Consider the following 223575-nt stretch of genomic DNA (forward strand, 5'->3'; position numbering starts at 1 on the left):
ACTGGAACACCTCACACTCCAAGGAGCCACCGATGCCCTCCCAACCTGACGCCGCCGACCTCGAGGACAGGAGGATCCTCGCCCAGGAGACTCTCTTACTCGACGCACAGGAACTCGTCGTCGAGCTGATGGAGAAAGCCAGCCTGAACCGCGGCCAACTCGCCCGCGCGCTCGACAAGAGCAACGGCTTCATCACCCAACTGCTCTCGGGCGAGCGCAACATGACGCTCCGTACGCTGTCTGACCTCGCCGACGCGACCGGACACCGCATCGAACTCCGCGCGACGTCGAACGCGCAGCCCAAGCGCTACGCACCACTCGGCACCGCCATCCTCCGCGACAACGGCGTCGAAGAACGTGTCTACCGCAACGCCTTCATGCAGTACCGTGCCGCCCCGAACACACCGGTCCAGATAAGGCAGACCTCGGCGCCGCTCGCGCCACACCACCAGACCCGTCGGCGCCGTGCGCCTAAGCCAGCTGCCTGGAGCACCATCCCGTCGTGACCGCAACCCCGGAAACCGACGACGCCCGCGACGACCTCGACACCGAAGTCGAGCACGCCGCACCGTTCGACTTCGCTGCAGTCGCCCGCGTCTCGACCCAGTCGGAGTTGATCGCCGTCCGGCTCAAGAGCTCCTACACCGGCTGCACCGTCGATGCCGAAGAAGTCCCAGACGAGTGGAGCAGCGACGCCTTCATCGGCTATCGCACGCGGGTTTCCCGACACCCTGAGCCCAAAGACTTCCGAACCGAAGCGTCCTTCATCGTCGTTTTCGAAAGAGACAAGACACTCGACGACATCGACATCAACCTGGAGAGCGACAGCCCTCCTCACGTATTCGCCGAAGTCACCTTCGAACTGCAGTACGCCCTCAGCGACGAAGCCGAACTGCACGGCGGCGACCTCGACGAATTCGCCGCCGCGAACAGCACACTGCACGCCTGGCCGTACTGGCGCGAAATCGCCCAAAGCATATCCGCGCGCATGGGTATCAAGCCCCTCGTCGTCGGCACCTACAAGATCCCCTCCGCCCACGACCCGGCGTAAGCGTGTGCTGGCCAGAGGACCTGCAGCATCTGGCTGATAGAGGACTGGCGTCGGCCTCCAGCCCCAGACGCCGCCTGGCGGATCCGGCAATCACGACAATCTGCATCACGAGCGCGAACACGCCGGCGCCGTAGGTTGGTTGAGATGTAACGCGGAACAAGCGACTCGCCGGTAGCTCCATCGTCGCACCCGCACACCAGCATCGCCACGGGATGGGCGAACCGCTTCGACACGCCGCTGGTCAGCTGACCGAACCGCTCGGGTTAGGGTTCGCTCGGCCGGGAGGACCGCTCGTCGCTGTCGTCGGTCTCTGCGGCGGCGCCGGCGTCAGCACGCTGTCGGTTCTGCTGGCTGCCGCTGCTGCTCGTGAGAGTTCGGCTGCGGTGCTCGCCGTCGACGCCAACCCCGGCTCGGGCGGGCTGGCGTTCCACGTCGGCTGCAGGTCGAAGTACTCGCTTGCCGACCTCGCCCGCGTCGTCGAGCGCGACGAGCAGCTGCAGGAGGCACCGTTCGCAATCGCCGGTGAGCGGCTTCGGGTCCTTGCAGCTGAGCCACGACCCGATGCGACTCGAGCAGTCGACGGCGAGCTCGTCGAGCGTGTGCTCGACGATGCGCGCCGCGCGCACGCGTTGACCGTCGTCGACTGCGGCACGCCGGCCAGCGAGTTCGTCCGCGTCGTCCTGCGCGTCGCGGATCGCGTCCTCTGGGTGGTGCCCGGCACCGTTTCCGCGATCGCCCGCGGGCGTGCGCTGCTGCGAGTGCACGACGAGTCGCCGCCGAGCGGCGAGGGGATCGTCGCGCGACACGATGGGACCGGCCAGCCCGCGCCGCTGCACGCGCTCGCCGAGATGGCGGAGAGCCGCGGCGCCCCGCTCGTTCTCGTGCCTCACATCGCCGACGTGGACGACCTGCCGCTGCTCGATCGGGTTGAGCAGGCGGCGGTTCCGCTCGCGGCGATCGGACGGGTGATCCGCCGATGACGCCGACGGTGCTCAACCGGACGTTGGTGCTCGTCTACGGCGCCGCTGTGCTGGTGACCGTCGGCGTCGCGGTCGTCGCAACGCCGCTGTTGGGCAGCGACGCGGCCCAATGGCGTTCGATCCAGTTTCCGACGGTACCCGCGACGACGAGCGAAGCGTTCGACCTCTTCGTCAACAACGTGCGCATGCTCGCCGCCGCGATCGGTGCGGCCGTCGCCGTCAACGCGCCGTGGCTCACCGCCGTCGATCGCGATCCTCGGACGAGCAGGCTGTGGAAGTTCACCCGCGCGCTGCTCGACCTCGCCCTCCTGCTGGTCGTGCTGAGGAACTTGGCCGTCGTCGGGCTTGGCGTCGCGGTGTACCGCGAACGGATGGTCGAGGCCATCCTCCCGCACGGACCGATCGAGCTCGCCGGCTTCGCCTGCGGCCTGACGCTGTATCTCTTCGCCCGGCGCAGCCCGCTGCCCGCGCAGACGTGGCGCACGCTGATCGGTGCCGGCATCGCGCTGCTGGCCGTCAGCGCGTTGCTCGAGATCTTCGCCCAGCTGTGAAGGACGAAGCCTGATGCGCTCGACCAGCCCGCTCGTCGCGCTCATGCTCGTCGCCCTCTCGATCGTCGGCGCCGGAGCCGCCGCAGGGATCGCGCTCCTCACCCGGTCCGAGCTGCCGCCGCCGACTGGGACGACCGCCGCCCTGGCACGCACCGCGATCGTGCGGGGTCCGACGACTACGGCGACGGCACCCGCCGAGACGCGCCCGCGGCCGAACGAGGCGGAGGGCAGCTCGTCAGAGTTGCGGCAGCCGACGCGGCGTCACGCGCGCAGCACCGGCCTCTTCAGCTGGCTGCGCGAGCGGGATCTCGTGGTGCTGCTCGCGCTCGCGGCCGTTGCCGGCACCGTCTTCGGCGTCGTGAGCGCTGCGGTGATGACCGCACGGGTCGTGACACGCCGCATCCGGAATCGACGCGTGCGCACCTACGCGCGGTACGAGCTGCGGCTGTCAGCGCACGACGAGGCGAAGGCGGACGACCTTGAACACGCGCTCGAGACCGTCCTCGGAATCGTCCGCCAACGCGCCGACGAGCGCTGGCGCGAGGGGCAGCCACACATCGCGTTCGAGCTGCACCACTCAGCGACGAGATCCGGAATGGAGTGGATGATGTGCGTCGTCTGCCAGCCGGCCGTCGCGGTGCAGATCGACGCGGCGCTCGCGACCGCCTATCCGGATCTCCGGCTCGGCCACGACTTCATCGCGAGACCGGAGCCGGTCGACGGGCAGCTCCGACGCCCCCGCTACGTCGAACGTCTCCGCAAGCAGCGGTCGTTCGTCTACGCGCTCGGACGCGACGTCGAGACGGCGGCCGCCGTCCGCGCGACCGGCGGCACGCCGGCGATCGAGCGGATCGCGCGAGCGCAGGCGACGAGTCAGCACGCCAGCACGGTGCGGATCACGCTCGTGCCGACGCTGCACGCCGTCGAGCGGTTGGCTGCCGTCGTCGCGCAGCGCGAGGCTGATCGCGCCGCCGGCGGCGAGCGCTGGGGCGCGTCCGAAGCCGGCCTTCGCGCGCCGCAGCGGCACGCCGAGCTCGACCGCGCGCGCCGGACGCAGGGCCGCTCGCTCGCATGGTTCGAGATCGTCGTCGCGAGCGACGACGAGGGAACGGTCAGAACGGTCACGGCCGCCGTCCAGGCCGTCCGCGGCGACAACCGGCTGCACCGGCGGACGCTCGATCTGCGTCCGCGCCGCACCCGCGATCGGTTCGTCGCCGGCGACCCGCCGCTGCTGCCGCTGGTCTGGTTCAACTGGCTCGCCCCGCCGTTCACGATGGTGCTGGGCCTGCGCACGCTGATCTCCACCGCCGAGCTCGCCCAACTGGTCGAGCTGCCGACGGCGGGTATGCGCGACGTTCCCGTACGCCGACTGATGGTGCCACGCGTTCCCGCGCCTCCCGAGGCGTTCGGCACCGTGACGGGAGCGCTTGAGCTGCCGCCGGCTGACGACGAGCCGTTCGACCCAGCGGCGATCAGACCAGAGGCGACGACGGCACTCCCGCGCACGGCGATCGACGCGGTTCGAGCAAGATGACGGCCGCCTCGACGTACCCGCTGATGCCGACTCTGCAGGCGTCCAACAGCGCCGTCGTGCAACGGCCCGGCGACCGCCCGCAGGGCACGCTCGTCGTCGGCGGGCAGGGCAGCGGCAAGACCTCCTTCTTGTTGCGAAGCTTCCTCAACGACTGCCGGGATCCGAACTGCTCGCCGATCCTGATCGATCCCAAGAGCGAGGTCGCGCGGACGGCTCTCGCGCTCGTGCCACCGAGCTGCGACAAGACCGTGTGGTTCCTCGACCTCGCGTTTCCCCGCTTCGGCATGTCGCCGCTGCGACTCCCGCCCGCGACGATGCGCGACCCGCGCAAGCTCTCGGGCGCCGTCTCCGGCGTCGCCGACAACATCGTCAACTCGCTGCTCGACGTCAACGAGGGCCAGATCTTCCAGGCCAGTCGCGACTTGCTCTACCACGCGACGATCGGCGCACTCGCCCTCGCGCGCTCGACCGACACACGCCCGCGTTTCGAGGACGTGTACGGTCTGCTGCTGCCGTACCGCGCCGATCTGCGCGACGCCGTCGTATCGGCGACCGCGCACATCCCGGACCTCGACCAGACGCACGAGTTCTGGGCGCACGAGATCCCCGACATGATCGAGGGAGCTTCGTCGATAACGCGACAGCAGATGAAGGCGCCGCGTAACAAGGTCGGCGGGATCGTCAGCGTGCCGCCGCTGCGGCGCTTCTTCAACCACCCCGTCGACATGCCGCTGTCGAGCATCGTCGAGCGGCGCGACATCCTGATCGTCGACGCCGCCATGGGCGGCGGTGCCGACCGGCCGGGGATCGGCGAGGAGAACTCGATCGCCTGCATGCGCTTCCTGCTGCGAATGCTCCACAGCCACATGCAGCACCAGATCCACCTCGAGCCTGCACGTCGCGCCCGCGTCGCGCTCCATCTCGAAGAGTGCCACTACCTGATCAACGAGACGATCATCGACATGTTGGCGACGCACCGCGCCGCCGGCCTCGACGTCACGCTCGTGCACCAGTTCTTCGCCCAGCTGCTGTCGTCGGCGTCCGGGCCGCGATCGGAGAAGATCCGCAAAGGGATCCTCAACCTCTGCCAGTCGCGCTGCCTCTTTCGCCTGGGCGACCCGGTCGACGCCGAGGAGGCCGCGCGGATCGCGATGCCGGTCTTCGAGTCGCTGTTCCGCTCCGACCCGGAGTCCCGCGCGCGCATGCGCGCGACCCCCGAGGCACTTCTCGGTCTGAGGACATGGCACTGCCTCGCGTCATGGATCATCGGCGGCCAGCGGGCCCAGGCCTTCATCGGCCGGACGTTCGCTATGCCGTCGGTGGGGCTCGGCTGGACCCGCCACCACTACCAGCGCCTGGTCGACCGCTGCGGCGAGTACCCGGAGACGATGTCGTCGACCTACACGCGTTCGACGCCAGCGGACACGCCGGGGCCGTCGGCGCGAGGTGCCGACGAGCCCACTGCAGGCCCGGATTCGGACTCGGCGACCGGCGAGTCAACGAGTCCTCCAACGCCGCCACGGCGCGCGACGGGCGCACACCTCCAGCCGGAGCGCTGGTCCGCGAGCGAGCCCGCCGACGACACCGACGTGATGAGATCGCGCGTGTTGAAGCTCGTCGGCAAGCCCGTCTCCGAGCGCGACGCGAAGCCGCCCGCGGCAGACGCACCAACGCCGGAGACGTACGCCGAGCTGGCGGTGATAGACCAGATCGTCGAACTCCAGGCGCCGACGAGACCGCGGACGACGGCGCCGCTGCAACGCGTCGCCGAGCAGCATCTGCGCGTCCTGAAGCTGCTCGACCGCTGCGGCATGATGACCGCCGCGCAGCTGCGGCGGGCCGCCTGGCCGGACGGCATCGGCGAGCGCGCTGTGCAGAAAGCGCTCGCCCGCCTCGAGTCCGCCGGCCTGATCCGCCGCACGCCGACACGGCTGCGCGCACAGTCGCGGCGCAACAGCCCGCCGCTCTGGTCGTTGACGTCGAAGGGCTTCGTCCTCGGCCAGGAGCCACCCGGCGGCCTCCCGCCGGTCATCGCCCCCAGACGCCGCTACCGCCCGAGCGAGGCGCGCGACGGCGCCCGCGTTCGTCATGACCTGCACGTCGTCAACTGGATGCAGTCGCTCCACCAACTCGTGCCGGACCTCGTCACTGACAACTGGCGCACGGCTCGCTACTACACCGCCCGTTTCAGCCCGCCGCTGCTCGGCGAAGGCCGCGACCGCCGACCACTCCGTGCGTCCGACATCCAGCTGCCCGACGGCTACGCGCTCTCAGGCGTCGCGCAGAGATGCGAGGAGATCGTCGCCGACCTCGCCGTCGAGCTGCGCCTCGATGCCGAGCAAGCTGCCCAAGCCGGCCTCGACTCCCCGATCCGCTTCGACCTCCTGCTCGAACTCGACCTCACCGAGCGCCCCGCCTACAACCGCGACAAGCTCGCCCGCTACGACGCCTTCCTCACCGGCTGGTGCCTCGCCCACCCCCGCATCGCCCGCCTCGGCACCCGCCCGATCGTCGTCTTCACGTCTCCGAACGCTAGATCGATGCTGGCGCTGATGAAGGAGGCGGACGAGGTGATGACGGCGAGCATCGGAAGGCTCGGGACACCGGAGCACGAGTGGTACTTCGCCGGACGCCAGCACACCTTCTTTGCGATCGAGGGAGACGTTCATCATCGCTCGGGCAACGTGCTGGGGCTTCAGCGTCTTCCTGCGCAACTCCGACGAGGTCTTGGTGACCAACGGGGTCCTGCGGTACGACTCAGTCTCGAGGCACGCTCTGCGCCGGATGCGCCCACGAGGTCCGCAGGCGACAGAGTTCGCCAACGAGCTGATGGACGCGCGCCGCGACGAGACCCGGACTGACACCCGCCACCTCCACGCGCTGGCGAGTTACAGGCGCGGCCGTGGCTGCCCGACGCGTTCAGGTGGCGGATGTCTCACGGAGGTGGGCCGCGTCGTTTCTGGGCGGAGCGCCGAACATGCGGCGGTACTCGCGGCTGAACTGCGAGGGACTGCCGTAGCCCACGGCGTAGCCGACGCCGGCGACGTCATCGGCGTGAGCGAGAAGGCGGGTGCGCGCCTCGTGCAGGCGCAGGTGCTTTTGATACTGGAGCGGCGTCATCTGCGTGATGGCTCGGAAGTGTCGGTGGAACGACGTGACGCTCATCGACGCGCGCGCCGCGAGTTCCTCGACGCTGAACGGCTGGTCATAGTGAGTTCGGATCCAACTGATCGCGTGAGAGAGCTGAGAGAGGTGGCTGTCGGGAAGGCCGATCTGGCGGACCGTCTGCCCGTGCTTACCGGTGATGAGCCGCCAGAGCAGCTCCCGCTCGTACAGCGGCTGGAGTCCGGCGGCGTCGGCGGGGCGGTCGAGCAGCCTGGTGAGGCGTTCGACGACGTCCAGCAGGTCCGGGTCGGCAATCCCGGTCGCCAGTGCCTGAGCCACGCTCGACACGGTTGTCTGACGCGGCGCGGGAGCGGCGAGCAGCATCTCGGATACGATCGCTGGCTGCAGGCTAATCGAGATCGCGAGGTAGGGCTGGACCTTGTTCGCCCCAGTGACTGCACAGGTCACTGGAAGGCCGACTGAAGCCACGACGAACTCTCCGGCTCCGTAGTACGAGGTCTTCTCGCAGAGCACGGTTCGGACAGTTCCCTGCACCACGAGCGATACGCTGGGACCGAGGGTTTCGCCCGCTGGGGGCGTGAGTGCGCTGACCCGCTCCAGCCGGACCCGCGGCAACGCAGTAGGGGCGCGTCCTTCTTGGGCGTGACGGCTAATGACGTCGCAAATCCGTGCTAACGCTTGCGTCTGTCGGGCCATATTCCAAGTGAAGCACGTCCTCCGCGCTATGAGCCCAGAGTTGGAAGGATCGTGCAAGCATCAGGTATCAACGGTCTAGGGCGCGCGGCGGGGCGGTGCTCTCATGAAGGCATGCCTAGCTACGGCCGTCCGCTTTCGTTCGGCGCGAACATCACCCCCACGAGCAGCACCTTCGACCGGCCGGTGCGCCTCGCACTTCTGAGCGAAACGCTCGGCTACGAGCTTGTGACCTTCCGGGATCAGCCTTACAACCCTGCGCTGCTGGACGCCTGGACGCTCGTGGCATGGGTGGCCGCACGCACAGAACGCGTGCACATCGCGGCCAACGTGCTCGCTCTGCCGTTGCGTCCGCCGGCCATCCTCGCGCGCGCAGCCATCAGCCTCAGCCTGCTCTCGGGCGGCCGATTCGCACTCGGCTTGGGGGCTGGGGGAGCGTGGGACGGCATCGAGTCTATGGGCGGCCGGCGGCTCACCCCCGGCGAAGGCGTGCAGGCATTGGAGGAGGCCGTCGCCATCATCCGCTCGGTCTGGGACGCGGGCGAGCCCACGCTGGTGAACATCACCGGCGACTACTACGAGATCTCTGGCGCCCGGCGCGGCCCGCTCCCACCCCATCCGATCCCGATCTGGATCGGGGCCCACAAGCCCAAGATGCTCCGGTTGATCGGCCGCCATGCCGACGGCTGGCTCCCCGCGTTGAGCCGTGCCACCCCCGAAGAGCTCACAGCCGGCAACGCGTTGATCGACGACACCGCGCGCGCCGCCGGCCGAGAGCCTCGCGCCATTCGACGGCTGCTCAACATCGAGGGCTCGTTCGATCCCGCGGCTGACGCGCCACTCACCGGCACGTCAGCGCAATGGACCCGTCAGCTCGCAGCGCTCGCGCTCGGGGGCGGCTTTGACACGTTCCTTCTCACCACAGACGACGCGGACACCATCCGGCAATTTGCCGAGGAAGTTGTACCAGCAGTCCGCGCAGCAGTAGAACCGCAAACAGGAGAACCAACATGAAGATTGTCGTATTCGGCGCCGGTTTCGTCGGCGGCGCGATCGCGCGCGAGCTCGCCGCACGCGGGCATGACGTCACCGCCGTCTCCCGGTCGGGAAGCGCCGACATGCCGGAGCCGGTGCGCTCGGTCGCCGGCAGCGTCGGCGAACCGGCGTTTGTGAGATCCGTGACCTCTGGCGCCGATGTCGTCGTGTCCGCGCTTCCTGCTCGCGCCGACGGCGCGAGCCTCGCAGCGGGCGTCACGACGCTCATGCACGCCGCCGAAGCCAGCGGCGCCCGCCTCGGGGTCGTCGGCGGTGCCTCCGTCATCCCGGTCTTCGAGGGACAGCCCGCCCAGGGCGATACCCCTGAGTTCCCCGAGCGGTTCGCCGCGCTCCACCATGCCCATCAGGAGACGCTGGACACGCTTCGCCTGGCCCCGGCCGACGTCGACTGGTTCTACTTGATCCCGGCGGGCGAGTTCGGCGCTTACAACCCCGGCACGCGCACCGGCAGATACCGCAAGAGCACTGTCGCACAGGTCACGAACGCCGAGGGCAGATCGTTGCTGGGAGTGGACGACTACGCGATCGGCTTCGCCGACGAGGTCGAAGCGCCTCACACCCGACGCGCCTGGCTCGCGATCGGCTACTGATCGCGGGCCAGCATGCGCAGTTCGTCGCGGTCAGAACGCTCGTGTCGTAGCTCTTCCATCTAGCAGATAGTCCCCGCCGTCTCGGACTGAAACGCTGCGGAGACACGGATGTGGCGCTCTCCGTCGCCGTGCGACGTAGGATCGCGCCCGTGGACACTATGGATCGTCTTCGTGAGTACGTCCGCGAGAACTCGCAGACCATGCTCCGATGGGACCCTCGCACCTATCGTCTCGACGAGCAGCAGGTGGTCAGGTGGCTGTCGGAAAGGGAGGGGATTCCGACAGCAGAGGCGCACGATCGGATCGCCGCGGCGCTCGTCGAGCGGGGCGTCGCGCTGACGCGGACGGCCTTCGACCGATCAGACGAGAGCCGGGGAACCCGCGGTTCTCCGCCACCCCGGGTCCGCCCCGAATGGTTCGTGCCACGAGACCTTCTGGACTGAACTCCCGACTCTCAACGCTGATGCCGGCCAGCAAGTAGGTGGCATGCCGTCTCCCCGGTGTCGTCAAAGGGTTGGCCAGAGATAGGTCCCGCAGCGAACTTCTAGTGGAATCACAGCCTGGGCCAATGCCGCACCACGAAGCTGCTGCTCGCCAGCTGACCGGTGATGTCCGGGCTCCAGCGCGGTCCCGACCCTGCCGGGATCGTCACGCCGTAGTGGGCGGTGTTGAACGAGAGGCCGGCGACGATCGAGAAGACGTGGCCTTCGTTGGCGTAGACGGTCAGCCATCTGCCGGGGCCGGGGGCTCCCCAGCTCTCGAGGTCGCCGGATACTCGCGGGATCGAGTCGAGCATGCCGGCGTGGTGCAGGGCGAACGAGGTTGAGGACGAGCAGTCGTAGGACGGCTGGACGGCGGCGAGCGAGGCACCGTGGCCGCCGCCGTAGACGTACGGCTTGCGGTGGATCTGGTTCGCCGCCTGGATGAAGTCCTTGATCTCCGGCGGCGCGCTTTCCGGCGCCGTGGCTGAGCCGTCCGGCAGGATTCTCGCGCGATCGCCGGGACTCAGGCGGAGCGGTCCCGCGCCGCCGGCGTCGAGCTGGGCACAAGCGTCCGCCTGCTCGCCGGCGCTCGGGAACTCCGATGGCGCCGGCGTGCCGCGATCGTCATCTGCCGCGCGCACGATGTCGACATCGACCTGACGTCGTCCCCATCCCTCCTGGAATTCCCGACCGCGCCAGTCGTAGAAGTCGATGTGTCTGCCGAGGATCGCGCCACCCGTGTCGTCCGCGACGAAGACGATTCTGGGATCTCCGAACGGGTTCGGGCGGGCATGCACGAGCGACCCCAACGGGATCAGCGCCGGATCGACGGCGATCACGTAGGCCGGTCTGGCCGGACGGAGATCGGTGCCGGTCGCGGTGACGCCGGTGCCCTCCATCGCGTTCCACGGCGGGCCGTACGACGTCGAGAGCCAGTTGCCCGAGCCAGCCGGGAACGTCGGCACCGTGCCGTTGCCGAGCGCACCAGCCTCGCACGCCTTCTCGATGCCGCCGAGTACGCCGGCGAACGTCACGAGCGGCAGCATCACGAACAGCAGCAGGCCGCTGAGGACCGCCGCCACTCCTGCGGCAGCGCGTCCACCGCGACCGCCGCCGGCGACGGCGGCGCCTCCTGAGACGAACGGCAGCCAGGCGCTCACGCCGCTCTCCCCGCTCGAACGACGCCGTCGAGCAGCTGACCGGCGACGCCTCTCTTCGCTCTCGACTCGCGGTAGCCGGCGAGGTCGACGACGGCCGCCCAGGCGTCGCCGCCGTGCTCGGCGACCTTCTGCTCGCGCAACGGCACGTCGCGGTACGGCTCGCTGGTGTACGCCCAGTACTCGAGCGGGCCCAGCGGCAGCGTGACCTGCGAGCGACCGCGCGTGCCGTTGACCCAGTAGACCTCGGCGTAGGCGCCCTTCACCGTGCGCAAGCGGGCGATCAGCTTGACCTCGGCGTCGGCGAGGCCGAGCACGCGCTGCATCAGCGTCAGCTCGTCTCTGTGCTGGCCGAGGAAGATCTGCTGGGTCGAGTTGCTGACGAGCGCGCGGCCGTGCTCGTTGTCGAGGTCGGACAGCTGCTGGGTTGCGATCATCACCGTCAGTCCGAAGCGACGTGAGCGGCGTGCGAGGTCGTTGGCGTAGACGCCGAGCGGCCCGACGACGAATCTCCAGAACTCGTCGCCGACGAAGATCGAGCAGCCGGCCATCAGCGGCGCGTCCTCCTGGACGGCGAGCTGACGATGCTCGTCGCGGTGGCGGATCGCCGCGCGCTTGATGTACTCCAGGACGACGAACAGCACCGGCTGCAGGACCGCCTCCGGGCAGTTCTCGGTGTCGAAGACGAGCAGCGGCGCGTCGGGGACGTGCGTGCTCTCGCGGTCGGCGACGTGCGCGTAGGAGCCGTCGCCGACGAACTCCCCGAGCCGTTCCGCGAGGCTACGCAGCGTGAAGGCGATCTCGGCCGAGCCCTCCGTCTGCTCGATCGTCGCGCGGTCGAGCAGCTCCTCGACGAGCAGCGACTCGCGCGGAACCAGCCCCTCCAGATGGCAACGCTCGTAGACCGCCCGGATCGCCGCGCCGATCTGCGCGCGCTCCAGCGTCGTCAGGCCCTCGACGAGCATCGTCTCGTGCAGGCCGATCAGGAACGCGACCTTCTCGCGCCCGACACGCGCGACGTCGTCGACGTCCCACGGATTCAGCGCACAGCCGTCGTCGGTGCCGATGTCGAAGTGCTGAGCACCGTCGATCAGCTGGGTCAACGTGCGGTAGTGACCGGCACGGTCGACCACGAAGCCGCGCGCGCCGAGCGCGATCGAGCGCGCCAGCAGCGCGTTGCACGTGACGGTCTTCCCGCTGCCGGAGCGGCCGGACACGAGCGTGACCTGGTTGTGGTGCTCACGGTCACGCGGATTCCAGCGCTCCAGCGTTCGCGCCGGCGTCGAGAACGCGAACGGGATCCCCTCCGGCGACCCGACGCTCGTCCCCAGCAGCGGCGTCGAATCGCCGACGTTCCGCGTCGCGTACTTGCGACGGCGGGCCGCGATGTCGTCTCCGAGCGGGAGCGTCGACGGCCACAGCTCGCGCTGCTGATGCTTGCCGGCGTCGATCGTGCAGTCCGACGCCGAGCCGAGCAGCTCGGCGACCTGGCTGACCGACTCGTCGAGCACGCCGACGTCGGGCTGGGGACCCTGCGCGCGCGTCGCGTGGTAGATCGACAGCTGGTAGAGCCCGGCACGCTCGTGGCCGCTCATCTCCATCAGCAGCCGCTCCTGCTCGTGCTCCGCGGCATACCCGTCGAAGTCCGGCGGCCGCCCCTTTGACTCGCGGTCGCGGTTGATCATGAACCGCCGCCGGTAGCTCAACTTCAGCCGCTGCCGCTCGGACTTGCGATCGAGCGCGTGGACGTGGACCGCAACGGAGTGCGGCTGGCGGCACGCGACCATCGCGTTCAGCAGCCACCCAAAGTGCGTCGCGTCCGCGGTCGACGCCGCGTAGATCGTCTGCTCCAGGTCGCGCTCGACGACGACGTGGTTCGGATCCGCGTCGAAGTCGATCGTGCTGCGGGCGATCGCGGCGCGCAGCCGCAGCGCGGCCTGACGAGCCTCCCGCCCCTCCCGCACGGCGTCGAGCTCGCCGAGGATCTCACCGCTGAAGTGCGGTGGACGACGCCGCCGATCGGCCGTGGTGGGATTGAAGCGCGACCACAGCAGCTCGACGACCTCCTGACCGTTCAGCTGCCGGTTGGAGATCTCCATCCCGTCGAGCTCGCCACGGATGCGGTCAGTGTGCGCCATCGACTCCCGCACGACGCGGCGGTGGGCCCGCAGCGCGCGCTCGAGCGCGGCGCGCGGCCGGCCTGGCCGCTTCAGCTGGCCGAGGATCTGCCGCGCCTGACGGCGGGTCGGAAGGAACGGCACGACGACGTAGGCCGCCAGGTCGACAGCGGCCTGCTCGTCGGCGTGAAGCCGGATCGACTGCTCCATCGCCGCGTACAACCGCCAGCGATCCTGCGCGCGGCGATCGGCGACGACGCGATCTCTCGTCGGCGGCAGACCGGCCCACGCGGCAACCTCGCTCTGGCAGCCGCCGAGGATCTCGTCGAGCGGGATTGGCCGCGCCTGGACGTAGTACTGCAGCGCCTGGCCGGGCCCGAGCCGCTGCGCCAGCTCGCAGAACGACTCGGCGAGCTGCGCACGCCCGTCGGCGTCCATCACCAGCGGGTTCGGCGGGAAGGCGCGCAGGATCCGCACCATCGCGCCGTCGCTGCGGACGACGATGCCGGTGCGGAAGATCGCCTCGACACCGAGCAGATCCCCGGCCTCGCGCATGCCCGCACGCGCGGACTTCGTGTGACGACTGGTCAGTCCCACAGCGCCTCCGAATCAAGGTCGACGACATCGGCCTCCGGCAGCGCGCGCTCGTCGTCGGGATCTGAGATCACGACGTAGCCGAGCGCGGACTGGCCCGGGCCGGGCAGGTAGACGTGGCCGCCGCGACGCCAGCTGAGCGCTGCGCGCAGGTGCAGCCAGAGGTCGAAATCCATCTGCGACGCGAGCCACGCGGCCATCGCCGGGATCCCGCCGAGATACACGGCCGTGAAGAACGAGATGTACGCGCCGAACGGGCTGAGGTACATGCCCCAGCCGATCCCGAGCACCAGGCCGAGCACGATCCCGCTCCACTGCGCGATCGTCAGCTCGGCGATCTTCAGTCGGCTCTCCAGATGTTTGTAGGCGGTGTTCACGATCTCGCCTCCGGCCGATGCGACGTCGGCGACGGCGAGTCCGTCTGCTGCGGCGCCGGCGGATCAAGTGGCCGTCGTGCTGGCGGCGCCCCCGCACCCGCGCTGGTTGGCGGCGCGCTTGTCTGCGCTGCGCGGTACGACTCGAGCGCGCCGACGAATGCCGGCGACGATGCCGAGCCCGCGACGGTGTACGCCTGGACACGTGAGGAGTCGCCCGCCTGCTCGGCGCGGGCCGCGCCGACGGCCGCCGCCCGCGTGACGGCGCCGAGGGCTTCGTCGCGACTCGATCCGGCAGCCACAGCCCGATCATGTGCCGCACCGAGGGCAGTCACCTGTCTGGGATCGAGCGCTCCGAGGGCGGCTTCGACGTCCCTGCTCGACGACGGTCTCGAGGTCCGCGCCCGCTCCATCTGCTGCGTCAGCTCAGCCGGCCGAGCGCCGAGGCTGCGGATGCCGGCCGGCCCGCTCATCTCGGTGCGGGGTCTGCCGCTCGATGCTGGCGCAGGCGACCGCCCGTCGCTTCTCGGCACCGCGGCGACGCCAGCCGCCTCTCTCGCTGCCGCCGGCGCGGCCGACGCGATCGCGGGAGCGCCCGCGGCCGTCGCGGCCCCGCGCGCCGCAGCGGCACCGCGCGCGCCACCGTTCGCTCCCGCGCTCCCACGACGGGCGCCGCGCTCGGACGCGCCTCTCTCTGATCTCGATCCGCTGCTGAGCAGGCCTTCGCCGGCTCTCGCGACCTGCCGGACGGCGACATATCGTGCCGCGAACGCGACGGCCCCGCCGCTGGCGATTCCGCTCATGGTCGCGCGCGTCGCCAGCATCGGCAGACGCACACAGAGGTACAGCATGGCGACGCCGGTCAGCGGCTTGATCAGCGCCTTGTCGAGGACGCCGCCATCCCCTCTGAAGTTCAGGACGTCCTGGAAGACGGCGGCGAACGCTGCGAAACAGAGCGCCCAGATCACCGGCCAGCAGAGCAATGTCCCGAAGGCGCGGAAGGCCAGTGTCGACAGCCACGCCGTGCCGGGGTACGGCCACAGGACGATCAGCAGCGGTCCGCCGACGAAGATGACGCTCAAGGCGCACGCGAGCACGATGTGCAGCGAGAACAGCCCGAGCATCAACAGCGTTCCCGCGATGACGAGCACGATGCTCGCGAACGTGCCGACCGGGCCCGCGGCGATTGAGATGCCGACCGCAGCACCCAGCATGCGCGAGACGTCGTCGTGGACGCTCTGCGAGTGGATCAGGCCGGACGTGAGGTCGTTGACGAGCGTGATGCTGGCGTTGAAGGCCCACGGCCACGCGAGGACGCCGAGCGCGGCGGCGATCGTCTTCGTCACGCCGTTCAATGCCTCGGCGCCGGTGCCGCCGTCGACGAAGCCGGCGAGCCAGTAGCGCAGCGCCGACGTCGTCATGACCAGGCCGAGCAGCGCGAACGCCGCGGCCGTCGTCGTGTTCTTCAGCTCGACGAGATTGCTGTTGGTGAACGCTTCGCTGGGCAGGTGCAACTGCCAGCTGATCGCCGCCTCGGTGACCTTCGTCGGGATCGAGCCGAAGAGCGTCTTGACGACGAAGTCGAACGCAGACTTGACGCCGTCTTGGATGATGTCGTCCGGGCTGGGAAGCCCAAGGATCGCGGTGACGGGAGCCATCTCCTCACCGCCCTCAGGCGACGATGCCCTTGACGGAGCCCAGCAGCGCGAGCACACCGAGCGCGGTCAGCACGATCTGCATCCCGCGCCTGGCGCCGAACGCCATCGCGACGCCACCGCCGATCACGGCCAGCGGCGTCGCGGCCGCAGCCGCCACGAGACACGGGGTCACCATCGCATCGCACGTGGACACGAATCCTTCGAGTCCGCCGGCGTTCTCCGGGATGTGCGCGGCGCGACGGATGATCTGCGCGTGGCCAGCGCCACTCGCAGCCCAGGCAGCTGCGAGCACGACGAGGGCGACGCAGAGGTTGCGCGGTACGTCCTGGAGAGACAGGCGTCTGATCGCATGCATGGCGACTCCGATCACTCGATGCCGAACTCGTCGGCAGCGGTTGCGGCGGGCCGCGGGCGTGAAGACGAAGAGGCGCCCGCCGGGCCGCTCGTCGTCGGATGAGCTGGAGCAGCGGCAGCCGCGGCTGCGGCTTTCGCCGCGAGCGCAGCGCGCGGCTGCGGCACAACGGCCGACTCCGCGTGGGAACGGGGAGACGTCGAAGTACGCCTACGCGGATCGCGGCACCGGGCGCCACGATCGGGGCCCGTCGCGCCACGGCGCGACCGGCGCCGAGCGTCCCGCTTCGCCGGCGTCTCGCTGCGCCGTGCTCGCCGACGGCCGTCGCCACCGGCAGCACGCGCAGGAGCGGGGACCGGCGTCGGCGCCGTGGCTGCGGATGGCGTCGGAGCAGGCGGTGGGTCCGCTCGTCGAGCCGCGGTCGCCAACGCCACGACCAGCGCGCCCACGGCGATCCCGAGCGGCCATGCCGCGTCCGCTCGGCTGAGCGGTGCGGCAAGGCGACGGACCCGATCGGTCGTCAGCCGCGTCGGGCGTTCACGACGGGGTGGCTCCGGGCGCCTCGTGGGCGCCGAGCGTGTCGGAGCCGGCTGGGTATCGACATCGAGCTGAGGCTCGAACAGCGTCGATCCGGACGTGCTTGCCGGCTCGGACGGCGTCGGAGCATCGCGGTCATCCGCGTGCTCCGGCGCAAAGAGGTTGGTAGTGCGATCGAGCATGGGGTCCCGCTGACGCGGCCCGCGCTCGATCCACCCCTCTCAGTTGAAGCGACTGCCAGCTACCTCCCGTCGGCGCGAAATCCGCGCACACATGGGCTACGGCTCAATGCCTATCTCCAGGCCGCCGCCCGCGCCCGAAGGTCTCGCTGGATGCGCCGACGACGCCTGCGTCTGCGACGAAGATCCTGTCTGGGACGTGCTCGCAGCGCTTGCGGTTGCCGTGCTCGGAGGCGGTGACTGCTGCGTCGGTTCGGACGCGGCCGACTCTATGCCGATCTCAGACTCCTGCTGCTCGGCAGCCGGTTGTTGTCGCTGCTGCTGTTGCCGTTCGTCCACTCGCGGCTTCGCAACGCGTCGCTTCGCTCTGGCCGTCGGGACGCTTTCGTGAGAGGGCTCGCTCGGAGGCGGAGCCTGCTGGGAGGACCCCGTGGTGCTGCTTGGCACCGTCGTGTTGATCGTCGCGTTGCTGGTCGTGCTCGTTCCCTGCGACGAGGCTGAGCGTCTCGCGCGCTCTTCGATCCGGCGCTCGACCTTCGGCGCTGGATCTCTGACGACCTGCTCGACGACGATGCCCGCGCTGCCGACGCAGACTGCGGACAAACAGACGACGGCCGTCTTGACGGTCGCCCCGCCAAGGCCGAAAGCAGCGCCGCCGGCGCCGAGTCCGGCGCCGACGCCGCCCGCAGCGCCCGTCGAGGATGAGACCTCGGCGACACCGAGCGCCGCGCCAAGCGCGCCCCCGCCGAGGACGCCTCCGACACCGAGCAGCGCCGGCGCCGGCACGACGACGTAAGCGACGCGCAAGCTGCGGACGAAGGCGGTGCAGCCCGCGCACTCCCCGAGGTGCTGGACGGCGATCGCGTGCCGCTCGCCGTCGGGATCGAGTATGCCGGCCGCGTACGCGGTCATCAGCGAACGCTGCTCGTCGCACCACGTCCCGTCCTCGATAGCGCGCAGCAGCCCTGCCGTCTTCGACGTGATCGAGTCGAAGATCTTGTCGGCCCGCCGCGTCGGGACGCCGAGCATTCTGGCCGTCTCGATCCGCGAGTAGCCGTGAATGAGATGGAGCGCGGCGGCCTCGCGCTCTCGCCGATTCAACCGCACGCGCAAGCCGGTCCGCCACTTGCGGATGCGATCGAGGTCGTCGAGCTCCTGCGCGTAATCCGGCTCGACGACACCCTCGGCGAGCGTCGAGTCCTCTCTCAACCTCGCGAGCTTCTCCGGTCTCGTATGCCGGACGTCGTCCAGCGCCCGGCGCACCATCGTGACGACCAGCCAGCCCCCGGGATTCTCGATCTGCTCGTCAGAATCGACGATCGTGCGGAAGAGGCCGTGCCAGGCGGCGTTGTACCAACCCTCGAGATCGAGCTTCGGAAAGTACAGCCCGCGAGCTGCGAGCTTCGCCCGCGCGTTCTTGATCACCTCGGGCTTGATCGCCTCGTACTCCGCCTCGATCAGTGCTTCGGCTTGGCGTCGCCGCTCGGCCGCGGCTGGGTCGACCTGGATCGTCCCCGCCGTTGGCGTGCAGTGGCGATCGTGGCCACGGCGCCGACGACCCCCTCGTTCCGGACGAAGAACCTTCGGCATGATCATCGTCTCCGTGCCGAAGCTGTCGATGCCATCCGCGCGCGCATGAACCTCTGACGCAGCTCGCAGCCAATCCACCCCCCTGAGTTCTGCAACGTCATCGAGCTCCGCCCGGCAGGAACCACCGCGACCCCACCCCACCTTGTTCAGCAACGATCCGGTTCGACCGTACCCTCAGGGAGCGCTCGACACGACTGGCGCGTCGCCGTTCTGACGTATACGCGCCAGCGACCTACTCAACCCTGATGCGGTCTCATCACCGGCGGCGGACGACGAACCCGGTCACCCTCCGCATCGAGGTCGCGGCCCAGCCGACGCAAAGTGTCTTCTCCGAGGCGCGGCGGCAGGCTCATGAGCCACTCCAAGAGCATGTTCTCGCCGATCACGACGCCGTCGATGCCTTCGTGGTGCCAGCTGTGCGGTCCCTGCGCCGACCCGCGCAAGACGACGAGCGCACCGACATCCTCACGCGGAAGCTGCAGGGCTCCAGCCAGCGCAGCTGCATCCGCATCGACAGCGACGAGATCCTCTACCGACCACCGGCCGGGCCGAGGGGCGATCGCGAAGATGCCGCCAGGGCCGACGACGCCGCGGCGGACGACCACGTCACCAAGCGGCACCTCGCGCAACAGCACCCATCCCACCGTCTCGAGGGCGAACAGGACCATGTCGACGTCACGGGTCGCATCGGCGATCGCGTCACCGAGCGCCGCCGCGCGGGAGAGCTGCGTCAGGGACGCGACCTCGAGTTCGATCGGCTTGCCCTGTTCGTCGTCTCCAGCCACCCGCAACACCGTACTCCCGGCGTCGGCAGGACTCCGAGATCCCGCCGCGGTCAACATCGACCGGTCGGCGGCGTCGGCCAGGAGCCAACGCTGCGCCAAGACGGTCCGCGGTCGACGCTGCGCCTCTAGCCTCACCGCGAGTGCAGGGTCACCGTCGCCAACTCCAAGCAGCACTGCTCGCTCGAAACGTGGAGGCCGCCGTCACGGCCGCACGGGCCATCAGACCGCTCGATCTGCTCGACGCGCTCGACGTCGTCACGCTGCTCGCAGAGACCGGGGACCCACGATTCGGCCGCTGGGCAACCCGCTGGATCGAGCGCACGATCGCCGAGAACGATCTGCTGCCCGAAGCTGTCGAGAAGGTACGCAGACTCATGCACGTGCTTCCGACCCAAAGCGAGGCCAGAGCCGTGACGGTCGCGCTTCGATCCTATGCGCGGCCACCTCGCACCTGGTCGTGATCCCGAACCCGGCGAGAGAGACGGTCGTTCCGACGCCGGCACCGCCCTGCGCCGGAGAGCGCGCTGGTCGCGCGGCTCTCCGCCGACCTCTCCAGACTTCCCCGCCTCGGCCTTCCTGATCGGTCAGCAGCGCGTCATGAGGTCGCGACTCCCCCGGGCGTCTCCTGCGAGGCGCGGACTGACGGCGTCCCGCGCATGATGGTGTCGAACGCAGCGCCGTGCTGGCGACGGTCGCGGGTGCGGAGGATCCGGTCGTAGATCTCAATCGTCGTCCGGGAATCTTCGTGACCGACCTGCTCCTGCACGTACGACAGCGGCGCACCCGCCTCGAGCATGTGCGCGATGTATGTGCGACGGAAGACGTGAGCCGTCACGTGCACGGTCAGAGGCGGGAGCCGGCGCCGACGCAGCTCGTCGAGAGCAGCTTTCTGAACGCGCTGGAGGAGGTTGTTCAACGTGTCCTTGTTGAAGGATCTGCCACGTCTGTTGAGGAAGAGCGGCGCCTCAAGTTCGTAGGCATCACCGAGCGCGTCTACCCAGGCTCTCAGCTGTTCCTCAGCCCAAGGCGTCATGTCGATCTCGCGCACTCCTTTGCGGGTCTTCGATCTTGAGACACGGATCTTGTGGTGGACGAAGTCGAGGTCGATCGGCCGCAGAAGACAGATCTCCGTATTTCGGGCGCCACTCGCGCTGAGCAGCGCGACGATCGTCCGTGTCTGCGAGACGCGCGGGCGTGCGCGGCGGGCTGCATCCTCGAGGTACCAGATGGTGCTCCGGGAGATCCGGAGCGCTCTTGCCGTCTCGACGACCGTCAGGCCGACCTCCTCGCGAAGACGCCGGATCTCGGCCGCCTTCGCGATCGTGCGCGTATGCACGCCGGCGTCGGCGTTGTGAGCCACCTCGAAGAGCAGTTGCACTTCATCGCCTTCGAGCCAGTCGCGGACTGTCTTCTTCGGAACGGTGACGTGAAGCTGGGGATCGTGTGCGTGGTTCTTGCTGATCGCGATGCTGTCTCGGCGGCATGCTTCAGCGAGGACGAGATGAAGGACGTCGATCGAGTGGTTGATCGTCTTCTCGCTGAGCTTCAGCGGACGGTTGTCGGATTGGCGCAACACGATTCCGCGATCGTTGGCGACGCGGATGTGATGCATCAGCTCGATGCGTCTGCGACGGAACTCGCCGATTCGCTCCCGCACGATCTCGCTCAGCCGAGCGTTCTCGAACTCAGGCAGCAAGTGGTTGCGGAGCATGTTGCTGTAGAAGGCCTGCGTGTTGGGTGAGACGGTGATCCCGTGCTTCATGAGGTAATCGGTCGCGAACTCGCCGAAGAACGGATCGCCGCCGCGCTCGTCAAGCGGTTCCTCGGGCGGGGGCTCGTAGGTCCCGCGCTGCACTTGGTCCAGGAAGTAGTCGAGCAGGATCTGCGCTCGCTCCTCAGACCAGCCCTCACTCCGGAGGCCGCATCTGATCCGCTGTCGTTCACCGTGTTGGTCACGGAACCGGATCGCGTAGCCGATGTCGCCGTCTGCGCGGCTCCAGCTCTTTATCCCGCCGCTGGCGGGGCGCCCGCGTCTGACGCTGGATCTTCTCGTTCTGGGTCTGGGTCGAATCGAAAGTGTCGAGGAAGCCATCGGTGCTCCGTGGTGCTGACGTTGGACGAAGACCTATGGGAGCGGCGGCGGCATGCGCGACGGCAACCGGCGGCGTCTCCGAGAGCGCGGCCGGTGGTCCTCGCCGCGGCGCCGGCCAGCGTGCCGGTGTCGATCGAGAACTGCAGCGACGACCTGGCCGTCGAAACGAAGGCGAGCCTTGGGGCCATCGCCGAGCCTGATGACGCCGAGCTCGCGCTGATGGGCGTAGACCCAGCTCGGCCGCACGCGATACCGCGCGGCCACCTCCGCGACCGTCAGCAGCTCGCCGGCAGAGGACGCGGGCGGCCGCTCCTGCAACAGCTCGAGGACACGCCTCGCCACGGCCTCGACGAGGCCCGGATCGGGACCGGATGAGTGTGTAGGACCGGCTGCCACGCCGATCCACGTCGTAGATCTGGGCGAACCCACCCCTGTGGATTGCGGCCCGGGAGGCTGCGCGCGATTTTGGGGCCAAGCGGCCGGCCCCGGCCCCAAACTCCCGGCAAAGGACGGCAATCCCCCGCCCTCGTTGTCCGCGCTCTGACCCGCTACGAGAGAGTGCCGAACGACGAAAGCCCCGCGTTTGCAGGGCTTTCTGAGGGGTGAGCGAGGGGACTCGAACCCCCGACCGCCTGGACCACAACCAGGAGCTCTACCAACTGAGCTACGCCCACCAAGTGGAGACTGGAATCTACCATTGCGGGACGGATCGCGTCTTGGCGAGGGCTTGGGCGGCCGCCTGCAAAGGGCACGACCCGACTCCCGTGTGCCGATAGGCTGCTCAGATGAGCGAGCAGTTGTATGAGGTCGGGCGTGGCGTGACGATGTGTGCGGAGGGGTTTGGGAATCCGTCCGATCCGCCGCTGCTGCTGGTGATGGGGCTGGGGATGCAGATGGTCCGCTGGCACGAGTCGTTCGTGAGGGAGTTCACGGATCGCGGGCTGTATGTGATCCGCTTCGACAACCGTGACAGCGGGCGGTCGACCTTCTTTCCCGAGATCCCGGTGCCCAGACCCGTGCAGCTCGTGCGCCGGCGGTTCGATCCGCGGCAGTACAGACTCTCCGACATGGCGCTCGACACCGTCGGGCTGCTGGACGCGCTCGGGCTGGAGAAGGTCCACGTCGCCGGCGCCTCGATGGGCGGGATGATCGCGCAGGTCCTCGCAACGGAGCATCCGCGGCGGGTGCGCTCGCTGACGTCGATCATGTCCAACACCGGCAGCCGCTGGCAGGGGCAGCCCGCGCTGAAGACCTATCCGATCCTGCTCAGACGGGCCCCGCGCGACCTCGACGCCTACCTCGCCCACCAGGTCGCGATCCACGCGGCGATCGGCTCCCCCGGCGCGCCGCCGAACGATCCGCTCTTCCTCGAGATCTCGCGCCGCAGCTTCGAGCGCAACCCCGACCCGACCGGCACCGGCCGGCAGCTCGCCGCGATCCTCGCCTCCGGCGACCGCACCCGCGCGCTGCACAGAGTCTCCGCCCCCACGCTCGTCGTCCACGGCTCCGCCGATCGGATGATCGCCCTCTCAGGCGGCAGGGCGACCGCGCGGGCGATCCCCGGGGCCGAGCTGCACGTCGTCCCCGGCATGGGCCACGACCTGCCGCGCGAGAACTGGCCCGAGGTGATCGGCACGATCGCCGATCACATCAAGAGCGTCGAGCGCGACCGCTCCGGCTCCGGCGCCCGCTCCGGCTCAACGCCGTTCACGCGCCGCTGAGCGGCCGAGCGGCAGCCGGTCGATCCGAGGACGACCGGCCGGACCGCCAGAGAACCGCTACTTCGACTCCGCTGCCGACAACCGGTCGCGCGCGCGACCGCGGGCCATCTTCTGCCGCGAGGTCTGGTCGAGGTAGACCTTGCGCATCCGCACCGCGCCCGGCGTCACCTCGACGCACTCGTCCTCGCGCACGAACTCCAGCGCCTGGTCCAGCGACAGGATCTTCGGCGGCACGAGCCGCTCCAGCTCGTCGGCGGTCGAGGAGCGGATGTTGTTGAGCTTCTTCTCGCGCACGGCGTTGACGTCCAGGTCCTCCTGGCGCGCGTTCTCGCCGACGATCATGCCCTCGTAGACCTCGGTGCCCGGCCCCACGAAGAGGATCCCGCGCTCCTGCAGCGAGAAGAGCGCGAACGACGCGACTCTGCCGGCGCGGTCGGCCACGAGCGAGCCGGACGGGCGCGTGCGGATCTCGCCGTGCCACGGCTCCCAGCCCTCGAAGACGTGGTTGATGATCCCGGTGCCGCGCGTCTCGGTGAGGAACTCGGTGCGGAAGCCGATCAGCCCGCGCGCCGGCACGACGTAGTCCATCCGGACCCAGCCGGTGCCGTGGTTGATCATCTGCTCCATGCGGCCCCTGCGCAGCGCCAGCAGCTGAGTCACGACCCCGACGTACTCCTCGGGGATGTCGATCGTCATGCGCTCCATCGGCTCGCACAGCTTGCCGTCGATCTCGCGCGTGACGACCTGCGGCTTGCCGACGGTCAGCTCGTAGCCCTCGCGGCGCATCAGCTCGACGAGGACGGCCAGCTGCAGCTCGCCGCGGCCCTGGACCTCCCACGTGTCCGGGCGCTCGGTCGGCAGCACGCGCAGCGACACGTTGCCGACCAGCTCGGAGTCGAGCCGGCCCTTGATCAGGCGCGCGGTGACCTTCGTGCCCTTCTCGGTCGCGGCCAGCGGCGAGTTGTTGACGCCGATCGTGACCGACAGCGACGGGTCGTCGACGTGGATCACGGGCAGCGGACGGGCGTCGTCGGCATCGGCGAGCGTCTCGCCGATCGTGACGTCGGCAAGGCCGGCGATCGCGATGATCTCGCCCGGTCCGGCCTCTCTCGCCTCGACGCGCTCCAGCGCCTCGGTGATGTAGAGGTCGGTGACCTTGACTCTCTCTATCGAGCCGTCGGTGCGGCACCAGGCGATCGTCTGACCGCGTCTGATGACGCCGTGGCGCACGCGCGCCAGCGCGATGCGGCCGAGGTACGGCGACGCGTCGAGGTTCGTGACCAGCGCCTGCAGCGGGTGGTCCTCCTCGTAGCTCGGCGCCGGGATGTGCTCGACGATCAGGTCCAGCAGCGGTCTGAGGTCTCTGCCGTCGACGGGGTTGTCGGGGTCGAAGTCCATCGACGCCCAGCCGTCCTTGGCGTTCGTGTAGACGATCGGGAACTCGATCTGCGTCTCGTCGGCGTCGAGGTCGAGGAACAGCTCGTAGACCTCGTTGACGACCTCCTTGATGCGCGAGTCCGGGCGGTCGACCTTGTTGATCACGAGGATCACCGGCAGATGCGCCTCGAGCGCCTTGCGCAGCACGAAGCGCGTCTGCGGCAGCGGACCCTCCGAGGAGTCGACCAGCAGCAGCACGCCGTCGACCATCGTCAGGCCGCGCTCGACCTCACCGCCGAAGTCGGCGTGGCCGGGGGTGTCGATGATGTTGACCTTCACATCGCCGTACTGGACGGCGGTGTTCTTCGCGAGGATCGTGATGCCCTTCTCGCGTTCGAGGTCCATCGAGTCCATGACGCGCTCTGCGACGTCCTGGTTGGAGCGGAACGCACCCGACTGCCACAGGAGCTTGTCGACGAGGGTCGTCTTCCCGTGGTCGACGTGGGCGACGATCGCGACGTTGCGGAGATCTGAACGAATAGCCATGGCGACGGGCCAGGATAGAGCGTCGGACCGCGTCGCACCGATCCGGCGCCGCCCGCGGCACCCGCGCTGCGGCCTCGGCGCGCGCCGATCCGCTGCCTCAGCGCGCGACCCGCCGCCGTTTCAGCGCGGCGTCGTTCGTGCAGCTCTCGCGCACGCACTACGCGCGCGCACGCGAGCCTTCGCCCGCTGCGGACGCAGCCGCTGCAGCGATCTGCGCGCCGCACGCCGGTGCGCCGCGACCGCTCCGTGCCGAACGACCCTCCGCAGCTGCGCGATGCGGCGCTCCAGCTGCGTGACGCGGCCGCGCGCCAGGCTGCAGGCGGCGGCCGATCTCGTCGCCGCGGTCGGTGTCGCGCTGCCCGGGCGCGACTGCTGCGCGGGCGCCGTCGGCGCGGGCGCGGACGGCGCGGACGGCGGCAAGCCCGCATCCGGCACCGGGCCGTCGACGCCCGCGGCCGGGACCGGCGGCAACCCGCCCAGCGGCAGTACGAGCGGCCCCGCCTCGTCATACGCCTCGATCGGCGTGCCGTCCTCGCCGAGCGCACGGAAGCTCGCCACCACCCGCACGTTCGCGCTCGCGGTCGTGCCCGCGCCGGCCGGCGGCATGCCCAGCTCGCTCGCCCGCAGCGACCAGCGCACGCCCGAGATGTCGGTCCCGCCGACCGGCACCGTGCCGATCGTCCAGCGCGCGTTGTAGCGATCCCATCTCGCGCTCTGCCACGTCGTCGTGCCGCCCGCGGGGATCGCGACGACCTTCGCGTCGGCGCCGCTCTCCTGCGGGCTGCCGCCCGGCGAGTGGTCGAACAGCCAGCTGACGCTCATCTGCGCCGGCAGACAGGTGCCCGCCGGCAGCGGCACGCAGCCGCCCCAGCCGGCCGGCGGCCGCGCGACGATCGCCGTCGCAACCGCCAGCGTCGTGTCGTCGCCGAGCGCGACCGTCGTGCGGCCGAGGTCGGGCACGAACGCGGCCGCCTCCAGCGGATCCTCGATCGTCGCGGTGACCGCGGCGGTGGCGCCGGCGACGGGCAGGACGAGGGCGAGGCAGGCGGCCACCGCGGCGCACAGCGGGATCAGGGTTCCGGGTCGTCGCATCGCAATGCAAACCTCCGGCGCGGCCGGATGTTGCGGAGATCCATGCCAGGTTTCCCTGTTCCCCGGCGTGCGCGGCGGGCTGCGCCCGTGCCTCGCGGGCCCCACCCTCATCCTCTGGCGCGCGCGTTGAGCGCCTGCTCGATCCTCGCCAGCCGCTGCGCCACCTCGCGCAGCTCGTGCTGCAGCTCGATCTCCGTCGCGTCGAGGTCGGTGTCGACCTCGTGCGCGATGAAGCGCTCGGCGACGGAGCCGATCAGCAGCGTGCCGAAGCCGATCCCGATCACCATCACGACGATCCCGATCACTCTGCCGGCGACCGTCGTGACCGGCACGTCGCCGTAGCCGACCGTCGTCATCGTCTGCGCCGCCCACCAGATCCCGTCCCACTCGCTCTCGCGGTGCTCGACGACCGCGAACGCCGTTCCCCCTCCTATCAGCGTCAGGAACGCGAGCAGTCCGGCGTACTTGACGCCGTCGAGCGAGAACAGCCGCCGCGCCAGCGGCGCCAGGCGCAGCAGCCGCAGGACCCGCAGCAGCCGCAGCAGCCGTGCCGCGGCGAGGCTCGTCGGCAGCACCGGCGGGCTGAAGATCGTGACTATCACGTCGATCGGGTGCTGCCGAAGCCAGCGCTTCTTGTCGGGCACGATCGACAGCATCACGACGATCTCCGCGACGAAGACCAGCCATGTGCCCCAGTCGAGCACGTTCTCGACGGTCGTTCACGGCTCGCCGAGGTCGGTCTGGTCGAGCACGAGCAGCGGGATCACCAGCAGCGCCGCGACCAGCAGCGGCACCTCGAATCGTCTCGCCCATCGTTCGCTGCGCTCGTCCATGTCTGAAGCGCGTGTTCGACGCCGCGGCGGGTATCACCTCCGTCGATGAGCGGACCGCTGCAACGAAGCTTCGCGCGCCTGTTCGCCGACGTCGACACGACGATGTTCGTCGTGACCGCGCGCGGGCCCGACGGCGAACAGGCCGGGTGCCTGATCGGCTTCGCGACGCAGGCGTCGGTCGACCCCCCGCGCTTCCTCGCCTGCATCTCGCGCAAGAACCACACGTACAAGGTCGCGTGCCAGACCGACACGCTCGTCGTCCACTTCGTCGACGAGGACGCGGGCGACCTCGCCGAGCTGTTCGGCGGCGAGACCGGCGACGCGATCGACAAGTTCGCGCGCGTCGCCTGGAGACACGGTCCCGAGAACGTGCCGGTGCTGGAGCGGCTGCAGACCTGGTTCGCCGGGCGCGTGCTGGAGCGGATACGGCTCGGCGACCACGACGGCTTCCTGCTGGAGCCGGTCGTCGTCTCGGCCCGCAGAGACGCGCAGCCGCTGCGCTTCCACCGCGCGCGGCGGATCGCGCCGGGTCATGCGCCCTGATCGACGGCAGCTCGATCGGGCTGGCGCGCCGGGGGCCGGCGCGGATCGAAGGCTGACGCGGAGCACCGATTGCCAGTGCGACACAGGGGAAGATCGCCCTCGACAGCTTTGTACAGCCTGGGCTGGGAGCGGGCGCTGACAGCCGTATCATGGCCGGGTTCGATCGGCTGTCGTAAGGGCCGTTGAGTGCTCAATGGCATTACGATTGGCCCGACCGTGCACATGCGTCACACGCCCGAGCTATCCCAGTGGCTGAAGAGGTTGCTGCGGATGTCCGACGTGCGTCCCATGTACGGTCGTCGGGAGGAGAGAAACATGTCGGTTCCACGACTCGTGAGGTGCTGAATGAAGTTGTCAAAGCGGCCTGTCTGGCTGCTGACCGCCCTGTTGCTGCTGGTCGTCGCCGCGTTCGGCGTCGCCGGCTGTGGCTCCGACGACGATAGCTCGACCACTGCGTCTGCTCCCGTCGAGACGTCGGCAGCCACGACCGAAGCCCCGGCCAGTGATGCCATCGCCGTCCCCGAAGACATCAGAAGCAAGGGCAAGCTCGTCGTCGCGACCGATCCCACGTACGCGCCGAACGAGTTTGTCGACAGAGACGGCAAGACGATCATCGGCATGGATCCCGACCTCGCTGTCGCCATCGGCAGACAGCTCGGTCTGCAGGTCGAAGTCGTGAAGGCGACGTTCGACGGCATCATCCCCGGCCTTGCGGCCAGAAGATATGACCTCGGCATGTCCTCCTTCACGGACACGAGAGAGCGCGAGGCGACCGTCGACTTCGTGACGTACTTCAACGCTGGTACGTCGTTCTACGTCAGAGACGGCGGCCCGGACATCTCCTCGCTTGCGGACGTCTGCGGCGAGAAGGTCGCGGTCGAGAAGGGCACGACCCAGGCCTCCGACGTGCAGGCGCAGAACAGAAGATGCGACACGCCCGCCGACCTGCAGGTCTATCCCGACCAGAACGGCGCCAACCTCGCGATCCAGAGCGGCCGTGCCGCCGTCGGCATGGCGGACTCGCCCGTCGCGGCGTACATCGTCAAGCAGTCCAACGGTCAGTTCAGACTCGACGGGGAGCCCTACGGCACCGCGCCGTACGGCATCGCACTGCCCAAGGACAGCGGTCTGGCGGAGCCGGTTCTGGCCGCTCTCAGAGCGCTCATCGCCGACGGCACGTACGAGAGAATCCTCGATCAGTGGGGCGTGCAGCAGGGCGCGATCACGGATCCGAGAATCAACGGGGCCATCGACTAGGCGACCTGGAGCACGACCCTGTCCAGTTCACCCTCTGACCCCGCCGGCGACACGCCGGCGGGGTCGGCCTCCCCCTCACCCGCCGGATCGCCCACGGGCGGCCCCCCCTCCGGCGCGGCCCCTGAAGCAATCGTCGCGATCCCCGTGCGCCACGTCGGCCGCTGGATCGCCGCGGCGGTCGTGCTGCTGTTCGTCGCGATAGCGGTCAACTCGGTCCTCACCAATCCCCGCTTCGAGTGGGGCGTGGTCGGTGACTACCTGTTCGACGGCCGCATCATCGACGGCCTCGTGCTGACGCTCGAGCTGACGGTCTGCGCGATGGTCGCGGGTGTCCTGATCGGCATCCTGCTCGCCGTCATGCGGCTGTCGCCGAACCCGCTCGTGGCCGGCGTCAGCGGCTTCTACATCTGGCTGTTCCGCGGCACCCCGGTGCTCGTGCAGCTGCTGTTCTGGAACTTCATCGCCGCCCTCTACCCCGACATAACGATCGGGATCCCGTTCGGTGGCCCCGACTTCTTCACGCTGCAGTCCAACACCTTCATAACGCCGTTCGTCGCCGCGCTGCTCGGCCTCGGTCTCAACGAGGGCGCCTACATGGCCGAGATCGTGCGTGCCGGCATCCTCTCCGTCGACGAGGGCCAGACGCAGGCCTCGCAGGCGCTCGGCATGTCGCGCCTGCAGACGATGCGGCGGATCGTGCTGCCGCAGGCGATGCGCGTGATCATCCCGCCGACCGGCAACGAGACGATCTCGATGCTGAAGACGACCTCGCTCGTCTCCGTCATCGCGACCGCCGAGCTGCTCTACGCGGCGCAGCTGATCTACGCACAGAACTACAGAACGATCCAGCTGCTGATCGTGGCCTCGATCTGGTACCTCGCGCTGACGACGCTGCTGACGATCGGCCAGTACTACCTCGAGCGTCGCTTCGGCCGCGGCCACCGCCGCGAGCTGCCGCCGACGCCGATGCAGCGGATCAAGAAGCTGCTGGTCCCGCAGCACGCGGAGCCGATCGTCAAGCCGGAAGGAGGCGGCCTGTGAGCGCGACGCAAGAGCCGATGGTCCGGGCCGAAGCCGTGCAGAAGCGGTTCGGGCGCGTCGAGGTGCTGAAGGGCGTCTCGCTGACCGTCCAGCCCGGCGAGGTGACCTGCATCATCGGGCCGTCCGGCTCTGGCAAGTCGACCTTCCTGCGCTGCGTCAACCACCTCGAGCAGATCGACGGCGGCCGGCTCTCGGTCGACGGCGAGCTGGTCGGCTACCGCCAGAGCGGCGACAAGCTCTACGAACTGCGCGAGAGCGAGGTCGCGCGCAAGCGGGCCGACATCGGGATGGTCTTCCAGCACTTCAACCTGTTCGGCCACATGACGGCGCTGCAGAACGTCTGCGAGGCGCCGGTGCAGGTGAAGAGGGTCTCCAAGCGAGAGGCCAGAGAGACCGGCATGGCGCTGCTGGAGCGCGTCGGGCTCGGCGAGAAGGTCGGCAACTACCCGTCGCAGCTGTCGGGCGGCCAGCAGCAGCGCGTCGCGATCGCCCGTGCGCTGGCGATGAGACCGAAGCTGATGCTGTTCGACGAGCCGACCTCCGCGCTCGACCCCGAGCTGGTCGGCGACGTGCTCGCTGTCATGCGGCAACTCGCCGAGGAGGGCATGACGATGCTCGTCGTCACGCACGAGATGGGCTTCGCGCGCGAGGTCGCCGACACCGTCGTCTTCATGGACGAGGGCATGATCATCGAGGCCGGCACGCCGGACCAGGTGCTCGTCCACCCGAGAGAGGCGCGCACGCAGGACTTCCTCTCGAAGGTCCTGTAGGACGTCTGCTCTGGGCGGCGCCCCGCGCGGGCGCCGCTCAGTCCGCTTCGCCGAGGATGCGGCGCTTCTGCGTCGCGAACTCCTCGTCGGTCAGCACGCCCTGCTCGCGCAGCTTCGCGAGCCGCTCCAGGCGCGAGAGCGTCTCGTCGTCTCCCCCGGGCGCGCCGCCGGCTCCGCTCGCCGGGATCGTGAAGGCGGCCGGAGCGGCCGCCTGCGCCGCCGCGCTGGCGCTCGCGAGCGCGTCGAGATCGATCCCGAACGCGCGCAGCTGCTCGCGCTGGCGGTCGCTGATGTGGCTGAGGTCGCCCGTCAACTGGACCGAGCCGCCGGAGAACGCGCCGCCGCTGCGCATCATGTCGGCGAAGACGTGGAGCGGGTCGCTCGCGTCGCTGTGACCGTGATCATCGCTGCGACCGTCGTCGTCGCCGACGACGTGGGTGGTGACGTTGATCTGACCGCCGACCCGCAACGGGTCGTCGTCGCGATTACGGCGGAGCTTGCTGAAGAGGCCCACGGGCGCGATGCTACCGCGCGTCGCCGCACGCGTCAGTGTCACTACTGAATACTGCGCATGCAATAGCCATGTCGCCTAGGATCGGCGCGTGTCGCTGACGGGGGAAAGCTGGTCGATCGCCACGAGGAGGGGTCGGCGTTGTCGATGAAGTACGCAGTGCTCGGAATGCTGATCGAACGCCGCGGCTACGGCTACGACCTCGCCAACCGTTTGCAGAGACGGCTCGGCCCCGGCTTCAGAGCCGCCTTCGGCACCGTCTACGTCGCACTCGACCAGCTTGCGAAGGAGCAGCTCGTCGCGGAGGCCAAGCGCGTCCAGGTCGGTCGCCAGGTGAAGGTCTACTACGAGGCCACCCCCGCCGGCGTCGAGCGCTTCGCCGCGTGGATGCGCGAGTCGCTCAGCCGCGAGCCGCTGCGAGGCGAGCTGTACCTCAAGCTCGCCGTCGCCCAGGGCGCCCACCTGGCGCTGCTGCGCAACGAGCTGGAGCGGATGGAGCGCGACTGCCTGCGCGAGATCGCGGCCCAGGCGACGCTGGAGCAGCTCGACGGCGGCGCCGCCGAGATCCGCTGGGACACGGCCGTGCGCTGGCTCGCCGACGCCGCGGTGATCGAGCGCCTGCACGGCGACCTGCGCTGGATCCGCATGGCCGTCCGCACGATCGCCAGCATCGACGACGACGGCAACGTCCCGCGTGCGGCGCTGCTGCAGGCGGCGGCGCTGGCGTCGGCGGCGTAGCGGCGAACGCTCGCCGCGCTGCTCGCGCGACGGCAAGGCGCGCGTGCGGCGGCCAAGCGCGGCGGCGACCAAGCGCGGCGGCGGCCAAGCGCGCCGCGGCACCGCCCCCTACGCGCTCGCCAACCTGCGATGCGCGACCCACGCCGCGATCAGCGACTGGGCGGCCGCGGTCACGAGGCGGTCCTCCAGCATCGGCACGCTCGCCAGCTCGTTCGCGTCGCGCGCCTCGTCGAGCCACAGCGCCGCGAGCTGCAGCGCGACCGAGCGCACGAGCGTCAGCGTGCGGGCCTCGTCGAACAGCGTCGGGTCCTCCGCCAGCTCGCCGACGCTGAGCTTCTCCGCCGCCAGGTCGAGCACGCTGAGCCACAGCGCGGCATGGTCGTCGCGCCGCTCGTAGGCGTCGTGCGCGAAGACGATCGCGGCCGCGACCTCCAGCCACAGCGTGCGCAGCCACGGCAGCTCCTCGGCGCCGATCTGGTGCTGCAGGATCTGCTCGATCTGCCACGTCGCCTGGTCGACGTGGGCGAGCGTGGCGCCCGGCTGCTCGAAGACGCCGACGCCGAAGTCGGGCGAGTCGCGCCGCAGCAGTCTCGCGGCCTCCTCCAGCAGCGGCGCCAGCGACGCGCGCGCCGCGATCCCCTCCTCCACGCTCGTCGCGCCGGCCAACTGGTGGATCGCGACCAGCTCGGCGACCGACAGCGCGACCGTGTGCGCGCCGATCACGGCGTCGGGGCCGATCGCGGCGCCGAACATCGCGACGCGCGCGTCCAGTTCTGCGGGCCGTGGGCGGGCGTGGGCGGTGCCGAGTCTGCGGTCGCGCTCCCAGCGCCGCAGCGGGCGCTCCAGGCGCCGCAGCCAGGCGTAGTCGCGCAGGTCGGCGTCGTGCTCGGCGTTGACGGTGCGCGCGAGCGTCAGCAGCCGCGCTATCAGCGCGACACGCTGCTCCTCGCTGCCGCTGAAGGTGATGTCGACGACGTCGCCGAGGTACTGCTCCAGTTGCTCCCCCTCGATCGCGGCGGACGGCGCGGCCGTTCGCTCCATCGCGTCAGCGACCGCGCGCAGCAGCGCGGCGATCTCCTGATCTGTCGTCGTGAGGTCCGGGGGCACTGCTCAGGTTGGTCCGGGCCGCGACCGGCGGCGGCTCACAACGGATCATGACCGTTGGACCGGCCGGTCATTCGCCGCGCAGACCGATGGTCGAGCGCAGCGGCGCCCGCGAGGCCCCGCGCGCTCAGCAGCTGATCAGCAGCTGGTCGCCCTCGCGCGCCAATCTCCGCCTCAGCGAGATGAACGCGATCGCGCCACCGATCAGCGGCAGCCAGAAGAGGATCACGCGGTAGGTCAGGACCGCGGCGGCGGTCGCCGCGGCCGGCGCGCCGAAGACGATCAGCGTGCCGATCAGGCCGCCGTCGATCCCGCCGATGCCGCCGGGGATCGGCAGCAGGCCTCCGAGCTGGCCGATCAGGTAGCCGAGCAGGACCACCCAGATGCTGACGTGGGCGCCGAAGGCATGAAAGGTCGCCCACAGCACGGCGTTGTCCCAGATCCAGTAGCCGAACGCGCCGACGAGCACGAGCGGGTCGCCCGAGCGGGCGATCTCGACCGCCTCACGCGTGCCGGTGATGACGCTGCGGCGCGCGGCCGCGACGCCGCGCTTGACCTTCGACGCGTCGTCGGCCACTGGCGCCCCCTCGCCGAGGCGCGGCAGCAGCAGGATCGCCGCGATCACGAGCAGCGAGAGGAACGCCGGGAAGGCGGTCAGCCACAACGACAGGTCGGGACCGACGAGGCCGATCGCCATCACCGTGCCGAGCACGGCGACGGCAACGAAGTTGACCGAGCTCTTGATCAGGAAGAACGCGACCGAGCGGCGCGCGACGCGCTCGGGCGCCATCCCGCCCTGCACCAGCGCCCACGCGCCGAGCGCGAGGCCGGCGGCGCCGCTGGCTGGCACGATCGAGCCCATCCCCATCTCCGACCAGCCGATCTGGTTGGCCGACTTCCACGGCATCTGGCGGCAGAAGATCGGCCGGAACATCAGCACGTAGGAGATGCACGAGAGCAGCTCCAGCCCCACCGCGGCCGCGACCCAGGCCGGCTTCGCCTCCGTCAGGTGGTCGCGCACCTCGCCGAGCCCGGGGGCCAGCAGCGCGACCAGCACGAGCACGCCGATCAGCGCCGCGACCTGCAGCGCGTGCTTGATCAGCTTGCGGGGCTCGAACTCGCTCGGCAGCGCAGCACGGGCGCTCGAGCGCGTCGCAGAGCCGCTCGCGCCCGGGGCCGACGTGGCGACCTCGGGTGGTGGCGGCGGGGGACTCATATCTAAATTGTTGCACGTGCATGCAATTCTGGACAGGGGCGGGTCTTCCGCTTGACTTCAAGCGCAGTTGAAGAACTACGGTGGCGGACGCCTCCCTGACGACCTTCTGGAGACCGCCATGCACGCCATCCGACTGCACGCCTTCGGCCCGCCCGAGAACCTCGTCTACGAGCAGGTCGACGACCCGCAGCCGGCCGCCGGGCAGGTCCGCATCGCGGTCGGCGCGGCGGGCGTCCATCTGCTCGACACGAGCCTGCGCGCCGGGCAGGGCGGGCCGCCGCTGCCGCTGCCCGCGCTGCCGCACATCCCCGGCCGCGAGGTCGCCGGCGTCGTCGACGCGCTCGGCCCCGGCGTGGCGCGCGAATGGCTCGGCCGCCGCGTCGTCGCGCACCTCGGGCGCGAGCCGGTGGTCGGCGGCTACGCCGGCGCGACCGTCGCGGCGGCCGATGGGCTGCACGCGGTTCCGGAGGCGCTCGACAGCGAGCGCGCGGTCGCGATGATCGGGACCGGCCGCACGGCGCTGGCGGTGCTGGAGGTGGCGCAGCTGAGAGCCGACGACGTCGTGCTCGTGACGGCCGCCGCGGGCGGGATCGGCACGCTGCTGCTGCAGGCCGCGCGCAACGTCGACGCGCTCGTCGTCGGGGTCGCCGGCGGACCCGAGAAGGTGGCGCGCGTGCGGGCGCTCGGCGCGGCGGTCGCGATCGACTACCAGCAGCCCGACTGGGCCGAGCAGGTGCGCGAGCAGCTCGGCGACTACGCGCTGACGGTCGCCTTCGACGGCGTCGGCGGCGCGCTCGGCCGCAGCGCGATGCAGCTGCTGGCCCCCGGCGGCCGGCTGATCCTCTACGGCTGGTCGTCCGGAACCGCGACCGAGGTCACGACCGACGACCTCTACGCCGGCGGCCTCACCGTCTCCGCCGCCGTCGGCCCCGCGATCAGCCGCCGCCCCGGCGGCCTGCGCGGATTGGAGCGCGACGCGCTGGCGGCGGCGGCCAGCGGGGCGCTGGTTCCCGCGGTCCAGACGTTCCCGCTCGCCGAGGCGGCCGCCGCGCACACGGCGCTGGAGCGGCGCGCGACGCGCGGGAAGGTGGTGTTGGTGCCGTAGGGCCTCAGGCGGGCTGCGGCACGGCGCCGCCGCCCGGCCGGCTCGCGAGGCGCACAGCGGCGACGGCGATGACGACGCCGGCGGCGGTCAGGACTGCGCCGGCGCCCGCGGCGGAGGCGTCGCCGAGGCCGGCGCCGATTGCGATGCCGCCCGCGAAGGGGCCGAGGGCGTTGCCGAGGTTGAAGGCGGAGTGGACGGTCGCGGAGGCCATCGTCGGGGCGGCGGCGGCCATGTCGAGCAGCTGGGCTTGGAGGATCGGGACCGCGGTGAAGCCGACGGCGCCGATCGCGTAGACGTTCAGCACCGCCAGGATCGGCACGTGCGCGGTCGCGACGAAAGCCGCCAGCACGATCCCGAGCACCACCAGCACCTGCGTCATCAGGACCGCGCTGTCGCGCTGCGTTCTGATCCGTCGCTGCAGCCGCGCGGACAGCAGGTTGCCGGTCGTCAGGCCGAGGCCGAACACCGACAGGCCCCAGATCGCCGACGCCTCCGAGAAGCCGGCGACGTTCTCGAGGATCGGCGCGACGTAGCCGACCGCGGCGAAGACGCCGGCGAAGCCGACGACGGCGATCGCCAGCGACAGCAGGATCCGCGGCTGCGCGAGCACGCGGATCTCGTGCTTCACCGTGACGCCTCTCGCCGGCGGCAGGTGCGGCACGGTCCGCGCGAGCGCTGCGAGCCCCAGCAGCCCGAGCCCCGCGACGACGACGAACGCCGCGCGCCAGCCGAGCTGCTGGCCGACGAGCGTCGACAGCGGCGCGCCGACGCAGCTGGCCAGCGTCAGCCCGAGGAACGTCAGCGAGATCGCCGCCGCGCGCCGCGACGGCTCGACGAGCTGCGACGCGACGACGACGCTGAGGCCGAAGACCGCGCCGTGCGGCAGCGCCGTGATCACGCGCGCCGCGAACAGCCAGCCGAACGACGGCGCCAGCGCCGAGGCGATGTTGCCGGCGACGAACAGCACCATCAGCGCCAGCAGCAGCGCGCGCCGCGGCAGCCGCACGCCGAGCGCGATCATCAACGGCGCGCCGACGACGACCCCGAGCGCGTACGCCGAGACCAGATGGCCGGCCATCGGGATCGAGATCTGCAGCCCGTCGGAGACCTCGGGCAGCAGGCCGATGATGACGAACTCGGTCGTCCCGATCGCGAACGAGCAGAGCGCGAAGGCGAAGATCGCGAGCGGGAAGCGCGGACGGGCGGCAGCGGGCACGACGAGCGACCTTAGCGGCGCGCCCGCGCTCGTTGCGGGACGCTCGTCACAGAGGCGGCCGCGTCGTCGACCGGCGCGATGCGGACGGCGGCGCACGTGGCGGCGCATCGCCCTGTCCGCGTGCGCTATCCACCAACGGGAAGGCTGTCGCACAGTCGAGGAAAGGACCAGGGGAATGTCGCAACGCTTCAGCGATCGCGTCGCGCTCGTGACCGGCGCCGCCGTCGGGATCGGCGCCGCGGTCGCCCAGCGATTGGCGAGTGAGGGAGCAACCGTGGCCGTGCTCGATCGCGACGCCGAGGCGGCGGGAGCGAGCGCGCGGCGAATCGGCGGCACCTCGTTCCCGCTCGTCGCCGACGTCGCCTGCGCCGACGAGGTCGAGGCCGCCGTCACCGAGGTGGCCGAGCGCTGCGGGCGGCTCGACGTGCTCGTCAACAACGCCGGCGTCACGCGCGACAACCTGCTCTTCAAGCTCAGCGAAGACGACTGGGACACCGTCCTCGACGTCAACCTCAAGGGCGCGTTCCTGTGCGCTCGCGCCGCGCAGCGGGTGATGGTGCCGGCGCGCAGCGGCAAGATCGTCTCGCTCTCCAGCCGCTCGGCGCTCGGCAACCGCGGGCAGGCGAACTATGCCGCCGCGAAGGCCGGGATCCAGGGGCTGACCGCAACGCTCGCGCAGGAGCTGGGACCGTTCGGGATCAACGCCAACGCGGTCGCGCCCGGCTTCGTCGCGACCGAGATGACCGACGCGACCGCGCGACGCCAGGGGATCGAGCCGGAGGACTACCGCGCGCGCGTCGCCGAGCAGATCCCGCTGCGGCGGGTCGCGCAGCCCGAGGACGTGGCGGCGGTCGTCGCGTTCCTCGCCAGCGACGACGCCCGCCACGTGACCGGGCAGACCATCTACGTCACAGGAGGGCAGCGCTGATGGACCTTTCCCTGACCGACGAGCAGAAGGACATCCGCGACACCGCGCGCGCGTTCATCGCCAGAGAGGTGATGCCGCTGGAGCCGGAGGTGCTGCAGCGCGAGCGGCGCGGCGAGAAGGGGATCACGCCGCAGGAGCTGAGCGACCTGCAGGCGCAGGCGCGCAGATTCGGCTTCTGGGGGATCGGGACGCCGACCGAGCACGGCGGCGCGAACCTCTCCCCCGTCACGCAGAGCCTCGTCTGGACCGAGGTCGGGCGCACGTTCGTGCCGTTCGTCTTCGGCGGCGACGCCGACAACATCCTCTTCCGCGCCACGCCGGAGCAGCAGCAGGAGTACCTGACGCCGACGATCGAGGGCGAGCGGATCTCCTGCTTCGCGATCACCGAGCCCGAGGCCGGCTCCGACGCGACCGCGATCCGCATGCGCGCCGTGCGCGACGGCGACGACTGGGTCCTCAACGGCGAGAAGACGTTCATCACGAAGGGCGTCGAGGCGGACTTCTCGATCGTGATCGCGGTGACCGATCCCGAGCAGGGCTTCCGCGGCGGCTTCACCGCCTTCCTCGTCGACCGCGCGATGGGCTGGACGGCCGATCCGATCCACACGATGGGTCCCTCGACGCCCGCGTCGATGGGCTTCGTCGACGTGCGCGTACCGCACCGCAACGTGCTCGGCGAGGTCGGCGAGGGCTTCAGACTCGCGATGGAGTGGATCGGGCGCGGGCGCTACGTGATCCCGTCGCAGGCGATCGGCGCGACCGAGCGGCTGCTGGGGATGGCGGTCCAGTACGCGAACGAGCGGCGCACGTTCGGCAAGGCGATCGGCGAGCACCAGATGATCCAGACGATGATCGCCGACTGCGAACTGGATCTGGAGCAGGCGCGCTGGCTCGTGCTGGTCGCCGCCTGGACGGTCGAGCAGGGCCGCGACGCGCGCCACGAGTCGGCGCTGGCGAAGCTCGGCGGCGCGACCGCCGCCGGCCGCGTCGTCGACCGCGTGATGCAGATCCACGGCGGCATGGGCTACACCCGCGAGCTGCCGATCGAGCGCTGGTACCGCGAGGCGCGCCTGTGGCGGATCTTCGAGGGCACCGACGAGATCCAACGCCGCGCGATCGCGCGGGATCTGCTGGCGGGGCGGCGCCGGATCGGCGGGCACCTCGCGTAGGGGGACGGTGCGCGGGGGCGAGCGGCGCGCGGGCGAGCGACCGCGCCTGCCTAGCCCGCGCTGAACAACGGCGCCCCGAGCGCCTCGACGTCGACCGCGATCCCCAGACCCGCGCCGCTTGGCACCGAGCCGTGCCCGTCGGTCGAGCGCGGGACGTGGCCGGCGACGTGCTCGGCGGTCGCGTCGTTGACGTACGAGGTCGCCAGCAGGGCGCCGGGCGGGGTGCTGGCGGCGAGGTGGCTGATCGCGGCGGTCGCGACGTCGCCGCCCCAGCTGTCCTCGACCATCACGCGCGCGCCGAGGCTGACCGCGAGGTCGCGCAGGAGCTTGCCTCTCGTCATCCCGCCGACCTTCGACAGCTTCAGGTTGACGACGCTCGCGCCGCCCTCCTGCACCGCCGCGACGAGGCTGGCGGCGTCGGTGACGAGCTCGTCGTAGATCATCGGCAGGCCGGTCGCGCGGCGCACGTGGAGGCAGTCGGCGAAGGCGCGGCAGGGCTGCTCCAGGTAGATCGGCAAGCCCTCCAGCAGCCGCACGGCGACGAGCGCGTCGTCGAGCCGCCAGCCCGCGTTGGCGTCGACGATCACGAGGTCGTCGGGGCCGGTCAGCTCCAGCACGCGCCGCAGCGCGGCCGCGTCCCTGCGCGGGTCGCTGCCGACCTTCAGTTGGAAGCGCGTGAAGCCGCGCGCCTGGCTGTCGGCGAGCTTCTGCGCCGTCTCGTCGGGCGTCCCGAGCGGGATCGCCTCGTACAGCGGCAGCGGATCGTTCACGCGACCGCCCAGAAGCGTCGCCAGCGGCTGCCCCGCCGCTTTGCCGAGCAGATCCCAGCAGGCGACGTCGAGCGCGCTCTTGGCCGCCCCCTGGCCCATCAGCGTCGCGTCCATCCGCGCCGTGACGTCGGCGAGCGTGCGCGGATCGGCGCCGATCAGCGCCGGCGCCAGCTCGGCCAGCGCCGCGCGCACACCGCCGCCGAACGCCGGCAGGTAGGCGCCCGTCAGCGGGCAGACCTCGCCCCAGCCCTCGCTGCCGTCGTCGGCCGTGACGCGCACGAGCGTCGTCTGCTCCGTCGCGGCGACGCGGTCGCGCGACAGCGTGAACGAGCCGTAGAGGTACGTCAGCGACTGCCCGAAGAGGTCGATGCGCGCGATCCGCATCGGTCAGGCCCCGCCGAGCGCGTCGGTGGCGATCCGCATCGCCCTCACGCCCCGCCAAGCGCGTCGTCGGTCGCGCGCAGGCCGTCCTGCCGCGCGACCTCCATCCCCTCGCGCACCCACGTCATGCAGGCGCGCGTGTTGGGGATCCCGTCCACGACGACGAGGCACTCGAAGCAGACGCCCATCCCGCAGTAGACGCCGCGCGGCGCGCCCCCGACGGTCCGGCGCGTGACGCCGTGGCCGGCCGCCATCAGCGCCGCCGCGACCGTCTCGCCCTCGTGCGCGCGCAGCGGCGCGCCCTCGAGCTGGATCGTCACCTCGGGGCCGCGCACGAGCGCGGGTCTGAGCTTCAGGCGGCGCGACGCGGCCATCGCGGGACTACGCCTCCGCGCCCGTGGCGGCGCCGCCGGCAGCCTCGGCCTGCGCCTTCAGCAGCGGCTCCTCCATCACGATCCGGCGGATCTCGGCGAGCTTCGCCGGATCGGTCACCGGCAGGCGCGGGCGCCGCACGGTGCCGCCCGGCTGGCCGAGCACGTCCATGATCGCCTTCAGCTCGCTGGCGTAGTGGCCGTGCTGGCCGGCCCAGCCGCCCGGCAGCCAGAACTTCGGGAACAGCTCCTCGGTGCGGCGCGCGTGCACCAGCGCCGCCTCGTGGTCGCCGCCCCAGTGGGCGTCCCAGAAGGCCGGGTCGGGCGCGCCGTAGAGCGAGCCGCCGCCGACGGAGCCGTCGCCGCCGTGCTCGCGCAGCTGCGCGTAGCCGTACGTCGACATGTACGGGCCGAAGACGCGGACTCTGTCGTTGACCGCGCGCGAGGTCGCGAAGAACTGGTCGGCGTTCGGCGTCGAGTCCTTCAGCGCGACCGCCGTCGGGATCTCGACCAGGCGCCGCGCCAGCTCCGTGCCGATCTCGACGCTGGTGCCGTGCGGCCAGTTGTAGATCATCAGCGGCGCGTCGATCCCGGCCGAGATGTCCTCGTAGAAGGCGACGATCTCGTCCTCGAACGGCTTCGCGTACGGCGGCGGCGTCGAGGCGAAGCCGGCGGCGCCGACGGCGATCGCGTGGCGCGCGAAGTCGACGACCTGCTCGGCGGTGTACGACGTGCAGGCGACGACGACCGGCACGCGACCGGCGACCGCGGCGAGCGCGACCTCGGCGACCTGCTTGCGCTCGTCGGCCGTCTGCGAGAACCACTCGCCGGTCGTGCCGTTGACGACCAGGCCGTGGACCCCCTGGCCGACGTACCACTCGACCAGCCTGGTCAGCAGCTCCGGCGCGAGGCTGCCGTCCGCGTGGAAGGGCGTGGGGACTGCGGCCCAGTAGCCGGCCCAGGTGACGTCGTCTCGGTTCACGGTGCGTTCCTTCTGATCGGTTCAAGCCCTCGCCGGCGGACGCGCCGGGGGACGGTCGGGGGAATACTCGGCGGGCAGCGGCGACTTGCTGCCGGGGGCGCTCATCGACTCGGCCAGCATGCGCGCGAACAACGGGCTCATCGTGTAGCCGGAGGAGCCGGCGACGATCGTCCAGAGGCCCGGCGTGCGGCGCGACTCGCCCAGCAGCGGCGCCACGTCCGGGGTCCATGCGATCACGCCGGACCATGTTCGCAGCAGCCGCACGTCGGCCAGCGCCGGCACGACGCTGACGGCGACGTCGGCGTTGCCGGCGGCGCTCTGCCACATCGTCGTGTAGCGCTGCGGCGGTGCGGCCGCGCGCGACGGCCAGCCGCCGCCGATGATGAACGTGCCGTTGTAGGCCTGCTTCAGCGTCAGCCGCCGCCCGATGTGCTGGACCAGCGGCTTCAGGAAGCGCTCGCGCGGCTCGGTCACGTTGACGTGCAGGCCCTGGACGATCATCGGCAGCTCCCCGCCGGCCAGCGCGGCGAGCTGGTTGGCCCAGGCGCCGGCGGCGTTGACGAGCCGGCGGGCGCGGATCGTGCCGGCGCTGGTGCGCACGCGGAACGGGCCGCCGCCGTCGGCGCCCTCGCAGTCGATGCCGGTGACCGCAGTCGAGGTGCGGATCCGCGCGCCGCGCTGGACCGCGCGCAGCGCCAGCAGCGGCACCGCCCGCAGCGCGTCGACGTGACCCTCGGCGGGGGCGTGGGTCGCGCCGGTGACGCGCTCGGACAGGAACGGCGCGAGCGTGCGCAGCTCCTCCCCCTCGACCACGTGCGTCTCCAGGCCCGCGGCCGCTTCGAGCGGCTGCTTGGCGCGCAGCAGCGCAAGCTGCTCGGGCGTCTCGGCGACCATCAGGCCGCCGGTCACGTGCATGCCGATCGGGCCGTCCAGCTCTCGCTCCCAGCCGGCCCACAGCTCGAACGCCTCGGCGGCGAGCCGTGTCTCCTCGGTCAGCCGCTCGAGCGCGTCGGAGACGTCCGGCGAGGTCAGCTGGTGGATCGCGATCTGCAGGTGCATCGAGCCGGCGTTGGTGCCGGACGCCTCGCGGTTGAGCGCGTCGCGCTCGACCAGCACGACCTCCGTGCCGGCGCCGGCGAGGTAGTACGCGAGCGCCACGCCGGCGATGCCGCCGCCGACGATCAGCACGTCGGTCTCGGCCGGGAGGTCGCCGGTGGTGGCGTCGGCGGAGAGCCAGTGCGCAGGGTTCGTCGTCACTGGAACCGCCCCGGGTCGTCGGCGGGCGCCTGCGCGATCGCGCCGAGCGGGACCGGCCGCGCGGGCAGGCGCGGCGTCGCGGCCTCGATCGCCGACACGGAGCGGCCGTGATGGCGCGCGACCGACGCGGCGATCTGCCGCTGGCAGTTGCGCCCCTGGCAGAGGCCCATGCCGGCGCGCGTGAGGCTCTTGACGACGTTGACGTCGCCGCTGCCGGCGATCGCCTCGTCGAGCGTCGCGCGAGTGACCTCCTCGCAGCGGCAGACGATCGTCTGCGGCGCGGCCAGCTCGAAGACGCCGGGGCCGATCCGGTGCATCCGCCTCAGCGCTCTGCCGAAGACGCGCTTGCGCGCGAGCCGGCGGCGGATCGGGGCGGCGGCGACGACGGCTTCAGCGCTCGTGCTGCGGCCCAGCTCGACCGCCGCGCCGATCGCCGCGAGGCGCCCCTCGTCGGCGGCGACGTAGGAGCCTTCGACGCCGGTGCCGTCGCCGGCCGCCAGCACGCCGGGGACCGACGTGCGCATCCATTCGTCGACGGAGACGCAGGCGCCGCCGCGGTTCTCGTCGAACCCGAACGCGCAGCCGGCCAGGCGCGGCAGCTCGGTCGACGGGACGAAGCCGTAGCCGAGGCAGAGCGTGTCGGCCGCGACCGTCTCCTCGGTGCCCGCGACGACGCGCCAGTCGGCGTCGACGGCAGCGTGCGTGACCGACTCGACGCGGCCGTCGCCCTCGGCGCGCACGACGATGCGGCGGTAGCGCAGCGGGATGCGGCCGCGCAGCAGTTGGGAGCGGTAGCGGATCGCGTCGCGCAGCAGGCCGACGTTGCCGGGCGCCGCGAGGCCCATGCCGATCACGTCGGCGGCGCGCGGCGGCGGGCCGGCCTCGAGCACGAGCGAGACGTTCGCGCCGTAGCCGTGCAGCTGCGCCGGGAAGGCGAGCGCGAGCGGGCCGCTGCCCGCGAAGAGGATGTTCTCGCCCGGCAGCACGCGCTGCGTCTTGACGAGCGTCTGGGCGCCGCCCGCGGTCAGCACGCCGGGGAGCGTCCAGCCGGGGAACGTGACGGGACGGTCGTAGGCGCCGGCGGCGATCAGCCGCACGCGCGCGGTGACGGTCTGCGCGCGCTCGCCGTCGGTCGCGAGCACGACGGCGTCGCCGTCGAGCGCGAGCACGCTCGTGCGCAGCCGGATCTCCGCCCCGGACGCGACCGCGGCGTCGATCAGCGCGCCGCCGCGGACGTAGTCGGGGCCGAGCGCGCTCGGGTCGCGGACCTCGAAGCCCGGGCCCATGCGCTTGTGGATCTGTCCGCCCAGCGTGACCCGTTCGTCGACCAGCAGGACCGACAGACCGGCAGCGGCCGCTTGCGCAGCCGCTGCCAGCCCGGCGGGTCCACCGCCGGCCACGAGCAGGTCGTAAGACGCTTGCTCAGCCAACCGAGTGCCTCAGCAGGGGGGCATCGGGGGCATTTCGGTGACGCTGAACGCTCTCTTGTAGAGCGTCTCCAGCGTCCCGTCCTGCTGCTTCTCGCAGAGGAATCTGTCGAGGAACTGCACGAACGCCTCGTTGCCCTTCGGCACGGCGTAGGAGCCGTACTGGACGTCGAGCGGTCTGTCGATCTGCGCCTTCTCGAGTCTGCCTCTGTTGGACGCCTGGAACTGCGCCAGCAGGTAGTCCTCGACGACGATGCCGTCGGCACGACCGGTCGCGACCTCGAGGAACGCGGAGTTCTGGTCGGGCAGGCCGTTTATCGTCGCGTCGGGGAACATTCTTCTGGCCAGCTGCTCGGCCGTCGAGCCCTGCAGCGCGACGATCGTCTCGCCGCTTCTGTTGAGCTGGTCGGCGGACGTGACCGACGCCGCGTCGGCCGCGGGGACGCCGAGGACCTGCGCGTACGGGACGTAGGCGCGCGAGAAGTCGACGACCTGTCTGCGCTCCGGCGTCGCCGAGAGGCCGACGGAGACCATGTCGAACTTTCTCGACTGCAGGCCCGGGATGAGGCCGTTGAAGTCGAGGTTCTGGATGTTCAGGTCGAGGCCGGTCGCCGGCGCGAGCAGTCTCAGCAGCTCGACGTCGTAGCCCGCGGGCTGGCCGTTCTCGAGGTACATCTCCGGCTTGAACTGCAGGTTCATGCCGACCGTCAGCTTGCCGGCCTGGGCCGGGTTCAGACCCGTGTCGGCGCTGCCAGTCGTCGACGCGGACGTCGAGGCAGGTGCTGCAGTCGTGCTGGCGGCCGTGGAGCCGCTGTCGTCGTCGCTGCCGCAGGCCGACAGCGCGAACGCCGCCACTGCAGCCAGGACGAGCGCAAGCACCAGCTTCGGCCAGCGGCCGCTCGATCCCTTTGTGACCATCTTTGATCCTCCCATGCGGATATGGAGACTGCGACCTTCCGGCGAAGTCCGCCGTCAGGTCGTCTGCGACGCCCCGACACGCTCGACGAGCGCGTTGATGCGTCGCCGTTTACGGCCGGTGACGGCTCTGGCGATCCGCCCCTTCGGCGGGTTCTCCATGACCTTCTCGATGCCTCGGAAGAGAAAGTCGACCGCGAACGCAGCGGCGACGTACAGTGCCGCGGCCGCGGTGTAGAGAACAAACGGCTGGAAGTACGTTGAGTTGATGTTCTGCGTGACGCGAACGACCTCGACGAGCCCGATCACGGTGAAGGTCGAGGTGTCCTTCACCATGCCGATGAACATCGAGCCGATGTTCGGGATCGCCATCTTGGTCGCCTGCGGCAACGTGACCGAAGCGAAGATCCGCGCCGGATGCATGCCGAGCGCGAGGCCGGCTTCGCGCTGGCCTCTGGGCACCGCGATCAGCGCCGAGCGGTAGATCTCGGCGATGAACGCGCTGTACAGCAGCGTCAGTGCGATCACGCCGGCCTGGAAGACGGTGAACTCGATGCCCAGCAGCAGCGACAGGCCGAAGTAGACCCAGATGACGCTGACCAGCGCTGGCACGCCGCGGAAGACGTTGACGTAGGTCGCCGCGATCCACGAGCCGGGCTTGGGGCCCATCCGCAGCAGCGCGAGGAAGAGGCCGATGATCACCGACAGCACGAGGCCGACGACCGCGACCTCGGCCGCGGTCAGCAGGCCTCTCAGCAGGATCGACCGGTTGTCCCAGACGAGACCCCAGTCGTAGGACGCGAACACCGTGTGCATCAGAGCACCGCCGATACGAACTTGCGGGTACGGGGATTGGTCGAGCCGTCGAAGATGTCGCGGCCGCCGCGCTCGACGACGCAGCCGTCCTCCATGAAGACGTTCTGGTCGCCGATCTCGCGTGCGAAGCCGAGCTCGTGCGTGACGATCACCATCGTCATGCCGGACTCGGCGACCGTGCGCATCACCGACAGCACCTCGCCGACCAGCTCGGGGTCCAGCGCCGAGGTCGGCTCGTCGAACAGCATCACCTTCGGATCGAGCGCGAGCGCCCGGGCGATCGCGACGCGCTGCTGCTGACCGCCGGACATCTCCAGCGGGTAGTGCGCGGCGTGTCTCAGCAGACCGACGCGCTGCAGCGCGTGCGCGGCGCGCTCCTCGCACTCGCTGCGGCCGACTCTGCGGACCGAGCCGAGCGGCAGCGTGATGTTCTCGAGCGCCGTCAGGTGCGGGAACAGGTTGAACTGCTGGAAGACCATGCCGACGGAACGGCGCAGCTCGATCGGCTTGCCGCGCGGGAGGCGCTTGTCACCGTCGAGGCCGGGTCCGTACTCGACGCCGTCGAGCTTGAGCGAGCCGGCGTTCGGCTCCTCCAGCAGGTTGATCGTGCGCAGCAGGGTCGACTTCCCCGACCCTGACGGGCCGAAGATGACGACGTGTTCGCCCCTCTGGACCGCCAGATCGACGCCCTTGAGGACTTCGTTGGGGCCAAAGGACTTCCGGATCCCGGTCAGCTCGACAAGAGCTTCGGCTGGGATCTCGTGGGCGGGCGGAATGGTCTCGACCTCCACGCTCGTTGGGCTGTTCACGGTCTTCGACACCTACTTCGTCTCTTCTCTTGTTCCCGTTTTCGCTTCTGCTCGCATAGCGAGAACGCGCTCGCATAGTGAACGATGTTGAGCGACCTGTCAAGCGGGTTTGGCACGCTTTGGCCATCTCGGCACGTTCAGCGGATGTTGGACGCGCCATTGACGTCCAAGGTCGCGCCGGTCAGGTTCTTCACGGCGCCGGAGGCGAGGAACGCGATCAGTCGCCCGACCTCGTCGGGTTGCGCCATCTCCCCCATCGCGAGCGCCGCGTTGACGGCGTCGACGCCGCCGCGGTGGATCGCGGAGATCTCCGACATCGGCGTCTGCACGATCCCGGGCGCCACGACGTAGGAGAAGATCCCCTCTCTGGCGTGGTTGCGCGCGATCGTCTGCGCGAGCGCCTGCACGGCCGCCTTCGAGGCGGCATAGGCGCCCAGCTGCGGGATCGCCGAGCCGCGCTGCGCCGCCCAGCTCGACAGCGTGATCAGCGCCCCGCCGCCGTGCTGCCGGTAGTGGTTGACCGCCTCGCGCATCAGCGAGGCCGGCTCCAGCACGTTGACGCGCAGCGTGCGGTCCCAGCCCGCGTCCCACTCCTCGTCGCCGCCGTCCAGCGGCGTCTGGACCGAGACCGCGGCGTTGAGGACCACGACGTCGACGCGATCCCGCCACGCGACCGCCTCCTGCCACAGCCTGCGCGAAGCGCCCGCCCGCGAGAGGTCCTGCTGCACCAGCAGCACGCGCTCCGGCGCCTGCGCGCAGGCGCGCTCGGCGCCGTCGCGGTCGCTGGAGTAGTGGGCGATCAGGTGCGCGCCGCGCTCCAGCAGCGCGCTCGCGGTGGCAGAGCCGATTCCACCCGAGGCGCCGGTCAGCAGCACCGTCTTGGCGGTCAGGTCCTGGACGTCAGGCATGTGCGGTTCCTTCGTCGGGGTTGGCGCATCGACGCGAGCGGACTCGCTCGCGTGTGGTGGCTACGAGAGACCGCCGTCGACCGGCAGCAGATGGCCGGTCACGCCGCCGGCCATGTCGCTGGCGAGGAAGAGCGTCGCCGCGGCCACGTCATCGACCGTAGCGATCCGGCCCAGCGCCGTTGCGCTCGCGGCCTGCGCGAGCGCCTCGGCGACCGGCAACCCGCCCTCCGCCTCGCGGCGGGTCATGCGCGTCACGAGCGCGTCGGTCGCGATCGGGCCGGGCGCGACGCCGTTGACGCGGATCCCGCGGCGGCCGAGGTCCAGCGCGGCGGAGCGCACGACGCCGAGCGCGGCGTGCTTGCTGGCGGCGTACGTCGTCAGGTTGGCGTCGCCTCTCCACGAGTTCAGCGAGGCGATCACGACGACCGCGCCGTCGTCGCGGATGCGCGGCGAGGCGTGCTTCAGCGTCGCGACGAGGCCGCGCGCGTTGACCGCCAGCACGGCGTCCCACTCGGCCAGGTCCAGCTCGGCGATCGTCGACCAGCCCGGCACGACGCCGGCCGCGGCGACGAGCAGGTCCAGCTGCGGCGCGAGCCGTGCGGCCTGCACGAACGCATCGGCGGTGGCTTCGTCGTCGCGCAGGTCGACGGCGACGCCCTCCCAGCCGCCGGGCAGCGTCGCGGACGCGAGCGCCGCCGGCAGGTCGAGCACGACGCCGCCGGCGCCCTCCTGCGTCAGCCGCTGCACGACCGCGGCGCCGATGCCGCTGGCGCCGCCGGTGACGAGCGCGCGGCGCCCCTCGAGCAGCGTCATGCGCTCGCCCCCGCTCGCAGCACGGCGAGATCCCGCTCCGCCGCCTCGCGCTCGACGGGGACGTCGACGATGACCTCCTCGACGCCCGCGCCCGCGAGCGCGTCGAGGTGCTGCGCGACCTGCTCGGGCTTGCCGAGCGACTCGACGATCCGCAGCACGACGCGCGGCGCGACCTGCTCGGCGCCCGCCTCCTGCGCGGCGGCGCGCATCGTCGCGATCGCCTGCACGATCTCGTCCGGCTCGATCGCGCTCAACGGCTGCTGCGCGAGCCAGCCGTCGCCGACGGTGCCGGCGCGTCTGAGCGCGACCGGCGCGTGGCCGCCGATCAGCAGCGGGATCTCGTGCGCCGGCGGCGGCGAGCTGAGAATCCCGGCCGGGAGCGTGTAGCGCTCGGTCGCGCGCGCGGCGGGGCGGCCGCCCCAGCAGTCGCGCGCGATCTCGATCCACTCGACCATCCGCGAGCCGCGCGTCTTGAACGGCACGCCGAGCGCCTCGAACTCCTCCGCCAGCCAGCCGGCGCCGACCGCCAGCTCGAGGCGGCCGCCGCTGGCGACGTCGATCGAGGCGGCCTGCTTGGCGAACTCGACCGGGTTGCGCAGCGCCAGCACCAGCGCCGCGGTCCCGAGCCGGACGCGCTCGGTGACGGCCGCGGCGAGCGCGAGCGCGATCAGCGCGTCGAGGTACGGCGTGTCGGTCGCCCACGTCGCTCTGCCGTCGGCGGCGAACGGGTAGTACGACCCGATCGTCTGCGGCAGCACGATGTGGTCGCTGACCCACAGGGAGTCGTAGCCGGCGTCTTCGAGCGCCCGCGCCATCGCGGGGACGCCGTGCTGGAAGGGCAGCGGGCCGCTGTTGGGAAGCTTTGCGCCGATTCGCATCTGTCCATTCTCCGTTACCCGGGGATGGGCCCGCTCGCATTGCGAGTAGACGCCCGATATGCGAGCATCGTACCGGCTACACGAACAGGAGCGAGCGACGTCACCATGAGCACCGCGACGACCCTCGGGGTCGACCACATCGGAGTCGGCGTGTCCGACATGGAGCAGTCGAAGGAGTTCTGGGCGCAGCTCGGCTTCAGCGAGGTCGCGTTCGACTACAGCGGGCCGCTGCCCGGACTCGGCGCGGTCGCCGGCCGCGACGGCGTGCAGGCGCGCGTCGTGATGCTGCGCCCCGCCGTCCCGACCGTGCTCGGACCGGGCGCCGTCAAGCTCGTCCACACGACCGACGCGCCGCCGCCGCCGATGCCCGACGGCATGGCGTGGGGCGAGCCCGGCGTCTGCGAGGTCTGCGTCCACGTGAAGGACCAGGCCGCGCTCTACGAGCGGCTCGTCGCCGCCGGCAGCACCGGCCTGATGGAGCCGAACACGTCGCCGCTGGACCCCTACGGCACGCTCTGCTCGCTCTCCTACGTCGCCGATCCCGACGGCACGAAGATCGAGCTGATCGAGTGGCTCGACCTCGAGGCCGGCTGGCCGCAGGAGGCCGGGCCCCAGGGCGTCAACCACGTCGCCTTCGGCGTCGCCTCGCTGGAGCGCACGCGCGCGTTCTACGAGCAGCTCGGCTTCACCGGGATGCTGTTCGACTCCGACGGCTACTTCGAGCCGATGGACCCGTGGTACGCGCCGCGCAAGCCGCCGCGCCAGAAGATGACGCTGCTGACGAACCCCTCCGGCGCCGGGCTGGAGCCGGTCGAGCACATCCCCGCGTCGCCCGACATGAGCGGCGACTGGGGCCACCTCGGACCGTTCGACTTCGGCGTCGGCGTGCGCAACCTCGCCGTCGCCGTCGACCGCCTCGGCGAGCTGGGCGTCGAGCTGCGCTCACAGCCGCAGACGATCGAGCTGGGCGGCGGCGCGACGTGGAGCTACGCGTACTTCGCGGACCCGGACGGGACGCGCGTCTGCCTCACGGAGGCGCGGTACTGAGGGAGAGGCGTCAGACCGGGCGGGCGTCGTCTGATGCTCACGCGACGCCCGCGAGGTCGGCCTCGATCAGCTGGGCGGTCCGCAGCAACGGTCTCACCAGCTCGCTGCGGACCGACTCGGCCGAGCGCCGCATCACGTGCGTCGAGAGGTTGATCGCGCCGGTCACCCTGCCGTCGCGGTCGCGGACCGGGGCGGCGACGGCGATCAGGCCCTCCTCCAGCTCCTGGTCGACGAGCGCGTAGCCCGCCTGCCTGACGCTGTCCAGCTGTGCGCGCAGCTCGGCCGCGTCGGTCACGGTGTGCGGCAGTATCGGGCGCAGCGAGGCGCGCTCCAGGTACGCCTCCAGCTCGGCGTCCGTCAACGACGCGAGCAGCACCTTGCCCATCGAGGTCGCGTGCGCGGGCATCCGCGCGCCGACGTTGATCGCGATCGTCAGCGCCGCCGAGGACGGCACGCGCGCGAGGTAGACGATCTCGTCGCCGTCGAGCACCGACGCCTCGCTGGACTCGTCGACCTCGGCCACGAGCCGCTCGAGATGCGGCAGCGCGACGTCGGGGAAGCGCAGACCCGACAGGAACGAGTAGCCGAGCTGCAGCACCTTCGGCGTCAGCCGGAATATGCGGCCGTCGCTCTCGAGGTAGCCCAGCTCCATCAGCGTGATCAGGAAGCGGCGCGCGGTCGCGCGCGTCAGTCTCGTGCTCGCGGCGAGCTGGCTGACCGTCTGCTCCGGCGCGTGCGGACCGAAGGCGCGGATGATCGCGAGCCCGCGCTCGAGTGACTGGATGAACTCGCGCGGACGCTCGCCGCCGTTCTCGTCGTCGTCGCCCGGCAGGCTCGTCAATGAAACCCCCGACATGGGCCGCGATGTTATCGATGGCCGCCGCCACGACGGTCCACGTGCGTTCATCGTGTTCGCCTCAGGCCGATCATCTGGTTTCCGACGGTTCGGCGGCGCGGCGCGCCCGCTCCGCCGCGATCAGCTCGCGGTCGCGCCAGGCGACGCGCTCGTCCCACTGCTCCAACGGCAGCAGCGCGCGGCGCTGCTGCGCGACCGTCGCGACCAGCTCCGGCGTCCACGGATCGTCCTGACCGCGCTCGGCGCCCATGCGCGCGTAGGCCGGCCCCATCTTCTCCGCGTGCGAGGCGATCCCACCGCGCGTGTTGAGGTCGACCGTCTCGAACGGGCCGATGATCGCCCAGCGGCGCCCGAGCCCCTCGCGCACGACGCGATCGACGTCCTCCACAGACGCGACGCCGTCGCGCACGAGGCAGTACGCCTCGCGCAGCAGCGCGCCCTGCAGGCGGTTGAAGACGAACCCCTCCGGCTCGTGCGCGACCCGCACCGGCGACATGCCGGCGTCGCGCAGCAGCGCCTCGACGCCGTCCACGACCGCCGCCGCCGTGAACGGCGCCGGCACCAGCTCGACGACGGGCAGCAGGAACGGCGGGTTGGCCGGGTGCACGACGAGACAGCGCTCGCGTCCGGGCAGCTCACCCGCGAACGACGACGCCGTCAGCGCCGAGGAGGAGCTGGCGAGCGAGACGTGCGGCGCCGCGAGCGCATCGAGCTGCGCGAACAGCTCCCGCTTCAGCTCGACGCGCTCCGGCGCGCACTCCTGCACGTGGATCGCGCCGTCCAGCGCCGTCGCCAGGTCGGTGTGCGTCGCGACGCGCTGCGCGACCGCCGCGGGCGGCGCGTCGAGCAGCCCCGCCGCGGCCAGCTCGTCCAGCCGCGCGCGCAGCTCGCCGCGGGCGGCGTCGAGCCGCCCCGCGTCGGTGTCGTGGAGCGCGACCGATCGTCCGGCGCGGGCGAACACGATCGCCCAGGCGACGCCGATCGAGCCGCTGCCGACGACCGCGATCACGGCACGACGTCCTTGCGCACCGCCGCGCGCCACGTCGTCGCCCACCGCTGCGGGTCGTTGACGCCGCTGGCGTCGACCTGGTGCAGCGCCTGGTTGTGCGGCGCGGTCTTGACCAGCTCGGGATCCGTGTACGCCTCCTCGACCACGTGCGCGAGCACGTCGATCCAGAGGTCGACGTCCTCGCGCGACCACAGCTCGCCGGCCTCCGGCGTGAACGGCTCGGGGACTATCCACGGCTCGTGCGAGAGCCAGAAGGCGTCGACGCCGAAGTCGACCATCCGGTTCTGCACGTCGAAGACGGTCACGCCGGTCTCCTGCGTGACGCCGTCGAGCGAGTAGCGCGTCATCTCCAGCCGCGGCGCGGTCAGGTGCGGCTGCGACTTCGTCACGCCTCTGATCCGCAGCAGGCGCGTCTCCATGTAGTTGTTGGCGAGCACCGACAGGTCGGCGGCGTCGCGGATCCCCTCGGCGCCCAGCGCGCGCGCCCACGCGTACGCCTTCACGACGACCGGGACGTTGCCCCAGTACTCGCGCACGCGGCCGATCGACTGCGGCGCGTCGCGCTCCAGCCGATAGCCGTCGCCGTCGGGCCGCACGAGCGGGCGCGGCAGGAACGGCACCAGCTCCTCACTGCAGCCGTAGGCGCCCACGGCCGGTCCGCCGCCGCCCTTGGGCGCGCCGAACGTCTTGTGCAGCATGTACATGCAGGCGTCGAAGCCCAGCTCGCGGGCGCGGATCCGCCCCATCACGCCGTTGAAGTTGGCGTGGTCGTAGAAGGCCAAGCCGCCGGCCGCGTGGACGATCTCGACCCAGCGCTTGATGTGCGGGTTGTAGACGCCCATGTCGTCGGGGTTGTTGACCATCAGCGCGGCGGTTCTGTCGGAGACCGCGGCATCCAGCGCCTCGACCGACGGGTAGCCGTCGGGCTCCAGCGGCAGCGTCACGAGCTTGAAGCCGGCCGCCGCGGCCGTCGCCGGGTTGCACGGGTGCGCCAGCATCGTCGTGACGATCTCGTCGCGCTGGCCCAGCTCGCCGCGGGCGGCGTGGTAGGCGCGCGTGATGCACGCGTGCGTGTAGGCCGCGTCGGCGCCGCCGCCGGGCTGGAAGACGAACTGCGACATGCCCGACAGCTCGCGCAGGATCAGGTCGAACTCGTGCACGATCTCCAGCACGCCCTGCAGCGTCTGCTCGTCCTGGCCCGGGTGCAGCTCGGCCAGGAACGGCCGCGCGGCGAGCTGCTCGTTCAGCCGCGCGTTGTACTTCATCGTGCACGTGCCGAACAGGTTCACGCCCATCATCCCGAGCGTCATCTGCGACAGGTGCAGGTAGTGGCGCTGGACCTCGAACTCCGACAGCTCCGGCAGCGCGGGCGCCTGCCTGCGGCGCACGCCCTCCGGCACCAGCGCCGCGCCGTCGCCGACGGCCGCGACGACGTCCGGCTCGGCGGCGCCGACCAGCATGCCGCGCCGGCCCTCGCGCCCCAGCTCGAGCACGACCGGTTCGTCCCAGCGCGCCGCGTGGTAGCGCGGCAGTCTCGTCGTCGTCATCGGGTCGCCTCCGCCAGCGCCGCCACGAGGCGGTCGAGATCGTCCTGCGCGTGCACCTCTGTGACGGCGTAGAGCGCCGATTGGCCCAGCTCCGGATGCGACGCCGACAGGTCGCCGCCGCCGAAGACGCCCCTTGCACGCAGCGCCGCGTTGACCTCGCTGACCGTTCTCCCGCTCGCGTTGAAGTCGACGACCAGCTCCTTGAAGAAGCCGCCCCAGCGCACGCTCACGCCCGGCAGCTCGGCGATCCGCGCCGCCGCGTAGTGACTGCGCTGGAGGATCAGCTCGCCCAGCTCGGCGAAGCCCTGCGGCCCCATCAGCGACATGTAGACCGCGTTGACGACCGCCCACAGGTAGACGGAGTTGCCGGTCCAGTCCTTGCCGTTCTCGCGCGAGCCGTAGGAGGACTGCTCGAACAGCGTCATCGCGAAGCCGCGCTCGCCGGCGGCGCGCGTCGGCGCGATGCTGACCTGCAGCGTCGGATACTCGCGCGCGTAGCGCTCCTCGTCGCGGCTGGCGATGAAGCCGCCGACGCCGCCGCCGCAGTTCATGTGGACGCCGAGCGGCTGCGTCGAGCCGACCGCGATGTCGACGCCGAGCTGGCCGGGCGGCGCGAGCACGCCGAGGCTGAGCGGGTCGACGCCGAGGATCGTCTGCGCCCCGACGCCGCGCGCGAGCGCCGCGATCCGCTCCACCTCGGTCTCGATCACGCCGAGCGAGCCGGGCGTCTCGAGGTAGACGGCGGCGGTCCGCTCGCTCAGCTTCGCCTCCAGGTCGGCGACGTCGAGGCGGCCGCTGGCCGGGTCGACCGCGACCGCGACGATCGCGATGTGGCTCGCCATCTCGATCGGCTCGCAGTAGGTCCGCACGACGGCGAGCCGCTCGCGGTCCAGCGTCGCCGGCACGAGCACCTCGGCGCGGCCGGTGATCCGCTGCGCCATCCGGATCGCGTGCCCGGCGGCGCAGCCCCAGCTGTAGACGGGCAGGCCGACGAAGTCCAGCTCCAGCAGCTCGCCGAGCTGGCTGGCGAACTCGAACCACGCCTGGTTGCGGCCGTGGTCGGACGCGGGCGTCCCCCATTCGGAGGTGACGAACTCGGTCCGCTGCGCGATCTCGTCGCAGATCGCCGGCACGTGGTGCTGCCAGACGCCGCCGCCGAGGAACGACAGCGCCTGCTCGCAGTCGGTGTTGCGCGCGAGCGTGCGGCGCAGATGACGGCTGAGGTCGACCTCGGAGCCCAGCGCCGGCGGCAGCTGCAGCGGCCTGCTGAGACGATGGTCGTCCGGGATCTGGACGAACAGCTCCTCGGCGTCAGCGACGCCGACGGCGTCGAGCAGCTCCTGGCGCAGCTGCGGGGCCGAGTTGGCCATGTAGGGATGGGCGGTCGGTCCTGTCGGCGTCACGTGCGCCTGCCTCCTCGCGGGTGCTCTGGACATCTAGGTCGAGACTCTCATCACGATCGTGCGGCCCGGCGCGACGTGGACGCGCATGTAGCGCGACAGCTCCGCGTCGAGCGCGTCGTCGCCGGTGTCGACGCGCAGCGCCGGCGGATCGAGCCGCAGCAGCTTGTCGGCCGCGGCGATCACCTGGATCCGCTCGTGCCCCAGCCGCCGCAGCACGCGCGGGCTGAGCTGCTGGTTGCCGCGGCCGAACAGCGCGCCTTGGCCGCCGACGACGCCGCAGATCAGGGTCGCGGGGGCGTCGCTGGCGCGGGCGGCTGTGCTGGCGCCATCCCAACGCGTCGCCGCGCTCGGGCGGCTGCGACGGTCGTCATCGTCGTCCAGCAGGGCCAGCAGGCCGGCCTCGTCGAGGTCGCTCGCGACCAGCTCGCCGTGGCGGACCGCGTCGACGCCGAGCAGCGTGCCCTTCAGGCCGAGGTGGGAGAGCAGGCGCGCCGTCGTGCTGCCGGGGCCGACGAGCGTCAGGCGGCCCGGGTCGAGCGTGCGCGCGAGCTGGCGGCAGAGCGCGTCGACGGCGAGGTCGCCGGAGCTGCGCGGCGCGGCCTTCGCGGCGACCATCAGGGCGGGGGCGCGCGGCACGCGCACGCTGCCGTACAGGCGCGTCGAGATGCGGCCGGCGCGCGTCGCGTCCTCGTCCACGTCGGCGACCTCGCCGTCGCGCAGCGCGGCCGGGTCGGGGTCGCGCAGGTAGGCGGCGGCCGCGGCGCCGGCCGCCGCGGGCGTGGCGGCGAAGACGCCGGAGTGCATCTTCACGCCGGTCGGCACGCCGACCAGCGGCAGCGCGTCGCCGATCGCGTCGAGGATGTCGCGCGCGGTCCCGTCGCCGCCGGCGAACAGCACCAGGTCGACCCCGCGCTCGCGCATCTCGGAGACGGCGGCGCGGGTGTCGGCGGCGGTGGTGTCTCCCTCAGACGCATTGCTGGTCAGCGTCACATCCAACCCCGCCGCCGCGGCGATATCGCCGCCGAGCGCGCCCGGCGCGGCCAGGATCTCCAGCGGCGCTTCGCCGCCGGCCAACGTCGCCAGCGCCTGCGCGGCCCGCCGCGGGGCGACCGGTTCGGCCCCCCGCGCACGTGCCAGCGCCAGCGCCTCGGCGCCGTCGGTTCCCTTCAGCGCGACGCGTCCGCCCATGCCGGCGATCGGGTTCACGACGAACCCGAGGCGGCGGGGTGCGGAATGCGTCGTCATCGCTGCATCGTCTTCCTGCTCACGCGAGCGTGGCCGCCACCTCGTCGGCCGCTTCCCGCGCGACGCCGACGATCTCGTCGATCTCCGCGTCGGTCACGACGAACGGCGGCGAGAACGAGATCGAGTCGCTCTCGGGCAGCGCGCGCGTGATCACGCCGCGCTCCAGGCACGCTCTCGTGACGGCCGCGCCGACGCTTCCGAGCGGGTCGAATCTCGTCAACGGATCGCGCGCGGCGACGAACTCGACCGCGCCGACGAGGCCGATCCCGCGCACCTCGCCGACGATCGGATGGCCGGCGAACGCCTCGCGCAGTCTCGCCTGCAGGTGCGCGCCGCGCAGCCGGACCTGCTCCAGCAGGCCGTCGCGCTCGATCACGTCGAGGTTCGCCAGCGCCGCCGCGGCCGCGAGCGGATGCGACGTGTAGGTGTAGCCGTGGCTGAAGGTCGCCCCTCTGCTCTCGTCGGCGAGCACGCGCCAGACCTTCTCGGAGACGATGCAGGCCGACAGCGGCACGTACGCGGACGTGACGCCCTTGGCGATCGTCATCAGGTCCGGCTCGATGCCGAGCTGATCGCTGCCGAACCAGGTGCCGAGACGGCCGAACCCGCAGACGACCTCGTCGGCGATCAACAGCACGTCGTATTTGCGCAGAACAGCCTGGATCGCTGCGAAATACCCGGCCGGCGGGACGATCACACCGCCGGCTGCCTGCACCGGCTCGGCGATGAACGCCGCGACGGTGTCGGGGCCCTCCGCGATGATCAGCGCTTCCAGTTCCCGCGCGAGGCGGGCGCTGAAGTCGGCGTCGCTCTCGTTCGGCAGCGCCTCCCAGAGGCGGTGCGGCGCACGCGTGTGCACGACGCCGTCGATCGGCAGGTCGAACATCTTGTGCATGCCGGGCAGGCCGGTGAGGCTGGCCGAGGCGATCGAGACGCCGTGGTAGCCCCGCAGACGGGAGATGAACTTCTTCTTCTGCGGGCGCCCGAGCAGGTTGTTGTACATCCGCACGAGCTTCATCTGCGTGTCGTTGGCGTCTGAGCCGCTGTTGCCGTACAGCACCTTCGACATGTTGGCGGGGGCCTTCTCGAGGATCCGCGCCGCCAGCAGCGCCGGCGTGTCGGTCGCCATCGAGGAGAATGAGTGGTAGTAGGCGAGTCTGAGCGCCTGCTCGCGCAGCGCGTCGGCGATCTCGACGCTGCCGTAGCCGACGTTCACGCACCACAGACCCGCCATCGCGTCGAGGTAGGTGCGGCCGTGCTCGTCCGTCAGCGTCGTGCCTCTGCCGCTGACGATCATGCGTCTGGGGCCGGCTCTTTCGTGCTCCCCAGGCACGCTGAATGGGTGAAAGACGTGGCGGCGATCGAGGTCGGCCAGCGCGTCTTGTGAGGGTGTCGTCGTCATGTCCCTGCTCGGATTGCGGTCAAGTGCACGATATGCGAACCTTCGCAAAACCGATCGCTGCTGTCCACCCCCCCGTCGGGAGACCGCCCATGTCAACCGCTCTTCACCTCGATCTGAACGACCGCGCGCTGCTGCGCGACCAGCTCCTCATCGGAGGTGAATGGGTCGACGGCGCAGCTGGCGCACGCGACGACGTGACCGACCCCGCCACCGGAGGGCTCGTCGGCCAGGTCGCCGCCGGCACGCGCGCCGACGCCCGCCGCGCGATCGAGCTCGCCGACGCCGCGCAGCGCGACTGGGGCAGAACGCCCGCCAAGACGCGCTCGAGAATCCTGCGCGCCTGGCACGACCTGATCGTCGAGCACGTCGACGACCTCGCGATCCTGCTGACCGCCGAGCAGGGCAAGCCGCTCGCCGAGTCGCGCGGGGAGATCCTCTACGGCGCCACGTTCATCGAGTGGTACGCCGAGGAGGCCAAGCGCGCCTACGGCGAGGTGATCCCCTCTCCCGCCGACGGCCGCCGCCTGCTGACGCTGCGCAAGCCGATCGGCGTCGTCGCGGCGATCACGCCGTGGAACTTCCCGATGGCGATGATCGCGCGCAAGGCCGCGCCGGCGCTCGCCGCCGGCTGCACGATCGTGATCAAGCCCGCGCCGACGACGCCGCTGTCGGCGCTCGCGCTCGGCGAACTGGCGCAGCGCGCCGGCGTGCCCGCGGGCGTGCTGAGCATCGTCTGCGGGCCCGCGGAGGAGGTCGGCGGCGAGCTGGCCGAGTCGCCGCTGGTGCGCAAGATCACCTTCACCGGCTCGACCCCGGTCGGCAAGCTGCTGATGACGCAGGCCGCGCAGACGGTCAAGCGCGTGTCGCTGGAGCTGGGCGGCAACGCGCCGTTCATCGTCTTCGACGACGCCGATCTCGACGTCGCCGTCAGAGGCGCGATCGACTCGAAGTTCCGCAACGCGGGTCAGACGTGCGTCTGCGCCAACCGGATCCTCGTGCAGGACGGGATCCACGACGCGTTCGTCGAGCGCTTCGCGGCCGCGACCGCGGCGCTGCAGGTCGGCAACGGCTTCGACGACGGCGTCGAGCAGGGTCCGCTGATCGACGATCGCGCGCTGGCGAAGGTGCGCGACCACATCGAGGACGCCGTCACGCACGGTGCGTCGGTCGTCGTCGGCGGCGACGCGCACGAGCTGGGCGGGACGTTCTTCCAGCCGACCGTGCTGACCGGCGCGACGCCGGCGATGCGGATCGCGGTCGACGAGACCTTCGGCCCGGTCGCGCCGGTCTTCCGCTTCACGACGGAGGAGGAGGCGGTCGAGCTGGCGAACGCGACCGAGTCGGGCCTCGCGGCGTACTTCTGCACCCAGGACCTGGGTCGCGCCTGGCGCGTCGGCGAGGCGCTCGAGTTCGGCGTCGTCGGTGTGAACACCGGCCTGATCTCCTACGAGGGCGCCCCGTTCGGCGGCGTCAAGCAGTCGGGCCTCGGCCGCGAGGGTTCGCGCCACGGCCTCGACGACTTCCTCGAGATCTCCTACCTCTGCATCGACGGGCTCGGGGTCTGAGGAAGGCGCCGGACTGGGCCGTGCGGGTGGCGACGGTCCCGCTGACGCGGCGCGCGGGCGCTCGCCGAGGCGCCGGGCGGCCCGCACGGGTGGCGCGTGTGCGCGGGGCGCGGTGGCGTCGACGCGCCGAGAGCGCGAAGATGCGGCGCATGGCTGGCATCGCTGCGACCCCGCTCGGCCCCGAGGACCGCGCGATCCTCGCGCTGGAGAGCGCGACGGTCGCCGGGCACACGTGCAAGGTCGTGCGGCTCGGGGCGGGTGATGAGGGAGTCGGCGCGCCGAGCATCGACGCGCTGCGCACCCGCATCGCCGACCGGCTCGTCGACGCGCCGCTGCTGACCTGCATGCTCGGCAGCGAAGGCGGCGTCGTCGCATGGGTGCCCGATCCGGCGTTCGACGTCGCCAGACATGTGACGGAGGCGCCGGTCGACGGCCCGCTCGACCGCGGCGGCGTGCTCACCGTGGTCGCGTCGCTGTTCGCCCAGCACCTCCCGCGCGACCGCCCGCTCTGGAAGATGGACGCGATCCACCTCCCCGACGGCGGCGCCCTGCTCGTCTGGCGCATCCACCACGCCCTCGCCGACGGCACGGCGACGATGCGGTATGCGCGGATGTTGTTGTGGGACGGGGATGATGCGGCCGCGCCCACGCGCACGAGCGACACGCAGACCCGCGCCAGCGGCCCGCTCGCCACCGGCGCCGCCGCGCCGCACGCCGCCGCAGCGGCCACCGCCCACCGACGCGCCCGGCTCGCCGCCGAGCACGCCGCGGACGAGCGTCGGCGGCGCGGGCATCTCGCCGCGTTCCTGCGACGGGAGTACGCGCGCTCGCACGAGCGCTCGCCGTTCGACGGCACGATCGGTACGCGCCGCGAGATCGGCTTCGCCGCGATCTCCTTCGCCGCCCTGCACGACGCCGCCCGCACGCTCGACGGCGCGACCGTCAACGATGGCGTGCTGGCGGTCGTCACGGGGGCGCTGCGGCAGTGGCTCGTCGCGCGCCACGGCACGCTCGGGGACCTGCGCGTGCGCGTCCCGGTGAGCCTCCACCACGAGGGCGACGACGCCGCCAACCGCGACTCGTTCTTCTCGCTCGCGCTGCCGCTCGGGCTGTCCGACCCAGTCGAGCGTCTGCGCGCGATCCACGCGCAGACGAGCGTGCGCAAGGCCGACCACGATGCCGAGCGGCGCGAGCTGCTGCTGCACGAGATGGGTCACGTCTCGCCGCAACTGGCCGACCTCGCGACGCGTCTGGAGCGAAGCCCGCGACGGTTCGCGTTGAGCGTCTCCAACGTCGTCGGCCCGCGCGCGCCCGTGGAGCTGCTGTCAGCGCCGGTGCAGGCCCTGCACGGCCTCGCGGAGATCGGCGAACGCCACGCCCTGCGGATCGCGGTCACCTCGTTCGCCGACCGCCTCTGCTTCGGCCTGCTCGCCGATCCGTTGCTGGTTCCTGACGTTCAGACGATGGCCGCGGCGATCGAGGTCGAGGCCGAGCTGCTGAGGGCCGCAACGGCGTGAGCGGGCGCTGTCCGCCGCGTTCCTCTCTGACCTTGACGCCGTCGAGGAACCAGATGCGACGCCCGTCCGGGTAGCTCGCCGCCGGCCCGTCGGCGCGGTGACGCAGCCCGTTCTCGTACCACTTCTCAGTTCCGTTGACGTACACGCATGCGGGCGCGCCGACGCGATGACGTCTGCCGTCGCGGTACCACTTCTCCGAACCGTTGGCATGGATGACCGCAGGTCCGTCGTCGCGGTGCAGGCGCCCGTGCCTGAACCACTCCTCGCGGCCGCTGGGGAAGACCCGCGCAGGACCATCGTCCCGGTGCAGGCGTCCCTGTTCGTCGCGCCATTCGAGTGTCGCCATGGCGGTACAGGTACCCGCCCGCTCGCCACAGCGCTCGAGTCCTTCAGCGCGTCATGCGCCGCAGCCGACCGTCGCGCAGCTCGTAGACCGCGTCGAAGCCGTCGAGTCCGATCCGCTCGTGCGTGATCACGAGCACGCCGCGGTCGCTCGCGGCGGTCGCGAGGTCGGACAGGAACGCGCGCGCGGCCGGTGGGTCGAGCATCGCGGTCGGCTCGTCGAGCAGCAGCAGCCGGGCGGGAGAGACGAGGCAGCGAGCGAGCGCGATCCGCTGCCGCTGCCCGCCCGAGACCGCGAATCCCTCCTCGCCGACGAGCGTCGCGGCGCCGTCGGGCAGCGCGTCGAGCCAGCCCCCGAGCCCGCTCGCCCGCAGCGCCCGGTCGACCGCCTCGTCACTCGCCCCCGGCGCCCCGATCCGCACGTTGTTCGCGATCGAGGTCGCAAACAGATGCGCCTCCTGACCGGCGAGCCGCACGTGCGCGCGGACAGCGGCAGGATCGAGGGAGTCGAGCCGACCGGCCCCCAACGCGATCTCACCGACGTCCGGCCGCACGAGTCCCGCGAGCAGTTGGACGAGCACCGTCTTCCCCGCGCCGCTGGCCCCGATCACCGCGATGCGCTCCCCCGGCGCGAGTTCGAGGTCGATCCCGTCGAGCACCAGCGCCGCCCCCGGTCCGCCCGGCCGATGCGCGACACCACGCGCCCGAAGGACCGCGCCCACCGGAGCCGCATCCGTCCGCCCCGTCTCAGGGAGGAGCGACGATCTGCTGTCGCTGTACAGCAGTGATCCTTCGCTCCTCCCCCCGTCGGCCTGCTCGCCGACCGCCTCGTCCAACCGCCGCTGCGCCGCGGCGACGCTCACCGCGCGCGTTGCGGCTTCGGGGAGTGCGGCGATCGCTTCGAAGGCGCCGAGCGCGAGCAGCGCGAGCGCGCCGAGCCAGACGGGATCGAGGCTGCCGTCGCGCGCCGGACCGACCGCGACGAGCAAGGTGCCGATCAGGGCCGCGCCCGCGAGCAGCGTGCCGAGCCCCTGCGCCAACGCGGCGGCCGCGGCGTCGCGGCGCCCGATCCGCGTCAGCTCGGCCGACGCCCTGTCGATCCGCGCGAGCCGCTCACCGGCACGACCGGCGAGCGCCAGCTGCGGCGCCGCGTCGATCGCCTCGACCAGCTCGTCGACGAGCGCCGCCCGCGCGTCCCCCTGCCGCCGCAGCTCGCCGCGCGCGGCGAGGTACGCCAGTGCCGGGACGACCGTCCCGGCGATCAGCATCCCGCCACCGAGCACGAGCCCGGCGGCCGGCAGGATCACCGCCGCGAGCACGGTCGTCACGGCGGCCGCCGCGCCCGCGACCACCAGCGGCTGCCGTACCCGCACGTCGCGATGCTGCAGTTCGTCGACGTCGACGACGAAGCGGCTGAGCAGGTCGGCGGCGGGCAGCGCGGTCGCTCCTCGACGGTCTCTCCCCGGCTCCGCCACCAGCCGCCGGTACCAGCGCACACGCAGCTCGGCGAGTTGGCGGAACGCGAGGTCGTGGGCGGCGAGGCGCTCGCCGTAGCGGCCGAACGCGCGCACCAGCCCGAGGGCGCGGACGACGACGATCGCCGCCAGCAGCGCGAGCACCGGCGGCCGCTGCGCCGCTCGCGTCACGAGCCACCCCGACGCCGCCAACAGGACCGCGCCGGCGATCGCGGCGGCCGATCCGAGCACGACGACCCGCGTGCGCCGGCGAAGGTCCGCGGCGTCTGCCGTCGCGACGCTCATACGACCACCGCCGTGCGACCAACGTGGACGATCCGCCACCGACCGGCTGCCGCGCTCATACGGCAACCACCTCGCCGGCAGACGCGATCCGCCCGCCACGCAGCTCGACGACCGCGTCGCAAACCGACATCACCGCGGGGTCGTGCGTCGCGACGACCGCGGTGCGACCGGCGGCTGCCGCGCGGATGCCGGCGGCGGCGGTGGCCGCGCTGTCCGGGTCGAGGTGTGCGGTCGGCTCGTCGAGCAGCAGGATCGGCGCACGCGACAGCAGCGCTCCCGCCAACGCGAGGCGCTGCGCTTGACCGCCCGACAGTCCGCGGCCACCGGCGCCGACGGGGGTCGCGAGTCCCGACCCGAGCTGCTCGACCACCTCACTCGCCGCCGCGCGCCGCAGCGCGAGCGCGATCTCGTCCGAGACCGCGTGGGGGTGCTGGAGCGCGATCGTCCCGCGCAGGGCGCCGCGCAGCAGCGCCGGGCGCTGCGGGAGCCAGGCGATCTCGCGCCACCACTGCTCTGCGGGCATCGCGCGCAGGTCGCGCGTGCCGCATTCGACGCGGCCCTCGTCCGGATCCGCCAGTCGTGCGAGCAGCCGCAGCAGCGTCGACTTGCCCGCGCCGGATGCGCCGACCAGCGCGGTCAGCGTGCCGGGCGCGAACGTCACGTCGAGTCCGTCGAGCGCCGGCGCCCGACCCGCCCCGCCGGCCACCCGCACCCCGACGACGCGCAGCTCCGCCGCCGCGACGTCGAGCAGCGGCACGTCTTGGTCGCTGAGCAACCAAAAGGTGTCGGTGCTCCCGTCCACCCGCGCCGACGGCGCCTCCATGACCTCCAGCAGGGTCTGCGCCGCCTGGGCGCCGTCCTCCGCCGCGTGGTAGCGCTGGCCGGCGAGGCGGAGGGGGTTGTAGATCTCGGGGGCGAGCAGGAGGACGACCAGGCCGGCCTCGAAGCCGAGCGATCCGCTCGCCAGCTGGACGCCGACGACGGCCGCCGCGATCGCGGTGCCGACCATCGCGAGCAGCTCCAGCACCAGCGCCGACAGGAACGCGACCCGCAGCGCCGCGACCGACTCCGCGCGGTAGCGCTCGCCGATCTGCCCGAGGGTCGCCGCCTGTGCCTCCGCGCGGCCGTGGGCGCGCAGCGTCGGCAGCCCGCGCACGACGTCGAGGAAGTGCGCGCCGAGCACTCCGAGCGCGAGCCGCCGCTCGCCGATCCGCGCCGCGCTCTCGCGCCCGACGAGCACCATGAAGATCACCACCAGCGGCAGCGTCAACCCCAGCAGCACCCCGACGAGCGGGTCGTGCCAGAGGACGATCGCCACCAGCGCGGGCGGCACCGCGCCCGCCAGCGCCAGCTGCGGGACCGCCTTCGCGTAGTAGTCGGAGAGCGCGTCGACGCCGTGGACCGCCGCGGTCGCCAGCTCGCCGCGACGCGCCTCGTCGACCCGCGGCGTCTGCGCCGACAGCACGTGCGCCGCGACCCGGCGGCGCAGCTCCCCCATCGCCGCCGCGCCCGCCCGGCGACCGAGCCACTCCGTCGCAGCGGCCGTCGCCGCCCGCCCCGCGACCGCCGCCCCGAGCACGATCAACGCCCCGCGCAGCTCCCCGACCCCGCGCCCGCGAAACGCCGCCCCGTCGACGACGTGCGCGAGCGCCAGCGCCTGCACGACCAGCAACCCAGCGCTCACGACCCCCGCCGCGATCGCTCCGCCGAGCAGCAGCCGAGCACGCGGCGCGATCCCGAGCAACCGCCGATGGATCGCTCTCGCGTCGGCGCGACCGGAGCCACGACCGCGTCGGAGCCGAGCGAGCAGGCTCATGGCTCCTCGGCCCGTCGCCGGAACCCCGGCCCGCCGACCGGACCGCCCGACCCAGCGCCCGACCCCACCACCCGCCCAACCAGCTCCACCGGACTCGGCACCCTCTCCCCGACGTCCGCCCGCGTGATGCGGTGGCGGAAGAGCCAGTAGCTCCAGGCCTGCAATCCGATCAGCAGCGGAAGCAGGATCACGACCAGACCCGTCATCAGCGCGAGCGAGTAGCTGCCCGCTGCCGCATCTGACAGCAGCAGCGCGTGACCTCCGTCGGCGCCCGCGATCCCGGCCGGAAACAAGACCGCGAACCACGTCACGACGAGCAGCGCGATCGCGCTGCAGCCGGCCGCGAAGGCGACGCCCGGGCGCCGCCCGATCCCGGCGCCGCCGACGAGCGCGAGCGCACCGATGCAGCAGACCGCCGCGATCCACCCGACGACGCCGGGAGCGTCGAAGCCAAGCACCGTCCACCCCACCAATCCGCCCCCGACCGCAACCGCGAGCGGCCCCGCCACGCGCAGCTGCCGCGACGCCGCGTCCCGCACCGCTCCGTCGGTCCGCAGCGCCAGGAACGCCGCGCCCAAGGTGCGGCACAGCACGACCAGCGCCAGGCCGCCGAGCACCGAGTAGACGGAGAACACCGCGAACGGCCCGTCAAGCACCTGCGACGACGGAGCGCCGGCCCCGAGCACCAACCCATGCACCACCGCGCTCCACATCAGCCCCCAGCAGAACGGCGCCACCGTGCTCGCGACCGCCAGCATGCGCTCCCACCCGCGCCGCCACGCCTCCGACTCCCGCTTCCCCATCAGCTCGATCGACGCGTTGCGGGCGATCAGCGCCAGCAGCACGACCGCGAGCGGCAGGTAGAGGCCCGAGGACCAGGCCGCGTACCAGCCCGGGAAGGCGCCGAACATCGCGACGACGGCGACGACGACCCAGACCTCGTTCGCCGCCCACGTCGGGCCGATCGTGTGCAGCGCGACGCGGCGATCGGCGTGGTCGGCGCGGACGCGTCGCAGCAGCATTCCGACGCCGAAGTCGAACCCTTCCAACACCAGGTAGAGGACCCACAGGCCCACCACCAAGACGAACCAGATCGATTGCAGGACGGTCAGATCGGACATCGCTCGAAGCCCTCCTAGTACGTCAGTGCGAGGTCGGCGGAGGAGCGGCGACCGGGTGCGCCGGCGCCCGGGAGGTCGACGACCGAATGGGCGCCCTCCAGCCCCTCCCGCACCTCGTGCGCCGCGACTCGTCCGGCGAAGAAGAACGCGATCGCGTAGAAGGCGAGGTACGCGCCGAGCGACAGCGCCACCGCGACGACGCCGACGTTCGGCGAGTTCGCCACGTCGGTCCGCAGCAGGCCCTCGACGATCCACGGCTGGCGGCCGCCCTCGCGCAGGATCCAGCCGCCGGCCTGCGCCACGAACGGCAGCGTCGCGGCCAGCAGCAGCACGCGCAGGAACCGCCGCGAGTCGAACAGCGCGCCGCGCCACAGCAGCCAGACGCCGAACGCCAGCAGCCCGATCAGCGCGGTCCCGCTGCCGACCATCAGGCGGAAGCTCCAGTACATGAGGCCGACGACCGGCGTGTAGTCGCCCGGCCCGTATCTCTCCTCCGCGGCCGCCTGCAGCCTGTTGATCCCCTGCACCGTCGAGTCGAACGAGAACGTGTTCAGGAACGACAGCGCGACCGGCAGCTTGACGTCGAGGATCAGTCTGCCCGGGTCCGTCGAGACCCCGCCGAGGGCGAACAGCGACAGCCCGGCGGGCGACTCGGTGTCGTAGAGCGCCTCGGCCGCGGCCATCTTCATCGGCTGCTGCTGCGTCGCGAGCATCCCCTGGAAGTGGCCGAAGGTCGCGGCGCCGAGCGCCGCCACCAACCCGACCTTCACCCCCATCGCGACGACCGGCCGGAAGACCTCCGCGTCGCGTCCGCGCAGCAGTTGCAGCGCGGCGACGGCGAGCACGATCAGCGTGCCGGCGAGCAGCGCGCCGAACAGCACGTGCGCCGTTGTCAGCGCGATGTTGAGGTTGAACAGGACGGGCAGGACGTTGGTGAGCTGCGCATGGCCGTCGACCAGTCTGTAGCCGGTCGGATGCTGCATCCACGTGTTCGCGACGAGGATCGCGTAGGCGGACAGGACCGCGGCGCCCGCGACGATCCAGACGCACGCCAGGTGCAGCCGTCTCGGCAGCCGCCCCCAGCCGAACATCCAGAGCCCGAGGAAGACCGCCTCGACGAAGAACGCGCCCAGCCCCTCCAGCGCCAGCGGAGCACCGAAGACGTCGCCGACGTAGGCGGAGAAGCGCGACCAGTTCATCCCGAACTGGAACGTCTGCAGCAGCCCGGTCGCGACGCCGACGGCGAACGACAGCAGCATCAGCTTTCCGTAGAAGCGCGTCAGCCGCAGCCAGCGCTCGTCGCCCGTGCGCTGCCAGCGCGTCTGCATCACGGCGACGTGCAGCACGAGGCCGATCGAGATGCCGACGATGGCGAAGTGCAGCAGCGTGGTGAGGCCGAACTGCCAGCGGGCTAAGTCGAGACTGTTCACGAAGTGGCTCCTGTCGCAGGTGGCCGCCGCGTCGTGCGGAGGACCGGTGGTGCGGGCGATCAGGACCCAGCGACGGCGTCGTCGTGAACAGCGCGTCTTTCCCAACCCTAGCAATGGCGAGTCTTCGGCCGCGTAGGCTCCACCGCATGGACGCGAAGCCGCAGACCGCGCGCCGCGAGGCGATCCGCTCCGGGCTGCTGCTCGGCTGGCTGTCGGTCGCGGCGGTGCTGGTGGCGGTCGCGCTCGACGTCGGCGCGCGCCACCCGGCGCTGGTCGTGGCGCTCGCGCTGATGGGCGCCGCCGCGAACCTCGGGATGGCGCTGCTGCCGTGGACGCGGCTGCTGGTCAAGGGCGATCTCATACGCCTGGACCTGTGGGCCGGCGGGTTGCTGCTGTTCGTCGCCGCGCTGGTCCTCGTCGCGGGCGCCCAGGCGCGCTTCGACCTGCTGCTGTTCCTCGTGCTGCCGTTCATCGCGCTGACGCACGAGGGCCGCAGACTGACCGCCTGGCTGACCACCGCCGCAGTCGTCTTCGCCGCCGCGATGATCTTCGCCCCCGCCCCGCTGTCGACCGCCGAGGTCGCGTTCACCGCGCTGCTGTTCGCCGCCTCGGTCCTGTTGGCGCTGGCGCTCGCCCGGGCCACGCGCGCCAACGCGGCGGCGGCGGCGCGCGCCGCGGCGCAGGCCGAGCTCGAGCAGGCGCTGCTGGCCGAGTCCCACCACCGCATCAAGAACTCGCTGCAGACGGTGGCGGACCTGCTGCTGCTCGGCCGCCCCGGCGACGGCGCCGGCGCGGAGGCGTTCGACGCGACCGCCGCGCGGATCCGCTCGATCGCCGCCGTCCACCACCTGCTGGCGGGCGAGCGCGGCGGCACCGTCGCGACCGACCAACTGCTGCGCACCGTGGTGGAGGCGCTGGCCGCGCCGGGCGAGGAGGTCGTCGTCGTCTCCGACGAGCTGCGGCTCGCCTCCGCGCAGGCGCAGCAGCTCGGCGTGATCGCCAACGAGCTGATCGCGAACGCGCTGCGGCACGGCTCGCCGCCGGTGACGGTGGTGCTGGCGAACGGGCCCGGCGCGGCGCGGCTGGAGGTGCGGGATGCGGGAAGGTCCGCACCGAGTTCGATCGAACGGACGACGACGACCACGACCACCAGAAGCGGCCTCGGCCTGACGCTCGTGCGGCAGATCGCCGAGCGCGGGCTCGGCGGCGAGTTCGACCTCTCGACCCAACCCGACGGCTCCACCAGCGCCGTCCTGCGCTTCAATGTCGGCGATGCGGATTCTGATCGCTGAAGACGACCCGGTCATCGCGATCGGCCTGACCGCCCGCCTGAAGGCCCTCGGCCACGAGCCCCTGGGCCCGGCCGCCGACGGTCAGCAGGCGGTCGAGCTGGCCCGCGAGGACCCGCCGGACCTGTACCTGTTCGACGTCGACATGCCGCGACTGGACGGCCTCTCGGCCGCGCGCAAGCTGTCGGAGGAGGGTCTGCGACGGCCGATCGTGATCATCACCGGCGTCGACGACCCGGACCTGATCGAACGCTCCGTCGCGACCGGCGTCAGCGCCTACCTGACGAAGCCGATCGACGACCGCGCGCTGGAGGCCGGCATCCGCCTCGCCGCCAGCCGCCACGCCGAGTTCCGCGCGATGGAGGCGGAGGTCTCCAAGGCCCAGCAGGCGCTGGAGGACCGCAAGACGATCGAGCAGGCGAAGGGCCTGCTGATCGCCGCGACCGGCATCAGCGAGCCGGAGGCGTTCCGCCGCATCCAGCGCGCCGCGCGCGACCGCAACCTCAAGCTCGTCGAGGTCGCCCGCCGCATCGTCGAGCAGAGATCGCTGCTGGAGCAGCCGGGCGCCGGCGAAACAGTCTGAGCAGGCAAAAACAGTCCGCCCGCCGGCGTGGCTATCGTGCTCGGCCCTTGTGAGTCCGGTCCCGTCGACAGCTGCGCTCGGATCCCTTCCCCCCGCCCTCGGCGGGGCGGTCGACGAGGCCGTGGGCCGGCGCTCGCGCGCGCTGCTGTACGCCGCCCGGATCGGCCACATCGAGGACGCGCGCCAGCGCTCGCAGGACGAGCGGCTGCGCCCGTACCGCGCGCCGGAGCTGTGCCTGCACGCGATCGACGCGGTCGCCGTCCGCATGGACCTCGAATCGGGTGCGACGTGGGAGCAGGCGCGCGAGGAGGTCGCCGCCCAGGCCGCGCGCCAGCACCCGGCCGGCGACGACGCCGACCACCGCCACGTGGCCGAGTGGCTGCTGCGCCAGCTGACCGACGAGCACGACGCGGAGTGGCTGGACGCCGGGGCGGGCGCGAGCGGCGGGGCCTGGGCTGGCGCCGGCACAAACCGCGCCGCCGACGACGCGACGAGCGGCGGGGCCGGCCGCGCGAGCGGCGCCGCGGTGCGCCGCACCCACCGCGTCTTCCTGCTGTACGAGACCGAGCAGTCCGGCCTGCACCACCTGCGCGCCCGCGACCAGGCGATCAACGTGCTCGTCGATGCGCTCGACCTCGACATCGACTCCGCCCAGCACGCCGCCGAGGCGCGGCTGGAGCATCTCGTGCGACGCGGCCGCCACGACGACGCCTACCTCGCCGCGCGCGACAGCCGGATGCAGTCGATCCGCTTCATGGAGCAGGTCCGCGACGACCTGCGCGAGGCCGAGCGCGACCTGCGCAGCGAGCATTGGTCCTCCACGGTCTCCCCGCGCCTGAGCGCCGCGCTGGACCACATCGTCGACCGGATCCGCGTCGAGGAGCGCCTGAAGGGCTTGATCGACGCCGCCGGAGATCGCGCGCAGGACGAGGACTTCCGCTGGATCCCGCGGACGGTCGAGCTGCTCGACGAGTGCCTCGACCGCCACCAGTCGCTGCAGCAGGTGATCGCCGAGGCGCGCGACACCTTCCTGCTGGAGCAGCAGCGCCAGCACCTGCAGCCGCGCTCGCGCCGCGCCTACGCCCATCCCGTCAACGAGGTGCTGACGAACGTGCTCACGCGCCAGTGCAGCGCCGCCGACGAGCTGCTCGACGTGGTCGAGATCGCATTGGGCGCCCGCGCCCCGCGGCTGCTGAGCGAATGGGCCGGCGTCGACCTGCTGGCGGTCGAGCCGTCCGCCCCCGCCGAGCACGGCCGCGAGGTCTCCGAGCTGGAGCTGACGCCAGACCGCGAGCCGCTGCTGTTCAGCGCCGCGCAGGTCGAGGCCGCGGGCGCGCTGCTGGAGCGGGTCGGCGCCGAGCCGGTCTCCCTGTCTGCGCTGGCGGCGCAGGCTGACGACCCCGCCCAGGCGCACGCGCTCGCGCTGCTCGCGCTCGCCCACCGCTCGCCCGAGCTGGGCACGCTGCTGGGCCAGGGCATCAGGACCGCGGTGCTGGCCGTGCCGACCGGCGGCGCCGACGGACTGACATCGCCGGGGCTGATGCTGCAGCGGGTGATGTTGGCGGAGCCGGAGTTGGCGGAACCGGAACCGGTCGAAGCAGGACTGGTGGCCGCATGACCCCCGCCGACGACGCGCGCGCCGCCGGGCTGCTCGTGCGGATGTCGCTCAGCGCCCGCAGCGGGCCGTTGAGCGAGGACCATGCGGCGCTGGTCGGGCGCTATCTGGCCGAGCCCTCGCTGCGCGCGGCGACCGACGCGACGGTGGACGGGCTCGGGCTGCGGCTCGTGCACGCCTCCGCACAGGGCGGGCTGCTGCTGACGAGCGCCGGCGCCGACTCGCCGTTCCGGATGCGCCTCGCCGACTTCTTCCCGCGCCAGACGACCGGCGTGCAGAGACGGATGCTGCTGGCATGCGCGATGGTCGCGTCGTTCGTGACGTTCTTCCCCCGCCCCGAGGACCTCGAGGACACGAACGAGCGTCTGCGCCGGCGCGACGTGGACGACGTCGACCGGCTGGTGCGCGACGTCTGCGCCCGACTCGACGCCGAGGCCCGCGAGCGCGGCGAGGAGCTGGACCCGCCGATCGACGAGCCCGACCTGGCGCGCGCGTGGACCGTCTGGCGCCAGACCTCGAACTCGAAGAAGGGCGCCGACGGTCGCGAGCGCGAGGTCGGCACCCGCCAGGTCGTCGTGCGCTGCCTCGACCTGCTCGCCGAGCAGGGCCTGCTGCGCACGATCGTGAAGGGCGAGACCTACGCCTCGACGCGCCGCATGCAGGCGATGGCGCGCGAGCTGGTCGGCTCGCTCGCGTGGTCGCAGGTGGCCGAGGTGGCGGAGGAGGAGGCCGCTGGCGTGGTGGGCGTCGCGAGCGCGGCCGGCGCCGGCGCCGAGGAGTCGATCGCATGAACTGGCGCATGCGACGCGCCCGGCTGGAGGCGGCCGGGCCGGCCGACGCGCGCTACGACGACGTCACGCTGTCGTTCGTCGCCGACGGGCGTGCGGCGCCCAACGCGGTCGTGCTCTTGCGCAACGGCGGTGGCAAGTCGCTGCTGCTGTACCTCCTCTTCAAGGCCCTGCTGCCGCGCCGCACCGACGGCACGAAGACCGCCGAGCAGCAGCGCAACGCGCGGCCGGTGGTGCTCGCCGACGAGTGCGCGACGGTCGCGATCGAGTGGGAGAACCGCGACGACGACAGCCTGCTCGTCACCGGCCACAGCTTCGAGCGCGGCGAGGGCGAGGAGACGCGCTGGCTGTTCGAACCGCTCGACGGCGTCCTGACGCTCGACACGCTGCCGCTGCGCGACGGCGCCCGCCGCCGCACCCGCGCCGGCCTGATCAAGGCGCTGGAGACGGCCGGTCAGCAGCAGCCCGCACTGCAGTTCCGCACGGTCGCGGGCGTCAGAGGCTGGGAGGACGCGCTGCTGGAGACCGGGATCGACCCCGCGATCCTGCGCTACCAGGCGCGCCTCAACCGCAGCGAGGGCGGTGACGACGACGAGCTGCGCTTCAACAGCCCCGAGTCGTTCGCGCGCTTCGTGCTGCAGATGGTGCTGGAGGACGAGCCGCTCGCGAAGCTGCAGCAGCAGGTCCAGACGCATGCCGAGCAGCTGTCGCGGCGCGCGGCGCTCGCATCCGAGGCGGAGTTCTGCCGCGACGTCGCGGCGCTGCTGCGCGACTTGGCCGACGCCCACCGCCGCGGCGAGGAGAGCGCGGCTGAGCGCGAGCGCGCGCAGGCGACGCAGCAGCAGCTCGCCGGCGTGCTCGACGCCGCGATCGCCGCCGGTGCCGCGCGTCGCGCGACGCTGACCGAGCAGCGCGAGCCGCTGGAGCAGCACCGCCGCCAACTCGACGCAACCGAGCGCGACCTCGACGGCGAGACGAAGCTCGTGCGCGCCCGCACCGCGCGACTGCTGTCCGACGCCGCCGAGCAGTCCGTCCGCAGAGCCGCCGACGCCGCCCGCGCCGCCGACGCCGAGCACGGCGCCTGGCAGCTGGTCGAGACGCTCGTGGCGCTGTCGGAGAGCGAGGGCGAGCTGGCCGGTCTCTCCGAGCGCGTCGAGAAGCAGGAGCGCGGCGTCGCCGACGCGCGCGCGGAGCGGCGCGAGGCCGCGCTCGCGCTGGCCGGCGCGCTGCTGCACGCCGCTGCGCGGCTGGAGGACGAGGGCGAGCAGCTGCGCGAGCAGCTGACGCAGGCCGACGGCGCGCAGGACGAGCTGCGGCGTGAGATCGAGTCGCTCGGGCGCCGCAGCGGCGAGCTGAAGCAGCGCCGCGGCACGCTGGAGGCGCAGCTCGACGGCTTCGAGCGCGCGACCGAGCGCCTGCGCGCCGACGAGCTGCTGCGCGACGGCGAGCGCCCGTCCGCGGCGAGCGAGCGCTTCGAGGCCGAGCGCGAGGACCTGATCGGCCAGCGCCACGACCTCGCCGAGCGCATCCGCGACCTGACCGAGCGCCGCGCCCAGACCGAGCAGCGCCGCGACGAGGCGCGCACAGCCGCAACCGAGCATGCGGCGGGGGCGCGCGAGCTGGAGCGGCGGCGGGACGCGGCGGTGGCGCGCATGAAGGACGAGATGGACCCTTCCCTGCACGACGCCCTCGACGTCGCCGCCACCTGGCAGCCGCTCGACGAGCCCGGCGGGGCGGAGCGGGCGATCGAGCGGGCGCGTGCTGCCGCCGACGGACGCCGCGCGACCGTCGCGAACGAGATCGACGCGCGCGCCGCCGACGAGCGTGCGCTGGAGCGCGACGGTCTGCTCGCGGTCGAGTCCGACGTCGAGCGGTTCTGCGACGAGCTGGAGGCGATCGGGATGCAGGCGCTGCCCGCCCTGCGCCATCTCGCCGAGACCGTCAGAGCCGACCAGCTGACCGACGTGATCGCCGCCCACCCGGGCATCGCCGCCGGCATCGTCCTGCTCGACGGCGACCCGCACGACGCCGTCGTCGAACTGACCGCGGCCCGCGTCCGCCTGCCGCGCCGGCCAGTGATCCTGGCGGCGGCAGACGACTTGGCAGCGAGCGCGAGAAGGTCTGCCGCCTCCCCCGCCGTCATCCTCCCGGCCGCCGGCGCCTACGACCCCGAGGCCGGACAGGCGGAGCTGGAGCAGATCTCAGCCGCGGTCGAGCAGCTCAGAGCGCAGCGCGAGGAGTATGGACGGCTGTCCGCGCAGCTCGGGCGGCTCGGTGCGGTCGTCGCCGGCGAGGCCGAGCAGCTGCGCGCGCTGCTGCCGCCCGCCGGGCGCAACGACCGCCGCGTGCTCGGCGCCGTCGCGCGCGAGCTGGCGCGGCGCGAGGAGCAGGCCGAGGCCGCGGCCACGCGCGCCGACGAGCAGGAGCGGATCCATCGCGAGGCGAGCGAGCGGCTCGCCGAGCTGGAGACCCGCCAGCGCGAGGTCGAGCGCGCCGAGCAGCGCTGCGAACGGGCGCTGGAGCGGCTCGCGACGCTCGACGACGTCGACGTCGGAGCGCTGCGCGCCGAGTTCGAGCGCCTCGCCGAGCGCAGCGAGCAGCTGACCGCCGAGGCCGAGGCGACCCGCCGCAGACGCGACGAGCTGATCCGCGACGCGAAGGGTCTCGAAGACCGCCTCGCGACGCTGCTCGGCGAGGCGGCGGGCCTGCGCCGTCGCGCCGCCGAACTGCCGCTCGACGGCGTCGCGGCGGTCGCCGCCGAAGGCTCGCTGTCAGCACTCAGCGAACGGCTGCTGGTCGCCGAGCAGCTGCTGGAATCGCGCATCTCCGACGGCGAGCTGCGCGCCCGCATGGCCGGCGCCGAGGCGCGCGCCGCGCGGCTGCGCTCGGACCTCGAACGGGCCGGCGCGCCCGTCGTCGCCCGCGCCCGCGAGCTGGCCGACTCGCCCGCCGGAATCGACCCGCACACGCTTCGGCGCGGCCAGCGCGAGGCGAAGGAGGTCTACGAGCGGGCGCTGCGCGACCAGGGCGAGGCCGCGACCGTCGAGGGCCAGGCGGCCGAGCGGCTGTTCGCCGCCAACGAGGCGCTCACCCCCGCCGACCGCACGCGCGAGCCGCGCGTGCTGAAGACGCTCCAGCCCGAGGACGCCGCGCACGGCGCGATCCTGCTCGGCGAGCTGAACGAGCTGCGCGCCGCGCGCGAGCAGGAGATCGCCGACAATCGCGCCAAGCTCGCCGACAGCGACGAGCGCCTCACGACCGAGCAGGAGCTGCTGGGCGAGCTGCGCAGCGGGCGCGAGCGGCTCGACGTGGGCGCGATCGGGCGCCCGTCGACGGCTGCCGCCCGCGGTAGGGAGACGTCCTCGCCGGCCCCCCGCCCCCACATCGGCGAGCTGCCTGCCTGGGTCCGGCGCCGCGACCGCATCCACGAGCAGGTGACCGAGGCCGTGCGGGCGGTCGAGACGGCGACGCGCGAGCATGCGGCCGCGCGCCAGCTCGTGCAGGAGCGGCTGCGGGCGATCGCCGACGCGGTCGCCGCGTCCGACGAGCGGATCCCGAGAGGCATCACCGCCCCGCTGCGCGCCGGTGAGGCGCTCGCGCCCGACGCCGGCCGCCTCGAAGGCGAGCTGCGCACGCGCGCCGGTGAGCTGGATCGCACGATCACCGAACTGGAGCGCCACCGCCAGGCGATCGTGGCGCAGCTGCTCGCGGTCGGCGCGGAGGGCGTGCGCAAGCTCGACAAGGTCGCCGCGGCCACGACGCTGCCGCGCGAGGCCGCGCTCGGCGCCTGGTCGGGCAAGCAGTTCGCGCGCGTGCGCCACCGCGCGCTGACCGACGACGCCGCGCGCGAGTCGGCGCTCGGGCGGATCCTCGACGAGTCGGTCGCGCACAATGCGAAGCGGCGCGGGCTCGACCTCGCCTTCGGCGCGACGATGGCGCTGCTGCAGGACGGCCTCGAGGTGACGGTCCTCAAGCCCCACCCCCAGCCCGACGACCGATATCACCCGATCGAGGTCGTCGGCCCTGAGTTCAGCGGCGGCGAGGAGCTGACGATCAAGCTCGTGCTGTTCTGCGCCGTCTCGGCCGTCCGCACGGCCGAGCGCGCCGGCCGCACCCGCGGGATCCGCCGCGCCGGCCCGCTGCTGATCGACAACCCGATCGGCACCGCCAGCCGCGAGTCGCTCGTCGACCTGCAGCTGCGCCTGGCGCGCCATCTCGACGCCCAGTTCATCCCCTTCACCGGGCTGGAGGGCGAGCTGAACGTGACCGGCCGCTTCGCGACCGCCGTCGCGCTGACCAACGACAAGGACCTGCTCGGCGGCATGCGCTACGTCAAGCTCGCCGACGGCGCGACCGCCCCGCCGCTCCCCCCGCGCCCCGCCGACACCCCGCCCGGCTCGGCGCTCGTCACGGCGGTCAGCTACACGCCGCCCCTCGACGTCGCCGCCCTGGCCGACGCCGCCCGCGAGAGCTAGCGCCGCCGGCGAGCTGCCCGAGGACCGAAGGATTGCTACCGCTGAGCGGTAGCAATCCTTCGGTCCTCGCCCGCGTCGCGGCTCAACGGGCCCGTCAGCGGCCGCGGCCGCCGCCGCGCGGCGCCACGCGGCGGGCGTTGGCGGACTGCTCGGAGACGCGGCGGTCGCGCTTGGTCGAGCCGAGGCCCGCCTGGGCGGCGCTCAGGCGCGGCACGGCGGCCCGGCGCGCGACCGTCTGCTCGTCGTCGTGCTCGGCGGCGCTCTCGTCCGTCTCCTCGTACAGTCTCGCGGCGATTCTCTCGGGGCCGCGCAGCGTCGCCACGCCGCGCACGTCGACGGCGATCCGGCCCTCGCCGACGTGCAGCTCCAGCGTGTCGCCGGCGCCGACCTTCGTGTCCGCCGCAGCCGTCGCGCCGTTGACGTGCACGTGCCCGGCCTCGATCGCCTCGAGCGCCTGCGCGCGCGTCTTCACCAGCCGTGCGGCCCACAGCCAGGTGTCGACGGAGACCGGTTCGCGTTTCGTAGTCATACGCCGATCATCGCAGCAACTTCGCCCGCGCAGCCGCGCCGGCGCTCATCCTCTCCAGCGTTCCTCGCGCGCCGCCTCGAACCGCCGCCGGTCGCGCTTGGTCGGCCGCGCGCCGCCTCCCGGCAGCTGCTGCTGGGCCGCCAACCGGCGCTCCGCCGACAGCCGCTCGCGCAGCTCTCTGCTCTCCTCGGTCTCGTCGTAGAGCACCGAGGCGACTCTCGCCGAGCCGCGCATTCTGACGATCCCGCGCACGACGACGGAGATCCGCAGCTCGCCGTTGCGCAGCTCCAGCCGATCGCCGGGCCGCACCTCCTTGCTCGGCTTGACCGGCTGGTCGTTGATCTTGACGCGACCGGCCTTGACCGCCTCCGCGCCGAGGGCGCGCGTCTTGACGAGCCGTGACACCCACAGCCATCTGTCGACGCGCATCGTCTCCGGGGTCTCCATCCGTCCATGATCCCACCCAACGGCGAGCGCGTGAAACCCTCGTGACGGGACGCCAGGCCGGGCGGTCGGCTCGCTACACTCGGCTGGTCGCCGCGACTGGCGTTTACAGGTGGAGCACCACCGGGAACCGGCGACGTGGTTCTCTCCGCCGCGCGCCTGGGCAAGCACGTCGTTCCGATCCCGCGAGAGGACCTCCGCATGTCGAACACTGCCACCACCGTCACGATCCCTGACGATCTCAAGCCGTCGGACGGCCGCTTCGGCTGCGGTCCCTCGAAGGTCCGCCCGAGCCAGCTGGAGCGGCTCGCGAGCGCCGAGGGCGCCGCCGTCATGGGCACCTCGCACCGCCAGAAGCCGGTCAAGAACCTCGTCGGCAGCGTCCGCAGCGGCCTGCGCGACCTCTTCCAGCTGCCCGACGGCTACGAGGTGATGCTCGGCAACGGCGGCACGACCGCGTTCTGGGACGCCGCGACCTTCGGACTCGTGCGCGAGCGCGCCGCGCACCTCGTCTACGGTGAGTTCTCCTCGAAGTTCGCGAAGTCAACCAACGACGCTCCGTTCCTCGGTGAATCGATCGTCACGAAGGCGGACCCCGGCGATGCGCCCGCTCCGGCAGCGCAGCCGGACGCCGACGTGATCGGCTGGGCTCACAACGAGACCTCGACCGGCGTGATGGTTCCGGTGCAGCGCGTCGGCGACGGCCTCGTGCTGATCGACGCGACCTCGGGCGCCGGCGGCCTCCCCGTCGACGCGGCTGACGCCGACGTCTACTACTTCGCCCCGCAGAAGTGCTTCGCCTCCGACGGCGGCCTGTGGCTGGCGCTGCTGTCGCCCGCCGCGCAGGAGCGGATCGCCGAGATCGGCGCGACCGACCGCTGGATCCCCGAGTTCCTCTCGCTGACGACGGCGCTGGACAACTCGAAGAAGGACCAGACCTACAACACGCCGGCCGTCGCGACGCTGCTGCTGCTCGACGACCAGATCAAGTGGATGCTCGACGGCGGCGGCCTCGACGGCATGGTCGCGCGCACGACCGAGTCGTCGCAGCACCTCTACAGCTGGGCCGAGGCGACCTCGTACACGACCCCGTACGTCGCCGACCCGGCGAAGCGCTCGCTCGTCGTCGGCACGGTCGACTTCGACGACGCGATCGACGCCGCGGCGGTCGCCGCGACGCTGCGCGCCAACGGCATCGTCGACGTCGAGCCGTACCGCAAGCTCGGCCGCAACCAGCTGCGCGTCGCGATGTTCCCGGCGGTCGAGCCGACCGACGTGAAGGCGCTGACCGCCTGCGTCGACTACGTCGTCGAGCAGCTCGGGGCGTAACAGCCGGCCGCATCAACTCCCCGCGCCGAACTCGCCGGACGCGAATCCGGCGCCCGAGTTGGAGAAGACCCCGCCATGTGCGGGGTCTTCTGCTTCTCACGCCGGCTCGTCGGCGAACCGCAGCAGGCCGTCGACGCTGCGGCGAAACGTCTGCGCAGCGGCGGCCGGATCGCCGAGATGGCCGCCGACCATCGCGCCGTCGCGGAGCATCACGTACCGCCGCGCCGCGTCCTCGGGCTGCGGGTGGCCGGCTGCGCCGAACGCATCGCGCACGACGCCGAAGAACCAGTCGCGGTGCGCCCGGATGGCCCGGCTGACGGGATTGTCGCGGTCTTCGAACTCCGCGGCGGCGCAGATGAAGGCGCAGCCGCGAAAGCCGGGGGTCTCGATCTGCGCGCAGATGTCGGCGCCCACCGCCGCGAGCAAGCGCTGCGGCTCGTCGTGCGCCGCGGCACGTTCGATCTGCCGCGCTTCGATCGCGTCGTGCACCGTCTGCAGGTAGGCGAGGACCAGATCCTGCTTGCTGGGGAAGTGGCGGTAGAACGTCGCCCGCGTGACGTTGCTGGCGGACACGATGCGATCGACGCCCACGCTGTTGATCCCCTCGGCGTAGAAGATCGCCGTCGCCGTGCTGAGCAGCCGCTCGCGCGCCTCGGAGTCCTTTGCCGGTGGAAGCGTCGTGATCTGCACAGGTCCGAAAGGTACCAGAGAAAGAACGATCGTTCTTGACATCTGCGCTCCGGGCTGCTTGGCTCTTCAGCAATGGAAGAACGACCGTTCTTTCTTGCACCTCGACATCCAAGGAGCTTTCCAGTGTCCGAACCCGTCCCAACGCTCGCCTCGCCCTCCCTCGTGGGACCACGCGCGCTCGACCTCGGCCCGATCGCGCGGCGGATCGCCATGGTGCGCGCCGTGATCGCCCTCGTCTGGGCGGCCGCTCTGGTCGCGGCGATCGGCGACCGCATCCCCACGACCGCGTCCGACGTGACCACGCTGGCCGCCGTGCTGCTCACCGCCTACCCCGTCATCGACGTCGTCTCGTCCCTCGTCGAAGCGACCTCGCGGACCGGCCGCCCGGCCGCGGTCCTGCGGGTCAACGCCGCAATCAGCGCCGTCGCCGCGATCGCACTGGCCGTTGCGACCTTCGCGGGCGACGCCGGCACGACGCTCGTCGCCTTCGGTGCGTGGGCGGGCGTGTCGGGTGCGATCCAGCTCGGCGTCGCGCTGCACCGCCGCCACGGCGGCGACCGTCAGTGGCCGATGATCGTCAGCGGCGGACTCTCGACCGTCGCGGGCATCGCCTTCGTCGCGGCCTCGGCCCAAGACGCCGCGCACCTCGCCAACCTGGCCGGCTACGCGGCGCTCGGCGCGCTGCTCTACCTGGTCTGGGCCATCCGCGCCCGCACCGCGAGCGGCCGCCGCTGACGCGCGCTCGGCGGCTACTCCGCCGCCGGCGACATTGCGGCGACCGCCTCGCGCGAGATCTGCTCGAACTCGCCGGCCATCGCCTCCGCCAGCGCGTTCGCGGCCGACAGCGGGCGGACCATCACCATCAGGTCGTCGATCCGGCCATCCGCGTCGATGTGCAGGAAGTCGCAGCCGTTGACCTGCTTGTCGCCGACTCTCGCCGTGAAGATCAGCGCCACGTCACGTCCGTCGGCGCTCACGATCTCACGCGCGTAGCGCAGATCCGTGAACACGCGCGAGACGCCGCGGATGATCGCCGCGGTGATCTCCCTGCCGGGATACGGCTTGAACGCGACGGGGCTGGTGAAGACGACGTCGTCGGCCAGCAGCGCCTCGATCGCGCCATGGTCTCCGGCCTCCGCGGCCTGGCGAAACGGATGCATCGTGCGACCCTCTCGATCTCCGGAAACGGTGGTCGACGCCACCCTAGCGCCCGGGGATCGGCGGAGATCAGTCGTCGTCGAACTCGTGCTCGTAGCCCTGCCCGGAGCGCGGCTTGGCGCCGAAGCCCTGCTGCAGGCCGCCTCTGACGCCCGGCGGCGGCCCGCCCGGCTGGGGATCGCCGGCCCGGCCGCGCTGAGTCGGGCGGTCTCTGTCGCGGCTCGGCTGCACGCGCTTGGGCTCGTCTCTCTGCTTCGGGAAGTGCGGCGGCCACGGCGCGTCGCCGAGCCCGCCCTCCTCGTCGCGCCGCGCCAGCTCCAGCAGCTGCTCCAGCGAGCCGGGCACGTCGTCGATCGTCGCGGCCGGATCGCCGACGGTGCGCAGGCGCTCGGGGACGGTGTCGATCCGCAGGTCGCCGGGCTCGGCCTGCGGGACCTCGTCCCACTCCAGCGCGCACGAGACGCGGGCATCGACGGTCGGGCGCACGGAATAGCAGGACGCGACGGTGCGGTCGCGCGCATTCTGGTTGTAGTCGACGAAGACGCCGTGGCGCTCCTCCTTCCACCACTTACTCGTCGCCAGGTCGGGCGCGCGCCGCTCGACCTCGCGCGCCAGCGCCAGCGCCGCGCGCCGCACCTCCAGGTGATCCCAGCGCGGCTCGATCCGCACGTTCACGTGGATGCCCTTTGACCCGGAGGTCTTCGGATAGCCGCGCAGCCCGTGCTCGGCCAGCACGTCGCGCACGACCATCGCCGTGCGCCGCACCGCATCCCACTCGATTCCGGGGGTCGGGTCGAGGTCGACGCGCAGCTCGTCGGGGTGGTCGAGGTCGTCACGCCGGGCGGGCCACGGGTTGAAGTCGATCACGCCGAGGTTGTTCGCCCACACCAGGTGCGCCGCGTCGTTGGCGACCAACTCCTCCGCGGTGCGACCGGAGGGGAACGCGACGGTGGCCGTCTCCAGCCAGTCGGGCACTCTCTTCGGCACGCGCTTCTGCCAGATCGGATCCTCGGTGATCCCGTTGACGAAGCGCTTCATCACGGTCGGGCGGTCGCGCAGGTGCACGAGCGCGGCGTCGGCGACCGCCATGTAGTACTGCGCGAGGTCGAGCTTCGTCCAGCCCGGCTTGGGAAAGTAGACCTTGGCAGGGCTCGACAGACGGATCTCACGCCCCGCCACCTCAAGCATCGTGTACTCGCTTCTGGCCACCTGGCGGGACCCTACCGCGCGAGCAAGCGGTGGTCGATGCGGGCGCCGCCGAGCCTCACTCGCCCTGCGCCTCTCTCCGCTGCGCGCGAGCGCGCCGCTTGCCCTCGTGCATCGCCGCGACGCGCGCGACCGGGATCGCGCGGCCTTCCTCGATCAGCTCGCCAGGCAGCGGCTGCGCATCGGGCAGCTCCGCCGCCCACGGGTCACCGGCGCCGATCAGTCTCGGCACGGTGTGGATCGTGAAGTCGGCCGGCACGACGCTGTCGAGCTGGTCCCATCGCAACGGGAACGAGACCGGCGTGCCGGGCCGGATCCGCGGGCTGTACGCGGCGACGACGCTCGCGCCGCCCGCGCGGGTCGCGTCCACGAAGACCTTCCCGCCGCGGTCGGCGACCACGTATTCGGTCGTCGCCAGCTCGGGGTCGAGCCGCGCGGCGCGCACGGCGAGGGCGCGTGTCGCCGCGGCGATCTCCTCCATCGTCGCCGGTTGCGCGATCGGGACGAACACGTGCACGCCCTTCGCGCCGCTGGTCTTGACCGCGCCCGCGAGCCCGGCGTCCGCGAGCGCCTGGCGGACGAGCTGCGCACTGCGCACGACGACGTCGAACGACGCGCCGGCCGGCGGGTCGACGTCGAGCACGAGATCGCTCTGCGGGTGGCCGGGCACGTCGATGCGCGCCAGTCCCGGATGGTATTCGACCGCGCGCTGGTTGGCGAACCACAGCAGCGTCGGCCAGTCGTCGCAGAGCGCGTAGGCGACGTCGCGCTTCGACGCCTCCGCCCAGATCGTGACCGTCCGCAGCCACGGCGGCGCGTATCTCGGGACGTTCTTCTGCATGAACGGCCTGCGCCCGCGCAGCGCGCGCATCACCGACAGCGGCCGCTCGCGCAGCACGGCGAGGAGGGGCTCGGCGACCGCTTCGAGATAGTCGACCAGGTCCCGCTTCGTCGCCTGCGCACCGTCGAACAGGGGCTGGTCGAGGTTCGTGAGCTGAACCTCCTCGGGGCGTCCCGTCGTCTCGTCCGGTGCCACGCGGCCCACCGTACCGCGTGGCACCGTCGGACCGGCGCTGAGCGCGCGGCACATCCGCGAGGCTCCAGCACGCGTAGTCTCAGGTGAGATGCGATGCAGGCTCCGCTTCACGGCCATCCTGATCAGCGCGTTGACCGCGCTGCTGTTGACGATCGGCCTGAGCGCCTGCGGCGGTGGCAGCGACGACGGCGCGACCAGCGCGACCAGCGCCGAGCGGGTTCCCTCCCCCACGACGCCGAGCGGCGGCAACGTCGATCCCGCCGACGTGCAGGTCGTCCTCGCATGGGCGACGACGCTGCAGCGCGGCGACGTCAGAGGCGCCGCGATGTTCTTCGCGCTGCCGAGCGCCGTCTCCAACGGCGGCAGACCGATCGCGCTGCGGACGCGCGCCGCGGTGCAGGCGTTCAACCGCTCGCTCCCCTGCGGTGCGGACCTGATCGGCACGAGAGCGGCCGCCGACGGCTTCTTCGTCGCCACCTTCCGCCTCACCGACCGCCCCGGCGGCGACTGCGGCACCGGCACCGGCAACACGGCCAGCACCGCCTTGCACGTCACCGACGGTCTGATCGACCACTGGCTCCGCGTCCAGGACCTCGAAGCCGAGCCGGCGCCCGGCACGCCGTCGTAGCCGACTGCCCGCGCGGCGGCCCAAACAGCCCGTCCCGCCTGGCGCGTTCTTACAAGACGCGGTGCGACGGTCGGGGTACGGTGGCGCGCATGACGAACGGATCGACGCAGGGCGCCGGGGAGCGGGTGGCGCGGTACGGGAAGATGGTCGCGAGCGCGGGGCGCGGCGGGGAGGTCGCGGAGCTGCTGCTGGCGGCCGCGGCGGAGATGGACGGCGATCCCGGCTGCGAGCTGTATCTCGTGCAGCACGAGACCGGCGCCCCGGACACGATCTGGGTGACGGAGCTGTGGCGCAGCCAGGCCGACCTCGATCAGGCGATCGCGCAGATCCGCGGCAGCGAGTCGGTGGCGCAGGTGATGGCGCTCGTCGAAGCGGGCGAAGCGGTCGAGCTGACGTTGCTGGGCGGCAAGGGACCGGTGCCGGCGTGAGCGAGACCGCCGACCCCGACCGTCACGACGTTCCCGACGAGCTGCCGATCCTCCCGTTCGCCTCGCAGGAGCTGTTCGCGTCCTGGCTGGAGGAGAACGTCGCGAGCGAGCGCGGAGTGTGGATCAAGGTCGCGAAGAAGGCGACCGGGATCCCGACCGTCACCCATCACGAGGCGCTCGACGTGGCGCTCTGCCACGGCTGGATCGACGGACAGCGGCGCGCGCTCGACGAGCAGTTCTTCCTCCAGCGCTTCACCCCGCGCACACGCGCGAGCAGATGGTCGAAGGTCAACTGCGCGAAGGTGCTGGCGCTGATCGACGCCGGCGCGATGCGGCCCGGCGGGCTCGCGGAGATCGAGCGCGCGAGAGCGAACGGCAGCTGGGACGCGGCGTACGACAGCCCGGCCAACGCCACCGTGCCCGACGACCTGCAGGCCGCGCTCGACGCCGCCCCGGGCGCGGCCGACTTCTTCGCCGCGCTCGACAGCCGCAACCGCTTCAGCATCCTGCACCGTGTCCACGACGCCAAGCGCCCCGAGACGCGCGCCAGACGGATCGCCAGATATGCCGCGATGTGCGCGGCCGGGAAGCAGATCCACCCGTAGGCGCGCAGCGTGCGCGGGCGGAGCCGCGAGCCGCGTGCTAGCTCGGCGGGCGCCGCCGCTCGGCGTCGCGGGCGCGTTCGCGATCCTCGCTGTAGCCGATCTCGAGGAACGCGAACGAGACGACGAGCACGCCGCCGACGCCGAAGATCCCGAAACCGATCGCCTGCAGCGTGCCGTCCGTGATCGTTGCGATCACCGCGCCGACGACGATCAGCACCACCGGCAGGATCATCCGGCGCAGGGCGGCGCGCTTCCATTCGTCGGTCGGCAGCTTCATCTCTCCCACGCTCTGCCCGCGAACGCTACCGCCTACGCCGCCCACCTCAGCCCGCCGCCCAGTACCCGTCGTTGGCCATCGCGGTGAACGACGCTCCCGCCTCCTCCAGCTCCCTGCGCGCGGCGGGGATCGAGACGCCGCGCACCGCCGCTACCTCGGCCGTCGCGAGCGGGTACGGCGCCCACGCCAGCAGCTCGCCGACCGACTCCGGCGCCGCTCTGCGCGGCAGCTGCGGCGCCGCGCTCGCGATCGCGACCTCGTACGCCGCCCACGGCTGGAAGCCGGGCGCCGAGGTCGTCCGCTCGCCCGCCTCGACGACCGCCGAGCTGGCCGTGTAGCGCATGCCGCCGCCGTCGCCGTTGCGGGCGAGCTTGTGCGGCAGCGCCAGCGCCTCGGGCACCGGCGCGCGCGCCGCCGCGACGTCCTCCTCCAGCGCCGCCTCGACCGCGTCGTCGGCGAGCCACGCCTCCAACTCCGCCGCCTCGATGCCCGCGTCCGCCGCGGCGGCGACCAGCGTCGCCGGCTCGTCGATGACCGACCCGAGCGAGTGGACGTGCACGCGAACCGCGCGCAGGAGCGCGTCGGCCACAGCGTCGCCGCGCGACAGCCGCGCGCCGACGAACGCCTTGCACGCCGCGCGCGTCGACGGCAGGAACTCCCGCGCGCCCACCGCCATCGGCATTCCGTACTCGTCGCGCATGCGCTGCGCGTTGGCGACGAGCATGTCGGAGGTCAGGTGCGTCCCCTCGAACGTGCCACGCTCGGAGCGCAGCACGATCATCCGCGTGCGCACGTCGACCGCGTCGCCGTAGTGCCAGCGCACCTGCAGGTCCTGCCGCTGGGCGTTGAAGCCGAACGGGCAGCCGGGATCGGTGAAGATCGTGACGGTCGCTGCGGCTGGGGCCATGCTTGCGCGCTCCTGTGACTTCAAGACTCGGACGGGTTCGACGGGCGTCGAAGAGACTACCCGCCGATCCGCGTCGCGATCCGCCCCGCTGCGGCTGCGCATGGCGATGCCGGCCGCAGCGCTCGCCGCGCGCGATCCCTACGACACCCGCGTCACTCTGATCCGCACCTGCGTCTGGACGCAGACTCTCAGCCCTCTGCCTCTCATCGTCCCGCACCGGCCTCTTCTGAGTTTGCGCTCGATGATCCGCGTCGTCCCGGGCTTCATCCGCAGCAGCTGCCGGGTGCCGTTCGGGATCAGGACTCTGTCGAGACGCGGCGTGGTGCTGCCGAGCGGAAGCCCGTCCTGTCTCGGCTCGGGACAATCGCTGAAATCGGCCTCCGGAGAAGCGCTGACGGTGATCCCCCTGTCGCTGACGAACATCATCAGGAAGCCTCTTCGCGTCGGCGCGAAGCCGCCGCAGTCGTCGAAGCCCTTGTCGTCGAAGACGTCGCCCGTGCACTGCCCGTACTCGCTGCTGGGGCCGCACGGCGAGCACGCCTCCGTCGACGGCGCGAGGTGCGAGCGGAAGCGCCAGTAGCGGATCAGCTCGGTCGTCGGCTGGAGGTCGGAGCTGACCTGGCCCCAGATCGTGTCGGTGAGCGGGTGGCGGATCAGCGCGAGGTTGAACGTCCGCCCCGCCACCGTCTCGAACGCGACCGTGCTGTTGGCGACGGTCCAGTTCGCGCAGTCCTCGGGGTAGTTGCCGTCCTCCAGATGCGACTTCTCGCTCGAGTAGGCGCGCAGCGTCAGTCTGTACTTCGGCGTGTCGGCGGCGCTTGCGGTCGCGGACGCCGCGCCCAGTCCCAAGAGCGCCAGGACGGCGAGCGCTGCTGCGATGCGTTTCATGGCGATGGGGTCCTTCTCAGCGGACGGCGATCGTCGCGCGACGCGCGACCGATCTGCCGGCCTTCGGGGTGAACGTGATCGGCAGCGCCAGGCTGGCGCCGCGGCGGATCTGCGCTGCGGCCGCGACCGCGGCGAACGCGGCGACGGGCGCCAGCGCGGCCAGGAGTGGCAGAGACGACAGACGGCGGTGCGGCCGGCTCCGGAGACGTGATGAGAGCATCGTCGGAGCCTGCGGGCCGGCGGCCTCCTCCACATGGGAGGGAATTCCCTCATTGTTCCTCGCCGGGTTGGGGGTACTGTGCGGCGCAGTGTTCGTTCGCGAGGTGGAGACAGCTCCGCCGCTGGCGGGACGCGATCGGGAACTGGCCGCCGGCTATGACTTGCTCGACGCGATCCGCCGAGGCCGCCCGGCAGTCCTGGAACTGGTCGGCGACGCCGGCATCGGCAAGACCGCCGTCGCGGCCGCCGTCGCCGCGCACGCCGAGAGCGCCGGGATCCGCGTCCTGCGCGCCCGCGCCGCCGCGTTCGAGCGCGGCGTCCCCTACGGCCTCTGGATCGACCTGCTCGACGGCGCGATCGAGGCGCTCCCCCCGATGGCGCTCGACGGCCTCGGTGACGAGCGCACGCGCGAGCTGGCGCGGATCCTGCCGGCGCTGGCAGCGGGTCGCGCCGCTGGTGGCGCCGGCGCGAGCGCCGGTGCGCGTGGCCCCGGCGCCGGCGCGAGCGGCTCCGGCGCCCCGCTGCCGCCCGACCCGGTCTCCTCCAGCGAAGCCCGCTTCCGCCTGCATCGCGCGGTCGGCGCGCTGCTCGCGGCGCTCGCCAACCGCAGCCCGCTCGTGCTCGTGCTCGACGACCTCCACTGGGCCGATCCGGCCGGGCTGGAGCTGGCGCTGCACCTGCTGCGCCACCCGCCCGACGCGGGGGTCCTGATCGTCCTGGCGACCCGTCCGGGCGTCGCCGCGGGCGTGATCGCGGAGGCCGCGCGCGACGTGCCCGACCGTGCCCAACTGGAGCTGGAGCCGCTCGGCGACGACGCCGCCCGCACGCTCGTGACCGGCGTCGAGGACCCGGCCGAGCTGCTGACACGCGCCGAGGGCAACCCCTTCTTCCTGCTCGAACTGGCCCGCGCCAAGCGCCGCGGCGGCGCGATCCCGCGCTCGATCCAGGCCGCCGTCGAGGGCACCGTGCGCACGCTGTCCCCAGTCGCGCGCGACGTGCTCGAAGGCGCCGCGCTGGTCGGCGACCCGTTCGAGCTGCGGCTGGCGGAGATCGCGGCGGGGGCGACGACCGGCCGCGCCGACGGCGCGATCGACGAGCTGGTCGAGGCCGGGCTCGTCGTCGTCGATCCCGGCGACCTGCGCTGCCGCTTCCGCCACCCGCTCGTGCGCCAGGCCGTGCACGAGCGGATCGCGCTCGAACGGCGGCGCGCCGGTCATGCCGCGCTCGCGCAGGAGCTGCGAGCGCGCGGCGCCGGCGTGCGCGAGGTCGCCCCGCACGTAGCGGCCAGCGCGCAGCCCGGCGACGAGGACGCGATCGCGCTGCTCGACGCCGCGGCGCTCGCCGCCCAGGCGGTCGCGCCCGACGCCGCGGCGCGCTGGCTGGAGGTCGCGGAGCGGCTGCTGCCCGGTGGAGGCGCCGACCGCGAGGAACGCCGCCTCTGGCTGCGCCTGCGCCGCTCGCTCGCGCTTGCCGCCAGCGGTCGGGTCGACGACGCGCATGCGGTCCTGCTGGCGGTCCACGACGATCTGCCCGACGGGTCGCTGCTGGCGGTCCCGACCGTCGTGCAGCTCGCGCAGATCGAGCGCGGCAGCGGGCGTGCGCACGACTCGCGCGCGCGGCTGCAGCGCGCGCTCGCCGCCGGCCTCGCCCAGACGCCCGCCGAAGAGGCGCAGCTGCGCGTCGGGCTGGCCGTCTCGTTCGTGCAGCTGCACGACAGGGACGCCGGCGCGGCCGTGCGCGACGCGCTCGCGGTCGCCGAGCGCTCCGGCTCGCTGCTGGCGGTCGCCTCCGCGCGCGCCTGCACGAGCGTGCTGGCCAGCTGGGAGGGCGATCACGCGACCGCCGCGGCGGCTGTCGAACGGGCGCTCGAGGAGCTGGAGCAGGTCGGCGACGACGAGCTGATCCAAGGCCTGGAGATCGTCTACACGCTCGGCTTGATGGCGGTCGCGCACGAGCGCTACGCCCAGGCCGACGCGTTGCTGGAGCGCGCCGCGACGCTCGCGCGGCGCTCCGGCCAGGACTTCGTGCTGGCCGCGCTGCTGACGTTCCGCGGCATGACGCGCTGGAACCTGGGCGACATGCCGGGCGCGCTCGCGACGGTCGAGGAGGGGATCGAGACGGCGCGGCTGATGCGATCCGACGCGACGCTCGGCCACGCGCTCTCGCTCGCGTGCAGCCTGCTGGTGAGAGCGGGCGACCGTGCCGGCGGCGAGCGCGCGGGCGCCGAGGCGCTGAGGATCCTCGCGACCCAGCAGCCCGACGTGCTGACCGCGACGAGCCGTCTCAACGCGGCGCTCTTCATGTCGCTCGACGCCGACCCGGCGCGCGCGCTGCGCGACGCCGCCGCAGCCGCCGGACCATGGCTGGAGCAGACCGATCCCTCGTGGATCTGCCAGCTGGCGGAGTACCTGATCCTCTGCTGCCTGCAGCTCGACGACCGCGAGACCGCGCGCGGCTGGGCCCAGCGCGCGACCGCCGTCGCCGAGCATTCGCGGCTCCCGCTGGCGCTCGCGAAGGCAGCCTCGGCGCGCGCGCTGGTGCTGTCAGCAGACGGCGACGATGCGGGCGCGCTCGCCGCGGCCCTCGAGGGTGTCGTGCGCGCCGACGCGATCGGCACGCCGCACCGCGCGTTCGCGACGAGCGTGCTGGGGCGGGTGCTCGCGACCGCGGGCGAAAACGACGCGGCCGCCGCCGAACTGCGGCGCGCCGCGTCGGAGTTCGACGCCTGCGGGCTGCAGCGCGCGCACGACGCGGCGGCGCGCGAGATCCGCCGGCTCGGCGGTCGTGTGACCGGTCGCGTCGGACGCGAGGCCGGCGTCGAGGGCCTCGCGGAGCTGTCCGAGCGCGAGCGCGAGATCGCCCGCCTGGTCGCCGACGGCGCCGCCAACAAGCAGATCGCGCTGACGCTGCACCTGTCCGAGAAGACGGTCGCCAACCACCTCACGAACATCTACGCGAAGCTCGGCCTGCGCGGGCGGACCGAGCTGGCGGCGCTGGTCGCGCGCGCGCCGCGCGGCGACTGAACGCGAGCGCGGGCCGCGGGTCGGGTCGCCGCCGTCGCCGTCGCGACGGCAGCAACCCGGAATGCGGTCTCTCGACCTAGACGAACCGTCTGACGAACGCGAGCGCCGTGTCGGCGACCTCGTGCCAGCCGCTGTCGATCGTCAGCGCGTGGCCGCGATCTCTCATCTCGACGATCTCGGTGATGTTCTCCTCGTTGCGCTTCTGCTTCTTGAACGAGGCGTTGGCGATCGCCCACGGCACCGTGTGGTCTCTCTCGCCGGAGATGATCAACAGCGGCCCGCGCTCGGGGTTCTTGCTGTTGACCTTCGCCTCGGTCCACGGGTTGAGGTTCGCGGTCGCGGCTTGGAACAGCGGCGCGCCGGGCGCCGGCACGGCGTAGTCGTGGTACAGCTCCTTTGCCTCGTCCTCGCTGACGGCGTTGGCGAAGCCAAAGCGGAACTGCTCGTAGGTGAGCGGGACCGCGCGGTTGCGGTTCGCCGGGTTGCCGAGCACCGGGCGCGAGGACTTCAGCGCGCTGATCGGCAGCGGCAGCACGCCGCGAAACGGCGCCGGATCGATCGCCACGGAGGCGGCAGCGAGGCCGCGGCCGGCGAGGATCTGCGTCAGCAAGCCGCCGAACGAATGGCCGACGATCGCCGGCTTCTTGTCGAGTCTGGCGACGATCTCCTCGAAGTGGTCGGCGACCTGGCCGACGGTCTTGCCGGCGAACACCTCGGGGTGCGCGTTGGCCTCGTCGACGGTCTCGGGATCGTCGGGCCAGCCCGGTGTCAGCGCCGTGTAGCCGGCCTCTTCGAAGACCGTCACCCAACGGTCCCAGCTGCTCGGCAGCAGCCACAGCCCGTGGACGAACACGACCGGCTGGAGCCCCGTTCTGTTCGCCTCGACTACCTGCTCGGCCTCGTGCTCTGTGATCGTCGCCATATGGTGCCCTCCTGGTGAATTGACCCTGGTCGTGCGGATCGCCCCGGGGAAAGCGATTGCATGCGCAGCGATCTTCTCACCGCGCGTCAAACGGGCCAAGCGCCTTCACAGATGGGCTACCTGGCGCATCGCTCGCCTTGCGGTGCACCAAGTTCCGGTCGTAGGCTGCGATGACAGAATGCGGTTCATGCCCAACGTCGAGAGCGCGAGCAGAGCCGAGACGCGGCGCAGACAGGTCGAGAGAGCGGTCGAGATGCTGAGCGCTGGGAGAGCGCGCTGAGGGGACGGGCGGACTCGCCGGGCGCGAGCCACGTCAGTGCGGCGGTGCGTGCGGACGCGGCGGGGGCGAGCCGCGTCGCCGGCCTCGTGCTCGCGGCCGGCGCGGCGCGGCGGTTCGGCGGGCGCAAGCAGCTCGCGCCGCTCGACGGGCGGCCGCTGCTGGAGCACGCGCTCGCGGCGATGGCGGGTGCCGGGCTGACGCGGGTCGCGGTGACGCTCGGCGCGCACGCGGACGAGATCGTCGCCGCGATCGACCTGCACGGCGCGCAGGCGGTGGTCGTCGCCGACTGGGACGAGGGATTGGCGGCCTCGCTTCGCGCCGGCGTCGCCGCGCTCGCCCCGCACGCCGACGCGATCGTCGTGACGCTCGGCGACCAGCCGCGCATCTCCTCCGCGGCGATCGCGCGCGTCGCGGCCGTCGCGGCCGAGGCAGGTGGCGCGCCCGCCGCGCGCGCGACGTACGACGGCCGCCCCGGCCATCCGATCCTGCTGCGCCGTGAGCTGTTCCCCGCGATCGCCGAACTGCGCGGCGACAGCGGCGCCCGCGAGCTGCTGGCGACCGTCGACGTGCGCGCCGTCGAGTGCGGCACCGGCACCGCGGTGGACGTCGACACGCCGGAGCAGCTGCGCGGGCTGGGCGGCTGAGCCCGTCAGCGGCGCGCCACGAGGCGCCGCCGACCGCAGCGCTCAGGTGGTGTCGTGTGGTTGGATCGAGCCGCTCGTGTCACGCAACGGCGCGGCCGGGCGCCCCGCGCGGGTCGTGACGATCTCCGCGAGAATCGAGACCGCCGTCTCCTCCGGCGTGCGACCACCAATATCCAGACCACACGGAGCAAAGATCCGCGCGATCTGCTCCTCCCCAACACCAACCCCACGCAACCGCTCATTGCGCTCATCAGTCGTGCGACGACTCCCCAACGCACCGATGTACCCCGCCCCCGTCGCCAACGCCCCCTCAAGCGCAGGCACGTCGAGCCGCGGATCATGCGAGAACACCAGGATCACGTCACGCGGACCGAACGACCGCCCCGCAAACGCCGCATCCGGCCACCCCACATGCACCTCCGCCGCACGCGCAAACCGCGACGCCCGCACAAACACCGCCCGCGGATCGCTGATCGTGACCGCGTAACCAAGCTCCTTCGCCAACGGCGCCAACGCCGCCGAAAAATCAATCGCACCAAAAATCAACATCCGCGGCGGCGACGCGAACGACCGCACATGCACCCGCAACTCCGCCCCCAACGTCGCACCATCAACACCATAACGACGAATCGCCGTGACACCCTGCTCCAGCAAACCCGCCGCATCACGCCCAACCGAATGATCAAGCAACGGCGTGACACCCAACGAGCCAACCAGCCCCTCGCGACCACCCACCACCGCCACCGCCGCCCCCGCCCCCGGCCCGTCCAGCAACGTCGCCACCGCCGCCGGACGCCCCTCCCGCACCGCCGCATACGCCGCCGCGACCGCCGCGGCACCGCCGTCATCCAGCGCGTGCACGAAGACGTGGACCGTGCCGCCACACGTCAAGCCCGCGGTGCCGGCCAGCTCGTCGGAGATCCCGTACGTGTGGATCCGCGGCGGTCCGCCCGCGAGCACCGCGTACGCCTCCTGCACCACCGCACTCTCCACACACCCACCCGTAATCGAACCCTCCACCGCACCATCCTCACCCACAAACATCGACGCACCCAACGACAACGGCGCCGAACCCTCAACCGCCACCAACACCGCACGCGCCGCCCGCCGCCCCCCCGCCAACCAACCACCAACAACCCCCGCCTGATCACCAACGACGCTCATCGCGCCAGCCTTCCAGATGTCGTTGCAGCAGACACGATCTCTCCCTGCAAAGGTACCGCGACGGCGCGCGCATGGAAAATGGCCGGACGAGCGCGCGGAGCGCCCGCTATCGTGCCGCGCTCGGGGTTAGTCCAGGCAGCGCGCTGGGGACACCTCGCACCACCATGGCACTCGATCCGAGCGACAACGAAGACCCGCCCGCGGAGCGTCCGCCCGACGCGGATCCGCCCACACGCGCCTTCGACACCGAGGCGGAGGACGAGTCCGCGCGCGATGCCGGCAGCGACCCGCCGCCGGAGGACGAGGCCCTGCCCGGCGCCTCCGACGAGTCCGCTTCGAGCGACCCCGACGACCAGCCGACGGTTGCAGCCACGCGTCTGCCCGACTCCGACTCCGACGACCAGCCGACGATCGCCGCCGCCCACGTGCCCGATTCCGACGACGACGCGCCCGCTCCAGAGCATCCCGGCACGCCCGACCCCGACGCGACCGAGGAGTGGTCGCCGAGCGACGAGCAGCACACCTCAGACCTCTCCCCCGCGCGCGATCCCGAGCTGGAAGCGCTGCGCGAGACGGAGTTCGCCGTCGTCTGGCGCGGCTACGACCCGCAGGCGGTCGACACCTACACCGCGTCCGTCGTGCGCGCGCTCGATCGCTTCGAGGAGCGCACCTACCCGACCGCGGCGGTGCAGCGTGCGCTCGACCGCGTCGGCGAGCAGACCGCCGCGATCCTGCGCCAGGCCGAGCAGGCTGCCGACGAGACGACGCGCAGATCGCGCGCGAAGGCCGACGACCGCGTCCAGCGCGCCGAGCGCGAGGCGGCGGAACTGCAGGCCGGCGCGATCGCGCGCGTGCGCAGCCTCGACGACGACATCGAGCGGCTGTGGCAGGAGCGTCAGCGGCTGATCGACGCGACGAAGGAACTGGCCGACCAGTTGCGCGCGACCGCGCTCGACGCCGAAGCGCGTTTCCCGCCGGCCGAGCAGGCACCGCCGGTCGGTCCGGCCGAGGCCGAGACCGAAGCCGCCGCACCGTTCGACGCGGCCGCCGACCCGCCGACGCGCGAGCACGGCGCGCCGCCGGTCGACCCGCTCGACTGAGCGCGCCGCGGGCTGTCCCGACCCGGCGCCGGTCGACCGCTCGATGACCGCGGCCGCTCGCCCGGCGCGCCCGCTTCCTACTCCCGCATCGTCGACCCGCTCGCGTCGTTCGCCATCTCCGACTGCGGCGGCGGACCGGGTCGGTAGGGGATCGGGACCTCGTGCCGTCGCTGGAACAGCCAGCGGCCATCCCGCTTGACGAGCGTGTCGTTGTAGCGCGCGAGGATCGTGTTCTCGAAGTTCTGCGGGATCCACACGACGTCGGTTCTGGCGGTCGCGCTGAGGCCGTCGTCGCCCAACTCGATCAGCGTCTGCGGGTTCATGTGCCGGCCCTGGTAGTCGTCCGGCAGGCACGTCGTGAGGAAGCCCAGCAGCGCCTCCTTGCCCTCGAACGTCGCGGTGCCGTCGACGATGAACACCGCGTCGTCGGTCCACAGCTCGCCGAACGCGGCCCAGTCGGCGTCGTCGAACGCCTGCGCGTAGCGGACCACGAGGTCGCGAATCTCCTGCAACGCGACGAGTCGCTCCAAAGGATCAATCATGGCGTGCGATCGTATAGGAAGTCAGATCACGTCTGTGAAAGATTCACCCCGCGATCCCCAGTCTCTCCACGAGCGTCATGAACGCCGCCGCGTACGGCCAGTCGCCGGTGCGGACGCGCAGCTCGTCCCAGTCGACCTGCTCGCGCACGGCGCGCACGAGCTGCAGCAGGTAGGCCATGTCGAGCTGATGCTCGTCGAGCGCGAGCAGCTTGCTCGTCAGCACGTCCTCCAGCGCCATCACGCGCAGGCGGATCGCGGACAGGCTGCGCTCGTTGCCGCGCGCGATCACGTCGTCGGTGATCGGCACGCCGCGCGGGGCGAAGATCAGGTCGACCAGCACGTCGCCGTGCCAGGCTTTCAGCAACCACTCCTCCGGCGGATCCTCCGCGCCGAAGCCGGCCTCCGCCAGCGCCGCCTGCGCCCGCTCGGCGTCCTGCGGGCGCAGCATCAGGTCGAGGTCGTTGACCGGCTCCGGCCCGCCGTAGGCCCACACCGCCATGCTGCCGCCGAGCAGGAACGGGATCTCCGCCTCGTGCAGCACCGGCACCGCCGCGCGCAGCGCCTCGACGATCCCGTCGAACGAACGAGCCTCCTGATCTCCCATGACGAGGTCCAGTACCCCGCCGCGCACCGCGTTAGCCGTCGGCGCCGGCGGGTAGGCGTCATGGGCATGGACGTCGAGCAGCCACCCGCCAGGGCGCCGGGCGCCGTCGTGCGCGTCGCCGCCGTCGGCGACGTGCACTGCCGCGAGGACCATCGCGAGCAGGCGATCGAGACGTTCGCCGCGCTGCGCGGCAGAGCCGACCTGCTGCTGCTCGCGGGCGATCTGACGACCCACGGCGAGCCGGCCCAGGGCGCCGTGCTGGCCGACGCCTGCCGCGACCTCGGGATGCCCGTCTTCGCCGTGCTCGGCAACCACGACTGGCATGTCAACCGCCATGACGAGCTGGTCGAGGCGCTGCGCGAGGGCGGCATCGCGGTGCTCGAGCGCGAGCACGCGATCTGCGAGGTCAAGGGCGTCGAGGTCGGGATCGTCGGCGTGAAGGGCTTCGTCGGCGGCTTCCCCGGCTCGCACCTGCCGGACTTCGGCGAGCCGCTGCTGCGCGCGGTCTACGCGGAGGGATCGCGCGAGGTCGAGGCGCTCGACCGCGGTCTTCGCGAGATCGCGCTCTGCCCGCTGCGGCTGGTGCTGCTGCACTACTCCCCGACGCTGGAGACGCTCGCCGGCGAGGGCGAGGGGATCATGGCCTTCCTCGGCACCGACCGCCTCGCCGCCCCGCTGCGCGAGCACGAGCCGACGCTCGCCGTCCACGGCCACGCCCACGCCGGCACGTTCTCCGGCACGGTCGGCAGCGTGCCGGTCTACAACGTCTCGGTCCCCGTGCTGGGGCGCGACTTCCAGCTGTTCGAGCTGAGCGCGGACGAGCAGGCGGCCGCGCCGATCCACTGAAGCCGGCGCAGTCGCCGCGCCCGCAGCACCACACCCACCGCGACCCCGAACGCGACGTGATCGGCCCACTGGGCCGGCTGAGGGAGTGCGGCGATCGGGTCGATGCGGCGGCCGACAAGGCCGAGATCGATCGCCGCAATCGCCAGTCCCGCGACCGCTCCCCACGCCGGTTCGCGCCGCTGCGGCAGCACGCGCGCCAGCAGCGCCGTCCAGCCGAGCGACAGCACGAGGTGGACCGGGACCGCCGCCGCGAGCTGCGCCGCGCCGGAGCGCCGCGCGCCGACGACCATCACGCCGGCCGCGCGCGAGCTGGCGAGCACGTCGCCGCCGCGCAGCAGTGTGTCGAGCGTCGAGGGCGCGCCGCTGACGACCGCCGCCACGCCTGCCGCGACGAGGACGTCGCCCGATTCGCGCCGATGGGTCACGCCCCGAGCGTAGCCGCCAGGCGAGGAGCGGTCGTCGACTGGTCCAGGAGACCAGCAATCGACCGCTCCTCAGCCGCTCACGCCCTCGCCGCCCGCGTTCCTCGCCCGACCAGCGTCGGCGCCGCCACGACGATCAGCAGGCCCAGCACCCCGGCGAAGACGAGCAGGCCGACGCGCGGGACGACGTACTGCGACAGGACACCGAGTCCCATCACCGGGACGGCGAGGCCGATGTAGCCGGCGAGGAAGATCCCGGCCAGCGCCTCGGCGCGGCGCTCGGGGACCGTCAGCGTCGCGACGGTCGCGATCACGCCCTTGAACAGCATGCCGCCGCCCGCGCCGGCGAGCACACCGCCGGCGAGGAACAGGAAGAGGCTCGGTTGCGACAGCCAGACCGCGGCGACGAGCACCGCCAGCCCGACGAGCATGGTCGCGATCCCGGCCGTCAGCGCCTCGCGCGTCGAGCGCGTCATGATCGCCGACTGCGCCACGACGGCGGCCCCGAAGACGGCGAACGCCGCGGCACCCGCGAGCGCGCGCGAGGAGTGGTGCAGCGTGCCGGCGAGGAAGGTCGGCGCCAGCGACGTGAAGAGGCCGAACGCCGCGAACGCGATCGCCGCGCCGACGGCGGCCGACAGATAGCGGGCGCGCGCCTGCTGCGGCACCGAGACGCGCTGCGGGCGGTAGCGCGGCAGCGGCGTGGCGCGCGTGCGCGTCTCCGGCGTCAGCGCGACGAGCACGACCGCGACCGTCAGCGCGCCGATCGAGACGATGAACGGGACCGTCAGCGGATGGCCGACCCACTGCGCGAGCACGCCGGAGACGAGCGGGCCGAGGCCGATCCCGCCGAGGTTCGCCGCGGTCGCGACGAGTTGCGGCCGGCGCTGCGACGCATCGGGCCGGTCGGTCGCGTGCAGCTCGGCGATCCAGGCGGTCGCGGTCGCGGTCACCGCGCCGATCGCGAAGCCGGAGATGACGCGCGCGACGAGCAGCGCGCCGAGGTCGTGCCAGAAGAGGAAGACGAACGCGCTCGCGATCGACATCAGCAGCGCCGGGATCAGCACGCGCCGGCGGCCGTGCCAGTCGGAGACGTGGCCGACGACGAAGAGGCTGACCGCGACGCCGACCGCGTACGCCCCGAAGATCACGGTGATCATGAACGCCGAGAAGCCGTCCTCCTGCTGGTAGATCGCGTACAGCGGCGTCGGGACCGCGCTGTAGGCCATCACGACGAGGAAGGCGTAGGCGACGACCCAGACGCCGGCGCCGTGGCTGGCGCGGCGGCGGCCGTCGCGAGCGGATGCGGCGGCGGGGTCGGCTGCCGCGAGCGCGTGCGCACCCGCGGCGGGAGCGGTAGCGGTGGGAATCGATGTGACTGGGTTCATCGGCGTTCTTTCGCTGGCGGCGTCAAGGCTGCAGACGACAGGATGCACCCGCAACTCATCTCGTACCACGCAGATATGTGCATGCCTTCATCGCGTTTCGCGATAAGGTCGAACGACCTGATGGAGCTGCGACACCTGACCACGTTCGTCGCCGTCGCCGAGGAGGGCAGCTTCACGCGCGCGGCCGATCGCCTGCACGTCGTGCAGTCGGCCGTGTCCGCCGGCGTGCGCACGCTCGAACGGGACCTCGGCGCGCAGCTGTTCGACCGCTCCACCGCCCACGTCGCGTTGACCGACGCCGGCCGCGCGCTGCTGCCGGAGGCGCGGCGCGTGCTGGCGGCCGCGGCCGTCGCACGCGAGTCCGTCGAGCTGGTGAAGGGCGGCCTGCGCGGCACGATCCGGCTCGGCACGATGCAGGCGCAGGGGATGCGGGCGTTCAGCGTCCCGGCGCTGCTGGCGGCGTTCCGCGTCCACCATCCGGATGTCGACGTGCAGGCGGTGCACGGCGGCGGATCGCTCGCGATGGCCGACGAGCTGCGCGACGGCTCGCTCGACCTCGCGTTCCTGTCGCTGCCCGAGCGACGGCCCGCGGGTCTCACGCTGACGCTGCTCGGCAGCGAGCCGATGATGCTCGCGTGCCCGCGCGAGCACCGGCTCGCCGGGCGGGCCGGCATCACGCTGTCGGCGCTCGCGCAGGAGTCGTTCGCCGAGCTGCCGCCCGGCTGGGGCACGCGGATGGCGAGCGATCGCGTATTCGCCGCGGCCGGCGTGCGGCGGACGATCGCGTTCGAGGTCAACGACACCGCGAGCCTGGTCGACTTCGTCCGCCACGGCCTCGCGATCGCGCTGCTGCCGCCCTCGATGGCCGCCGGGACCGACCTCGCGTTCGTCCCGATCCGCCATCACGCGCCGCTGTTCGAGACGTTCGTCGCGGTCCCCAGCGATCGCCGGCCGAGCGCCTCCACGCGCGCGCTGCTCCAGACGCTGAAGACGATGACCGATCAGCAGGCGCGGTTCGCCGCCGCCCCGAACGGAGACCTTTCTCCCTGAGGCGGACCCGCGATGACGGAGGACCCGATGGCCTACGCGAAGGCGATGCTCGACACCCACCCCGATCCGCCCGGCGGCGGCAGCGGAGTCGACCCGGCGGCGATCGCACGCTGCGCCGAGGCATGCGCGGAGTGCGCGCAGCTGTCGACGATGTGCGCGGACGCGTGCCTCGGGGAGCCGACGGCGCTGGAGATGCGCAGCTGCATCCGCAGCGACCTCGACTGCGCCGACGTCTGCGCCGCGACCGCCCGCGTCGTCGCCCGGCAGACCGCCTTCGACACGGCCGTCGTGCGCACGCTCGTCGCCGCCTGCGCCGAGATCTGCGGCGCATCGGCCGAGGAATGCGAGCGCCACGCCGCCCACCACGCGCACTGCCGCATCTGCGGCGAGGCGACCCGGCGCTGTCAGCAGGCGTGCGAGCAGCTGATGCTCGCGCTCGCGTGAACCTCCACCATCCGAACCCCGCACGCGCCAAGGAGCGGGGATGCGCCAGTATCTTTCGGCGGGAGCGGCGGTGGGTCGCTCAGACCGTCCGCGCGAGAAACAGCTCCGCGTCGAACGGCACCATCAGCGCACGCGCCTCCGGCGGCAGCAGCGCGCGGACCATCCGCTCCGCCTGCTCCGCCCCGTAGCGCGCGACGACGGCGTCGAAGCGCGACGACGAGCGCGCCATCGTGACGAACTGGTCCGGCGCCATCGGCCGCTCCCACGGCACGACGATCCGCTCGCACGGGCCGAACCCGCCGCTCTCGGCCAGCTCCGCGGCGACGTCGAAGACGCGGTACGCCCGCACGTATCCGGGACTGTGCCGCTCCAGCAGCGTCTCATACGCGTCGACCAGCGCCGAGCGCTCCCAGGCGCGGTTGTTCTGCATGATCGCCAACACCCCGCCGCGGGCGAGCACCCGCTTGACCTCGGCGTAGAAGCGCGGCCGGTCGAACCAGTGGATCGCCTGCGCGACCTGCACCCCGACCGCCCCGCCGTCTTCGACCGGCAGCCGCTCGGCGGCGCCGGCGACGTACTCGATCCGCGACACCGCGCCTCGCGATCCGCCGCCGGCCGCGTCGCCCGCCGCCGGTCCGCTCGGCGCGTCGCCGTCAGGCGCTCCCGGTGTCGAGCCGCCCGCCGCAGCGCCCGCCTGCGCCTGCCGCCGCATGTCCTCCCCCGGCTCCACCCCGAGCACCCGCGTCGGCCGTCGCAGCGCGCTCGCGATCGCGCGCGTGCTGATCCCCGTCCCGGCCCCGACGTCGACCATCACCCGTTCGCGCGCCGCGTCGCCCCCGACCCCGTCGACCGCCGCGGCGGTCGCGGCGACCAGCTCCGCGGGATACCCCGGCCGTGCCTGCGCGTAGTGCTGCGCGAGGCCGTCGAAGGCGATCTTTCCGTCGGCGGGCGGCATGCCCGAGATGCTACGCCGGCCCGAGGAATCCTTCGACGACGGCGGCAAATCGCTCGCGGTCGCCGAACAGGAAGGCATGGGCGCCGGGGAGCAGCCGCACGCGCGCGTCCGGGATCAGGTCGCCGAGGCGGCGCGCGTTCAGCGACGGGACGACCGGATCCTGTCTGCCGCCGGTGACGAGCGCCGGCGCGCGGACCGAAGCGAGCGCCTCGGCGTTGGCGTTGGACCGCAGCCACGGGTCCTCGGCGCGGACCTGCGCGCGCACCGTCGCGTCCGGGACCTCGAAGTCGTCGGGGATCTCGCCCGTGTCGCTGGCGCGGTCCAGCCGCCGCAGGAAGGCGCGCCCCTCCTCCCGGCCGGCGCGGGTGCGCGGATAGAGGACGCGCAGGGCAGCGGCGTCGGAGGGGTTGGGGTCGCTGTCGATCCGCTGGTCGGCCGGTGGGCCGAGGACGGCCGCGTCGCCGCCGGGGTTGGTGCCCGCGAGCACGAGCCGGCGGACGGCGCGCGGATGCCGGATCGCAAGCTGCTGGGCGACGAAGCCGCCCATCGACCACCCCAGCACGTCGGCGCGCGGAAGGCCGATCTTCTCCAGCAGGCTCGCGGCCGTGTCCGCCAGGCCCGCGAACGACGTGCGACCGTCGCGCAGCCGCGACGAGCGCCCGACCCCCGGGTAGTCGAACAGGATCAGCCGCCGCTCGCGCGCCAGCAGCTCCAGCAGCGCGGGATCCCATTCCGCCATCGTCGAGCCGGTCCCGATCGCCATCAGCAGCGGCGGCCCGCTTCCGCGCTCGTACCAGGCGATCCGGTGATCGCCGACCTGCGTGATGCGAACGTTGGCGCGAAACGGCGAAGACCGAGCCGTGTCCGAGCGATGGACGTCAGCTCCGGCCACATCTTGATCTCCCCACCCGCTCCACACGACCCCAAGGAGGAGCGCCGCCACGAGCAGCAGGGTCGTCGTCGTCACTCTCGCGCGCCACGCCATCACGCCGGTCCATCGTCTGCCGAGACCGATTCCTTGAGCGAAACGACGCGACGGGTATACCGTCACCCCATGACCTCCCCTTGGCCGCAGCTGCCGTCCTACGACTCCTGGCAGGCGACGTGCGACACGGTCCACGCGCACACGCAGGTGCTCGGAAAGCTCGCCGTCGCGCTTGCGCCGCCGGCGCCGCAGCTGCAGCACGCCGCGCTGCGGCTGACCGCGCGCGGGTGGGAGACGCTGCCGCTGCCGGCGCCCAACGGCTCCGGCGTGTTCGTCGTCGCCCTGGATCTGCGCGCGCACGAGGCGGTCGCCGAGCACAGCGACGGGCGCAGCGCACGGATCGCGCTCGGGCCGGATCGCGCCGTCGGCACGGTCGCGCGCGAACTGCTCGCCGCGCTGCACGGGTTCGCCGGCACGTTCGAGATCGACCCGACGCCGCAGGAGGTGCCGTGGAGAATCTCGCTGCTCGACGACGACGAGCACTCCACCTACGTGCCCGCCGAGGTCGAGCGCTACTTCGCCGTGGTCACGCGCGTCGCGCTCGTGCTGGCCGAGTTCCGCGCGCCGTACCGCGGCCGCTCGACCCCGGTCAACGCGTGGTGGGGATCGTTCGACCTCGCCGTCAGCCTCTTCTCCGGCGAGGAGGCGCAGCCGCCGTCCGACGACTTCCTGATGCGCAACGCGATGGACTCCCAGGAGGTCGCGGTCGGCTGGTGGCCGGGCGACGCGCGCTATCCGAAGCCGGCCTTCTACGCCTACGCCCACCCCGCGCCGGACCACTTCTCCGACGCGACGCTGGAGCCGGCGGCGGCGCGCTGGGAGGAGGCGCTCGGCGAGTACGTGCTCGACTGGGACGACATCGTCGCCAGCGCCGATCCGCACGCGACCGCGGTCGCGTTCACCCGCTCCGCGTTCCGGCACGCGTGCTCGGTCTGCGAGTGGGACCCGGTACTGCTGGCGAGCGCCGAGGGCACGCCGCCGCCGATCCGGTAGTCAGCCCCGCGCCAGCGTCTCGACCGCTTCGAGGAGCTGGTCGACGGATGAAGGAGAGCGACGATGTCAAGTGACCAGCCGAGCGACCCGCGCGGCGCCTCACGACACTAGAAGCCGGTCTCCAACGCCTCCAGCGGCAGCTCCTCGTGCGCGACGCCGCTGTCGATCGCGGCCTGGCGGACCGCTTGGGCGACGGCGTCGTGGACGGCGGGATCGAGCACGTCGGGGACCAGCTCGGACTCGACGGTGAGTCCCGCGAGCGCCCACGCGGCGGCGCGCTTCATCTCGAGGTTGATCGCGCTCGCGCCGGCCAGCAGCGCGCCGTGGAAGATGCCCGGGTAGCCGAGCACGTTGTTGACGCTGGTGCCGTCGGCGGCGAACGCGGCGCCGGCGGCGTACGCGGCGGCGGGCTCGATCTCGGGCGCGGGGTTGGTGAGCGCGAGCACGACCTGTCCGGGCCGGACCATCTCAGGCGTGATCAGGCCGGGCTTGCCGCTCGTCGCGACGATCACGTCGGACTCGCGCATGACCGTCTCGAGGTCGTGGATCTCCATCCCTCTCGCGGCCGCCTGGGCCTGCGCCTGGGGGTTCGGGTCGGTCGCCAGCACACGGTGCACGCCGGCGTCGTGAATCAATGTCGCGATGCCGAAGCCGGCGGCACCGAGGCCGATCTGCCCGACGACCGCCTCGTCCAGGCGCTTGTCGACGTGGCGGCAGGCGGCGATCGCGGCGGAGAAGGTGACGACCGCGGTACCGTGGACGTCGTCGTGCATCACCGGCTGCGGCAGCGCCTCGATCAGCCGGCGCTCGATCTCGAAGCAGGCCGGCGCGGAGATGTCCTCCAAGTGGATTCCGCCGAAGCCCGGCGCGATCCGCACGACCGTCTCGACGAACTCGTCGACGTCCTTCGTGTCGACGAGGATCGGCACCGCGCTGATGCCGACGAGCTGGCTGTAGAACAGCGACTTGCCCTCCATCACCGGCATCGCCGCGACGGGGCCGATGTCGCCGAGGCCGAGCACGCGCGTGCCGTTGGTGACGATCGCGACGCTGCGGCCGATCGAGGTGAAGCGCGCGGCCAGCTCCGGGAAGTCCGCGATCGCCTGCGAGACGCGCGCCACGCCGGGCGTGTACACGTCGCGCACGTCCTGGTTCGATCTGATCGTGCGCTCGCCGACGACCTTGATCTTGCCGCCGTCATGGGCCAGGAACGCGCGGTCGTGGTACCAGCTGACCGTCACGTCCTCCAACGCCCCGAGCCCCGCCGCCAGCTCGTCCGCATGGGTCTTGTCCCGCACCTCGACGGTGATCTCGCGCAGCGCCTCGTGGCGCGCGACCGAGATCGTCGCGATGTCGCCGATCAGCCCGCCGTGCTCGGCGATGCGACCGGCGACGATCGCCAATTGCCCCGCCCGATGGGGAATGCGCAGACGGTAGGTGCAGTCAAGTGCCATATCAGTCGCCTCGTCGTGGAATGCGAATAGGTCAGCAGACGACGGCGCCGCGTGCGTTGCGGGCGTGTTGCGCGGCTCAGCCGACGAGCCGCACGACCGCGCCGCTGAGGCTGACCGCGTAGACGCGCCCGCGTCCGTCGGTGCCGAACGAGACGAGGTACGGCACGCGCAGCGCGAGCCGGCGGTCGCCGTGGGCGCGACCGGCGCGGTCCAAGCGCGCCGCCCACAGCCAGCCGCTGCAGACGTCGCCGTAGAGGTAGCTGCCGGCGAGCCGCGGCAGGCGCGGGTCGCGCACGACCAGCCCGCCCACGACCGCGCACCACTGGCGCGAGTGGCGATGGACGATCGCCGGCGCGACGTAGCCGGGGATCGTGCCGCCGCCGCGCCGTTCGCGCCCCTCGACGCGGTCCCAGCCGAAGTCCGCGCCGAGCGCCCGCTTCACCGGCAGCGCGTCGACCTCCTCGAACGCGGTGTCGCCGACGTCGCCGATCAGCAGCAGCCCGCTGGGCCGGTCGAACGAGAAGCGCCACGGATTGCGCAACCCGCGCGCGGCGATCTCGGGGCGAGCGGCGGGCACGTCGGCGGGCGCGTCGCCCGGCAGCGTCGTCGTCGCAAGGTACGGGTTGTCCGCGGGCACCCGGTACGGCCGCTCGACGCGCCCGCCGCGCGGGTCGATCCGCAGCAGCTTGCCGTGCAACGAGCGGAGGTCGCGGCTGGAGGCGGGCTCGTCGTCCTGCCCGGTGCTGATCCACAGCATGCCGTCGGGACCGAACTGCAACTGCCCGCCGTGGTGCTGGAGGCTGACGCGGCCGAGGTCGATCACGGTGCGGCGCCTGCGCGGATCGATCCGGTCGGGATCGCGTGGATCGCGCTGCAACCCGTCGACCCGCAGATGGCCGCGGCGGTCGACGAAGAAGGCGTAGAGCAGCCCGCTGCGCGCGTAGTCGGGTGCGAACGCGAGCGAGAACAGCCCCCGCTGGTCGACCGTCTCCGGCCCGTGCGGTCGCACGACCTGCCGGCTGAGATCGGCGAACGGCCGCCGCAGCGTCCGCCCGTCCCTCACGATCCGCACGAGGCCCCGCCGCTCGACCACGAAGACCCGCGCGCGGTCGCCGGCAGGCGCGGTGACGGCGACAGGCTGGGCAAACGTGCCGACCGTTTCGAGGCGCGCGGGCGCCGCGGCGGCGGCCATCCCCGATCCGCCGCTCGCTGCCACCACGACCATTGAGAGGACCAGAGCTGCCGACAGCCGCATTCGCACGCCCTCAATCTCGCATGTCGGGACCATCGCGGTCGCGCCACTGCGATGATCGCGGGCCGAGATGCCCGCCCTTCCCATCCATCGCTTCTGCGGCCGCGACGGCGCGTCGCTGGCATACCGGGAACTGGGCGAAGGCCGCACGGTGGTGCTGATCCACGGCTTCCTCTCGACCGCGACCGTCCAGTGGATCCTCCCCGGCCACGCCGCCGCGGTCGCCGCTCAGGGCCGCCGCGTCGTGATGCCGGACCTGCGCGGCCACGGCGACAGCGCGAGGCCCCACGACGCCGCCGCCTACCCCTCCGACGTCGTCACCGACGACGCCTTCGCGCTGATCGAGCAGCTCGGCCTGACCGACTACGACCTCGGCGGATACTCGCTCGGCGGCCGCACGACGGTGCGGATGCTGGTGCGCGGCGCGACCCCGGGCCGCGCCATCGTGGCCGGCATGGGGCTCAACGGCGTCGCCCGCACCGCCAGACGCGAGCGCGGCGACGCGTTCCGCCGCGTCGTCGCCAACTTCGGCACGATCGAGCCGGGCTCGCCGGGATGGGAGGCGCAGGCCTTCATGCAGCGGATCGGCGCCGACCCCGTCGCGCTCGGGCACATCCTCGGCCAGTCGCTCGACACCCCGCCCGAGGCCCTCGCCCGCATCACCACCCCCACGCTCGTCGCGATGGGCGCCGACGACGACCCCGCCGACGCCGAAGCCCTCGCCACCGCCCTCCCCCACTCCCGCTGCGAGATCGTCCCCGGCGACCACGTCACCGCCGCCTCGGCGCCGCAGCTCGGCGCGGCGATCACGGCGTTCCTGACGACCACCGCGCCGCCGCGGCGCTAGCGTGTCGGAGATGTCAGATCCGGGGATTCGCGGGTCCGACGGGGAGCGCGAGCAGACAGTCGAGCGGCTGCGGACGGCCGCCGGGGAAGGGCGGCTGACGCTGGAGGAGCTGGCAGACCGGATCGAGGTCGTGCTCGACCTGCGCGAGGCGCACGTGCCGGCGAGCGAGATCCTGATCGAGGCGAAGACGATCTTCGGCACGTCGAGCTGCTCGTGCCGGAGGGCGTCTACGTCGAGGTCCGCGGTCGCGCGTTCTTCGGCGACGTCAAACAGCAGGCGGGGATGGTGGCGCAAGCCGCGCGCGACGCGCGGGCGATCCGCCCGTTCACGACGTCATCCCGAACCGCCGCAGGAACAGCGCCTCGGCGAGCGCCGTGCGCTCGATCTCACCCGGGTCGACGCTCTCGTTCGGCGCGTGGATCAGGCACTTCGGCTCCTCGACGCCGAGCAGCATGATCTCCGCCTCGGGATAGGTGTCGGCGAAGACGTTGCAGAGCGGGATCGAGCCGCCCTGGCCCGCCCGCGCCAGCGCTCGCCCGAACGCCTGCTCCATCGCGCCGCGCATCGCCTCGAACGCCGGGCCGTCGAGCGCGCCGGCGAACGGGTCACCGGTCCCGCCGCGCACCAGCTCGCAGCGCAGCCCCCACGGCACGCGCGCCCGCAGGTGGGCGACGAGCGCGTCCTGGGCGGCCTTGCCGGTCGTGCCGGGCGGCACGCGCAGGCTGACGCGCGCGCGGGCGGAGGCCTGGATCGCGTTGGCGGAGCCGATCACGGACGGCACGTCGATCCCGACGATCGTCGCCGACGGCCGCGCCCACAGCATGTCGGCGACGGCGCCGTCGCCCGTCAGCGCGACGCCGTCGAGCACGTTCGCGTCGCTGCGGAACTGCTCGCCGGCGTACTCGACGCCGTCCCAGCGGCCGCTCGCGTCGAGCCCGTCGACGGTCGTGTTGCCGCGTTCGTCGTGGAGCGTCGCGAGCAGCTGGATCAGGCCCGCGACCGGGTCGGGCGCCGGCCCGCCGAACATGCCGGAGTGCATCGCGCTGGAGAGCGCCCTCAGCGTCACGTCGACTTCCGCCATGCCGCGCAGGATCGTCGTCAGCGTCGGCACGCCGACGGCGAAGTTGCCGGTGTCGGCGACGACGATCGCATCCGCGCGCAGCAGCTCGGCGTTGGGCGGCACGAACGCTTCCAGCCCGCCGGTCCCCTGTTCCTCGGACCCCTCGCAGATGACCTTGATCCCGCACGGGAAGCTGCCGCCGTACACCTGCTTCAGCGCCCGCAGCGCCGTCAGGTGCATCACGACGTTGCCCTTGCAGTCAGCCGCGCCGCGCCCGTACCAGCGGCCGTCGGCGCGCTCGGTCAGCTCCCAGATCGGCGTCTCCCAGGCGTCCTCGCCGAGCGGCGGCTGGACGTCGTAGTGGCTGTAGAGCAGGACTGTCGGCGACCCCGCCGGCCCGGGCGCGCAGCCGTGCACGGCTCTGCTGCCGTCGGCCGTCGGCGCCGCCACGACGTCGCCCAGCCCGACCTCCGCAAACGCACGCGCGACCCACTGCGCCGCCTGCTCGCACTGCTCCGGCGGCTCGATCTGCGGATCCGCGACCGACCGCAGCGCGACCAGCTCCGCAAGGTCCGCGCGCGCCCGCCCCATCGACGCAGCGACAGCATCCCGCAGCGCCGCGTCCTCGTTCGACTCAACCCCACCGGAAAGCTCGCTCATAGCGACGGCACACTATCGGCGGGGGCGAGCGCGATCCCGCGACGGCGCGCCCGCCGCCGCCGTCAGCGCGACGGCGCCGGCTGCTGCGAGATCCACTTCAGGATCGCGCGCGAGTGGGTCACGACGGTGCCGTCGGGGAGCACGAGCGCCGGCAGCTTCGTGTCTCCCGTCACCTCACGCAGTTGCTCCCGCGAGCCTCTGCGCAGGAACGGGATCGGGTTGCCCGCGGCGGCGATCACTCTCGCGTAGGGGATCCCGGCCGCGTGCAGCGCCTCCTGGACGCGGCGGCACGGATGCACGCGCGGACCGCTGTCGTCGCCGTCGCAGACGTACAGCGTCGGGATCCCGGCGGCGGCCGTCACCGTTCCTGCGTCGCTCGGCGTTCGTTCGTCGGGGTGGCTGGTCATCGCTCGTCCTCCGCTCGTGGTCGGTCCTTCAATGACCGCCGCGACGCGCCAGACTCATCGCGCGGCCCGCCGTTCCTGTCATGCGGACGTACTGGTTGAACGCGCCGAGGAGGCAGGCTTCTTCGCCGTCGTGCGCCTCGCTGACGATCAGCTGATCCAGTTCGCCGAGCCGCCGGTCGAGCACGCCGAGGCGCTCGCAGGCGTTGCCGTCACCGCGTTCATGGCGCGGCGCGACCCTGGCCTTGCAGCGGCCGCGAAGTGGAGCTCAGCCGCAGTTGCCGGAGGTGCCCGCCGCCGCGTTCAGCAGCCCGCCGATGCGCAGGTCGCGCAGAACCGGTCTCGGCGCGCGCTTGCGCCAGTAGGAGCACGACGAGATCCCGCCGCCACCCGTGCCGACGACCTTGAAGTTGGTCCCATGCGGTCTCGGCCGCTTCACCAGCGCCCCGGAGAACCCCTCGCCTATGGCATTCGCCCATGCGAAGCGGGGGTTGCGCGTCGAGACGCGCGCGCCGGAGTAGCGGCATGGGCCGACGGGCGTCGGGCACACCTCCAGCGCCAGCCGCTTGATCGCCGTCCCCTCCGCCCGTGTCGGCCGCCGCGCGGCCTCCGCGGACGGGACGGCAGCGCAGAGCGCGCCTGCGACGACCGCCAGCGCGACCAGCGAGCTGTTGCGTGTGAACCCCACCTGGCGCGCAAGCATGGTGGCCGCCACGCCGTTTGACAACCACCGGCGTCCGCGAGCCGACACGCGCGCCGCGGCGCAATGCAGCGCGCTTGAACGAGCCCCGCCGGAGCCGCTCGCCGTTAGCCGCCGCCCGTCGCGGGCATGACAAGCGGCGATGCGACGGCTAGGGTCGACGGCGAGCCGCCAATGAGATCGAACATCCAGAGCGGCGCCGCGTTCCGGCGCCGACGACTGACCGCTGTGGCGGTGGTGCTGGTGCTCGGCGCGGCGATCGCCGTCGCGACGGGCGCGATCGGCGGTGCCGACGACGGCACGGAGCAGGCGGCGAGAGCGGCGAAGGCGAAAGCCGCCCAGCTGCCGCAGCTCCCCGGCGGAGGCCGGCGGATCATTCCCGACCGGCGCGTCGTCGGCTTCTACGGCCACCCGACCGACGACGAGCTGGGCGAGCTGGGGATCGGCTCACCCGATGCGGCCGGACGCAGACTGCTGGCGCAGGCGGAGGCTTACGAGCAGGCGAGACGACCCGTCCTGCCTGCGTTCGAGCTGCTCGCTTCGATCGCGACCGCCGATCCCGGCGAGACGGGCGACTACTCGCTGCGCACCGACGACGCGACGATCGGCCGCTACCTGCGGGCGGCGCGCAGAATCGGCGCGATCCTGATCCTCGACATCCAGCCCGGCCACGCGGACTTCATGACCGAGACGAGACGGCTGCAGCGCTGGCTGAAGGAACCCGACGTCTCGCTCGCGCTGGACCCGGAGTGGAAGGTCCCGGAGGGAGCGGTGCCGGGCCAGGAGATCGGCGCCACCACCGCCGCCGACGTCAACGAGGTCTCCTACTACCTCGACATGCTGACGAGAATCAACCAACTGCCGCAGAAACTCCTGCTGATCCATCAATTCACCAACGACATGATCGCCGACGAGCAGCAGCTGACCCAGCGCCAGTGGGTCGCCGTCTCGCTCAACATCGACGGCTTCGGCACCCGCTCGGTGAAAACCTCCAAGTACCGCGAGTTCGCCGGCCAGCTGCCATGGCCGGCGAAGGGCTTCAAGCTCTTCTACAGAGAGGACGAGGGCCTGATGACCCCGCAACAGGTGCTGCGGCTGCGACCCGCGCCGAGCATCGTCGTGTACGAGTAGGCCAGCGGGGGAGCAGGCGCGCCGCGACGGCCGGCGTGTCGCGCGATTTCATCGCGTCTGTTCGGGAATCGCTGCGTGGGTATGGTTGGCGCGACCGCGACATGTCAGAGGTTTCGGTGCGGACGCGAACGTACGTCTTCGAGCAGGGGACATCTCACAAGTTCTGGGCCGTCGCGGTTGACGGCCCGGTCCTCGTGACCCGCTGGGGCCGCGTCGGCACCGACGGGCAGGAGAAGCAGAGAGCGTTCGCCGACGGCGCCGCCGCGACGGCGGCCGCGGACAAGCTCGTCGGCGAGAAGACGCGCAAGGGCTACGTGGCCGACGCGAGCAGCACGATCGCGTTGCGGGCCGACGCCGGCGCGGTGCCGGCCCCGCCTCGCGCCGCGCGCCCCGCCGCCGACGCCCAGCCCACCAGCCCGGGTGCCGTCCCGCCCGCCCCCGGCCCCGCCGACCGCTCCGCGATCGAGCTGACGCCGCAGGAGCTCGCGCTGCCGTCGTGGCTGCCACTGCCGCCGCCGCTGCAGCGCAGCGACGCGCCCGTTGACGTCGCAGCGGTCAGACGCGGCTTGAGAGGCACCCGTCACCACTGGGGCTGGTGGCACTGGGCCGATTCGCCGTTCGGCGACGACGTCTCCCCCGCGACCGCCGCGTTCTGGCTGCGCCTCGCCTATCACGGCGGGCCCGAGGTACGCAACCGCAGACCGGCCGAGGCGCTGCGCGCCGAGCTCGAACGCGGCCTCGACGTCGAGCTCTCGCGCGACGACATCCTGCGGCTGAGCGGGGACTCGCAGCTGCCCGAGGCCAATCGGCTGCCCGCCGCGCTGGCGCTGCTGCCGGCCACCGACATCGTCGAGGTGTTGATCGGCGGGCTCGGCAGACAAGACGGTCATTCGGCGCAGTGGGACTGGGCGGCACGCGCGCGCACGCTGCTGCTGCCGCTGCTGTCGGAGGCGGATCGCGCGTCGCTGCGGGAGGCCGTCGAGCGGTCGCTGCGTCCGCAGCTCTCCAACCCCGACGACGTCTACGGCCTGGAGCTCACGCTCGCCGGCGCGCTCGGCATGCACGAGGAGGTCGAGCTGGTCGTGGCGACATGGCCGGACAACTGGCTCGGGGAGCTGTACGGCAGCCGTATCGGCCACATGTGCGAGCTGCTCGGCCTCGCGACGGCCGAGCGCTTCGTCGAGGAGGCCGTCCGGCTCGGCCTCGACATGAGCCACGAGGTGGGCGCCGCGACATGGCTCGCGGTGACCGGGACCGACCGCCTGGACTGGCTTCAGCGCACGCTGCTGCGCTCGCCCAACCGCGGCGAGGCGAGCGTCAACGCGCGCGCCTTCTTCCGCCGCGTGCACCATCCCGCGATGGCGCCGGTCGCGCTCGCCGGCCTCGGCTCACGCGCGCCCGACGCGGCGCGCGCATGGCTCGACGACCACCCGGCCGAGGCGGTCGCCGGGCTCGCCCCGCTGCTGTCGCGCAGCGGAGCGTCGGCGGACGCCGCGCGTGACGAGCTGCGACGGCTGCTGCGCACGTCCGCCACATCCGACGCGAGCCGGCGCGCCGCGGCGCAGCTGCAGGGTCCCGCGGCCGAGCGTGTCGCGGCGCTCGCCGCGGCAGCCGAGTCGATCGGCGGATCCACGCTCGAACAGACCCCGGCCTGGCTGGAGGCGACGGAGCCGATCTCCGGACGGCTGCCGGGCTGGCTCGACCCCGCGGCGCTGCCGCCGCTGCTGCAGCGCGACGGCGAAGCCATGCTGCGGGAGCAGGACGTCGTGCGGCTGCTGCTCGCACTGAAGCAGTCGGTCGACGACGTGCACCCCGCCGCCGCGGCCCGCGCCGAGCTGTCCCCCGCCTCCGCGGACGAGTTCGCGTGGGCGCTCTTCAGCGCCTGGTCCGCCGCCGGCGCCCCCGCGCGCGACGCGTGGGCGCTGCTCGCGGTCGGCCAGCTCGGCGGCGACCGCTCGGCGCAGCGGCTGACGCCGCTCGTGCGCGCCTGGCCGGGAGAGGGCCGTCACTCGCGTGCGCGGACCGGGCTGCGCGTGCTGCGGACGATCGGCAGCGAGACGGCGCTGATGCTGCTCAACGGCATCGCGCAGAGACTGCGCTTCAAGGGACTGCAGAACGAGGCGCGCACGGCGATGGAGCAGATCGCCCGCGAGCGCGGATTGTCGCGCGCCCAGTTGGAGGACCGCATCGTGCCCGACGCCGGGCTCGACGCCGACGGCAGCCGCAGCTTCGACTACGGCCCGCGCCAGTTCTCGTTCGTGCTCGGCCCCCAGCTGAAGCCGATGGTGCGCGACAGCGCCGGCAAGCTGCGCGCCACGCTCCCACCGCCCGGCGTCAGAGACGATCCCGCGCTCGCGGATGCCGCGCGCGAGCAGTGGAGAGAGCTGCGCAGATTCGTCGCCGACACCACGAAGCTCCAGGTCATGCGGCTGGAGGACGCAATGGTGACGCAGCGCTCGTGGAGCGTCGAGGAGTTCACGACGTACGTCGCCCCACAGCCGCTGCTGCGCCACCTGGTGCGGCTGCTCGTGCTCGCGGCGTCCACGCCCGGCGCGCGCCGCACCTTCCGGCTGACCGACGAGGGCGACCTCGCCGACGCCGACGACGCCCCCTTCGCGCTCGCCGCTGACGAGCGTGTGACGATCGTGCACCCGCTCCAGCTCGATCGCTCGCAGCGCGCGGCATGGAGCGAGACGCTCGCCGCCGACGAGATCGTGCCGCCGTTCCCCCAGCTCGGTCGCTCGGTCGCGGACCTGCGCGACGACGAGCTGGCGCAGCAGGACATCACGCGCTTCGCGACCGACCATGTCCCGCCGCGGACGCTCGTCGGGCTGCTCGATCGGCGCGGCTGGCACCGCGAGGGGATCGCCGACGGCGGTCTCTTCTCCAACCACGTGAAGGAGTTCCCGGCGGCAGGCGTGACGGTCACGGTCGAGTACGACGGGATCCCGGTCGGCTCGATGGAGGACGCCGACCCGCAGGCCGTCGAGCGCTGCTACGCCGTCGTGGGGTCGAGCGAGCGCGCGTGGGAGTTCGGCAGCGCGCGCGGTCAGGCGCTGCACTGGGGCGAGGTCGACCCGATCGTCCGCTGCGAGGTGCTCGCCGACCTGCTGGCGATCCAGGCGAAGGCGCTCGCATGAGCGGTGCCGTCGTGCGCGAGGAGCGCCAGCGGCCGCCCGCGGAGGAGCTGCACGCGGCCGAGCTCGCGCAGCTCGCCGCGCGCGACGGCGCCGCGCCGCGCCCGGCCGGCTGGCGGCTGACGCCGCGCTCGGTGCTCGCGTTCGTGCGCGGCGATGCGGAGCTGGGCGTCGCGCCGAAGTACGTCGGCTCGCGCGCGTTCGTCGAGCGCTGCGTCGTCGCGCTCGCGACCGACCGGGGCCTGATGCTGGTCGGCGAGCCCGGCACCGCGAAGAGCCTCCTGTCGGAGTTGCTGGCAGCGGCGATCAGCGGCGATTCGACGCTCACGATCCAAGGCTCCGCCGCGACCACCGAGGACGCGATCGCCTACTCGTGGAACTACGCGCTGCTGCTGGCCGAGGGCCCCAGCGCCCGCGCGCTCGTGCCGGCGCCGCTGCATCGCGGGATGAGCGCCGGAGCGATCGTCCGCTTCGAGGAGATCACGCGCTGCGCGATCGAGGTGCAGGACGCGCTGCTGGGGATTCTCTCCGAGCGCGCGCTGGCGATCCCCGAACTGGACGGCGACGCGCGCACGCTGTTCGCCCGGCGCGGCTTCAACGTGATCGCGACGGCAAACACGCGCGACCGCGGCGTCAACGAGATGAGCGCCGCGCTCAAGCGCCGCTTCAGCTTCGAGACCGTCCTGCCGATCGCCGACCCGCAGGCGGAGCTGGAGCTGGTCGAGCGCGAGGCCGACCGCCGGCTCGCGGTCGCCGACGTGCCGCTGCGAACCGCCCCGGAGCTGACGCAGGCGCTCGTCACCGCCTGCCGCGAGCTGCGCGCCGGGCGCACCGAGGATGGCGCGGCGCTGGAGCCGCTGTCGTCGGCGATGAGCACCGCCGAGGTCGTCTCCGTCTGCTTCGCCGCCTGTGCCCAGGCGCACTGGTTCGGTGCCGGCGAGGTCACCGCCGATCACGTCGTCACGCAGCTCGCCGCGACCGCCGCCAAGGACGACCCGGCGGACGTCCTGCGGCTGCGCCACTACCTGCGACGCGCGACCGACGGCCACGCCGGCGACGCCTGGCATGCGCTGGACGCGGCCGCCGAGCAGCTCGCCGGGCCGTGAACGCCGAATTCCGCGTCGTCGGTGTCCGTCACCACAGTCCGGCGGCCGCGCATGCCGTGCGGGAGCTGCTGCGCCGCGACCGACCCGCGACGGTGCTCGTCGAGGGTCCGTCCGACTTCAACCCGCGCATCGGCGAGCTCGCGCTCGACCACGTCCCGCCGATCGCGGTCTCCTCCTCGCTGCTGCTGGACGGCGTGCGCCACACCGCCCACCACCCGTTCTGCCGCCACTCGCCGGAGTGGATCGCGGTGCGCGAGGGGCTCGCGCTCGGCGCGCACGTCGCCTTCATCGACCTGCCGTGGCGTGAGCTCGCGCGGACGGAAGGCTCCGTGCCGACGGTGCGAGACCGCTACGCCGACGACGACGACACGCTGCGCGCCCAGGCGCTGGCCGCGTTCTGCGCCCGTCTCGGCGTCGACGGCCTCGACGCGGCATGGGATCGGATCGCCGAGGTCGAACCGCACGCCGACGCGGCGACCTACCTCACGCGCACCGACCAGCTGTGGGACGCCCTGCGCTCCCTCGACGGGCACGTCGACCCGCTCACGGCCCGGCGCGAACGCGCGATGGCCGTGCACGTGCGCGCGGCGCGAGCGCTGCATCCGGGGCCGGCGCTGGTCGTGGTCGGCGGCCTGCACGCACCGGCGCTGCGGGCGGCGCTGGCCGTGGCCGGTGACGACGAGGGCGCGGCCGCGGGCGCGGCCGCGCGCGATGCAGCGGACTCCGCGGCCGCGGATGCCTCCGAGCGCGGCGCAGCGACGCCGACGACACTCGCCCTCACCCCCTACGACCATGCCCGCCTCGACCGCACCGCCGGGTATGGCGCCGGGCTGCCGAGCCCCGGCTTCTACGATCGCGCATGGGCGGCGCGCGAACGCGAGGACGGCGAGGAGACGGCCGCCGAGCGGGTGCTGGCGGAGGTCCGCAGACGACTGCACGCCCGCGGGCAGGCGATCTCGACCGCCGACCTCGTCGTCCTGCACACGACCGCCGTCGCCCTCGCGCGGCTGCGCGGGCATGCTCAGGTGTGGCGGACGGACCTCGCCGACGCGGTCCTCAGCGCGCTCGTGAAGGACGAGCTGGCGCTCGGGCTGCCCGTGCCGGCACTCGACGCGCTGCACGAGGTGCTGCGCGGGAGCGGGCGCGGACGGCTCGCCGCGGACGCGCCGCTGCCGCCGCTCGTGCGCGAGCTGGCCGAGCGGCTGCAGCGGAGCGGGCTCGCGCCGACGACACGGATCCGCACTGTCGCGCTCGACCTCGCGTCGCCCTCGGACCTCGCCCGCTCGCGCCTGCTGCACGCCGTCACCGTGCTCGAACTGCCCGGCTTCCAGCTCGTGCGCCGCGACGACGCCGACGCGCACGAATCGTGGGAGCTGCGCCAGGCGGTCGACTACGAGACGGCGGCGATCGACGCAGCCAGCTACGGAGCCGGCGTCGAGGAGGCGGTCGACGCGCGACTGCGCGAGCGCGTCGCGTCGCTCGCGCACGAGGCAGGCGCCGCCGCGCTGTTGCTGGAGCAGGCGCTCCGCTGCGGCGCCGATGCGCTCGCGGCCCCGCTGGCGAAGCAGCTCAGCGAGGCGATCGAGACCGATCCCGACGCCGGCTCGGTGGCCGACGCGCTGTGGGCGCTGCTCGACCTGCAGCAGCGTGAGCGCCGCATCCGCGGCAGCGGCGAGGCCGCGATCGGCCGGCTGCTGCGCAGCGCATGGGAGCGCGTGCTGTGGCTGCTGGATCCGATCACCGGAGCGCCGCTGCGCGAGGCGACCGGGCTGCGCGCGGTCGCCGCCGTGTTGGAGGCGTTCGAGCGGGCGGGCCCGGCCGCGGGACTCGACGCGGTCGTGCTGCACGCCGGTCTGCGCCGTGTCGCACACGCAACTGCCGTGGAGCCGGGCGTGCGCGGTGCGGCGCTCGGCGTGCTCTGGGTGCTCGGCGAAGCGGACGATGTCGCGGCGTTCGTCGACGTGACGGCGGCGGCGGATGAGCTCGGCGACCTGCTGTACGGGCTCTTCACGCTCGCGCGTGACGTGGTCGCGCGACGCGACGATCTGCGCGCGGCGGTCGACGCCGTCGTCAGCGGGCTCGACGACGAGGGGTTCCTCACCGCGCTGCCCGCGCTGCGGCGCGCCTTCAGCGTCTTCACACCACGCGAGAAGGACACGCTGGCACGTGCGTTGACGAGAGCAGGGCGCGGGGTGCGAGCGCGGCACGACGACCTGGTCGTCGCCGGCGACGCGGACACGAACGCCGTGGCGCCCGGCGACGCGGCCACGGCCGGCGCCACGGTCGCGGCGATGACCGCCCTGGAGCGCCAGCTGGACGACCTGCTCGCCCGTACCGGCGTGGAGTGGCCGTGACGGCCGCCGTGGAGACGCGTCTGGCACGCTGGCGGCTCGTGCTCGGCGTCGAGGCGGACGACGCGCTGGGCGTCGCCGACGCCGATCGCGCGACCGACGCCGCGACCGACGCCGCACGCGACGCGGCGCTCGCCTTCCTCTACGACCGCGAGCGCGACGCGGTCCGCAACGTGCGCCGACGTCCGGCGGCGCAGCAGCTGGGCGCCGACCTGGGGCCGTCCGACCCGTACGTGCCGGCGTGGATCGCCTCCGTCCACGAGCTGTTCCCGCGGCGCGTGGCGGAGCGGATCGAGCGCGACGCGCTGGAACGGTACGAGCTGCTCGCGCTCGTCACGGACCCGGCGGTGCTCGCCCGCGCTGTGCCGAGCGTCGCGCTGCTGAAGGCGATCCTGACGACGCGACACCTGATGGCCCCGGAGGTGCTCGCGCAGGCGCGGCAGATCGTGCGGGTCGTCGTGGACGAACTGCGCCGCAGCCTGGCCGCACCGGTCGCCTCGGCATTGCAGGGGGCGCGCGATCCGCGCACGCGCTCGCGTCGCCGCGTCGCCGCCAACTTCGACGCCGCTGCGACCGTCCGCGCGAACCTCGACCGCTGGGATCCGCAGGCGCGCCGCCTGGGGATCGCGCGACCGCTGTTCGCCGCGCGCACCCGTCCCCACACCGATCGGTGGCAGGTCGTCGTGCTCGTCGACCAGTCGGGCTCGATGGCCGACAACGTGATCCACGCCGCCGTGACCGCGTCGATCTTCGCCGAGCTCGGCAATCTGATGCGCACGCACCTGATCGCGTTCGACACGGAGGTCGTCGACCTCACGCACGCGTGCGACGACCCGACCGAGGTGCTGATGCGCGTTCAGCTCGGCGGCGGGACCGACATCGCGCGCGCCGTGCGCCACGCCGCCACCCTGTTGGAGCAGCCGCGCCGCTCGATCGTGGTGCTGATCAGCGACTTCTGCGAAGGCGGCTCGGAGGGCGACCTGATCGCCGCGGTGCACACGCTCGTCGAAGACGGCGCGACCGTGCTGGCACTCGGGGCGCTGTCCACCGACGCGCGCCCCGCCTACGACGAGCGAATCGCGCGGCGCCTCGCCGACGCCGGCGCCGATGTCGGCGCGATGACGCCCGGTGAGCTGGCCGAGTGGGTCGCCGAGCGAGTCAGCGCATGACCCGCCGAGACCTGCTCTCGCTGACCGACGACGACCTCGCCGCGCACTCCACGCGCGGCGCCCTGCGACGTGCACGCCATGACGTCGAGGCCGGCGCGGTTGAAGTCGAGGAGCAGCCCGACGGCACGGTCGCGGCGACCGTCGGCGAGCATACGGTCGCGCTGGCACCCGGTGTCGCGCTGCACGACGGGCACTGCACCTGTCCCGTGCTCGGCGTCTGCCGTCACGTCGTCGCGGTCGTGCTCGCCTACCAGGCGCTGCACGACACACCCGACCCGGAGCCCTGGGATCCCGGCACGCTCGACGACGCCACGCTGGCCGCAGCCGCGGGCGGTGGCGGCGCCGCCCGTGCCCGGCTCGCCCCGCCCCCAGCCGGCAGGCGCGCCCTCGCGCGTGCCCGCGCCCGCCTCGCCGCGGGCACGACCTGGACGCTAGCTCGCGGCATCCGCCCGTGGGCGACGCTGCACGACGAGGACCGCACGGTCGTCTTCTCCGTGCCGCACGCGATCGAGCACGCGCGCTGCTCGTGCTCCCAGCCGATGCCGTGCTCGCACGCGCTCGCCGCGGCGCTGGCCTTCCGCGAGCTGCCGGCCGCGTCGACCGCGGGCGTGGTCGAGACCGCGCGCACGCCCGGCGCGCCGCCGCCTCGCGACGCGCACGACGCGCTGCGGCGGCTGGTCGAGCACGGCGCCGCGGGCGGCGGCCGGACGCTCCCCGGCGAGCTGGCCGCCGCTGCGCAGGCGTGCTGGCGCGCCGCGCTTCCCTCCCCCGCCGCCTGCCTCGACGAGCTCGCCGAACTGGTCCGCCGCCATCACGCGGGCGACGCCTCCTACGATCCGGTGACGCTCGCGGAGACCGCCGGGGAGGCGGCTTTGCGCCTGCGCCTGCTGGAACTCGACGCACCCTGGCCGCCGCGCGCGTTCGTCGCCGGCCTCGAGAACCAACCGGCGCGCGACGTCGGCAGCGGACGACTCGTCGGGCTCGGCACCTCCGTGCGACGACGCGGGCGGACCGTCGATGTCGTCGCTCACCTCGCGGCTGTCGGTGACGGGACTCCGTCGGCGCTGCTCTCGACCACCGTCGATCCCGTGCCGCCCGTACCGGCACGTTCGTTCACGGCACTCGCGGCGGCGCACGTGCGCGACGTGCCGCTGCGCGCTTACGGCGCCGGCCAGGTCGTCGCGCAGGGTGCGCGCCGCAGCGCGGACGGTCGCATCTCGTTCGGGCGCAGCCCGGTGTCGGTGACGCCGCAGGCGTTCGCGTGGAGCGAGCTGCTGGGCCCCGCCTTCTGCGACCACGCCGCCAGCGTGCAGGCCCTCGCGGCGACGCGGCAGCCCGCGTCGCTGGCGCCACGCCGCGCGGCCGACGCACCGGTCGCGCTGGCGCTGGCGGGAGTCCGCGACAGCGGCTTCTCCCACGCCGCCCAAGCCGTCGTGATCAGCGCGCGCGATCGACGCGGTGACACGGTCGTCCTGCGCCACCCCTTCCTCTCGCGCGCCGCCGCCGGGACCGAAGCGCTGCTCGCAGCGCTCAGCGGCGAAGAACGGATCGTGCTGACGGCGGGTCATGTCCGTTCGCTGGACCCACTCGTGCTGGAACCGACCGCCGTCGTGATGGAGGGACCTGACGAAGCGCGCCGGATGCTGCAGCCGGCGACCGACGCGTTCATCTCCGCCGCACCGCCGACCGACGCCGCCCTCCGACCCGTCCCCGCCACGTCCGCCGAATCCGCCGCCACCACCGTGACCGCTTCGCTGGAGCGTGCGCGCACGCTGCTCGGCGCGCTGCTGACGACCGGCGCGCAGCGCGCCGATGCAGAGCTTGCGCAGCAGGCACGCGCCCTGGCGGAGGACCTCGCGCGGCTGCGCTCGAACCGTCTCCACACCGCCGCCCGCCGACTTCAGATCGCGCTGGAGGACGCGCGAGCAGCCGGGCGCGGCGACTCCCAGCCGGTCGTCGCCGCCGCGCTCGCCTTCGCCGCCCTCACGCGTCTCGCGCGCGACCTGTCGTGACCGTGTTATGGCGCGCTGGTCAACGGCCGCAGGCACCTCTGAGCGACACCAGCCGGATCCGCCACGGCCCAGCTGCGGTCGAGCGGTCGCTCAGCAGCAGTCCGCCGCGCACGTGGTCGGCGAACCCATGTCTGCGCACGGCCACGCGCAGACGGCAACGCGCGAGGCGCACGAGATCGTCGCGGCATGCAAGCGCGGCTGGGCGGACAAACCCACGACCGGTACGCCCGCCTGCGAGAGCGGTGCCGTGATCTGCTCCGGCAGTCCCAAGCGGGGCCGCGGGCACCCGCGGCGCCCGTGTCGCCCGTCGCACCGGCGGCGCCGGCCGGGCTGGCGGTCATCCGGCAGAGCTGTCGACGCGCCGCACGGCGTCGGCCCGTGAGAGCGACATGAGAGCGGCATGCGAGCGCCTCCCGCGAGGGTGGCCGCATGCCGACCGGAACGATTCATGAGATCGCCCCCGACCTGTACCTGATCGAGGGGCACCACCCGCACAACCTCTGGGACGACCCGGACCTGCCGACGCTGGCCGTCTACCGCAGCGGGCGCAGGCTGTACCTGCTCGACACCGGCGTCGGCCCAGAGCAGCGCGAGGCGATCCGCGAGCTCGCCAACCGCTACGCCGGCGAGGTCGACGAGGTGCTGCTGCTCAACAGCCACGGCCACCTCGACCACCTCGGCAACAACGACGTGCTGGCCGAGATCGCTCCCGGCGCGACCAAGCGCCACCACCTCCCGCGCGCATCCCGCTCGGCGCTGGAGTTCGAGTCCTTCTTCGGCGCGATGTACAAGCGCGGCCTGCCGTACTTCGACTACCTCTCGGGCCTGACGCTCCCGCCCGACGGCGTCGCCTCGCTGCTGCGCGCGCTCGGCGCCGACGACGCGCTGACGGGCGCGGACGTCGCCGACCTCGGCGCGCGGATCGCGCAGCTCGGCATCGGCCCGGCGGTCAGCGGCTTCCTGCCGTCGCTGGTCGTGGACATCCTGCTGCAGACCTATCCGCCGGTCTTCCCGAGCGTCGAGACGATCGTCGACTACGAGCGGATCGCGCCGGCCGCCGACATCCGCATCGGCGACAGCGCCTGGACCGGCTGGACCTTCGCCGGCGACGACGGCCGGCCCGAGGTGCAGGTGCTGGAGTCCGGCGGCCACTCGTTCGGCGGGGTCGTCTTCTACCTGCCCGAGCACCGCTTCATGTTCATGGCCGACGAGACCACGTCGGTGCCGATCTGGGCCGACACCGACCCGCGCAGAACGATCGCGACCGCGCACAAGGCGCTCGCGATGATCGACGGCGGACAGCTCGAGCTGCTGTGCGCCGGGCACCGGCCGCTGCTGCCGGTCAGCGGCGCCGAGGCGCGCGCGGCGCTGGAGGGCGTGATCGCCTCCGGCACCGAGTTCGCCGCCGTCGTCGGCGAGGTGCTGGCGCGCCATCCCGACGGCATCGGCATCGACGCGCTCTACGACACGCTGCTCGCCGAGGCGCAGCCGGGCTCGACGATCGCGATCCTCGCGGGGCTGCAGTTCCCGGTCTTCTCGACCTTCCTGAAGCTGACGCTGCTGAACCACTGCCTGCTGCTCGATCTGCCGCAGGGCACCGACGCGAGCAACCGGCCGACGTTCAAGCCGGTGTGAGCGATGGCACCCGCGCGCAACCGCTGGCTCGTGCTCGTCGCGATGACCGGCTCGCTGTCGATGATCATGCTCGACCAGACCGTCGTCACGGTCGCGCTGCCGTCGATGGGCCGCGACCTGCCGCTCTCCCCCACCGGCCAGCAGTGGGTCGTCAACGCGTACGTGCTCGCGATGGCGGCGCTGGTCGCGCTCGGCGGCAAGCTGGGCGACAAGCTCGGCGGGGTCAGGACCTTCCGCATCGGCGTGGCGGTGTTCTTCCTCGCCTCGATGCTGTGCGGCCTGGCACCGCACGGTTCGCTGGGCGAGCCGTGGATCATCTCCGCGCGCGTGCTGCAAGGCGCCGGCGCGGCGCTGATGGTGCCCGTCTCGGCGGCGATCGTGATCGGCGCGTTCGACGTGCGCGAGCGCGGGCGCGCGATGGCGGTCTACACCGGAATCAGCCAGGTGTTCCTCGCAGTGGGGCCGTTGCTGGGCGGCGTGCTGACCGAGTCGATCTCCTGGCGGACCGTCTTCTGGCTCAACGTTCCGGTCGGGATCGCGGCGCTCGTGATGGTGCACATCGCACGGCCCGACGACAGCCGCCAGCCGGGCGTCCGCATCGCCGCCCGCTCCGTCGTGCTGCTCGTCGGCGGCATCGGCACGACGGTGCTGGCGATCCAGCAGGCGAGCGTCTGGTCGTGGGGCTCGCCCGCGACGCTGCTGACGTTGACGGCGGGGCTCGCGCTGACGGCCTGGTTCGTGGTCGGCCAGCTGCGCGCGACCAGCCCGCTGGTGGACGTGAGGCTGTTCGCCCGCCGCGCGTTCCTCGGCAACCTGGTCGTGCTCGGGCTGATCCAGTTCGCGCTGCTGGCGGTGATCCTCTACAGCTCGATCTACCTGCAGGAGCTGCTGCACCTGTCGCCGATCTCCGCCGGTCTCGGCGTGTTGCCGCTGATCGTCGCGATCGCGGCCGCGGCGCAGCTCGGCGGCCGCTGGTACGACCGCGGCGGGGTGCGCCCGCCGGCGCTGACCGGCCTCGCCGTCGCGACCGCCGGCCTCGCCGCGTGGGCGGCGTCGCTGCCGCAGCTGGAGTACGCGCTGCAGGTGCCCGGGATGGTGCTGACCGGGTTCGGCCTCGGCCTGATCATGTCGCCGACCAACACCGACGCGCTCGGTCGCGTCACGACGGCGGAGCGCAGCCAGGCGTCGGGCCTGGTGCAGACGGTCCGCCAGCTCGGCGGCACGCTCGGCGTCGCGATCATCGGCACCGTCGTGCTCGGGCTCGAGCACCGCGGCGCGCAGGTGCCGACGCCGCACGAGTCGGCCGACGCGATCACGGTCGGCTTCGCGTGCGCCGCGGCGACCTTCGCGCTCGCGCTCGTCGCGGGCTGGTTCCTGCTCTCGCGCGAACGGCTCGACACGGGTGCGCAGGAGAGGAGCGAGACGCTCGCCGCGGCCGCCGGGTGAGGAGCGGCGGATGCGGGGCGCAGGAGCGGCGGCCGAGCGGTTCTCTCGGCGATCGCCGCGCGGGCCAGTCCGCATGCGCCCCGCGACCGGCGCCCGCGCCGTATCCTGCGCGCCATGCGAGTGCGCGATCTGGGCCCGTTGCTCGTATCGCTGGCCGACGGCGACCATCCCTGCGCGGGCGCCAAGCAGGCCGCGATCCTCGCGCTGCTCGCGATGCGCGCCAACGAGCGGGTCACCGTCGACGACCTCGTCATGGGCGCGTGGGGGTACGACGCGTCGGTCTCGGCGTCGAGCGTGGAGAACCACGTCTGGCGCTTGCGGCGGCTGCTCGATCCCTCCTACTCGCGCAGCTCCTCCTCCTCGCTCGTGACCGAGGCCGGCGGCTACCGTCTGGCGCTGGCGCCCGACGCGCTCGACTCGCTCGCGTTCGAGGCGCTGGCCGAGCGCGCGGGGCGGCTGCTCGCCGACGGCGACCCGGCCGCGGCGCTGGCCTGCTGCGACGAGGCGCTGCGGCTGTGGCGCGGCACGCCCTACGAGGTCGTCGCGCACATCACCGCCACGACCGCCGCGACGGCGCGCCTGCAGGAGCTGCGCGAGCAGCTGCTCGAACGGCGCATCGATGCGCTGATGGCGGTCGGCGCGGTCGGCTCCGCGCTCGTCGAGCTGGAGTCGCTGACCGTGCAGCATCCGTTCCGCGAGCGGCTGTGGGCGCAGCGGATGACGGCGCTCGCCGGCAGCGGCCGGACCGACGAGGCGCTGCAGGCGTTTCAGCGCGTGCGCACGCTGATGCGCGACGAGCTGGGCCTCGAGCCCGGTCCGGAGCTGCGGCGGCTGCAGCAGCAGATCCTGCGCCAGGAGGCCGCGCCGATGGCGGGGTCGCAGCCCTCCCCGCCGCCGCAGCCGCGGCCGGCGGGGATCGTCCACCTGCCGCGGCGCGCGCTGCCGCTGCTCGGCCGTGCGACCGAGCTGGCGGGACTGCTGGCGTGGCTGCCGCAACGGCGGCTGGTGACGGTCACCGGACCGGGCGGCTGCGGCAAGACGCGCCTGGCGATCGACGTCGCGCGCGCCGCCGCCGCGCGCTTCCCCGACGGCGTCTGGTTCGTCGACCTGACCGCGGTGACCGATCCGCGTCTGGTCGTCGACGCCGTCGTCTCCGCCCTCGGCCTCGCGCTCGACCACGACGGCCCGACGCTGCCGACGTTGGCCGCGTTCGTGCAGGAGCGGGAGCTGCTGCTGGTGCTCGACAACTGCGAGCACGTGCTCGACGGCGCGGCGGCCGTCGTCGACGCGCTGGTCGAGGAGGGATCGCGCGCGGCCGTGCTGACGACCAGCCGCGAGCCGCTCGCGGTCGACGGCGAGGCGGTCTGGCCGCTGGAGCCGCTGTCGCTGCGAACCGACGCCGGGGCCGGCGACGACGCCGGCGCCGGGGCCGCGGCCGGCGGGCCGGCGGCGGTGTCGGACGCGGCCGAGCTGTTCCTCGCGCGGATGGGACAGGACGGCGTGGCGGGCCCCGACTCCGCGGACCTGCGCCTGGTCGAGCGCATCTGCGCGGCCGTCGACGGGCTGCCGCTGGCGATCGAGCTGGCGGCCGCACGCGCCCGCTCGTTCACGCTCGACGAGGTCGCAGAGCAGGTCGAGGACGATCCCAGCCGGCTGACGCGCATCGGCCGCGGACCGGCCGACCACCGCGTGACGGTCTGGTCGGCGATCGAGTGGAGCCACCGGCTGCTGTCGCCGAGCGAGCAGGCGGTCCACCGCCGCCTGTCGGTTCTGCCAGGCCCGTTCACGCTGCCGGTCGCGACCGCGGTCGCGCAGGGCGCCGAGCTCGACGTGGCGGAGATCCCCGACCTGCTGGCCCGCTTGGCGCACCGCTCGCTGCTGGTCGCGGTCGGAGCCGGCGGGCGCGGCGGCCGGGCGACCTTCCGGCAGCTCGACACGGTCCGCGCGCACGCCCGCCAGCACCTCGCCGAGGCCGGCGAGGCCGTCGCGACCGCCGGCCGCCGCGACGGCTGGGTGCGACACCTGCTCGCGAGCCGGCCGCGACTCGGGCAGCCGCAGGAGGCGGCGTGGTTCGATGCCGTCGACGATGCCTACCCGGCCGTGCGCGCGACGCTGCAGACGGCGGTGCGCGGCGATCCCGATCCGCGCCTGTTGCGTCTCGGCGCGCGGTTGTTCTACTCCTGGTACTACCGCTCCCGCGTGATCGAGGCGCGCCGCTGGTTGGAGAGCGTGATCGACGCCGCACAGGTCGCGGAGTCGACCGAGCTGACGATCGCGCGGATCGCGCTGGCCGGCACGGCGCTGCTGAGCGGGCGCGTCGACCTCGCGCAGCCGCAACTCGACGCGGCGCTGCCGCAGGTCGAGCGCATCCTGCGGACGGAGATCGGCGAGGGCGAGGCGCTGCCGCAGGTCGCGCGAATCCCCCACGACGAGTTGCTCGAGCTCGGCGAGGCGCTCGTCGGCGCGGCGGATGCGGCGTGGGCGAAGAACGAGTTCGCCGTCGTCGCGCGCGTCAGCGCCGTCCTGACCGAGGTCGCCGCCGTCGCCGACGACCCGCTCTTGCACCTGCTCGCCGAGAAGGTCGACTGCGTCGCCGGCCTGACGACGCGCGACCTCGCCGTGACGGCCGCCCGCGCCGAGGCGCTGTACGAGCGCGCGCTGGCCGCCGACAACCTGCTGGCGCAGTGGAGCATGTGCGGCGTGCGCCAGATCTCCTGCGTGCTCGGCGAGGATCCGCAGACGGGGATCGTCTGGGCCGATCGCCTGATCGCCGCGCACCTGCGGCTGGGCGACGGCGGCGGCGGTGCCTTCCTGGAGGCGCTCGCGAACTTCGCCGCGCTGATCGGCGACGGCGACACCGCCGTCCCGCTCTACGCGGCGTCGCAGGTCGACGCGCGGCGCGTCGGGATGGTCTGGCCCGTGCAGCTGAACTCCGACGTGCTGCTGGAGCGCCTGCGCGCCGCCATCGACCCGCAGCGGTTCGCCCGCCTGTGGGCGGACGGCGAGCGCCTCACGCTCTGGGACGTCGCGCGCGACCGGGGGCTGATCGCGGCGGGCGGGCGCTGAGCCGGGGTCGCCTCGAACGTGCGACGGTCGGTCGCTCGGAGCGCTCCGAGCGACCGACGTTTCCCTAGCGCGATCGCGCGTCTCTGCGCGCCGCCTTGAGCTTGATCGTCTTCTTGACCGTGGTTCTTCTGCCGCCGCTGGCGATCGTGAGGCGCACGGTCGCGCGTCCGCGGCGGGCCTGCGCGAGCGCTCTGCGCGCCGCCTGGGGCAGCACGATGCGGATCGGCGCGGATCTGCCCTTGCGCACGTTGCCGGCGATCGTCACCGTCGCGACGTACGTCTTGCGACCGATCTTCACCGTGACGCGCTTGGCCGTGATTCTGCAGCCGCTCGCGCGGCAGTTCACGCGAGCGATCGTCACGACGCCTCTCGCCGAGACCGTCACACCGTCGCCGGAGGGCGACTTGAGCGTCAGCGTGTAGGGGGCGGGCGTGGGCGCGGGCTTGACCGGCGGGACGACAGGGGGCGCGGGCACGACCGGCGGGACGACAGCCGGCGGCTGCTCGGCCGGCGGCTGCTCGGCCGGCGGCTGCTCGATCGGCGGCTGCTCGACGGGCGCGACGACGTCGAGCGCGACGGGCGTCGTCTGGCTGTCGACGGTGACGCTCGCGCCCGCGGTGCCGGCCGCAGAGGCGGCGGTGAAGACGGACTCGGCGATGGAGCTCTGCAGCGGTGCGCTCGTGAGCGACAGGGTCCCGAGTACCGCGTCGAAGCGCACCGGGATGCCGTCGGGCAGGCCAGCGACCGTCGCGCCGGCGCTGTCGGTCGCCAACGACGCCGTCACGGTCGCGCTCTCGCCGAAACCGATCGATGCCGGGGTGGCGACGCCGCTGAGGACCAGCTGCGGGGAACTCGCGACCGCTCCGTCGACCGTGTCGCAGCCGTCGCCGCCGGGGCCGGCGTTGCAGCCCCACCAATTGTCGGTCGCGTCGACCGTCGCGCCGGCGATCTCGTTGACGACGCCGGCGCCGGCATTGCCGACGAGCCGGTTGGCGTGGATCGCGAGCGGGCCGCTGTAGCCCGGCAGTCTCGCGGCCGTCGTCGTTCTGGTCGAGACGTCGACTCCGGCCGCTCCCGCGCCGGTGATCGTGTTGCCGCTGATCCGTGTGTCGCTGCTCGGCCCCATCCCGTAGTAGTCGACGAAGAGGATCCCGTCGAGCGCGGGGGCGTCGATCGTGTTGGCGGTGATGTCGAGCCCGTCGACGCCGCCCTGCACGGCGATCGCCTGACTGCGCCCGTCGACGAACGTGTTGTCGCTGACCGTGACGCCCGTGGCTCCGAGCAGCAGCAGATGACGCTCGCCCTCGAACCTGTTGCGGCTGATCGACAGGTTGCGCTGGTCGACCCCTCTGCCCGAGATGTTGATCGGGACGTTGGTGTGACCGCGGAAGAGGTTGTCGACGATCTCGACGTTGGCGGCAGGGCCGTCGCCGTAGATCCCGCTCTGCAGCGTGCCGTTGTTGTTCGCCTCGATGCGGTTGCCCGCGACGACCGTCGACGCGGTCGCGGCGTCGCTGGTCTCGAGGTCGATGCCGACGCCGTTGCCGGTGATCACCGAGTTGCGGATCCCGTAGCCTCCGGCCGCGATCGAGGCGGAGATCCCCGGTCGGCCGTTGCCCGACACCGTCAACCCGTCGACGCTCGCGCCGTCCGCGCCGAGCGCGATCAGCGCGCCGGTCCCGCCCGCCGGGATCGTGCCCGTGACGACCGTCTCGGGCACGCCGGCGCGCTCGCGCGCGTCGACGCCGGCCTGCGCGCCGACGATCGTGACAGCCTTGTTGACTCTGATCGTCGCGGTCAGGACGTACTCGCCCGCAGCGACCTGGACGGTGTCGCCCGGGTCGGCTGCCGTGACGGCCGGCGCGATCGTCGCGCACGGCGCCGAGGCGTCGAGGCAGAGGTTGCCGGCATCGCTGCCGCCAGGGGCGACGAAGCGCGTCGCAGCTGATGCGGTGCCGGGAACGAGCGCTGCGGATGCGGCAAGCGAGGCGACCGCGACCAACACGGTGCGCGCACGCGGGTGCATCCGTGCGGATCGGATCGATCCGTCAAACGGAGAAGCGTGCATATGAGGCCCTCTTTCAGAGGTGACCGAAGCAAGGCCGCCGAAGCCGGCGGCGTCGGACAGTTGTCGGCAAGTTCTCGCCAAGTTGGCGCGAAACATCACATGACTGGACCGATGTACTAGCGCGCGATCGCGCCACAGCCCACCGCTGCCTCACCACGATCCGGTTCGACGTTTGTCGCAATCGTGCGCAGATGGTCCTGGCCGCTGGACGATTGCCATGGTGCAAGGGACCGGGTGGGATGCGGGGGGAGCGTTTGAGGGGAAGCGCGCCAACTCCAGTCCGTCCCCAGGAGAACATATGCATCCCTCATCCGCGCATGCGGAGCGGTTGAACGCGTCCTCGCGCCGACGACGCCTGCTGGCGCTGGCGGTGGCAGCGTTGACGCCGTTGGCGCTCGCGGCGCCCGCCGCCGCGACCACGCTCGTCCCGACCGCCAACGGCGGCGAATGGGACGTCGAGGACTCGTCCAAGGGGTCGAGCGGCTCCGGCATCTCGATCGACGGCGGCATCGACGGCTTCGGCGGCCTGCGCCTGCAGGTCCAGCGCGGTGGCGACGTGCTCGCCGCCAACAAGCTGGTCGACGAGCTCGGCCTCACCTACGACGGCGGCGTCGACTTCGACACGACGCAGTCGCCGCGCATCGGCGGGGTCGCCGTCAGACGCGCGATCAGAGTCCTGCCCGCCCTGGACGCGATCCGCTATGCCGACACGCTCTTCAACACGACGGGAGCGCCGCTGACGGTGCGCGTCTCCTGGGGCGGCAGCGTCGGCGCCGGCGGCACGCCCGGCTGGGGCCGCGTCGCCGACAGCTCCGACGGCGACCAGACGCCGGAGGCGAGCGACAGCTGGGTCGAGTTCATGACCGACGCCGACAACTCGCTGGCGGACCCGGCGACCGGGCCGTCGCCCAAACCGCCGCTGGCGCAGATCGTCGGCACCAGCGGCAAGGACGGCCTCGGCGACACCGAGTACGACGCCTTCGCGGATGACTATCCCGGCCGTCTGCCGAGCTTCATCGGCTACCGCTACAGAGTCGAGCTCGGCGCCGGCGAGGCGGCGACGCTCGTCACGTACATGACCAAGGGCCTCGGCTCCAGAGGCTCGCCGGCCGACGCCGCCGCGATCGCGGCCGTCGGCGCGACCGCGGATGCGATCGCGACCGATCCCGACTTCGACGGCCTCTCGACAGCCGTCCGCTGCGGTGTCGTCAACTGGGACGCGACCGTCGGCCTGCCGCCCGGTGCCTGCGACGACGTCACCAGCCCCGGCCGCCCGCCGCAGCCGGTCGCCGTGCAGCCGCTGCGCACGACCTCGACCTATCCGGTCGTCGGCAAGACGATCGCCCAGCTGCAGGCCGACATGCGCTCGGGCCGCACCAGCTCTGAGGAGATCGTCAAGGCGTACCTCGACCGGATCGCCGCCTTCGACAAGTCCGGCCCGCACCTCAACAGCGTCATCGCCGTCAGCCCGAACGCGCTGGAGGAGGCACGCGCGCTCGACGAGCGGCGCCGCAGAGGCGAGGACCTCGGCCCGCTGATGGGGATCCCGTTCGGCCTGAAGGACAACATCGACGCGCTCGGCCTGCCGACGACGTACGGCTCGCTCGCGCTCGAGGGCTTCATGCCGAACCGCGACACGTTCCAGATCGCGCGACTGCGCGCGGCCGGCGCGATCCCGCTGATCAAGACCAACCTCGACGAGTGGGCCAGCTCCGGCATCCGCTCGCAGAGCGGGATGGGCGGCACCGTCCGCAACCCGTACGCGCCCGACCGCGCCAACGGCGGCTCCAGCGGCGGCGCCGGCGCAGCGACCGCGGCCAGCCTCGTCGCGTTCAACATCGGCACCGACAACTACTCCTCCACGCGCCATCCCTCCGGCAACAACAGCGGCGTGACGATGCTCGCCACGCGCGAGTGGGACGCCAACAGAGGGATCATGGGCAGCGCCAACCAGAACCACATCGCCCCGATCACGCGCACGATGGAGGACCTCGCGACCGTGCTCGACGTGACGATCGCCGAGGATCCGCTGGACCCGAAGACGCTCGGGCTCGGCGCCGTGCGGCCGCCGTCGTACCCGGCGCTGCTCGACGCGGGCGCGCTCAGAGGCGCTCGCATCGGGCTCGTGCCGGAGGCGTGGACGCGCGGCATGCACACCGGCTGCAACTCCGGGCCCGAGCAGGACGGGCCGCAGCAGAGAGCACTGTTCGATGCAGCGACCGCACAGATGGAAGCGGCCGGCGCGACGCTCGTGACCGTCCACCAACCGGACTCGATCTGCACCCGATGGGGCGCGCAGGGGCCGACCGACCCGAGCGCGCTCGGCGCCTTCCTCAACCAGCAGTACGTCGACGGGCAGCCGAACTTCCCGTTCGCGACCTACAGCGAGGCGCGCTCCTCGTCGCTGAACCGCTCGCCCAGCGGGAGAGCCGGGTCGAGAGTCCCGACGCTGGCGGAGTACGAGACGGCGCAGGCGAGAAACCTGGCCGACCGGCTCGCCTACCGCGCCGACGTGCAGGCGTACATGGACGCGGCCGGCGTCGACGCGCTGCTGATGCCGCGCAACAAGGCCGACATCCCGGTCGAGGACTCGCAGGACTGGAACGGGCGCACGTTCGTCGCGCCGGCCTCGGTCGGCGGCATGCCGGAGGTCGTCGTGCCGGCCGGCTACACGCAGCAGGGGCTGCCGTTCGGCGTCTCGCTGATCGGCCGCGCGTTCGACGACGCACATCTGTTCCGGCTCGGCTACGCAACCGAGCAGACGCTGCACGCGCGCAGAGAGCCGGCGGCGACGCCGGAGCTGGAGCTGGCCGCGCGGCCCGGGACCGAGGCCCAGCTGCCGCCGCAGGTGGAGCCGCCGGCCCCGCCCGCGCCGCCCGCCCCGCCGGCGCCGGCGCCGGCATGCATCGACGCGCTGGCGCCGACGGTCACGGTCGGGACGCGCCGCTTCGGCGGCCGCGCGCTCGCCCGAGCGCGCGCCGGCAGAGCGCTCCTGCGGCTGAGCGGGCGCGTGCGCGACCGCGGCTGCCAGCAGGGCGGCGGCTTCGCCGCCGGCACGCCGAGAGCGGTCCGCGTCGCGATCGCGCGGCTGGCCGGCGGCAGATGCCAGCCGCTGGTGCGCGGCAGACTGCAGCGCTCCCGCGCCTGCGGACGGGTCGTGTTCCAGGCGGCACGGGTGAGCGGCGGGGGCGCCGATCGCGCCTGGTCGCTGCAGATCGCCGGGGCGACGCTGCCCGCCGGCAGATACCGCATCAGCGTCCGCGCGCTCGACGCTGCCGGCCACGCCTCGCGGACGACCACGATCGCCTTCCGCGCGGTGAGAGGAACGTGACGAGGTGAACTGACGATCGACTGATCGACCTGTGCGGACATGCGCGTCTCATCCGGGAAACGCGCATGTCCGTCGGTCGTGTAGGCGATGATCTCCCTATGGACGACGGTTGGGGCGCGGATCTGCGGCAGGCGGCCAGCTCGAGAACGCTCCTGCTCGTCCTCGGCGTGCTCGTGATCCAGCTCGCGTTCGTCTTCTCCTACGTCGGCGCGTTTCACAGCCCCAAGCCGCACCGGATCGCGGTCGCGCTGGTGGCGCCAGCGCAGGAGGCGCAGCAGCTGGTCGCGAGACTCGACGCGCTGCCGGGCACGCCGCTGAAGGTGAACGCGGTCGCCGACGAGGCGGCCGCGCGGGCGCAGCTGCGCGACGGCGAGACGAGCGCGGTGCTGGTCGTCGACCCGAACGGGAGACGCGACCGGCTGCTGATCGCCGCGGGCGCGGGCGCGTCGCTGGCGACCGCGGTCGAGGCGGTCGCGCGGCAAGCCGAGCGCGCGCAGGGCCGCTCCATCTCGGTCGAGGACGCGGTGCCGTTGCAGTCCGGCGACGCTCGCGGGCTGACCGGCTTCTACCTCGTGGTCGGCTGGCTGGTCGGCGGCTACCTCTGCGCGGCGCTGCTGGGGATCGCCAACGGCCCGAGACCGGCGAACGCACGGCGGGCGACGATCCGGCTCGGCGGGCTGCTCCTCTACGCGATCCTCTCAGGGCTGCTCGGTGCGCTGATCGTCGACCCGCTGCTCGGCGCGCAGACCGGCCACCTGCTCGCGCTGTGGTGGCTCGGCGCGCTCGTCGTCTTCGCGGCGGGGACCGTCACCGTCGCACTCGAGTCGCTCGCCGGGATCGTCGGGATCGGGCTCGCCGTGCTGCTGTTCGTCGTGCTCGGCAACCCGAGCGCCGGCGGTGCCTTCCAGAGCGAGCTGCTGCCCGGCTTCTGGCGCACGATCGGCGGCGTGCTGCCCGCGGGGGCCGGCACCGACACCGTCCGCCGGATCGTCTACTTCGGCGGCCACGGGATCGCCGGGCACGTGCTCGTGCTGGCGCTGTGGGCGGCGATCGGCGCCGCCGTCACGCTGGCCGTGGGAGCGCGCAACGCGGCGCGCCCCGTCGCGATCTCCTCGTGACCGCCCGACAGATCGTCCCCAACCTCAGCTCGTCCGCCTGGTTGGCGCACGGGCGTTTGCGCTCTGGCGCGTCGCCGTCAATACTTCGGGGCTCGTTTGTCGAATCGGGGATCTCACATGTCGCATCGGTCGTCTCGCGTCGCGCTCGTCTCGCTGCTCGCGCTCCTCGCGACGCCTCCCCTGAGTGCCGAGGCGCTCGAGTTCGGTGAGATGAGCGACTCCTGGCTGCCGGGCGGGGCGAGCGACGCGGTCGTCGCCGACTTCGGCCCAGACGGACGACCAGAGATCGCCGTCTCGCTCGCGGGCAGCAGACAGATCGCCGTCCTGGTCCCCGACGAAGGCAGGATCGGCGGCGCCAGCTATTCGACCCTGGACGCCTCGCCGACGGCGGTCACGGCCGGCGACATCGACGGCGACGGCCACCCAGAGCTTGCGACCGTCAATCGCACCGACGGATCGTTCACGATCACCGGCTCGTCCAGACTGGGCCCGGTCGTCGGCTACTGGACCGAGCCGCTGCCCGGCAGCGATCCGGTCGCCGTCGCGATCGCCGACTTCGACGGCGTCGCCGGCCGCGACCTCGCCGTCGTCAACAACGGCGCTCCTGGCTACGTCCAGATCGTCCTCAACGACGGCACTCCGTCAGCGTGGACGACCGGCGTGACGGTGCCGACCGGCTCCTTTCCCGGCGCGATCGCGGTCGGCGATTTCAACGGCGACGGCAACAACGACCTCGCCGTCGCCGACGTCGGCAGCAACACCGTCACGGTCGCGAGCGGCGACGGCGGCGGCGGCTTCGGCGCGCCGTCGTCCTTCTTCGTCGGATCGCAGCCGACCGAACTGCTGGCGCGCGACGTCGACGGCGACGACAAGCTCGACCTGATCACGCTCAACAGCGCCTCCGACCGGATCGGCGTGTCGCTCGGCAACGGCGACGGCACGTTCGCGGCGACGACCTCCTATCCGGTCGGACCGCTGCCGCAATCGCTCGCCGCCGGTGACTTCAACGGCGACGGAGCGCTCGATCTCGCGACGATCCGCGGCGGCGTCGGCTTCACGGTCCTGCTCGGCGGCGGCAACGGCGAGTTCGTGCTCGCCGCCGGCTCGCCGTTCGCGACCAGACGACACCCGACCGCGCTCGTCGCGGTCGACCTCGACGGCGACGGCCTCGACGAGCTCGTCGCGATCGACGGCCCCGGCGAAGTGGTCGAGCAGTGGACCAACACATCGAGCGAGCCCGCGCTCGCGAGCGCGCCGACCGTCAGCGGAACCCCGCGACCGGGCGAGACGCTGACCTGCCAGCACGTCAGCTGGAGCGGGAGCGCACCGATCGCCGACGGCTACGCATGGTCGCGTGACGGCGACCCGATCGCCGACGCCGACGGAGCGGCGTACGTCGTGAGCGAGCAGGACAGCGAGCGCGAGCTGCGCTGCGCCGCCAGCGCGAGCAACGAACTGGGCTCGACGACGGTGACGAGCGACCCGCTCGGCGTGCCGGTCACGCCGACCGTCGTGACGGGCTCCGCGACCGCGATCGCGACGACGGCGGCGACCCTCAACGGTCTCCTCACGCCGAGCCTCGCGTCCACGACCTACCACTTCGAGTACGGACCGAATGCCGCGTACGGATCGAGCACGCCGGACCAGACGGTCGTCGCCGGTCGAGCGCCGAGCGCGGTCAGCGCCGCGCTCGTGGGCCTGGAGCCCGACCGCGAGTACCACGTCCGGCTCGTCGCGACCAACCTGGCGGGGACGACCGCGGGGACGGACGTCTCCTTCACGACGCCGGCGGTGGGGGTGCAGGGACCGCCCCCGGTCGGCGATCCGCCCGTGGTCGCGGTACCGGCCGCGCCGCGGCTGACCGGGTCACCGCCGGCCGTCGGCACCAGCCGCGACGTCGAGATCGTGTTCGCGACCGACGACGCGACGACTGCCGAGTGCCGGCTCGACGGCGGGCCGTGGATGCCATGCGGCTCGCCGCTGCGGCTGCGCGGCCTCAACGCCGGCAACCACGCCGTGGCGATCCGGGCCCAGGCCGGCGGCCGCACGAGCGAGCCCGTCAGCGTGACCTTTCAGGTCGACCCCTACCCGCCCGGCCTGACCGTCGGGCGCGGCAGAGGTGGCATCGTGCTGCGCGGCGGAAGCGGCCGTGCCCTCCTGCCGCTCGCCTGCTCACCGCAGGAAGGAGCGCGCAGCGGGATCTGCAGCGGGACGGTCAGCGTGCGCCGCGCCGGCCCTGGCGCCAGCACGGGGCGTGCGCGGCTGGCGACCGGCTCGTTCCGCCTGCGAGCCGGTGAACGGACGCGGGTGCAGCTGCGTCTGAGCGCCTACGGCCACCGGACGCTGCGCGCCGTGGCGGGTCCGCTGCGCGTCCGCGTGGTGATCGGCGCCCGCGACCTTGCCGGCAATCGACGCACCCTCAGGCTGACGGCTCGGCTGCGGCGCTGATGGCGAGCGATACGGCAGCGCCCCGGGCGCGCTCGACCGTTCTCAGCTCGGGTCGGGGAGCGCCCGGCCGAGCCCCTCGCTGAGGACCGCGAGCTGATCCTTGGTGAGGCCGTGGAGCGGCCCGTCGGTGTTGACCGCCTGCCAGACCCCGTCGCGCGTTCTCACGCCCTTGGCGGTCAACCTCACGCCGGTGACGCGACGGTCGGTCGGATGGGCGTGACGCTCGACCAGCCCCTCGCGCTCGAGCCGGTCGACCAGCGTCGTCAGGTTGGAGGCGTCGTAGCGCAGCCGGTCCGCGAGCGCGCGCATCGTCACTGTCTCGTCGCCACCGAGCGCGAGCAGCACCTTGACCTGGCTCGGGGCGAGCCCGTAGCGGCGCGCGGTCTCGTTCCAGTGCGCCATCAGCAGCTCGCCGAGTTCGAACAGCTGGAGGTTCAATCTCAGCGCCAGCCGCTGCTTCGGCGATCTGAGGGCTGGGAGGTCTGGAGGCAGGACGCTCATCACGAATCAGGGTACCGGGTGAGATAGAGGTCATGTATAGTGGTGGTCTACCACCATCTATGGAGCTGGAACGAGCATGCGTGTGACGACGGGCACGGTCGCGGTCTCCGCGGGAGAGCCGCGCAGATACACGGGACCGGTGATGGTCGAGACGATCGCGATCCCCAGCGGCAGCGCCGAGCTGCTGATGCAGCACGTCCACCTGGCCCCGCGCGCACGCACGGTCTGGAGCCGCAGCGCACGCGGTGGGACGGTCACCGTCGTCGACGGCGTCGGCCTCTGCCAGCGCCGCGGCGGCCAACCGGAGGTCGTGCGCCCCGGCGACCGCGTCGTCTTCGAGCCCGGCGAGGAGCACTGGTACGGCGCCGCCCCCGACCGCTTCCTCACCTGCCTGCTCGCCGTGGAGCGCGAGCCGGTCGCGGCCGTGAGCCTGGGCCAGCCGGTCGCCGAGGAGACGTACGCGGCGGCTTGTGCGGGATCGCAGGAGGCGACTGCGTTCAGCGCGGCGCCGCGCAGGTGACGCCGAGGCCGATCGGGGTGGCCGAAGCGGCCGGCTTGCCATCCGGGGTCGCAAACGTCAGCGACCACCCGGCTCTGCCGCTCGCCTTCGCGGTCGCGACGAACGGCACGCTGATCGACAGGTCGGAGTCCGGGGATCTCCAGGTGTTGCCCTCCAGCAGGCCGGCCTCGAAGCCCCAGCTGACCGGGCGGGTGGCGCCGCGGCACTCCGCGGTCACCGTCGCGGTCCGCGCGCCGGCGGGAAGCGACGCCCGCTTGGTCACCACGTGCACCGCTCTGAACGCGCTCGCCGCGACACAGATCACCTTGGCGCGCGCGTAGCCGCCCTCGGTGTTGCGCCAGCCGCGCGTGCCGACCGGCATCGACGCGATCGCTCTGGTCCAGTACGGGCCGCCGTCGATCGGGACGCCGATCGCCAGCTGGCCGGCGTTGCAGGAGACGGTGCCCGACGAGCTCTCCTGCGTCCGGGCCGCGATCGGCCCGCGTGCGCACAACGCCGTCGCGCGCAAGACGCCGCCGACGAGCGGACGCCGCACGGCGACGCCGAGCGTTCTGGCGCTGAGGAGGTTGTTGGAGTAGATCGTCGCGATCGCCGCGCGCGTGCCGCTCCACCCCATCATCAGCGGCATCGCGCCGCCTCTGCATTCGACCCAGACGCTCTCGGCGGACGTGTACCCGGTCGCCGCCCCGGCGCCCGCGATCTTCACCGGTCTCGCCGCGACGGTCGACAGTGACACGGCGCCGGCGGCGGCCGATGCCCTCGCCGCATGCTCGTGCGCGTAGACGGCCCATCTCCCCCCAGCGGGCCGCTCGGACGCGAGCGCACTGGCGCTCGAGCCGCACAGCAGCGCGACAGCGGATGCCAGCGCGACGACGAGCGCTCTGCAGGGAAGGCGACGCAAAGGGGTTCTCATGGCTCCGTCAGGGTTGCTCGATCTGGCGCCGAGGGGGCGTGCAATCGCCCGCCGCACGGCAAGGCGCCTCAAGCTAGCTCACCGCACGCCGCGAGCAACCTGGGATCCCTCCCAGTCTTTGGGCAGAGTCCCGCCCGCTGGCGAGCAGCTCAGCCGAGCCGCCGGCCCAGCGCCGCGAAGCCGTCGTCGTCGAGCCCGTACGCGCTGACGATCGTCTTCTCGCGCGCCACGAGCGTTCCCGCATCGGCGACCACGCCGCGCTGATGGGCCGCCTCACGGAATGCCCGCCAGACCCGTTCGGCCGGTGCATCGATCGCGACCTCCACGACCACCGGATCGCTCATCGCATCGTCCCTCCGCCGGAATCGGAGCCGCTCTCCTTGGCGGGCAGCGTCGCGACGAAGCCCAACGCGCGCTCGACCCAGCCGCGCAGCTCCACGTCGCCGGCGCATGCGGCCGGCTCGACGTAGACCGTGCTTCTGGACGGCCGTCTCGCCATCTCCATCGGTCGCACGTGCGGCTCCGCGAGCGCGGCGGTCGCCTGCTCCTCACCGAGCCGCAGCAGCAGCGTCTCCCCCATCACGCCGCAGACGAGGTTGCCGTGCTGCAGAAACATGAGTCCGCCGAACATCCTGCGCTCGGAGATCCCCTCCCGCCCCGCGAGCACCTCACGCAGGCGCCCGGAAAGCTGCTCGTCGTAGGCCATCGTCAGCGCAGACTAATCCGGCACGCGGACCCGATCGAGCCGACCGCCCCGTCAAGGTCTCCCCATGACCGTCAGACGGATCGTCCCCAACCTCGGCTCGCCCGACCCCGCCGCGAGCCGCACCTTCTACGAACAGGTCCTCGACCTCGACGTCGTGATGGACCACGGCTGGATCCTCACCTACGCCGCCCGCGACAACCCCACCGCCCAGCTCAGCATCATGAGCGCCGACGCCAGCGCCCCAGTCAACCCCGACGTCTCGATCGAGGTCGACGACGTCGACGCCGCCCACGCCGCCGCCCGACGACTCGGCTGCGAAATCGTCCACCCCCTCACCGACGAGCCCTGGGGCGTCCGCCGCTTCTTCGTGCGCGAACCAACGGGTCTCGTGCTGAACATCCTCAGTCATCCGAGGGTGCCCGCAGACGGGGAGCAGAGCGACTCGCGGTGAGCGAGGCCGATTCGACCGTCGCCGCGAGGGCGCGATGGGCCGGACCTTCGCCTCGCGTCACTGCTTCAGCGTGATGCGGTTCGAACGCACTCCACCGATCACGAGCGTCGCTGTCACGGCCCGTCCCCGGATGAACACGGCGATGGGATAACCGATCGTGAAGGGCGTGTAGTCGGTGTCGGTGATGTACCGCAGCTTGAACGGAACGCGTTCACGAGCCACGCCGTTCGTGAGCACCCACTCTCCGTACGCCGTTCCGGTCACGCGCTCGGCGAATCTCATGTAGCCGGTCGCGCCGAACTGGCCGTCTTTCAGCGTCCCGACGAGCAACTCGATCGACGACGGGACCACCGCGTCACGCGGCGGCTTGGGCTCCGTCGGCTTGCGAACGCATCTGAGAACGCCTCTCTTCTTCTTCAGCTGATAACCGGCTCTGCATCTCGGCTTCGCGTCAGCGACGCCGACCGCTGGCGCCGACGCCACGCAGATGAGGACCGCAAGCGAAGCCATCAGCAGGACGACCTTGCGCGCGCGATTCGAAGACGACATCGCGTCAGCTCCCGCGCGCCGGACCGACGCCGACGAGCCCACCGGCCCCGTCGGGCACGAACAACCCCAGAGCAGTGCGCACCATTCCCTCCGTCCCTCCGTCCCTCCGTTCGACGTGCCGAGTGGCGGGAACTCTACCCAGCCGCCCCGCCCACGCTGAGCTGCGCTGGACATCCGTACATCGGGCGTCCGTCGTCGCCTCGCCGTGGGGTGCCGAGACTTGCGCGGGTTCTCTTTTCTACTAAACTGGTTTCAGGAGGGCTTCCGCGACGAGATGCGACTCGACCCACGCGGTCGGGCGCGTAGCGTCATCTGACTTCCGAGCTTCGCGCACCGGCGGCGAATCGAGGAGTCAGAATGACCCGCACGAAAGTCATCGATCTCGCCGGCACGGTGCTTGTGCCGGCAACAGGGTATTGCCATCGATCGCGGGCGTACACCAGCTTGTCGATGCGGCTCGCGTTCCCTCGCTCTCCAACCCGATGAGTTCGGCGCGAACCGCCGGCGGGGACGTACGAAGCCATCTGAACGTCGCCATGCAGCGTGAGCAACTCGCTGACGTCCTGAGCGAGTTCGCTCGCACGATGGTGACGGACTTCCCGATTCAGGCGATCCTCGATCGGCTGGTGGAGCGAATCGTCGAGATCCTGCCCATCACTGGCGCGGGCGTGACGCTGATCTCGCCCGGGAGAGATCCGCAGTACGTCGCCGCCTCCAGCAGCGCTGCGCTGCGCTTTGAGCGGCTGCAGACCGAGCTGGATGAAGGACCGTGCTTGGCCGCGTATCGCACTGGAACTGCGATCTCCATCCCGGATCTCGATCAAGAGCAGCGCTTTCGCCGTTTCGTTCCGCGGGCGCTGGACGCGGGACTCGCGGCGGTCTTCACGTTCCCGCTGCGTCATGGCGACGCGAAGCCGTTGGGGGCGCTGGACCTCTACCGCGATACGCCCGGGGCGCTGTCGGCCGATTCGATGGGCGTGGCGCAGACGCTCGCCGACGTCGCCGCCTCCTACCTGCTCAACGCCCATGCCCGTCAGGACCTCCTCGATGCGTCCGCCCACTCCCACGAAGCCGCTCTGCACGACGCGCTGACCGGTCTCCCGAACCGGATCCTGCTGCTGGAGCGTCTCGACCACGCGCTGCTGCGCGAACGTCGCTCCGACAAACACTCGGCACTGCTGTTCATCGACCTCAACCGCTTCAAAGACGTCAACGACGCCCACGGACACCAAGTCGGCGACCACCTGCTGATCGCCATCGCCGAGCGACTGCCGTCGGTGCTGCGTCCCGCCGACACGCTGGCGCGGATGTCAGGCGACGAGTTCGTGATCCTTTGCGAGGACCTCGACGATCGCGCCGAGGCCGACCTGATCGTCGCCCGCATCACCGCCCTGCTCGCACAGCCGTTCGTGCTGGCGAACGCCACGCTGGCCATCACCGCCAGCGTCGGCGTCGCATTCGCCGAGCGCCACGCCGCGCGTCCCGAGCAGTTGCTGCACCAGGCCGACCTCGCGATGTACCGCGCCAAGCGGACCTTCGCCGCCTCCAGGACCGATCGCGGTCCCTACGAGCCAGACGGCCACGACAAGCGCCTGGACCTGCAGGAAGCCTTGGCGCAGGCCGCATCGCGCGACGAGCTCCACCTCGCCTATCAGCCGATCGTCACCGCGGCCGACGGAGACGTGACCGCAGTAGAGGCCCTCCTGCGCTGGACACATCCGACGCACGGCGCGATCCCGCCAGGCGTGGTGATCCCGCTCGCGGAGCGATCCGGCCTGATCGTCGACATCGGCAGATGGGTCCTCCACCAGGCCTGCACCGAGCAGCACCGCTGGCAGCACAGCCGCAACGAGCCGATCGCCGTGGCAGTGAACGTCTCGGCACACCAACTCATGGCCGGCGGCTTCCTCGACGACGTCGCAGCAGTGCTCGAGGCGACCTCGACCGACCCCGCGCTCCTCTGCATGGAAGTGACCGAGAGCATCTTCGTCCGCGACGGCGAACGGGCGCTGCACGTCCTCCGACAACTCAAGCACATGGGGATCGCCCTCGCGCTCGACGACTTCGGCACCGGCTACTCCTCACTCAGCTACCTGATGCGCTACCCCGTCGACATCCTCAAGATCGATCGCTCGTTCATCGCCGCCCTCGGACACGACTCCCCCAGCACGCCGATCATCACCGCAGTCGTCCAACTCGCCCACGGCCTCGGTATGACCGTCGTCTGCGAAGGCGTCGAAACCGCCCCGCAGCACCACGAACTGACACGCCTCGGAACAGACTCCTGCCAAGGCTTCCACTTCGCCCCGCCGATGTCCCTCGCGGATCTCGAAGCGCTCGTCGGCCAGCGCGCCGACGGTCGCGATCTCCACCTGCCGGCACGGAGCCGCACCGGCTGCATCCCGTCCACGGACTGCCCAGGCGGGCGATCAGGATGAGGCTCGATGACCCGCGGCTGGACGAGACCACGCTCGAGAGGACCCAACGGCCTAGCGAACGCCGCCGGCTTCTCCACGGCATCGAAACCGATCGGCTTGCGGCCGGTGGCGTGTTCGATGACGGCCATGAAACGGTCGCGCATCAGGTCTGCACCGGCCGCGCCACGAACGTCGCGGCCGGACCGCCGAGCACCTGATCGCGCCGCTGCTGCGCGCTCTGCCTCGACGCGACCGCGATTGCCGCAGCCATCCTCGTCGACAGCGCGAACGAGCAAGGGACTAGCCCCCCCCTCGCGTCCCGGACAGCTGGCGATTCCCCGACATCAGCGCATCGAGATCCACCTGACGACCGAGGCACCGCCGCGCGCTGCGATCATCACCCCGTCGTCGACCACGGCTGGACGCCACCTACGTCGTGCCTCTGACTGATCAGTACTCGCGCTGCCGCAGCTCGCGCTGCTGCCGGCGGCGCCGACGCTCGTCCTCATCGTCGTCGGTCGGGAAGACGACGTTGAAGAGCCCGTTGACGATGCTGACGATGATCGCCGCCAGGACGCCCCACCAGAAGGTGCGGATCTCGAAGTCCGGCACGATCCACGCCGTGATGTAGAGCATCAGGACGTTGAGGAGGAAGTAGAACAGCCCCAGCGTCACGATGATGAACGGGATCGACAACAGCGTCAGGATCGGCTTGACCCACGCGTTGACGACCGTGAAGACCGCGGCGGCGATCAGCAGCGTCCACCAGTCGTCCCCATACGCGACTCCGCTCAGCACCCACGCCGCGACGAACAACGCGAGCGCGTTGCCGGCCCAGCGGATCGCGAGCGAGGTGATCATCAGGACAAGTCTAACCGCGCGCCATGCAGCCGACCCGCACCGGCGCCCTGCGGGCGCCAATCGCCTGCACGCCGTCGTCCGTATTGCATGCGACGGCATGCGACGCGCTCTCTCACAACCGCCCGCACGACCACCGCTGCGCTCCTCTGAGCATCGTCGGCGACCTCGCCGACATCGCCGCGACGACGGCCTCCCGGCACTCTGCGGTGGCCGCATCAACTTCACGTTCACGACCTCGTCCGAGACGTTCGGCCCTCTCCGCTTCGCAGCGAGGGCGCTCACCGGTTGCCGTCCTGACGCCCCAGTGCACAATGAGTCAGATCGTCGTTCAACCTGAGACATGTCTGTCGGTCACATGACATTCACGGCAATGGACCTCAAGGGCAATTAGCGACACGCCGATAGCCGGTCCATGATTTTCACTGCTCGTAGTTCGTCGGCCCGGCCGCGGTTGTCACCACGCCTCGCGGCGGTTGCCTTCGTCACCTTCCTGGCGACGCTCGCGCTGGCGGCCGCCTGTGCCGATCGCGCATGGGCGGTCGATCCGCTGTCGGCGTCCGGCACGACGGTGGTGAAGGCCGGGGAGAGCTCCTCGCAGCCGCTGCCGGGCGTGAGCCTGAGCGGCGGCGACCCCGACGAGCAGTTGCTGGTGACCGTCGCGACCGATGTCGGCACGCTGTCGATGGACAACCCCTCGGGCCTGTCGCTGGCGTACGGCTATCCGTCGTTCACCGCCCAGGCGGCGATCGCGTTCGTCGGCAGACGCGACGAGGCGAACGCCGACCTCGCGACGCTGAGACTGAACACCGGCGCCAACGCCGGCCAGACCGCGAGATTCACCGTCAACGCCTACAGATACGTGACCGGGCTCACCTTCTCGCCGACGAACGGCCACTTCTACCAGTTCGTCGCGAGAAGAGGCGTCGACTGGCGCGACGCCCAGACGGAGGCCGCCACCCTCAGCTACGGCGGGCAACAGGGGTACTTCGCGAGCATCCCCACCGACGACGTCAACGAGCTCGTCGCGAACAAGATCGAGGGCGCCAACAACGTCTGGTTCGGCGCGAGAGGGTTCGAGGACGAGAACGCCACGATCAAGCGCAGCTGGCAATGGACCGACGGACCGCTCGCCGGCGTCGTCTTCACCGAGTGCACGAACATCGCCGCGACCGGGAACGTCGGCTGCGAGACGCCCGACGGGACGATTCCGCCGCAGACGTCCTGGGTCCTCAACCCGGCCTTTCCGGGACTGCCGCCGATAATCCCGCCGCAGCCGGAGAGCTTGGCGGAGCCGAACAACAGCGGGTACGTCGCCGGCAGCCCGTACTCCGGGGAGAGCGTCGCGATCACGAACTACGGCGCCCGCGGCGCCTGGAACGACTTCCCGCCGAACGCAGGCCCCTCGGTCGACGGCTACCTCGTCGAGTACGGCGACCTCGCGATCGGCACCACGACGGCGTTCACGGGCGTCGCCGACGCTGTCAGCTCGATCGCGATCGGCTCCACGCCCGGCGCGCCGACCGACGCCGCGGCGGTGCTGTCCGGGACGACGGCGACCGTCAGCTGGACCGCGCCCGCCTCCGACGGCGGCTCCGCGATCACGACGTACACGGTGACGGGCTCCGACGGCTCGACCTGCACCGCCACCGCGCCGGCGACGAGCTGTGACGTCACGGGTCTGGCGAAGGGCGTCGCGGTGACGTTCACGGTCACCGCGAGCAACGAGTACGGACCGGGCGCGCCGTCGGGCGCGAGCGCCGCGGTGACGCCGGCCAGAACGGTGCCGAGCGCTCCGACCGATCCGCAGGCGACCAGCGAGGGCACGACCGCGACCGTCAGATGGGGCGCGCCCGCCGACGACGGCGGAGCCGCGATCACGAGCTACGTCGTGACCGCCTCCAGCGGCCAGAGATGCACCGCGACGGCGCCGGCGCGCACCTGCGACGTCTCCGGCCTGGCGAAGGGCAGAGGCGTCACGTTCACGGTCGTCGCCGTCAACGCGATCGGCGAGAGCGTCGCGTCCGAGCCGTCGAACGAGACGATCCCGGCGACGCCCCCGGATCCGCCGACCGCGGTCAGAGCGAGCACGAACGGGACGACGGCGACGGTCAGCTGGACGGCACCCACCGACGACGGCGGGATCCCGATCAACCGCTACACGGCGACGGCGGTCGAGGACTCGGCGCTGACGTGCAGAGTCGACCCGCCGGCGACCAGCTGCGACGTCGCGGGGCTGACGCCCGGCACGTCGTACACGTTCACCGTCGTGGCGCGCAACGAGATCGACGTCAGCGTCCCCTCGGCCCCGTCGAACGCCGTCGTCGCGACGCTCCCGCCGTCTGCCCCGCAGAACCTCGAGGTCGTCCGCGGCGCCGGTTCGGCGAGCCTGACGTTCGACGCGCCGGCGGATCCCGGCGGCGCCCCGGTGACGGGATACGAGGTCTCCGTCGACGGCGGCGTCAGCTGGAGAGCCCTCAGCACGAGCGGCACCGCCCCGATCAGAGCGACCGTCAGAGGGCTCGCGAACGGCACCGCGTACGCCGTGCAGGTGCGCGCGGTCAGCTCCGCCGGGGAGGGCGCCCCGAGCGTCGCGAGAACGGTCGTCCCCGCGGCGGCGCCGAGCGCGCCGACGAACGTCACCGTGACACGCGCCGGCACCGTCGTCACGGTGACATGGTCGCCCGCAGCCGACAACGGCGAGCCGATCACCGGTTACACCGTGACGGGCGCTCCGGGCGCGATCGGCTGCACGACGACGAGCTCGACCTCATGCGTCATCGACGGCCTCGACGAAGCGACGGCCTACACGCTCAGCGTCACCGCGACGAACGCGCTCGGCACGAGCGAGCCGTCGCAGCCGCGCGCCGTCCCGGCCGTGACCGCCCCCGCCGCGCCGACCACGGTGACCGCGATCCCCGACGGCACCACGGTGCGCGTCACGTGGGCGGCTCCCGACGACGACGGCGGCGCGCCGATCGGCCGCTACGTCGTGACCGCGCAGCCCGGTGGAGCGAGCTGCACCACGACCGGCAACTCGTGCGAGATCACGGGCCTGACGCCGGGGCAGACGTACACGTTCACGGTCGTCGCGGTCAACAGCGCGGGCGAGGGAACGGCCGCCGCATCGGCCCCCGTCACGCTGACCGCCCCGGCGACGCCGCCGACCGCGCCGTTGCCGCCCGCCGGCCCGGCGCCGAACGCGCCGCAGCCCGTGAGACCGACGCCCAAGCCGCAGCCCACGCGACCGGCGCCTGCCGCGACGGCTCCCGGGCCGCCCCGCGACCTGCGCGTCGCTCGCCGGGACGGCGTGCTCGTCGTCACGTTCGGCACGCCGGCGCCGCGCGCCGGCGTGAAGATCCGCGGATATCAGGTCAGCCTCGACGGCGGGCGCACGTGGAGAGCGGTCCACACCACCGGCGACGAGCGGCGCACCGCGATCGTCCGCGGTGTCGATGACGACGCGGCCTACCGCGTCGAGGTGCGTGCCATCGGTGCTGACGGGACCGGCAGAGCCACCGCGACCGCGACCGTCGCGGCGCGGGCATGGTTCAAGGACCCGATCGGAGCAGCCGACCGCCGCAAGGAGGTCAAGATCCCCGCCGAGCCGTGGCTGGTACGGGGCACGGCGCGCCCGACGAAGGCCGCCGCCCGCTCGCGCAACGGCACGCCCGCGATGTCGATCCCGGCGCTGAGAGGACGCCAGCTGCAAGCCGGCCAGGCGGCGACGCTCTCCCACCGCGGCCTCTTCCGCTTCGACAGCGACGAGCTGACCGCGCGCGGCCGCGTCCAGGTCAGGCAGCTCGTGCGCTCGTTGCGCGACAGCCGCGCGGTGACGTGCGAAGGCTACGCCGACTACGGCGGAGAGCCCTCGCACGAGCTCGACCTCAGCATCCGCCGCGCACGCGCCGTCTGCGCCGCGCTGACCGCCTACGGCGCATCGGTCAGAACCCGCTCGGCCGGATACGGCGCGACCCGCCCCGTCGTCGTCGGCGGCACCGCCGCGGACCGCGCCAAGAACCGGCGCGTCGTCGTGCTCGTGACGCGCTGACCGACCAGCCGACGCGGCGCGCCACCACTGGCGCCGCGTCGGCGCCCGTCTGCCTCAAAAGAGTCGAGGCCGCGGGCGACCTCAGTTCACCCGCATCTCAACGCGCCGAGAGCGGCAGAACCTCCATCGGCTTCGACATCCTCGTCGGACTGGCGGGATTCGGAATCCAGAGGGGGGTCGTGTCAGGCGTATTCGCTGCTGTAGAGCGGTGTCAGGCGTGTGGGATGCGCTCGGATCTGCTCCCGTTGGAACCTTGGATGGAACCTCGAAGCGCCTGTCCCTAGTCCCGGGACTAGGGACAGTGCGATCCCTCGCTGAGGAGACCGGCATCCCTCGCAGCGGTGTGCATCGCGCGCTCAAGCGCCTGGCCGCCGCCGGCCTGTTCGACGAGCGCCGCCGGCGCATCAGCGCCGGCAACGCCGAAGAGTTCCTCCTGCACGCGGTGAGATACCTGCTCCCGCCCGAACGCGACGGCGAGAGCCGCGGCGTCCCGACCGCGTGGGCCGCCGAACCGCTGGCCAGCCGCATCTCCTCTTCACCCGATGAGCTGCCGCCGGTCTGGCCGGACGCCCGCGGCCGTGTGCGCGGACTGAGTCTGCGCCCACTCCACGCAGCCGCCCCCGAGGCAGCCCGCCGCGACCCAGCTCTTGGTGAGCTGCTCGCGCTGGTCGACGCGCTGCGGATCGGCGACGCGCGCGTCCGCGGCGTGGCCGCCAGACTGCTCAGCGCCCGCCTCGACCGAGCCGCCACATGAACATCGAGCTGCTCGAACTCGCCGCCGCCGCGCTCGACGATCTGCTTGCCGAGGTCGCCTTCGTCGGCGGCGCGACCATCGAGCTGTGGATCACCGACCCCGGCGCACCACCAGTCCGCGCGACCAACGACGTCGACGTCGTCGTGGAGGTCGCCACTCGCAGCGAGTTCAGCACCTTCGAGAAGCGTCTGCGCAAGCGTCGCTTCGGGCCGGATCTCGAGGACGGGATCATCTGCCGCTGGCGCCATCGAGACCACGGCCTCATCCTCGACGCGATGCCGACCGACCCGACCATCCTCGGCTTCGCGAACCGCTGGCAGGCAGCCGCGCTCCCTCACGCTGTCAACCGGACCCTCCCCTCAGGCGCGACGATCCGCGCGATCCCGCCGCCCTATCTGCTCGCGACCAAGCTCGAAGCGTTCAACGGTCGCGGCAACAACGACTTCCTCGCCAGCCGCGACTTCGCCGACATCGTCACCCTCCTCGACGGCCGCGAAGAACTGCCCGGGGAGGTCACCCAAAGCGACGCCGACGTGCGACGCTACCTCGCCGACCACGACGCAGACAGAATCCCGCCCGGCCCCTGAGGCTCCGGGTCGCTCACCCCAAACACGGAAAACGGATCGCGCTCGACCTCAGCGCGACGGATCGACCGCCGCGCGCCGTCTCGTGGCTGCGGCCGTCAATCGGCGCCGCCCTCATCTCTGTCGACCGTGCCAGGCATCGTTCCGAGGTCATATCGCCGAGCGGAAACGGCGTCTACAACTACTTGCGCAGTCGGTTAAGTCGTTAACTGTTTCGGTCATGCCTCTTGTCGTATCGCGGAAACGAGCGCACGTCTAGAGCTGTCGAGCAGGTGCGAATCCGAGGTGACTTCAGAGAACTTCAGCGCACGACCGGGCCGCGTCGCTGTCAGATCCGCGACGTGCTTGAGATCATCGACCGATGGCACGGCCTCGCTACCGACTCCGCTCGTGGATCCGCATCCATCTCCCGATGCCGCTCTACGACCTCGGACTTGCTGGCAAGGGGCGGAAGGACTGCCGGCAGCACGTCTTCTACAACCATGACGGCCTCACGGAGAGGTGCTATCACTGCGAGGTCGGGACGCGGCCCTACTACCCGCAGCACTTTGCCGAGCACGGCGGCGCTGACGACGACGGCGCTAGCAAGCTGCGATAGGCCGGCGCCCGCCGCCGGGTCGCCACCACCTCACCTATCGCGTGCCGCTCTCCGATCCGGCTTCGCCGGCAGCGTCGCGACGAATCCGAGCGCCCGCTCGACCCAGCCGCGCAGCGCGTCATCGTCCGCGCACCCCGCGGGGGCGACGTAGACGGTTCCTCTCGACGGCCGTCTCTGAAGGTCCATCAGCCGCACGTGGGGATCGGCCAGGGCGGCTCTCGCCTGGGCATCGCCCAGTCGCACCAGCAGCGTCTCGCCCATCACGCCGCAGACGAGGTTGCCGTGGCGCAGGAACGACAGCCCGCCGAACATCCGCCGCTCAGAGATCCCGTCAACCCCGCTGAACACAGCACGCAGGCGACTCGCCAGCTCCTCGTCGTAAGCCATCGCCGGCGGAGCCTAGCTCCGAGCGCGGACCCGACCGGACCGCGCCACCGTCGGCAGGCAGACCGGCGAGACCTGGGCACGAGTGGCGAGCGAGCCAGCGCGGCCCGGCCGCCAGCCGGCGCCTCCCGTCCCGGTCCCCCGTGACCGGAGCCGAGCGGCGGACAGCGATGGTGCGAGGGGTCCGGTGACGAGCGAGCATTCGCCGACCCCGCATGCCCAGCGGGCTCCGACGCGACACCAGACTCCCATCCACGACAACACCTATCAGCACTTCGATCCAGGGAGAAGAGTCGGCGCGCCCGCACGTCGCCGAACCGCCGGCACCGCCAGCGATTGGAGCACGTCGCATCTTGCCGATCAGGTACGAGCGATCGGCAACGTCGCCGGGCTGTCTTTGCAGCCGCTCGATGGTGCCGGCGGAGCGCCTGGCCGGCGGACGTCTCGTCCGGACCGCCCCGATCAACGCGCGAGCAATGGCGGCTCAGGTGGGCCGCAGGGCTCATCCCCGAATGTGCCCGCGTAGTTCGGCGTGCCCGTCCCGCGCGTGAAGTAGGCGCCCTCGATGACCTGGTCCGGGACGTAGTCTCCGTAGCGGGCGCCCTCAAGGCGAGACGACACGGCATCTGTACTCGACACCGTCCAGTCCTCGAAGCGTGCCGAGGCCAGCAGCGGCAGGACGAGCGTCAGATGCCCGCCGTCCACCGTCACCGCTGCCTCGACCGGTCTGCCTTGGCCGTGCGGGTGGTCGGTCGCCTCGACCTTGGCCGCTTCGCCGTCGCCCGGCACGTGGATGTACGCGGTGAGCTGCGCGTCGCCGCATCTCGCCTTGGTCGACGCGGTCAGCACGAACGTGCCGGTCCGGATCGGGCCTTCGGTCTCCACGTCGAGGCGCAGGGTCCGGCCCTTCACGGCCACCCCGGCACTGCGCAGGTCCAGGCCGGGCCGTCCGTTGGTCACCATCGAGTCGACCGACGCCTCGTCCCACTCGTCGGCATCCATCCGCTCGACGGCACGCACGTCGAGGACATCGCCGGCGGCGTCCCGCTCCGTCAGCGCAGGCTGGCGATCACCCTCGCCGCCGCCGCTTCCACAGCCGGCGCCGGTCAGCAGCGCCAGCGCGACGAGGATCGCGAGCGAGACGCGCGCACGGCCGAGACGATGCGCGAGGAAGAGGACGATCAACCCAGTCTGGCACGTACGCGCGCCCGCCATGCCGGCCGCGGCTTGTCTCGCTGCTCCGCGCACGGAGACACGATCGGCCCCAGACAGAATCCTTGCGCTAACGACAGGATTCTGTCCTTAGGTCGTCAGGTCGAGACCGCGCGCCGCCTTCAGCGACCGGACGATCCGAACGATGGACCGAGCGATCTGCTGCGTCTCCTCGGCGAGCCGGTCGCATTGCGCCTCCAACCGCAGCAGGCGGTCGTGCTCGCCAGCGCCGCCGATCAGCCGCAACACCGCGCCGCGTATGTGCTCCGCATGAGCGATGCCGAGGCGGTCGGACTCGGCGACGATCTCCATCCAGGTGTCCGCGTCGAAGCGGACGGTCGTGGTGTGGAGTCTTCCCCGAGCCATCAGCGCAGCTCCGCGCGCCGACGTTCGTAGAGCCCGAACAGCTCCGACAGCGGCACCGTCAGGCCGTCGGCGAGCTTCAGCAGGGCCGCGAACGTCGGGTTGATCTCGCCCCGCTCGATCGCGCCGACGTAGTTGCGGTGAAGGCCACCGCTGAGGCCGAGCCGCTCCTGCGAGAGGTCGAACCGAGCCCGCACCTCGCGAACCGGTCTCCCGAACACCGCATGCTCGACCGAGCGGACGCGGACGGGCGTCATGACGCCTCCTCCGCGCCGTCTGCCTCGCGCTCGCGGCGGTAGGCGAGCATCGCCTCCTCCACGTCGTCGCCCACCAGGTCCACGAGCACGTCACCGCAGTTCGCGACGGTCAGCATCGCCTCCCACAACGCCTCGCGCCCCTCAGCCGTGCGCGCGACGTGCTCCTCGACATCTTCGCCGCAGCGCTCGTGCACCCGCGCGAGCACGCGCATCAGCGGGATTTGTTCCATCGTGATCGCGAACTCCTCGGCCGGGTCGTCCTCGCGCCAGCCGAGATCGTCCAGCAGTCGCATGCAGTCCTCATACCGCCGCGCAAGGCAAGCGCCGTGCCCCACTGGTCGGCGTTCGCCGCGATGTAGATGTCCCCGATCCCGGACAGCTCGGCGAGGACCTGGCCGCGCAGGAGCGCGCGCGCCGTCGGCTTGAGCGTTACGGGCATGACGCGCTCCTCGGAGCGGGCGCGTCAAGAGATTCCGCGCGCCTCGTGGCGCGTCGGGAAGAATGGTGTTGCATCGAAGTCCGCCTTCGGTGCCGGGCCCGGGGGTGTTAGCGCACCGCCGGGCCGCTTTACAGATGTAGAGAGCAGCGCCGGCGAACCTAGGTGGATCTGCATCCAGTGCCAAGGCACGATGCCAGCGTGCAGACCTCGGACCAAGCGCGCACATTTGCGATTATTTCGTTTACTGCTAGCGTGAGGTTCCACCCGATCTGAAGGATCTGTGCCATGGCCGCCGTCCCGACACAACAGCGCGTTCTCAGCGCATCTCCTGAAGAGCGGCCCGAGCTGGCCAAGGTCGTCGACCTGCTCGCGCACCTCGACACGGCGGGGACGCGCATGACCCGACTCGTCGGTCCCGACGGCGAAAGCATCGTCCTGCCCGCTCCGGCCTTTGAGGCATTGAAGGCGGTCGTGACCGGGATGGCACAGGGCATGGCGATCACGCTCGTCCCCAGCGGGCACGAGATGACGACCCAGCAAGCCGCCGAGACCCTCCATATCTCCCGCCCCTCGCTGATCAGACTTCTCGAGGACGGCACCATCCCCTTCCACAAGGTCGGCACCCACCGCCGCATCAATGCGGCGGACCTTCTGAGATACCGAGCTGCCCGCAAGGAGCAGCAGAGTGCGGCGCTGCGCAGAGTGACCGAGATCTCCGAGGAGATCGGCTACAGCTAGCAACAGCGCACGCCGTCAGCCCCACGCCGTAGCGTCAGGACGATGGCTTTCAAGGTCGTCCTCGACGCCAACGTCCTCTACCCGTCGTCCCTCCGCGACACCCTGCTCCGGCTCGCCCACCACGAGCTGTACGACCTCGCCCTCAGCGAACGGATCCTCGACGAGGCCACCCGCAACCTCGTCGCCGACCAACGCGTCGACCCCGCCCAAGCCGAACGCCTGAGGCGGGCGATCGCGTCCGTTTTCCCGGAAGCCATGGTCGACCCTGCCGCCATCGCGGCGATCGAGCCGGCGATGACGAACGACCCCGGCGATCGTCACGTCCTCGCGGCTGCCGTCGTCTCGGGCGCCGAAGGCATCGTGACCTTCAACGCCCGCGACTTCCCCGAGGCCGCCCTCGCTCCCTTCGGCAAGCAGCGGATCAACCCCGACGACTTCCTCTGCACCCTGCTCGACATCGACCCGCTCACGGTCACCGAATCGCTCATCGAACAGGCCGGCCAGCTCAGACGGCCTCCGCTGACGCCGGCGCAGCTCCTCGACTACCTGGAGCGCGGCCGCGTCACCGAGTTCGCAGGGCGGGTGCGCGAGTTGCTGATACCGCCGACCGAGCGCGACACCTGATCGCCCCGACGCGACCCCACACCACCCCACAAACCTGAGGCCACCTCCACGCCCCGCGCGCACCCCAAAACGCACCTCTTGGAACCTTGGTTAGAACCTTGAGGCGCGGAAATCGCCCGCAAACGCCGGTACTGCAAGGAAAACGACCAGTCGGGGCGCCGGGATTCGAACCCGGGACCTCTCGCTCCCAAAGCGAGCGCGCTACCAGGCTGCGCCACGCCCCGCGACTGCTTCGAGTATACGGGCGCTTTCGGGGGTGGCTACCGTCTTGTGAGTATGGGCGTCACGCACAGCTACAGCACGCAGACGCGGTGGAGCGGGTCTACCGGAGCGGGGTACGACTCGTACGACCGGGGGCACGACGCTGTGGCCGTGCCGGCGGCGCAGAGTCTTCGGGTGTCTTCGGATGCTGCGTTTCGCGGGGATCCTGAGCTGCTGAATCCCGAGCAACTGTTGGTGCTCGCGGCCAGTTCCTGCCAGCTGCTCAGCTTCCTTGCGGTTGCGGCTCGGGCTCGGATCGACGTGGTCTCGTACGTCGACGATGCTGTTGGGGAGATGCCGGAGGAGCCGCGGCCGGCTCGCGTCACTCGGATCGTGTTGCGGCCTCGGATCACGATTCGCGGGGAGCTGCCGAGAGGGACTCGGCTGCTGCATCTCGTCGAGGTCGCGCACAGAGAGTGCTTCATCGCGAACTCGCTCACGAGCGAGATCGAGATCCAGCCGAGCTTTCTGCGGGCGAACTAGCGACCCGTCACCTGGAGTTGCGCTCGCGGACACGGCGTCTGCGCTGGTCCGCGTGGCCGGCGAGAGCGGCAAGCCGATGCGTCAGCACGCAGCGCGCGCTCTCGGCGCAGCACTTGCTGCCGAAACCGCCGATCCGCAGACGGTCAGCGACAGTGGCGCGACCTCCACCCGCGCGCGGCTCACGGCACCCAAGCCCGCCACATTCGCCGCCGACGCTCGGGCGGCGTTGGTCACCGTCGCACCATTCACGAACCCGTTGCCGACCCGCGCAGCGACCTCGAAGCTGCGTGACGCGCCCGGCTTCAGCAGCCCTCTCACGCTCCAGCAGGTGCGCTCACCGGGGACGAGACGACCGCCGACAGACAGCAACCGCACCCCGACTCCCGGTACGTCGCAGAGCCGCACGCCGCGCGCCGCCATGCCTCCGACCGATCTCACGACGATCCGGTAGGAGACGACCTGGCCGGGTCGCGCGCGACGGGTCGAGGCCCGCTTCGTCACGTGCAACCCGGCCGGTCTCTTCACGCGACCGACACCCCGGACAACCACCCTCTGCGTCTCGATCCCCGCCCCGCGAACTGTTACGACTGGGCGCAGGACTGTGCCGGCTCTGCGCGGCTCGACACGCACTCTCACCGTCGCGCGCTCGCCGGGGTCGAGCGTGCCGATCCGACACGTTGCGACCGAGCCGCCGCTGGCAGATGCGGCGTCGTCGCCTACGGAGCATCTCTGCCCGCCCACGCTCACCGACAGCACTCTCGCGCCCGGCACGCTCACCGTTACGACGACATCGTCGATCGGTCTCCCCGTCACGTTCTCCAGGACCGTTCTCACGACGGCCGGCTCGCCCGCGACCGGCGCCGACGGGGTCACGCTCGTCTCGATCGAGATCGGCGGCGGCGGTGGCGGCGCCAGCGGCGGCGGGACCACGGGTGGGACGACCACGGGCGCGGGCGCCGGCGCCGGCGCCTGAACCAGCGTCGAGACCGCATTCGAGGTCCCGTTCACCAGCAGGCCCGCCGTCGCACCGCGGCCCACAGCCGAGGCGCTGTTCACGACAACCGCACCGTCAGCGGCGCCGCCTGCGATCACGGCCTCGTACGTCACGCTCGCCGTCGCGCCCGGGGCGAGCGTGCCGAGCGGCGCCGGCGAGCCCCAGGCGGAACCGCTCGAGCCCGGCACCGTCCCGGCGGGGAGCGCGTCCGTCACGGCAACGTCGTCTGCCTCGTCGTCGCCCTGATTGGTCACCGACACCGTGTAGCGCAGGAGATCCCCGGGTGACCCGGCCGCACCGTCGGAGCCGCCACGCGTCACATTCACCACGCTCTTCGCCACCGCCAGTCTCGGCGCCGACAGGTCGGTCGTCAGCGACACCATCTGCGTCAGGTACTGGTCGAGCGTCGTCGACAGATGCAGCGTCACGCTCGTCGCGCCGTTGGCGATCAGGTTGGTCGTGACGATCCGATCCGCGTCAAACCCGAGCTGGTTCACGAAGCCGGGCGTTCGCGCTGCGCCGGTGTCGACGCCCTCGGCCGAGATGGAGCTGTTGAAGACGTTGTTGGCCGGGTTCGCTGCATCGCTCAGCGGCGTGCCGTTCAGCTGCAGTCTGTCGCCTGCGCTGCCGCGGTCGCCTTCGTACGCGACCAGGCCGACGGCCGTTCTGACCGGGCCCGTGCGCGGGGTCGTGAAGCCGTTCACCGTCAACGACAGCGGCGGGTCGCCCTGCTGGATCGCCGCCAGGCCGTCGAACACGATCAGGTTGCGCAGCGGCTGGCTGTCCGATCTGTACGCGACGACCAGCGACCAGCCGGCATAGCGGTCCAATCCCGTCCCGGCCTGCACGTTCGCGACCGAGTACTGACCCGCACCGGCGGCCTGCACCGACGAAGTCACATCCGCGAAGCCCGTGTAGGCGCCCGGCACCGCGGTGCTGTCGGCGACCGCGCCCGTCAGCGGCACGTACGCGCCGCCCGGCGAACCAGGCACCCGCAACAGCACGGACCCTCGCGAAGCCGCCGACACCGCCGCCGCTCCCCCGCCCCCGCCCGACGTCACGCGCCCGCCCCAGTACAGCCCCGCGAACAGGACCGACGAGCCTGCCGGCGGCGCGTAGGTCGAGGTGGACGAGTCGAACGTCGCCGGGTCCCCGTCGACGTCGACGTATCTCATCGAGTAGGCGTTGTTGCTGAGCGCGGCGCCGGTCGCGGTGCCCTGCTGGGCGGCCGCGCAGGTCGCGTCGGCCGCGGGGCACGTCATCAGCGTGTCGCCGGTGACCCAGATCGCGCCGGTGTCGTTCGCGGAGAAGCGGACGTCGAAGGGCTGCTCGACGACCGCGGACGCGCTCCCGGCGCACATCGAGGCCAGCAGCGCCACGAAGGCCGCAGCAACCGCGGAGGCCCTCCCGAGCCGAAACCGAAACCGCACGCACCCCGCCTACTCACTTCAACGCAATGTGCAATCCACCAGCAAGCCGTGTGTACCCGGAGACGGCACGCGAGCGGGCACCCGCGCACGCCCACGACGCCGGACCATCTAGCCTGCGCCCATGGCCGAGATCCTGCCGCTCACCGCCCTGCACTACGACCAAGCCGTCGCCGGTCCGCTCGACGAGCTCGTCGCCCCGCCCTACGACGTGATCGACGACGATCTGCGCGCTGAGCTGACCTCGCGCTCGCCCCACAACGTCGTCAACATCGACCTGCCACAGACCGACGGCCCAGAGGATCCCTACGCCCACGCCGCGCAGCTGCTGCAGCAGTGGCGCGACGAGGGCGCCGTCGTCCAGGACGACACACCCGCGATCTGGCCGCTCACGCAGGACTACACCGGCCCCGACGGCCGCCGCCAGACCCGCTCCGGCTTCCTCTGCAGAGTCCGCGTCGAGGACTACGGCGCCGGTCGCATCCGCCCGCACGAGCGCACGCACCCCGGCCCCAAGCAGGATCGCCTCGACCTCACGCGCGCGACCAGATCCAACCTCAGCCCGATCTTCAGCCTCTTCTCCGACCCCGGCAACGCCGCCTGGGCCGCACTCGCGCCGCACATCGCCGCCACGGCGACCGAGCCGTTCGCAACCACGAGAGACCCCGACGGCACCGTCAACCGCCTCTGGCGCGTCACCGACCCGCAAGCGCTCGAAGCGGTCACCGACGTGGTCGCCAAGGCCGAGCTGCTGATCGCCGACGGCCACCACCGCTACGAGACCGCGCGCGCCTACGCCGAGGAGATCGGCGGCGAGGGGCCGCACCGCTGGGTGCTGATGTGCCTCGTCGCGCTCGAGGATCCGGGCCTCACGGTCTTCCCGACGCACCGCCTCATCAGCGGCCTGGAGAGCGAGTCGGGCCGGCAGGACGCGCTCGACCGCACGATCCGCGAGCAGTTCGACGTGCTGGAACTGCCCGACCGCGGCTCGCTCGTGCCGGAGCCGCGCGCCGGCGACGAGGCCGTCCACATCGGCTACATGGACGCGCTCGGACAGGTCCCGTACATGCTCTCGCTGAAGGAGAGCTCGAACGTCGACCAACTGCTCGCCGACCACTCCGAGCCCTACCGCCAGCTCGACACGGCGGTGCTGGAGGCCGTGATCCTGAAGGGCGCGCTCGGCATGACCGACGAGCAGATCGACCACAGAGACGGACTCGACTACGCGCGCGACTTCGAGGCCGCGCTCGACGCGCTCGACAGCGAGGAGGTCGACGCCGGCTTCTTCATGGCGCCGACGCCGATCCAGCAGGTGCAGGAGGTCGCGGAGTCGGGCGAGAGCATGCCGCCCAAGTCGACCTACTTCTTCCCCAAGGTCCCGACGGGGCTGGTCTTCAATCCGCTGTTCGATTAGAACCGAACGCCCCGCTACGATGGGCGCCTCGACAGGGGAAACCGACGAACGAAGGACGAGGCATTGAAGGCGATCGCGCGACGGACCGGGACCTTCACGCACGAGATCGACGTCCGTGGTCATCAGGTGATCGCGGACGAGCCCGCGGAGCATGGCGGCGCCGACGACGGACCCAGTGCGCAGGAGCTGCTCGCGGCCAGCCTCGCCTCGTGTACCGCGACGACGATCGAGATGTACGCCCGGCGCAAGAACTGGGACATCGGCAAGATCGTCGTGGAGGCCGAATACACGCCGGCGGAGCGCGGCGCGCCGACCCGTTTCAGACTGACGCTGCGGCTGCCCGCAAACCTGACGGAGGAGCAGTTGGAACGCCTCTCCGTGATCGCCGCGAAGTGCCCCGTGCACCGCACGCTCGACGGCGAGGTCATGTTCGACGAGCGCATCGAGCTCGTCCGCTGAGCCGCACCTCTCGCCCGTCTATCCTCGATCGCGGATGACGACGGCGATCGCAGACGAGCTGCGCTGGCGCCTCGGTGGCGGCGAGGCGCTCGCCGACGTGGACCTCTCGCACGAGACCGAGGCCGCCGTGCTCGTCCCCCTGTTCGTGCAGGACGACGAGCTGCACGCCGTCTTCACGAAGCGCCGCGAGGACATGCGACGGCACCCGGGCGAGATCTCGTTCCCCGGCGGCCGTCGCGACCACCAGCACGAGCCGCTGCACGCCACCGCCCTGCGCGAGGCCGAGGAGGAGGTCGGGCTGGCGCCGGCCACCGTCGAGCTGGTCGGCACGCTCGCGCCGGTCCGCACGTTCGTGACCGGCTACGTGATCTTCCCGCACGTCGGCCTGATCCCGCCGCCGGCCGCCGACTGGGTCGTCAGCGAGAACGAGGTCGCGCAGGTGATGGAGCTGCCGCTGCGCGCGCTCGTCGCGGGCTTCGATCAGCGCAAGATCACCAGACGCGGCTTCACGTTCGAGACCGAGTCCTACGTCGTCGGCGACCACTTCATCTGGGGCGCCACCGCGCGCATCCTCGGCGACCTGCTGGAGCGGATAGAGCCGCTCGTCGGCGGGGACGTCTAAGCAGCCAGAAGCACCTCGACGCGCGCCAGCGCGTCGTCGAGCCACGCGCTGCGACTCCCCTGCGGCGCGGTCTCCAGGAGCGCGTACGGGATCTCTGAACGACCGCAGGCCTCGCGCACCGTCTGCGCGCCCGCTGCCAGCAGGTCCCCCGGCACGCTTCCCGCCGCCTCGTACAGCAGCCCCCGCACGGTCGTATCGATGGTCCGTTGGAGAAGCATCCGCAGGCGCGGGCCATGCAGGGCCGCGAGCTGCTGCGGCGATCCGCTTGCCGAGCCCATCAGCCAGCACAGCAGTGTCACCCCGTCGAGCGCCCCGCTGAGCGTCGCGATCCGATCCGGATCACCGATCCAGACCTCCGCCCCGGTCGCCTCGATCGCGGAGCGCCGATCCGCACTCCGCGTCGTCCCCCGCACCGCATGCCCCTGCTCCCGCAACGCCCGCGCGAGCGCCTGCCCCCGGCATCCGCAGCCGACGATCAGCACGCGCGCCATCAGGCTCTTCTCTGCGCCGCCTGGGCCTGCGCCTGCGCACGCTGAGCGGCCCGCGCCCGCCGATCCGCCTCCAGCGCCGCCTCCGTCTCCTCCTGCACGAGCCCGTCGACCGTCAGCTCCTGCTCGCCGCGCGCGCGGCGGCGGGCGTTGGCGGCCTCGAGCATCTGCTCGAGGTCCTCCGCGTCGCGGGCGGATTCGCGCTCGGAGTGCTCGCGCGGGGTTCTCCAGCCGACCTGCGCGGCGCCCGACCCGGGGTACCACAGCCCGAGCGCGACGAGCACGACGACGATCGCCGCGACGAGGCCGAACATGATCGCCGCAAAGAGGTCCATCGACGGGCGAGTCTACCGGTGCCAGATCTCACCAACTGCGATCCGGTGCAGCGCAACTCGCGGCGTGCGAAAGGGTTTCAGCAGATGTCCGTGGCGTCGCGGGATCCCACCCGAAAGCGAGGGTGCCTTCCCCGGCGTCGTCGCGCCCGCGAACCCCCGCCACGACATGCCATGCCCACCGGCTCCCGACCACAACCGCCCCCCGTGGTCGGGAGTCGCTGGTCGCGCATGCCGGCCGCTGGAATACGCAACAAGCTCGGAGCAATCCGTTGCCGGTAGCGTTCCGCCGCCATGGGCCCCGGACACGACACTCGAATGCGCCGCGCGCAGACCGCATGATCGACCTCACCTGCGTCGTGCACGTGCACTCGCGGCACTCCGACGGCAGCGGAACGGTCGAGGAGATCGCCGCCGCGGCCGCCGCCGCGGCCGCCGACGTCGTGCTGCTGACCGATCACGACACGCTCGCCGCCCGCTACCACGGCGAGGAGCGCTGGCACGGCTCCGTGCTCGTCTGCGTCGGCGAGGAGGTCACCAAGCGCCCGGGTCACCACTACCTCGCGTTCGGGATCGACGAACCGATCGACCACAGCACCCGCACCCCGCAGGAGGTCGTCGACGCCGTCGCGCGGCAGGGCGGCCTCGGCTTCACCGCGCACCCCTTCTCGACCGGCGTCAGGCCGTTCCCGTTCATCCCCACGACCGCCTGGGACGACCCGTTCCCGCCCGGCGCGACCGGCGTCGAGTTGTGGTCGCTACTGACCGACACCGTCGAGCGCATCCGGCACCGCCACGACCCGCTGCGACTGCTGCTGTCGCCGCGCGCGTCGAAGCTGCTCGACGCCCCGCGCCCCGAGGCGCTCGCCGCCTGGGACCGCGCGACCGCGACCCGCCGCGTCGTGGCGATCGGCGGGCTCGACGCGCACCAGATGGGCCTGCGGCTCGGCGGCCGCGTGCCGTTGCGGCTGATGAGCTACCGCCGTTCGTTCGAACTGCTGCGCACGCACGTGCTGCTGGAGCGCCCGCCCAGCGGCGACGCCGCCGCCGACCGCGCCGCCGTCTACGAGGCGCTGCGCGAGGGCCGCTGCTACCTCGCCCGCGACGTGATCGCCCCCGCCGGCGGCTTCCGTTTCTGGGCCGACGGCCCGGAGCACGTCGAGATGGGCAGCGAGGCGCAGGCGGGCGGCTTCACGCTGCACGTGCGGCTGCCGCGCAAGGCGAGCGTGCGGCTGCTGCGCGACGGGGTCGAGGTGGCGCACACGGTCAGAGGCTCCAGCCTCGACGCGGCGTCGGGCGGGCCGGGCGTCTACCGCGTCGAGGCGACGCTGCCCGAGCACGGCCGCCAGCGCAGTTGGATCGTCTCGAACCCGATCTACCTGCGCTGAGCCGACGCGCCGGCGCCAGGTCGCTCGGCGGCGACCCGCCGCCCGCCCTGCGCAGCGCCGCCGCTCAGTTCCCCTTCGTCCCCGACACCGCTCTGCCCGGTCTGCCGTAGATCCACTGCGAGAGGATCTGGCGCACCGCGGGCGCGGCCGCCTCGGCACCGAAGCCGCCGTCCTCGATCACGGCGGCGACGACGATCGGACGCTGCGGGTCCTCGACGTAGGCGACGAACCACGACTGGTCGGGTCGACCGTCCATCTGGACGGTGCCGGTCTTGCCGTAGACCTGTCTGCCGAAGCCTGCGAAGACGTCGTAGGCGGTGCCGTCTCTCATCGCCGTCGCTCCGAGCAGTCCGTCGCGGATCGCCTGCAGGCCGAGGATCTCGATCCGCCGCGCCGGTCTCGGCGTGATCCGGTCGGCGATCCGGCCCTTGTCGCCCAGCACCGCCAGGCCGACGTGCGGCCGCACGACCGTGCCGCCGTTGGCGATCGCCGCGTACGCCGTCGCGAGCTGCAGCGGCGAGGCGGCGAAGTCGCCCTGACCGATCGCCAGCGAGACGTTGTCGCCGACGGTCCAGTCGTGCTCGGGCAGCGCGATGTGGCAGTTGTCGAGGTGTCTCTCGCGGCGGCACCTCAGCTCCGCCTTCCACAGCTCCGGCCCGCGACGCGGATCCGGCACGACGCCCTGCTGCTCGTTGGGCAGGTCGATCCCGGTCGGCGCGCCGAAGCCGAACCTGCGCGCCCACGCCTGCAGCTCGCCGCCGCGCGGATGTCTGACCGGATCGGCGTTGAGACGCTCGCCGAGGTCGTAGAAGTAGGTGTCGACGGAGACCGCCAGCGCCCACACGAGCGAGACCGGACCGAAGACGGCGTTGCCGGCGTTTCTGCGCACCTGCGCGCCGCTGCTCCACGCGCCGGTGTCGTTGTAGACGCGCTCGACGGTCGTCGCGCCGGTCGCGAGCCCGGCAGCGGCCGTGACGACCTTGAAGGTCGAGCCGATCGCGTAGGCGCCCTCGACGGCGCGGTCGAACAGCGGGCTGCCCGCGCGCTCGCCGTAGCGCTCGTCGTACGTTCTCTGGCTCATCGGGCGGGTGAAGACGTTCGGGTCGAACGACGGCGCGGAGCCGAGCGCGAGGATCTCGCCGTTGCGCGTGTCCATCGCGACGAACGCGCCCGCGTCGGCGGGGTTGCCGTGCGCCTGCGCGAGCCCGATCCCGTTCTGCAGCGCCCGCTCGCCGACCTGCTGCAGCGCCGCGTCGATCGACAGCCGCAGGTCTCTGCCGGGCACGGGCAGCAGGGGCGCGAGTTGTCTTCTGGCCGCCCGCCCCTGTGCGTCGACCTCGATCCGCTGGGCGCCGTCGCTAGACCGCGCGCGACGCTGCCGGCTGCACGACGACGTCCGCGTACGGCAGCGCGGCGACGTGCTGCTCGACGGTGCAGACGACCGGCATCAGTTGCTTGACGATCGTTCTGTCGCCGTCGGCGAAGTCGCACTCCTCGGGCGCCGTCGGCTCACCCAGCACGCGGCTGAGTCTGCGCAGGACCGCCTCACGCGCCGCCGCGTCCTCGGGCAGTTGCGGCGGTGAGACGACGATCGCGACCGCGCTCTCGTTGTCGACCAGGACCGTGTCGTTGCGATCCAGCAGCTTGCCGCGCGGCGCCGTCACGCTGACCGAGCGGACGCGGTTGCCGGACGCCTGCGCGAGGTACTGCTCGCCGGTGAGCACCTGCAGGAACCACAGGCGCAAGAAGATCACCGCGAAGATCGCGAGCGCGATCCCGCCGAGGATCGCGACGCGCACCGCGAGCTGCGGCGAGGATGGGGAACGGCGCTCCGCCGGCGGCTCGAACATGGTCGAGCCGCGACATTACTGCGAGCGGCTACGCGCCGCGTCGGATGGACGCGGCGCGGCTCTGCCGGCTCAGGCTTCGACCGCCTGATTGACCGGCGCCGGCTCGACCACCGGCGGCGTGTCGCGCAGGTACCACTCGGCGTCGAGCGCGGCCTTGCAGCCGGAGCCCGCGGCGGTGATCGCCTGGCGGTAGGTGTGGTCGACGAGGTCGCCGGCGGCGAAGACGCCCGCGACGTTCGTGCGCGTCGAGAGGCCCTCGGTCTTGACGTAGCCGTTCTCGTCCAGCTCGACGAGGCCGTCGACCAGCTCCGACTGCGGTTCGTGGCCGATCGCGATGAAGGCGCCCGTGGCGGAGTGCTCGCGCACCTCGCCGCTGTCGGTGTGCTTGAGGATGACCTTCTCCATCATCCCCTTCTCGCCCGCGGCGAACTCGTCCACGACGTAGGGCGTCAGCCACTCGATGTTCGGCTGCGCTCTGGCGCGGTCGAGCATGATCGCGGACGCGCGGAACTCGTCGCGGCGGTTGACGATCACGACTCTGCCGGCGAACTTCGCCAGGAAGATCGCCTCCTCCATCGCGGAGTCGCCGCCGCCGACGATGACGGTCTCGTGCTCCTTGAAGAAGGCCGCGTCGCAGGTCGCGCAATAGCTGACGCCGCGTCCGCTCAGCTCCAGCTCGCCGGTCGCGCCGAGCTTCTTGTGCTGGGCGCCCATCGCGAGCACGACGGCCTTCGTGCGGTACGCGTCGTCGCCGATCCAGACGGTGTGGATGCCGCCGTCGTTGAGCTCGACTCTGGTCGCGTCGTCGGTGATGAAGCGCGTGCCGAAGCGCTCGGCCTGGTCGCGGAACTCCTGCATCATCACGGGCCCCATGACGCCTTCTCTGTAGCCGGGGTAGTTCTCGACCTCGGTCGTCTGCTGCAGCAGGCCGCCCCAGGCGAAGCCCTCGATCACGAGCGGTCTCAGGTCAGCGCGCGCGGTGTACAGCGCCGCGGTGTAGCCGGCCGGTCCGCTGCCGACGATGATGACGTTCTCGACGTCTGACATGAGTGACTCGGCTCTCCGATCGCGTTTCAATACTTCACAAAGGATAGCGTGCCGCGCTAGGCCGCGGCGGCCGGTTCTCGCTGCCACGTCTCGACCCGCTTGCGCAGGCGGAAGTAGGCGATGATGCCCGGTATCGTCGGCAGCCAGAACGCCAGCAGACGGTACGCCAGGACGGCCAGGACGGCGAGGCTGCCGCCGACGCCGAACGCGACGAAGGCGCCGATCATGCCGCCGTCGACGCCGCCGATCCCGCCCGGCAGCGGCAGCAGGTTGCCGAGCATGCCGACGAAGTAGCCCTGCACGACGACGGCCAGCGGCGGCGCGTCGCCGAACGCGCGAAACGACGCGTACAGGACCGCGACGTTGAAGATCCACCAGGTCGCGACGCCGAACATCGCGCGGTCCGGGTGCGACGCCTTGTAGAAGGCGAAGCGGATTCCGCCGCGCGCCGACGCCGGCCCGAGCGCGAAGCGGCGCAGCCACTTCGCCGCGCGCGGCCGCCGCGGCGCCATCCGCTCGACCCGCTCCGGGAAGTCCTCCGGCACGAACGCCAGCGGCACCACGATGCAGATCGCGATCACGCCGACGATCGCGGGCAGGACCGTCAGCCCGAACGGCGCCGGGCCCGGGAACAGCCCCGTCCGCAGCCCCAGGCCGCAGACGATCATCGCGACGACGTAGACGCCGTACAACAGCATCAGGAAGGCGATCATCCGCTCGGCGACCTCGCGTCGCGGCAGGCCCGCGCGCCGCAGCGCCCACGCCGTCAGCGCGACGCCGCCGGCGCCGCCGGCCGCGAACAGGCGTGTGGCGGCGAGGCTCGCCATCGTCATCAGGTAGCTGTCGCGCAGCGTGACTCTGAAGCCGGGCGGGATGTGGACGCCGTGGAAGAGCGCGACGTAGCTGGCGATCGACAGCAGCTCGAACGCGAGCGCCGCGGCCAGCCAGGCGTGGTCGCCGTCGGCGACGCGGTTCCACGTCTCCTTCATGCCGCTGATCTCCGGCAGCACGAAGTAGAGGAAGGCGATCACCGCGGCGACGAAGACGGCCGAGGCGATCAGGCGCCGGCGCGTTATGACGACGCGCGGCATCTCCTCGTGATGATCCTCCTCGTGCTCCTGCCCGGGCGCGACGAGGGGCGCGGTCGCCGGTGCCTCCACCTTCGACCGCTGGCGTACCGCCTCGTCGCCCATCCGGGTCAGCCCCGCGCCCTGAACTCGAGCTGCTGCACCAGCCGCGAGCCGGCCAGGGCGGCCGGTGTCAGCGGACCGGAGGCGAACCGCACGGTCTCGGTCAGGGCGAGTCCGGCGAGCAGGTCGACGACGTAGTGCTCGCCGAGGTAGACGAGTGCGAGCCCCAGCGTCAGCGCGTACGTCCAGCCGATCGCGCCTTCGACCGGACCCACCTCGCGGAGCAGGTGCGCGGCGTTCACGGAAGTCGCGAAATGAAGGGACGGCATGGCAGCCAGGGGATTGCCTCCCAGCAAACTGTAGAGCGGCCCCCAGCGGTGCTTCCAGAACTGCTCGCCGTACTCGATCATCATCCGCCGCACACGGGTGTGCGCGTGGTCCTCGAGTCTGCCCTGCTGGTGGGCGTACCAGGGCGGCGCGGTCGGCACCAGCCAGTAGATCAGCGCGCCGAGGTCGAAGACCGCGTACGTCGTCAGCGCGGCGCGGCCGAATCTCTCGCGTCTACGGATCAGCACATAGGCCGTCGTCGCGTGCGGGACGGCGAACCACAGCCAGTGCGACCAGACGAGCACCTTCTCGACGCCGCGCATCTTCCCGGGCGCCGACAGCAGCCGCTGCAGCCGCAGCGTCGGGGGGGTGCCGAGGCCGATCACGCGGTCGACGTTGACGGGGTAGTCGACGTGCACGCGTCGTTGCAGCGCCTCGGGGTCGTCGTGCGGCATCTCGTACGCCGCGAGGTACGCCCACATCTGCAGCGCGCAGGTCGCGACGTCGCGCTTTCGGGAGCGGGGAACGACGACGCAGAGTGCGACAGGGGCGGCCGCGGCCGCCGCCAGGACGGCCGGTTTGGGCAGGCGGACCCGGCGGCGCACGATTGGAGCGGCGACGCCGGCAGCCAAGATCGCCCAGGCTGCAGCTCGGAGGGCCTTCGACTTCGGCAAAGCGCCGGGAGTATATGAGGGTGGTCTCACAACTCCTTCACACGTACGCCCGGATCGGCGCCGGTACGCCTCGTTCGAACGTAGGATCCCGGCCCATGAGCGACTACGAGCTGGTGCACGCGTACGACACGGTGAACGTCCACCGTGCCGACGCAGTCGCACGCATCGAGCTGAATCGGCCCGACAACCTGAACGCGTGGAACACGCAGCTCGGGTTCGACCTGCTCGACGCCGTCGAGCGCGTCGGCGCTGACGACGCCGTCCGCGCCGTGCTGCTCACCGGCGCCGGCCGCGGCTTCTCCTCGGGCGCCGACCTGTCGGCCGGCTTCGATGCGACGCCAGAGGGCCACCCGGACGTCCAGACCGCGCTCGTCGAGCGCTACCACCCGATCATCGTCGGCCTGCGCGAACTGCCCAAGCCGGTCGTCGCCGCGGTCCAGGGCCCCGCCGTCGGGATCGGCTGCTCGCTCGCGCTCGCCGCGGACCTCGTGCTGGCCGCCGAGTCGGCCTACTTCCTGCTCGCGTTCGTCAACATCGGGCTCGTCCCCGACGGCGGCTCCTCCGCCTTCATCCCGGAGCGGATCGGCTTGACCCGAGCGCTCGAGATGGCGCTGCTCGGAGAGCGGCTGCACGCCCCCAAGGCGCTCGACTGGGGCCTGATCAACGCCGTCCACCCCGACGACGAGCTGACCGCGGCCGCCGACGCGCTCGCCGCGAGGCTCGGCGCCGGCCCGACGCGCTCCTACGCCGGCAGCAAGCGCCAGCTCAACGCGTGGGCCTACAGCCGCCTCGCGCAGCAGCTCGAACTGGAGGCCGAGATCCAGCAGCAGCAGGCGGCGAGCAGCGACTTCGCGGAGGGCGCGCTCGCGTTCTTGCAGAAGCGCGCCCCGGAATTCAAGGGTGTCTGAGGTGGTCGAGATGCAGGAAAGTTCCCGTCAGGACGGGCGTTGCGCAGACCCCGGGAACCGGAGTGGGGCACGTGGCGCAGCACTCGACCGCTTCGTGGATAGAATCCGCGCCGCCTTGCGACCTGAAACTGCTTCCATTCGCCGCCGCGCTGTCGCGGCCCTGCTGCTCGCGACGATCGGATCGCTCGTCTTCGCCAGCGGCGCGTTCGCCGACTTCCTCACCCCTGAGTCGGGTGGCTCGCCGAACGCAGACCAGATCGACTCGCTGTACAAGATCGTCCTCTACATAGCGATCGTCGTCTTCATCGTCGTCGAGGGCGCGCTCTTCTACTCGATCTGGAGATTCCGCGCCAAGAAGGGCGCGGTCGCCGCACAGATCCACGGCAACACCCGTCTGGAGATCTCCTGGACGGTCGGCGCCGCGCTGATCCTCGTCGCGCTCGCCGCCGTCACGTTCTCGAAGCTGAGCTCGATCCAGGACCCGCCCAACAGCAGCGCGGACGGCCTGCAGCTCGCCGACGGCGTGCTGACCGCTTCGGTCGACGTCCCCTCGCCGCCGAACGGCAAGAAGCTGACGATCTGCGTCACCGGGCGCCAGTACATCTGGCGCTACACGTACGGTGAGGAGTGCCAGAGAAACCCGTTCGGCGTCGCCTACTCCTACGAGGAGATGGTGGTCCCGGCGAACACGACGGTCGTGCTGGACATCCAGGCGACCGACGTCATCCACTCCTGGTGGATCCCGAAGCTCGGCGGCAAGTTCGACGCCGTCCCCGGCTACAGAAACTTCACCTGGTTCAAGGCCCCGCGAGCCGGCGAGACCTACAGAGGCCAGTGCGCCGAGCTCTGCGGTCGCAACCACGCCGACATGACGGCGCGCGTTCGCGTCGTCACGCCGCAGGAGTACACGGCTTGGCTGCAGCAGCAGAGAAGAGACATCGCCGCTGCGGACAGAGAGGTCCTGCAGTTGCGCGAGCAGCTCACGCGCGACGGCGACCTCAACTAGGAAAAAGGAACTCGACCGCTCATGGCAACCCCCGACTTCGCGATGCAACCGGTGCCGCAGGTGCTCGCGCACGATGTCGCCAAGCCGCGTACTCGCGCCCGCTGGATCGACTGGCTGACCACGACCGATCACAAGAAGATCGGGATCCTGTACCTGGTCTTCACGTTCGGCTTTTTCCTCATCGGTGGCCTCGAGGCACTGTTGATCCGCGTCCAGCTCGCGACGCCGAACAACAACTTCCTCACCCCCGAGCACTACAACGAGCTCTTCACGCTGCACGGCACGACGATGATCTTCCTGTTCGTCGTCCCGGCGATGGCGGGCTTCGCGAACTACTTCCTGCCGCTGATGATCGGCGCGCGCGACATGGCGTTCCCGCGCCTCAACGCGCTGTCGTTCTGGCTGCTCGCGTTCGGCGGCATCGTCTTCTACGCGTCGCTGCTGTGGCAGCCGCCGGAGGCCGGCTGGTTCTCCTACACCCCGCTCTCGAACGAGATGTTCACCCCGAGCGGCGGCCAGGACGCGTGGATCTTCCTGATCCACATCACCGGCATCTCCTCGCTCGTGGGCGCGGTCAACTTCTACGCCACGATCGTCAACATGCGCGCGCCCGGCATGGGCTGGGGCCGTCTGCCGCTGTTCGGCTGGACGATCCTGATCTACGCCCTGCTGCTGATCCTGGCGCTGCCGGTGATCGCCGGCGCGGTCACGATGCTGCTGACCGATCGACACTTCGGGACGCACTTCTTCGACCCGACCGAGGGCGGCTCACCAGTCCTGTGGCAACACCTCTTCTGGTTCTTCGGCCACCCAGAGGTGTACATCATGATCCTGCCGGGCTTCGGGATCATCTCCGAGGTCCTGCCGGTCTTCGCCCGCAAGCCGATCTTCGGCTACAAGGCGATCGCGGCCTCGACCGCCGTGATCGCCTTCCTGGCGGCGCTCGTGTGGGCCCACCACATGTTCTCGGTGCCGGTCCCGACGGTCGTGCTCGGCTTCTTCATGCTGTCGTCCTTCCTGATCGCCGTGCCGACGGGCGTCAAGATCTTCAACTGGATCGCGACGCTGTGGCGCGGGTCGATCGTGATGGCCTCGCCGCTGTACTTCGCGGTCGGCTTCATCGCGATCTTCGTGATCGGCGGCATCACGGGCATCTTCCTCGCCGTCTTCCCCGTCGACTGGCAGCTGACCGACACGTACTTCGTCGTCGCGCACTTCCACTACGTGCTGATGGGCGGCGCCGTCTTCACGATCTTCTGCGGGCTCTACTACTGGTACCCGAAGATGACCGGCCGCCTCTGCAGCGAGCCGCTCGCGAAGGCGTCGTTCTGGCTGATGTTCATCGGCTTCAACCTGACCTTCCTCGTGCAGCACGCCGCGGGCCTGTCGGGCATGCCGCGCCGGATCTACCAGTACCCCGGCGACGCGGGCTGGACGCTCTACAACCAGATCTCGACGGTCGGCTCGTTCGTGCTCGGCATCGGCATCCTGCTGTCGTGCGTCAACTTCTTGCGCAGCTACAAGAACGGCGCGATCGCCGGTCCTGACCCGTGGAAGGGCAACACCCTCGAGTGGTTCACGACCTCGCCCCCGCCGGTCAACAACTTCGACGAGATCCCGCGCGTGCGCTCGGTCGAGCCGATGAAGGACATCCGCCGTCAGGTGGAGCGCCAGTCCGGCATCGAGCACGAAAGCGCAACGCAGCCCACCGCGAACGCGTAGTCTCCCCGCTCGTGGAAGCGTCGCGCTTCACCTCCCCCGCCCCCGTCAAGCAGACGCACGCCTCCAGCGGCGTGCGTCAGTTGGTCGCCGACTACGTCACGCTGACGAAGCCGCGCGTCCAGCTGCTGCTGCTGCTGACGACCGTGGCGACGATGGAGATCGCGGGCAGCCCCTCGGTCGGACTGATCCTGCTGACGCTGCTGGGCGGCTACTTGTCGGCCGGCGGCGCAGGCGCGGTCAACCACTGGTACGACCGCGACATCGACGCGCGCATGGCGCGGACGGCCAACCGGCCGATCCCCTCCGGCCGCGTCAGCCCTCACGCGGCGCTGATCTACGGCTTCAGCCTGCAGATCGCCTCGTTCTTGCTGCTGTCGCTGACGGTCAACGTGCTGGCGGCGTCATTCGCGCTGCTCGGCTTCCTCGGCTACGTCTTCGTCTACACGTTCTGGCTGAAGCGCACGACGCCGCAGAACATCGTCATCGGCGGCGCCGCCGGCGCGGTCCCGCCGCTCGTCGGCTGGGTCGCGGTGACGGGCTCGTTCGACCCGGCCGCGCTCTACCTGTTCGCGATCGTCTTCTATTGGACCCCGCCCCACTTCTGGGCGCTGTCGCTGCGGATGAAGGACGAGTACGCCGCCGTCGGCGTGCCGATGCTGCCGGTCGTGCGCGGCGAGGACGAGACGCGCCGCCAGATCACGCTCTACAGCTTCCTGCTCGTCGCGGTCACGTTCCTGCCGTTCGCCGGGCGCCTGTTCGACGGCATCTACGCCGTCTGCGCGGCGCTGCTGGGCGGCTGGTTCCTGTTCCTGGCAGTCAGACTGCAGCGCCACCCGGACCGCGCCTCCGCGCTCAAGCTCTACCTCTTCTCGATGCTCTACCTCGCGCTGCTGTTCGGCGCGATGGTGGCCGACGTGAAGCTCTGATCCGCAAAAGACCGTAGAATCAAGGACTCACAATGGACCGTCGACTCGCACGCAAGAACATCCGCTCCGCACTGATCGCCACGGCGGTCTGCGTCTTCATGTTCGGCGCGTCGTTCCTGGCCGCCGCGATCTACATCTCCTAGGACCATGAGCCAGACCCAGCCTGAGCAGACCCCGCCGCCCGTCGGCGAAGAGATCCACCTCCCCGGCCCGAGCCTCCTGCCGATCCTCAACGCGGCGGGCATCACGCTCTCGGTCATTGGCATCACGGTCGGCCTGCCGATCCTGATCATCGGCCTCGTGCTGTTCCTCTCGACCACGATCCGCTGGATCATGGACACGCGCAGAGACATCGCCGCACTGCCGCTCGAGCACTCGCACGGCCCCGCCGACCACTGAACGCGGCCCGCCGCTTCCACAGCTTCCGAACGGCGCCCGCGGGCGCCGTTCCTCGTTCTTGGCCCCGGACGCACGAGCGGCGCCCCACTGGCGCCGCTCGGCACATCTCTCTTCCGGCTGCGTGAGCCGGTTGTGTGCTTACGGGCGCCGGCGTGGCGGGCTAACGCGCCGCGGCCCCGCTGCCCGACATCGGGACCGCGCAGACGGCGCCGTCCTCCGTCCAGCAACGCACGACGTCACGCATCGAGAGCACGCCGACGAGGTCACCGCCCTCAACGACGATCAGGTGACGGAAGCCGCCGCGCACCATCTCGCAGGCCGCCTGCTCGAGCGACCAGTCGGGGCCGGCAAAGACGAGATCGCTGGTGAGGTGATCCTCGACCAGCTCGGTGTCGGGATCCAACCCGCGGCCGATTGCATGCAACAGGTCGCGCTCCGTCAGGAGCCCAGGTCCTGGTTGGTCGCCGTCGAGCACGATCGCCGATCCGACCGACCTCTCGTGCATCAGCTGGGCCGCCTCCCGAAGCGTGTGCCCCGGTCCAACGGTCAGCGATGTGGCCGACATGCCCTCGCGTACCTGCATCGCCGTCCTCCGTGGTCGCTTGCAACGATTGCAGCAAGCTTACCCCTTGTGGCGAACGACACACGCCAGTTGGGAGCACAGCCCATGCTCGTTATCGTACCCAAAGAGTGTTTGTGCGCCAGATTGTCACAAGAACGCTGTTCGGACCATCCAAAACTGGTCCTCGCTCCGTATCTCTGGGTGTGCCAACGCAACGACCAGGAACAGTCCGCCACCGCACTCAGCTCTTCAACGAGGCCGTGCGGATCGTGGAGGCCGAGTACGCCTCGGACCTGGAGCTCGACGATATCGCCCGCCGGGTGGCCTCGTCGCGCCGCCAGCTGCAACGAGCCTACGCCGAGATCGGCGACACGACCTTCCGCGAGCATCTCACCAGAGTCCGCATGGAGCGGGCCGCTGAGCTGCTCGCCAACGGGTCGCTGACGGTCCGCGAAGTCGCGCGTCGCGTCGGATACCGACAGCCGGCGCAGTTCGCCAAGACCTTCCGCCGCCACCTCGGCAGCGTCCCGTCGGCGTACCGCGCACGGGCCCGCGAGGGCTCGTCGCCGGCGCAGCGCGCAGCCTAGCCGCACGCCTTCGCAGCTCCTTCAGACGCATCCGTCCGAGTCCTCGGCCGGGCGCGTCGTCATGCGCTCGGCGGCATACCCCGAATGCCCGCGGATCGCACTCCGGGCGGTCTTCCTCCCGACCGGGTTTGCGCACCGTCCCGTCGCTCGCTTAGGATCGCGTCAGGAGAGCAGTTCCATGGCGGCAGTCAGGAGTTTCACGCGTGCGTAGACATCCGGTCGCAGTGATGGTGGTCGTAGGCGCAATCGCGTCCGCGCTCGGCATCGCGATCGCCCTCATCATCGACTGGTTCCCGGCCGACGCCGCCAAGCAGGCGAAGCCGATCGACACGCTCTACGACGTGTTGATGATCGTCTCCGTCCCGATCTTCGTCGGCGTCGTCTGCGTGATCCTCCTCTCCGTGTGGCAGTTCCGCATGCGTCCCGGGCAGGAGAGACAGGACGGGCCTCCGATCCACGGCAACACGCGCCTGGAGGTCTTCTGGACCGCGATCCCGGCGATCATGCTCGTGTCGCTCTGCAGCTACGCCTACACGGTGCTGCGCGACATCGAGGAGAAGGAGCCCAACACGCTCGTCGTCCAGGTCACCGGCCAGCAGTTCGCGTGGAGATACGCCTACGCGCTCGACGGCGGCAGAACGCTGGAGACGACGGAGCTGGTGCTGCCGAAGGATCGCCCCATCCTCTTCAAGGTCAGAGCGATCGACGTGATCCACGACTTCTGGGTGCCGGCTTTCCGCGTCAAGATAGACGCGGTCCCCGGCATGACGACCGAGGTCCGCGCGACCCCGACGCGGATCGGCAGATTCGAGGTCGTCTGCGCGGAGCTGTGCGGCCTCGGCCACGCGGTCATGCGCTCGACGGCCAGAGTCGTGACACCAGCCGCGTACACGAGCTGGATCGCCAGAGCCTCAAGACCCGCGGCGGTCGCAGGCGGCGGTGCGGCGGGCGGCGGCGACGCGAGCGCCGGCGGCGATGCCGCGGCGGCCGGCAGAGAGACCTTCGTCTCCAACTGCGGCAGCTGCCACACGCTCGCGGACGCGGGCACCAGCGGCACCGTCGGCCCCGACCTCACAAGCGCCCTCAGAGGCCAGTCGGAGGCGGAGATCAGAGAAGACATCGTCGATCCCGACGCCAAGATCACCGAGGGCTTCCAACCCGGCGTGATGCCGAGCAACTTCTCGGAGACACTGACAGCAGAGCAGATCGACGGGCTCGTTACGTACCTCGCGAGCGTGTCGAGATGACGAAGGAGAGCTGCTAGATGACCGTAAAGCTCCGCAACCCAGGGTGGTACCGCGCCGCACTCTTCGTGCTGCTCGGGATCGCGTTCTCCTGGGTGCTCGTCGGGGTCGTGCGCACGCTCATGCACTACCCGGACGCCTGGGCCGACGGCGAGGCGATCACGACCGTCTCGCTGATAGCCGTCCCACTCTTCTTCCTCGTCGGCCTCGGCTGCTTCGACTACTGGTTCTACTACGCGTCGGGCCGTCCGACGCGCGCGGAGGACCACTCCTCGCACGGCGCCACCAGCTGGAAGGACTACTTCCGCGTCAACACCGATCACAAGGTGATCGGGATCCAGTACATCTGCGTCTCGTTCTTCTTCATGTTCCTCGGCGGCCTGATCGCGATGCTGATGCGCGCGGAGCTGGCCAAGCCGGGCATGCAGTTCGTCGACAGCTCGACCTTCAACGGCCTCTTCTCGGTCCACGCCGCGCTGCTGATCTTCCTGTTCGTGATCCCGGTCTTCGCCGGCATCGCCAACTACGTCCTGCCGCTGATGATCGGCGCGCCGGACATGGCCTTCCCGCGCCTGAACGCGCTCTCGTTCTGGATGCTGCCCGCGGCCGGCACGCTGCTGACGGCGAGCTTCTTCGCCCCCGGCGGCGCGTTCGCGTCCGGCTGGACCGCCTATGCCCCACTGTCGACGGACATGCCGTTGGGGCAGACGTTCTTCACGATCGGCGTCCAGTTCGCCGGCGCGTCGTCGATCGCGACAGCGCTGAACTTCCTCGTCACGATCATCACGATGCGCGCGCCGGGCATGAGCTTCTTCCGCATGCCGCTGCTGGTGTGGGCGAACTTCTCGACCTCGCTGCTGGTCGTGATCGCGACGCCGTTCATCGCCGCCTCGCAGTTCTTCGTGCTGCTGGACCGCGCGCTCGGCTTCAACTTCTTCGACGCGTTCGTCGGCTCGAACAAGAACGGGAGCGTGCTGATGTACCAGCACGTCTTCTGGTTCTACTCCCACCCAGCGGTCTACATCATGATGCTGCCAGGGTTCGGGATCGTCTCCGAGATCCTCTCGGTGAAGGCCCGCAAACCGATCTTCGGCTATCGCATGATGGCGTTCTCGCTGCTGGCGATCGTCGCGCTCGGCTTCACCGTCTGGGCCCACCACATGTTCGTCTCGGGCATGCAGGCGTGGATCCGCGTCCCGATGATGATCACGACCGCGATCATCGCCGTGCCGACCGGGATCAAGATCTTCTCGTGGCTGGCGACGCTGTGGAAAGGCGTGCTCCACCTCGACACGCCGATGCTGTTCGCACTCGGCTTCCTGACGACGTTCACGCTCGGCGGGATCAGCGGCGTGATGCTGTCGATGATCCCGTTCGACATCTACGTCTCGGACACGTACTTCATCGTCGCCCACATCCACTACGTGCTGTTCGGCGGCTCGCTCTTCACGATCTTCGCCGGGATCTACTTCTGGTTCCCGAAGATGACCGGGCGAATGTACGACGAGCGCCTCGGGAAGATCCACTTCTGGTGCACGTTCGTCTTCTTCAACGTCACCTTCGGCCCGATGCACCTGCTCGGGATCGACGGCATGCCCCGGCGCGTCGCCGACTACGCCGAGCAGTACGCGACGCTGAACCTGTTCGTGTCGATCGCGAGCTTCGCGCTCGGCCTCTCGATGCTCATCTTCCTCTACAACATGGTCGCGAGCTGGCGCGGCGGCCCCCGCGCCGCGGCGAACCCGTGGCGGTCGCTCACGCTCGAGTGGCAGGTCTCCTCCCCGCCGCCGATCTTCAACTTCGACGCCGTCCCGACAGTCGTCGGCGGCCCGTACGAGTACGGGGTGCCCGGCGCCGTCCACGGCATCTTCCAATCGCCCACAGAGGCGAAGCCGACTCCGGCCGGCTCCGTCGCGACGTCACCGACCAGAGAGTGAGGTGAGACGCACCATGGCCAGAAGAGTTCTCGTGGTCGCGAACGAAACCCACGGCGGACGCAGCCTCGTCGACGCGATTCGCGCCCGACATGAGGCAGGCGACGCCGAGTTCGTCGTGATCGCCCCGCAGAACCGCCCGCAGAACGGCTACGTCATCTACGACGAGGCTGTGCGCGACGCGGCGCAGATGCGCATCAACGAGACGCTCGATGCGATCGGCGAGCACGGCATCAGAGCGATCGGGGACGTGATGGACCCCGATCCCTACACCGCGGTCCTCGACGCCGTGCGCGAGTACGGCATCGACGAGGTGATCGTCTCGACGCATCCCGAGACGCGCTCCGGCTGGCTGCGCCACGACCTGATCGAGCGCGTCGAGAACGCGACCGGTCTGCCGGTGCAGCACATCGTCGTGGACCTCGAGTCCGAGCGCGAGAGCGATCCCGAGACGCACACGCTGATCGTCGCCAACCAGACGGCGAGAGCCGACGCGCTGTTCGAGGAGCTCAGACGCCGCGCGCAGGCGTCGCCCCACCGCTTCCTCGTCGTCGTCCCGCAGGACGGCGGACAGGGCCACCACACGTCGCAGGCGAAGCAGCGCCTGCAGGCGCTGCTGGACAGGCTCTCGAGAGAGGGCATCCCCGCGATGGGCGGGATCGGCGACCCCGACCCCTACGCCGCCGTCGCGAACGCGCTGCAGTTCCACCGCGTCGACGAGATCGTCATCTCGACGCTGCCCAAGATGCGCTCGCGCTGGATGCGCAGCGACCTGATCGACCGCGTGCAGCGGATCACCGCCGCGCCGGTCCAGCACATCGAGGTCGACGTCGCAGAGGACGCGGTCGTCGCCGAGACGGGAGCGAAGGCCGCCTGATGGAAGCCGCTTCCGCGTCCCCTTCGCTGCACCACGCCGGCGAGGCCGAGCACCACCACGGCCCGCCGGAGGCGCACCGGAGCTCTCGTGTGGACCCGCAGATGCTCGGGATGATGCTGTTCATCATCTCCGAGATCATGGTCTTCGGGGCCTTCTTCACGGCCTACTTCTTCATCCGGGTCGTGGACGGGAATCCGTGGCCCGCGGAGGGGACGGAGCTGCCGAAGGCGATCGCCGGCGTCAACACCGCGATCCTCTTGTCGTCCTCGATCACCCTGCACTGGGCGCTCGAGGCGATCAAGCGCGGCAACCGCGCCGCGTTCAAGGCCGGCATGGCGACGACCTTCCTGCTCGGCGCCACGTTCCTCTTCATCCAGATCAACGAGTACGTGCACATCGGCTTCGCGCCCTCCAACAGCGCGCAGGCGTCGGTCTTCTACGGCCTGACCGGGTTGCACGGCGCGCACGTCGCGCTCGGCCTGATGATCCTCCTGTTCGTGACGGTGCGGGCGTTCCGCGGCCACTTCTCGCCGGAGGAGCACCGCGGCGTCGAGGTGCCGGGGATCTACTGGCACTTCGTCGACGTGATGTGGGTGATCGTGTACTCCGCCGTCTACCTGTTGTAGATCTGACCGTCGATGCTCAATCCGCTTCGCTCCGAGGAGGAGGCGTTTCGCCTCCTCCTCTACGTCTTCATCGTCGCTGTCGTGATCATCGCGCTCGTGCTGCTGGCACGCGCGCTGCTGTGATCGCGAGACGCTGCGGTCTGGCCGCGCCTCGCGGCCGCCAGCGCGCCACGCGGCTCCTCCGCGACGCGCCGAACCGGGCAGACTGACTGACGATGAGATTCGCGTTCGACCCGGTCGTCCTGCTGCTGATCGCGCTGGCCTGCTGGCTGTACGTGCGCGCGCTCGGCATCGTGCGCCGGCGCGGCCTGCGCGTCGGTCGCGGCCAGCAGGCCTGCTGGTGGATCGGGATCGCGTTCGTGACGGTCGCGCTGAACGGCCCGCTCGACGCCTACGACGGCGAGCTGATGAGCGCGCACATGGCCCAGCATCTGCTGCTGGGCGACATCGCGGCCCCGTTCCTGCTGGCCGGCATGCGCGCGCCGATGCTGCTGTTCTTTCTGCCCCGCCCCGCGCTCGTGCTGCTGGCCAGACGGCGTTGGCTGCGGACGATCTTCCGCACGCTGCGCCAGCCGCTGGTGGCACTGCCGGTCTACGTGCTGACGATCTACGCCTGGCACGCGAGCGTCCTGTTCGAGGGCGCGCTCGCGCATCCGCTGCTGCACGCGCTGCAGCACGAGTTCTTCCTCGCCGCCAACCTGCTGCTGTGGTGGCCGGTGCTGGAGCCCCAGCGCCGCCGCATGCCCGGGCACCTGTGGAAGATCGGCTACATCTTCGCCGCGCGCATGTCGACGATGTTCCTCGGGATGATCTTCGTCTTCACCAGAGGCGTCCTCTACGAGGGCGCCTACGGCGACGGCCCCCGCCCGCTCGGCTTCTCACCGCGCTCGGACCAGGGCACCGCCGGCGGCCTGATGATGACGCTCGACATCATCGTCATCGTCACGTCGCTGGCGTGGTTCTTCTACCACGCCTCCCAGCAGGAGGACCGCGACCAGGCGGCGGCCGCAAGGGCCGCCTCCCCGGCGGGACCTATCTGACGGTGAGGGTGCCTTCCATGCCAGCCTCGCGGTGGCCTGGAAGGGTGCAGTAGAAGGTGTATCTGCCCGGTCTGACGTCGACGTCGACTCTCGACACGCCGCCGCCGGAGACCGTCTCGCCCTTGCCGAGCTCGCTGCCGTCGGCGCTCGCCAGCGCGATGTCGTGCGGGACGGAGGAGGCGTTTCTGGAGTCGATCTCCAGCGCGCCCGACGTCGCGGTTGCAGTTCTGACCGTGTACGCGAGCTGACCGTCGGGGTTGGCGTCGATCTCGAGCTTGCCGCCCTCGGCTCTGGCGCTGCCCGCCGACGCGGTTCTGACCGCGCTCGCGAGCGCGCCCTGGTCCTCGCCGCCCTTGCTCGCCGCGTTGGCGACGTAGGCCGCGACGTCGACGGCGGTCTGGCCCTTGACGATCTTCGCGGGCATTCTCGAGTTCGGATACAGGATCTGCTCGTGCACGACACCCTGGATCGTGTCGCGGCCGAAACCGTCCTCGATCGACTGGGCGAAGGCCGCGTCGAGATCTGGCCCGACGTTGCCTCTCGTGCCCGCGCGCGCGAGCGTGTGGCACGCGCCACATCTCGCCACGAACTCCTGCTTCCCGTGGACGAGATCGGCTCGCGACCCCTTGATGTCATCCCCACCGCAGCCTGCGATTCCGGCGACCAGCGCCGATGCCGCGACCACAGCGACGAATGACCCTCGTCTCCGTCGGTTCAGATCCATCATCTCCATGCGCGACTCTATCCCAGGAAGCGGCAGCTTTACCAGTGTCTACTGCGTCGAAATCCGTTCGGGGAACGGCAACTCGTCGAGTCTTCCCTCCGCGGCGGCGATCACACCACGTGCAACGCCCTCCCATGACCACCGCTCGCGCACAGTAGCGACGAGCGCGGCGCGCGTCTGCACCCGCAGCTGCTCGTCCGCCTGCAGCCACGTCACGAGCCGATCCGCGATCCCCTGCACCGGGTCGCCGTCGTCGAGCGCGAAGGCGAGCAGCTCGCGCGCGGCCTCCGGGACCGCGTCCGCAAGCGCTCCGGCGACCTCGGCGAGGCCGGAGTGGTCGGCGCAGATCGGCAGCGTCCCGCACGCCGCCGCCTCGGCGGCGACCATCCCGAACGCCTCGGGGAACGTGCTCGGGACGACCTGCGCCGCGCATGCCGGCAGCAGGTCGCGCAGCTCGTCGTGCTCCAGGCGACCTGTCAGCACCACGCGCTCGCGCAGCTCGCAGGCGGCGGCGAGGTAGCGGTCGCGCGCGCCGCCGTCGTCCTGCAGCCCGTCGAGGAACGCGCGCAGCAGCGTCAACGGCGTGCCGTCCGGCCCGCCCTCTGCCGCGCGGCCCTCGTCGACCAGCTCGTCGACCGTGTCGAGGTCGCCGTCGGCGAGCGCCCCGATCAGCCGCTCGACGCCGGCGCGGTAGGCGCCGAAGCCGACGACGACCAGCCGCGCGCGCGGCACGCGCGCCAGCACCAGCGGCCACGCCGCCACCAGCAGGTCGATCCCCTTCGAGACGATCAGCTTGCCGACGAACGCGACGAGCGGATCGTCGGGGTGCTCCAGCAGCGGCGCCAGCGCGGCGTGCGCGACGCGGTCGTCGGGGGTGAAGGCCGACGGGGTCTCCGCCAGCATCGCGTCGACCGTCTCGTCCTCGACCCGCCGCTCCAGCGTCTCGACCAGCTCGCGCAGGCCGGCGCGCGCCGCCAGCGGCTCGCGCGGGCCGAAGCGGCCGACGTCGACCCCTGGCGGGCCCAAGCGCGTGCGCGGCGGCAGATCGGGCTCCAGCAGCGTGTCCCACAGCCGCTCTGCCGTGTGGCGCGAGCCGACCAGCACCCCGCGCGCGCCCGCAACGCCGCGCCGCGCCGCATCGAGGAAGCGCTCCGGCTGCGGCACGACCGTGTACTCCAACGCGCTGCCGTGGATCTTGACCGCGTAGGGCACGCGTCCGAGCGCGCGCGAGAGGATCAGCGGCCCCATCACGAGATGGTTGGCGAGCGCGACGTCGGGCTCGACCCGCTCGACGACCTCGCGCACCGCCCGCACGTTGGCGGCGACGTACGCCTCGACCTCGTCGTCGCTCAGCTCCCTGTACGTGCGCGCCTCGATCCCCTCGTAGCGATCAGCGACGTAGAGCGGCAGCACGCCCGCCAGCGCGGGACGGTAGACCGTGCAGCGGACCGGCTCGCGCAACGTCCGCAGCGCCAGCTCGCCGTCGTCCCAATCGCCCTCGGCGTCGACGAACGGGAACTGCTGCGGCGCGCGCTCCTGGCACAGCAGGTGCACGTCGTGCCCGAGCCGCGAGAGGGCCGCCGCGAGGTTTGCGTTGTAGACGTTGGAGCCGGTGCCGCCGAGCAAATAACCGTGGAAGATGAGGACGCGCATGTGCCCGGCACCCTATTCCCCGCTGCAGTCGGCAACAGACCGGTTCTCCGACGCCCGGCGGCGGCGGGGCCGCCCGGCCGGACGCGTTGGTAGCATCCCTGCCCGTGAGCCTTCATCAGCGTTATCGCATGCGCACCCCGTCGACTGGTCGTGAGGTCATCCTGCAGGCCGAGCCGGGGCGCACTTACCTCGACCGCGAGACCGGCGAGGAGCTCGAGGTCGTCGCCCAGCTCCTGCCGCTGGCTCCGTCGCCCTCGGACCTGCCGTGGACGGTCGCGAACCTGCGCATCTGCAACTGGTGCGACCAGATGGCTCCGAAGGATTTGAACGACTGCCCCGTCTGCGGCCGCCGCATGGCGCCGCTCGGCCGTTGAGGCGACGCTGCTGATCGTGCCGCTTCGCGCGCGCAATCTGCTCCGTCCCACTCTCGCACTCGCCTCCGGCGTGCTGATCGCAGCAGGCCTCGCAGCCTGCGGCGGCAGCGGCGCCGAGAGCGCCTCGACGCTCGACACGCCGCCGTTGACGGTCGGCACGAGCGCGACGATCCCGACCGGCGCCTCCACGACGCCGGCGACCGTCTCCACGACGTCCACGACCGCGACGACGCCGGGCGGCACCGGCTCCGCCGACACGGGCAGCGACACGTCGTCGCCGGACACGAGCGTCGACAGCGGCGGCGCGACCGCCGACGACACCACGTCGTCCGACAACGGCGCCGCTGACACCGGCGGCGGCACCGGCGACACGGGCGCGACCGACACCGGCGGCGGCGACACGACCGGCGACACCGGGGACACCGGCGGCGACACGGGCGGCACGACCGGCGGTGCCGACACCGGCGGCGGCGCAGCGCCCGGCGGCGGCGCGACCGGCGACACCGGCGGCGACTCGGGCACCGGCGGCGCCGGCACCGACGCGTTCTGCCAGCAGAACCCCGGCGCCTGCTGAGCGACGCGGCGGCTCAGTGAGTGCGCTCGCGCTGCGGCCGCTCCACCGGCGCCTTGCGGCGCTCGATCGCACGCTGCGGCCCCGCTGCGGCGTGATCGCGCAGGCGGGTCGGCCAGGGGGCGGCGTCCGGCAGCGGGAGTCTGAGGCCTGAGCCGCCGGGGTCGGGCGAATCCGGTCGATCGGGTGGCGGGCCGTCGCCGGGGTCGTCCCAGCCGGACCAGTCGTCGGGCTCGTCCTCGCGGCGGAAGAACCACACCAGCCACACGATCAGCCCGCCGACGTCGAAGACGCGCATCCCGACGAGGAAGATCCAACCCGCGGTGGTCACGCGCCGATGCTAGCTCCAGCCGGGTCCCGCGACGAGGAGCGCGGTCGGCGAACCGACCGCGCGTCCCCCACGCTCATCTCGTCGTGGTGGTGGTTCTTCTCGTCGTGGTCGTCGTGTCGTCGTCGGTTCTTCTCGTCGTCGAGTCGGTTCTTCTGGCGGGCTCCTCGGCGACTCTCGGCTTCGGGGTCGAGATCATCGTCGCCGTGTAGGTCAGCTTCGCCGTCTGGTAGAGGCACTTGTACTGCGCCTCTCTGTCGAGCACCAGTTGGGCGGTCTGCGTCGCGAGGCCCGCGTCGCCGCACGCACCCGCGCCGGAGCGCGAAGCGCGCCAGCCGTTGGTCTTGTCGAGGTTGACGGCCAGCACCGGCGCCCACGTCGGCACGGTGAGGGCGATGAAGTCGCCCTTTCTGACCTCGAGGCTCGTCTCGAGCGGGAACTGCGCGGTCGTGCCGAGATAGTCCGTGATGCGGAACGTCTCGCTCTGCGCCGTCGCGGTGAAGAAGCGCTTCGGCTTCTGTCTGGAGTCCTGGCTGAGAACCGTCAGCTGGACGCGCGGCGTACCGCCGTACGTGCGGTTGAAGAATCTTATCTGCTTGTCCGTCAGCGATCCGAGCTGCACTGTCAACGCGACGATGCGACCGTCCGCGGGCGCGGTCGTCGGGTAGTTTCTGCCGGCCGTGGCGACCTGCAGTGCAGTCGTCTTGGTGACGACGAAGCAGTCGTCCGGGCAGCTGGTGGTGACCGGGACGGCGCTCTCGCCGATCTCGTAGATCTTCGCGGAGGCGTTTTGTGCGGCGACACCGAGCGCACACGCGAGCGCGGCGAGGCCGGGGAGTATGCGCTTCATGTGCTCATTCAACACGAATGAGCGGCCTAAGTATCGCTTGCAGCCCGGCTTGCGCCGTCGAGCCGACCCACCGCGAGCGCCGTCGCGCCCGCCCACGCGACAGGCTCGCGGTGGACCCGCGCTCAGATTCTCGTGACGTTGACCGCCTTCGGCCCCTTCTCGCCCTGCTCCTCTTCGTAGGACACCTTCGAGCCCTCAGGAAGTGAGCGATATCCGTCCCCTGCGATACCGGAATAGTGGACGAAGAGGTCGCGACCGCCGTCATCAGGCGTGATGAAGCCGAAGCCCTTGTCGTCGCTGAACCACTTGACCGTACCCGTTGCCATTGCGTCCCCCGAGGACTGCATGCCGGACATGCCGGCGGGTTTCCATCGAGCCGGATGCCCGATCTGACGGTGCAAGTCAACAGCACCAGCAGGGTCGACCGCAAGTGGCATTCGTCATCAGGGGTGGCGACGCGCCAGTCGGACCGGCGCCACGCGCACCCGCGGCGCTGCTTTCAGGTCAACCGATCAGCTGCGCCGCGGCGGTCGCGATCTCGTCTGGATCGCCCTGCGCCGGGACCCACGGCAGCCTCAGCGGATCGTCCGCGTAGCGCGGGATCACGTGCATGTGGAAGTGGAAGACCGTCTGCCACGCGGCGGAACCGCAGGAGTTGATCAGGTTGACCCCGTCGGCCCCGAGCCGCTCGCTCGCGCGCGCGGCGATCGACTGCGCGGCGCTCGCGACGGCGTGGAGGTCCTCCGGCGCGATCTCCAGCAGGTCGCGCGAGTGGTTGCGCGGGATCACGAGCGTGTGGCCGTAGGTCGCGGGGGCGATGTCCATGAACGCGATCGTGCGCTCGTCTCTGCGCACGATCCGCGCCGGCAGCTCTCCGGCGACGATCCTGCAGAAGATGCAGTCATCCGAGGTGGTGGGCACGCGCCGAGCATATCGGTAGCCTGGCAAGCCAGTGCCCGACCGCCGCCACCTCCGCGACGCGATCGCCCACCTGGCCGCGATCGACCGCCCGTCCGCCTCGCCCGGCGAGCGCGAGGCGGCGCAGTGGATCGCCGCGCGGCTGAGCGAGTTCGGCTGCAGTGCGCGCGTCGAGCAGGAGCGCGCGCACGGCGGCTACTGGTTCCCGCTCGGCGTCCCGGCGGCGCTCGCGGGCGCCGCGGGCCTCGCGGCGCAGCTGCTGCCGGGCCGTCCCAGCCGTGTCGCGGCCGGCGCCGTCGGCGCCTTCGCGGCCGCCGCGATCTACGACGACGTCAGCGGCGGCAGCCTCTGGTTCCGCCGCCGCTTCCTGCCCAGCCGCCCGACCTGGAACGTCGTCGCGGAGACCGGCGACGTTGATGCCGAGCGCACGCTCGTGTTCGTCGCCCACCACGACGCGGCCCACTGGGGCGTGCTGTTCCACCCCGGCGTGCTGCCGCTGGTGGCCAGATACGCACCCGGACTGCTGGAGCGCAGCGACACCTCGCCGCCGCTGATGGCGCCCGTCTTCGCCGGCCCGGCGCTGGTCGCGCTCGGTGCGCTGACGGGCAGCCGGCGGCTGCTGGCGGCCGGCACGACGCTCGCACTCGGCTCCGCGGCGACGTTTGCGGAGATCGGCTCGCGCGACGCCGTCCCGGGCGCGAACGACAACCTCACGGGCGTCGCGACGCTGCTCGGCGTCGCGACGGAGCTGGCGGAGCGGCCGCTGAGCGGGCTGCGCGTGCTGCTCGTCTCGACCGGCTCGGAGGAGGCCTTCATGGAGGGCATGCACGCGTTCGCCGCCCGCCACTTCCCGTCGCTGCCACAGGAGTCGACCCATGTCGTCTGCGTCGACACGGTCGGCTCGCCGGAGCTGGCGCTGCTGGAGGGCGAGGGCATGCTGAAGATGCGCGAGTACCCGGAGCCGTTCAAGCAGCTCGTCGCCGACGCCGCCGCCGACAGCGGCGTCCACCTGCGCCGCGGCCTGCGCTTCCGCAACGCGACCGACGGCCTGATCGCGCTGAAGGCCGGTTACCCGACGGCGATGATCGGCTCCGTCACGCCGAACAAGGTCCCCTCCAACTACCACTGGCCGACGGACACGGCGGAGAACGTCGACCACGGCACCGTCGACGACGCCGTCACCCTCTGCGCCGCCATCGCCCGACGCCTCGCCGCGGCCAACGACGGCCACACGGCCCCGAGCGCGGCGTCGGCGTAGCGCGAGGACCGACAGTCAGCTGCTGTAGAGCAGCTGCTGACTGTCGGTCCTCGGTCAGTCGGCCGCGTCGCCGCGCTCGGCCGCCGCTTCGGCCTCGACGACCGCGCGGGCGTGTGCGATCGCCTGGTCGCGCGTCGTCACCTCGCCGGCGTACTGGGCCGCCTCCAGCTCTGCCAGCAGCATGCCGAGGCGCGGGCCGCGGTCGACCTCGAGCGCGTCGGCGAGCTGATCGCCGCGGATCAGCGCCTGCGGCCGCTCGCCGGCGTCCCATGCCAGCGCCGGGCCGATCAGCTCGCGCGCCAGCTCGAGGTGCTTCGCAATCGCCTCGTCCGCCTTGCGCCCGCGCGTCGCGAGCCGATCGGCGACCGACAGCAGCGAGACGTCGACCTCGACCGGTTCGCAGCGCTTCATGTACGCGTGTACCTGACGTGGCGACAGCGGCCGCTCGTGCACGAGGAACCCGAGCACGAGGTGGTTGCGCGCGAGCGCCGCGACGTGCGCGCGCAGCTTCTCGCTCGTCTTCAGCCGCGTCAGGATCGCGCGCGACAGCTGCGCGCCCTGGCGGTCGTGGTCGAAGAACGTCACCCGCCCGCTCTCCATCACGCCGCGTGTCTGCGGCTTGGCGATGTCGTGCAGCAGCGCGCCGAAGCGCAGCGCGGTGCCGCGCGTCAACTCGTCGGCGAACGGCTGCGCGAGCAGCTCCGCCAACCGCGCCCCGTCCGCGTCGCCGAAGACCGCGGCCGGATCCCGTTCGAGCGCGACCGCCTCCGCCAGCACCGCGAGCGTGTGGTCATGCACGTCAAGGTGGTGGTAGGCGCTCTGCTCGACGCCGCGCAGCGCCGCCAGCTCGGGCAGCACGGCCTCGGTCGCGCCCGTCCGCTGCATCAGCGCGAGCCCGGCGAGCGGGTCGGAGGCGGCGATCACGCGGCTCAGCTCGGCGAAGACGCGCTCCTGCGCGACGTCCGCCAGCCCGTGCGCCTGCAGCGAGGCGGCGGTGAGCGTGTTCGGATCGACCTCCAGCTCCAGCTCGCAGGCGAAGCGCGGCAGCCGCATCACGCGCAGCGGATCGCTGACGAACGCCCTCGGCGACGCCATCCGCAGCGTGCGCGCGGCGAGGTCGGCGCGCCCGCCGGTCGGGTCGACCAGCTCGCCGCCCGCGAGCGGCTCGGCGATCGCGTTGATCGTGAAGTCGCGCTGCAGCAGGTCCTGTTCGATCGTCTCGCCGATCAGCGGCGAGAGGTCCGCCTGCCAGCCGTCGCGGGCGATCACGCGCCACGCTCCGAAGTCCTCCGACAGCGGGAAGACCGCGGCGCGCACAGTCCGCGCGAGCGTCCGCGCCGCCGCCTCGACGTCGCCGGCGACCGCCAGGTCGACGTCCTTCGTCGCGCGCCCCAGCAGCTCGTCCCGCACGGCCCCGCCGACGATCCAGGCGTCGGTCCCGGCGAGCGCCTCGCGCGCGATCTGGATCGGGTCAGGCATCGACCCCGTCCCGATGGAACTCCCACACGACGCGTGCGGTCAGGGCCGTCGTGATCTCGTAGTTGATCGTGTCGATCCGCGCGGCCAGCTCCTCGGCCGCGATCCGCTCGCCGCCGTCAGTGCCGATCAGGATGGCCGGATCGCCGACCCGCAGCGCGCCCGGGTCGGGGCCGACGTCGATGCAGACGTTGTCCATGCTGACGCGGCCGACGAGCGGGCAGCGGCGGCCGCCCAGCAGCGCGACGCCGTTGTTGGAGAAGGCGCGCCGGAAGCCGTCGCCGTAGCCGATCGGCAGCGTCGCGATCCAGGTCGGCTCGGTGGCCGTGAAGCTGGCGCCGTAGCCGACGGTCTGGCCGGGCGCAAGCGGCTTCAGTGCGGCGACCCACGAGCGCAGCTCGAGTGCCGGCTCCAGCCCGTGCGCGGCCGGGTCTCTCCCCCACGGATCGAGCCCGTAGACGGCGATCCCGCAGCGGACCATGTCGAGCCGGCTGGCCGGCAGCGCGATCGCGGCGGCGCTGTTGGCCGCGTGCAGCAGCGCGTCCGGGGCCAGCTCGCGCAGCCGCTCGCCGAACGCGGTGAAGACGTCCAGCTCGCGCGCGGTCAGCTCGACGTCCTCGTCGGCGCAGGGGAAGTGCGTCATCGCCCCGGCCAGCGCCAGGCCGGGCGTCGCGGCGACCAGCTCACCGACCCGCAGCAGCGCATCCGCATCGCGCGTGCCGAGCCGGCCCATCCCGACGTCGAGCTTGAGGTGGACGCGCAGGTCGCGCGAGCCGGCCGTCGCGTCCGCGCCCGGCTCCCGTCGCGCGGCCCGCTGCCCCAGCTGCTCCACGAACTCCTCGCTCCACGCGGCGACGTCCGCGTCGGCGTCGAGCGCGACGTCCAGCTCGTCGGCGGTCAGCGCGCCGAGCACCAGCAGCGGGCCTTCGATCCTGCCCGCGCGCAGCTCAGCCGCCTCGCGCGCGGCCGCGACCGCCAGCCAGCTCGCGCCGCCGGCCTGCGCCGCGCGCGCGGCCTGCAGCGCGCCGTGGCCGTAGCCGTTGGCCTTCACGACCGCGCACAGCGCCACGCCGGCGCCGATCTGCGACCGCAGCAGCGCACAGTTGCGCTCGATCGCGGCGAGGTTGACGCGGGCGAGTGCGCGCGAGGTGGTCACTCCTCGGAGACGAGCGCCTCGAGCACGTCGAGCCGCGTGACGACGCCGACAAGGCGGCCGTGCTCGACGACGGGAAGGCGGTTGTGGCGGCGTTCCGCGATCAGCTTCGCGGCCTCCTGCACGCTCGTGTCGGCGTCGACCGTGATCGGGTCCTCGGTCATCATGTCCTGCACGGTCGCGGCGATCGCCTTCTTGAAGCGCTCCTCGAAGCGCTTGACCGGACCGAGGAAGATCTGCGCGCCGAACAGGTCGATGTGCAGCGGCAGCCGCAGATCCTCCTCCTCGTCGACCATCACGAGGTCGGCCTCGGTCACGATCCCGACCGGCCGCCCACCGCCGTTGACGACCGGGACGCCCGGCAGCTCATGGCTGCGCAGCACCCTCAGCAGCGTCTCCACCGAATCGTCCGGCGACACCGTGACGGGGTCCCGCTGCATGATCTCCGCGACCGTCTTCATGGCCGGCAGCCTATCCGACGAGGCCGCCGCGGTCGTGCTCACGCGCCGCCGCGGTCGTGCTCACGGCGGACGGCCGCGAGCGCCGCGATCACGTCGCTGGCGATCGCGCCCTCGATGCCGATCTCGGCGCCGACCCGCTGGCCCGCGCGGCGGTGCAACTCGACGCCGGCACAGGCCGCCGTGAAGGGATCGACCCCGCGCGCCAGCAGCGCCCCGATCGTGCCGCTGAGCACGTCGCCGGTCCCGGCGGTCGCGAGCGCGGGCGCGTCGCCGCGGCTGATCGCGACGCGCCCCGCGGGCTCGACCACGAGCGTGTCGTCGCCCTTCAGCACGACGACCGCGCCGGACTGCTCGGCGGCCTCGCGAGCGTGCGCGAGCCGGCGCGCGCCGACCGCGTCGCCGTCGATCTCCAGCAGCCGCGCCAGCTCGCCGCCGTGTGGCGTCAGCACGGTCGGATGCTCGCGCGCTGCCAGCAGCTCCAGTCTGCCCGCGTGCGCGTTGAGGCCGTCGGCGTCGAGCAGCAGCGGCAGCGGCGCGTCGGCGGCGACCGCGCGCGCGAACTCCCGCGTCGCGGGCGCGCGGCCGAGGCCCGGTCCGAGCACGAGCGCGTCGGCGCGCTCCAGACGCGTCAGCAGCGCCACGAGCGCGTCGGGCTCCAGCGCGCCGTCGGCGTCGGGCAGCGGCACCGACATCACCTCGGGCTGGCGCAGCTCGAAGACGAGGTTGAGCGACGCCGGCACCGCGACCGTGACATAGCCGGCACCGGCCCGCGCGGCCGCCGCCGACGCGAGCGACGGCGCGCCCGTGAGCCCGGTCGAGCCGCCGCAGACGAAGACGTTGCCGCCGCTGAACTTCGTCGCCCCGGCGTCGCGGCGCGGCAGCGCGTCGATCACGGCGGCGTCGATCAGGCCGGCATGGGCGGCGGTCTCGGACGGGTGTTCGCCGGGCGGGATCCCGATCGGCACGACCTCCACGCGGCCCGCGTGCTCCTTGCCCGGCGAGATCCACAGGCCGGGCTTGCCGGCGTGGAACGTCGCGGTCGCGTCCGCGCGCACGGCCGGGCCGGCGACCTCGCCGGTCGAGGCGTCAACGCCGCTGGGCACGTCGCAGGCGACGACCGCGACGCCCTGCTCGGCCGCGAACGCGATCGACTCGATCGCGTCGCAGGCGATCCCGTGCGGAACGCCGCTGGCGCCGGTGCCGAGCACCGCGTCGACGATCCCGGTCACCTCGACGAGCCCGCCGGGGTTGAAGATCCGCGGCGGCGCGCCGCACAACCGCGCGAGCGCCAGCAGCGCGTCACCGCGCAGCTCCGACGGGTCGGGCAGCAGCTGCACGTCGACCTCGCGCCCGGCCTCGCGCAGCAGCCGCGCGACGACGAGCCCGTCGCCGCCGTTGTTGCCCTTGCCGCAGACGACCGCGATCGTCCCGCTCGGGACGACCTCCTGCACCAGCTCGAAGAGACCCTGCCCGGCGCGCTCCATCAGCTCGATCCCGGCGATCCCGCGCTGCTGGATCGCCCAGGAGTCGAGTGCTCGCTGCGCGGCGGCGTCGGGGAGCGGGTCGAGCCAGGGAGGGAGCGGCGTCATCCCACTCACACCACGATCGCGACCGCCGCCGCCTCGCTGCGCGTGTGCGTCAGCGAGATCTTCACCTCGGTCACCCCCAGCTCGGCCGCGTGCCGGGCGACGTCGCCGTGCAGCACGACGCTCGGCGCGCCGTCGCCGCGCACGACCTCGACGTCGGTGAACGCCCAGCCCTTCAGCCCGAGCGCCTTCGCGACCGCCTCCTTCGCGCAGAAGCGGGCCGCGAGGTGCTGCCCCGGCCGCGCGCGGTCAGCCGCGTACTCGCGCTCGGCGGCGGTGAACAACCGCTCCGCCAGTCGCGGCCGGCGCGCGAGCGCCTGCTCGAGCCGCGCGATCTCCAGCTGGTCGATGCCGACGCCGTGCATGCGGGGATCGTACCCGGCGCGTCAGCGCCGAACCGATCGCCGCGGCGTCACTCGACGGTGACCGTCTTCGCGAGGTTGCGCGGCTGGTCGACGTTCAGTCCGCGCAGACGGGCGACATGGTAGGAGAGCAGCTGCAGCGGCACGACCGCCAGCAGCGGCGCGAGCATCCAGTCGGTCTGCGGGACCGTCAGGATCTCCTCCGCGTGCGGCTTGATGTCCTCGTTGCCGTCGCTCGCCACCGCGATCACGTGCGCACCGCGGACGCGCACCTCCTGGATGTTGGAGATGACCTTGTCCAGCACGGGCGAGTCGGTCGCGACGCAGACGACGGGCGTCGCCTCGTCGAGCAGCGCGATCGGACCGTGCTTCATCTCGCCGGCCGCGTAGGCGTCCGTCGCGATGTAGGAGATCTCCTTCAGCTTCAGCGCGCCCTCGAGCGCGACCGGAAGGCCGATGTGGCGTCCGAGGTAGAGGAAGAACTCGGCCTTGTAGTGGCGCTCGGCGATCGCCTTGACCTCGTCGTCGCCGGCGTCGAGGATCTCCGCGATGTGATGCGGCAGGTGCTTCAGCTCGCCGACCAGCTCGGCCAGGCGGGCCGGCTCCAGCGTCCCGCGCAGCTCCGCGAGCCGCAGCGCGAGCAGGTACATCGCGGCGACCTGGCTGACGAACGTCTTCGTCGCGGCGACGCCGATCTCCAGCCCCGCGCGCGTGAACAGCACGCCGTCGGAGTCGCGCGTCGCCTGCGAGCCCATCACGTTGGTGATCGCCAGGACGGTCGCGCCCTTCGATCTCGCCAGCCGCATCGCGGCGAGCGTGTCGGCCGTCTCGCCCGACTGCGAGATCCCGACGACGAGGTCGCCGGGGCCGACGACGGGATCGCGGTAGCGGTACTCGGAGGCGACGTCCATCTCGACCGGGACGCGCGCCCAGCCCTCGATCGCGTAGCGGCCGATCAGACCCGCGTGGTACGAGGTGCCGCAGGCGACGACGACGATCCGTCTGACGCCGGTCAGGAACTCGTCGCTGATCGTGCCGAGGTCCCCGAGGTCGACGCCGTCGCCGCGCGCCGTGCGATCGGCGATCGTCTCGGCGACCGCGTCGGCCTGCTCGTGGATCTCCTTCAGCATGAACGTCTCGAAGCCGCCCTTCTCGGCGGTCTCGGCGTCCCAGTCGATCTCGATGATCTCGCGCTCGATCGGCTCGCCGCTCGGCGACATGAAGTCGACGCCGCCCGGGTGCAGGACGACCATCTCGCCGTCCTCGATGAACTGGACGCTGCGCGTGTGCTCCAGGAACGCGGGGACGGCCGAGGCGAGGAACTGCTCACCCTCGCCGCGCCCGACGACGAGCGGGCACTCGCGCCGCACGCCGACGAGCGTGCCGGGCTCGTCCGCCGCCATCGCGACGAACGCGAAGTGGCCGACCAGTTCGCCGTACGCCGCCTGCACCGCCGCGGCGAGATCGCCGTCGTAGTGGCGCGCGATCACGTGCGCGATCACCTCGGCGTCGGTCTCGGAGCTGAAGCTGACGCCCTGCTCGGCGAGCTCGCGCTTCAGCGCCATGTAGTTCTCGACGATGCCGTTGACGACGATGTGGATCCGCCCGGCCTCGTCCTCGTGCGGGTGCGCGTTCTGCTCGGTGACGCGGCCGTGCGTCGCCCAGCGCGTGTGGCCGATCCCGGTCGTCGGCTCGGCGACTGCGACGGAGCCGGCCGTCGCCTCGGCCTGGACCGGCTGCGCTGCAACCGCGTCGCGCAGCTTCTGCAGGTTCCCGACCGCGCGCACCGAATCGACGTGGTCGCCGTCGAGGACCGAGATGCCGGCGCTGTCGTAGCCGCGATATTCGAGCTTCTCGAGGCCTGCGAGCAGCAGGGCCTGGACTGGACGGGCGCCGACGTATCCGACGATGCCGCACATGGGGGAACCTCCGTGTGGAACGACGAGGGCCGCGCGATGCGGCTGCACGCGCACTGGTCGAACGCGTCGCCCGATTCTAGCGGGCGTTCTGACGACTTTCTGGTCTGGCCGGCGGAACGGCTCGCGCGGCACCGGGCGCGGTGCCCGGCTCCCGCCTTCCGTTCAGCCGGCCGGCTGTGCTGCGGCGGCCTCGGCCTGCCCGACGAGCCGACCGCAGACCGCGTCCGCCTCGTCGTCGCTGGGCGCCTCGACCATCACGCGCAACAGCGGCTCGGTGCCAGAGGCGCGCACCAGTACCCGACCGCGCCCTTCCAGCAGCTGCGACTCGCGCACGATCGCGGCCTGCATCTGGGCATCCTCGGCGGCGCGCTCCAGCGCCCGCCGGTCCGGCAGGCGCACGTTGACGAGCCGCTGCGGGAGCTTCTCCATCCCCTGGCGGTCGCTGAGCGCGGAGCCGCCGAGCGCCTCCAGCGTCAGCAGCGCGCTCGCGATCCCGTCGCCCGAGGGGGCGTAGCCGAGCTCGACGATGTGGCCGGACTGCTCGCCGCCGAACGCCCAGTCACGCTGGCGCAGCGCCTCCAGCACATAGCGGTCGCCGACGTTGGTCGTGGCGACCTCGATGCCGGCCTCGGCCATCGCGCTGTGGAAGCCGTAGTTGGTCATCACCGTCACGGCGACGCCGTTGCCGCGCAGTCTCCCCTGCGCGCGCAGGTGCAGCGCGGAGAGCGCGATCAGCTCGTCGCCGTCGACGACCGTCCCGTTCCCGTCTACGGCCAGCACACGGTCGCCGTCGCCGTCGAAGGCGAAGCCCGCGTCGTGGCCGCCGGCGCGCATCGCGTCGACGAGCTGGTCGAGGTGCGTGGAGCCGCAGCCGGCGTTGATGTTGCGGCCGTCGGGCGCGTCGGCGAGCACGTCGATGTGCGCGCCGAGGCGGCGGAAGATCTCCGGCGCCGCCTTGTAGGTGGCGCCGTGCGCGCAGTCGAGCAGGATCCGTCTGCCGGACAGGTCAAGCCCGCCGAAGCGCGTCTGCAGCTCGCGCAGGTAGTCGTCGAGCGTGCCGTGCAGCTGGCTGACGCCGCCGATCGCGGCCGGCTGCGCGGGCTGCAGATCGAGCAGCGCCTCGATCTCCTCCTCGACCGCGTCCGACAGCTTGTCGCCGTCGGCGCCGAAGAACTTGACGCCGTTGTCGGCGAAGGGGTTGTGCGAGGCCGACAGCACGACGCCGAGATCGAAGCCGTAGCGGCCGATCAGGAGCGGCGCGGCCGGAGTGGGCAGCACCCCGCCGAGCAGCGCGAGCCCGCCCGCGGCGGCGACGCCCGCGGCGACCGCCGCCTCGAGCATCTCACCCGACTCGCGCGTGTCGCGAATCACGAGCACGCGCGGGCGATTGCCGGCGGCTGATCTGGCGACGCGCGCCGTCGCGGCGCGCGCGAGAGCCAAGGTCAGCTCCGCCGACAGAAACTCGCCGGCGACGCCGCGGACACCGTCCGTGCCGAACAACCGGCGAGCCATGAAGCGAAAACTAGCGCTTCGAGAACTGCGGACGCTTACGGGCCTTCTTGAGGCCGGCCTTCTTGCGCTCCTTGACGCGCGGATCGCGCGTGAGGAAGCCGCGTCTCTTCAGCTCGCCTCGGAGGTTCGGATCGGCCTGCAGCAGCGCTCGCGAGATGCCGTGACGCAGCGCGCCGGCCTGCGAGGAGACGCCGCCGCCATGCATCTTGGCGACCACATCCATCCGCTCCTCGTACCCGACGGCCTCGAGCGGCTGACGGATGTTGCGCTGCAGCGTCGCGCGTGGGAAGAAGTCGTTCAGCGGCTTGCCGTTGATCGTGTACTCGCCCGTGCCCGGCTTCAGGATCACGCGCGCGACGGCCGTCTTGCGCTTGCCGGTCGCGGTGTAGCGCGCGCCGGAAGCGAGCGAGATGGCAGCATCGGCGATCGGCTGCGTCTCGACCTCTTCGGAATCCTCGCCGTCGGCGGTCGCGGACGGCTCGCCGTCCTCGTCCTCGCCTTCCTCACGCGGCTCGCCCTCGAGGACGATGTCCGGGATCAGGTCGGCGCCGGGGATCTCCGGCTTGACGCGCGGGGTCTCCTCGACGGCCTCTTCGTCAGAAGCGTCGTCGGCGCCAGCGGCCGCGGCAGCCTCGGCCTGCGGCTCGGTGGCAGCGGGCTGCTCGGCAGCCTCGTCGGCAGCGGGCTGCTCGCCCTCGGCGACGGGCTCCGGCGCCTCGTTGGCGGCCTCGACGGGCTCCTCGGGCGTCTCGCCCGCGGGGTTTCTCTGCTCGTCTTCGGGCTGCTCGACGTCGGACACTAGGCTTCGATCTCCATCGGTTGCGGCTGCTGAGCCGTGTGCGGGTGCTCCGGACCGGCGTACACCTTCAGCTTCGTCAGCTGCTTGCGCGCGAGGCGGTTGCGGGGCAGCATGCCCTTGACCGCGATGCGGATGACCTCTTCCGGGCGACGATCGAGCATCTCCTCGAGCGTGCGGGAGCGGAGACCACCCGGGTAGCCGGTGTGCCGGTAGTAGCGCTTGTCGGCCCGCTTGTTGCCCGACACCGAAATCTTCTCGGCGTTGATCACGACGACGAAGTCGCCAGTGTCGACGTGGGGCGTATACGTGGGCTTGCGCTTGCCGCGCAGGGCATCGGCGATCTGCGTCGCGAGGCGTCCGAGCGTCTGCCCGTTCGCGTCCACGACGAGCCAATTGCGCTCGCGGTCAGTGGGATTGGCGACGTAAGTTCTCATGGCATGAAAGTGGCCGCGCACCGTGGCGCGGCGGGGTGAGCACTATAGAGAAAGCGGGATCGAGATGTCGGGAGACCCGCCAGACGACCGCGCGGCGAACGCCGCGTGCCCGACCAGCATGTCACACGCTCGCGTGCGTCCGTCGGGACCGTCCGTATACTGGCCGGCGTTCATAAGCCTGCCGAGTCCCTCTTGCCGGAGGGAGCGGGGAACCCATCGGCGGTTGGCGTCCTGACGTCAGCCGCTGGGGCGAATCCGAGCACTGTGCTCGGTAGCGCGGCCCTTTCAGCGCGAGCCCGTCAGCTAACCCCGTAGGCCGTCCAGGAAGGGGCATCGTCCCTCGATGCTGCAGCAGGTGGGGTCCCACGGGCCCTTTTCCGTCGCGAAGACGCTGTCCGCCGCCGCTGCCCTCGCCGGGCTCGCCGGCTCCGTCGCCGCCCCGGTCGCGCTGGCCCAGTCCAGCGGCGCCGCCGCCCTCAACGCTCCGCAGCCGTCGATCGCCGCGATCGCCTGCAGCAGCGCCTGCCCCGCCGCCGGCACCGTCGAGCGCGGCGGCACCGTCACGCTCAGCGGCCAGCGGCTCGACGCCGCCAGCACCGTCGTCTTCCTCGGCGGACGCGGCACGCGCGACGACGCGCGCGTGAGAGTGAGTGCGAGCGACCCCGCGCAGCTCGACGTGAGAGTGCCCGCGACGGCCCGCAGCGGCCAGGTCGTCGTGACGACCGCGGCCGGTGTCGCGACGCAGTCCAAGACCGTCTCGATCCGGATCGTCAGAGCGTCCTCGACGACGCCGTCCGCGAAGCTCCTCGTCCCCGTGCTCGCGCCGGTCGAGGGCGTCGCGCAGCTCGACGCCGGCATCGCCACGCGCAGAGCCGGCAAGGGCGCCTCGGCGGCCGCGATCGCCTTCGTCTCGCACGCGCCCAGCGCGGTCGCCGTGCGCGTTGACGTCGTCAGCGTCGACGACGGCCTCTCGATCTTCGACGAGACGCGCATCGCCGCCCCCGAGCAGCCGCAGACGCTGACGTGGGAGGGCAAGGGCTCGCTCGCGGGGGCCGTCGCGCTCGACGGCAGATACGAGGTCCGCATCTCGACCGGCCCCGCGTCCGGTGCGCGGACGGTCTTCGCCGGCTACGACGGCGCCGCGATGGGCGGTGCCGCGCCGCAGGGCTCCCCCGCTCCCGCCGGTGCCGCGCGGCTCGGCGGCTTCACGTTCGTCGGCGCCGTCTTCCCCGTCGCCGGTACGCACAACTTCGGCCAGGGCGAGGCGCGCTTCGGGATGGGCCGCGTCGGCCACTCGCACGAGGGCCAGGACGTGCTGACCGCCTGCGGCACACCGATCGTCGCCGCGCAGAGCGGCGTCGTGAAGCAGAAGGCATTCCAGTCGGCCGCCGGCAACTACGTCGTGATCGGCTCGACCGCGTCGGGCGAGGACAACATGTACGCCCACTTCCGCGCGCCGGCCGTCGTCGCCAGAGGCGCGCGCGTGCAGACCGGCCAGGTGATCGGCTATGCCGGCGACACCGGCTCCGCGTCCGCCTGCCACCTGCACTTCGAGATCTGGACCGCGCCGGGTTGGTACTCGGGCGGCCGTCCGATCGACCCGCTGCCGACGCTGAAGGCGTGGGAGAAGCGGGGTTGAGCGGGCGACGGTCTACTCTCAGCGAGTGACCGTCTTCGCCGTCTCCTCGAACGTGCTGGGCTACATAGGCCTGGCCGTGGTCGCGATCGCCGTGATCGTACTGCTCGTCTCGACGTTCCACCCCGAGGGGATGAAGCGCCCGGGCGGCTACCTCGACGGCGAGTCGCCCCAGCCCGAGGACGTGCCGCGCGACGAGCGCGGCAAGCCGGTGGACTGATCAGCAACTTCGGGAGAACGGCCCCCAGGCCGTCCTCCCAGCGGGAATGACGCGCGATCGGCCCCCAGGCCGATCGAGGCTCATTCCCACTCGATCGTGCCGGGCGGCTTGCTCGTGATGTCGAGCACGACCCGGTTGACCTCGCGGATCTCGTTGATCATGCGCGAGGCGATCTGCTCCAGCAGGTCGTACGGCAACCGCGCCCAGTCGGCGGTCATCGCGTCGTCGCTGGTGACGGCGCGGATCACGACGACATAGCCGTAGGTCCGCTCGTCGCCCTGCACGCCGACCGTTCTGACGTCCGGCAGGACGCAGAACGACTGCCACAGCTCACGGTACAGACCGGCTCTGCGGATCTCGTCCTGCAGGATCGCGTCGGCGTCGCGCAGCGTGTCGAGGCGCTCTCTCGTGGCCTCGCCGCCGACGACGCGGATCGCCAGTCCGGGGCCCGGGAACGGCTGGCGCCAGACGAGCCGCTCGGGCAGGCCCAGCTCGGCGCCGACCGCGCGCACCTCGTCCTTGAACAGCGCCCGCAGCGGCTCGACCAGCTCGAACTCGAGGTCCTCCGGCAGGCCGCCGACGTTGTGATGCGACTTGATCGTCGCGGCACCGGTGCCGCCGCCCGACTCGATCACGTCCGAGTAGAGCGTGCCCTGCACGAGGAATCTTGCGCCGCCCTCGGCGAGCTTGGCCGACTCCTCCTCGAACACGCGGATGAACTCGGCGCCGATCGCCTTGCGCTTCAGCTCCGGGTCGGTGACACCCTTCAGGCGCGCGAGGAAGCGCTCCTCGGCGTCAACCGCGACGAGCGGGACTCTGTAGTGGTCGCGGAAGGCGGTGATCACCTGCTCGCCCTCGTTCTTGCGCATCAGCCCGTGGTCGACGAAGACGCACGTCAGCTGGTCGCCGATCGCGCGGTGCACCAGCAGCGCGGCGACGGAGGAGTCGACGCCGCCCGACAGCGCGCAGATCACGCGGCCGCTGCCGACCTGCTCGCGGATGCGCGCGAGCTGGTCGTCGATCACGGAGCTGGCGGACCAGCTGCGCGTGCAGCCGCAGATGTCCTCCAGGAAGCGCGTGATGATGTCCTGGCCGTAGGGCGTGTGGACGACCTCGGGGTGGAACTGGATCCCGTAGATCTGCTTGTCGACCGACTCCAGGGCGGCGACCGGCGACTCCGACGAGGAGGCGAGCGCGGTGAAGCCCGGCGGCGGCGCGAAGACGGTGTCGCGGTGCGACATCCAGCAGGTCTGCTCCAGCGGCAGGCCCTCCAGCAGCCGGCCGGATTCGGTCACGGTCAGCTTCGAGCGACCGAACTCGCCGATCTCGGCGCCCTGCACCTCGCCGCCCAGTTCAGTCGTCAGCAGCTGCATGCCGTAACAGATGCCGAGCACCGGGATGCCGAGCTCCAGCAGCTCCCTCTCCAGTCTCGGCGCGTCCGGCGCGTAGACCGACGCGGGACCGCCCGAGAGGATCAGACCCTTCGGTCTGCGCCGCGCGACCTCGGCCGCGCCGACGTGGTGCGGCAGCAGCTCGGAGAAGACGCCGCACTCGCGCACGCGTCGCGCGATCAGCTGGGAGTACTGGCCCCCGTAGTCGAGGACGACGACCTGCTCGGCTTCGACGTTCGGCTCTGCGACCTGTCCCCCGGCCGCGACTGCTGCAGTCGCGGCCGTCGGGAGGTGGGTCGTGAGCCCGTCAGTCGTTGACAAGGGCGACGGCCCGGCCGTTGGAGCCCATGCCGACCTGCTGGTCGCGCTGGAGGCTCTTGCCTTCGGTCTGCAGCGCCGGAGCGACCATCAGCTCGGCGCGGTTGAACTCCGCGATGTCGCGGTAGCCGCAGGTCGCCATCGACGTCCGCAGCGCGCCCATCAGGTTGAACATGCCGTCGTTCTCGGTCGCGGGACCGTTGATGATCTCCTCGAGCGAACCGGTCTGGTTCGTCTTCACGCGCGTGCCGCGCGGGAGCGTCGGGTGGAACGTCGCCATGCCCCAGTTGTAGCCGCGGCCGGGCGCCTCGTAGGCCTTCGCGAGCGCGGAGCCGAGCATGACCGCGTCGGCGCCGCAGGCGATCGCCTTCGAGACGTCGCCGCCGTTCTTCATGCCGCCGTCCGCGATCACGCGGACGTAGTCGCCGGTCTCGAGCATGTGCTGCGAGCGGGCGGCCGCGACGTCGGCGATCGCCGTCGCCTGCGGGACGCCGATGCCGAGTACGCCGCGCGTGGTGCAGATCGCGCCCGGGCCGACGCCGACGAGCACGCCGGCCGCGCCGGTGCGCATCAGGTGGAGACCGGTGTGGTAGCTGGCGCAGCCGCCGACGACGACGGGCACCGGCACCTCGCCGATGAACTCCTTCAGGTTGAGCGGCTCGCTGACCGTCGAGACGTGCTCGGCCGAGACGACCGTGCCCTGGATCACGAGGATGTCGAGGCCGGCCTCGAGCGCGAGCTCGTAGTGCGTGCGCACGCGCTGGGGCGTGAGCGATGCGGCGACGACGACGCCCTGGTCCTTGATCTCTCTGATCCGCTGGACGATCAGCTCGGGCTTGACCGGCTCGCGGTAGATCTCCTGCATCTCGCGGGTCGCCTCTTCGCGCGGCAGCGCGGCGATCCGCTCCAGCTGCGCGTCGACGTCCTCGTAGCGACAGAAGATGCCCTCGAGGTTGAGGACGGCAAGACCGCCGAGTCTTCCGATGATGCCGGCCGTCTCCGGGGAGACGACGCCGTCGAGCGCCGAGGCGAGCAGCGGAAGCTCGAACCGGTACGGACCGAGCGTCCAGGAGATGTCGACGTCATCGGGGTCGCGGGTGCGTCGCGACGGGACGATGGCGACATCGTCGAACCCGTATGCGCGACGAGCTTTCTTACCGCGGCCGATCTCTATTTCCATGGAAGCACCGTACGGGTCGAGGCGGACGAAACAGCCCCGCGCATGGCGGGGCCAGAGGGGGAGCAATCGTCGTCGTGGCGGCAACCAGCGACACGTTCCATCGTAGCAACGCGGTTTCAAACCCCGCCCCCGCCTGACGCGCCGGGATCGGGTCCCGCGAAAGCCCTGCTCAGCGCACTTCGGCCGGCAGCGAGACGGGTATCGCCTCGACCTGGCTGAGGAGGCGCTCGACGCTGTGCGGATCGATCACGCCGGCGCCGAAGTGCTGTGTCGATTCCGCGCCGCAGGCGACGCCGAAGCGCAGGCACTCCTCGGGCGTCCCGCCGGTGTAGCGCGCGGCGACGTAGCCGGCGAGGAAGGCGTCGCCCGAACCGACCGCGGCGCGCGCCTCCTGCTGCTCGACGCGGACGCGGTACAGCTGCGAGCTGCCGTTCTCGGTCGCGACCTTCGCGAAGACGCCGTCGGGCACGGTCATGATCGCCTCGCGCGGTCCCTGCTCGACGATCTCGGCGACCGCGAGCATGCGGTCCTCGTCGTCGTTGAACTCGTGGCCGACGAGCTCCTCGGCCTCGATCACGTTCGGCGAGACGACGTCGGGCTCGGCGCGCACGGCATGGCGCAGCGGCTCGCCGTCGGTGTCGACGACGGTCGTGACGCCGAGCTTGCGCAGCTCCTTGATCAGCGAGCCGTAGACGTCGGTCTCGACCGCGCGCGGGAGGCTCCCGGCGAAGACGCAGATGTCGGCGCCCTGCGCGAGGTACAGGAGCTTGTCGCGAAACAGCTCCATCTCGCGCTCGGAGACGGCCGGTCCGCGCTCGTTGATCTCCGTCTGTATCCCGGTGGTCGGGTCCAGCACGGCGGTGTTCGTGCGCGACTCCTCGCCGATCCGGATGAAGTCGGTCAGGACCGACTCGGCGGTCAGCGCCTCGACGATGCGGGTGCCGGTCGCGCCGCCGGCGAAGCCGGTCGCGATCACGGGACGGCCCAGGCGCTTGATCGCACGCGCGACGTTGACGCCCTTGCCGCCCGGCATCGTCGTCTGGTCGACCGAGCGGTGGCGCCGGCCAATCCTGAAGTTGGGCACCTCGAGCGTCTTGTCGATCGCGGTGTTGAGCGTCACGGTGATGATCATGCTGCCTCCATGTCCGCGCGGCGACGACTGCGCCGGGTCCCGTGGCGCCTGCGCAGGAGCAGCAGCGTTGCCAGCCCCCCGAGAACCACCACGATCGCTATCAGGCTACCCGGTCTTGCAACCGCGTCGGCGGCGCGTGTGAACAGGCCCACCTCTGGGACCGCGGTTCTCGTCACGAGCGGAACGGTCGCGACGACTCTGCCGGAGACGCGCACCGTCAGCGAGCCGACGACGGCGTTCTCTGGCAGCGGGCCCTGCAGCTCTCTCGGCGCTCTGACGGCGACCGAGATCCGCGCGTCGCGTCTGACCAGCTCTCTGACGGTTCTCGTCGCGATCAGCTCGATCTCGTCCTCGGAGCGGTACTTCACGGTCGCTCTCGCGTAGACGGCGCGGCTTCTGACCGGCGTCCTGAACGTGTGCGTCGCGAATGCCCATCTGAGCAGCGCGAGCGCGTCGGCGTCGCGCGTGCCCTCGTTCGGCTCGCCCATCACCGAGGCGACGTAGGTGACGCCGCGGCGTGTGCCGGACGCGACGAGCAGGTAGCCGGCCGCGTTCGTGTGGCCGGACTTGACGCCGTCGACCCAGGGGAACTCCTGCACGAGCGTGTTGCGATTGACGACGGTGCGCGGGACGGCGCCGCTGGTCAGCTGCGCCGATCTGAGGTCGACCGTCCGCGCCAGGAAGCGGTTTCTGCGCACCGCGATTCCGAGCCGCGCGAGGTCGGCGGCGGTCGAGTAGTTGCCGGGCGTGTCGAGCCCGACCGGCGTCTCGAAGTGGGTGTTGGCGAGTCTCAGCGCGCGCGCCTTCGCGTTCATCGCGGCGATGAAGGCGGCGCGCGTGCCGGAGGCGCAGACGGCGAGCGCCTCGGCGGCGTCGTTGCCGCTCGGCAGCATCAGCCCGCGCAGCAGGTCCTTCACGGTCATCCGCTCGCCGGGGTGCAGCCCGACCTGCGACTCGCCCGCGGACGGCACGTAGTCCGTCGCGGTGCACACGCGCTGCAACGGCAGCTCGTCCATCGCGACGAGCGCGGTCATCATCTTCGTCGTGCTCGCGATCAGGCGGCGCTCACCCGCGTCGACGCCGTAGAGCGGCTCGCCGGTGGAGGCCTCGAAGACGGCGCCGGCGGGCGCTGTGAGGTGCGGTGGAGCGGGCAGCTTCGCCGCGGCTGCGGTCGCCGCGGGGATCAGCGTCAGCAGCAGCGCGACGGCGGCAGCCGATGCGAGCAGGGGTGCGAGCGCGCGCCGGACGGCGGGCGAGCGCCGGCGCCAGACCGCGAGCGGGCGCCGCGAGCTGCGCCGACGCCGTGCGAGCGCGCGCAAGCTCAGCGCGGACGCGTGCGGTTGCCCGCGACGCGCCCGACGGTGCGGCGCCGTCGTCACCTCGTGAGTCTCAGCTTCTGACCGACGCTCAGGGTCGAGGCGTCGAGGTCCGGGTTGAGCTGCTGCAGCGTCTCCAGCGGCACGCCGGTGCGCTCAGCGATCAGCGTCAGGTTGTCGCCGGCCTTGACGACGTAGAACTTCGCCTTCGGCTTTCTTCTGGTCGATCTGTGCTTTCTCGTCGTCGTGACCGTCGTGGTCGTGCTCTTGTCGTCGGTCTGCCGCTCGGCGGCTCTGACGACGAGGAAACCAGCGACGATGACGGCGATCAACGCGAGGGGTGCGAGAAACCGCACGGGATTCCGGTGACGCATCGGCGGCGATCATACCCACGCACTCGGGTGAAGGTGCACGAGCGAGTGCGAACGCTCGCTGCTGAACGGCGATGGCCAGAGGGAGCGGCCACTCGGCCGGAGCGCTCGAAGCGCCCCGGCGGAGGCCGCCGAGAACCGGCGCGGCTCACGCCGCAGTCGACATGTCTCTGCAGCCGAAGCCGCGCCGGGTCCGAATTGCGCCCGCTGCTGTCCACAGACGGAGCGGGCGCCGGAATCGAGTTGGTCTCGACCGTGGTGGCCCGAGGCCCGGCGACGCCGGACCCCGAGGAAGGGCGATCAGCCCTTGACGGCTCTCTTCAGCCCGGAGCCCGGCGTGAAGCGCGGGACACGGGACGCGGCGATCTGAATCTTCTCGCCGGTGCTCGGGTTGCGACCCTCGCGGGCGCCGCGCTCGGCGACATGGAACTTGCCGAAGCCGGAGAACGTCACCTCGCTACCGCGCTTGAGGGCATCTTCCACCGTCTGGAGGACGGCATCGACAGCGTCTCCGGCGTCCTTCTTGCTCAGTCCGCTGTTGGCGGCAACCTGGTCGACGAACTCTGATTTCGTCACAGTGATCCTCCTTCGAGGTCGTGGGAGGGCCGAAGCTAACAACCCTCGCGGACGGGAACAACGCAAATCGCCCGTCACGGCGGGAAATCTGACCATCTTGGCCGTTGCGCGCGGCTCCCGTGCTCCGATTTATCGCATAGAGGTGCCTCCCGCCACAGCGGAAGATCGCGCCTCAGTGCGACCTCGTCAGGGCTTACCCGCGTCGAGCAGGCTCAATCCCGCGAAAATCGCAGTGCGGGCGGCCGATTCCGAGGCCTGGAGCAGCTGGACGGACCTGGACGCACCCCAGATCACGACCGCTCCGGCCTCGTTCGAGGTCGCCTCGGCGCGTGCCGAGACGGTCCCACCGGTCGCCTCGACGAGCGCTGCGAGGTCATGTCGCAGGAGCGGAAGGAGCGCGTGCGGGCCGGCTGCGACTACGAGCGTGAGGGTGTCGGGCGCGGTGGACGACGCGGGCGGCGCGGACGGCGCGGACGCGCTTGGCGTCGGCGCGACGAGCGCACGGATCACCACCGCGGTGCCCTCCAGCCTCCCGCCGCGCGCGAGCGGCGCCAGCAGCTCGCCCGGGGCGTTCTCTCCCAGGGCCGCGTCGAGCACGTCGATCAGCTCGCGCGCGGCGGACGCGCACGCGGCGTCTCCGGCCAGCACGCCGCCGTCGCGCGCGAGCGCCAGCGCGGTGCGCACGTCGGTCGAGAGTTGGAGCAGGTGGCGGAGCGCGAGCTCAGGCGTCAGAATGGCGGGCATGCCAGAGCCCGAGGATACGGGAGTGCCGCTCGAGCGGATCGCGTGGATCGTCACCGTCGCCGTCTGCTTGATCACCGCCGTCATCACGTTGTTGAGCGGCTACGTCGGCTACGCCGCCGTCGTCTTCGCAATCGCCTGTTCGGCCGCGATCAACTTGCGCTGAGCCGCGCGCCGCGCCGCGCCACGGCCGATCGCCCGCCGCGCCACGGCCCATCGCCCGCCGCGCCGCCGCCGATCGCCCGCCGCGCCGCCGCCGAATGTGCGCCGCGCCCCGGCGCGATCAGCCGTCGAGCCAGCTGACCAGCTCCCGCAGCGCGCGGCCGCGGTGGCTGATCGAGTCCTTCTCGGCGTCGGACAGCTCCGCCATCGTGCGCCCGCCGATGCCGCCGGGCAGCTCGTCGTCGGGCAGGAAGGCGGGGTCGTAGCCGAAGCCGCCGTCACCGCTGGGCCGCGCCGCGAGCGTGCCGCTGCAATGGCCCTCGAAGACGCGCTGCTCGCCGCTGGCCGGGTCGACGTAGGCGATCGCGCAGACGTACTGCAGCGCACTCCCCGCGGGTGCCTCGCGCAGCAGCTTCGCGAGGTTGTCGCCGTCGCTTGCGTCCGGCCCGGCGTATCGCGCGGAGTAGATCCCCGGCCGGCCGTCGAGCGCGGCCGCCTCGATCCCCGAGTCGTCGGCGATCGCCACACGTCCCGTCGCCTGTGCCGCCGCACGCGCCTTGCCGAGCGCGTTCTCGGCGAAGCTGGCCCCGTCCTCAGGCGGCAGCGTGACGTCGTCCGGCAGCGGATCGACGACCAGTCGCCCGCCCGTCAGCCGCTCGAACTCGCGCAGCTTGTGCGCGTTGCGCGTCGACAGCAGCAGGCGCGTGACGCCGTCGCCGTCGGTTCGCGCCGCGCCGCTGACACCGCCGGCGTCCGGCCGATTCCCGGCGGTCACGCCGCAGCCCTCGCCGGCGTCAGCGCGATCTGCTCGATCACGCCCAGCGGCATCTGCAGGAAGCGCGTGCCGAGCGTGCGGAAGGCGTCGACGTCGCCGGTGCAGTGGAAGCGGTAATCGCCCTCGCCGTCGCGCTCGTTGAGCAGGCCGCGCGCGCCGAGCGCCCGTTCGACGCTGCGCACGACGCCTTCACCCGAGGTGACGAGGTGGACGCCGCGACCGAGCATCCGCTGCAGCATCGGGGCGATCAGCGGGTAGTGCGTGCTGCCGAGGATCACCGTGTCGACCTCCGCGGCGCGCAGCGGCGCGGTGTAGCGCCGCACCGTCTCGACGACGCGCTCGTCGAACGGAAAGCCGCTCTGGATGATCGGCGCGAGATCCGGGCACGACACGCTCTCGAGCCTCACGTGCGGATCGCTCGCCGCGATCGCGTGCGCGTAGGCGCCGCTGGAGACCGTCGCCGGGGTCGCCAGCACGCCGATACGACCGCTCGCGGTCGCCTCCACGGCCAGTTGGGCCGCCGGGGCGATCACGCCGAGCACGTCGACGCCGGTCCCCTTCAGCCGTTCCTCCAGCAGCGGCAGCGCGGCCGCGGTCGCCGAACCGCAGGCGACGACGAGCAGCTTCGCGCCGGCGTCGAGCAGGTGATCCGCGATCTCCAGCGAGAAGCGGCGCAACTGCTCCTGCGACTTGTCGCCGTACGGGAAGCGGGCGGTGTCGCCGAGGTAGAGGAAGTCCTCGCTCGGCAACGAGACGAGCAGTTCGTGCAGCACGGTGAGGCCGCCGACGCCCGAGTCGAAGACGGCGATCGGGCTGTTGCGGACGGCTCGTTCGGTCGTCGCGGGCATCGTCCAATGGTGGCAGAGGGGGTCGCGGGAACGGGGCGACCCGACGGCCGCCCCCTCGTGCTCGCACCCGTCCGGCGCCCCCGCGAACGCCGGCGCCGCGGCGGAGGTCGCCCCCGCGGCGCCGGCGTCCTCGTGCCAGCTCATCTGAGACCGCCGATCGCATCTCTGATCTTCGTCACGATCGCTCTCGCGATCCCGCCGTCGCCCAGTCTCGCCGTCTTCGTCGCCGCCACGACACCCGCCAGCAGCGCCGCGACCAGCAGGATCAGCGCGACGTACTCGACCGTCCCCTGCCCCCGCTCGCCGCGCCGCATCAGCGCGACCCGTTCGCTCTGCAGCACCAGCGCGACCCGCACGTGCAACAGCCCCATCAGCCGGTAGATCACCGCGTCCTCCCCGTTCGCTCGACTAGGGCACGGAGTCTCCGGATCGAGTTGCAACGGCTCTAGACGCATCTGCGACAAATCACGCACGCCTTTACGCTGCCTCTGCCAATGCGCGCGCTTGTCGTCACAAACATGTATCCGTCCGCGGCTCGGCCGGCACTCGGGCGCTTCGTCCAGGACCAGGTCGAGGCGCTGCAGCAGATCGACGGGATCGAGGTCGAGCTGTTCGCGTTCCCGCCCGGCCTGCGCTCGTATCCGCGCGCCGCGCGTGAACTGCGGCGGCGCTACCGGCGCGAGCGCTTCGACGTCGTCCACGCGCACTTCGGCCTGACCGCGTGGCCGGCGCTCGCGCTGCGCGGCGCACCGCACGTCGTCACCTTCCACGGCACCGATCTCGCGCATCCGCGCTCCGGCCGGCTCAGCCGCGCTGTCGTGCCGTTGGTGACGCTGGCCGCGACCGTCTCCGCCTCGCTCGCACAACTGATCCCCGGCGCGGGCACCCGGCGGCGTGTCGCGGTGCTCCCGTGCGGGGTCGCTCTGAACCGCTTCCGGCCGCTGCCGCGCGCAGAGGCGCGCGAGCGCCTTGGCCTCGACCCCGCCGGGCGCTACCTGCTCTTCCCCGCCGCCCCCGCGCGCCCCGAGAAGCGCTTCGAGGACGCGCGCGCGGTCGCCGGCGACGCGACGCTGCTGGTGCTCGACGGCGTCGCGCCCGACGAGGTGCCGTTGTGGATCAACGCCGCCAACGCGGTCGTGATCCCGTCCGAGCGGGAGGGGTTCGGGCTCGCGGTGCTGGAGGCGCTCGCCTGCGACGTGCCGGTCGTCGCGACCCCCGTCGGGATCGCGCCGCTGGTGCTGGAGGGCGTCGCGGGCGCGCATTGCGGACCGTTCGACGCGACCGCATGGCGCAGCGCGCTGGCACCGCACCTCGCCGTAGCCGATCCGCGGATCGCAGGCCGCGCGCGGGCTGAGCTGTTCTGCGCCGAGCGGATGGCGCAGCGCGTCGCGGTCGCCTGGCGGACGTTGGCGGAGGAGGCGGCGAGGACGACCGGGGGCCGTGGGTATACTCGCCGCCTCGGCGCCGCACAGGTAGGGAACGCGGCGCCCACGCGACGATGAGTGGCCTGTTCCAACGCATCGCACGGCGCCGCGCCGGCGACCCCGACGGCGCCGAGACGCCTGTGCAGCCGAGCGCCGACGCGCCGGCCGCCGAGCCCACCACGGGCGAAGCGCCCGTGTCCGCAGCCGCCGGGTCCGACGCGCCCGCGGCCGGCGAAACGCCGGCGCCCGCGGCCGACGCCCCCGTGTCCCCAGCCGCCGGGTCCGACGCGTCCGCGCCCGCAGCCGGCGACACGCCGTCGGCCGCGGCCGACGCCCCCACCGCTCGTTACATAGGCGCCCCCGCGCCGCCCTCCGACGAGGGTCCGCCCGCGGGGTCCCCGCGCGCAGGCCAGTCGAGCGAAGCCGCCTCGGCCGACGCACCGGCGCCAACCTCGGACGCCGCCACGGACCCTGCTGACGCGTCCGGTGCGACCACCGCCTTCACCGCGGCCGAGCAGCCGACGGCGCTGTTCCCGCTCGCCGAGCAACCGACCGAGGCGCATCCGCCGCTGCCGTCCAACGCCGCGGTCAGCGCCGCCACGGCCGGCGCGACGCCGCTGAGCGTCGGGGCGCCGGCGACAGGCGAGCACCCGGCGTCTGGCGACCAGCCGAGCGCTGCGGGCTCGACCGATCCGGCCAGCGCCGCGCTGGCGACCGGCGACGCGAGCGGCGGCGCCGGCGATGCAAGAAACGATGCAGCGGGCGCTGTGCCCGCGACCGACACCGGCGCAACCGCTGTCGCCGCCGGCGAACAGCCGCCCGCCGGAACGGGCGAACAGACGGCGGCCGAGCAGCCCGCGGCGCCCGTCGAGCGCAGACCCGGGTTCCGCGAGCGCGGCCGGATGCGCCGCCGGCTGCGGTATCTGCGCCGGCTGCGCGAACTGCAGGTGCGCGATCTCGGCGGGCTCGCGTTCGACCTGCGCCGCTTCGAGCGCAAGCGCGACGACCTGATCGCGCAGAAGATCGACCAGATCCGCGCGTGCGACGACGAACTGAACTCGCTCGAGACCGTGCTCGAGGAGCGTCGCGACGTGCGCGACGTGCGACTGCCCGGCATCGGCGGCACCTGCCCGCGCTGCTTCTCGCTCTACGGCAGCAGCGACCGCTTCTGCTCGCACTGCGGCGCCGCGCTCGGCGGACTCGCGCAGGGACCGATGCAGGTCGCCGCGGCTCCCCCGCCGCCACCGGCCCCGCCGGCGCCTCCCGCGCTGTCGCAGCAGCCCGTCGCGGCCGAGCTGGCCGCGGGAGCGCCGCACGTGCAGGCCGCCGCCGCGCTCTCCTCCCCGTCAGCCGCCGCGCCCGCAGCCGCGCTTCCGCCGGCCGCACCGTCGGCGCAAGCGGCGCCCGGACTGCCGCCGGCCGCGCCGTCCGAGCAGGCCGCACCAGCGCTCCCGTCGGCGCCGCCCGAGTCGCCCGCGCCCGCCGATCCACCCTCGTTCACCGCGCCGGCCGAGTCGGTCCGGTCGACCGAGCCGCCCGCGCCCGCCGACCCGCCGACCGCTCCGACGGAACCGCCCGCGCCCGCCGAGCAGCCCGACGCGGACGCGTCCAGACCGACCGAGCCGAACCCGCCGCAGTGACCGCCACGCGGCCGTCGCCGACGACGCCCGGGGCGTTCTTGTGCCCGCGTTGCGGCAGCACGATGCGCGACGACCAGGCGTGGTGCATGGAGTGCGGGCTGGCGGCGCGCACGCGCGTCGATCCACCGCCGAACTGGCGCCTGCCGATCGTCGTCTCGATCGTCGTGCTCGTGCTCGCCGCGGCCGCGATCGCCTATGCGCTCGTGGTGCTGCTCGACGAGCAGCAGCCGCCGCCGACCCCGGCGACCGTGACGATTCCCGCTCCGGCCGCCGCACCGGTCACGCCCGTCGACCCGGCCGCCCCGGTCACCCCGCCGGCGGCGACTCCCGGCGCGGTCACCCCGGGCACCGAGACGACGCCCAGCGCGGTCGTTCCCGGCACCGAGACGACGCCTGGCGCCGCCGTGCCCGGCGGCGCGACGACGACGCCGAACTCGGGCGCTGGTGCTGCCACGCCAGGCGCCGACGCTGCCGCTCCCGGAAGCGCGGCACCGCCGTCGGCCGCCGCGAGCCCGCCGGACAGCACGGCCGGCGAGCCCGAGGTGAGCGGCGACAGAAGAACGTTGACGCTGCCGGGCGGCGTCAGAGTCCCGCTGCCTTAGAACCTGTTTCAGCGGCGCGCGCCCAGCGCCGGCCAGCGCTCCGACAGTCGCTCCAGCGCCGCGTTCGCCTCGGGCGCGAGCGGGAGGTCGGCGACCGCCGGGGGCGGATCCGCGGCCGTCAGCACGGCGAGCGTCGCGGCGGTCGAGCGGGCCAGCGCGCCGAGCGCGTAGCCGCCCTCCAGCACGCCGCCGACGGGCACGCCCAACTCGGCGCCGAGCCGGCGCACGGTCCCCGTCATCGCGGCGAAGCCGGCCTCGGTCAGCGCGATCCCCGCGAGCGGGTCCTCGCGATGGCCGTCGAAGCCGGCGGAGACGAGGATCAGACGCGGCTCGTACGCGCGCGCAAGCGGCGCGACGACGTGCTCGACCAGCGACGCGTACGTGGCGTCGCCGGTGCCCGCCGCGACCGGCAGGTTGACCGTGTAGCCGGTCCCCGCGCCGCTGCCGACGTCGCTCGCCGGCCCCGTGCCGGGATAGAGCGGCGACTCGTGGAGCGAGACGAACAGGACCTCGTCGCTGGCGTGGAAGATGTCGTTGGTGCCGTTGCCGTGGTGGACGTCCCAGTCGAGCACGAGCACGCGGCCGGCACCGTGCGCGTCGAGCGCCCGCTGCGCCGCGACGGCGACGTTGTTGAAGAGGCAGAAGCCCATCGCGCGCGCCGCCTCGGCGTGATGGCCGGGCGGGCGCAGCGCGCTGAAGCCGGTCCGCGCCTCCCCGCTCAGCAGCAGGTCGACCAGTCGCGCCGCCCCGCCCGCACCGCGCAGCGCCGCCTCGTACGACGCCTCGACGACGACGGTGTCGGCGTCGATCGCGCCGCCGCCGGCCGCGCACAGCTCGTCGATCGCGCGGATGTAGCGGACGGGATGGACCGCTGCGAGCGTCACCTCGTCCACGAGCGGCGCCTCGTCGCGCCGCATTCCGAAGTAGTCGTGGCGCTCCAGCTCGGCCTCGATCGCGACGATCCGCTCCGCCCGTTCGGGATGCGGACCGGTGTCGTGCAGCAGCGACGAGGGGTGCGAGAGGTAGATCGCGGGCGCCATGCGAGTACGGTACTGGCCTTCCCGCATGGAACGACCCGTCACGATCGAGGCCGACCTCGCCGTCGTAGGTGCAGGAGGAGCCGGGCTGTACACGGCCCTCACCGCCGCTGCCGCCGGCGCGCGCGTCGCGCTCGTCTCCGCCACCCCGCTCGCCGAATCGTCCAGCTACTGGGCCCAGGGCGGCCTCGCCGCCGCGCTCGCGATCGACGACAGCCCAGAACGCCATCTGGAGGACACGCTCACGTCCGGGCGCGGCACGACGAAGCTCAGCGCCGCGCAGGCGCTGACGAACGAGGCGCCGGACGTGGTCCACGACCTCGAACGACTCGGCGTCCACTTCGACGCCGACCGCCGCGGGCGCCTCGCGCTCGGCCTGGAGGGCGGCCACAGCGTGCGCCGGATCGTCCACGCGGGCGGCTCGGCGACCGGCCGGCGCGTCTCGCGGCAGCTGTCCGCGCTGGCCGCCGCGGACGACCGCATCGAGGTGCTGGAGGAGAGCCGCGCGACCGCGGTGCTGACGCTCGACGGCCGCGCCGCCGGCGTGCGCCTGCACGACGGGCGGCTCGTCGTCGCGCGCGCCGTCGTGCTCGCGACCGGCGGCGCCGCGGCGATGTGGTCGCGCTCGACCAACCCGGTCGGCGCGACCGGCAGCGGGATGCTGCTGGCGCAGCGCGCCGGCGCGGCGCTGGCGGACCTCGAGATGGTCCAGTTCCACCCGACCGCGGTCGCCGGCGTCGACGGCGCCGACAGCTTCCTCGTGACCGAGGCGGTCCGCGGCGAGGGCGCGCTGCTGCTCGACGCCGACGGCGAGCGTTTCGTCGACGAGCTGCTGCCGCGCGACGCCGTCTCGCGCGCCGTCGCGCGCAAGATGATCGAGACCGGCGCGCCGTCGGTCGGACTCGACATGCGCGCGATCGACCCCGACCTCTTCCCCAACGTCGTCTCGGTGCTGCGCAGAGCGGGTCTCGATCCGACGCGGGACCTGATCCCCGTCGCCCCCGCCGCGCACTACATGATGGGCGGGATCGCGACCGATCTGCACGGGCGCTCGACGCTGCCGGCGCTGTACGCGGTCGGCGAGTGCGCCTGCACCGGCCTGCACGGCGCCAACCGGCTCGCCTCCAACTCGCTCAGCGAATGCTTCGTGTTCGGCCGTCGCGCGGCGCAGGCCGCGCTCGACGAGCCGGCGCTGACCGGCACGCCGCTGCCGCCGCCCTCCAGCCCGCCGCCGAGGCTGACGGCGGCCAGCCGCGAGGCGCTGTGGCACGAGGCCGGGATCGAGCGCGACGCCGACGGACTGCGCAAGCTGCTCGACGACGAGCACCCGCTCGTCCGACTGGTCGCCGCGAGCGCGCTCGCGCGCGAGGAGAGCCGCGGCGCGCACCAGCGACGCGACTTCCCCCGGGTCAACGCGGACCTCGACGGGCACCACACCGTCGTCACGAGCGACGCTGCACCGTCGCTCGTGTTCTGGCGCTGACATTCCCTGTCACAACAGCAGACGAACGTGCACGTTCACGGTCTCTTCGCGTACCATCTCTCAAGCGAACGCAAACGTTTCGACTTAACATGGGGTTAATAGATCCATGGCCTGAGCTTCACAAGGCGATGGGATGCTGGGCTTGCAACAAGGAGCACGGCACGGGGATCTGAGAAGGAGAGAACCAGCGTCATGTATCGCTTCAGTCGAGCGATCTATCGCGAGCTTGCGAGCGAGATCGTCGAGGGGCCGACCACTGCGGCCACCATCAACAACCACGAGCGCGTATTGAAGGCGTGCGAGAGCGCGATCGAGCGGCTTGCCACCGATCGCCACTACTTCGCGCGGCCGGCGCGCACGTTGTTTCACGACATCCGCCCGTACTTCCCGATGTCGGCACAGGCACGGATATGCCATGTGATCGACCGCTACATCAGCTGCGCGGACGAGTTCCTCTCGCGCCAGCCGATGACGGGCTACGACCTTGCGGGGAACCCCCTTCAATGTAGGGCCACGACCCGCAAGGGAACGGCCTGTCAACGGATGCCGCTGCCGCACAACGGCTACTGCCCGTCACACCAGCACCTCGCCGAGACCGAGGTCGCCGAGCGCGAGGCTGCGCTCGCGGCCGCGTAGGTCCCGCAGCGAGCCCCACCCGACAGCACGGCGCCGCGCCGGATAGCGTGCGCGGCGCGATGCTGCTGGGAGTCGACGTCGGCGGAACCTTTACGGACGCCGTCCTGTTCGGGGACGGTCTGCTGGTCACCGCCAAGTCGCCGACGACGCCGCAGGACCAGTCGCTCGGCGTGATGGCCGCCGTCGACGCCGTATTGCGGCGCGCGCAGCGCAGCGCCGCCGACGTGAGCAGCTTCGCGCACGGCATGACCGTCGCGACGAACGCGCTGCTGGAAGGCAGATCCGCCCGCACCGCGCTGATCGCGACAGAGGGTTTCGCCGATCTCGTCGAACTCGGCCGCCAGGCACGCGCGGACCTCTACCGCCTCTGCGCCGCCCACCCCGCCCCGCTCGTCGGACGCGACCTGCGCTTCGAGGCGCCGGAGCGGATGACGCCCGACGGGCCGCTGCGCGCGCTCTCGGCCGCGGACGCCGCCGCGCTGGCCGAGCGGATCGCCGCCGCCGATCCCGAGGCGGTCGCCGTCGTGCTGCTGCACGCCTACCGCCATCCCGCGCACGAACTGGCGCTGCGCGACGCGCTGTTGGCGGCGATGCCGGGCGTGCACGTGTCGCTCTCGCACGAGGTCGTCGGCACCTTCCGCGAGTACGAGCGCGCGGCGACGACGGAGATCGACGCCGCGCTGTCGCCGCTCGTCGGCCGCTACCTGCGCCGGCTCGCCGAGCGCGCCGCGGCGGCGGGCCTGCCGGAGCCGGCGATCATGCAGTCCAACGGCGGCCTGATCGACCTCGCGGCGGCCGCAGGGCATGCCTCCTGGACGGTCCTCTCCGGGCCCGCCGGCGGCGCGGAGGGCGCGGCGTTCGCTGCCGCGGCGGCCGACGTCGAGCGGGCGCTCTGCTTCGACATGGGCGGAACCTCGTGCGACGTCTGCGTCGTGGACGACGGCGCGGTCGCAGAGGCTGGCGCGGGCGCGATCGCCGGGCGCCCGATCGCGCTGCCGACGCTGGACGTGCACACGGTCGGCGCCGGCGGCGGCTCGATCGCGTGGCGCGACGCGGGCGGTGCGCTGCGCGTCGGGCCGCGCTCGGCGGGCGCCGTGCCCGGACCCGCCTGCTACGGCCGCGGCGGCGTCGAGCCGACCGTGACGGACGCCAACCTGCTGCTCGGCTACCTGCCGCCCGACGCGCCGCTGGCCGGCGACGTCGCGCTCGACCTCGACGCGGCGCGACGCGCGGTCGGCGGCCTCGCCGACGCGCTCGGACTCGACCCGCTCGCGTGCGCGGAGGGGATCGTGCGGGTCGCGAACGCCGAGATGACGCGCGCGCTGCGGGTCGTGACGGTCGAGCGCGGGATCGACCCGCGCGACCACGCGCTCGTCGCGTTCGGCGGCGCCGGACCGCTGCACGCGGTCGCGATCGCGCGGGAGCTGGGGATCGACCGCGTGATCGCCCCGCGCGCCTCCGGCGTGCTGGCGGCCTTCGGCCTCGTCGTCGCCCCCCGCCGCCGCGACGCGCAGCGCAGCGTGCTGCGCACGGGCGAGGCGCTGAACGCGCAGGCGATCGCGCGCGACGTCGCCGAGCTCGCGTGCGCGGCACGCGCGGCGCTCGGTGCGGCGGCTCCGGCGGCGGGCGGCGGTGCGGCAGGCGGCGGTGCGGCGGGCGGCGCGTTCGCACGCGACGCCCTCGGCGCGGACGACGTCGAGATCGCCGCGACCTACGCGCTGCGCTACCGCGGCCAGGCGTTCGAGCTGGTCGTCGAGGCGTCCACCGAGCCGACGGTCGAGCAGTTGCGCGAAGCCTTCGAGAACGCGCACGAGAAGCGCTACGGCTACCGCGACGCGGCGCAGGAGATCGAGCTGGTGACGATTCGCGTGCGAGCGATGGTGGCGAGCCCGGTCGCCGACGGCGCAGAGCTGCCGACACCGGTTCCCGACGGCGACGACCGCGCGGCCCGTTCCGCCACGCGCCGGGCACGGCTCGACGGGAGCGACGTGGAACTCGCGGTCTGGCGGGGCGCGCTCCCGCCCGGACTGGAGGTCGCCGGCCCGGCGGTCTGCGAGCTGCCGGAGTCGACGCTGCTGGTGCCGGCCGGTTGGAGCGGACGCGTGATGGCCAGCGGCGCCGTCGAGCTGCGACGGGAGGCACGATGAGCGACGGGCTCGATCCGGTTCAGTTGCAGGTCGTCGTCGGCGCGCTGCGGGCGACGTGCGAGGAGATGGGCGCGGTGCTGATCCGCTCAGCGCACTCGGCCAACATCAAGGAGCGGCGCGACGCGTCGACGGCGCTGTTCGATCCCGACGGCGAGATGGTGATGCAGGCGGAGCACATCCCCGTCCACCTCGGCGCGATGCCGGCGGCGGTCGCGGCGGTGCTCGGCGAGCGCCACGAGCCCGGTCGTTCATGGGTCCTCAACGACCCCTACCGCGGCGGCACGCACCTGCCCGACATCACGGTCATCACGCCCGTGTTCGAGCGAGACGGCGAGAGCGGCCCCGGCGCACTGCTCGGCTTCGCCGCCAACCGCGCCCACCATGCCGACGTCGGCGGTCCGACGCCCGGGTCGATGCCGGCCGACAGCAGGACGCTCGCGGACGAGGGGGTCGTGATCTCGCCGCAGCCGCTCGACGCGGAGGCGATCGAGCGGCTCGTGGTGCAGATGCGCCAGCCCGACCAGCGCCGCGCCGACCTGCGCGCGCAGCTCGCCGCCAACCGCGCCGGCGCGCTGCGGCTCGCCGAGCTGGCGCGCACGACCGGCGTCGCGGTCCTGCGCGCCGCGATGGCCGAGGTGCTCGACTACGCCGAGCGGCGAGCGCGCGCCTGCATCGCTGCGCTGCCTGACGGGACGCGGACCGCGCACGACGTGCTCGAAGGGCCCGACGGCGACATCCCGCTGACGCTGCGAGCGACCGTCGACGGCGACCGGCTCGTGCTCGACTTCGCCGGCAGCGCGCCGCAGCACGACGGCAACCTCAACTGCCCGCTCGCCGTCACGCGCTCGGCCTGCTACTTCGCGGTCCGCGTCCTGACCGATCCCGACATCCCGCCCAGTGCCGGCGCCTACCGCCCGATCGAGGTGCTCGCGCCGGAGGGCTCGCTGCTGAACGCGCGCTCGCCGGCCGCCGTCGTCGCCGGCAACGTCGAGACCTCCTCGCGCGTCGCGGACCTCGTGCTGGCCGCGTTCGGGCGCGCGCTCGGCCAGGGCACGATGAACAACCTGACGCTCGGCACCGAGCAGTTCACCTACTACGAGACGCTCGGCGGCGGCCAGGGCGCCTGCCCCGACGCGGACGGACCGAGCGCGGTCCACGTCGCGATGTCGAACACGCTCAACACGCCGGTCGAGGCGCTCGAGCTGGAGTTCCCGTTGCGCGTCGTCACGTACGCGGTGCGACGCGGCTCGGGCGGCGACGGCGAGTTCCGCGGCGGCGAGGGGATCGTGCGCGAACTGGAGGCGCTCTCGCCGATGACGTGGTCGCTGATCAGCGAGCGGCGCGAGCACGCACCGCCCGGCGCCGCGGGCGGCGGCCCAGGCGCGCGCGGTCGCAACCTGCTCGACGGCGAGCCGGTCGCGGCGAAGGCCCGCGGCACGCTGCAGCCGGGCGCGCGACTGCGGATCGAGACGCCTGGCGGCGGCGGTCAGGGAACGCCGCCGTCCCCGTCCAGTCCGCCTGATTGACCCGGCCGACCGCCTCAGCTCGCGGAAAAGCGTTCCCGCAAGTCGTGAAACGGCCGTGAAAAAGCATCAATTTGCAGGGGAATTTGGGGATTCCTAGGGTCTTGCGTAGAATGGAGTTCCCGCCGCGAAATGTTGCATCCTCGCGTAAACGGGCATATACGCATCCTCTCCCCTCCCCCGGAACTATGCCGATTGCTTTCAAAGAATGGGCCGTGACTGTGCGCGCGCTTGCCGAAGGCGAGCAACTCGTAACACTGCGCAAGGGCGGCATCCGCGAACAAGAGAAGCATTTCAGACTCGATCACGAGCGCTTCTTCCTGTACCCCACGTTCGATCACCAGCGCCGCGACCTGGTTCGCGAGTCTCACCAGCCCGAGATGGCGCGGGCGCTGGAAGAAGGCGTGTGGCCGGAAGGCGAGCCGCCCCCGCACGCGCTGACGCGTGACGGCGAGATACCGCAGCCCGACCGCGTGAGGATTCGTGCGTGGGCCGAGGTCGCCGACCACTGGACGATCACCGATCGCCGAGCTGTCGACGCGCTGTCGCCGTTCTACGTGTGGACGCCCGACTACGCCGAGAAGCGTCTCGCGTGGAAGAGCCGCCACCCGCTGCACGTCGTGTTGCTGCGCACGTACCGCATCCCCCGTCCCGTGACCGTCAAGGTCCGTGACGACTACGGCGGATGTCGTTCGTGGCTGGAGATCACCCGCGATCTGCCCTTCGAGGGCACGCCGGTCCTCTCCGACGACGAGTTCGAGCGCGCCTCCGAGGAGATCCGCTCGATCGTCAACGGTCGCGTCCCCGCGCTCGTCTAAGCAGTTCCAGTGCCCCGTCGCGGTGACGCGCCGGCTGCCGGCATCGAACAGATCCTGGTCAGGGGCACCGCCGGCCCGAAGCGTCCCGGTATCGAGACGATCTTCGGGGCCGGTGGTCGCGCCCTCGCGATCGGCATCGGCGGTGGCGGCGACGTGGTTGGTGCGTTCGCCGTTGCCGAGTGCTGCCGCGCGCTCGGCGGCGACGCCGTCATCGGCGGAATCACGTGGGAGCGGCGTCCGATCGACCCGCTGCCAGGCGCTCGTCGCATCGACGAGCTGACCGACGCCGAGGTGATCCACCCGGCGATCGCACTCGCGGGCGCCGACACGCGCGGCCCGGGCGGCTTCCTCTTCGCCGAGTCGCACATGTCCGGTCTGCTCGGCTCGCAGGTCGTCCTGGTCGACCCCAATCCCGGCCCCGTTGTGGTCGCGGACGGCATCGCGGCAGCGGTCGCGCACTTCGAGTGCGATCTCGTCGTGCTGCTCGACGTCGGGGGCGACGTGCTCGCGCACGGCCACGAGGCGGGGCTCGCGAGCCCGCTCTGCGACGCCGTCATGCTCGCGACCGCGCCGCTCTTGCAGGCGCGTGGGATCGATGTCGTCGCCGCACTGTTCGGCGCCGGCTGCGACGCCGAGCTGACGCCGGCCGAGGTGCTGGAGCGCGTCGCCGAGGTCTCCGCCGCCGGCGGCCTGCTCGGCGTCTGGGGCCTGACGCAGCCGTCGATCGCACGGCTGGACCGAGCGCTCGCGGTCGTCCCGACGGAGGCGAGCGCGCAGGCCGTCGAATGCGCGCGCGGCGCCTTCGGCCCGCTGGCGATCCGCAACGGCCGCCGCACCGTCGAGCGCACGCCCGCCGGTGCGTTGACGTTCTTCTTCGACCCCGCCGCAACGATCGCCTCCGCCGCGCGCTGCACCAGAGCGGTGCTGCACGCGAGCGACCTGCTCGACGCCCAGGCGATCCTGTCCGAGCTGGGCATCCGCACCGAGCTCGACTACGAACGCGAAGCGGCCGCCGGGCTGATCTGAGCAGAACGGCGGGTCGCGCCGCGCGCTCCAGGCTCGCGCGCCGCCGGTCGCGCGCAGCCGCCGCTTGCGCCGCCCCCTCCCAGCGCGCTTGAATAGGGAATCGGTCGCCGCCTCCGTCATCTCGCGCCGCTGCTGCTCGGCGCTGCCGTGCTCGCGGCCGGCTCCAGCGCCGCGCTCGCCGCGCCGCCGGTCCCGACGCCGCATCGCGCAGGCGACTACGGGACGTTCCGCGACATCCTGCCGCCCGGCACCAACGGCGCCGCCAACCGCGACCAGCTGCTCGCGTTCCTCGGCAGCGGCGCGCGGCCGCCGCACAACGACGACCAGCTCGGCCGCTACGCCCGCCTCGTCGCGACGCCGCCGCCGCTCGCGTTCAAGCCCGCGGCGCTGAACGACCTCTTCAAGGACGCGAGCTTCGGCGTCAGAGCCGGCGACGTCGGGCGCACCTACAGCCCGCGCGACGACGTCACGGTCGTGCGCGACGCACGGTACGGCGTGCCGCACGTCTACGGCTCCACGCGCGCCGGCACGATGTTCGGCGCCGGCTACACCGCCGCCGAGGACCGCCTCTTCTTCATCGACGTGCTGCGCCACCTCGGCCGCGCGCAGCTGGCCTCGTTCGCCGGCGGCTCGGCCGGCAACGTCGCGATGGACCGCGAGCAGTGGCGCGCCGCGCCCTACAGCGAGCAGGATCTGACCGACCAGCTGACCGCGCTCCCGCGCCGCTACGGCGCCGAGGGCCGGCGGCTGCTGTCCGATCTCGACGCCTACACCGCCGGCGTCAACGCGTTCATCGCGGTCGCCCGCAGCGACCCGTCGAAGATGCCGGGCGAGTACGGCTTCAGCGGACATCCCGACGGTCCGGAGCCGTGGAAGCCCGACGATGCGGTCGCGATCGCGTCGCTGGTCGGCGCGACGTTCGGCAACGGCGGCGGCGGCGAACTGGAGCAGGCGCAGCTGCTGGAGGGCTTCCGCGACCGCTTCGGCGCCAGACTCGGCACGCGCCTGTGGAGCGACTGGCGCACCTCGAACGACCCGGAGGCCCCGACGACCGTCCACGGCCGCAGCTTCCCGTACGACCAGCCGCAGCGCGCGCAGGCGAGAGGGAGCCTCGCGCTGCCCGATCGCGGGACGCTGCTCGAGATCGGTGAGAGCGCAGTCGCAAGTGACGCCGGCCTCCTCACCGCCCTGCCCGACGCGATGTCGAACGCGCTGGTCGTGTCCGCGAGACAGTCGAAGTCGGGGCATCCGCTCGCCGTCTTCGGGCCGCAGGTCGGGTACTTCTCGCCGCAGATCCTCGTCGAGCAGGAGCTGCACGGACCGGGGATCGATGCCGCCGGCGCCGCGTTCGCGGGGGTCAACATGTACGTCCAGCTCGGACGCGGACCCGACTACGCCTGGAGCGCGACCTCCGCCGGCCAGGACATCATCGACACGTTCGCGCTGCCGTTGTGCGAGCCGGGCGGCGGGCGCGCGACGCGGCGCAGCGACGGCTACCGGCTCGACGGCCGCTGCCGCCCGATGGAGACGCTGACGCGCACCGACGCGTGGACGCCGAGCTTCGCGGACCAGACGCCGGCCGGCTCGATCACGCTGCGCTCGCAGCGCACGCGGCGCGGGATCGTCGTCGCGCGCGCGGAGATCGGCGGGCGGCCGGTCGCCTACGTCGAGCGCCGCTCGACCTACAACCGCGAGCTCGACTCCGCGCGCGGCTTCGCCGCCTTCAACGACCCCGGCCGGATCCGCGACGCGCGCAGCTTCCAGCGCGCCGCCGCGCAGGTCGACTACACGTTCAACTGGTTCTACGTCGACGATCGCGACATCGCGTACTTCAACTCCGGCCTCAACCCGCAGCGACCGCGCGGCGTCGACGGCAACCTGCCGACGAGCGAGCGGTTCGGCTGGAAGCGGCTCGGCACGCCGTTCGGCGAGCACCCGCAGGCGCTCAACCAAGACGTGCTGACGAGCTGGAACAACAAGCAGGCGCCCGGCTACACGGCCGCCAACGGCCAGACCTTCGGCCCCGTCTACCGCTCGCAATCGCTCGACAGAGCGATCGCGAGACGCACGCGCGGCGGGCACGGGATCTCGCGCGGCGGGCTCGTCAGCGCGATGGCGGAGGCGGCGACCGTCGACCTGCGCGGCACGCAGGTGCTGCCGTGGGCGCTGCGCGTGCTCGGCACGCCGCGCGACCCGCAGCTGCGGCGCGCGGTCGGCGAGCTGCGCGCGTGGGTGCGCGACGGCGCGCACCGCCGCGCCACGCATCCCGGCGGCGCCTACGCCCACTCCGCCGCGATCCGGATCCTCGACGCGTGGTGGCCGCGCTGGCTGCGCGCGCAGTTCGGCCCGCTGCTCGGCACCCGCCTCTACGCGCAGCTCGCGGCGGCGATCCCGCAGGACGATCCCCCGCACGGCCGCCACGGCGAGCACCGCGGCTCGGCCTACCAGACGGGCTGGTACGGCTTCGCGCAGAAGGACCTGCGGACCGTGTTGAGAGCGCCGGTGCGCGGACGCTACGGACGGACCTACTGCGGCACGGCGCCGTCGGCACGCGGGGAGTCGGACGCGCGCTCACACCGGGGCTCGCTGCCCCGCTGCCGCGCCGTGCTGGAGCAGTCGCTGCGCGCGGCGCTCGCGGTGCCGGCGAGCACGCTCTACGCCGACCCGCTCTGCACGAGAGCGAGACGGCCCGCGTCGCAGACCTGCTTCGACGCGATTTCGTTCCAGGCGCTCGGCGGGATCACCCAGCCGCTGATCGCCTGGCAGAACCGCCCGACGTTCCAGCAGGTCGTCACGGTGCAGCGGCACCGGCCGCGCTGACATCATCTCCCCCGCATGGCTTGGGACGAGACGATCTCGGCCTCGTTCCGCGCCCGCCACGAGACGGCGGACGCGGATGACGCGGCCCGCATGCTCGACTCGCTCGAGCGCACGCGCGTGCGGCTCGACGTGCTGTTCCCCAGAACCGTCGCCGACGTCACCGTCGTCTTCCACAGATCGCCGCTGCTGCTGGACCTCGCGCACCCGCTCGTGCCGGTCGAGCGGCTGCTGACCGCCCCCGCCGCGCGCCGCTACGTCGTCGGCTCGGTGACCGCGCGCACGATCCACGTGCTCGCCCCCGCGGCGCTGTCGCAGCGCGCCTCGAAGGTCGACGGCTCGCGCGAGATGCTGCAGCGCGCGCCCGACGTGCTCTACGCCCGCCTCGTCGTCGGCGCCAACAACCGTCGCCTGCCGCCCCCCGCGACCCCGTCCGCGGTGCTGCACCGGCTGCGCTGGGCGTGGCTGGTGGAGGGCGCCGCGCGTTTCTTCGCCGGGCAGGTCGAGCACGCCAGACCGGCGATCGGCCGGCGGCTGCGCGAGGGTGGGCGCCCGGCGTTCCCGCCGAGCCTGCGCGACGCGGCGCTGCTGGGCGGCACGCTGCTTGACCTGCTCGCGCGCGAGGAGGGACCCGAGGCGGCGATGCGGCTTGCCTGCTACCTCGATCCGGAGGGTCCGGAGAAGGCGCTGCGCGACGCGTTCGGCGGACGCGACCTGGTCCACACCGAGGGCGCCTGGCGCTCGCACCTCGCGCGACTCGCCTCCGGCTACGTCTAGCGGCGACAGCACGGCGCCGATCCGCCGGCGGGCGCGACGGATTCGCGCCGCGGCTACAACTGCTCGATCACGAACGCGACGACCGCCACGACGACGATCGCCGCGACCATCCACAGCAGCAACTGCAGCGGCGACGGCCCGCGGCGGACCTCGGTCGGCAGCAGGTGCGCCTGCAGCAGCACGTCGCGCGAGGCCGAGATGCCGGAGCGCGGGACCATCACGTCGCGCGGTCCGGAGGCGAGGAAGTCAGGGACGTCGAAGCCCATGCTGCGGCGCAGAATGCTCGGCACGCCCTCCTCCAGCAGCAGCCCCTGGATGAACTCGCCCTCTATCTGATTTCTGACGCCGAGCACGCGCACCAGCTCGCCCTGCGCGTACTCGGGATTGACCTTGCCCGCGATGTCGTCGGGCGGGAGGGTCATCGCGCTACTGGACCACCAAGTGCGCTTCGCTGACGACGCCGTCGACGATTCTCCAGGCGCGCACGTCGGCGTCGGCGTTCGCGATCCCGACGATCACGTAGAGCGAGTCGGGATAGAAGGCGAGGTTGATATCCGTCTGCGACGGCTCGGGCGCCGTGCGCGTGTGCGAGTGGTAGATCGCACCGAGCTCGTGGCCGCCGTCCTCGATCGCATCGAGGATCTCGAGCTGCTGCCTGCCGTCGATCTCGTAGCGCAACGGACTGGCGGCGGTGTTCTCCGCCGGAAAGATTCTGACGGCGGAACCGTCGGCTGACGCGATCATGCCGCAGCACTCGTTCGGTGCTTCGGCACGGGCGTGGGCGATCAGCTGGTCGTAGAGCTCGCGGGCGATCTTCATCGCCCGCGATCCTACCTGTGCTGCGGAGCTTCCGTTAGGCGACGTCGCGCTCGCGCTCGGTGCGCACGGCGGTCAGCTCGCGCTCGTCGTCGTCGTCCTTGTTGACGCCGGCCAGCGAGTCCTTGAACTCTCGCATGCCCTTGCCGATCGATCTGCCGGCCTCGGGAAGCTTCTTCGGGCCGAGGATGATCAGCGCGATTACGAGGACGAGGATGATCTCCATCGGTCCGATCTGAGAGAACATGCGGGCTCTGCTCCTTCGTAGCTGAACCACCCGCCGCCGTGTCACGACGCGTACGGGCGATGCGGATGGGTTCTGTAAATGCTACCCCTGATGCGCAACGCGCGCGAGCGCGGATCACGGGATGGTCGCATCACCGGTCTCGAACGGTTCCGGAACGACCACTGCGGGGTCGCTGCTGAGCAGCCCTCGCAGGACCGTCGCGTGCTGCCCCTCGGCCGCCGTGATCTGCGTCGCGATCGCCAGCATGCGGCCGTCGCCGAGCTCGCGCACGGCCCCGAGATACAGCCGCAGCTGGGCATTCTCCAGCTCGATCGCGAAGCGCGCGACGTCGTCGACGGTCGCGAGCAGGTCGAGCGGGAGGCTCAGCCCCGCGCGCTCGCGGGCGCGCGCCAGCTCGGCGTCGGAGCGCGGCAGCGGCGGGATTCTGCCGCCGAGCGTGTCGAGCGCGCTCGTCAAGACCTCGGCGTGTTGGCGCTCCTGCGCGCCGAAGCGGCGCAGGATCCGCCGCACCGACGGCACCGGCGGCCCGTCGCGCAGCGCGAGCTCGTAGCTGGCGATTGCCACCTGCTCGAGCGTCAGCGCCTGCGCGATCACCGTCGCGTCGCCGCCGGCCTGCGCGAGCGTCGTCGCCCCGCCCACCTGCGCGAGCGCCCTGCCGCCGCCAGCCTGCGCGAGCGCGGTGCCGCCGCCCACCTGCGCGAGCGCGGACCCGCCGCCGGCCGCCGCGACCGTCGCGCCGCCCGCCGCCGCAGCCGCGAGCAGCTGGCGCCGGCTCACCGCGCCGCCGTCACGCGCCACCCCGCTCATCTTCCCCCCGTCACGAACGCCGTCGGGACCGGCCAGCGGCCCAGTCGCTGCAGCAGCACGGCGTCGTGCTCGGCCTCCACCGCGGCGATCGAGGCCGCGGTCGCGCGCAGCACCGGATCGGCCAGGCGCGGGACGATCTGGACGTAGACGGCGATCGTCTCCTGCTCGACGTCGTGCAGTATCCGCAGCACGTCGGCGGCGGTGCCCGGAAGGCCGAAGTCGTAGCTGGGCCGCGCGCCGACTGGCGTCGCGCCCACGCCGGCGATCAGCTGCTGCAGCCGCTCGACATGGCGGCGCTCCTGCTGCAGGAAGCGCTCGGCGTCAAGCAGCGCGGGCGGGTCCAGCAGGGGCAGGCCGGACGTGTACGCGGCGACCTGCAGATGCTCCGCGGCGAGCGCGCCGTTGAGCAGGTCGGCGTCGCCGCTGACGCCGACGGGGATGCGGCCGGGCGGCGCTGAGGACAGCCGTTCGGCGTCGTCGTCGATCGGGTCACCGCCGCAGCCGGCGAGCGCAGCCGCGCCGGAGGCCGCGACCGCCGCAGCCGGCACGCCGACGAGCGCCCCGCGCAGGAAGCTACGGCGCGAGGGCAGAGGGGAACTGGTGGGGCGGGCGGGCGGCCCTACCACCACACGGTCGAGTCGAGATTCTCGATCTCGTCGACCGGCCGGGTGTAGATCCCGGAGGAGAGGTACTTCCAGCCGTCGTCGCAGACGATGAAGACGACGTTGCCCTCGTCCAGCTCGTTGGCGATGCGGACCGCCACACGCGCGATCGCGCCGGAGGAGACACCGGCGAAGATGCCTTCCTCGTCGAGCAGCTTGCGCGTCCAGATGATCGCGTCGCGGTTGGTGACGAAGATCTTGCGGTCGAGCAGCGAGAGGTCGATGATCGGCGGGATGAAGCCGTCGTCGAGCGAGCGCAGGCCCTGCACGGGCTCGCCCTGCATCGGCTCCGCGGCGACGATCTTGACGGCATCGCCGAGCACCTCTTTGAAGCGACGGGCGTTACCCATCAGCGTGCCGCCCGTGCCGAGGCCGGCGACGAAGGCGCTGATCTCGTCGAGCTCCTCGAGGATCTCCAGCGCCGTGCCGTTGTAGTGCGCGAGCGGGTTCGCCTCGTTGCCGTACTGGTACGGCATGTAGTACTGCGGATCGCCCTCGGCCATCTGCAACGCCAGCTCGACGGCGCCGTTGGAGCCCTTCGAGCCGTCCGAGTAGACGATCTCGGCGCCGTACATCTGCAGCAGCTGCGTGCGCTCCGGCGTGACGTTGTCGGGCATCACGACCTTGAGTCTGTAGCCCTTGCGCTTGCAGATCATCGCGAGCGAGATGCCGGTGTTGCCGGAGGTCGGCTCGAGGATCGTCTGGCCGGGCTTGATCGCGCCTCTGGCCTCCGCATCCTCGATCAGCGAGCGTGCGACGCGGTCCTTGACCGAACCCGTCGGGTTGCTCGACTCCAGCTTGGCCCAGATGCGCACGCCGGGCTTCGGCGAGAGGCGCTTGAGCTCGACGAGCGGCGTGTTGCCGATCGCTTGGACGATGTCGCCGTAGCGACCGCCGCAGGGCTTGTTCTCGAGGCGTTCAGAAGCCATTACTTCACGGAGTGTAGCGGTGGGATGCAAGCGTGATCCGGGCGCGGTCAGCGCCCGGATCGCACCAGAACCTGCCTCAGCGGCCGCCAGCCATGGCCGGCAGGATGACGAGCGTGTCGCCCTCGCCGACAGCGGTCTGCAGGCCGTCGAGCACGCGCACGTCCTCGTCGTTGAGGTAGACGTTGACGTAGCGGTTCAGCTCGCCCTCGGCGGAGAACAGCTGCGACTGCGTCTGCGGGTGGTCGCTCGCGAGCGACTTGAGCACCTCACCGACGCTGGAGCCCTCAGCGCTGACGGTCTTCTCGCCGCCGACCGACGGGCGCAGGACCGGTGGAATCTTCACAGTTGCCATAGTTCGGTCAACCCTAACCGGCCGCGGCGCAGAACGCCTCGTAATCGGGGAACACGCCCATCTCGTCGTCGGTGATCGACTCCGGGTCGCGTGAGCAGACGGGGCAGTCCGGGTCACGGCGCACCTTCAGCTCCGTGAACGTCGCGCCGAGCGCTTCGTACAGCAGCAGGCGGCCGATCAGCGGCTCGCCCTCGCCGAGCACCAGCTTGACGACCTCGGTCGCCTGCAGCAGGCCCATCGTGCCGGGCAGCACGCCGAGCACGCCGTTGGCGCCGCACGACGGCGCCATGTCGGCCGGCGGCGGGGTCGGGTAGAGGCAGCGGTAGCAGGGGCCGTCGTACGGGGCGAAGACCGACAGCTGGCCGTCGAAGCCGAGGATCGAGGCCGACACGACCGGGATTCTCAGCCGCACGCTGGCGTCGTTGATCAGGTAGCGCGTGGGGAAGTTGTCGAGGCCGTCGACGATCACGTCGTAGCCCTCGATGATCTCCATCACGTTGGAGGCGTCGAGCCGGACCGGGTACTTGACGACTCTGACGTCGGAGTTGAGGTTCGCGATCGTCGCCTCGGCCGAGTCGACCTTCAGGTCGCCGACGCGGTCCTGCGTGTGGATCACCTGGCGCTGCAGGTTCGACAGGTCGACCGTGTCGTTGTCGACGATCCCGAGCGTGCCGATGCCGGCCGCCGCGAGGTAGAGCGCGGTCGGGGCGCCGAGGCCGCCGGCGCCGAGCAGCAGGACTCTCGCGTCGAGCAGCTTCAGCTGGCCCTCGGTGCCGACCTCGGACATCAGGATGTGACGCGAGTAGCGGTCGCGCTGCTCGGGCGTGAGTGTGCGCGGGACGTCGACCGAGTAGCCGCGGTCCTTCCACAGCGTGATGCCGCCGGTCATCGACTCGACGTTGGTGTAGCCGAGGTCCTCGCTCAGCGTGCGCGCGGCGTACGCCGAGCGGTTGCCGGAGGCGCAGTAGAGCACGACGTGGGCGTCGCGGTCAGGCACCACGCCCTCGATCCGCGACTCGAGGTAGGCACGCGGGACGTGTCTGGCACCGGGCAGGTGACCGACCGAGAACTCCTCGGTCTCGCGCACGTCGACGAGAACCGTGCCGTTGCCGAGCTGCTCGTGCACGGCCGCGGGATCCACCTCGTGGATCTGGCTCTTGATGTTGCGGAGCAGCTCCGCTCCGGACGGGCTCATCGGCAGAATCTCCTAAAAGGGGGTCGGCTTTTATCGCTTCAGAA

General features: G+C 72.1%; 211 protein-coding genes, 2 tRNA genes, 1 pseudogene and 2 riboswitches (1 of these 216 running past the window's edge). Of the genes and pseudogenes, 95 read left to right on the forward strand and 119 right to left on the reverse strand.

Annotated elements, in window-relative coordinates:
* The 7 genes from Q7L65_RS01085 to Q7L65_RS01115 form a co-directional block, all read left to right on the forward strand.
* Positions 1–49 carry the 3' portion of a hypothetical protein gene (locus tag Q7L65_RS01085; RefSeq protein WP_304718361.1) on the forward strand. 341 nt of this gene lie to the left of the window's left edge, so 49 of the gene's 390 nt are visible here — the last part of the coding sequence; the start codon falls outside the window, past its left edge; its stop codon occupies positions 47–49.
* The gene (locus Q7L65_RS01090; RefSeq protein ID WP_304718362.1) at positions 33–506 is read left to right on the forward strand and encodes a helix-turn-helix transcriptional regulator; all 474 of its coding nucleotides are present in this window, start codon (positions 33–35) and stop codon (positions 504–506) included. The genes Q7L65_RS01085 and Q7L65_RS01090 overlap by 17 nt, the downstream gene beginning before the upstream one ends.
* On the forward strand, positions 503–1051 hold the full coding sequence (locus Q7L65_RS01095) for a hypothetical protein (RefSeq protein WP_304718363.1): 549 nt from the start codon (positions 503–505) through the stop codon (positions 1049–1051). The genes Q7L65_RS01090 and Q7L65_RS01095 overlap by 4 nt, the downstream gene beginning before the upstream one ends.
* Before the next feature lie 383 nt (positions 1052–1434).
* A complete protein-coding gene (locus Q7L65_RS01100) occupies positions 1435–2031 on the forward strand; it encodes a hypothetical protein (protein WP_304718364.1) in 597 nt (198 codons plus the stop codon).
* A complete protein-coding gene (locus Q7L65_RS01105; RefSeq protein ID WP_304718365.1) occupies positions 2028–2582 on the forward strand; it encodes a hypothetical protein in 555 nt (184 codons plus the stop codon). Before Q7L65_RS01100 ends, Q7L65_RS01105 begins: the two co-directional genes overlap by 4 nt.
* Before the next feature lie 13 nt (positions 2583–2595).
* The gene (locus Q7L65_RS01110) at positions 2596–4116 is read left to right on the forward strand and encodes a hypothetical protein (RefSeq protein ID WP_304718366.1); all 1521 of its coding nucleotides are present in this window, start codon (positions 2596–2598) and stop codon (positions 4114–4116) included.
* Positions 4117–4139: 23 nt separating this feature from the next.
* A complete protein-coding gene (locus tag Q7L65_RS01115; protein WP_304718367.1) occupies positions 4140–6977 on the forward strand; it encodes a replication-relaxation family protein in 2838 nt (945 codons plus the stop codon).
* 58 nt (positions 6978–7035) lie between these two features.
* Here Q7L65_RS01115 and Q7L65_RS01120 read toward each other — a convergent pair whose 3' ends face one another.
* On the reverse strand, positions 7036–7938 hold the full coding sequence (locus Q7L65_RS01120; RefSeq protein ID WP_304718368.1) for an AraC family transcriptional regulator: 903 nt from the start codon (positions 7936–7938) through the stop codon (positions 7036–7038).
* Positions 7939–8049: 111 nt separating this feature from the next.
* On the opposite strand from Q7L65_RS01120, the gene Q7L65_RS01125 reads away from it, so the two are divergent.
* The gene (locus tag Q7L65_RS01125) at positions 8050–8949 is read left to right on the forward strand and encodes an LLM class flavin-dependent oxidoreductase (RefSeq protein ID WP_304718369.1); all 900 of its coding nucleotides are present in this window, start codon (positions 8050–8052) and stop codon (positions 8947–8949) included.
* On the forward strand, positions 8946–9581 hold the full coding sequence (locus Q7L65_RS01130) for an NAD(P)-dependent oxidoreductase (RefSeq protein ID WP_304718370.1): 636 nt from the start codon (positions 8946–8948) through the stop codon (positions 9579–9581). Before Q7L65_RS01125 ends, Q7L65_RS01130 begins: the two co-directional genes overlap by 4 nt.
* A gap of 553 nt (positions 9582–10134) precedes the next feature.
* Here the strand turns inward: Q7L65_RS01130 and Q7L65_RS01135 are convergent.
* The 7 genes from Q7L65_RS01135 to Q7L65_RS01165 form a co-directional block, all read right to left on the reverse strand.
* Positions 10135–11223 (reverse strand): 3D domain-containing protein, encoded by a 1089-nt coding sequence (locus Q7L65_RS01135; RefSeq protein WP_304718371.1) that lies wholly within the window; start codon positions 11221–11223, stop codon positions 10135–10137.
* Positions 11220–13934, reverse strand: a complete 2715-nt coding sequence (locus Q7L65_RS01140) for a VirB4 family type IV secretion system protein (RefSeq protein WP_304718372.1) — start codon at positions 13932–13934, stop codon at positions 11220–11222. Before Q7L65_RS01140 ends, Q7L65_RS01135 begins: the two co-directional genes overlap by 4 nt.
* Complete coding sequence (locus Q7L65_RS01145) at positions 13925–14308, reverse strand: hypothetical protein (protein WP_304718373.1); 384 nt, start codon at positions 14306–14308, stop codon at positions 13925–13927. Before Q7L65_RS01145 ends, Q7L65_RS01140 begins: the two co-directional genes overlap by 10 nt.
* Positions 14305–15963, reverse strand: coding sequence for a hypothetical protein (locus tag Q7L65_RS01150; RefSeq protein ID WP_304718374.1), 1659 nt, complete (start codon positions 15961–15963; stop codon positions 14305–14307). Before Q7L65_RS01150 ends, Q7L65_RS01145 begins: the two co-directional genes overlap by 4 nt.
* A 13-nt stretch (positions 15964–15976) precedes the next feature.
* Positions 15977–16318, reverse strand: a complete 342-nt coding sequence (locus tag Q7L65_RS01155; protein ID WP_304718375.1) for a hypothetical protein — start codon at positions 16316–16318, stop codon at positions 15977–15979.
* Positions 16319–17130: 812 nt separating this feature from the next.
* Entirely contained in the window at positions 17131–18774 is a 1644-nt protein-coding gene (locus Q7L65_RS01160) for a sigma-70 family RNA polymerase sigma factor (protein WP_304718376.1), read from the reverse strand.
* Between the two features lie 83 nt (positions 18775–18857).
* Positions 18858–19406, reverse strand: coding sequence for a hypothetical protein (locus Q7L65_RS01165; protein ID WP_304718377.1), 549 nt, complete (start codon positions 19404–19406; stop codon positions 18858–18860).
* Positions 19407–19594: 188 nt separating this feature from the next.
* Between Q7L65_RS01165 and Q7L65_RS01170 the strand changes: the two genes are divergently transcribed.
* Complete coding sequence (locus Q7L65_RS01170; protein ID WP_304718378.1) at positions 19595–19867, forward strand: hypothetical protein; 273 nt, start codon at positions 19595–19597, stop codon at positions 19865–19867.
* Positions 19868–20001: 134 nt separating this feature from the next.
* On the opposite strand, the gene Q7L65_RS01175 is transcribed toward Q7L65_RS01170, so the two are convergent.
* The gene (locus Q7L65_RS01175; protein ID WP_304718379.1) at positions 20002–21498 is read right to left on the reverse strand and encodes a tyrosine-type recombinase/integrase; all 1497 of its coding nucleotides are present in this window, start codon (positions 21496–21498) and stop codon (positions 20002–20004) included.
* 93 nt (positions 21499–21591) lie between these two features.
* Here Q7L65_RS01175 and Q7L65_RS01180 point away from each other — a divergent pair, with 93 nt between their 5' ends.
* Positions 21592–21873, forward strand: a complete 282-nt coding sequence (locus tag Q7L65_RS01180; protein WP_304718380.1) for a hypothetical protein — start codon at positions 21592–21594, stop codon at positions 21871–21873.
* Between the two features lie 226 nt (positions 21874–22099).
* On the opposite strand, the gene Q7L65_RS01185 is transcribed toward Q7L65_RS01180, so the two are convergent.
* Positions 22100–22172 (reverse strand) — tRNA-His (locus tag Q7L65_RS01185).
* 111 nt (positions 22173–22283) lie between these two features.
* Between Q7L65_RS01185 and Q7L65_RS01190 the strand changes: the two genes are divergently transcribed.
* Positions 22284–23219 (forward strand): alpha/beta fold hydrolase, encoded by a 936-nt coding sequence (locus tag Q7L65_RS01190; protein ID WP_304718381.1) that lies wholly within the window; start codon positions 22284–22286, stop codon positions 23217–23219.
* 57 nt (positions 23220–23276) lie between these two features.
* On the opposite strand, the gene typA is transcribed toward Q7L65_RS01190, so the two are convergent.
* From typA to Q7L65_RS01205, 3 genes are all read right to left on the reverse strand, one after another.
* Positions 23277–25142, reverse strand: coding sequence for a translational GTPase TypA (gene typA, locus Q7L65_RS01195; protein WP_304718382.1), 1866 nt, complete (start codon positions 25140–25142; stop codon positions 23277–23279).
* Between the two features lie 120 nt (positions 25143–25262).
* A complete protein-coding gene (locus tag Q7L65_RS01200) occupies positions 25263–26234 on the reverse strand; it encodes a hypothetical protein (protein WP_304718383.1) in 972 nt (323 codons plus the stop codon).
* Positions 26235–26341: 107 nt separating this feature from the next.
* On the reverse strand, positions 26342–26938 hold the full coding sequence (locus tag Q7L65_RS01205) for a potassium channel family protein (RefSeq protein ID WP_304718384.1): 597 nt from the start codon (positions 26936–26938) through the stop codon (positions 26342–26344).
* A 174-nt stretch (positions 26939–27112) separates the two neighbouring features.
* Here Q7L65_RS01205 and Q7L65_RS01210 point away from each other — a divergent pair, with 174 nt between their 5' ends.
* The 4 genes from Q7L65_RS01210 to Q7L65_RS01225 all read left to right on the forward strand — a co-directional run bounded on the left by Q7L65_RS01210 (position 27113) and on the right by Q7L65_RS01225 (position 30678).
* On the forward strand, positions 27113–27610 hold the full coding sequence (locus Q7L65_RS01210; RefSeq protein ID WP_304718385.1) for a flavin reductase family protein: 498 nt from the start codon (positions 27113–27115) through the stop codon (positions 27608–27610).
* Positions 27611–27955: 345 nt separating this feature from the next.
* Complete coding sequence (locus Q7L65_RS01215) at positions 27956–28867, forward strand: ABC transporter substrate-binding protein (RefSeq protein WP_304718386.1); 912 nt, start codon at positions 27956–27958, stop codon at positions 28865–28867.
* 144 nt (positions 28868–29011) lie between these two features.
* Positions 29012–29908 (forward strand): amino acid ABC transporter permease, encoded by an 897-nt coding sequence (locus Q7L65_RS01220; protein ID WP_304718387.1) that lies wholly within the window; start codon positions 29012–29014, stop codon positions 29906–29908.
* 17 nt (positions 29909–29925) lie between these two features.
* The gene (locus Q7L65_RS01225) at positions 29926–30678 is read left to right on the forward strand and encodes an amino acid ABC transporter ATP-binding protein (protein ID WP_370552510.1); all 753 of its coding nucleotides are present in this window, start codon (positions 29926–29928) and stop codon (positions 30676–30678) included.
* 37 nt (positions 30679–30715) lie between these two features.
* Here Q7L65_RS01225 and Q7L65_RS01230 read toward each other — a convergent pair whose 3' ends face one another.
* Positions 30716–31192: an SHOCT domain-containing protein gene (locus tag Q7L65_RS01230; protein ID WP_304718389.1), complete on the reverse strand. Its 477-nt coding sequence runs from the start codon at positions 31190–31192 to the stop codon at positions 30716–30718.
* A gap of 144 nt (positions 31193–31336) precedes the next feature.
* On the opposite strand from Q7L65_RS01230, the gene Q7L65_RS01235 reads away from it, so the two are divergent.
* On the forward strand, positions 31337–31927 hold the full coding sequence (locus Q7L65_RS01235) for a PadR family transcriptional regulator (RefSeq protein ID WP_304718390.1): 591 nt from the start codon (positions 31337–31339) through the stop codon (positions 31925–31927).
* Between the two features lie 108 nt (positions 31928–32035).
* Here Q7L65_RS01235 and Q7L65_RS01240 read toward each other — a convergent pair whose 3' ends face one another.
* Both Q7L65_RS01240 and Q7L65_RS01245 read right to left on the reverse strand, forming a co-directional pair.
* Positions 32036–33034: a hypothetical protein gene (locus Q7L65_RS01240; protein WP_304718391.1), complete on the reverse strand. Its 999-nt coding sequence runs from the start codon at positions 33032–33034 to the stop codon at positions 32036–32038.
* A gap of 124 nt (positions 33035–33158) precedes the next feature.
* Positions 33159–34247 (reverse strand): flippase-like domain-containing protein, encoded by a 1089-nt coding sequence (locus tag Q7L65_RS01245; protein ID WP_304718392.1) that lies wholly within the window; start codon positions 34245–34247, stop codon positions 33159–33161.
* Positions 34248–34365: 118 nt separating this feature from the next.
* Between Q7L65_RS01245 and Q7L65_RS01250 the strand changes: the two genes are divergently transcribed.
* Positions 34366–35352: a zinc-binding dehydrogenase gene (locus Q7L65_RS01250; RefSeq protein WP_304718393.1), complete on the forward strand. Its 987-nt coding sequence runs from the start codon at positions 34366–34368 to the stop codon at positions 35350–35352.
* Positions 35353–35356: 4 nt separating this feature from the next.
* Here Q7L65_RS01250 and Q7L65_RS01255 read toward each other — a convergent pair whose 3' ends face one another.
* On the reverse strand, positions 35357–36568 hold the full coding sequence (locus Q7L65_RS01255; protein ID WP_304718394.1) for an MFS transporter: 1212 nt from the start codon (positions 36566–36568) through the stop codon (positions 35357–35359).
* Between the two features lie 175 nt (positions 36569–36743).
* Between Q7L65_RS01255 and fabG the strand changes: the two genes are divergently transcribed.
* Positions 36744–37496 (forward strand): 3-oxoacyl-ACP reductase FabG, encoded by a 753-nt coding sequence (gene fabG / locus Q7L65_RS01260; RefSeq protein ID WP_304718395.1) that lies wholly within the window; start codon positions 36744–36746, stop codon positions 37494–37496.
* A complete protein-coding gene (locus tag Q7L65_RS01265) occupies positions 37496–38665 on the forward strand; it encodes an acyl-CoA dehydrogenase family protein (RefSeq protein ID WP_304718396.1) in 1170 nt (389 codons plus the stop codon). The genes fabG and Q7L65_RS01265 overlap by 1 nt, the downstream gene beginning before the upstream one ends.
* 50 nt (positions 38666–38715) lie before the next feature.
* Here Q7L65_RS01265 and Q7L65_RS01270 read toward each other — a convergent pair whose 3' ends face one another.
* From Q7L65_RS01270 to Q7L65_RS01320, 11 genes are all read right to left on the reverse strand, one after another.
* On the reverse strand, positions 38716–39819 hold the full coding sequence (locus tag Q7L65_RS01270) for a mandelate racemase/muconate lactonizing enzyme family protein (protein ID WP_304718397.1): 1104 nt from the start codon (positions 39817–39819) through the stop codon (positions 38716–38718).
* Positions 39820–39863: 44 nt separating this feature from the next.
* Positions 39864–40190, reverse strand: coding sequence for a (2Fe-2S)-binding protein (locus Q7L65_RS01275; protein ID WP_304718398.1), 327 nt, complete (start codon positions 40188–40190; stop codon positions 39864–39866).
* Positions 40191–40197: 7 nt separating this feature from the next.
* Positions 40198–41169 (reverse strand): dihydrodipicolinate synthase family protein, encoded by a 972-nt coding sequence (locus tag Q7L65_RS01280; RefSeq protein ID WP_304718399.1) that lies wholly within the window; start codon positions 41167–41169, stop codon positions 40198–40200.
* Positions 41170–41190: 21 nt separating this feature from the next.
* Entirely contained in the window at positions 41191–42426 is a 1236-nt protein-coding gene (locus Q7L65_RS01285; protein ID WP_304718400.1) for an FAD-binding oxidoreductase, read from the reverse strand.
* On the reverse strand, positions 42423–43856 hold the full coding sequence (locus Q7L65_RS01290; RefSeq protein WP_304718401.1) for an NAD(P)/FAD-dependent oxidoreductase: 1434 nt from the start codon (positions 43854–43856) through the stop codon (positions 42423–42425). The genes Q7L65_RS01285 and Q7L65_RS01290 overlap by 4 nt, the downstream gene beginning before the upstream one ends.
* Before the next feature lie 9 nt (positions 43857–43865).
* On the reverse strand, positions 43866–44771 hold the full coding sequence (locus Q7L65_RS01295; protein ID WP_304718402.1) for an ABC transporter substrate-binding protein: 906 nt from the start codon (positions 44769–44771) through the stop codon (positions 43866–43868).
* A 54-nt stretch (positions 44772–44825) separates the two neighbouring features.
* Complete coding sequence (locus Q7L65_RS01300) at positions 44826–45584, reverse strand: amino acid ABC transporter permease (protein WP_304718403.1); 759 nt, start codon at positions 45582–45584, stop codon at positions 44826–44828.
* Positions 45584–46342, reverse strand: a complete 759-nt coding sequence (locus Q7L65_RS01305; protein WP_370552511.1) for an amino acid ABC transporter ATP-binding protein — start codon at positions 46340–46342, stop codon at positions 45584–45586. Before Q7L65_RS01305 ends, Q7L65_RS01300 begins: the two co-directional genes overlap by 1 nt.
* Positions 46343–46530: 188 nt before the next feature.
* On the reverse strand, positions 46531–47301 hold the full coding sequence (locus Q7L65_RS01310) for an SDR family NAD(P)-dependent oxidoreductase (RefSeq protein WP_304718405.1): 771 nt from the start codon (positions 47299–47301) through the stop codon (positions 46531–46533).
* A gap of 60 nt (positions 47302–47361) precedes the next feature.
* A complete protein-coding gene (locus Q7L65_RS01315; protein WP_304718406.1) occupies positions 47362–48114 on the reverse strand; it encodes an SDR family NAD(P)-dependent oxidoreductase in 753 nt (250 codons plus the stop codon).
* A complete protein-coding gene (locus tag Q7L65_RS01320) occupies positions 48111–48992 on the reverse strand; it encodes a TIGR03619 family F420-dependent LLM class oxidoreductase (RefSeq protein ID WP_304718407.1) in 882 nt (293 codons plus the stop codon). The genes Q7L65_RS01315 and Q7L65_RS01320 overlap by 4 nt, the downstream gene beginning before the upstream one ends.
* Before the next feature lie 105 nt (positions 48993–49097).
* On the opposite strand from Q7L65_RS01320, the gene Q7L65_RS01325 reads away from it, so the two are divergent.
* Complete coding sequence (locus Q7L65_RS01325; protein ID WP_304718408.1) at positions 49098–50039, forward strand: VOC family protein; 942 nt, start codon at positions 49098–49100, stop codon at positions 50037–50039.
* Positions 50040–50076: 37 nt separating this feature from the next.
* Here Q7L65_RS01325 and Q7L65_RS01330 read toward each other — a convergent pair whose 3' ends face one another.
* The 6 genes from Q7L65_RS01330 to Q7L65_RS01355 form a co-directional block, all read right to left on the reverse strand.
* The gene (locus Q7L65_RS01330; RefSeq protein ID WP_304718409.1) at positions 50077–50895 is read right to left on the reverse strand and encodes an IclR family transcriptional regulator C-terminal domain-containing protein; all 819 of its coding nucleotides are present in this window, start codon (positions 50893–50895) and stop codon (positions 50077–50079) included.
* A gap of 70 nt (positions 50896–50965) precedes the next feature.
* Positions 50966–51904, reverse strand: a complete 939-nt coding sequence (locus Q7L65_RS01335) for a 3-hydroxyacyl-CoA dehydrogenase (RefSeq protein ID WP_304718410.1) — start codon at positions 51902–51904, stop codon at positions 50966–50968.
* Complete coding sequence (gcvPB, locus tag Q7L65_RS01340; RefSeq protein ID WP_304718411.1) at positions 51901–53451, reverse strand: aminomethyl-transferring glycine dehydrogenase subunit GcvPB; 1551 nt, start codon at positions 53449–53451, stop codon at positions 51901–51903. The genes Q7L65_RS01335 and gcvPB overlap by 4 nt, the downstream gene beginning before the upstream one ends.
* A complete protein-coding gene (gene gcvPA, locus Q7L65_RS01345) occupies positions 53448–54854 on the reverse strand; it encodes an aminomethyl-transferring glycine dehydrogenase subunit GcvPA (RefSeq protein WP_304718412.1) in 1407 nt (468 codons plus the stop codon). Before gcvPA ends, gcvPB begins: the two co-directional genes overlap by 4 nt.
* A 33-nt stretch (positions 54855–54887) precedes the next feature.
* Positions 54888–56099: an ATP-NAD kinase family protein gene (locus tag Q7L65_RS01350; protein ID WP_304718413.1), complete on the reverse strand. Its 1212-nt coding sequence runs from the start codon at positions 56097–56099 to the stop codon at positions 54888–54890.
* A 19-nt stretch (positions 56100–56118) separates the two neighbouring features.
* Positions 56119–57501: an aminotransferase gene (locus tag Q7L65_RS01355; protein WP_304718414.1), complete on the reverse strand. Its 1383-nt coding sequence runs from the start codon at positions 57499–57501 to the stop codon at positions 56119–56121.
* Between the two features lie 89 nt (positions 57502–57590).
* On the opposite strand from Q7L65_RS01355, the gene Q7L65_RS01360 reads away from it, so the two are divergent.
* Positions 57591–59066, forward strand: coding sequence for an NAD-dependent succinate-semialdehyde dehydrogenase (locus Q7L65_RS01360; protein ID WP_304718415.1), 1476 nt, complete (start codon positions 57591–57593; stop codon positions 59064–59066).
* Between the two features lie 149 nt (positions 59067–59215).
* Positions 59216–60583 (forward strand): wax ester/triacylglycerol synthase domain-containing protein, encoded by a 1368-nt coding sequence (locus tag Q7L65_RS01365; RefSeq protein ID WP_304718416.1) that lies wholly within the window; start codon positions 59216–59218, stop codon positions 60581–60583.
* A 389-nt stretch (positions 60584–60972) separates the two neighbouring features.
* Here the strand turns inward: Q7L65_RS01365 and cydC are convergent, their stop codons facing one another.
* The 4 genes from cydC to Q7L65_RS01385 are packed head-to-tail and all read right to left on the reverse strand — an operon-like array spanning position 60973 to position 67052.
* A complete protein-coding gene (gene cydC / locus Q7L65_RS01370) occupies positions 60973–62685 on the reverse strand; it encodes a thiol reductant ABC exporter subunit CydC (RefSeq protein ID WP_304718417.1) in 1713 nt (570 codons plus the stop codon).
* A 55-nt stretch (positions 62686–62740) separates the two neighbouring features.
* Complete coding sequence (gene cydD, locus Q7L65_RS01375; protein ID WP_304718418.1) at positions 62741–64501, reverse strand: thiol reductant ABC exporter subunit CydD; 1761 nt, start codon at positions 64499–64501, stop codon at positions 62741–62743.
* Positions 64498–65622, reverse strand: a complete 1125-nt coding sequence (gene cydB / locus Q7L65_RS01380) for a cytochrome d ubiquinol oxidase subunit II (RefSeq protein WP_304718419.1) — start codon at positions 65620–65622, stop codon at positions 64498–64500. Before cydB ends, cydD begins: the two co-directional genes overlap by 4 nt.
* Positions 65623–65636: 14 nt before the next feature.
* Positions 65637–67052 (reverse strand): cytochrome ubiquinol oxidase subunit I, encoded by a 1416-nt coding sequence (locus Q7L65_RS01385; protein ID WP_304718420.1) that lies wholly within the window; start codon positions 67050–67052, stop codon positions 65637–65639.
* 146 nt (positions 67053–67198) lie between these two features.
* On the opposite strand from Q7L65_RS01385, the gene Q7L65_RS01390 reads away from it, so the two are divergent.
* The 5 genes from Q7L65_RS01390 (at position 67199) to Q7L65_RS01410 (ending at position 75802) form a co-directional block, all read left to right on the forward strand.
* Entirely contained in the window at positions 67199–68344 is a 1146-nt protein-coding gene (locus tag Q7L65_RS01390) for a sensor histidine kinase (RefSeq protein WP_304718421.1), read from the forward strand.
* Positions 68325–68924, forward strand: a complete 600-nt coding sequence (locus Q7L65_RS01395) for an ANTAR domain-containing response regulator (RefSeq protein WP_304718422.1) — start codon at positions 68325–68327, stop codon at positions 68922–68924. Before Q7L65_RS01390 ends, Q7L65_RS01395 begins: the two co-directional genes overlap by 20 nt.
* 121 nt (positions 68925–69045) lie before the next feature.
* Positions 69046–70542 carry a hypothetical protein gene (locus Q7L65_RS01400; protein ID WP_304718423.1) on the forward strand — a complete coding sequence of 499 codons (1497 nt, stop codon included), beginning with the start codon at positions 69046–69048 and terminating at the stop codon, positions 70540–70542.
* Positions 70539–71330, forward strand: coding sequence for a hypothetical protein (locus tag Q7L65_RS01405; RefSeq protein WP_304718424.1), 792 nt, complete (start codon positions 70539–70541; stop codon positions 71328–71330). Before Q7L65_RS01400 ends, Q7L65_RS01405 begins: the two co-directional genes overlap by 4 nt.
* Entirely contained in the window at positions 71327–75802 is a 4476-nt protein-coding gene (locus tag Q7L65_RS01410; protein WP_304718425.1) for a hypothetical protein, read from the forward strand. Before Q7L65_RS01405 ends, Q7L65_RS01410 begins: the two co-directional genes overlap by 4 nt.
* A gap of 94 nt (positions 75803–75896) precedes the next feature.
* Here the strand turns inward: Q7L65_RS01410 and Q7L65_RS01415 are convergent, their stop codons facing one another.
* Both Q7L65_RS01415 and Q7L65_RS01420 read right to left on the reverse strand, forming a co-directional pair.
* Positions 75897–76331, reverse strand: coding sequence for an RNA-binding S4 domain-containing protein (locus Q7L65_RS01415; protein WP_304718426.1), 435 nt, complete (start codon positions 76329–76331; stop codon positions 75897–75899).
* A gap of 45 nt (positions 76332–76376) precedes the next feature.
* A complete protein-coding gene (locus tag Q7L65_RS01420) occupies positions 76377–76778 on the reverse strand; it encodes an RNA-binding S4 domain-containing protein (RefSeq protein ID WP_304718427.1) in 402 nt (133 codons plus the stop codon).
* Between the two features lie 82 nt (positions 76779–76860).
* Positions 76861–76947, forward strand: a riboswitch (ZMP/ZTP riboswitch).
* A 29-nt stretch (positions 76948–76976) separates the two neighbouring features.
* Here Q7L65_RS01420 and serC point away from each other — a divergent pair.
* Positions 76977–78104, forward strand: a complete 1128-nt coding sequence (serC, locus tag Q7L65_RS01425) for a phosphoserine transaminase (protein ID WP_304718428.1) — start codon at positions 76977–76979, stop codon at positions 78102–78104.
* A gap of 96 nt (positions 78105–78200) precedes the next feature.
* Here the strand turns inward: serC and Q7L65_RS01430 are convergent, their stop codons facing one another.
* The gene (locus tag Q7L65_RS01430) at positions 78201–78794 is read right to left on the reverse strand and encodes a TetR/AcrR family transcriptional regulator (RefSeq protein ID WP_304718429.1); all 594 of its coding nucleotides are present in this window, start codon (positions 78792–78794) and stop codon (positions 78201–78203) included.
* Between the two features lie 123 nt (positions 78795–78917).
* Here Q7L65_RS01430 and Q7L65_RS01435 point away from each other — a divergent pair, with 123 nt between their 5' ends.
* Positions 78918–79529, forward strand: a complete 612-nt coding sequence (locus tag Q7L65_RS01435) for a hypothetical protein (RefSeq protein WP_304718430.1) — start codon at positions 78918–78920, stop codon at positions 79527–79529.
* A 14-nt stretch (positions 79530–79543) separates the two neighbouring features.
* Here Q7L65_RS01435 and Q7L65_RS01440 read toward each other — a convergent pair whose 3' ends face one another.
* The 3 genes from Q7L65_RS01440 to Q7L65_RS01450 form a co-directional block, all read right to left on the reverse strand.
* A complete protein-coding gene (locus tag Q7L65_RS01440) occupies positions 79544–79954 on the reverse strand; it encodes a nuclear transport factor 2 family protein (RefSeq protein WP_304718431.1) in 411 nt (136 codons plus the stop codon).
* Between the two features lie 67 nt (positions 79955–80021).
* Entirely contained in the window at positions 80022–81161 is a 1140-nt protein-coding gene (locus Q7L65_RS01445; protein ID WP_304718432.1) for a DNA polymerase domain-containing protein, read from the reverse strand.
* 55 nt (positions 81162–81216) lie between these two features.
* Positions 81217–82248, reverse strand: a complete 1032-nt coding sequence (locus tag Q7L65_RS01450; RefSeq protein WP_370552502.1) for a DNA polymerase domain-containing protein — start codon at positions 82246–82248, stop codon at positions 81217–81219.
* Positions 82249–82282: 34 nt separating this feature from the next.
* On the opposite strand from Q7L65_RS01450, the gene Q7L65_RS01455 reads away from it, so the two are divergent.
* The 3 genes from Q7L65_RS01455 (at position 82283) to Q7L65_RS01465 (ending at position 83855) form a co-directional block, all read left to right on the forward strand.
* Positions 82283–82822 (forward strand): hypothetical protein, encoded by a 540-nt coding sequence (locus tag Q7L65_RS01455; RefSeq protein WP_304718434.1) that lies wholly within the window; start codon positions 82283–82285, stop codon positions 82820–82822.
* An 89-nt stretch (positions 82823–82911) separates the two neighbouring features.
* A complete protein-coding gene (locus Q7L65_RS01460; protein WP_304718435.1) occupies positions 82912–83250 on the forward strand; it encodes a putative quinol monooxygenase in 339 nt (112 codons plus the stop codon).
* Positions 83247–83855: a YdeI family protein gene (locus Q7L65_RS01465; RefSeq protein WP_304718436.1), complete on the forward strand. Its 609-nt coding sequence runs from the start codon at positions 83247–83249 to the stop codon at positions 83853–83855. Before Q7L65_RS01460 ends, Q7L65_RS01465 begins: the two co-directional genes overlap by 4 nt.
* Positions 83856–83892: 37 nt before the next feature.
* On the opposite strand, the gene Q7L65_RS01470 is transcribed toward Q7L65_RS01465, so the two are convergent.
* The 4 genes from Q7L65_RS01470 to Q7L65_RS01485 form a co-directional block, all read right to left on the reverse strand.
* Positions 83893–84132: a hypothetical protein gene (locus tag Q7L65_RS01470; protein ID WP_304718437.1), complete on the reverse strand. Its 240-nt coding sequence runs from the start codon at positions 84130–84132 to the stop codon at positions 83893–83895.
* A gap of 46 nt (positions 84133–84178) precedes the next feature.
* Positions 84179–85039, reverse strand: coding sequence for a DsbA family protein (locus tag Q7L65_RS01475; RefSeq protein WP_304718438.1), 861 nt, complete (start codon positions 85037–85039; stop codon positions 84179–84181).
* Between the two features lie 138 nt (positions 85040–85177).
* On the reverse strand, positions 85178–85927 hold the full coding sequence (locus Q7L65_RS01480; RefSeq protein ID WP_304718439.1) for a hypothetical protein: 750 nt from the start codon (positions 85925–85927) through the stop codon (positions 85178–85180).
* A 16-nt stretch (positions 85928–85943) separates the two neighbouring features.
* Positions 85944–86147 (reverse strand): hypothetical protein, encoded by a 204-nt coding sequence (locus tag Q7L65_RS01485; protein ID WP_304718440.1) that lies wholly within the window; start codon positions 86145–86147, stop codon positions 85944–85946.
* Positions 86148–86250: 103 nt separating this feature from the next.
* Between Q7L65_RS01485 and Q7L65_RS01490 the strand changes: the two genes are divergently transcribed.
* A complete protein-coding gene (locus tag Q7L65_RS01490) occupies positions 86251–89169 on the forward strand; it encodes a LuxR family transcriptional regulator (RefSeq protein WP_304718441.1) in 2919 nt (972 codons plus the stop codon).
* 76 nt (positions 89170–89245) lie between these two features.
* Here Q7L65_RS01490 and Q7L65_RS01495 read toward each other — a convergent pair whose 3' ends face one another.
* Positions 89246–90091: a carboxylesterase gene (locus Q7L65_RS01495; protein WP_304718442.1), complete on the reverse strand. Its 846-nt coding sequence runs from the start codon at positions 90089–90091 to the stop codon at positions 89246–89248.
* Between the two features lie 324 nt (positions 90092–90415).
* On the opposite strand from Q7L65_RS01495, the gene Q7L65_RS01500 reads away from it, so the two are divergent.
* Entirely contained in the window at positions 90416–91015 is a 600-nt protein-coding gene (locus Q7L65_RS01500) for a nucleotidyltransferase family protein (RefSeq protein WP_304718443.1), read from the forward strand.
* Positions 91016–91057: 42 nt separating this feature from the next.
* On the opposite strand, the gene Q7L65_RS01505 is transcribed toward Q7L65_RS01500, so the two are convergent.
* Positions 91058–92179, reverse strand: a complete 1122-nt coding sequence (locus Q7L65_RS01505; protein WP_304718444.1) for an XdhC family protein — start codon at positions 92177–92179, stop codon at positions 91058–91060.
* A gap of 164 nt (positions 92180–92343) precedes the next feature.
* Between Q7L65_RS01505 and Q7L65_RS01510 the strand changes: the two genes are divergently transcribed.
* Positions 92344–93279: a hypothetical protein gene (locus Q7L65_RS01510; protein WP_304718445.1), complete on the forward strand. Its 936-nt coding sequence runs from the start codon at positions 92344–92346 to the stop codon at positions 93277–93279.
* 77 nt (positions 93280–93356) lie between these two features.
* On the opposite strand, the gene Q7L65_RS01515 is transcribed toward Q7L65_RS01510, so the two are convergent.
* Complete coding sequence (locus tag Q7L65_RS01515) at positions 93357–93821, reverse strand: nuclear transport factor 2 family protein (protein ID WP_304718446.1); 465 nt, start codon at positions 93819–93821, stop codon at positions 93357–93359.
* A 43-nt stretch (positions 93822–93864) separates the two neighbouring features.
* Positions 93865–94425, reverse strand: coding sequence for a nucleotidyltransferase (locus tag Q7L65_RS01520; protein WP_304718447.1), 561 nt, complete (start codon positions 94423–94425; stop codon positions 93865–93867).
* A gap of 66 nt (positions 94426–94491) precedes the next feature.
* Between Q7L65_RS01520 and Q7L65_RS01525 the strand changes: the two genes are divergently transcribed.
* Positions 94492–95271: a metallophosphoesterase gene (locus tag Q7L65_RS01525; RefSeq protein WP_304718448.1), complete on the forward strand. Its 780-nt coding sequence runs from the start codon at positions 94492–94494 to the stop codon at positions 95269–95271.
* Here the strand turns inward: Q7L65_RS01525 and Q7L65_RS01530 are convergent.
* Positions 95184–95696, reverse strand: coding sequence for a hypothetical protein (locus Q7L65_RS01530; RefSeq protein WP_304718449.1), 513 nt, complete (start codon positions 95694–95696; stop codon positions 95184–95186). The two genes, Q7L65_RS01525 and Q7L65_RS01530, sit on opposite strands and share 88 nt — an antisense overlap.
* A 77-nt stretch (positions 95697–95773) precedes the next feature.
* On the reverse strand, positions 95774–97081 hold the full coding sequence (locus Q7L65_RS01535) for an MFS transporter (protein WP_304718450.1): 1308 nt from the start codon (positions 97079–97081) through the stop codon (positions 95774–95776).
* Positions 97082–97162: 81 nt separating this feature from the next.
* On the opposite strand from Q7L65_RS01535, the gene Q7L65_RS01540 reads away from it, so the two are divergent.
* On the forward strand, positions 97163–98131 hold the full coding sequence (locus Q7L65_RS01540; RefSeq protein ID WP_304718451.1) for a LysR family transcriptional regulator: 969 nt from the start codon (positions 97163–97165) through the stop codon (positions 98129–98131).
* 12 nt (positions 98132–98143) lie between these two features.
* Entirely contained in the window at positions 98144–98575 is a 432-nt protein-coding gene (locus Q7L65_RS01545) for a four-helix bundle copper-binding protein (RefSeq protein ID WP_304718452.1), read from the forward strand.
* 79 nt (positions 98576–98654) lie between these two features.
* Here the strand turns inward: Q7L65_RS01545 and Q7L65_RS01550 are convergent, their stop codons facing one another.
* A complete protein-coding gene (locus tag Q7L65_RS01550; RefSeq protein WP_304718453.1) occupies positions 98655–99530 on the reverse strand; it encodes a class I SAM-dependent methyltransferase in 876 nt (291 codons plus the stop codon).
* A gap of 10 nt (positions 99531–99540) precedes the next feature.
* Positions 99541–100497 carry an alpha/beta fold hydrolase gene (locus tag Q7L65_RS01555; RefSeq protein WP_304718454.1) on the reverse strand — a complete coding sequence of 319 codons (957 nt, stop codon included), beginning with the start codon at positions 100495–100497 and terminating at the stop codon, positions 99541–99543.
* A gap of 87 nt (positions 100498–100584) precedes the next feature.
* Between Q7L65_RS01555 and Q7L65_RS01560 the strand changes: the two genes are divergently transcribed.
* The gene (locus Q7L65_RS01560; RefSeq protein ID WP_304718455.1) at positions 100585–101508 is read left to right on the forward strand and encodes a DUF5996 family protein; all 924 of its coding nucleotides are present in this window, start codon (positions 100585–100587) and stop codon (positions 101506–101508) included.
* 107 nt (positions 101509–101615) lie between these two features.
* On the opposite strand, the gene Q7L65_RS01565 is transcribed toward Q7L65_RS01560, so the two are convergent.
* Together Q7L65_RS01565 and Q7L65_RS01570 are read right to left on the reverse strand one after the other, a co-directional pair.
* Positions 101616–102962 (reverse strand): NAD-dependent malic enzyme, encoded by a 1347-nt coding sequence (locus tag Q7L65_RS01565; protein WP_304718456.1) that lies wholly within the window; start codon positions 102960–102962, stop codon positions 101616–101618.
* Positions 102963–103038: 76 nt separating this feature from the next.
* A complete protein-coding gene (locus tag Q7L65_RS01570) occupies positions 103039–104187 on the reverse strand; it encodes a sorbosone dehydrogenase family protein (RefSeq protein ID WP_304718457.1) in 1149 nt (382 codons plus the stop codon).
* A gap of 97 nt (positions 104188–104284) precedes the next feature.
* On the opposite strand from Q7L65_RS01570, the gene Q7L65_RS01575 reads away from it, so the two are divergent.
* Positions 104285–105061 (forward strand): alpha/beta fold hydrolase, encoded by a 777-nt coding sequence (locus Q7L65_RS01575; protein ID WP_304718458.1) that lies wholly within the window; start codon positions 104285–104287, stop codon positions 105059–105061.
* Between the two features lie 10 nt (positions 105062–105071).
* A pseudogene (locus tag Q7L65_RS27635) lies at positions 105072–105185 on the forward strand (DUF1707 domain-containing protein); the annotation flags it as partial.
* A gap of 201 nt (positions 105186–105386) precedes the next feature.
* Here the strand turns inward: Q7L65_RS27635 and Q7L65_RS01580 are convergent.
* The 4 genes from Q7L65_RS01580 to Q7L65_RS01595 form a co-directional block, all read right to left on the reverse strand.
* Complete coding sequence (locus Q7L65_RS01580; protein WP_304718459.1) at positions 105387–106781, reverse strand: dipeptidase; 1395 nt, start codon at positions 106779–106781, stop codon at positions 105387–105389.
* Between the two features lie 62 nt (positions 106782–106843).
* Complete coding sequence (locus Q7L65_RS01585; protein ID WP_304718460.1) at positions 106844–107188, reverse strand: glutathione S-transferase N-terminal domain-containing protein; 345 nt, start codon at positions 107186–107188, stop codon at positions 106844–106846.
* Positions 107189–107216: 28 nt separating this feature from the next.
* Complete coding sequence (locus tag Q7L65_RS01590; RefSeq protein WP_304718461.1) at positions 107217–107372, reverse strand: hypothetical protein; 156 nt, start codon at positions 107370–107372, stop codon at positions 107217–107219.
* Between the two features lie 81 nt (positions 107373–107453).
* Positions 107454–107873 carry a hypothetical protein gene (locus tag Q7L65_RS01595; RefSeq protein WP_304718462.1) on the reverse strand — a complete coding sequence of 140 codons (420 nt, stop codon included), beginning with the start codon at positions 107871–107873 and terminating at the stop codon, positions 107454–107456.
* Between the two features lie 186 nt (positions 107874–108059).
* On the opposite strand from Q7L65_RS01595, the gene Q7L65_RS01600 reads away from it, so the two are divergent.
* From Q7L65_RS01600 to Q7L65_RS01625, 6 genes are all read left to right on the forward strand, one after another.
* Positions 108060–109016: a hypothetical protein gene (locus tag Q7L65_RS01600; RefSeq protein WP_304718463.1), complete on the forward strand. Its 957-nt coding sequence runs from the start codon at positions 108060–108062 to the stop codon at positions 109014–109016.
* A 116-nt stretch (positions 109017–109132) separates the two neighbouring features.
* Positions 109133–112156, forward strand: a complete 3024-nt coding sequence (locus tag Q7L65_RS01605) for a DUF4132 domain-containing protein (protein ID WP_304718464.1) — start codon at positions 109133–109135, stop codon at positions 112154–112156.
* Positions 112153–113259: an AAA family ATPase gene (locus tag Q7L65_RS01610; RefSeq protein ID WP_304718465.1), complete on the forward strand. Its 1107-nt coding sequence runs from the start codon at positions 112153–112155 to the stop codon at positions 113257–113259. Before Q7L65_RS01605 ends, Q7L65_RS01610 begins: the two co-directional genes overlap by 4 nt.
* Positions 113256–115613 (forward strand): DUF5682 family protein, encoded by a 2358-nt coding sequence (locus tag Q7L65_RS01615; protein WP_304718466.1) that lies wholly within the window; start codon positions 113256–113258, stop codon positions 115611–115613. The genes Q7L65_RS01610 and Q7L65_RS01615 overlap by 4 nt, the downstream gene beginning before the upstream one ends.
* Positions 115610–116779: a VWA domain-containing protein gene (locus tag Q7L65_RS01620; RefSeq protein WP_304718467.1), complete on the forward strand. Its 1170-nt coding sequence runs from the start codon at positions 115610–115612 to the stop codon at positions 116777–116779. The genes Q7L65_RS01615 and Q7L65_RS01620 overlap by 4 nt, the downstream gene beginning before the upstream one ends.
* On the forward strand, positions 116776–118791 hold the full coding sequence (locus Q7L65_RS01625) for an SWIM zinc finger family protein (RefSeq protein ID WP_304718468.1): 2016 nt from the start codon (positions 116776–116778) through the stop codon (positions 118789–118791). The genes Q7L65_RS01620 and Q7L65_RS01625 overlap by 4 nt, the downstream gene beginning before the upstream one ends.
* Positions 118792–118810: 19 nt before the next feature.
* Here Q7L65_RS01625 and Q7L65_RS01630 read toward each other — a convergent pair whose 3' ends face one another.
* Positions 118811–118936: a hypothetical protein gene (locus Q7L65_RS01630; protein ID WP_304718469.1), complete on the reverse strand. Its 126-nt coding sequence runs from the start codon at positions 118934–118936 to the stop codon at positions 118811–118813.
* Positions 118937–119220: 284 nt separating this feature from the next.
* On the opposite strand from Q7L65_RS01630, the gene Q7L65_RS01635 reads away from it, so the two are divergent.
* The 3 genes from Q7L65_RS01635 to Q7L65_RS01645 all read left to right on the forward strand — a co-directional run bounded on the left by Q7L65_RS01635 (position 119221) and on the right by Q7L65_RS01645 (position 124938).
* A complete protein-coding gene (locus Q7L65_RS01635; RefSeq protein ID WP_304718470.1) occupies positions 119221–120426 on the forward strand; it encodes an MBL fold metallo-hydrolase in 1206 nt (401 codons plus the stop codon).
* Positions 120427–120429: 3 nt separating this feature from the next.
* On the forward strand, positions 120430–121872 hold the full coding sequence (locus tag Q7L65_RS01640; protein ID WP_304718471.1) for a DHA2 family efflux MFS transporter permease subunit: 1443 nt from the start codon (positions 120430–120432) through the stop codon (positions 121870–121872).
* Positions 121873–121986: 114 nt separating this feature from the next.
* Positions 121987–124938: a BTAD domain-containing putative transcriptional regulator gene (locus Q7L65_RS01645; protein WP_304718472.1), complete on the forward strand. Its 2952-nt coding sequence runs from the start codon at positions 121987–121989 to the stop codon at positions 124936–124938.
* Between the two features lie 64 nt (positions 124939–125002).
* On the opposite strand, the gene Q7L65_RS01650 is transcribed toward Q7L65_RS01645, so the two are convergent.
* A complete protein-coding gene (locus Q7L65_RS01650) occupies positions 125003–126964 on the reverse strand; it encodes a nitrous oxide reductase family maturation protein NosD (protein WP_304718473.1) in 1962 nt (653 codons plus the stop codon).
* 340 nt (positions 126965–127304) lie between these two features.
* Here Q7L65_RS01650 and Q7L65_RS01655 point away from each other — a divergent pair, with 340 nt between their 5' ends.
* From Q7L65_RS01655 to Q7L65_RS01665, 3 genes are all read left to right on the forward strand, one after another.
* Positions 127305–130337 (forward strand): amidase family protein, encoded by a 3033-nt coding sequence (locus tag Q7L65_RS01655; RefSeq protein ID WP_304718474.1) that lies wholly within the window; start codon positions 127305–127307, stop codon positions 130335–130337.
* Positions 130338–130435: 98 nt separating this feature from the next.
* On the forward strand, positions 130436–131455 hold the full coding sequence (locus Q7L65_RS01660; protein WP_304718475.1) for a hypothetical protein: 1020 nt from the start codon (positions 130436–130438) through the stop codon (positions 131453–131455).
* Positions 131456–131572: 117 nt separating this feature from the next.
* The gene (locus Q7L65_RS01665) at positions 131573–133903 is read left to right on the forward strand and encodes a VCBS repeat-containing protein (protein WP_304718476.1); all 2331 of its coding nucleotides are present in this window, start codon (positions 131573–131575) and stop codon (positions 133901–133903) included.
* 42 nt (positions 133904–133945) lie between these two features.
* On the opposite strand, the gene Q7L65_RS01670 is transcribed toward Q7L65_RS01665, so the two are convergent.
* Positions 133946–134404: a MarR family winged helix-turn-helix transcriptional regulator gene (locus Q7L65_RS01670; protein WP_304718477.1), complete on the reverse strand. Its 459-nt coding sequence runs from the start codon at positions 134402–134404 to the stop codon at positions 133946–133948.
* Positions 134405–134480: 76 nt separating this feature from the next.
* Between Q7L65_RS01670 and Q7L65_RS01675 the strand changes: the two genes are divergently transcribed.
* The gene (locus Q7L65_RS01675) at positions 134481–134924 is read left to right on the forward strand and encodes a cupin domain-containing protein (protein ID WP_304718478.1); all 444 of its coding nucleotides are present in this window, start codon (positions 134481–134483) and stop codon (positions 134922–134924) included.
* Here the strand turns inward: Q7L65_RS01675 and Q7L65_RS01680 are convergent.
* The 3 genes from Q7L65_RS01680 to Q7L65_RS01690 all read right to left on the reverse strand — a co-directional run bounded on the left by Q7L65_RS01680 (position 134902) and on the right by Q7L65_RS01690 (position 136543).
* Entirely contained in the window at positions 134902–135837 is a 936-nt protein-coding gene (locus Q7L65_RS01680) for a hypothetical protein (RefSeq protein ID WP_304718479.1), read from the reverse strand. The two genes, Q7L65_RS01675 and Q7L65_RS01680, sit on opposite strands and share 23 nt — an antisense overlap.
* Before the next feature lie 149 nt (positions 135838–135986).
* Positions 135987–136181 (reverse strand): hypothetical protein, encoded by a 195-nt coding sequence (locus tag Q7L65_RS01685; protein WP_304718480.1) that lies wholly within the window; start codon positions 136179–136181, stop codon positions 135987–135989.
* Positions 136178–136543 carry a TfoX/Sxy family protein gene (locus Q7L65_RS01690; RefSeq protein ID WP_304718481.1) on the reverse strand — a complete coding sequence of 122 codons (366 nt, stop codon included), beginning with the start codon at positions 136541–136543 and terminating at the stop codon, positions 136178–136180. Before Q7L65_RS01690 ends, Q7L65_RS01685 begins: the two co-directional genes overlap by 4 nt.
* Positions 136544–136607: 64 nt before the next feature.
* On the opposite strand from Q7L65_RS01690, the gene Q7L65_RS01695 reads away from it, so the two are divergent.
* Positions 136608–136994 carry a VOC family protein gene (locus Q7L65_RS01695; RefSeq protein ID WP_304718482.1) on the forward strand — a complete coding sequence of 129 codons (387 nt, stop codon included), beginning with the start codon at positions 136608–136610 and terminating at the stop codon, positions 136992–136994.
* Positions 136995–137051: 57 nt separating this feature from the next.
* Here Q7L65_RS01695 and Q7L65_RS01700 read toward each other — a convergent pair whose 3' ends face one another.
* Positions 137052–137504, reverse strand: a complete 453-nt coding sequence (locus Q7L65_RS01700; protein WP_304718483.1) for a hypothetical protein — start codon at positions 137502–137504, stop codon at positions 137052–137054.
* 575 nt (positions 137505–138079) lie between these two features.
* Between Q7L65_RS01700 and Q7L65_RS01705 the strand changes: the two genes are divergently transcribed.
* Together Q7L65_RS01705 and Q7L65_RS01710 are read left to right on the forward strand one after the other, a co-directional pair.
* On the forward strand, positions 138080–139981 hold the full coding sequence (locus Q7L65_RS01705; protein ID WP_304718484.1) for a bifunctional diguanylate cyclase/phosphodiesterase: 1902 nt from the start codon (positions 138080–138082) through the stop codon (positions 139979–139981).
* On the forward strand, positions 139978–140178 hold the full coding sequence (locus Q7L65_RS01710; RefSeq protein ID WP_304718485.1) for a hypothetical protein: 201 nt from the start codon (positions 139978–139980) through the stop codon (positions 140176–140178). Before Q7L65_RS01705 ends, Q7L65_RS01710 begins: the two co-directional genes overlap by 4 nt.
* Before the next feature lie 232 nt (positions 140179–140410).
* On the opposite strand, the gene Q7L65_RS01715 is transcribed toward Q7L65_RS01710, so the two are convergent.
* On the reverse strand, positions 140411–140821 hold the full coding sequence (locus tag Q7L65_RS01715) for a phage holin family protein (RefSeq protein WP_304718486.1): 411 nt from the start codon (positions 140819–140821) through the stop codon (positions 140411–140413).
* A gap of 451 nt (positions 140822–141272) precedes the next feature.
* On the opposite strand from Q7L65_RS01715, the gene Q7L65_RS01720 reads away from it, so the two are divergent.
* The 3 genes from Q7L65_RS01720 to Q7L65_RS01730 all read left to right on the forward strand — a co-directional run bounded on the left by Q7L65_RS01720 (position 141273) and on the right by Q7L65_RS01730 (position 146210).
* A complete protein-coding gene (locus tag Q7L65_RS01720; protein WP_304718487.1) occupies positions 141273–144869 on the forward strand; it encodes a fibronectin type III domain-containing protein in 3597 nt (1198 codons plus the stop codon).
* A 301-nt stretch (positions 144870–145170) separates the two neighbouring features.
* On the forward strand, positions 145171–145623 hold the full coding sequence (locus tag Q7L65_RS01725; RefSeq protein WP_304718488.1) for a winged helix-turn-helix transcriptional regulator: 453 nt from the start codon (positions 145171–145173) through the stop codon (positions 145621–145623).
* A complete protein-coding gene (locus Q7L65_RS01730) occupies positions 145620–146210 on the forward strand; it encodes a nucleotidyl transferase AbiEii/AbiGii toxin family protein (protein WP_304718489.1) in 591 nt (196 codons plus the stop codon). Before Q7L65_RS01725 ends, Q7L65_RS01730 begins: the two co-directional genes overlap by 4 nt.
* A 625-nt stretch (positions 146211–146835) precedes the next feature.
* Here the strand turns inward: Q7L65_RS01730 and Q7L65_RS01735 are convergent.
* From Q7L65_RS01735 to Q7L65_RS01755, 5 genes are all read right to left on the reverse strand, one after another.
* On the reverse strand, positions 146836–147192 hold the full coding sequence (locus tag Q7L65_RS01735; protein ID WP_304718490.1) for a TfoX/Sxy family protein: 357 nt from the start codon (positions 147190–147192) through the stop codon (positions 146836–146838).
* Positions 147193–147651: 459 nt separating this feature from the next.
* Positions 147652–148374: a hypothetical protein gene (locus tag Q7L65_RS01740; RefSeq protein ID WP_304718491.1), complete on the reverse strand. Its 723-nt coding sequence runs from the start codon at positions 148372–148374 to the stop codon at positions 147652–147654.
* A gap of 117 nt (positions 148375–148491) precedes the next feature.
* Entirely contained in the window at positions 148492–148713 is a 222-nt protein-coding gene (locus Q7L65_RS01745; protein ID WP_304718492.1) for a hypothetical protein, read from the reverse strand.
* Positions 148714–148766: 53 nt separating this feature from the next.
* A complete protein-coding gene (locus Q7L65_RS01750; RefSeq protein WP_304718493.1) occupies positions 148767–149021 on the reverse strand; it encodes a helix-turn-helix transcriptional regulator in 255 nt (84 codons plus the stop codon).
* Positions 149018–149314: a hypothetical protein gene (locus Q7L65_RS01755; RefSeq protein ID WP_304718494.1), complete on the reverse strand. Its 297-nt coding sequence runs from the start codon at positions 149312–149314 to the stop codon at positions 149018–149020. Before Q7L65_RS01755 ends, Q7L65_RS01750 begins: the two co-directional genes overlap by 4 nt.
* A gap of 431 nt (positions 149315–149745) precedes the next feature.
* Between Q7L65_RS01755 and Q7L65_RS01760 the strand changes: the two genes are divergently transcribed.
* The gene (locus tag Q7L65_RS01760; protein ID WP_304718495.1) at positions 149746–150198 is read left to right on the forward strand and encodes a helix-turn-helix domain-containing protein; all 453 of its coding nucleotides are present in this window, start codon (positions 149746–149748) and stop codon (positions 150196–150198) included.
* A 42-nt stretch (positions 150199–150240) separates the two neighbouring features.
* Entirely contained in the window at positions 150241–150822 is a 582-nt protein-coding gene (locus Q7L65_RS01765; protein WP_304718496.1) for a putative toxin-antitoxin system toxin component, PIN family, read from the forward strand.
* A 150-nt stretch (positions 150823–150972) separates the two neighbouring features.
* Here the strand turns inward: Q7L65_RS01765 and Q7L65_RS01770 are convergent.
* Positions 150973–151046, reverse strand: a tRNA-Pro gene (locus Q7L65_RS01770).
* A gap of 52 nt (positions 151047–151098) precedes the next feature.
* On the opposite strand from Q7L65_RS01770, the gene Q7L65_RS01775 reads away from it, so the two are divergent.
* Positions 151099–151566, forward strand: a complete 468-nt coding sequence (locus Q7L65_RS01775) for an OsmC family protein (RefSeq protein ID WP_304718497.1) — start codon at positions 151099–151101, stop codon at positions 151564–151566.
* An 81-nt stretch (positions 151567–151647) separates the two neighbouring features.
* Here the strand turns inward: Q7L65_RS01775 and Q7L65_RS01780 are convergent, their stop codons facing one another.
* Positions 151648–153939 carry a DUF11 domain-containing protein gene (locus Q7L65_RS01780; RefSeq protein ID WP_304718498.1) on the reverse strand — a complete coding sequence of 764 codons (2292 nt, stop codon included), beginning with the start codon at positions 153937–153939 and terminating at the stop codon, positions 151648–151650.
* A 172-nt stretch (positions 153940–154111) separates the two neighbouring features.
* Between Q7L65_RS01780 and Q7L65_RS01785 the strand changes: the two genes are divergently transcribed.
* The 3 genes from Q7L65_RS01785 (at position 154112) to Q7L65_RS01795 (ending at position 156482) form a co-directional block, all read left to right on the forward strand.
* A complete protein-coding gene (locus Q7L65_RS01785; RefSeq protein ID WP_304718499.1) occupies positions 154112–155401 on the forward strand; it encodes a DUF1015 domain-containing protein in 1290 nt (429 codons plus the stop codon).
* A gap of 63 nt (positions 155402–155464) precedes the next feature.
* A complete protein-coding gene (locus tag Q7L65_RS01790) occupies positions 155465–155860 on the forward strand; it encodes an OsmC family protein (RefSeq protein ID WP_304718500.1) in 396 nt (131 codons plus the stop codon).
* A gap of 34 nt (positions 155861–155894) precedes the next feature.
* Positions 155895–156482: a CoA pyrophosphatase gene (locus Q7L65_RS01795; protein ID WP_304718501.1), complete on the forward strand. Its 588-nt coding sequence runs from the start codon at positions 155895–155897 to the stop codon at positions 156480–156482.
* Here Q7L65_RS01795 and Q7L65_RS01800 read toward each other — a convergent pair.
* Positions 156479–156973 carry a hypothetical protein gene (locus Q7L65_RS01800; RefSeq protein WP_304718502.1) on the reverse strand — a complete coding sequence of 165 codons (495 nt, stop codon included), beginning with the start codon at positions 156971–156973 and terminating at the stop codon, positions 156479–156481. The genes Q7L65_RS01795 and Q7L65_RS01800 overlap by 4 nt on opposite strands.
* Positions 156973–157305 carry a hypothetical protein gene (locus Q7L65_RS01805; RefSeq protein WP_304718503.1) on the reverse strand — a complete coding sequence of 111 codons (333 nt, stop codon included), beginning with the start codon at positions 157303–157305 and terminating at the stop codon, positions 156973–156975. The genes Q7L65_RS01800 and Q7L65_RS01805 overlap by 1 nt, the downstream gene beginning before the upstream one ends.
* Before the next feature lie 335 nt (positions 157306–157640).
* Here Q7L65_RS01805 and Q7L65_RS01810 point away from each other — a divergent pair, with 335 nt between their 5' ends.
* The gene (locus tag Q7L65_RS01810; protein WP_304718504.1) at positions 157641–158690 is read left to right on the forward strand and encodes a CehA/McbA family metallohydrolase; all 1050 of its coding nucleotides are present in this window, start codon (positions 157641–157643) and stop codon (positions 158688–158690) included.
* 64 nt (positions 158691–158754) lie between these two features.
* Here the strand turns inward: Q7L65_RS01810 and Q7L65_RS01815 are convergent, their stop codons facing one another.
* From Q7L65_RS01815 to Q7L65_RS01835, 5 genes are all read right to left on the reverse strand, one after another.
* Positions 158755–159975 (reverse strand): penicillin-binding transpeptidase domain-containing protein, encoded by a 1221-nt coding sequence (locus tag Q7L65_RS01815; RefSeq protein ID WP_304718505.1) that lies wholly within the window; start codon positions 159973–159975, stop codon positions 158755–158757.
* A gap of 73 nt (positions 159976–160048) precedes the next feature.
* Complete coding sequence (locus tag Q7L65_RS01820; protein ID WP_304718506.1) at positions 160049–160540, reverse strand: hypothetical protein; 492 nt, start codon at positions 160538–160540, stop codon at positions 160049–160051.
* A gap of 69 nt (positions 160541–160609) precedes the next feature.
* Positions 160610–161587 (reverse strand): thioredoxin-disulfide reductase, encoded by a 978-nt coding sequence (gene trxB, locus Q7L65_RS01825; RefSeq protein WP_304718507.1) that lies wholly within the window; start codon positions 161585–161587, stop codon positions 160610–160612.
* Positions 161588–161643: 56 nt separating this feature from the next.
* Positions 161644–162780 carry a lysylphosphatidylglycerol synthase transmembrane domain-containing protein gene (locus tag Q7L65_RS01830; RefSeq protein WP_304718508.1) on the reverse strand — a complete coding sequence of 379 codons (1137 nt, stop codon included), beginning with the start codon at positions 162778–162780 and terminating at the stop codon, positions 161644–161646.
* Positions 162781–162785: 5 nt separating this feature from the next.
* On the reverse strand, positions 162786–163676 hold the full coding sequence (locus tag Q7L65_RS01835) for a phosphatase PAP2 family protein (RefSeq protein WP_304718509.1): 891 nt from the start codon (positions 163674–163676) through the stop codon (positions 162786–162788).
* Positions 163677–163813: 137 nt separating this feature from the next.
* Here Q7L65_RS01835 and Q7L65_RS01840 point away from each other — a divergent pair, with 137 nt between their 5' ends.
* The 5 genes from Q7L65_RS01840 (at position 163814) to Q7L65_RS01860 (ending at position 168679) form a co-directional block, all read left to right on the forward strand.
* Entirely contained in the window at positions 163814–164626 is an 813-nt protein-coding gene (locus tag Q7L65_RS01840; protein WP_304718510.1) for an enoyl-CoA hydratase-related protein, read from the forward strand.
* A 115-nt stretch (positions 164627–164741) separates the two neighbouring features.
* Positions 164742–165632, forward strand: a complete 891-nt coding sequence (gene coxB, locus Q7L65_RS01845) for a cytochrome c oxidase subunit II (protein ID WP_304718511.1) — start codon at positions 164742–164744, stop codon at positions 165630–165632.
* A 21-nt stretch (positions 165633–165653) separates the two neighbouring features.
* Complete coding sequence (ctaD, locus tag Q7L65_RS01850; RefSeq protein ID WP_304718512.1) at positions 165654–167354, forward strand: cytochrome c oxidase subunit I; 1701 nt, start codon at positions 165654–165656, stop codon at positions 167352–167354.
* Between the two features lie 11 nt (positions 167355–167365).
* Entirely contained in the window at positions 167366–168280 is a 915-nt protein-coding gene (locus Q7L65_RS01855) for a heme o synthase (RefSeq protein ID WP_304718513.1), read from the forward strand.
* A gap of 147 nt (positions 168281–168427) precedes the next feature.
* Complete coding sequence (locus tag Q7L65_RS01860; protein ID WP_304718514.1) at positions 168428–168679, forward strand: hypothetical protein; 252 nt, start codon at positions 168428–168430, stop codon at positions 168677–168679.
* A gap of 160 nt (positions 168680–168839) precedes the next feature.
* Here the strand turns inward: Q7L65_RS01860 and Q7L65_RS01865 are convergent, their stop codons facing one another.
* Positions 168840–169262, reverse strand: coding sequence for a cyclic nucleotide-binding/CBS domain-containing protein (locus tag Q7L65_RS01865; protein WP_304718515.1), 423 nt, complete (start codon positions 169260–169262; stop codon positions 168840–168842).
* 239 nt (positions 169263–169501) lie between these two features.
* Here Q7L65_RS01865 and Q7L65_RS01870 point away from each other — a divergent pair, with 239 nt between their 5' ends.
* The 6 genes from Q7L65_RS01870 to Q7L65_RS01895 all read left to right on the forward strand — a co-directional run bounded on the left by Q7L65_RS01870 (position 169502) and on the right by Q7L65_RS01895 (position 175549).
* Positions 169502–169828: a helix-turn-helix transcriptional regulator gene (locus tag Q7L65_RS01870; RefSeq protein ID WP_304718516.1), complete on the forward strand. Its 327-nt coding sequence runs from the start codon at positions 169502–169504 to the stop codon at positions 169826–169828.
* A gap of 203 nt (positions 169829–170031) precedes the next feature.
* Complete coding sequence (gene coxB, locus Q7L65_RS01875; protein WP_304718517.1) at positions 170032–171075, forward strand: cytochrome c oxidase subunit II; 1044 nt, start codon at positions 170032–170034, stop codon at positions 171073–171075.
* A 17-nt stretch (positions 171076–171092) separates the two neighbouring features.
* On the forward strand, positions 171093–173009 hold the full coding sequence (locus tag Q7L65_RS01880) for a cbb3-type cytochrome c oxidase subunit I (RefSeq protein WP_304718518.1): 1917 nt from the start codon (positions 171093–171095) through the stop codon (positions 173007–173009).
* 13 nt (positions 173010–173022) lie between these two features.
* Positions 173023–173883 carry a hypothetical protein gene (locus Q7L65_RS01885; RefSeq protein WP_304718519.1) on the forward strand — a complete coding sequence of 287 codons (861 nt, stop codon included), beginning with the start codon at positions 173023–173025 and terminating at the stop codon, positions 173881–173883.
* Positions 173883–174509 (forward strand): heme-copper oxidase subunit III, encoded by a 627-nt coding sequence (locus Q7L65_RS01890; RefSeq protein WP_304718520.1) that lies wholly within the window; start codon positions 173883–173885, stop codon positions 174507–174509. The genes Q7L65_RS01885 and Q7L65_RS01890 overlap by 1 nt, the downstream gene beginning before the upstream one ends.
* A gap of 215 nt (positions 174510–174724) precedes the next feature.
* Entirely contained in the window at positions 174725–175549 is an 825-nt protein-coding gene (locus Q7L65_RS01895; RefSeq protein ID WP_304718521.1) for a cytochrome c oxidase assembly protein, read from the forward strand.
* On the opposite strand, the gene Q7L65_RS01900 is transcribed toward Q7L65_RS01895, so the two are convergent.
* The gene (locus Q7L65_RS01900; protein ID WP_370552503.1) at positions 175542–176282 is read right to left on the reverse strand and encodes a plastocyanin/azurin family copper-binding protein; all 741 of its coding nucleotides are present in this window, start codon (positions 176280–176282) and stop codon (positions 175542–175544) included. The two genes, Q7L65_RS01895 and Q7L65_RS01900, sit on opposite strands and share 8 nt — an antisense overlap.
* A gap of 39 nt (positions 176283–176321) precedes the next feature.
* Complete coding sequence (locus Q7L65_RS01905; RefSeq protein ID WP_304718523.1) at positions 176322–177926, reverse strand: glycosyltransferase; 1605 nt, start codon at positions 177924–177926, stop codon at positions 176322–176324.
* Between the two features lie 104 nt (positions 177927–178030).
* On the opposite strand from Q7L65_RS01905, the gene Q7L65_RS01910 reads away from it, so the two are divergent.
* Both Q7L65_RS01910 and Q7L65_RS01915 read left to right on the forward strand, forming a co-directional pair.
* Positions 178031–178300 carry a hypothetical protein gene (locus Q7L65_RS01910; RefSeq protein ID WP_304718524.1) on the forward strand — a complete coding sequence of 90 codons (270 nt, stop codon included), beginning with the start codon at positions 178031–178033 and terminating at the stop codon, positions 178298–178300.
* 16 nt (positions 178301–178316) lie between these two features.
* A complete protein-coding gene (locus Q7L65_RS01915; RefSeq protein ID WP_304718525.1) occupies positions 178317–178874 on the forward strand; it encodes a hypothetical protein in 558 nt (185 codons plus the stop codon).
* 13 nt (positions 178875–178887) lie between these two features.
* Here Q7L65_RS01915 and Q7L65_RS01920 read toward each other — a convergent pair whose 3' ends face one another.
* The 4 genes from Q7L65_RS01920 to Q7L65_RS01935 all read right to left on the reverse strand — a co-directional run bounded on the left by Q7L65_RS01920 (position 178888) and on the right by Q7L65_RS01935 (position 180970).
* Positions 178888–179202 (reverse strand): hypothetical protein, encoded by a 315-nt coding sequence (locus tag Q7L65_RS01920; RefSeq protein WP_304718526.1) that lies wholly within the window; start codon positions 179200–179202, stop codon positions 178888–178890.
* Positions 179203–179275: 73 nt separating this feature from the next.
* A complete protein-coding gene (locus tag Q7L65_RS01925) occupies positions 179276–180049 on the reverse strand; it encodes a hypothetical protein (protein ID WP_304718527.1) in 774 nt (257 codons plus the stop codon).
* Positions 180050–180171: 122 nt separating this feature from the next.
* A complete protein-coding gene (locus Q7L65_RS01930; protein ID WP_304719125.1) occupies positions 180172–180375 on the reverse strand; it encodes a cold-shock protein in 204 nt (67 codons plus the stop codon).
* 178 nt (positions 180376–180553) lie between these two features.
* The gene (locus Q7L65_RS01935; protein WP_304718528.1) at positions 180554–180970 is read right to left on the reverse strand and encodes an HIT family protein; all 417 of its coding nucleotides are present in this window, start codon (positions 180968–180970) and stop codon (positions 180554–180556) included.
* Positions 180971–181001: 31 nt separating this feature from the next.
* Between Q7L65_RS01935 and Q7L65_RS01940 the strand changes: the two genes are divergently transcribed.
* Positions 181002–182225 (forward strand): M28 family peptidase, encoded by a 1224-nt coding sequence (locus Q7L65_RS01940; protein WP_304718529.1) that lies wholly within the window; start codon positions 181002–181004, stop codon positions 182223–182225.
* A gap of 54 nt (positions 182226–182279) precedes the next feature.
* On the opposite strand, the gene Q7L65_RS01945 is transcribed toward Q7L65_RS01940, so the two are convergent.
* From Q7L65_RS01945 to rplM, 9 genes are all read right to left on the reverse strand, one after another.
* Positions 182280–183704: an HDIG domain-containing metalloprotein gene (locus Q7L65_RS01945; RefSeq protein ID WP_304718530.1), complete on the reverse strand. Its 1425-nt coding sequence runs from the start codon at positions 183702–183704 to the stop codon at positions 182280–182282.
* Positions 183697–184857, reverse strand: coding sequence for an alanine racemase (gene alr / locus Q7L65_RS01950; RefSeq protein WP_304718531.1), 1161 nt, complete (start codon positions 184855–184857; stop codon positions 183697–183699). Before alr ends, Q7L65_RS01945 begins: the two co-directional genes overlap by 8 nt.
* Entirely contained in the window at positions 184854–185315 is a 462-nt protein-coding gene (locus Q7L65_RS01955; protein ID WP_304718532.1) for a CBS domain-containing protein, read from the reverse strand. The genes alr and Q7L65_RS01955 overlap by 4 nt, the downstream gene beginning before the upstream one ends.
* Positions 185316–185353: 38 nt before the next feature.
* On the reverse strand, positions 185354–186904 hold the full coding sequence (locus Q7L65_RS01960; protein WP_304718533.1) for an NAD(P)H-hydrate dehydratase: 1551 nt from the start codon (positions 186902–186904) through the stop codon (positions 185354–185356).
* 5 nt (positions 186905–186909) lie between these two features.
* Complete coding sequence (acpS, locus tag Q7L65_RS01965) at positions 186910–187266, reverse strand: holo-ACP synthase (RefSeq protein WP_304718534.1); 357 nt, start codon at positions 187264–187266, stop codon at positions 186910–186912.
* A 47-nt stretch (positions 187267–187313) separates the two neighbouring features.
* Positions 187314–189182 (reverse strand): glutamine--fructose-6-phosphate transaminase (isomerizing), encoded by a 1869-nt coding sequence (gene glmS / locus Q7L65_RS01970; protein ID WP_304718535.1) that lies wholly within the window; start codon positions 189180–189182, stop codon positions 187314–187316.
* A gap of 162 nt (positions 189183–189344) precedes the next feature.
* Positions 189345–190694 carry a phosphoglucosamine mutase gene (gene glmM / locus Q7L65_RS01975; protein WP_304718536.1) on the reverse strand — a complete coding sequence of 450 codons (1350 nt, stop codon included), beginning with the start codon at positions 190692–190694 and terminating at the stop codon, positions 189345–189347.
* Positions 190695–190704: 10 nt separating this feature from the next.
* Complete coding sequence (gene rpsI, locus Q7L65_RS01980) at positions 190705–191106, reverse strand: 30S ribosomal protein S9 (RefSeq protein ID WP_304719127.1); 402 nt, start codon at positions 191104–191106, stop codon at positions 190705–190707.
* Positions 191107–191492: 386 nt separating this feature from the next.
* Positions 191493–191927 (reverse strand): 50S ribosomal protein L13, encoded by a 435-nt coding sequence (gene rplM / locus Q7L65_RS01985; protein ID WP_304718537.1) that lies wholly within the window; start codon positions 191925–191927, stop codon positions 191493–191495.
* Between the two features lie 169 nt (positions 191928–192096).
* Positions 192097–192260: riboswitch (cyclic di-AMP (ydaO/yuaA leader) on the forward strand.
* A gap of 10 nt (positions 192261–192270) precedes the next feature.
* Between rplM and Q7L65_RS01990 the strand changes: the two genes are divergently transcribed.
* On the forward strand, positions 192271–193566 hold the full coding sequence (locus Q7L65_RS01990) for a M23 family metallopeptidase (protein ID WP_304718538.1): 1296 nt from the start codon (positions 192271–192273) through the stop codon (positions 193564–193566).
* 25 nt (positions 193567–193591) lie between these two features.
* Complete coding sequence (locus tag Q7L65_RS01995) at positions 193592–193783, forward strand: hypothetical protein (RefSeq protein ID WP_304718539.1); 192 nt, start codon at positions 193592–193594, stop codon at positions 193781–193783.
* Between the two features lie 80 nt (positions 193784–193863).
* Here Q7L65_RS01995 and guaA read toward each other — a convergent pair whose 3' ends face one another.
* The 10 genes from guaA to Q7L65_RS02045 all read right to left on the reverse strand — a co-directional run bounded on the left by guaA (position 193864) and on the right by Q7L65_RS02045 (position 202979).
* Complete coding sequence (gene guaA, locus Q7L65_RS02000; RefSeq protein ID WP_304718540.1) at positions 193864–195495, reverse strand: glutamine-hydrolyzing GMP synthase; 1632 nt, start codon at positions 195493–195495, stop codon at positions 193864–193866.
* On the reverse strand, positions 195482–196672 hold the full coding sequence (locus Q7L65_RS02005; protein WP_304718541.1) for a GuaB3 family IMP dehydrogenase-related protein: 1191 nt from the start codon (positions 196670–196672) through the stop codon (positions 195482–195484). Before Q7L65_RS02005 ends, guaA begins: the two co-directional genes overlap by 14 nt.
* Positions 196673–196841: 169 nt before the next feature.
* Entirely contained in the window at positions 196842–197804 is a 963-nt protein-coding gene (locus Q7L65_RS02010; protein ID WP_304718542.1) for a 1-phosphofructokinase family hexose kinase, read from the reverse strand.
* Entirely contained in the window at positions 197801–199183 is a 1383-nt protein-coding gene (locus Q7L65_RS02015; RefSeq protein WP_304718543.1) for a D-alanyl-D-alanine carboxypeptidase family protein, read from the reverse strand. Before Q7L65_RS02015 ends, Q7L65_RS02010 begins: the two co-directional genes overlap by 4 nt.
* Entirely contained in the window at positions 199180–199494 is a 315-nt protein-coding gene (locus Q7L65_RS02020; protein ID WP_304718544.1) for a LysM domain-containing protein, read from the reverse strand. The genes Q7L65_RS02015 and Q7L65_RS02020 overlap by 4 nt, the downstream gene beginning before the upstream one ends.
* A 297-nt stretch (positions 199495–199791) precedes the next feature.
* A complete protein-coding gene (locus Q7L65_RS02025; protein ID WP_304718545.1) occupies positions 199792–200163 on the reverse strand; it encodes an HU family DNA-binding protein in 372 nt (123 codons plus the stop codon).
* 90 nt (positions 200164–200253) lie between these two features.
* Positions 200254–200886: a hypothetical protein gene (locus Q7L65_RS02030; RefSeq protein WP_304718546.1), complete on the reverse strand. Its 633-nt coding sequence runs from the start codon at positions 200884–200886 to the stop codon at positions 200254–200256.
* Positions 200887–201091: 205 nt separating this feature from the next.
* Positions 201092–201670 (reverse strand): RdgB/HAM1 family non-canonical purine NTP pyrophosphatase, encoded by a 579-nt coding sequence (gene rdgB / locus Q7L65_RS02035; RefSeq protein WP_370552512.1) that lies wholly within the window; start codon positions 201668–201670, stop codon positions 201092–201094.
* Positions 201671–201741: 71 nt separating this feature from the next.
* Entirely contained in the window at positions 201742–202593 is an 852-nt protein-coding gene (gene murI, locus Q7L65_RS02040) for a glutamate racemase (protein ID WP_304718548.1), read from the reverse strand.
* 140 nt (positions 202594–202733) lie between these two features.
* Positions 202734–202979 (reverse strand): hypothetical protein, encoded by a 246-nt coding sequence (locus tag Q7L65_RS02045; RefSeq protein WP_304718549.1) that lies wholly within the window; start codon positions 202977–202979, stop codon positions 202734–202736.
* A 132-nt stretch (positions 202980–203111) separates the two neighbouring features.
* On the opposite strand from Q7L65_RS02045, the gene Q7L65_RS02050 reads away from it, so the two are divergent.
* The 3 genes from Q7L65_RS02050 (at position 203112) to Q7L65_RS02060 (ending at position 206259) form a co-directional block, all read left to right on the forward strand.
* Complete coding sequence (locus tag Q7L65_RS02050; RefSeq protein ID WP_304718550.1) at positions 203112–204095, forward strand: glycosyltransferase; 984 nt, start codon at positions 203112–203114, stop codon at positions 204093–204095.
* Entirely contained in the window at positions 204092–205657 is a 1566-nt protein-coding gene (locus Q7L65_RS02055; RefSeq protein WP_304718551.1) for a hypothetical protein, read from the forward strand. Before Q7L65_RS02050 ends, Q7L65_RS02055 begins: the two co-directional genes overlap by 4 nt.
* A gap of 62 nt (positions 205658–205719) precedes the next feature.
* Positions 205720–206259, forward strand: a complete 540-nt coding sequence (locus Q7L65_RS02060; RefSeq protein WP_304718552.1) for a hypothetical protein — start codon at positions 205720–205722, stop codon at positions 206257–206259.
* 8 nt (positions 206260–206267) lie between these two features.
* Here the strand turns inward: Q7L65_RS02060 and Q7L65_RS02065 are convergent, their stop codons facing one another.
* A complete protein-coding gene (locus tag Q7L65_RS02065) occupies positions 206268–207299 on the reverse strand; it encodes a histone deacetylase (protein WP_304718553.1) in 1032 nt (343 codons plus the stop codon).
* Positions 207300–207324: 25 nt separating this feature from the next.
* Between Q7L65_RS02065 and Q7L65_RS02070 the strand changes: the two genes are divergently transcribed.
* From Q7L65_RS02070 to Q7L65_RS02105, 8 genes are all read left to right on the forward strand, one after another.
* A complete protein-coding gene (locus Q7L65_RS02070) occupies positions 207325–208779 on the forward strand; it encodes an L-aspartate oxidase (RefSeq protein WP_304718554.1) in 1455 nt (484 codons plus the stop codon).
* A gap of 192 nt (positions 208780–208971) precedes the next feature.
* Positions 208972–209415 (forward strand): hypothetical protein, encoded by a 444-nt coding sequence (locus Q7L65_RS02075; RefSeq protein ID WP_304718555.1) that lies wholly within the window; start codon positions 208972–208974, stop codon positions 209413–209415.
* Positions 209416–209474: 59 nt separating this feature from the next.
* Positions 209475–211562 (forward strand): hydantoinase/oxoprolinase family protein, encoded by a 2088-nt coding sequence (locus Q7L65_RS02080; RefSeq protein WP_304718556.1) that lies wholly within the window; start codon positions 209475–209477, stop codon positions 211560–211562.
* The gene (locus Q7L65_RS02085; protein ID WP_304718557.1) at positions 211559–213088 is read left to right on the forward strand and encodes a hydantoinase B/oxoprolinase family protein; all 1530 of its coding nucleotides are present in this window, start codon (positions 211559–211561) and stop codon (positions 213086–213088) included. The genes Q7L65_RS02080 and Q7L65_RS02085 overlap by 4 nt, the downstream gene beginning before the upstream one ends.
* Before the next feature lie 110 nt (positions 213089–213198).
* The gene (locus Q7L65_RS02090; protein ID WP_304718558.1) at positions 213199–213903 is read left to right on the forward strand and encodes a DUF1802 family protein; all 705 of its coding nucleotides are present in this window, start codon (positions 213199–213201) and stop codon (positions 213901–213903) included.
* 9 nt (positions 213904–213912) lie between these two features.
* On the forward strand, positions 213913–214929 hold the full coding sequence (locus Q7L65_RS02095; protein WP_304718559.1) for a DUF1152 domain-containing protein: 1017 nt from the start codon (positions 213913–213915) through the stop codon (positions 214927–214929).
* A gap of 147 nt (positions 214930–215076) precedes the next feature.
* Positions 215077–217749: a penicillin acylase family protein gene (locus Q7L65_RS02100; protein ID WP_304718560.1), complete on the forward strand. Its 2673-nt coding sequence runs from the start codon at positions 215077–215079 to the stop codon at positions 217747–217749.
* Positions 217750–217764: 15 nt separating this feature from the next.
* Positions 217765–218523: a hypothetical protein gene (locus Q7L65_RS02105; protein ID WP_304718561.1), complete on the forward strand. Its 759-nt coding sequence runs from the start codon at positions 217765–217767 to the stop codon at positions 218521–218523.
* Positions 218524–218576: 53 nt separating this feature from the next.
* On the opposite strand, the gene Q7L65_RS02110 is transcribed toward Q7L65_RS02105, so the two are convergent.
* The 8 genes from Q7L65_RS02110 to moeB all read right to left on the reverse strand — a co-directional run bounded on the left by Q7L65_RS02110 (position 218577) and on the right by moeB (position 223531).
* Positions 218577–218945: a hypothetical protein gene (locus Q7L65_RS02110; protein WP_304718562.1), complete on the reverse strand. Its 369-nt coding sequence runs from the start codon at positions 218943–218945 to the stop codon at positions 218577–218579.
* A 4-nt stretch (positions 218946–218949) separates the two neighbouring features.
* A complete protein-coding gene (locus Q7L65_RS02115) occupies positions 218950–219342 on the reverse strand; it encodes a M67 family metallopeptidase (protein WP_304718563.1) in 393 nt (130 codons plus the stop codon).
* A gap of 34 nt (positions 219343–219376) precedes the next feature.
* Entirely contained in the window at positions 219377–219586 is a 210-nt protein-coding gene (locus Q7L65_RS02120; protein WP_304718564.1) for a twin-arginine translocase TatA/TatE family subunit, read from the reverse strand.
* A gap of 114 nt (positions 219587–219700) precedes the next feature.
* Positions 219701–220393 carry a ferritin-like domain-containing protein gene (locus Q7L65_RS02125; protein WP_304718565.1) on the reverse strand — a complete coding sequence of 231 codons (693 nt, stop codon included), beginning with the start codon at positions 220391–220393 and terminating at the stop codon, positions 219701–219703.
* On the reverse strand, positions 220390–221022 hold the full coding sequence (locus Q7L65_RS02130) for a ferritin-like domain-containing protein (protein ID WP_304718566.1): 633 nt from the start codon (positions 221020–221022) through the stop codon (positions 220390–220392). Before Q7L65_RS02130 ends, Q7L65_RS02125 begins: the two co-directional genes overlap by 4 nt.
* Positions 221013–221984, reverse strand: a complete 972-nt coding sequence (locus Q7L65_RS02135; protein WP_304718567.1) for a PLP-dependent cysteine synthase family protein — start codon at positions 221982–221984, stop codon at positions 221013–221015. Before Q7L65_RS02135 ends, Q7L65_RS02130 begins: the two co-directional genes overlap by 10 nt.
* 76 nt (positions 221985–222060) lie before the next feature.
* Positions 222061–222336, reverse strand: a complete 276-nt coding sequence (locus Q7L65_RS02140; protein ID WP_304718568.1) for a ubiquitin-like small modifier protein 1 — start codon at positions 222334–222336, stop codon at positions 222061–222063.
* Positions 222337–222349: 13 nt separating this feature from the next.
* Positions 222350–223531 (reverse strand): molybdopterin-synthase adenylyltransferase MoeB, encoded by a 1182-nt coding sequence (moeB, locus tag Q7L65_RS02145; protein ID WP_304718569.1) that lies wholly within the window; start codon positions 223529–223531, stop codon positions 222350–222352.
* Positions 223532–223575 lie beyond the last annotated feature (44 nt).

The sequence above is a fragment of the Conexibacter sp. CPCC 206217 genome, assembly GCF_030646165.1.
In the GTDB taxonomy this organism is placed as follows: Bacteria; Actinomycetota; Thermoleophilia; order Solirubrobacterales; family Solirubrobacteraceae; genus Conexibacter.

What these genes read in the sequence shown, in the direction of transcription:
- Q7L65_RS01455 (WP_304718434.1), top strand. Translation starts at nt 82,283, where the DNA reads ATGCGATGCAGGCTCCGCTTCACGGCCATCCTGATCAGCGCGTTGACC.
- Q7L65_RS01890 (WP_304718520.1), top strand. Translation starts at nt 173,883, where the DNA reads ATGGAAGCCGCTTCCGCGTCCCCTTCGCTGCACCACGCCGGCGAGGCC.
- Q7L65_RS01215 (WP_304718386.1), top strand. Translation starts at nt 27,956, where the DNA reads ATGAAGTTGTCAAAGCGGCCTGTCTGGCTGCTGACCGCCCTGTTGCTG.
- Q7L65_RS01695 (WP_304718482.1), top strand. Translation starts at nt 136,608, where the DNA reads ATGACCGTCAGACGGATCGTCCCCAACCTCGGCTCGCCCGACCCCGCC.
- Q7L65_RS01120 (WP_304718368.1), bottom strand. Translation starts at nt 7,938, where the DNA reads ATGGCCCGACAGACGCAAGCGTTAGCACGGATTTGCGACGTCATTAGC.
- moeB (WP_304718569.1), bottom strand. Translation starts at nt 223,531, where the DNA reads ATGAGCCCGTCCGGAGCGGAGCTGCTCCGCAACATCAAGAGCCAGATC.
- Q7L65_RS01495 (WP_304718442.1), bottom strand. Translation starts at nt 90,091, where the DNA reads ATGGCGACGATCACAGAGCACGAGGCCGAGCAGGTAGTCGAGGCGAAC.
- Q7L65_RS01990 (WP_304718538.1), top strand. Translation starts at nt 192,271, where the DNA reads ATGCTGCAGCAGGTGGGGTCCCACGGGCCCTTTTCCGTCGCGAAGACG.
- Q7L65_RS01115 (WP_304718367.1), top strand. Translation starts at nt 4,140, where the DNA reads ATGCCGACTCTGCAGGCGTCCAACAGCGCCGTCGTGCAACGGCCCGGC.
- Q7L65_RS02105 (WP_304718561.1), top strand. Translation starts at nt 217,765, where the DNA reads ATGGCTTGGGACGAGACGATCTCGGCCTCGTTCCGCGCCCGCCACGAG.
- Q7L65_RS01245 (WP_304718392.1), bottom strand. Translation starts at nt 34,247, where the DNA reads ATGAGTCCCCCGCCGCCACCACCCGAGGTCGCCACGTCGGCCCCGGGC.
- Q7L65_RS01275 (WP_304718398.1), bottom strand. Translation starts at nt 40,190, where the DNA reads ATGGCCGCGTCGCGCCGCCTGAAGCTCAGACCCGCGCTCGTGCGCGGC.
- Q7L65_RS01730 (WP_304718489.1), top strand. Translation starts at nt 145,620, where the DNA reads ATGAACATCGAGCTGCTCGAACTCGCCGCCGCCGCGCTCGACGATCTG.
- Q7L65_RS01775 (WP_304718497.1), top strand. Translation starts at nt 151,099, where the DNA reads ATGGGCGTCACGCACAGCTACAGCACGCAGACGCGGTGGAGCGGGTCT.
- glmM (WP_304718536.1), bottom strand. Translation starts at nt 190,694, where the DNA reads ATGGCTCGCCGGTTGTTCGGCACGGACGGTGTCCGCGGCGTCGCCGGC.
- Q7L65_RS01550 (WP_304718453.1), bottom strand. Translation starts at nt 99,530, where the DNA reads ATGCCGCCCGCCGACGGAAAGATCGCCTTCGACGGCCTCGCGCAGCAC.
- Q7L65_RS01510 (WP_304718445.1), top strand. Translation starts at nt 92,344, where the DNA reads ATGGCACTCGATCCGAGCGACAACGAAGACCCGCCCGCGGAGCGTCCG.
- Q7L65_RS01840 (WP_304718510.1), top strand. Translation starts at nt 163,814, where the DNA reads ATGAGCGACTACGAGCTGGTGCACGCGTACGACACGGTGAACGTCCAC.
- Q7L65_RS01110 (WP_304718366.1), top strand. Translation starts at nt 2,596, where the DNA reads ATGCGCTCGACCAGCCCGCTCGTCGCGCTCATGCTCGTCGCCCTCTCG.
- Q7L65_RS01710 (WP_304718485.1), top strand. Translation starts at nt 139,978, where the DNA reads ATGAGGCTCGATGACCCGCGGCTGGACGAGACCACGCTCGAGAGGACC.
- Q7L65_RS01300 (WP_304718403.1), bottom strand. Translation starts at nt 45,584, where the DNA reads ATGCACACGGTGTTCGCGTCCTACGACTGGGGTCTCGTCTGGGACAAC.
- Q7L65_RS01155 (WP_304718375.1), bottom strand. Translation starts at nt 16,318, where the DNA reads ATGCATGCGATCAGACGCCTGTCTCTCCAGGACGTACCGCGCAACCTC.
- Q7L65_RS01660 (WP_304718475.1), top strand. Translation starts at nt 130,436, where the DNA reads ATGGACGACGGTTGGGGCGCGGATCTGCGGCAGGCGGCCAGCTCGAGA.
- Q7L65_RS01355 (WP_304718414.1), bottom strand. Translation starts at nt 57,501, where the DNA reads ATGACGACGACACCCTCACAAGACGCGCTGGCCGACCTCGATCGCCGC.
- Q7L65_RS01735 (WP_304718490.1), bottom strand. Translation starts at nt 147,192, where the DNA reads ATGGCTTACGACGAGGAGCTGGCGAGTCGCCTGCGTGCTGTGTTCAGC.
- Q7L65_RS01655 (WP_304718474.1), top strand. Translation starts at nt 127,305, where the DNA reads ATGCATCCCTCATCCGCGCATGCGGAGCGGTTGAACGCGTCCTCGCGC.
- Q7L65_RS01960 (WP_304718533.1), bottom strand. Translation starts at nt 186,904, where the DNA reads ATGACGCCGCTCCCTCCCTGGCTCGACCCGCTCCCCGACGCCGCCGCG.
- Q7L65_RS01755 (WP_304718494.1), bottom strand. Translation starts at nt 149,314, where the DNA reads ATGCGACTGCTGGACGATCTCGGCTGGCGCGAGGACGACCCGGCCGAG.
- Q7L65_RS01900 (WP_370552503.1), bottom strand. Translation starts at nt 176,282, where the DNA reads ATGGAGATGATGGATCTGAACCGACGGAGACGAGGGTCATTCGTCGCT.
- Q7L65_RS02110 (WP_304718562.1), bottom strand. Translation starts at nt 218,945, where the DNA reads ATGACCCTCCCGCCCGACGACATCGCGGGCAAGGTCAATCCCGAGTAC.
- Q7L65_RS01955 (WP_304718532.1), bottom strand. Translation starts at nt 185,315, where the DNA reads ATGAAGACGGTCGCGGAGATCATGCAGCGGGACCCCGTCACGGTGTCG.
- Q7L65_RS01645 (WP_304718472.1), top strand. Translation starts at nt 121,987, where the DNA reads ATGCGAGTGCGCGATCTGGGCCCGTTGCTCGTATCGCTGGCCGACGGC.
- Q7L65_RS01265 (WP_304718396.1), top strand. Translation starts at nt 37,496, where the DNA reads ATGGACCTTTCCCTGACCGACGAGCAGAAGGACATCCGCGACACCGCG.
- Q7L65_RS01785 (WP_304718499.1), top strand. Translation starts at nt 154,112, where the DNA reads ATGGCCGAGATCCTGCCGCTCACCGCCCTGCACTACGACCAAGCCGTC.
- Q7L65_RS01580 (WP_304718459.1), bottom strand. Translation starts at nt 106,781, where the DNA reads ATGAGCGAGCTTTCCGGTGGGGTTGAGTCGAACGAGGACGCGGCGCTG.
- Q7L65_RS01750 (WP_304718493.1), bottom strand. Translation starts at nt 149,021, where the DNA reads ATGACGCCCGTCCGCGTCCGCTCGGTCGAGCATGCGGTGTTCGGGAGA.
- Q7L65_RS01930 (WP_304719125.1), bottom strand. Translation starts at nt 180,375, where the DNA reads ATGGCAACGGGTACGGTCAAGTGGTTCAGCGACGACAAGGGCTTCGGC.
- Q7L65_RS01360 (WP_304718415.1), top strand. Translation starts at nt 57,591, where the DNA reads ATGTCAACCGCTCTTCACCTCGATCTGAACGACCGCGCGCTGCTGCGC.
- fabG (WP_304718395.1), top strand. Translation starts at nt 36,744, where the DNA reads ATGTCGCAACGCTTCAGCGATCGCGTCGCGCTCGTGACCGGCGCCGCC.
- Q7L65_RS01310 (WP_304718405.1), bottom strand. Translation starts at nt 47,301, where the DNA reads ATGCCTGACGTCCAGGACCTGACCGCCAAGACGGTGCTGCTGACCGGC.
- Q7L65_RS01690 (WP_304718481.1), bottom strand. Translation starts at nt 136,543, where the DNA reads ATGGCCTACGACGAGCAGCTTTCCGGGCGCCTGCGTGAGGTGCTCGCG.
- Q7L65_RS01625 (WP_304718468.1), top strand. Translation starts at nt 116,776, where the DNA reads ATGACCCGCCGAGACCTGCTCTCGCTGACCGACGACGACCTCGCCGCG.
- Q7L65_RS01420 (WP_304718427.1), bottom strand. Translation starts at nt 76,778, where the DNA reads ATGGAGACCCCGGAGACGATGCGCGTCGACAGATGGCTGTGGGTGTCA.
- ctaD (WP_304718512.1), top strand. Translation starts at nt 165,654, where the DNA reads ATGGCAACCCCCGACTTCGCGATGCAACCGGTGCCGCAGGTGCTCGCG.
- trxB (WP_304718507.1), bottom strand. Translation starts at nt 161,587, where the DNA reads ATGTCAGACGTCGAGAACGTCATCATCGTCGGCAGCGGACCGGCCGGC.
- serC (WP_304718428.1), top strand. Translation starts at nt 76,977, where the DNA reads ATGTCGAACACTGCCACCACCGTCACGATCCCTGACGATCTCAAGCCG.
- cydD (WP_304718418.1), bottom strand. Translation starts at nt 64,501, where the DNA reads ATGAGCCTGCTCGCTCGGCTCCGACGCGGTCGTGGCTCCGGTCGCGCC.
- Q7L65_RS01515 (WP_304718446.1), bottom strand. Translation starts at nt 93,821, where the DNA reads ATGATTGATCCTTTGGAGCGACTCGTCGCGTTGCAGGAGATTCGCGAC.
- Q7L65_RS02135 (WP_304718567.1), bottom strand. Translation starts at nt 221,984, where the DNA reads ATGGCTTCTGAACGCCTCGAGAACAAGCCCTGCGGCGGTCGCTACGGC.
- Q7L65_RS01270 (WP_304718397.1), bottom strand. Translation starts at nt 39,819, where the DNA reads ATGCGGATCGCGCGCATCGACCTCTTCGGGCAGTCGCTGACGTACCTC.
- Q7L65_RS01485 (WP_304718440.1), bottom strand. Translation starts at nt 86,147, where the DNA reads ATGCTCTCATCACGTCTCCGGAGCCGGCCGCACCGCCGTCTGTCGTCT.
- Q7L65_RS01560 (WP_304718455.1), top strand. Translation starts at nt 100,585, where the DNA reads ATGACCTCCCCTTGGCCGCAGCTGCCGTCCTACGACTCCTGGCAGGCG.
- Q7L65_RS01945 (WP_304718530.1), bottom strand. Translation starts at nt 183,704, where the DNA reads ATGCCTGACCCGATCCAGATCGCGCGCGAGGCGCTCGCCGGGACCGAC.
- Q7L65_RS01105 (WP_304718365.1), top strand. Translation starts at nt 2,028, where the DNA reads ATGACGCCGACGGTGCTCAACCGGACGTTGGTGCTCGTCTACGGCGCC.
- Q7L65_RS01610 (WP_304718465.1), top strand. Translation starts at nt 112,153, where the DNA reads ATGAGCGGTGCCGTCGTGCGCGAGGAGCGCCAGCGGCCGCCCGCGGAG.
- Q7L65_RS02020 (WP_304718544.1), bottom strand. Translation starts at nt 199,494, where the DNA reads ATGCGTCACCGGAATCCCGTGCGGTTTCTCGCACCCCTCGCGTTGATC.
- Q7L65_RS01705 (WP_304718484.1), top strand. Translation starts at nt 138,080, where the DNA reads ATGCAGCGTGAGCAACTCGCTGACGTCCTGAGCGAGTTCGCTCGCACG.
- Q7L65_RS01505 (WP_304718444.1), bottom strand. Translation starts at nt 92,179, where the DNA reads ATGAGCGTCGTTGGTGATCAGGCGGGGGTTGTTGGTGGTTGGTTGGCG.
- Q7L65_RS01475 (WP_304718438.1), bottom strand. Translation starts at nt 85,039, where the DNA reads ATGGCCCCAGCCGCAGCGACCGTCACGATCTTCACCGATCCCGGCTGC.
- typA (WP_304718382.1), bottom strand. Translation starts at nt 25,142, where the DNA reads ATGGCTATTCGTTCAGATCTCCGCAACGTCGCGATCGTCGCCCACGTC.
- Q7L65_RS01640 (WP_304718471.1), top strand. Translation starts at nt 120,430, where the DNA reads ATGGCACCCGCGCGCAACCGCTGGCTCGTGCTCGTCGCGATGACCGGC.
- Q7L65_RS01795 (WP_304718501.1), top strand. Translation starts at nt 155,895, where the DNA reads ATGACGACGGCGATCGCAGACGAGCTGCGCTGGCGCCTCGGTGGCGGC.
- Q7L65_RS01700 (WP_304718483.1), bottom strand. Translation starts at nt 137,504, where the DNA reads ATGGCTTCGCTTGCGGTCCTCATCTGCGTGGCGTCGGCGCCAGCGGTC.
- Q7L65_RS02055 (WP_304718551.1), top strand. Translation starts at nt 204,092, where the DNA reads ATGAGTGGCCTGTTCCAACGCATCGCACGGCGCCGCGCCGGCGACCCC.
- Q7L65_RS01675 (WP_304718478.1), top strand. Translation starts at nt 134,481, where the DNA reads ATGCGTGTGACGACGGGCACGGTCGCGGTCTCCGCGGGAGAGCCGCGC.
- Q7L65_RS01765 (WP_304718496.1), top strand. Translation starts at nt 150,241, where the DNA reads ATGGCTTTCAAGGTCGTCCTCGACGCCAACGTCCTCTACCCGTCGTCC.
- Q7L65_RS01440 (WP_304718431.1), bottom strand. Translation starts at nt 79,954, where the DNA reads ATGCATCCGTTTCGCCAGGCCGCGGAGGCCGGAGACCATGGCGCGATC.
- Q7L65_RS01810 (WP_304718504.1), top strand. Translation starts at nt 157,641, where the DNA reads ATGATCGACCTCACCTGCGTCGTGCACGTGCACTCGCGGCACTCCGAC.
- Q7L65_RS02125 (WP_304718565.1), bottom strand. Translation starts at nt 220,393, where the DNA reads ATGAGCGGGGTGGCGCGTGACGGCGGCGCGGTGAGCCGGCGCCAGCTG.
- cydB (WP_304718419.1), bottom strand. Translation starts at nt 65,622, where the DNA reads ATGTCCGATCTGACCGTCCTGCAATCGATCTGGTTCGTCTTGGTGGTG.
- Q7L65_RS01250 (WP_304718393.1), top strand. Translation starts at nt 34,366, where the DNA reads ATGCACGCCATCCGACTGCACGCCTTCGGCCCGCCCGAGAACCTCGTC.
- Q7L65_RS01525 (WP_304718448.1), top strand. Translation starts at nt 94,492, where the DNA reads ATGGACGTCGAGCAGCCACCCGCCAGGGCGCCGGGCGCCGTCGTGCGC.
- Q7L65_RS02025 (WP_304718545.1), bottom strand. Translation starts at nt 200,163, where the DNA reads ATGGTCAGATTTCCCGCCGTGACGGGCGATTTGCGTTGTTCCCGTCCG.
- Q7L65_RS01570 (WP_304718457.1), bottom strand. Translation starts at nt 104,187, where the DNA reads ATGGTCGTGGTGGCAGCGAGCGGCGGATCGGGGATGGCCGCCGCCGCG.
- acpS (WP_304718534.1), bottom strand. Translation starts at nt 187,266, where the DNA reads ATGCACGGCGTCGGCATCGACCAGCTGGAGATCGCGCGGCTCGAGCAG.
- glmS (WP_304718535.1), bottom strand. Translation starts at nt 189,182, where the DNA reads ATGTGCGGCATCGTCGGATACGTCGGCGCCCGTCCAGTCCAGGCCCTG.
- Q7L65_RS01600 (WP_304718463.1), top strand. Translation starts at nt 108,060, where the DNA reads ATGAGATCGAACATCCAGAGCGGCGCCGCGTTCCGGCGCCGACGACTG.
- Q7L65_RS01860 (WP_304718514.1), top strand. Translation starts at nt 168,428, where the DNA reads ATGAGCCAGACCCAGCCTGAGCAGACCCCGCCGCCCGTCGGCGAAGAG.
- Q7L65_RS01410 (WP_304718425.1), top strand. Translation starts at nt 71,327, where the DNA reads ATGAACTGGCGCATGCGACGCGCCCGGCTGGAGGCGGCCGGGCCGGCC.
- Q7L65_RS01130 (WP_304718370.1), top strand. Translation starts at nt 8,946, where the DNA reads ATGAAGATTGTCGTATTCGGCGCCGGTTTCGTCGGCGGCGCGATCGCG.
- Q7L65_RS01540 (WP_304718451.1), top strand. Translation starts at nt 97,163, where the DNA reads ATGCCTTCATCGCGTTTCGCGATAAGGTCGAACGACCTGATGGAGCTG.
- Q7L65_RS01125 (WP_304718369.1), top strand. Translation starts at nt 8,050, where the DNA reads ATGCCTAGCTACGGCCGTCCGCTTTCGTTCGGCGCGAACATCACCCCC.
- Q7L65_RS01415 (WP_304718426.1), bottom strand. Translation starts at nt 76,331, where the DNA reads ATGACTACGAAACGCGAACCGGTCTCCGTCGACACCTGGCTGTGGGCC.
- Q7L65_RS01820 (WP_304718506.1), bottom strand. Translation starts at nt 160,540, where the DNA reads ATGTTCGAGCCGCCGGCGGAGCGCCGTTCCCCATCCTCGCCGCAGCTC.
- Q7L65_RS01520 (WP_304718447.1), bottom strand. Translation starts at nt 94,425, where the DNA reads ATGGGAGATCAGGAGGCTCGTTCGTTCGACGGGATCGTCGAGGCGCTG.
- Q7L65_RS02065 (WP_304718553.1), bottom strand. Translation starts at nt 207,299, where the DNA reads ATGGCGCCCGCGATCTACCTCTCGCACCCCTCGTCGCTGCTGCACGAC.
- Q7L65_RS01635 (WP_304718470.1), top strand. Translation starts at nt 119,221, where the DNA reads ATGCCGACCGGAACGATTCATGAGATCGCCCCCGACCTGTACCTGATC.
- Q7L65_RS01715 (WP_304718486.1), bottom strand. Translation starts at nt 140,821, where the DNA reads ATGATCACCTCGCTCGCGATCCGCTGGGCCGGCAACGCGCTCGCGTTG.
- Q7L65_RS02085 (WP_304718557.1), top strand. Translation starts at nt 211,559, where the DNA reads ATGAGCGACGGGCTCGATCCGGTTCAGTTGCAGGTCGTCGTCGGCGCG.
- Q7L65_RS01805 (WP_304718503.1), bottom strand. Translation starts at nt 157,305, where the DNA reads ATGGACCTCTTTGCGGCGATCATGTTCGGCCTCGTCGCGGCGATCGTC.
- gcvPB (WP_304718411.1), bottom strand. Translation starts at nt 53,451, where the DNA reads ATGACGACGACGAGACTGCCGCGCTACCACGCGGCGCGCTGGGACGAA.
- Q7L65_RS01800 (WP_304718502.1), bottom strand. Translation starts at nt 156,973, where the DNA reads ATGGCGCGCGTGCTGATCGTCGGCTGCGGATGCCGGGGGCAGGCGCTC.
- Q7L65_RS01565 (WP_304718456.1), bottom strand. Translation starts at nt 102,962, where the DNA reads ATGGCACTTGACTGCACCTACCGTCTGCGCATTCCCCATCGGGCGGGG.
- Q7L65_RS01200 (WP_304718383.1), bottom strand. Translation starts at nt 26,234, where the DNA reads ATGCGACGACCCGGAACCCTGATCCCGCTGTGCGCCGCGGTGGCCGCC.
- Q7L65_RS01365 (WP_304718416.1), top strand. Translation starts at nt 59,216, where the DNA reads ATGGCTGGCATCGCTGCGACCCCGCTCGGCCCCGAGGACCGCGCGATC.
- Q7L65_RS02010 (WP_304718542.1), bottom strand. Translation starts at nt 197,804, where the DNA reads ATGATCATCACCGTGACGCTCAACACCGCGATCGACAAGACGCTCGAG.
- Q7L65_RS01210 (WP_304718385.1), top strand. Translation starts at nt 27,113, where the DNA reads ATGAGCGGACCGCTGCAACGAAGCTTCGCGCGCCTGTTCGCCGACGTC.
- Q7L65_RS01895 (WP_304718521.1), top strand. Translation starts at nt 174,725, where the DNA reads ATGAGATTCGCGTTCGACCCGGTCGTCCTGCTGCTGATCGCGCTGGCC.
- Q7L65_RS01350 (WP_304718413.1), bottom strand. Translation starts at nt 56,099, where the DNA reads ATGACGACGCATTCCGCACCCCGCCGCCTCGGGTTCGTCGTGAACCCG.
- Q7L65_RS01925 (WP_304718527.1), bottom strand. Translation starts at nt 180,049, where the DNA reads ATGAAGCGCATACTCCCCGGCCTCGCCGCGCTCGCGTGTGCGCTCGGT.
- Q7L65_RS01320 (WP_304718407.1), bottom strand. Translation starts at nt 48,992, where the DNA reads ATGCGAATCGGCGCAAAGCTTCCCAACAGCGGCCCGCTGCCCTTCCAG.
- Q7L65_RS01880 (WP_304718518.1), top strand. Translation starts at nt 171,093, where the DNA reads ATGACCGTAAAGCTCCGCAACCCAGGGTGGTACCGCGCCGCACTCTTC.
- Q7L65_RS01405 (WP_304718424.1), top strand. Translation starts at nt 70,539, where the DNA reads ATGACCCCCGCCGACGACGCGCGCGCCGCCGGGCTGCTCGTGCGGATG.
- Q7L65_RS02070 (WP_304718554.1), top strand. Translation starts at nt 207,325, where the DNA reads ATGGAACGACCCGTCACGATCGAGGCCGACCTCGCCGTCGTAGGTGCA.
- Q7L65_RS01670 (WP_304718477.1), bottom strand. Translation starts at nt 134,404, where the DNA reads ATGAGCGTCCTGCCTCCAGACCTCCCAGCCCTCAGATCGCCGAAGCAG.
- Q7L65_RS01330 (WP_304718409.1), bottom strand. Translation starts at nt 50,895, where the DNA reads ATGTCGGGGGTTTCATTGACGAGCCTGCCGGGCGACGACGACGAGAAC.
- Q7L65_RS01150 (WP_304718374.1), bottom strand. Translation starts at nt 15,963, where the DNA reads ATGGCTCCCGTCACCGCGATCCTTGGGCTTCCCAGCCCGGACGACATC.
- Q7L65_RS01190 (WP_304718381.1), top strand. Translation starts at nt 22,284, where the DNA reads ATGAGCGAGCAGTTGTATGAGGTCGGGCGTGGCGTGACGATGTGTGCG.
- Q7L65_RS02080 (WP_304718556.1), top strand. Translation starts at nt 209,475, where the DNA reads ATGCTGCTGGGAGTCGACGTCGGCGGAACCTTTACGGACGCCGTCCTG.
- Q7L65_RS01450 (WP_370552502.1), bottom strand. Translation starts at nt 82,248, where the DNA reads ATGTGCCGCGCGCTCAGCGCCGGTCCGACGGTGCCACGCGGTACGGTG.
- Q7L65_RS02090 (WP_304718558.1), top strand. Translation starts at nt 213,199, where the DNA reads ATGGAGTTCCCGCCGCGAAATGTTGCATCCTCGCGTAAACGGGCATAT.
- Q7L65_RS01390 (WP_304718421.1), top strand. Translation starts at nt 67,199, where the DNA reads ATGGACGCGAAGCCGCAGACCGCGCGCCGCGAGGCGATCCGCTCCGGG.
- Q7L65_RS01315 (WP_304718406.1), bottom strand. Translation starts at nt 48,114, where the DNA reads ATGACGCTGCTCGAGGGGCGCCGCGCGCTCGTCACCGGCGGCGCCAGC.
- Q7L65_RS01295 (WP_304718402.1), bottom strand. Translation starts at nt 44,771, where the DNA reads ATGGTCACAAAGGGATCGAGCGGCCGCTGGCCGAAGCTGGTGCTTGCG.
- Q7L65_RS01665 (WP_304718476.1), top strand. Translation starts at nt 131,573, where the DNA reads ATGTCGCATCGGTCGTCTCGCGTCGCGCTCGTCTCGCTGCTCGCGCTC.
- Q7L65_RS01865 (WP_304718515.1), bottom strand. Translation starts at nt 169,262, where the DNA reads ATGCAGGTACGCGAGGGCATGTCGGCCACATCGCTGACCGTTGGACCG.
- Q7L65_RS01470 (WP_304718437.1), bottom strand. Translation starts at nt 84,132, where the DNA reads ATGAAGCTGCCGACCGACGAATGGAAGCGCGCCGCCCTGCGCCGGATG.
- Q7L65_RS01585 (WP_304718460.1), bottom strand. Translation starts at nt 107,188, where the DNA reads ATGACCAGCCACCCCGACGAACGAACGCCGAGCGACGCAGGAACGGTG.
- Q7L65_RS01545 (WP_304718452.1), top strand. Translation starts at nt 98,144, where the DNA reads ATGACGGAGGACCCGATGGCCTACGCGAAGGCGATGCTCGACACCCAC.
- Q7L65_RS01395 (WP_304718422.1), top strand. Translation starts at nt 68,325, where the DNA reads ATGCGGATTCTGATCGCTGAAGACGACCCGGTCATCGCGATCGGCCTG.
- rplM (WP_304718537.1), bottom strand. Translation starts at nt 191,927, where the DNA reads ATGAGAACTTACGTCGCCAATCCCACTGACCGCGAGCGCAATTGGCTC.
- Q7L65_RS02140 (WP_304718568.1), bottom strand. Translation starts at nt 222,336, where the DNA reads ATGGCAACTGTGAAGATTCCACCGGTCCTGCGCCCGTCGGTCGGCGGC.
- Q7L65_RS02075 (WP_304718555.1), top strand. Translation starts at nt 208,972, where the DNA reads ATGTATCGCTTCAGTCGAGCGATCTATCGCGAGCTTGCGAGCGAGATC.
- Q7L65_RS01905 (WP_304718523.1), bottom strand. Translation starts at nt 177,926, where the DNA reads ATGCGCGTCCTCATCTTCCACGGTTATTTGCTCGGCGGCACCGGCTCC.
- Q7L65_RS02060 (WP_304718552.1), top strand. Translation starts at nt 205,720, where the DNA reads ATGCGCGACGACCAGGCGTGGTGCATGGAGTGCGGGCTGGCGGCGCGC.
- Q7L65_RS01235 (WP_304718390.1), top strand. Translation starts at nt 31,337, where the DNA reads ATGAAGTACGCAGTGCTCGGAATGCTGATCGAACGCCGCGGCTACGGC.
- Q7L65_RS01090 (WP_304718362.1), top strand. Translation starts at nt 33, where the DNA reads ATGCCCTCCCAACCTGACGCCGCCGACCTCGAGGACAGGAGGATCCTC.
- Q7L65_RS01830 (WP_304718508.1), bottom strand. Translation starts at nt 162,780, where the DNA reads ATGGGCGACGAGGCGGTACGCCAGCGGTCGAAGGTGGAGGCACCGGCG.
- Q7L65_RS02005 (WP_304718541.1), bottom strand. Translation starts at nt 196,672, where the DNA reads ATGGAAATAGAGATCGGCCGCGGTAAGAAAGCTCGTCGCGCATACGGG.
- Q7L65_RS01175 (WP_304718379.1), bottom strand. Translation starts at nt 21,498, where the DNA reads ATGGCTTCCTCGACACTTTCGATTCGACCCAGACCCAGAACGAGAAGA.
- Q7L65_RS02115 (WP_304718563.1), bottom strand. Translation starts at nt 219,342, where the DNA reads ATGAAGATCGCCCGCGAGCTCTACGACCAGCTGATCGCCCACGCCCGT.
- Q7L65_RS01650 (WP_304718473.1), bottom strand. Translation starts at nt 126,964, where the DNA reads ATGCACCCGCGTGCGCGCACCGTGTTGGTCGCGGTCGCCTCGCTTGCC.
- Q7L65_RS02120 (WP_304718564.1), bottom strand. Translation starts at nt 219,586, where the DNA reads ATGTTCTCTCAGATCGGACCGATGGAGATCATCCTCGTCCTCGTAATC.
- Q7L65_RS01480 (WP_304718439.1), bottom strand. Translation starts at nt 85,927, where the DNA reads ATGAAACGCATCGCAGCAGCGCTCGCCGTCCTGGCGCTCTTGGGACTG.
- Q7L65_RS01325 (WP_304718408.1), top strand. Translation starts at nt 49,098, where the DNA reads ATGAGCACCGCGACGACCCTCGGGGTCGACCACATCGGAGTCGGCGTG.
- murI (WP_304718548.1), bottom strand. Translation starts at nt 202,593, where the DNA reads ATGCCCGCGACGACCGAACGAGCCGTCCGCAACAGCCCGATCGCCGTC.
- Q7L65_RS01685 (WP_304718480.1), bottom strand. Translation starts at nt 136,181, where the DNA reads ATGAGCGATCCGGTGGTCGTGGAGGTCGCGATCGATGCACCGGCCGAA.
- Q7L65_RS01885 (WP_304718519.1), top strand. Translation starts at nt 173,023, where the DNA reads ATGGCCAGAAGAGTTCTCGTGGTCGCGAACGAAACCCACGGCGGACGC.
- cydC (WP_304718417.1), bottom strand. Translation starts at nt 62,685, where the DNA reads ATGAGCGTCGCGACGGCAGACGCCGCGGACCTTCGCCGGCGCACGCGG.
- Q7L65_RS01745 (WP_304718492.1), bottom strand. Translation starts at nt 148,713, where the DNA reads ATGGAGATCGTCGCCGAGTCCGACCGCCTCGGCATCGCTCATGCGGAG.
- Q7L65_RS01225 (WP_370552510.1), top strand. Translation starts at nt 29,926, where the DNA reads ATGGTCCGGGCCGAAGCCGTGCAGAAGCGGTTCGGGCGCGTCGAGGTG.
- Q7L65_RS01535 (WP_304718450.1), bottom strand. Translation starts at nt 97,081, where the DNA reads ATGAACCCAGTCACATCGATTCCCACCGCTACCGCTCCCGCCGCGGGT.
- Q7L65_RS01460 (WP_304718435.1), top strand. Translation starts at nt 82,912, where the DNA reads ATGACGAACGGATCGACGCAGGGCGCCGGGGAGCGGGTGGCGCGGTAC.
- Q7L65_RS01680 (WP_304718479.1), bottom strand. Translation starts at nt 135,837, where the DNA reads ATGAGAACCCCTTTGCGTCGCCTTCCCTGCAGAGCGCTCGTCGTCGCG.
- Q7L65_RS02050 (WP_304718550.1), top strand. Translation starts at nt 203,112, where the DNA reads ATGTATCCGTCCGCGGCTCGGCCGGCACTCGGGCGCTTCGTCCAGGAC.
- Q7L65_RS01760 (WP_304718495.1), top strand. Translation starts at nt 149,746, where the DNA reads ATGGCCGCCGTCCCGACACAACAGCGCGTTCTCAGCGCATCTCCTGAA.
- Q7L65_RS01575 (WP_304718458.1), top strand. Translation starts at nt 104,285, where the DNA reads ATGCCCGCCCTTCCCATCCATCGCTTCTGCGGCCGCGACGGCGCGTCG.